Origin of the sequence: Rhodoferax lacus (assembly GCF_003415675.1) — a bacterium.
GTDB lineage: Bacteria > Pseudomonadota > Gammaproteobacteria > Burkholderiales > Burkholderiaceae_C > Allorhodoferax > Allorhodoferax lacus.
Map to the genome: position 1 here is coordinate 336902 of NZ_QFZK01000002.1, position 204971 is coordinate 541872.

The following is a 204971-nucleotide window of genomic DNA, read 5'->3' on the forward strand; positions in this document are numbered from 1 at the left end:
GCCGAACGAGTGGTCGTGGTACCACTCCAGACGACCGGACTGGCCGTTGGGGAAGTAGTAAGTCATGGCGCCAGGACCGGGATCGGGCATGTCGGGCACGTTCTGGGCCGAGGGGCCGCGCAGGTAGGAGTTCAGCACATCGGCGTCGGCAATGGTGCCGGCCAGGCTGATGGGGTCGGTCGTGTTGGCTTCGCCAGCCGGTGTGATCCATTGGTGCGGCGTGCCGTCGCTGATCCAGGGGTTGTCACCACCGTGCAGGTGAATCATGGCGCGGTTCTGGCGGTAGAGGTTGCGGCCGTCCGGGCCATAGCCGGCACCTGGCAGGGTTTCGTCAACTGGCAAGAACAGGTCACCATTGCGGGTTACCACGCCGTTGGCATCGGTAGACGATTTGCCCACGGGCAGCAGGTTCAGGAACTTCAGACGGGTAGCGCGACCCTTGGTGGCCACAATGGCGGGGCCGAGGTAATGCGGCTTCTCAAAGCCAAAGGCGTTTTCCATGACGCGTGCACCGGCGGCATCAAACATCAGGCTTCCGTCGGCATTCACGGACTGGATCTGGATCGGTGTGCCATTCGGGTAGAACAACTGCACGCCGCCACCGCCGCGCTTGATCTGCACATAGCCGCGCAACAAGGTGGGCTTCTTCAGGTCGGAGTGCAGGCGCTCGGCGTATTCGACGACCGCGATTTCGTAGTAGTCGGAGGTGCCAGCCACATTGGCAGCAGAGTCACCAGGCCAGCGCTGGGCAGCAGCCACAGGAATGTATTTTGTTTCTGCCGGGTAGTCGGTCAGGGTACCGGCGGCTGTGATGCTGTCCGGCAGGCGCAGGCCTGGCAGGTTGTCTACAAACTTGCGCAGCGCCTTGCCGGTTCCGACGACGTTGTCGTATCCGGCGGCTTCCTTGGGCACGTTGAAACGTGGGCCACTGGGTGTGTGGGCGTAATAAGTGGGCACCCGGATGTCTGCACCTGCAGCATCGGTGTCACCGCGCACACCCCAGCCCGCACCGGCTTGCGCGGCGCTGGCAGCCATCAACATGGAGAAAGTCAGGCATGCATGTGCAACCGGGCTACGGCGCAAATTGGAATGCAAACCCTTGGTACCTTTATTTTTCATAAGAAACCCCTGCGTGAGTCGAACCATTTATTTTGGAAGGCCGATTGCGGCACTTCTGCGCCCAATCGGGTTCTGACCGCCCGCTTGGGTTTGATCAGTAACTGGACTTTACAAATGCTTACCCTTTGGAAGGGGATGTGCTCTGAGTGATTCTTGGCCGAAGTGCCAAATATTCACCAATATGCCGACTTGTTTAAACTTTTATTCTTAAGGAAGCAGTAAGAAAACAAGCGATGGGGTGAAAATTGCATGACTTGTTTCATTTATCACCTTTGGTATCTTCGCGTCCGTGAGCTGGCATGCCGTAGAGTGCAGCAAAATAAAGAACATGCATTTCAGGGAATCTTCAAAGTGGATGACGCAACCGTCTTATTCGTAGACTTGGTGGGCAGCACAGCGCTGTACCAGTCACTCGGCAACGCCCGCGCGGCGGAGCTGGTGTCGGGTGTGACCGGCTGGATTGGCCGCGTGTGCGAAGCCGCCGGTGGTCGCGTCATCCGTCGCCTGGGGGACGGCGTGCTGGTGTCTTTTGCGAAGGGTGCTGCGGCCTTTGAATGCGCCATTGCGCTGCAGCGCCGCCAGAGCCAGCACAATGCCGACGCCCCGGATCACGCGCAAGTGCAAATCAAGATCGGTCTGGCGCGGGGATCCATGGTGGAGTCGGGCACGGGATGGGTGGGAGATGTCATCAACCTGGCAACCGACCTGAGCGACCGCTGTGGCCCCGAGCAGATCCTGGCCTGTGGCGTTTCGGTGGACCAGATCAAACTGGGTATCTTTGCCCGCTTTCGCAGCCTGGGGCTGATGCACATGTTGGGCAAATCAGAACCTGTGGATGTCTTCCAGATTGAATGGAAGAACGATTCCAACACCGGCGTTCCAACCGTGCGTGCGGCTCTGGAGGTGAACGACTTCTCTGACAGCAGCCTGGCCACCGGCATACGCCTGGCATGGTCTGACAGGCAGGCTGATTTTTTGCGCGCTGACTTGCCCATTGTGCTGGGCCGCCATGCAGAGGCCGACTTCCAGGTGGAAGACCCCCGTATTTCCAGGCGCCACGCGCGCATCTACGAACTCGATGACGCACTGGTGCTGGAAGATACCAGCAGCTATGGCACCTCGGTGCGCTTTGCCTCGGCCAATACGGTGCTGACGCTGCGCAACCAGGAGTGCGTGCTGCACGATGATTGCGAGATCGCCTTTGGCGCCTCGTTCGACCAAAGCAACGTGCCCCAGCTGCGGCTGAATTTCTTCAGCTAGGCGCCGCCTACTGGGGCTGGCGGGCTTTGCGGGGAAAGTCCCACCAGGGCAGCACGCGGCGCAGGGACTGCACCTCACCACAGTGCCAGGCACGGTAGCCGGGCATGGCCGATAGCTGCGCCTGCCAGGCCGGGCTTTTGAGCAAGTCCAGCAGCGCTACGATGGCTGGATCCTCCAGCGCGGATTTCAGGCACACCAGGTGGTAGCTTTCTTCCAGCAGGGGTACAAAGTCCAGCCCCTGCGCCCGCGCCGCCACCTCAATACCCAGCCCCACATCGGCCGCACCGGAGGCAATCGCATGGGCCACGGCGGTATGCGAGGGCTCGGTGCGCTCATACCCGGGGAACTGCGCTGCGGGCAGCGCGTCCTGCGCCAGCAATTCGTCCAGCACCACGCGCGTGCCGGCGCCCAGGGGCCGGTTGACAAAGCGTGCGCCGCTGCTCTGCACATCGTGCAGCGTGCGCAAGCCCAGCGGATTGCCTGCGGCCACCATCAGGCCCTGGGTGCGGCTGGCGAAGCCGATGATTTTGTGCAAGCCGGGCTTGAGCAGGGGCTTGTATATTTTTTCGGCTACCGAACCCTGCTGGGGGCTTTGCAGGGTGTGAAAACCGGCCATCACGCAGCGGCCTTCGTTGAGCGCGCGTATGGCATCCACACTGCCGCTAAAGCGCATGTCCAGATGCAGGCGTGCGTGGGCCGCAGATACCGCATCGCTGGCCAGTGCAAACTCGCGCAGCGCACCCAGCGCATGGTCGTGGCTGGCATAGAGCATCACCACATGCGACTCCGGGTCAAAGGCCACGGCAAAGGCGCGCTCGAGTTCGCTGCGCAGGGCTTCAATCTGGGGTGCCAGCCGGGCCTGCGCCTGGCCTTCGGCCCACATCAGCTTGGAGCCGAATTCGGTCAGGCGCGCATTGTGGCCTTTTTCCCAGACCAGCAACTCGCTGCCCAGCTCGGTCTCCCAGCGCTTGAGCTCGCCCCAGACGTGGCGGTAGCTCAATCCCAGGGCACGTGCGCCGGCCGAGATGGAGCCCTGGGTGGACACCGCCTGCAACAGGTCAATCAGCGGGTTGCGGACCTGTGCCGGGCTGCTCTGGCGCGAGAGGGTATAGTGGAACTGGAGCCTATGCACAGGGATTCATATGGTTGGGTTATCGGGTAGCGACTACGATACCTGAAGTTATGACCAGCTTCACCGATAGCGCCGCCATGGCGCTGACACTCATTGTTTCCCTGGATTCCCAATTGATGGCCATCGTGGCGCGCTCCCTGTGGGTCAGCGTCTGGGCCACGGTGATTGCCTGCGCGCTGGGCCTGCTGCTGGGTGCGCTGCTGGGTGTGGCCCGCTTTGCCGGGCGCAACACCGTGCTGGCCCTGCTCAATACTTTTTTGGCGGTGCCCTCGGTGGTGGTGGGCTTGGTGGTCTACCTGCTGCTTTCGCGCACAGGCCCCCTGGGGTTTTTGGGCTGGCTGTTTTCCTTCAAGGCCATGGTGCTGGCGCAGGCCTGTCTGGTGCTGCCCGTGGTCACGGCGCTCACCCGCCAGGTGGTGGAAGACGCCGATGTGCTGCACGGTGAGCAACTGCAGTCGCTGGGCGCACGCACGCTGCTGCGCAGTTGCCTGCTGGCCTGGGATGAGCGCCATGCGCTGCTCACGGTCATGCTGGCCGCTTTTGGGCGTGCCATCTCCGAGGTGGGGGCGGTGATGATTGTGGGCGGCAATATCGACGGCTTCACCCGTGTCATGACCACCGCGATTGCGCTGGAAACCAGCAAGGGCGATTTACCCCTGGCGCTCGGGCTGGGCCTGGTGCTGCTGGCCGTGGTGCTGGCGCTGAATGTGGTGGTGACGGTGCTGCGGCGCTGGCGCGAGAACGAAGAGGGCACCCGTGTGGCCCAAGCCACCATGCAGGCTGCGGTATGAGCGCCCACAGCGCCAGGAGCGCTGTGGGCGCCGTGTTTGCGCTGGAGCAGGCAGCCGTGCGCTTTGGCCACGGCACACGCGCCTTGCAGGCCCTGCAGAATGTCAGCCTGCACATAGCACCGGGCGAGCGTGTGGCCCTGATTGGCGCCAATGGCTGCGGCAAAAGCACCTTGTTGCGCTTGCTGCATGGCCTGCTCAAGCCCAGCAGCGGCGCGCTGCGGTGCGACGATAGTCTGGCGCAGGCCATGGTGTTTCAGCGCCCCTATGTGATGCGCCTGTCGGTGCATGCCAATGTGGCCCTGGGCCTGTGGCTGCGTGGCCAGAGCTGGACGCAGGCCGGGCGCCTGGCCCTGCAGGCCTTGCAGGCGGTGGGCATGGCGGAGCACGCGCAGCGGCCCGCACGCCAGCTCTCGGGCGGGCAGCAGCAGCGCCTGGCTTTGGCGCGGGCCTGTGCCCTGCAGCCCCGCGTGCTCTTGCTGGATGAGCCGACCTCCAGCCTGGACCCCCATGCCAAGCGCGAGGTGGAGTCCCTCATCCAGACCATCGCCGCACAGGACCCCGCCATGACCGTGGTGTTTGCCAGCCACAACCTGGGCCAGGTCAAGCGCCTGGCCAGCCGCGTGCTGTATCTGGAGCAGGGCCGCGTGCTGGCCGACTTGCCAGTGCAGGAGTTTTTCGGGGCGGGACTGCTCGCAGAGCCATACCGCCAAGCCCATTTGTTTGTCAAAGGAGAACAGGTATGAAACACAATCCAACACCCCAAAAGCGCACTGCGGCGGGTCGCCGTCTGACCCTGCTGGCCCTGGCCTGCAGCGCCGCCTTCGGCCTTGCCGCAGGCTCACCGGCGTGGGCACAATCGCCCGCCATCGTGATGGCGTCCACCACGTCCACCGAGCAGTCCGGCCTGTTTCCTTATCTGCTGCCCGAATTCAAAAAGGCCACGGGCATTGATGTGAAGGTGGTGGCGGTGGGCACCGGGCAGGCCATTGACATGGGCCGTCGCGGAGACGCCGATGTGCTGTTCGTGCATGACCAGGTGGCCGAAGAAAAAGTTGTGGCCGAGGGCTTTGCCCTCAAGCGCCTGCCCGTCATGTACAACGACTTTGTGCTGATTGGCCCAGTGGCAGATGCCGCCAAAGTAAAGGGCAGCAGCATTGTGGAAGCGCTGAAGAAAATTGCCGCCACTGATGCTGGCTTCATCTCGCGCGGCGACAAGAGCGGCACCAATGCGGCGGAGTTGCGCTTCTGGAAGGCACTGGGCGAGGGCGCCAGCAAAGGCACGGGTTACAAGGAGTGTGGCTGCGGCATGGGTCCGGCACTCAACATGGCCGCCAGCACCGGCGCCTATGTGTTGGCCGACCGCGGCACCTGGCTGAGCTTCAAGAACCGGGCCGATCTGGCGGTGCTGGTAGAAGGCGACAAGGCGCTGTTCAACCAGTACGGCGTGCTGGTGGTGAACCCGGCCAAGCACCCGCATGTGAAGGTGGCAGAGGCGCAAAAGTTTGCCGACTGGGTGACCTCGGCGGCCGGTCAGGGCGTGATTGCTGCCTACAAGATCGACGGCCAGCAGCTCTTCTTTCCCAACGCCGGCAAGTAGGCATTGCCGAAGGGCCAGGTGCGCAGCACCTGGCTAACCGATGGTGTTGACGAAGTCGGTGGCGAAGAGGGAGTTGCGGAAGTTCCCGCCATCGTCGCTGTGCCTGAGCATGGCCAGGTTTTGCAGTTCGCCAGCGGTGATGGGCATGGAGAACAGAAAGCCCTGCATCTCGTCGCAGCCCATCTCCACCAGGATGTCGCTCTGGCCCACGGTCTCCACGCCTTCGGCAATCACCTTCAGGTTGAGGGCGCGCGCCATGTCAATGATGGACTTGGCAATCGAGCGCGCCTCTTCGCTCTCTTCCAGGTCGGAGACAAAGGCACGGTCGATCTTGAGTTCGGCCGCTGGCAGTTTGCGCAGCGAGCCCAGGCTGGAGTAGCCGGTACCAAAGTCGTCAATCGAGACGTGAAAACCGGCCCGGCGCATCTTCTCGAAGGTCAGCTTGGTGGCCTGGGTGTCTTCCATGGCCACGGTCTCGGTAATCTCGCAGGTGAAGCGTTGGGGCTGCACACCGTGGCGTTCCAGCACCGCCTGTATGCTTTCCACCAGGTCATCCTGGCGCATCTGGTAGCCGGAAATATTCACCGCCACCCGCATGCGCAGGCCGCTCTTTAGCCAGACCCCGGCGGTGCGGCTGGCCTCTTCAATCACCCAGGGGCCAATAGTTCCCATCAGGCCGTATTTTTCTGCCAGAGGTATGAAGATGGTCGGGCTGACGAAGCCGCGCGTGGGATGGTGCCAGCGCAGCAGGGCTTCGGCTGCGGTGACCTCCAGGCTTTGGGCATCGATCTTGGGCTGGAAGTACAGCTCGAACTGACCGGCCTGCGCGGCCTGGCGCAGCTCATTGACCAGCACCGCTTCGTCGCGCGCCTGCACCGCCATCTTGGGGTCATAGACGCAGTAGTCGCCACCGCCGCTGTTCTTCATGCTGCGCATGGCCAGCGAAGCACAGCTCAGAATTTTTGCGCGCGCACCATGTTCCGGATAAGCCGCAATGCCGATGGAGCAGGTGGAGTGCGCCTTGTTGCCGGCCAGCTCGAAGGGCGCCGTGAGCTGTGCCTTGATGCGTTCGGCCAGCAGGATGCCGATGTTCACCCCGCCGTTGACCAGTACCCCAAATGCACTGCCGGGGATTTTGCCGAGCCGGGCTTGCTTGTCGGCGCTTTCCACCAGCCGGTCGGCTGTGTCCTTGAGCACATGGCGGGTGAATTCGTCACCAAATCCATCCTGGATCAGACCCAGGTTGTCCAGGACGATGGTCAGTACGGTGAAGGAGCCACCCGACTTGTCGACCCGCTGGGCCGCTTCGTCCAGGGCTTTGTCAAAAGCCTCGGCGCTGAGCAGGCCGGTGCGTTCGTCCAGATCGCTGCGGATGGCCATCGCGCTGACGGCCCGGTCGCGGTCAGAGGTTGCCTGCAAACGCTTTGTGCGCTCATGCCAGTAGAGCCACATCAACAATGCAGCTACGGCCAGACTTGCCAATTGCCATGTATCCATCAGCGGGCAAGTGTGCAGTTTGCCAAAGCTGGCGTTTGAACCACTGTGCCAATGTGCATGGAACTCCCCCGATGTTCAGTTTCAATAGAGCCCACGCGGGGCTTTTCTGCATTATGGGTGCAAAAATCGCACATTAGGCAATGCGCTTACAGCGCAGCGCGCACCGGCTGCAGCAGCACCACCAGAGCGCCCGCACCACCATGGGCCGGCTGCGCCTGCACAAAGGCCACTACCTCGGCCTTTTGCACCAGCCAGCGGTGCACCTTGTCCTTGAGCACCGGCTCTTTGCCGGGTGAGCCCAGGCCCTTGCCGGTGACCACGCGCACGCAGCGTATGCCCTGTTTGTGGGCATCACGGATGAAGGTGGTGAGGGTTTCGCGTGCCTCATCGGTGCGCAGGCCGTGCAGATCCACCTGGCGCTGTATGGACCACTTGCCGCGGCGCAGCTTTTGCGTCACATCCGGCCCCACGCCCGGGCGCCGAAAGCTCAGGCGCTCATCGGTTTCCAGCAGGGTGGTGACGTCCACCTCGTCACTGATGGCCTCCTGCAGGGCGGCTGCCTCGTCCAGCAGATGCTGTTTGGGAATCGGCTTGGGAGGTGCTGGCTTGAGGTCGGCGAGCTGGCTTTGCGGCAGGCGCTGCACCTGGCCCACAGCGGCCTGGAACAGGTTGCGCCGGGCGGCTTGCTGCTTGGCCTCGAGTGCACGCTGGGCGGCCAGGGCGGCGGCCCGCAGGGCCTGGGCTTCGATTTCTTTTTTGACCGACTTCAGGTCGGCCAGCGAATGGATTTTCACAGCAGACCCCGCTCGGCCATGGACAGGGCCAGGCCCTGGCCGATGATGATGTGGTCGAGCACGCGCACATCGATCAGGGCCAGTGCGGCACGAAGGTTGTTGGTGAGGGCCTTGTCAGCAGGTGAGGGCTCCACCGAGCCGCTGGGGTGGTTGTGCGCCAGCACCACGGCGCAGGCGTGGTGGTGCAGGGTGCGCAGCACCACCTCGCGCGGGTAGACGCTGGTCTGCGTAAGCGTGCCGCGAAACAGCTCTTCGGTATGCAGCAGCTTGTTTTGCACATCCAGAAAACACACCACAAACACCTCGTGCTTGAGGTGGGCCAGCTGCAGCTGCAGGTGCTGCTTGACGGCATCCGGGTCGGCCAGCACGGTGTTTTCCTGCAGGCGCTGGGCGATGGCGCGTCGTGCGAGTTCCATCACGGCCAAGATCTCGGCGCGCTTGGCAGGCCCCAGGCCCTTGACCTCTTTCAGGTCGTCGGGGGTGGCATTGAGCAGTCCGGCAATGCCGCCAAAGCCACCGGAGCGCGGGGTGGGCCCGTCCCCCGTGCGGCGGCTCCGGATTTGCAGCAGCTCGTCGGCCATTTGCAGCACGCCCTTGCCCGCAATGCCGGTGCGCAGCAGCAGGGCCAGCAGTTCGGCATCGCTCAGGGCGGAGGGGCCGCGGGCCAGCAGTTTTTCGCGCGGCCGGGCCTGTGCAGGGAGGTCTTTGAGGGACATGGCGAGGCTTTCTACAATAGGGGCCAGTTTATCGGGACTTCTATGACCACTGTGCTTCCCCGTGTTCACGCGGGATCATTCCTCACTCTGCATTACCGCCTGGGCGGACCAGCGGGTGACATCATCAATACCTTCAGCGGCAAGCCTGCCACGCTGAGCCTGGGCACGGGTGAGCTGTCCCCGGCCATGGAGGAGTGCCTGATCGGCCTGGAGGAGGGCACGCGCAGCACGTTTGAGCTGCCCGCAGGCGCCGCCTTTGGCCCGCGCAACCCCGACATGCAGCAGTGGCTCTCAAGCAAGGTGCTCACCGACATGGGCGACCCACACGAAACCTACAACCCCGGCGACGTGGTCGAGTTCCCCACACCCGACGGCAAAGGCAAATTTGCCGGCGTGGTGCAGCAGGTGGGTGAGGCCTCAGTGCTGTTCGACTTCAACCACCCGCTGGCTGGACAGCCAGTGAGTTTTGAAGTGCAACTGATTGGCGTGCTGTGACCAAAGAAATACTTTTAGCGGAGCCGCGCGGCTTTTGTGCCGGGGTGGACCGTGCCATTGAAATCGTGGAGCGCGCGCTCACCAAGTTCGGCGCGCCCATTTACGTGCGGCACGAAATCGTGCACAACACCTATGTGGTCAATGACCTCAAGCAAAAGGGCGCCATCTTCATCGAAGACCTGGACGATGTGCCCGCCGGTGCCACGCTGGTGTTTTCGGCCCACGGTGTGAGCCGTGCCACGCACAACGAGGCCGAGGCGCGTGGCTTCCAGATATTCGATGCCACCTGCCCGCTGGTGACCAAGGTGCATGTGGAAGTGGCCAAACTGCACAAAGAGGGCTACGAGTTCATCATGATCGGCCACAAGGGCCACCCCGAGGTGGAAGGCACCATGGGCCAGCTCGACAGCGGCATCCACCTGGTGGAAGACGTGGGGGATGTGGCACGGGTGAACCCATCACAGACCGAGAAGCTGGCTGTGGTCACGCAAACCACGCTCAGCGTGGATGACGCCGCCGAGATCGCCGCCGCTGTAAAGGCACGCTTTCCCATGGTGCGCGAGCCCAAGCAGCAGGATATTTGCTACGCCACGCAAAACCGCCAGGACGCCGTCAAGCTGATGAGCCCGCAGGTGGATGTGGTGATCGTGGTGGGCAGCCCCACCAGCTCCAACAGCAACCGCCTGCGTGAAGTGGCGCGCAAGCTGGGCACCGCCAGCTACATGGTCGACAGCGCCGAAGAGCTGCAAGCCGAATGGTTTGACGGCAGCCTGCGCGTGGGCCTGACCGCTGGCGCCTCCGCACCCGAAATACTGGTGAAGGCCGTGATAGACCGCCTCAAGGCGCTGGGTGCCGTGTCCGTGCGCAAGATGGATGGCATTGAAGAAACCGTGAAATTCCCGCTGCCCAAGGGTCTGCGCCTGGACAACAACCCCCAATAAGATACCAACATGCTGGACATCAACCACCTCCGTAAAGACCTCGACTCCGTCGTGGCCCGCCTTGCCACCCGCAAGAACCCGCAAACCTTTCTGGACGAGGCCGCCTTCCGCACCTTGGAGACCGAGCGCAAAGCCATCCAGATGCGCACCGAGGAACTGCAGAGCAAGCGCAATTCCCTGAGCAAGCAAATCGGCATGCTCAAGTCCAAGGGCCCGTCTGGCGCGGCCGAGGTGGATGCCGTCATGGCCGAGGTGAATGGCCTCAAGGCCGAGCTCGACAGTTCTGCCACCCGCCTGGAACAAATCCAGGGCGAGATGCAAACGCTTCTGCTGGCCGTGCCCAACCTGCCACACGAGAGCGTGCCCGTGGGTGCCGATGAACATGGCAACGTGGTGGTGCGCAGCTGGGGCACACCGGGCACTTACGCTTTTGACATCAAAGACCATGTGGACCTGGGCGAACCCCTGGGCCTGGACTTCGAGATGGGCGTGAAGCTCACCGGCTCGCGCTTTACCGTGATGAAGGGCCCCGTGGCCCGTCTGCACCGGGCCCTGGCCCAGTTCATGCTGGACGTGCAGACCCTGGAGCATGGCTACACCGAGTGCTACACGCCTTACATCGTCAACGGCGAGACCCTGCGCGGCACCGGCCAGCTGCCCAAGTTTGAAGGCGACCTGTTCGCTGCCAAAAAAGGCGGCCAGGAAGGCGAGCAGCAGCCCGACCATACCGCCCTCTACCTGATCCCCACCAGCGAAGTCACCATGACCAACTTCGTGCGCGATGTGGTGCTGGCCGAGAGCGATTTGCCCATGAAGCTCACCGCCCACACGCCCTGCTTCCGCTCGGAAGCCGGCAGCGCCGGGCGCGACACGCGTGGCCTGATTCGCCAGCACCAGTTCGACAAGGTCGAGATGGTGCAAATCGTGCACCCCGAGAAGAGCTACGAGGCGCTGGAAGAAATGACAGGCCACGCCGAAGCCATTCTGCAAAAGCTGGGCCTGCCCTACCGAGTGATGAGCCTGTGTACCGGCGACATGGGCTTTGGCGCGGCCAAGACCTATGACCTGGAGGTGTGGCTGCCTGCGCAGAACACCTACCGCGAGATCAGCTCGGTCTCCAACTGCGAGGCCTTCCAGTCGCGTCGCCTGCAGGCCCGCTTCAAGAACGCCCAGGGCAAGAACGAGCTGGTGCACACCCTGAACGGCTCCGGCCTGGCTGTGGGCCGCACGCTGGTGGCGGTGCTGGAGAACTACCAGAATGCCGATGGCTCCATCACCGTGCCAGAAGCACTGCGCCCCTACATGGGCGGCCTGGAGAAGCTGGCCGTCTAATCTTCGGCTGCAGGTCGCCAGAAGGCGGTCTGCGTGCTGCTAGAATCTCGGCCTGTGCTGAGAAGCGCATGGAAGAGTGGCAGAGTGGCCGAATGTACCTGATTCGAAATCAGGCGTACCGAAAGGTACCGTGGGTTCGAATCCCACCTCTTCCTCCAGAACAAGCAAAGCCCCAAGTGATTCGTCGCTTGGGGCTTTTTGCTTTGCGCTGGTTGTTTGAATCATGCGGTTTCAGGAAAAAATTCACTATCAAATCTAAATAGGAGTAATTCGCATTTAGAATTGACGCATGGAAATTCTTCTTGTGCCACAGCCATGACCCGCGCCACCGCCCACGGTGGAACGGCGCAGCGAGCCCGTGTCCACCGCCTGTCCCCAACTGCACTGGCGCTGGTGCTGCTGGCGCATGCCGGGCTGTTTGCAGGTTTGCTTTCCATGCAAAGCTTCACCCCGCCCGAGCCAGCAAACGCCCTGATGGTGGAACTGTTTCAAGACCCGGTGACAGCACCCAAGTCGCCTGTCCTATCCCCATCCAGGCCAGTCGCGGAACCCGCGCGGCCGCAGCAGACACAGAACAGGCAGCAACCCAAGGTGGCGCAGCCCCTGTTGGCTTCCGAAAGCGCCCAAGCCGCCCCCTCTTTTGAGGCGGCCAAACCGGAGAAAGCCACGCCAGCCGTGGCGACTTCTGCAGTTGCAACGCAAGCCAGTACCGCGCCAGCGGCAACACCTGCAACTGCGCCTGCTGCTGCGACCACTGCCCCCCGCTTTGACGCCGCCTATCTGGACAACCCCGCGCCGGTGTACCCACCACTGTCCAGGCGCGCGGGCGAGGAGGGCCGGGTGCTGCTGCATGTGCTGGTCGAGGCCTCGGGTGTGGCGGCGCAGGTGGAGGTGCGCAGCAGCTCCGGCTTTGAGCGGCTGGACCGTGCGGCCATGGCGGCAGTCAGACGCTGGAAGTTTGTGCCGGCCAAACAGGGTGCCGAGGCCGTTGCGGCCTGGGTTCTGGTTCCGATTGTTTTTGGTTTGAAAGGGTAAATGAATATGAACGAAACACTGGGCTTTGCCCATTTTCTGGAACACACCGATGCCGTGGCCCGTGGGGTGCTGGCCGTGCTGTTGCTGGGCTCGGTAGTGAGTTGGTACCTGATCGTGACCAAGGGCATTGGGCTCATGCGTGCCAGTCGGCAGAGCCAGCGTTTCCTCAAAGTGTTCTGGGATGCCCCCAACTTGGAGGCCGTGGCCAGCGAACTGCGCAGCACGGGCACGCCCGAGCCGTTTTCACATTTGCTGCATCACGGCTTCACTGCGGTGGACCACTTGAGCCGCCGCGCCGGTGCGCCCAGTCTGGTGGATGCTGGCGCACCCGATGAAATGCTGACGCGGGCCCTGCGCCGCGCCATCGAAGAAGACAAGGCGCGCCTGGAGTTTGGCCAGACTTTTTTGGCCACTGTGGCTTCCAGCGCCCCCTTTGTCGGGCTGCTGGGCACGGTGTGGGGCATCTACCATGCATTGATGGCCATTGGCCTGTCGGGCCAAAGCTCGCTGGACAAGGTGGCAGGCCCCGTGGGCGAGGCGCTGATCATGACCGGTATAGGCCTGGCCGTGGCGATTCCCGCGGCAATAGCCTACAACAGCTTTGCCCGCGCCACCCGCAACACGCTCACCCAGCTCAATTCGTTTGCCTACGATGTGCACAACTTCCTGGCCACTGGCATCAAGGGCTCGCCGCTGCGTGACGATGCGCGTGCCACCAGTGACAAGGTCATCACCCTGGCCCGCGCCAGCGGCGTGGGAGTGGGCATGGGGGCGGCTGCGGCCGGTGCCGTATGAGCTATGGCAGCCTGGAGACGGGCGACGACAACGCACCGCTGGCGGAAATCAATATGGTGCCCCTGATCGACGTGATGCTGGTCTTGCTGGTGATCTTTCTGGTTACGGCCCCCATGCTGACGCATGCGGTCAAGCTGGAGCTTCCGCGTGCGGCCTCCAGTCCCCAGATCAGCAAGCCCGATAGCGTGCAGCTGTCCATTGACGCCAGCAACGCGGTCTACTGGAATGGACAGGTGGTGGATGCCGCAGCGCTCCATGCGCGCCTGGCAGCCGCTGCCATTCAGCAGCCACAGCCCGAACTGCACATCCGCGCCCAGCGCACCACGCCCTATGAAAAAGTGGCCCAGCTGATGTCGGATGCAGCGCGCGCAGGCGTCACCCGTATCGGCTTTGTGACCGATCCGGCCAGGCCATGAGTGCAAGCCCGGCACCCCAAACCGACCTGCCCCGGCTGGCGCGGGGCGCTGAACCGGCCCGCATTGAAGCAGCACGGCTTTTTGGCGCGCAGCGCGAAGTGGTGATCGTGCACCGCGGAGAAGCCTACCGCTTGCGCATCACGCGCCAGGACAAATTGATATTGACCAAATAGGTCTGCCCCCCTTTGCAGCCAGCCAGACGCGTGTGTGACGCCAAGCCAGCCATTCATCCAGAAGAACCTTACAGGAGTGACTGACCATGTCCCATCGCAAACCCATCGCGCACGCCGCGCAAACCATGAAAGCCCTGCCAGCGCAGACCGTTGCCAAGGCACATACGTCCGCCGGGTGCAGCCGCAGCCTGCTGCCCCTGGGCGCCTTGATGCTGGCCGGAATGTCCAGCTTTGCGCCCCAGGCCATGGCGCAGCCATCCGCTGACGCGGCCAAGGAACTGCCCGCCGTTCAGGTACAGGCCACGGCCGACAAGCCTGACGGCCTGCGCGCCACCACCACCCGGGTGGGCAAGGTCCTGCAGGACCCGCAAGACATCCCGCAGGCCATTACCACGGTGACCCACGAGCTGATGGAGCAGCAGCAGGTGGGCTCGCTGCGCGAGGCGCTGCGCAATGTCTCGGGCATCTCCTTTAACGCCGCAGAGGGCGGGCGTTCGGGCGACAACATGAACCTGCGCGGCTTCTACACCTTTGGTGACATGTACCTGGACGGCATACGCGACACCGCGCAGTACAACCGCGAGACCTTTGCCCTCGAACAGGTGGATGTGCTGCGTGGCGCGGGCGCCATGCTGTTTGGCCGCGGCCAGGCCGGAGGCGTGATCAACCAGGTCAGCAAGACACCCCTGTCGTACGAGCAAAACAAGATCACCACCAGCGTGGGCACCAACGGCTATACCGAGCTTGCGGCCGATATCAACAAGCCCATCAATGAGAGCACCTCCATCCGCATCAACGCCATGAAGCGTGACGAAGGCAGCTGGCGCAGCAACCCCACCACCGGCACAGAGGCCGAGGTGCATCGCCAGGGTGTGGCCATCAGCCTGGGCCTGAACCAGGACACCGACAACAAGTTCTGGCTCAACTACCTGGAGCTGCAAACCCATGACAACCCGGACTACGGTGTCTCTTTCGACGCCGCCACCCGGGCGCCGGGCACGGCCTTGGCCGCAAGCACCTTTTTTGGCAACGACAAAACGTTTGACAACAGCGATACCCGGCTCACCACCCTGGTCAACGAGGTCAAGCTCTCAGGCACCAGCCAGTTGCGAACCCAGCTGCGCATGGGCGACTATGACCGCAGCTACTGGGCCAAAACCCCCAGCCTGACGACCGTGCCCGATGCGTCCGGTGGGGTTGGCGGCAACCAGACCCGCGTGTCCCACTACAAGACCACCACCCTGCAGTCCGACTACAGCAACCAGTTCAAGGCCTTCGGTATGGACCACGAGGCCATTGCCGGCGTGGAGTACCTGAATGAGGACAGTTATCGCAAGGCACTGCAAAACTACGGTACCACCGCCGCGCCCGACTTCCGCCCTTACCAGCAGGCGCTGACTGGCACGGCCAGCAGTTTCAAAAGCGATTCCTACGCCGTCTACGTGCAAGACACGGTGGAGTTCGTGCCGCAGTGGAAGGCAACAGCTGGCGTGCGCCGCGACCAGATGGATGCCAAGTACAGCAGCACCACCTCGCCCGCCTTGAAGTACGGCGAGAACAGCTACCGTGCAGCCCTGTCCTTCCACCCCACAGATGACATCCACTACTACCTGTCCTGGAGCGATTCCTTCAGCCCCACAGCCGACCTCTACCAGTTGACGGTGGTGCCCCAGCCGGCCGAGCGCAGTGACGTCATCGAGCTGGGTGCCAAATGGCTGCTGCTGGACGGCGACCTGTCCCTGCGTGCCGCCATTTACCAGGCCACCAAGAACTGGGAGCGCAGTGCCGATCTGGAATCCACCGCAACCATTCTGACCAAAATGCGCCGCACCAACGGCATTGAGCTCGAGGCGGCCGGCCGCATCACCGAGAAGTGGGAAGTCTTTGCGGGCCTCTCACTCATGGATGCCCGCATTCTGGAAGTGGCCGAAAACGTCAATACCACTACCGGCGCCATCACCCTGGCCAATTCCGGATACGCAGGCCAGGTGGCCCGCAATTCCCCGCCCTACACCTTCAACCTGTGGACCAGCTACAAGGTCGACAGCCAATGGACCGTTGCTGGTGGTGTGGAAGCCAAGGGCGAACGCAACGCGGTCAACCCCAGTAGCGCGCTTGCCGTACCCACGCTGAACGGCGCGTACCACCCCAACATCGCACCGTCGTACGTGCGCTGGGACGCCATGGTGGCCTACGAGATCAACCAGTGGAAGCTGCAGTTCAACATCAAGAACCTGTTTGACCAGCTGTACTTTGATGCGGTGTATGACAACGGCGGCTTCACCGTGCCCGGCGTGCGGCGCAGCGCCACCGTGTCGGCCGAATACCGTTTTTAAGTTCAAGGCCACAGGCCAGAAGGAAACCCGCGATGCTGCTCACCCTGGACAACGTGCTGTCGGCAGACGAGCTGAGTATTGCGCGCCAACTGCTGGCCGAAGCCCACTGGGCCAGCGGCCAGATCACGGCCGGGCCGCAGGCTGCGATGGTCAAGAACAACCAGCAGCTGTCTGAGGAGGCGCCGCAGCTGCCGGCTTTGCGGCATCTGGTGCTGCAGGCCTTGAGCCGCTCGGCACAGTTTTTTGCGGCGGCATTGCCGCTCAAAATCCTGCCGCCTTTTTTCAACCGCTACAGCGGCCAGAGCAACAGCTATGGCTTTCACACCGACAACGCCATGCGCCTGGTGCCGGGCCAGCCCGGTGCCTACGTGCGCTCGGACGTGTCGGCCACGCTGTTCCTCTCGGAGCCTGAGAGTTACGAGGGTGGCGTGCTCACCATTGACGACACCTTTGGCCAGCACGGCGTGAAGTGCAAGGCCGGCAGCCTGGTGCTGTATCCCTCGTCGTCCCTCCATGCGGTCAGCCCTGTTACATCGGGCGAGCGCCTGTGCTGCTTTATGTTTCTGCAAAGCATGGTGCCCGATGCGGGCCAGCGCCGCCTGCTTTTTGATATGGACATGGCGTTGCTGCAATTGCGCCAGGATCTGGGCGAAGCACCCGCCGTGGTGCAGCTCACCGGCACCTACCACAACCTGTTGCGGCGCTGGGCACAAACATGAGCGCGCCGGGTGCAGATGCACGGGCTGTGCAAGTTGCCGAGGCTGAGGGACTTGCCGCACTGGCCTGTGTCGAGAGCGTGGACGCCTACCGGGCATTGGCCCGCGCAAGGCTTGCGCCTGGCATTTGGAACTATCTGGACGAGGACGACAGTGCCGGCAATGTGCAGGCGCTGCAGCAAAGCCGCTTGATGCCGCGGCCCTTGTGTGATGTGCGTGGTGGCCACACACGCGTGAGCCTGTTCGGCCAGGTGCTGCAGCACCCCCTGCTGCTGGCGCCGATTGCCTACCAGCGCCTGTTCCACGTTCAGGGCGAATGTGCCAGCGCCATGGCGTCTGCGGCGCAGGGCGGGCAGTGTGTGCTGAGCAGCCTGGCCAGTCAGCCCTTTGCGGACATTGTGTCTGCGGCCCGCGCCGGCAGTGGCGAGGCAGGGGCTGGCGCCTGGTTCCAGCTCTACTGGCAAGGCAACCGCGAGCGCACAGTGCGCCTCTTGCAGCGCGCACTGAACGCGGGCTGCAGTGCCATCGTGTTCACGGTGGACGCGCCCATCAAGCGCGCCACGCTGGTACTGCCGGCCCATGTGCAGGCCGTGAACTTGGAGCCTGCCGATGCGCGCGGCGCAGCCAGTGCATTGCCACTGCATGCTGCCAGCAGCCAGGTCTTTGGTGGCTGGATGGCCGAGGCGCCCACCTGGGACGACGTGCGCTGGCTGCGCAGCCAGACCGGTCTGCCCCTGCTGCTCAAAGGCCTGCTGCACCCCGACGATGCCCAGGCGGCGCTGGACGCCGGTTGCGATGGCATCGTGGTCTCCAACCACGGCGGGCGGGTGCTGGCCGGTGCGCCCATCAGCCTGCAGGCGCTGGACGCTATCGTGCAGCGTGTGGCGGGCCGTGTGCCGGTGCTGTTTGACAGTGGTGTGCGCAGCGGGCGCGATGTGTTCGTGGCCCTGGCCCATGGTGCTGCGGCCGTGCTGCTGGGTCGCCCCTACGTCTGGGGGCTGGCTGCACAGGGTGCGCTGGGTGTGGCCCATGTGATTCGCCTGCTGCGCGACGACCTGGAAATGACCATGGCGCTGACCGGCTGTGCGCAGCTGGCCGATATCGGTCCTCATTGCCTGAGCCCTGTTTCATACATCGCTTGATCCAGTCAGCCAGCCTGTGGCCGACTCTGGTTTGCGCCAGCGCAGTGTTGCGGCAAATACCCCGCCGTTGGCACTTGCGGCGCGCCAAGCTCCCCCGATAATGAAAAGAAGGGAGAGCCACGCATGTTCAACAACCTGAGTATCAAGGCACAGATCGGTATGGCCTTTGCCTGCCTGACCGCCGTCTTTGGCATTACCCTGCTGGTGCTGGGTGCCATGCTCTCGCACCTGGGCTCGGGGGTGGCGCAAATCAGCGCCGTCACACTGCCCCATGTGCTGGTGGCCGATGCCATGGACATGAGCCGCTCGGAGGTGCAGCAATTCCTCACCGACGTGTCGGCCACACACGACCCGGATGGCTACAAGGATGCCGAGGCCGCGTACAAAACCTTTCACGAGGGCATCAAGACCTTTCGCACCTACTACCAGGGCGATGCACAGAACAGCCAGCAGCTCGACCGCATGGAGGCGGACTTTGACAAGTTTTACTCGGTGGGCAAAGCCATGGCTGCCGCCTATATCGACAAAGGCATGGAGGCTGGCAATCTGCTCATGAAAGGGGCTGCTGGCGCCCCGGGCTTTGATGCCGACAGCGAGACCATTCGTGCCGAGTTGCAGGCTTTTCGCAAGCAGCAGGTTCAAGAAGCCAGCGCTGTGACGTCCGGCGCGGTGGATTCGGTGGCCAGCATGAAGCTGGGCATGCTGGTCAGCGGGCTGACTGCGCTGGCCCTGGCCGTGGTGTTTGGCCTGCTTATCATCCGCTCGATCACCGCGCCCCTGAACGCGGCCGTGGCTATCACGCACACCGTCGCCTCGGGTGACCTCAGCCAGCGCATTGAGGCGCCCGGCAGCAATGAGGCGGCACAGCTGTTGCAGGCCCTCAAAAACATGCAGCAGCAGCTCACCGGCGTGGTGTCAAAGGTACGCGTGGGCGCCGATGGCGTGGCCCTGGCCAGCGCGGATATTGCGCAGAGCGAGGCCAACCTGTCCCAGCGCACCGAAACCCAGGCCGCCTCGCTGGAGCAAACCTCGGCTGCGGTGCATGACCTGAGCGAGCGCATCAAGCAAAACGCCCTCAGCGCACAAAAGGCCAACCAGGTGGCCCTGAGTACCTCCGGCATGGCAAGCAAGGGCGGCCAGGTGGTGGCGCAGGTGGTGGACACCATGAAGGGCATTACCGAGTCATCGCACCGTATTGCCGACATCATCCAGGTGATTGACGGCATTGCCTTTCAGACCAACATCCTGGCCTTGAACGCAGCGGTGGAAGCGGCGCGCGCCGGCGAGCAGGGCCGCGGTTTTGCGGTGGTGGCCAGTGAAGTGCGTTCGCTGGCCGGCCGCAGCGCCGAGGCGGCGCGGGAAATCAAAAGCCTGATCAGCGCCAGCGTGCAGCGGGTGGAGCAGGGCACCGAGCTCGTGGATGAGGCCGGTGCCACGATGACCGAAGTGGTGGCCAGCGTGCACCAGGTGACCGAACTCATGGGCGAAATCAGCCTGGCCAGCACCCAGCAAAGCGAGGACGTGTCCCAGTTGGGCGATGCGGTGGCCCTGATGGACCAGATGACGCAGCAGAACGCCGAGCTGGTGGAAGAAATGGCCGTGGCAGCCAGAAGCCTCAAGACCCGGGCCGATGACCTGGTGGACACCGTAGCGGTATTCAAGCTGGCCTGATCGCCTCAGCAGCGCCGCTTGCGCAGGATAGCCAGGCGCAGCGCCTTCAACTGCAGCTGAGGCTGAGTGCCTGCAGCGGCTCGCCGCTTTGCGGGTCTGTTACCACCAGGTTGATGCGGCGCGGGTGCGCGGCATCGGCCGCCAAGGCAAAAAATTGCAGCGACTGCGCACCCTGGTAACGCCCCAGCGGCGTGTACTGGCGCACCACAAAGTCGTGTTTCAGGAATTCGCCCGCGTTCTCACCCGCCTTGACGCGCGAGCTGTGGCCGTCTTCTGTGACCGTCCAGTAGGCCGTCCAGGCAGCGTTGGCATCGAGCGGCTCCACGCGCGCCTCAAAGCCATCGGTGGCGCCCACGCGCTGGATGCGGATGCTGGCCTGGGCCGCAGCCTTGGATTCGGTGACCGGTTGGCTGGTTCGCCAGTCGCGCCCGTTGCGCACCACCTGCGGTGTGTAGATGCTTGCCTGCTGGTTGTGCGCGGCAATATCTCTTTGCCGCGCGGTGAACGTGGCCTGCGCAAAGCGGTCCTTCCAGCCGATGTAATCCCAATACGCCACATGAAAGGCCTGGGCCACGACCGGTTGCCCCTTGAGCGTGGACAGCCACTGGTCCGCTGGCGGGCAGGAGCTGCAGCCCTCGGAGGTGTAGAGCTCCACCACGGGTGTGCGCAGCGCGCCGGACCGGGCCTCGCACACAGGCGTTGCAAGCGCTGCCAGGGGCAGGGCGCAGCAAGCGCTGGCAAGCAAGCTGGCGATGGGGAGTGGGATGGTGGGCAGTGGCATGGCGGTCTTTCAATCGGAAGGTATGCGATTGGTCGCCGCAGGTGCGCTGCCTCTTACACCCTTGCTGCTGCTATTTTCCGCTCCAGCGCGGCGCGCGCTTCTCACCAAAGGCGCGCGGGCCTTCCTTGGCATCTTCGGACGCGAGCATGGCACTGTAATGGCAGAAGCTGCCGCTGCGCATGCTGGTGTAGGCCTGCTGCACGCTGTGCGCTTCGGTGCCGCGCAGCACTTCTTTCACGGCGGCCAGGGCGAGCGGTGCGGCTTGCACCAGTTGGGTGGCCAGCTCCTGTGCGGTGGCCATCAACTGTTCGGCAGGTACCACGCGGTTGACCAGGCCCCAGCGCTCGGCCTCCTGTGCCGACATGCGCCGCCCCGTCATCAGCAGTTCGGTGGCAATGGCGCGCGGCAGGCGCTTGGGCAGGCGCTGCAGGCCGCCGGAGTCGGCCACCATGCCCAGCTTCACTTCGGGCAGGGCGAACTCCGCATGGTCGGCCGCCACAATCAGGTCGGCGGCCAGGGCCAGCTCGAAGCCGCCGCCAAAGGCCAGGCCGTTGACGGCGGCGATCACTGGTTTGCTCAAGTTGAAAAATTCGGTGAGCCCGGCAAAGCCGCCGGGCCCGTGGTCGGCGTTGATGGCCTCGCCCTCGGTGGCGGCATTCAAATCCCAGCCGGCAGAGAAAAAGCGGCCGGTGCCGGTGAGGATGGCCACGCGCAGCGCCGGGTCGTCCTGCAATTGTGCAAAGGCCGCGTAGAGCGCGCGGCTGGTGGCCACGTTGATGGCATTGGCCTTGGGCCGGTCCAGGGTGATGGTGAGCACGCCGTGCTCGGCATGGGTGCGCACAGGGGTGTGGGTGTCGGTCATGCGGTGCCTTGCTGTGTGGGGTGGGAGGTGGGCGAGATGCCCGACAGGTGAATCAGCGCGTCCACTGCGAGCACGCCCGTGCGGAGCACCAGTATCGGGTTGACGTCGAGCTCCAGCAAGCTGCTGGCGTGGGCCTCTGCATAGCTGGCAATGGCGGCAATGGCTTTGACCAATGCATCCACATCGCCTGCGAGCTTGCCCCGGTAGCCATTCAACACGGGCCAGATCTTGAGGCCCTGCAAGGCGCTGCGGATGTCGGCATTGGAGACAGGCAGCAGCAGCGTGGCCGAGTCCTTGAGCAACTCTACCCAGATGCCACCGGCACCCAGGGTGAGCGCCAGGCCAAACTGCGCGTCGCGTGTGATGCCCACGATGATCTCGGCCACCACCTCACGGGCCATCTGCTCCACCAGAAACGTGTCGGTGAGATGCGCCATGGCGTCTACTGCGGCTTGCACCGCGGCTGCGCTTTTCAGATTCAGTTGCACGCCACCGGCCTCGGTCTTGTGCGCCAGGGTGTCAGACACAGCCTTCACCACCACGGGAAAGCCCAGGCGCTGGGCTGCGTCTGCAGCCTCGTGCGCGTGCACGCAAGCGCCTTGGGGAATAGGCAGTCCAAAGGCGTGCAGGGCCTGCTTGCTGGCGACTTCGTTCAGCATATGGCTGGCGCTGCTGCCAGCACCACCGGTACGGGCACTAACGCCAGCGACCGCCAGCGTTGTGCTGCAATGCGCCTGCGCCGCGCCAATGCGCGCGGCATGCGCGATGGCCAGCATGCAGTCGGCTGTGCCCTGCATGGGCGCAATGCCCTGGGCCAGCAGGGCCTGACCCACCGCATCGGGCAAGCCCTCGGGTAGCGTTGTCAGCACCACGGCGGCAGCGCCGGTTTGCTTTTGTGCGGCCACAAATCCGTCCAGCGTGGTCTGCCAGCTAGAGCCGTCACAACGGTCGGCGCGCGGGAAGTCCAGCACCAGCACATGGGCGTCAAAGCCGCAGTCCATGAGGCCTGCAAAGCATTCGGTTTGCGCGGCCAGATCGCCCCAGATATACGTGTGGTAATCCAGCGGGTTTGCCACAGTGACCTTCTCGCCCAGCACGGCCAGCAGGCGCGCGTGCGCTGCAGCGGGCAGGTCCGGCATGGTCAGGCTGTGGGTTTGCGCAAGGTCAGCCACCAGCGAGGCTTCGCCGCCCGAACAACTGGCCGAGACGATGCGTTTGTCCCTAAGGCCACCATGCACATGCAAGAATTTGAGCGTCTCCAGCAGACTGGCCACGTCCAACACGCGGGCTATGCCGCAGCGCGCAAACAGCGCGTCGTACAGCGCGTCCGGTCCGGCCAGCGAGCTGGTGTGGCTCATGGTGGTGCGCGCGCCCAGCTCCGAGCTGCCGGCCTTCAGGGCCACCAGCGGCACCCGCTTTTGCAAGGCCTTGAGTGCCACCCGTGAAAACGCCGCCACATCGTCCAGCCCCTCGATGTGCATGCCGATGGCGGTGACGCGCGGGTCGTTTAGCAGCGTGTCAATGATGGCGTCCATGCTGTCGCCGGCTTTGTTGCCCACGGTGATCAGGTAGGCCAAGGGCAGGGCGCGGCGCTGCATGGTGAGGTTCAGGCCAATGTTGCCGCTCTGCGTGATGATGGCCACGCCGCGCTCCAGGCGTTGCCCGCCATGCTGGTCCGGCCACAGGGCCACGCCGTCCAGGTAGTTCAGCAGGCCGTAGCAGTTGGGGCCAATCAGTGCCATGTCGCCTGCGGCGGCCACTAACGCGTCTTGCAGGTCTATGCCCGCGCCACCCACCTCGGCAAAGCCGGAGGCATAGCAGATGGCACCGCCCGCTCCGCGCGCTGCCAGTTGCCGCACCACCTGCACCGTGGCCTCTGCAGGCACGGCGATGAAGGCCGCATCCGGTGCAGCGGGCAGTGAGGCCACATCGGCAAAGCAGGGCAGGCCTTCCATCTCGCTGCGTGTGGGGTGCACCGGCCAGAGCGCGCCCGTAAACCCCAGCTTGCGGCACTGGCGTATCACTTCCACAGCGGCCCGCCCACCGAAGACAGCGATGCTGCGCGGCGAGAAAAGGCGTTGCAGGGGTGTAGCCCCCACGCTCCCCGCTTCGCGAGGTTCGCTGCCCCCCGAGGGGGCGCTCACGCCTTCGGGCGGCCGTGCGGCGTTCGGTGCGCTGCTCACGCGCCATGCGCGCGCAGCATGGCGCGCGAGATGATGTGGCGCTGGATTTCGCTGGTGCCGTCCCAAATGCGTTCCACCCGCGCGTCGCGCCAGTAGCGCTCAATCGGCAGCGAGCCCATCAGGCCCATGCCGCCAAAAATCTGCAGGGTCTGGTCGGTGATGCGCGCCAGGGTTTCCGACGCAAACAGCTTGGCCATGGCCGCGTCTGAGTCCGTCATGCGGCCTTGGTCGCACTTCCAGGCGGCTTGCAGGGTCAGCAGCTCGGCGGCCTCCAACTCGGTGGCCATGTCGGCCAGCTTGAAGCCGGTGCCCTGGAAGCGCCCAATGGGCTGGCCAAACTGCTTGCGTGTGGCGGCCCACTCGGTGGCCAGGTCCAGCACGCGCCGGCCCCGTCCTACGCTGGTGGCAGCCACCGTCAGGCGCGTGGCGCCCAGCCACTCGCCCATCAGCTCAAAGCCCTTGCCCTCTTCGCCCAGGCGCTTGGTGGCGGGCACGCGCATGTCGTCAAAAAACAGCTCGCACTGGTGGTAGCCGCGGTGCGATACGCAGGCCGGCCCGCGCCTGCGCGTCATGCCCGGGGTGTCAAAGTCCACCAGAAAGCCGGTGATGGTTTTTTTGGGTCCGGCTTTGGTTTCTTCCACGCCGGTGGCGGCAAACAGAATCACATAGTCGGACATGTCGGCATGGCTGATGAAGTGCTTGCTGCCGTTGATCACATAGTCATCGCCATCGCGCACCGCGGTGGTCAGCATGCCGCGCACGTCCGAGCCCGCGTTGGGTTCGGTCATGGCCAGGCAGTCGTGGCGTTCGCCGCGTATGGTGGGCAACAGGTACTCTTCAATTTGCGAGCCGGTGCAGCCGCGCAGGATGTTGCTGGGCCGCGCAATCAGCATCTGCAGGCCGTAAGAGGCACGGCCCAGTTCGCGCTCCAAGAGTGTCACGCCAAAATTATCCAGACCGCCGCCCCCCAGTTCTTCGGGCATGTTGGCTGCAAAAAGACCGACTGCGATGGCCTTGGCCTGTATCTCGGCGGCCAGCTCGGGCGGGACCTCGTCGGTGCGCTCCACCAGGTCTTCGTGCGGATACAGCTCGGCCTCAATGAAGGCGCGGGCCGTGTCCACCAGCATGGTGTGTTCGTGGCTGAGTTCGAAATGCATGGTGTGGTTCTCTGGCAAAGGGGTCGTGCTGTTTGCTGGGCGTTGCGTTGCGCTATGTGCGGGTGTCAGTGCAGTTGCCTATTTACGGCGTATGCCAATGGCCGCCCCAGCCTGCGCCGGGCGCGGCAGCACCGCGTGGGCCGCGTGGATGGCCTGCATGTGGCCCAGCAGCCACGCCGGCATGGACGCGGCGCGACCGGCTGCCATGTCCACATGCACCAGCATTTGCTCGCCCGTGGCCAGCAGTTCGCCGCTGGTGGCGTTGAACATGCTGTGGAAGATGTGCACGCGTTTGTCATCCACATCCAGCACTTGCAGCGTGAGCCTGAGTGGGTCACCTTCTGACGCTTCGCGGATGTGGTGGATTTGCGTTTGCACCGTGTAGAGCGAGTGGCCGCCGGCATCGCGGTAGCTCTCGTCAATGCCGACAAAGCGGAAGAAGACATCCGAGCTGTCGCCAAACACCAGCAAAAAGCAGCTCTCGCTCATGTGGCCGTTGTAGTCCACCCACTGCGGCAGGACGGTGGGGCTGTGCAGTTGCAGCGGAGCGGCGATGGGGGCATTCGCATCCCAGGCTTGTGCAGGTGTGTTTTCCAGCGGCGTGCTGACGCGGCCCAAGGATATGTGCGGATCGCTCATGGTCAGCCCTGTGTTTTGGGAGCGGGCAGCGCAATGCTGCGTCCCGCGTTGGCAGGCCGGGGCAGGGTTGCATGGGCCTGCGCCAGGGGCAGCAGCACAGCCGCCACCTTGGGTGCAAAAGCAGCAGTGCGCGGACCCGTCTGGGCATTCGAGGTATCAATGTTGGCCAGCATCTGCTCGTTGGTGGCCAACAGCGTGCCGTCATCCTGCCGGTGCAGGGTGTTGAAGACGTGGACACGCTTGGCATCCACACCCAGAATCTGCGTGCGCACTTCCACGGCCACGCCGGCGTGCACTTCCTGCACGTAGTTCAGGTGCACCTCCAGCGTGTACATGGTGTGGCCGGTGGCGGCACGGCCTGCGGCGTCCAGGCCTATGTGCGCCATCAGCGCGTCGGTGGACAGGCTGAAGATCACCAGGTAGTAGGCGTCGTTGAGGTGGCCGTTGTAGTCCACCCAGGCCCTGTCCACCGGGCCGCTCCAGGTGATCAACAAATTATTCATCCAGCGAAATGCCGTGCTTGATCTTGGTGGCGCGCACCGCCTCCTGCACCGCCATCAGGCAGTCGTCGCGGTAGCGTTCCATGTCGGCAATGCTGTGGGTGCCGAGCTGCACCTCGGTGCCCTCCACCACTTTGTCAATCAGGGCATCGGTCAGCTCGGGTGCCACCAGCTTGGTCCAGGGCAGCTTGAGGGCCGGGCCGAACTGTGACATGAAGTGGCGCATGCCCGCGTCACCACCGGCCAATGTGTAGATCAAAAAGCTGCCCATGAAGGACCAGCGGATGCCCGCGCCATAGCGGATGGCGTCGTCAATCTCGCCGGTGGTGGCCACGCCGTCGTTGATCAGGTGCAGGGCCTCGCGCCATTGGGCCTCCAACAAGCGGTCGGCGATGAAGCCGGGCACTTCCTTGCGCACGTGCAGGGGCTTCATGCCCAGGCTTTTGTAGAAGGCCATGGCCGCCTGAATGGCATCGGGCGCCGTCTGGGTGCCGCCCACCACTTCCACCAGCGGCAGCAGGTAGACGGGGTTGAAGGGGTGGCCTACCAGGCAGCGCTCGGGGTTCACAGCTTTGGCATAAAACTCGCTGGGCAAGAGGCCGGAGGTGGACGAGCCAATCAGCACATCGGGGCGTGCCGCAGCCGTCACGCGCGTGTGCAGGTCGATTTTCAGCGACAAGGTTTCGGGCGCGCTTTCCTGGATGAAGTCGGCGTCCTTCACGCACTCTTCCACGGTGGCCACAAAGCGCAGCCGCGTGGGCGAGGCGCCGGGCTTGAGGCCATTGGCCACCAGGGCAGGCCAGCATTTGCGGATGCGCTCCACCAGCTGCGCTTCGGCGTTGGGGGCAGGGTCCCAGGCGATCACGTCCAGGCCGTTGGCCAGGGCGCGGGCAATCCAGCCGCTGCCGATGACGCCGGTGCCCAGGGCGGCAAAGGTTTTGATGTCGGTGTTGAAAGTCATGTCGTGTCCTTTGTGCTTAGCGCTTCTTCAAATTCATCTTCACGCGGCCCTCGGCCGGCGTCATGGGCCGGGCGCCCATGCATTCGATCAGCTTGATGACACGCTCCACCAGAGAGCCGTTGCTGGCGGGCACGCCCTTGTCCAGCCACAGGTTGTCTTCCAGACCGACGCGCACATTGCCGCCCAAGAGCATGGCCTGCGCGGCCATGGGCATTTGCATGCGGCCAATGCCAAAGCCGGCCCAGGTGGCCCCCAAAGGCAGGTTGTCCACCATGGCCTTCATGGTAGTGGTGTCGGCAGGAGCCCCCCAGGGGATGCCCAGGCAGAGCTGGAACAGCGGGTCCACCAACAAGCCCTCTTTGATCATCTGCTTGGAGAACCACAGGTGGCCGGTGTCAAAGATTTCCAGCTCGGCCTTCACACCCAGCTCGGTGATGCGCTTGGCGCCCACGCGCAGGGCCTGCGGTGTGGAGACATAAATCGTGTCGCCATCGCCAAAGTTGAGCGTGCCGCAGTCCAGCGTGCAGATGTCGGGCAGCAGCTCTTCCACATGCACCAGGCGGGTGAGCGGCCCCACCAGGTCGGTGCCCGGGCCGAAGTCACAGGGCCGCTCATCCGGGCCAATTTCCAGGTCGCCACCCATGCCGGCGGTCAGGTTGACGATGACGTCCACACCCGAAGCCTTGATGTGCTCCATCAGCTCGCGGTACAGGGCCGGGTCGCGGCTGCCTTTGCCCGTTTGCGGGTCGCGCACATGGCAGTGCACCACCGTGGCTCCGGCGTGCGCTGCTTCAATGGCCGCATCGGCAATCTGGCGCGGGGTCACCGGCACATGGGGGTTCTTGCCAACCGTGTCGCCCGCGCCGGTCACGGCACAGGTAATGATGATGTGTGGGTTCATGCTTGGTAGTCCGGTTCTTGCTGGTTGAGGATGGTTTTAAGGGCGTTGAAATGCAGTTCGCTAAAGCGCGTGGGGTAATCGTTCCATTGGCCGCAGGCGGTGCGAGCCACGGCCTCGGGGATCAGGGCGAGTTCACGGCCGGTGGCCAGGGCTGAGACCTGCAGGGCACAGGCTTTTTCCAGGTAATACAGCTCGTCAAAGGCCTGGGCCACCGTGGGCCCCACCACGATCACGCCGTGGTTGCCCATGAAGAGCACGCTTTTGCCTGCGCCCATCAGGGCGGCCACGCGCGCGCCCTCGTCTGCGTCCAGCGCCATGCCTGCGTAGCCGCGGTCGTAGGCAATGCGGCCATAAAAACGGCAGGCGTTCTGGTCCAGCATCAAAAATTCAAAGTCTTTCAGGCAGCACAGCACGGTGGCGTTGTGCATATGGGTGTGCAGAATGCAGCGCGCCTGCGGTAGCGCGCTGTGCAAGGCGGCGTGCAAGTGCCAGGCCGTGGGGTCGGGTGCGTTCTCGCCGCCGTAGGTGGTGGGGTCGTTGGCGTCCAGCAATAACAGGTCGCTGGCACGTATGCGTGAGAAATGGCTGCCCACCGGGTTGAGCAAAAACTGGCTGCCCGACGCGTTGGTGGCCACGCTGAAGTGGTTGGCTATCGACTCGTGCATGCCAAGCCGCGCGGCCCAGCGGAAGGCAGCGGCCAGGTCGGTGCGCAGGGTGGGGATGTCGCTCATGGTGAACGCATCGTATGCGGTGCGACTGGGCATGTCTCCTGTTGTTACGACGCTCTGTTGACGTAAAGCGACTTCATTTGCCCGGGGAAACACCGATGGCTCCCATGGGTCAACTGGTGGTCTGGCTGGGGCGTTGAAATATCGCATGATGCTGTGCGTCTTTGCGTAAATACTTTCAAACCTCAACGAGTTGGAGCCCCCAATGAAAACATCCACTTTCCTGACCGCATCGGCACTTGCCCTCTTCACCCTGGTTCATACGGCGCACGCCCAGGCGCCCCTGAGTCCCAAAGCGCAACTGGCTGCCGACAACAAGGCAGCAGCGTCGCGCTATGCGAGTGACAAGGCCTTGTGCAATGACGAAGCCGACTCGGCTGCGCGTCTGCAATGCCGCCGCGATGCCAAGTCCGTGTATGACAAGGCCTTGGCCGATGCCCGTGCTCGCATGGCGGCAGCCAGCACAACAGGCAAGACCTCGCAGGGCGCCAAGTCTGCTGCCCTGTGCGCAGCGTGCGGCAAAGTGCTTTCGGTCTCCTCGCAGGAAAAGAGTGGCGAGGGCAGTGCCCTGGGCCTCATCGGCGGTGGCGTGGCTGGCGCCATTTTGGGCAACCAGGTGGGCCAGGGCGCCGGCAAGGACCTGGCCACCATAGCCGGAGCGGCAGGCGGCGCCTATGTCGGCAAGAAGATCGAGGAAAAGGCCAAGAGCCACACCGTCTGGACCGTGGGCGTGCAGTTTGAGGACGGCAGCCAGGCCAACTATGAATTCGCGCAAGACCCCGGTTTCAAGGCGGGTGATGCGGTCAAGAAATCCGGCAACACCGTAGTGCGCTAAAGCAGTACCCGCAGCCGCAGCCAGTGCCGGGCTCAGCCGGCGCTGGCTTCCACCAGTTTGGGTTTGAGTCCGTGCAGCACTGCATGGGCATTGAGCGAGCGTATGGGGATGCCCAGGTCGCGCGGGATGCGGTTGTCCAGTTGCAAGGCCAGGTAGCGCTGGCAACACACCCGCAGAAAGCTGGAGTAGTTGGGTATGTCGCCCCGGTGCTCCAGCAGTTCGTCATACAGCTTGGACAGCAGCTGCGGCACCTGCATGCCGTCGCGGCTTGCGATTTCCTCCAAAGTATCCCAAAACAGGTTTTCCAGGCGTACGCTGGTGACCACACCATGCAGGCGGATGCTGCGCGTGGTGGCCTCGTAGCTCATGGGATTGGCTTTGACAAAGATCTGGCACATGCTGGACTCCCCGCAGTTGGCGACAGCCCCCAAGCATAGGCCCGGGGGCTGTGCAGCGCTAGTGGCTGATGGTGGTGCCCAGCAGGGCAAAGAACTGTGACAGCCAGGCCGGGTGTGCCGGCCAGGCCGGGGCGGTCACGTACTGGCCGTCGGTCACTGCCGCGTCAATGGCTATTTCGGCAAAGCTGGCACCTGCCAGTTCCACTTCCGGGCGGCAGGCCGGGTAGGCGCTGATGCGCTTGCCACGGATGATGCCCGGTACCGCTGCGAGCAACTGCGCACCATGGCACACGGCCGCAATCGGCTTGCCGGCCTCGGCAAACTCCCGGGTGATGGCCAGCACGCGGGCGTTGAGCCGCAGGTACTCCGGGCCACGGCCACCGGGAATCAACAAGCCGTCATAGCTGGCGGTGTTGACTTCGGCAAAGCTGGCGTTGAGCGTGAAGCGGTGGCCCGGCTTTTCGCTGTAGGTCTGGGCGCCTTCGAAATCGTGGATGGCCGTCATCACATAGTCGCCGGCCTTCTTGTCCGGGCAGACCGCGTGCACCGTGTAGCCAATGGCCAGCATGGCCTGAAAAGGCACCATGGTCTCGTAGTCTTCACCGTAGTCACCGCACAACATCAGGATCTTTTTGGACATAAGGGCCTCCAATTTGAAAGTGAACCACCAGTTTAGGAACGCGCCCAGCCAAGCGGTAGCAGTCGGCTACTACCGGGATAGGGGTTTGCCCTAGGGCAGGCTCTGTTTCATGGTTAAATGGCAAAAATTGCTAAAAAATGGCAAAATACTGAAAAATTCACTTCAATTTGATAGGATGCGGTCAGGGTCCGAGATATTTGGATTCCCTTCTATCCCGTTTTGAGCCACACAACATGAACTACATCGTCATCGTCGATGACCACGCTGACATCCGCAGGCTGCTCAGCATCACGCTGGGCAAGCAGTACGAGGTGGTCGAGGCCGAGAACGGGGCAGCGGCAATGGTTGCCATCCATAAACACCATCCGGTTGCGGTCTTGCTGGATGTGATGATGCCCGGCGAGCTGGACGGCTTGCAGGTGCTCGATGCCATCCGGGCAGACAACACCACAGCCCACATTCTTGTGGCCATGTTGACAGCGCGTGGCCAGCAAGCCGACGGCGACGAGGCGCGCCGCCGTGGCGCAGACGCCTATTTCATCAAGCCCTTTAGCCCCCTGCAAGTCGTGTCGTGGTTGCGCGACCACCTGAAATGAACGCTGATCTTCAAGCCGTGCCGGGCGAAGACGCCCTGAGCGCGCAACTGTTTCGATACGCGCAGGACCTCGACACCCTGATGCAGCAGCACAACCGTCTGCAAAAGCACCACCAGATGCTGCTGCAGTCGCTGGGGCAGGAAGTTCCCAGCGACAACCTCTTGCCCAACCTGCTGGCAAGGACTTCGCCCCTGCACTGGATAACCGACCAGCAGGGCAACATCCTGCGGACCAACAGCGACAAGCCGCGCTCCCGCCGTCTGGGTACGGGCATGCAAACCGGCAAGAACATTCGCCAGTATCTGGCGGAGCAAGACAGTCCGGTGGTCGAGCATGTGCTTGCCCGCCTGGGCCTTGCAGATGCCCATTCGAGCGCCGTGCAAATGCAAGTCCAGTGGGTAGCCGGCGACTCCGCGCAAAAGATTCTGCTGCTGGATGCATTGCTGATGCCCGTGATTCAGGATGGCCAGCTGGAAATTCACTGGTACCTGCAGCCCGCGACGCAGGGTGATTACACGCCCCTGCAGGCACAGACGGCCTTTGTGCACAGGGTGAAGTCCGAACATGGCGCCCTGGTGGTCAGTCCCGAGGGGAACGTTGTTGCAGCCAACGGTGGCTTCTGTCGCATCAGCGGCTACTCCGAAGTAGAACTGGTCGGCCGCAACACCAACATGCTGGGCTCGGGCCGGCACGATGCCAGCTTCTTTCAGGACTTCTGGCTCGAACTCATGGACACCGGAAGCTGGAACGGCACCCTGTTCAACCGGCGCAAATCCGGGCAGATATTTCTGGGCTGGAAAACCATCCGCATGATTGAAGACCCGCAGGGTCAGGTGCTTTCCTACATGGAAGGCAACGTGGACATTTCGTACGGCGAGCCCTCCGTCAAGCAGATGGAGGCGATTGCCAACACCGATTCCCTGACCGGCCTGCCCAACCGCCGAATGCTGATGGAGCGCTTCAAGCATTACCTTGCAGACGCTGACCTGTTTCAGGACGAGATCGCCCTGCTGTTCATCGACCTGGACCGCTTCAAACCCATCAACGATGAACTCGGACACGCCGTGGGTGACCTGGTGCTGCAGGAGGTTGCCAACCGCATGGGCAAAGCCCTGTTGCCCGAAGACCTTCTGGCAAGGGCTGGCGGCGACGAGTTTGTGGTGGTGCTGCGCGGCAGGAAGCGGGTGGAGATGGCCGAGGCCATAGGCTCACAAATCCAGAATGCCCTGGCGCAGGGGCTGCAGATCCAGGGTCGCCACCTGGGAATAGGCGCGAGCATCGGCTGCGCGCGCTACCCGCTGGACGGCAACGACATGCTTACCCTGCTGCAGCGTGCCGATGCAGCCATGTACGGTGCCAAGCGCTTTGGCCTGCCCTTTTGCTTTTACGACGAAGGCATGGACGAGGCCGATCAGCCCAATCTGGAGTTGGACCTCTGGCAGGCGGTTGACCGCGGCGAAATCACCCTGGTCTATCAACCGCAGATTCGCAATGACAAGGCCAGGTCACTGCGAGGCTGCGAGGCACTCATGCGCTGGAAGCACCCTGTTCTGGGGGATGTGGACACGGCACAGTTCATTGCGCTGGCCGAGAAAAGCGGTGCCATCGTGCACCTGGGCTGCTGGGCCCTGGAGCATGCCTGCAGCCAGATGCGCCTTTGGCGTGAGCAGGGCTTGCCGGAGTTCACCCTGTCGCTCAATGTTTCCCTGCGCCAGTTGCGCAGCCCCCTGTTCCTGGGCGAAGTGCTGCGTGCGCTGCAGGACAACGGACTGTCCGCGCAGCAACTGGAAATGGAGCTGAGCGAAACCCAGGCGTTGATGTGCGTGCCCGGCGACATCCAGCACATTCAGGCTCTGCGGGAAATTGGCGTGCGTATCGCCATTGATGACTACGGCATCTCTTTCTCCAGCCTGTCGCGGCTCAATTGCCTGTCGATCAGCAGCTTCAAGATCAATGCCCAGTGCGTGCGCGACCTGAGCACCAGCGCCGATGCACGCGCCATCAGTAACTGCATGATCGCCATCAGCAAAGCCATGGGAATCGAAGTCATTGCCCAGGGCGTGGAGACCGAGGAGCAGGCGGCCTTGCTGGCACAGCAGGGCTGCCAGGTCATCCAGGGCTTTTACAGTGGGCACCCCGTCGGGGCAGAGGCCCTGGTTGAACTCGCAAGGGCAGGCTGAAACATGCACTCCACCAATATTCAGGCCGAAAGGTCAGAGGGCCACTTGGGTCGGGACAGCATTCTGGTGGTGGATGTAGACCCCGGCAACCTGGCAAGAATTTCGGGCATGCTGGATGCAAACTACAGGGTCTTCGTCACCCCGATAGCAGCCGATGCCCTGGAGTTCGCGGTGCGCGAGCAGCCCGACCTCATCCTGCTGGATATTCTGACGCCCGGCAATCACGGTTACGCGCTTTGCAGACAGCTCAAGGACAACCCGCTCACAAAGCACATTCCGGTTGTTTTTCTGGCCGGTCGCACCGACCTCGAGCACGAAGAGACCTGGCTGCAAATGGGCGCAGCCGACTACGTCACCCACCCCATACGGCCGGGCATATTGCTGTTGCGCCTTCATGCACACATGGCGCAAGCCACGGTGAGCCGGGCCATCCGCCAGAGCAACGACATATTGAAGGTTGAAGTTGCCAACCGCACCCGGCAACTGCTGGCCATGCAGGACATCACCATTCTTGCCATGGCCTCCCTGTCCGAGACGCGTGACAGCGACACCGGCAACCACCTGTTGCGCACCCAGAACTATGTGCGCCTGCTGGCGCAACACATGCAGGACAAGCCGGGCTACGCAGATTTCCTGAGCGATGAAGTCGTCAACATCCTTCACCGCTGCGCACCGCTGCATGACATAGGCAAGGTCGGTATACCCGACCGGATATTGCTCAAGGCCGGGCGCTACACCGAAGAAGAGTACGAGCAGATGAAGCGCCATCCGGCCCTGGGCCGCGACGCACTGTCGGGCGCCCAGCGGCTGGCTGGTGGTTCAGATCAGTTGCCAGGCGCGCAAGGCCATTTCTTTGAAATCGCCAAGGATCTGGTTTATGCGCACCATGAAAAATGGGACGGAACAGGCTACCCCGAGGGCCTCAAGGGATGCGACATTCCTGTGCCTGCGCGGCTGATGGCTGTGGCCGATGTGTATGACGCACTGATCAGCCCACGCGTCTACAAACCCGCCATGACACATGCCAAGGCAAAGCAGATCATCCTGCAGGGACGCGGCACCTTCTTTGCGCCGGAAATAGTGGATGCCTTTATGGACCTCGATGCTGAATTCCAGCAGATTGCCCGGCGCTTTGCAGATACCGACGGTGACTTGGCAGTAAAGGCCGATTTTGCCTTGAGCGCCTTTGGGCCTGTGGGTTCATTTATGTAGTTTCAACTTGCCGCAAGAGTCTGCCCGTTGGTGCAAGTGAAGGCGGCTCTTCCTGTATTTTGATGCCTTGGATGCAGCACATTTCGCGTGGAAACCCATTCATAGTGAAGGGGCCCCGGCTGCATGTTTGCGCTGTCTCAGTGCCCCGTTTCCTTGGGTTCGCCTTTTGCTTTTGTATTGAAGGTTTTCCACAGCTGGCCGGCAATCACTTGCAGGCGCTCAAAGTCCACGGGTTTGCCAAGCACTTCCACACGGTCTGGCAGTCCGCCGTGGGCCTCGATTTCTGCACCTGACAGGCCCGACACCACAACGATTCCCACGTCCTGAAAACGCTGTATGGCGCAAATGCCGCGCACGATATTGAAGCCGTTGACGCCGGGCAGCCGCAAGTCGCAAACAATCATGCGGGGCTGCACTTCTCCGGCCAGTACCAGGGCCTCGTAACCGTTGGGTGCCACGTAGACGGTCACACCAAAGGACCAGGCGCTCATGTGATGTTTGTAGAGCCGGATCAGATGCACATCGTCCTCAACCACCAGAATGGGCATCTGGTAGGGGCTTTCCAGGGCCGCTTTCTTTTTTAATTGTTGCGCGACGACTTCCTGCACCGAGGCGTGGGCAATGCGGCGGTGGCCGCCAGCGGTCTTCCAGCTTTTGAGCAAACCGCGTTCCACCCATTGCTGCGCGGTGGGTACTGAAATGCCCAGAAGCGTGGCCGCCTCACGCGTGGTCAGATAATTTTCCAGACTCATGGCTTCTTGCTTCTTCGGGTAAGACGATGGTGAACTGGCTGCCTTCACCGGGTGCGCTGATGATGGAAATGCTGCCGTGGTGGTGTTCCACAATTTCCTTGGCGATGCTCATGCCAAGGCCTGTGCCCGGCAGGCGCCCGGAGGTGTCGGCACGGTAAAAGCGGGCAAATACCTTGCTGCATTGTTCGGGTGTCATGCCGATGCCGTGGTCGCTGATGCGTATGGCCACGCGCGGGGTTGTGTCCTTATCGGACAGCCGTTCAACCTCAATCCGCACAGCACCGCCTTCGGGCGAATATTTGTAGGCATTCGAGAGCAGATTCAGCAGCGCCTGGCGCAGCTTGCCCGCATCTGCCAGGAGGGTGATGGCCTGGGCCGGCATTTCCAGCTCGGGCTGCGCACGCCCGGCCGGGCATTGGAAGGACTTGGCCATGTCGGTCAACATGGTCTGCAGGTTGATGGGCAGGTACTTGAAGTCCTTGCCCCGGCGCGCCTCAATGCGTGCCAGGTCCAGCAGTTCGTTGAGGATGTCCACCATCAGGCGCGATTGCTTGTGGATGATGCCCAGAAATTCCTGCCGGGATTCTGTGTCCACATCCTGCGTGAGCAGCACTTCGGAAAACCCGAAGATGCTGGCCATGGGGGTGCGCAACTCGTGGGCTGCGGTGGCCAGGAATTCACTCTTGAGAACCTCCACCTCGATTTCCTTGGTGATGTCCCGCACATGCAGAAGCTGCGAAATGGTGCCCGTGTCGCTCAGACGTAGCTGCAGCATCAGGGTGCGTTGGCCAGAGTCTTTGAGCTCTATGGTTTCCACGGCATTGGCCGGATTGCTTTCGGCTTTGCGGCGCATGGCCGACAGGCCACCAAAGCGCGCCGATGTTTCGCACTGCTCGGCCAGCCAGGCGGAAAAATCACGGGCTTCCATGCCTTCGAGCGTCAGGGCACCCAGACCGGTCAAATGCCGGAAGGCCGGGTTGACGAACTTCACGCACTGGTTACGGTCGAAGGACACAAAGCCGTCGGGGCTGAGGTCAAACACGGCGTCGAGTTGCTCCTTGCGCTCGCGGATTTGCGCCTGTGCCTGTAGCCTGGCATTGGCATCGCGGCGCAGCAACCACAGGTAGCGGCTCAGGCCGCCTGCCAAAGCCAGTATCAGCAGCGACACCAGCCCGGCCTGCAGGTACAGCGCCTGCGCGGCTTGCTCCTGGTTGGCCATCAGGAAGCGCATGTCCACGCCGGCCATCACCACCATGTCGGTTTTCGGCATGGTGCGGTAGTAAAACAGCCGCTCTACATCGTCCACCACGGAATGCTGGATGTAGCTGCCAAAGGGCTTTTCGTGAATCCGTTGCGCAAACAAAATGGAGCGTGAGGCGTCGGTGCCAAACTCGGTTTTGTCTCCCACGCGGCGGGCCCGTGCGATGCCGTCCTGACCATAAAGCGCCGTCAAGCCGCCAGGCCCCAGGTTCAGCTCGCCATAGAAGTTGGTGAAGTAGGTCGGGTCTATGGACAGCACCACCACGCCGCCAAAGCTGCCATCGGAATTGTTGATGCGCCGCGTCAGCTGAATCGACTGCTTGCCCGAGGCCCGCCCGATGACCGGCTTGGATACATACAACTGCCCGCTGTCCTGGTGCACATGCACCTTGAAGTGCTCTCGGTCCGACAGGTCCGGATGGGTGGCAATGGGCAGGCTGGAGAGGGTGTAAATGCCTTTGGCATCAATGATGCCGATCTGGTTGAAAATTTCCGCATCAATCACACCCTGCCTTGTCAGGGCCGCCAGATCCAGCCGTGAGCCCAGATCCTGGTAGCGCGACTGCACAAAGCGTATGACCTGGTCGGCACTGCGAAAGGTGCGTACAGCGTGTTCCTGGCTCAGCCGGGTGAGATTGGACAGATCGCGTTCGGCGGACTGGATTTCACGCTGGCGTCCCTCGGTTACCAGCCCATAGACATGGGCACAGGTCAGCAAGCACAGCAGGACGGTCGCGGTCCACAACAAGATGAGCACGGTGTGGTGCCGTGACTCCAGGTCACCCAAGGGAAATTTGCGCATGAGGGAGCCGTGTCTAGAGGTTCGCGTAACCCAGCCGTTTGCGGCTGATGGTGATCTCGGCTGCAATCTGCTGCAGCCGCTCGAAGGGCACGGGCTTGCTCAAGACTTCAATGCCGTCCGGCAGGCCACCTTGTGCTTCGATGGCCGTGCGGTCCAGGCCTGACACCACCACCATGCGGGTGCCGCTCGCTTCGGGAATTTTTTGCAGGGCCCGCAGCATGGCAAAGCCATCAATCCCGGGCATGCGCAGGTCGGTGATCAGCAGGTCCGGGCAGGTGCGTCCCATGGTCAGCAGGGCGGCAAAGCCATTGCTGTTCAACTCCACGCTGGGTGCCATGGGCCAGGCGGCGATCTTTGCCTTGTAAAGGCGCAAGAGGCTGGAGTCATCTTCCACCACCAGCACGCTCAGCCGCTGTCCGGTCTGGGGCGCCTCTGTTGGCTGGGGCAGGTCTGGCGCAGAAGAGGGTGCTTTGTGCAACAAGCCTTCCACCGACTCCCGTATGACGCGCCTGTGGCCACCGGCTGTTTTCCAGGCCTGCAACAAGCCGCTTTCCACCCACAATTGCACGGTGCCAACCGACACGCCCAAGCGTGTGGCGGCCTCCTTTGTGGTGCAAAATGATTTTTCAATAACGGGCATGGGGATGTACCTGCATGTAACTTTGGGAATACATCAAAAATGTATTTATTGTTGAATTTTGACACTTTTTGCCACTTTTGGCGATAATCAAACCAACAAATATACGATCAGGGTAGAAATTTTGAATTACGTGGTACTCACCAACGCGGCTGTTTCGCTGTTCGGCGGGCTGTGCCTGCTGTCGATTTGGCAGATGGACCGCACCCAGCTCTTTGCCAAGAACATCGCACTGGCGCAGTTGTGCAACCTGGCTGGGGTGATGTCCTACATCGCTTGGCGCAGTGCCAGTCCTGTGCTGCAGGACGTGGGTCTGGGCGGCATTGCCCTCTTCAGTGCAGCCGTTTTCAGTTTCGGCACGCGTGCCTTGTTGCAGCTTGCGGGCAAAGCCGTGGGCCAGGTCTGGCAGGCCGCGGCCTTTGTGCTCCTGGGACTCACCTACGCCATTCTGGTGGTCAATGGCTTGCAGCATATTTACGGCTGGCTCAACACGCTGATCTACCTGGGTGTGGGGCTGTACGGCCTGCGCCTTCTGTGGGCACATGCCTGGCCCGAGCGTTTGGCAGCGGCCATCATCGCCTTGCTGGGTTTGAATTTTTTGCATGTCGCCCTGCTGGGTGAAGCTGGGCTGACTGAGCAACTCGCCATCGGCACGGTGCTGCGTGTTGTCCTGTTTCTGGTGTTTGCCATTTCCGCGGTGGAGCGCACCCGGGCCCTGTCCGAGCGCATGCGCCAGCGCTTTGAACAGCTCAGTGAAAACTCCTTCCAGGGCATCCTGATCGCTGATGAGCAGAGTGTGCTGTATGCCAACGGCGCTTCGCGGCGCATCCTGGGCCCGGAGATTTTTGAAAGCACAGAGTCTCCCAGCCTGCAAAGGCTCATTGCCCTGAAGTTGTTGACCCTGCAGGAACTGTCGGAAATGACCCAGGGTGGTCAGCCCTTTTCCGAGATCCAGCGTGACGCCCTGCGCGCCGATGGAACTGCCATTCATGTGCGGATGTCGAGCTGGCTGACCCAGTGGGACGGCAAGCCGGCAGTCCACATCCTGCTGTTGGACGATACCGGGCGCCACCTGGCCAAGCAGCAGGTGGCGGCCGGGCAGGCCGAGCTGGAAAAGCAGCGGATTGAATTTGTCGAGCGCTCCAAGAACGCACTGATAAAAACCAACGCCGAGTTGGAGATGCGCGTGATGCAAAGAACCCAGGCGCTGGAGCAGGCCAACCTGGCCAAGAGCCGGTTCCTGGCCAATATGTCGCACGAGATCCGCACGCCCATGAATGTCATCCTGGGCCTGTTGCAGCTCCTGCGCGGAACGCCGCTGTCCTCGCTGCAATTGGACTACTCCGACAAGGCAGAGAGTGCGGCCAAGTCGCTTTTGGGCCTGCTCAATGACATCCTGGATTTCTCCAAGATCGATGCCGGCAAGATGGAGCTCGACATCCAGCCCTTCGAGCCCGAACGCCTGATGCGCGACCTGTCGGTGATTCTGTCGGGCAGTACGTCGGACAAGCCGGTGGAGTTGCTGTTCGATCTGGATGCGGCCATGCCCGCAGCTGTGATGGGCGACTCCATGCGCCTGCTGCAGGTGCTGATCAACCTTTGCTCCAACGCTGTGAAGTTCACACCTGAAGGTGTGGTGATTGTGAAATGCAGCGTGCAGGGCTCCACCGCGACCGAGGTGACCCTGCGCTTTGCCGTGCAGGACACCGGCATCGGCATTGCGTCAGAAAACCAGCGGCATATTTTTGATGTGTTTTCGCAGGCAGAGGCCTCCACCACACGGCGCTTTGGCGGCACCGGGCTGGGCCTGTCCATCTGCAAGCGCCTGCTGGACCTGATGGGCAGCACCCTGACGCTGGAAAGCACCGAAGGCCAGGGCAGCCATTTTCATTTCGACCTCCAGTTGCCCCTGGCAGATCGTGTGGTGGAAAGCGTCGCAGTGCCACGACAGCCCCAGGCCGGGCCGCTCTCGGTGCTGGTGGTGGATGACAACGCCCAGGCCTTGCGCCTGATCAGCGCCATGACTTCCAGCCTGGGCTGGGATGTGGATGGCGCCCAAAGCGGCCGCCAGGCCATTGGCCTGGTCCAGGACCGCCTGGCTTCTGGCCACGGTCCGCACCATGTGGTCTTCATTGACTGGGAGATGGACGGGCTGGATGGCTGGCAAACCCTGGAGCGCCTGGAGAGCCTGTACCCGCCGGGGCAATCACCGGTGGTGGTGATGGTCAGCTCGCATGGGCGTGAGCGCCTGAACCAGCGCAGCGAGCGCGAGCTGTCGCAGTTGTCGGCCTACCTGATCAAGCCGGTGACCTCGGCCATGCTGGCCGAGGCCGTGGACTGCGCCTTCCAGGGGCGCGGCAATTTGCGCGCCTCCCCGCGTGCGCCGGTGCTCCGCAAGACCCGGCTGGATGGCATGCGCATCCTGTTGGTGGAAGACAACCCGCTGAACCAGCTGGTGGCACGCGAGTTGTTGCGCGCCGAAGGGGCGATGGTGGAAACGGCAGACCACGGACGTGCCGGCGTGGAGGCAGTGGCGCAGGCCACCGTGCCCTTTGATGTGGTGCTGATGGACATGCAAATGCCGGTGATGGATGGCTGCACGGCAACGCGCGCCATTCGCCGCATGCTGGACGGCACGCCCCTGCCGGTGATTGCGATGACAGCCAACACCATGCAGTCAGACCGCGATGCCTGTATCGCGGCAGGCATGAATGACCATGTGGGCAAACCCTTTGACATCACCTACCTGATCGAGGTGCTGCGCCGGCACACCGGCCGTATTTCAGAACAGGAGCAGCGCCTGCATGCAAGCGCTGCACCGGCGCCGCTCGTGCCCGAAAATTCCATCGCCTGGCAAGTGGCGTTGCAGGACATGGGTGGCGACCAGGACCTCTTCCTGCAGGTGCTGGGCGCCTATTTGCAGGAACTGCCCCTGCTGCCTGACCAGTTGGCGGTATGCCTGCAGACGGCTGACCGAAAATCGGCCCATCGCATGGTGCACACGTTCAAGGGCATTTCGGCCACGGTGGGTGCCAAGGCCATGGCGGCACAGGCCTTGCTGCTGGAGCAAGAGCTCAAGGACCCGCAGTCCGATCTGGCTTCCCTGACCAGCCTGCCGTCTTTTCTGAAAGAACTGCAGCACGCCCAAGCCGAGCTGGCGCTGGTGCAGGCCGGGATGGTCGGGTCGGTCTGATTCCCTGCAGCGCTTCTACCTGAGCTGGGCCAGCGCCCGCAGGCGCAGATGCGCGGCATCTTCCCAGTCCGGCGGCACCGAGTGCTTGGCATTCACATAGTGGTTGCTGAACACATCCAGATAGGTCTCCAGCGTGTCGGCCGCATGCTGCTCACCAGCCATGGCCAGGCACAGCGCGCCCACTTCGGAAGTGCACAGGTGCTCATCGCGCTTGGAGCGGCGCAACCGGTAGCGTGACAAGGCCTCGGGCTGCAGGCTGAGCACGGGCAGGTGGTTGAGGTAGGGGCTCTTGCGGAACATCTTGCAGGCCTCGGACCAGGTGGCATCGAGCAGAATGAAAAGCGGCTTCTTGTGGGGAGTTGGCAGCAGCTCGGTGACCACGCGCTCGGGGGGCGCGAACTCGGCGGGAAACACCACATAGGCCTGCCACTGCGGATCGGCCAGCAGCTCCAGCAGCTTGGGGTCGACCGTGGTGCGCGCCCAGCCAAAGGCTGTGGTGTCACCCACCACGTCGGCAATCAGCCAGCCGGTGTTGCTGGGTTTGAGCGGCTCGATGTCGCACATGATCAGGCACATGCCGGCCTGTGTGGCCACCACCGGGCGCAGCGCGCACAGGCAGTGGCTGAAGATCACACGGCAGCCGGGGCAGCGCGGCGCGCGCGAGCCACGGGCAATAAAGGGCTTGGCACTGCGCGCCAGGCGCGTGGCGCGCAGGCGGTCTACCGCGTGGCGTGGGGGGGCTGCCGTGTCCGGCTCGGGCAGGCTCACTGAAAATGCGTGGCGCGCACATCACGTGCAGCCAGCGCTTTGCCGATGCGGGTCAGGCTTTCCATATGGGCCACCGAATCAATCATCTGCACATCGGCGGCTGCAATGTCGGAAAGCCCCAGGCCCGCCAGGCCGCGCTCGGTGAGGTCCACGTTGTAGCGCACGTAGTCAAACAGCTTGGTGCCGCCCGGTGCGGGCACGCCCACCATGTCGCCCAGGTTCTTGTCCATGGGCTGGCCGTGGTGGCACACGCCAAACAGGCGGCACAGGAAGTCCTGCTCGATCACGCTGGAGAGAATCAGCGAGGCCGGCAACACCGTGGCGTCGTACACCAGGTTGATGTCGTTGGAGCGCAGGTCCTTGCGGCTGTGCGGTGCCAGGCCCGTGCCCACCGACACCAGCTCCAGGGAACCGGGGCCGGTCTTCCAGTTCATGCCGTAGGGGGCGGCGGTGGCGTGGATCACAGCCTGGAACGCCGGGTTGCAATACGAGGACACCGAGCCGTCAATGAACACCAGCTCGCGCCCACCGACGGTGACCACCTCGGGCGGGAAGAACGAGGGGGCGGCGGCACTGGCGCGCACCAACTGCCACAGGGGCAGGTCAAGCTGGCGGTCGCCACGCACCTCGGCGTTGTACGGGCTTTGCGGGTTGTTGGTCAGGGTCCAGGTTTCATCGGCATTGCTGTTGCGCACAATCATCATCAGCATGCAGCGCAGTTTGGCACTGCCCAGATGCGTGTCCACGCCAAAGACGCTGCGCAACTCCTCAGAGAGCATCTCGTCCTTGTACTTGTACTTGAAGCGCTCGTAAAAGTGCGAGTGCGCAAACATCCGGGAGCCACTGTCCAGGTAGAAACTGCGGATCTGGTCGCACGACAGGCCCAGGCTGACGGCCGTGGCAATGATGGCGCCGGTGCTGGTGCCCGCCACCATGTCAAAGTGGTCGGCCAGCACCAGGTCGGGCTTGCCATAGCGCTCGCGCAGCAGGGCCTCGATCGCGCTGAGCACCTCCACGGCAATCAGGCCGCGTATGCCGCCACCGTCGATGCTGAGGATGCGGTGACAGTCGCTCGCCTTGGCTGCGGAGCCGGCCTCTGCAGGGTGGAGTGTGGTGTCGTTCATGGTGCGCTTTATTTTGGAAGGTGTGGGCTGTCTCTGGCATGAAGCTTGCACGCCGGACAAGCAGTTCGCTGCTTCCCTTTGCACGCTGCCATTGTCACCCGCTGCAGCACTGCCAGGCAGTCTATAGTGATACGCCAGATACAAATAAAGTGAGTCGTTGCATGGAGTCTCCCGAACCCGCCGCATCCCTGGCGATACCCGTCCTCCCGCCGGCCGGTGCGCGCGCGCCCGGGGCGGGGCGCCGGCGGTTTTCCATCCCGGGCATGGGCCGGGACAGCGCCCTCTCCGTCAGGTCGAGTTTGCTGCTGGCCTTTGCCTGTGTGTTGATGGGGGCACTTCTGATAGGTGCTTTTTCACTTTTGCAAATGCACCGCATCAATGCCTTTACACAGGCCCTGTACGAAAAGGAGTACGTTGCCAGCCTGGCTGCCGAGCAAATGCGGGGGCTGGTCTTGCGGGCCAGCCGGGCGCAGACCCAGCTGCTCACGGCCACCACAGCCAGTGAGCGCGAGGGGCTGGGCCGGGATGTCAACAGCAGTCTGGCCGCGATCGATGCCCGCCTGGCCACCGTGGCAGCCCTGTCGGACGGGGAGGAGTCCAAAGCCCTGACAAGCAAGCTGTCGGAGGCCCTGGCCAAGTGGTCCCAGCGGCTCAAGGCCTATGTGGATCTGGTCAAGGCGCAGCCCCTGGAGCTGGTGCAGATGAGCGCAGACGTTCCCTCGGAAGATGCGGGTCTGCTCAATGAAACCCGCAAGATCGAGACCCACGTGGATGCCGTTGTGAAGCTGCGTGGCGCGTCCGCGCAAATCACCATAGACCATGCGGCCAGCATTTACGGCACATCGGCAGGCTGGGTGGCAGGCACCATGCTGGGCCTGATTGGCCTGTCCGTGGGCATCAGCCTGTGGGTGACGCGGCGGCTGTCGCGCCAATTGGGTGGCGAACCCGCCTATGCCAAAGCGATTGCGCTGCGCATTGCACAGGGTGACCTGTCCATGCAGATCGAACTGGCCAGCGGCGATGACGAAAGCCTGCTGCATTCGCTGCAGGCCATGCAGGGCCAGCTGGCCCACACCATGCGCCAGATTGCGCAGAGCTCCACCGAAGTGGCCAGTGCCTCGCGCGAAATTTCGCTGGGCAACCAGGACCTGTCGCTGCGCACGGCACAGCAGTCCGAGTCGCTGGATCACACGGTGTCCAACATGGGGCAGATCACGGCGGTGGCCGAGCGCTATGCCTCCAGCGCCACCGAGGCCGCGGACCTGTCAGCCAAGGCCACCCAGGCCGCTCTGCACGGTGGCGAGGTGGTAGCCCGCGTGGCCCTGACCATGCACAAGATCAGCAAGACCACCGAGGTCATCCATTCCCACATCAGCGAGATTGAAGGTATTGCCTTCCAGACCAATCTGCTGGCACTCAACGCCGCTGTGGAGGCGGCACACGCAGGCGAGCAGGGACGTGGCTTTGCCGTGGTGGCCGCCGAGGTGCGGGCCCTGGCCAAACGCAGCGCCCTTGCAGCGAGCGAAATCAACACCATGATCGACAACTCCACCCGCGAGGTGAAGGAGGGACTGGCACTGGTCAAGGAGGCCGACCAGACCATTGCCGACATGGCCGGTGCCGTGTCGGACGTGAGCCAGGTGATGAACAAGGTGTCGAGTTCCTCACAGGAGCAAAGCCAGGGCATTGGCGAGATCAACGGCGCCATCTCGGAGCTGGAAGGCACCACGCAGCAAAACGCCACGCTGGTGCAGCAGGGCGCTGCGGCAGCGCACTCACTGGATGAGCAAGCGCAGCGCCTGCAGCATCTGGTGGCACGCTTCACACTGGCCTGAGAAGTCCCGGGCTACTTGGTGTAAAAGCCCACGCCCAGCAGCACGTCACCCACGCGCTGGACCAGCGTGTGCTTGGACTCCACCGCGTTGGTGGCCGGGTTGCGCCAGACGTAGTGCACGGTGCCGCTGCCGGACTTTTTGGCCACGGCAATCATCTCTTCAAACAGCGGGTTGCCCGCGGCGTCCTTCATGCCGCGCACGTCCATGCCATTGAGCTGGGGCGAGGCGCCCGAGGCGCGGTATTTGCCGTCTTCCAGGCCGATGGCAAACACGTACTGGTCATCCTGCACAAAGTCGCCTTGCGGGTTGTTGAAGCGGGCAAAGGCGGCATCCGGGGTGTTGCTCTTGAGGAAGCCCACGGCACGGTCCAGCAGGGCCTGCGCTTCGGCCCGGGTGGCGCGCGGCGTGTAGTAGCCCACACTCACCACATAGCCGTCCACCAGGCTGTACAGGCTGGTCTTGACCTCGATGCGGTTGTCTTCGGGGTTGAGCCAGCGGTACTCCACCGCGCCGTTGGGTGACTTGGCCGCAGCCTCCAGCAGGTCACGCACCAGTGGCTTGCCGGCGGCATCGCGCATGTCGATTACGTTGTGGCCGGCCAGTGAAAACTGGTTGCCGCCATTGGCATGCATGAAGCCGTCAGTACCCAGCACATAGACAAAGTAGGGGCCATACACAAAGCTGCCACTGCGGTCGTTGAAGGCCTCAAAAGCTTCCTTGGCGCCGTTGTGCTTCAGGTAGGCCACAGCAGCCGTCAGCAGCTCGGACGCGCGGCCTGCCTTGGCCCGGTCAATCGAGCCCAGCTTGGCCGGTGCCGGTGCCGGTGAATCTGCTGCAGCCGCAGACGCTGGCAGCGCCATGCCGCAACCCAATACCATGGCCGCAGCCAGCCCCAGAAGTCCCGTACGCAGATGTTTCATGCTTGCCCCTTGTTCTTGAAAATGTGTTGTGAACGAAAGGGGGCAAGGCTAGTGCCTGCGCCGCGTGGCCCGCATGACCTGCGTCAAAGCGGTTGGCCTTGGTCGCAAATTGCGACAGCCGGTGCTCAGGCCCGTGTGGGCACTAGGGTGCCGGGGCGCGCCGCCCCAGGCTCACCAGACCGGTGGACAGCGTGGTCCCGGCAATGATGACCAAGGCACAGACCACCATCCAGGGTGTGATGTTTTCGCCCAGCAGCAGCACGCCATAGAACACCGCGAAGGCGGGGATGGCAAAGGTCACCGACAGCGCACGGGCCGGGCCGGCGCGCTCGATCAGGCGGAAGTACAGGATATAGGCCAGGCCGGTGCACACCACACCCAGCACCAGCACCGAGGCCCAGCCCTGCAGACTGGGCGCCTGCGCGGGCCAGTACAGCAGAGTCAGCGGCAGCAGCGCGATGCTGGCGCCGATCTGGCTGCCGGTGGCCGATACCAGCGAGGGCAGGCCGCCCATGTAGCGCTTGGCCACGCTGGCTGCCGAGCCGTAGCACAGGCAGGCAAACAGCACCGCCAGCACGGCCCATCCGGTGGTGGCGCCCTTGGCATCCGGATGGAAGCTGGCCTCGTCCCAGGCCAGCATGGTGACACCGGCAAACCCCACGGCCAGGCCCAGCAGGCGCGAGCCGCTGGGCCGGTCTTTCAGCCAGGCCCACGCAATCAGCGCGCCAAACAGCGGTACGGTGGCATTCAGGATGGCCGAGAGGCCCGTGGTGATGAACAGCAGCGCATAGGTGAAGCAGACAAAGGGTACGGCCGAGTTGAGCACGCCTACTGCAAAGGTCAGTTTCCAGTGCTGGCGCAGTGCGGCGCCCTGGCCCTTGTACAGAAGCAAGGGCAGCAAGAACAGCGCGGCAATGCAGACCCGCAGGCCTGCGGCGGGCAGGGCGCCGAACGCATGCGCGGCCACGCGCATGAACATGAAGGAGGCGCCCCAGATGGCGGCCAGCAGGATGAAATCAATCAGCCAGGGTTTCTTTGCAATAACAGTCATGCGCTGATTGTCGCGGCCGGGGCCTGCTCCCGTTGCAACAAGGCTGTCTTGCGCTCCAGCCCCCCGGCATAGCCGGTGAGCGAGCCGTCAGCCCCCACCACCCGGTGGCAGGGCACAAGGATGGTGAGGGGGTTGCGGCCCACTGCCGCACCCACGGCGCGCACGGCGGCCGGCCTGCCTATGCGCTGGGCCAGCGCGCCATAGCTGGTGGTGCTACCCGCAGGGATGGCCAGCAGGGCCTGCCACACCTGTTGCTGGAACACGGTGCCGCCCAGCGGGTCCAGTGGCACATCAAACAGGTGGCGCTCACCCGCGAAGTATTCGCCCAGCTGCACTTGCGCCTGCAGCAGCACGGGGTGGTCCGACTGCTCCGGCCAGGCCTCGGTGGCGGGCATGTGCTTCTGGCCGTTGAACCAGGCGCCGGCCAGGCCTTGGGATGTGGCGGCCAGTGTCATGGGGCCCAGAGGGCTTGCCCAGCTGCAGCGCACGATGGGGCCGCTGGCCGGGTTCCTGTTCTTGCTTTGTTTGATGGAGGTGGTGGAAGTTTTCATGGTCAGGCACCTGGCAGGGGAGTGGGTTTGGATAGAGACAGGGAATGCCAGGCCCGCACCACGGCGTAGCTGCGCCAGGGCCGCCAGGCCTGTGACAGGCGCTCGGCTTGCACTGCGGGCGTCTTGTGCTGGCGCAGGCCCAGTGCGGTATGCAGGGCTACGTCGCCTGCGGGAAAGGCATCGGGCCAGCGCAGGGCGCGCATGGCAATGTAGCTGGCCGTCCAGGGGCCAATGCCGGGCAGGGCCTGCAGGGCTGCCATGGTCTGCGCCACATCAGCACCGGGGCGCAGGTGGATGGAGCCACAGGCCACGGCGCGCGCCAGTGCCTGGATGGCGGCCTGGCGCTGGCGCACGATGCCCAGGCTTCCCAGCGTCTCGCCAGAAGCCTCGGCCAACACGGCAGCCGAGGGAAATGTATGGGTGAGCGCGGGGAAGGGCGTGGCCATCTGGGCGGGCAAGGGCTGCCCCAGCGCCTGCACCAGCCGCGCGGCCAGGGTGCGTGCGGCAGCCACCGTGATCTGCTGGCCCAGGATGCCGCGCACCGCCAGCTCCAGACCGTCAAGCGTGCCCGGCACGCGCAGGCCTTCCAGCCCGGCAAAGCGCGCACCCAGACTGAGGGCTATGGCAGTGGGGTCGGCATCGAGGTCCAGCAGTTGGCGCAGGTCGGCCATCAGCCGCGGCAGGGCCGGCAGCAGGCTTTCGCTGATCCGGAATTCCACACCGTGGGTGCCGGCCACAAAGCAGGCCTGCACCCAGCCCGTGAGACGCTGGCCCTGGTGGTCCAGGGCCAGGCTGCGCTGGTAGCTGTGCGCCGCCATATCCACCGCCTCTACGCCGGGTATGGCGCGCTGCTGCAAAAAGGCCAGCAGGGCGGCCACGTCATAGGGCGGGCGGTAGCTGGCCTTGAGCACCAGGCCTTGCACGCTGGCACCTGGCCTTTTGCTGCGCGCCGGCGCTTCTTCTGCCGCACCCTGGCGCAGGCCGCGCGGCTGCAGCCGGTAGTGCGCCACAAAGGCGGCGTTGAAACGGCGCAGGCTGGCAAAGCCGCTCAAGGCCGCTACTTGGCTGATGGGCAATGGTGTGTCCGTCAGCAAATGCTTTGCGCATAGCAGGCGGCGGGTCTGCAGGTACTGCAGGGGCGAGATGCCCCATTGCGCCTCGAAGATGCGGCGCAGGTGGCGCTCGCTCACACCCAGCCGGGCGGCCACACCGGCCATGCCGCTCAGGCCCGCACTGTCCACATCCCTGTCGCGTGCCAGCGCATCCAGCAAACCGGTGGCCTGCTGCGCCAACAGGGCCGAGGCATCCTGGGTGGACCAGGCCACCGTCGCGGCCGGGGCTAGCTCCGGGCGGCAACGCAGGCAGGGCCGAAAACCTGCTGCTTCGGCCTGCGCTGCCAGCGCATAGAACTGGCAGTTTTGCGGCTTGGGCGTGCGCACCCGGCAGACGGGGCGGCAGTAGATGCCGGTGCTGGTCACGCCAGTAAAAAACTGGCCGTCAAAACGCGTGTCGTGGGCCAGGAGCGCCCGGTAGCAGGCGTCGGAATCAAGGCATACTGCGGTTGCGGACATGGCTGCATGATACGCAGGAGGGGGCCAACAAACTGGCCGTTTCCGGACATGTGCCTGTGCTGCCTTACCTGGCCCCAAGCCGGTGTCTTACGGACCACATGAACATATTGATCGTCAAACTGTCCTCGCTGGGGGACGTGATTCAGACCATTCCGGTCGTGCATGATTTGCTGCAGCAGTTTCCCGACGCCCATATCGACTGGGTGGTGGAGGAAGCCTTCGCACCTCTGCTGGCGCGCGTGCATGGCTTGCGGCGTGTGCTGCCGGTGGCACAGCGGCGCTGGCGCAAGTCACGCTGGAGCGCCACCACCCGCCAGGAGCGCCACGCCTTCAAGGCACAACTGCAGCAACAGGCCTATGACGTGGTGATTGATTTCCAGGGGCTGATCAAGTCGGCCTGGCTGGCCCGCGGGGCACGCCTGGCGCCCGGCGGCTTCAGTGCCACCTATGGCAACCGCAGCGAGGCCTGTGGCTATGAGTGGCCGGTGCGCCTGCTGCTGCAGCGCGCCCTGCCCATGCCCACGCGCATCCACGCTGTGGCCCGCTACCGCCTGCTGGCCGGGCTGGCCCTGGGCTACACGCCGCAGGGCGTGGCGCATTACCCCATTGAGCGCCCCAGCGCGCCGCCGCAGGCCAGCGTGGTGCTGGCCCATGGCACCACACGCGCCGACAACGAATGGCCCGAGGCCGACTGGGTGGCACTGGGCCAACGTCTGGCCGCGCAGGGCCTGCGCAGCGCACTGCCCCAGAGCAATGCCACCGAGCTGGCGCGCGTGACCCGCATCGCCCAGGCACTGGACGGCTGGGCTGATGTGTGGCCGGGCATGGGCCTGCCCGAGGTGATGGACCGCATGGCGCAATCCAGTGGCGTGATTGGTGTGGACTCGGGCCTGAGCCATATGGCCGTGGCCTTGGGCTTGCCCCATGTGCAGATTTTCAGCCAGCCGCGCGCCTGGCGGGCCGGGCCTGTGGGCTGCACGCACCAGGTGGCGGTGGGGGGCGAGCAGGCGCCCGATGTGGACACAGTGTGGCTGGCCTGGCTGGCCGTGCGCCAGGCCGCAGGCGCCTGAGGCAGCCCGAAGCGCAGCAACCCACCACCTACAATGCCAAGCGCAACCAACAATCGCTCTCAGGGCATATCGACAAGGGAAACGCATGCAGCTCAACGCGGGTATTTTCAAGGCCTACGACATCCGGGGCATCACGCCCACCACCCTCAATGAAGACATTGCGCTCGGCCTGGGCCGCGCCTTTGGCAGCGTCGCCATGGCACAGGGCCAGACCACCGTGGCCGTGGGCCGTGATGGCCGCCTGAGCGGCCCCGGTTTGGCAGCCGCGCTGATACGCGGCCTGATGGAGGCCGGTGTGCAGGTGATCGATGTGGGCATGGTCACCACGCCCATGCTGTACTTTGCGGCCAATACCCTGTGCGCCAGCGGCATCCAGGTCACCGGCAGCCACAACCCGCGCGACTACAACGGCTTCAAGATGGTCATGGGGGGCCGTGCCATTTACGGCGAAGACATCCTGGCCCTGCGCCGCATGATGGAAGCCGAGAGCTGGACACTGCAAAGCGGTGGTGCCAGCACCTTGGCCGATGTGCTGCCGGCCTATACCGCGCGCATCGTGGGCGACATCCAGCTCAAGCGCCCCATGAAGATTGTGGTGGACTCCGGCAACGGCGTGGCCGGTGCCTCGGCCCCGGCCATCCTGCGCGCCATTGGCTGCGAGGTGACCGAGCTGTTCAGCGAGGTGGACGGCAACTTCCCCAACCACCACCCGGACCCCAGCAAGCCCGAGAACCTGCGCGACCTGATCGCCGCCCTCAAAGAGAGTGATGCCGAACTCGGCCTGGCCTTTGATGGCGACGGCGACCGGCTTGGCATCGTCACCAAAGACGGCAGCAACATTTACCCGGACCGCCAGATGATGCTGTTCGCCCGCGACGTGCTCTCACGCGTGCCCGGTGGCACCATCATCTTTGACGTGAAGTGCTCGCAGCGCCTGGCCCCCGAAATTGAAGCGGCTGGCGGCAAAGCGCTGATGTTCAAAACCGGCCACTCGCTGATCAAGGCCAAGATGCGCGAGATCGACTCGCCCCTGGGCGGCGAGATGAGCGGCCACATCTTCTTCAAGGAACGCTGGTTCGGTTTCGATGACGGCACCTATGCCGGTTGCCGCCTGCTGGAAATCGTGAGTGCTGCAGCCGACGTGGGCGCCATGCTCAACGGCCTGCCCACCAGCTTCTCCACACCCGAGCTCAACGTGCCCTGCGCGGAAGGCCAGGCCCACGGCCTGGTGGACCAGCTGGTGGCCAAGGTCGACTTTGCTGCACCCGCTGTGGTCAACACCATTGACGGCCTGCGCGTGGACTGGCCGGACGGCTTTGGCCTGGTGCGCGCCTCCAACACCACACCGGTGCTGGTGCTGCGCTTTGAGGGCCACACGCCTGAGGCGCTGGAGCGCATCCAGAGCGCCATGCTGGCGCTGCTGCGCTCGGTCAAGCCCGACGCGCAGTTTGAGGAACCCGCGCATTGAGTCTGGGCCGCGCCATCGTGCCCGGGGGCTTTGCCATGCCGGTGATACGCGGCCTGTACTCCCTGGCCCTGTGGCTGGCGCAGCCGCTGCTGCGCCGCAAGCTGGCGCAGCGTGCGCGGCAGGAGCCGCGCTATGCCCAGGCGGTGGAGCAGCGCTTTGGCCAATATAGCCTTCCCCCTGAGCCAGCGGGCGCCAGCCCGGCGCTGGTCTGGCTGCATGCCGTCTCGCTGGGCGAGACACGCGCCGCCGCCGTGCTGATAGCCGCCCTGCGCGAGCGCCATCCCGGCATGCGCCTCTTGCTCACCCACGGCACGGCCACGGGCTGGGAGCAGGGCACAGCGCTGCTGCAGGCGGGTGATGTGCAGGTCTGGCAACCCTGGGACACGCCCGCTGCCGTGCAGCGTTTTCTGGCACACTTCAAGCCCCGCTTGGGCCTGCTGATGGAGACCGAAGTCTGGCCCAATATGGTGGCCGCCTGTGCCCGCGCGGGCGTGCCGCTGTGCCTGGTCAATGCCCGCATGAGTGAGGCCTCCATGCGCCAGGCCCTGCGGCTGCGCTGGCTGTCGCGCCCGGCCTACGCCGGCCTGCACACCGTGCTGGCACAAACTGAAGCCGATGCCACGCGCCTGCGTGCCCTGGGTGCCACCGTGCAGGCTGTTACCGGCAATCTGAAGTTCGACGCCACGCCCGATGCCGCGCTGCTGGCCCAGGGTCGCGCCTGGCGCGCGAGCAGCACGCGTCCCGTGCTGATGTTCACCAGCTCCCGCGAAGGTGAGGAGCAGATGCTCATCGATGCCCTGCGGGCCACCCCCATGCCCGGTGTGCAGTGGCTCATCGTGCCGCGCCACCCCCAGCGCTTCGAGGCCGTAGCGGCGCTGTTCGACGCCGCAGGTTTCAGCGTCTCGCGCCGCTCCGCATGGACGGACGCACCGCAGAGCGCCGAGGTCTGGCTGGGCGATTCCCTGGGCGAAATGGCGCTCTACTACGGCCTGGCCGATGCGGCCCTGCTGGGTGGCAGCTTCGCGCCCCTGGGCGGGCAGAACCTGATCGAGGCCGCCGCCTGCGCCAGCCCCGTGCTGATGGGCCCGCACACCTTCAATTTTGCGCAAGCCGCCGAGATGGCAGAGGCTGCCGGTGCGGCCCTGCGCTGCGCGGACCTGCCCGATGCCCTGCGCCAATCCAGCAAGCTCCTGGCCGATGCCGCAGCCCTGGCCCACACCCGCCAGGCGGCATTGCAGTGGAGCGTGGCGCACCAGGGTGCCACGCAGCGCACGCTGGATGCGTTGCAGAAAGTGGATGCACTGCAGGCGATGAATTCTTTGCGGGCTTGAGGGCGCCAGCTTGGGCAGGATAGAATCCACCGCTTGGTGATCGGGAGAGACTGTGGGCCCAGCCGCACAGCGCCGAAGGAGCAACCGCCCCGGAAACTCTCAGGCAAAAGGACCGATCACCGCAAAGCACTCTGAAGAGTTGCCGGAGCTAGTCGCACCGGCACACCGCAGGAGCAAGCCGCCCGGCAGCCATGCCAGGCGGTGAATCTCTCAGGTACCAAACAGAGGGGGCGTAGGCCGCGCATGGTGCGCAGCCCTACCCATCCCCTTTGACTGTTTTGGAAAACCTGAGAACCATGCACACGACCCCTGCCCAATCTACTTCCGTGAAATCTGTTGCCGTGATCGGTGGCGGCATCACCGGCGTCACCACCGCCTACGCCCTGGCCCAGCGCGGCTTTGCCGTCACCCTGTTCGAGAAGCACCGCTACGCGGCCATGGAAACGTCCTTTGCCAACGGCGGCCAGCTCTCGGCCTCCAACGCCGAGGTCTGGAACCACTGGTCCACCATCGTCAAGGGCCTGAAGTGGATGCTCAAGAGCGATGCGCCGCTCCTGGTCAACCCCAAGCCCAGCTGGCACAAGCTGTCGTGGTTTGCGGAGTTCATGGGCAACATCCCGCACTACCGCCGCAACACCGTGGAGACCACCCGTCTGGCGGTGGCCGCGCGCGAACACCTGTTTGCCTGGGCCCAGGCCGAAGGCGTGGACTTTGACCTCAAGAAAGAGGGCATCCTGCACATTTACCGCGACAAAAAGGGTTTTGAGCACGCGGGCAAAGTCTCCGAGCTGCTGGCCCAGGGCGGCCTGCCGCGCCGCGCCGTCACACCCGCCGAGATGAAGGCCATCGAGCCCACACTGGCGGGTACCTACTACGGTGGCTATTTCACCGAGAGCGACTCCACCGGCGACATCCACAAGTTCACCAGCGGCATGGCCGCAGCCGCCGAGCGCCTGGGCGTGCAGTGCCGCTATGAGCAGGATGTGGTGGCCCTGCACAGCGACGGCAAGGAAGCCCGCGTCACCGTGCAGGAAGGCGGCCAGCAAACCGTGCACCACTTCGACAGCGTGGTGGTCTGCGCCGGTGTGGAGAGCCGCAGCTTTGCCGCGCAGCTGGGTGACCGCGTCAACATCTACCCGGTCAAGGGCTACTCCATCACCGTCAATCTGCTGGACGCGCACAGCCAGACCTGTGCCCCCACGGTCAGCCTGCTCGATGACGAGACCAAGCTGGTCACCAGCCGGCTGGGCGCCGACCGCTTCCGCGTAGCCGGCACGGCCGAGTTCAATGGCTACAACAAAGACATACGCGCCGACCGCATCCGCCCGCTCATTGAATGGGTGAACCAATGCTTCCCCGGCATCAACACACGCCAGGTGGTGCCATGGGCCGGCCTGCGCCCCATGCTGCCCACCATGATGCCGCGCGTGGGTCCCGGTCGCCACGCCAATGTGTTCTACAACACCGGCCACGGCCACCTGGGCTGGACGCTGTGCGCGGTGACGGCCGACCTGATCGGCCAGGTGGTGCAGGATGCCTACCGGCCCAGCGTCATTACCAGCGCGGTCAAGCCGCAGGTGCGAGCAATCCCAAGCCGAATACCTCAACAGTGAGAAGCGGTGCGCCTTCCTTCGCGCTGACTCGCTACACTCGAAGTCAACCACCGAGGTAATGCGATGTCGAGCTATATTGAAGGCGCCCTGGTCAAGGACGAAAAACTGGTACATGTGGGCCACATCAGCCTGTGGTCACTCTGGCACTTGTTGGTTGCAGGCGTTGTGTTGATCCCGCTCTTCGGGGCCGGGCTCATCCTGCTGGCCATCGCCTTCGTCCGGTACAGATCTTTCGAGCTGGGCGTCACGACCAGGCGCGTCATCGTCAAACGCGGCTTCATCAGCCGGCAGACCATCGAGATGAATCTCAGCAAGGTCGAGAGTGTCCAAGTGGAACAGAGCGCGCTGGGTCGGATCTTCAATTTCGGCACGCTCATCGTTGCAGGTACCGGTGCGTCCCACGCACCGATGACGGGCATTGCCGAACCCATGGCGTTCCGCAAGGCATTCATCGAGGCGCAAGACAGCGCTAAAAGTGCTGCCTGAATAGTCGCAGATGACGGCTCCACTTGGCCCGATTCTGCAATCGCTTCGGACCATCTGCAGTCACCGGATTGGATTGTCCTTGCTGTCGCTCAAGGCTGGTTGTCGCTCCATTGCAGCCACAGCCAATCTGCTCGGGACTTCTCGTAAGGAGTCATAGGGCTGAGGGCCATATTGCCGATCAAGTCCTGGGGTCACAATCGACAGGTGGACTGCAATAAGACGGGACCCGACCGGAAGCGGGTATCCGTATGTGGCAGCCTTAAGTGCGTCCACCTTCGCCGCGAGGTCTGACAGAAATGCTTCAGATCGGCGCTTCCACCCCCGACATCTGAAGTACTGCGGGTGGCAACCTGTCGCCACGGACATGCACTGCCGCGGATGACCGATCTGACCGCTCTCTAGCGGCTGTTGGCAACCTGAGACCGACCGTCAACAATGTGTCTACCAGTTCGTCAAAGTGAGCACCCGGAGCCTCTGAGTCAGTGCGAGCATCCAACGCATGGTGCGCAAGTGCACTTTGGCGTAATTCAGTTAAAGCTGGCGGCTTATATCTCGATATAGTACATCGCTCACTGACGCTTTCCGGCGCAGATGGGCGACCTGAAATAACATACGGTTTCGTCCAACATGTCGCTTGCATTGCCCTACGATTTCACACCACCCGAGACGAAGCTGAGGGGTCTGTCTCTCAACGCAAAGATTTGTGTCGCGGCAACCGCATTGGTAGTCATAAGCCTGGGCATCACGGCTACCGTCATCGGGTTAAAGAGCAGCGTCACAGCGGAAGAGGCGACCATGCAACTGGCCCGCACCTCCGCGCGCGAGGCCGCAGGCGCCTTGCAAGCCCGTATTGGTACCAATCTCTCAAGTGTGAGTGCGTTGGCAGGGGCCATGGTCAGCACCAAGACAGCCAACATTCCATTGCAGAGGGCGCAGATCGGTGAGTTGTCCAAATCTGTCCTGGCCAGTTCCATGGACTTTATTGGCGCTGCCGTGACCTGGGAGGCTAACGCTCTGGATGGCAAAGACGAAGAGTTTGCCGGCAAAAAGCCCGAGTACGACGCTACGGGTCGGTACATGCCCTATTGGACCCGTAAAACAGATGGCAGCTTGAATGTGGACCCCATCGTGTTTGACCCGGCCCCTGGTGCGAATGACTGGTATGACATTCCCAAACGGACGGGCAAAGTCCTGTTTACGGAACCCTATATCTACCCCATTGAGGGCAAAGATGTTTTGATGGCTTCGTTGGTCGCTCCGATTATGGTTGGCGGAAAGTTTATGGGGGTCGCCAGCGCTGACTTTTCGCTGAACCAATTACGAACGATTTTGTCGGAACTGAAGGCGGTTGATGGTGCGCATCTGGCCCTGATCTCCAATGCTGGTTTATACGCAAGCCACCCGGAGGCCCAGTTCATCAACAAGAAGGCAGACGACATTCCGGCGGCGGGCCTGGACGCCATCAAACAAGGTAAAGCCTACGAGTACCTCGACACGAATGAAGTGGTTCACCTGTTGCAGCCCTTGGTCATCCACAAAGACACGCTGCCTTGGAGCGTGCGCATGAGCTTTCCCCATAGCGTTGCCACTGCGTCCTCGCGCCAACTCATTGTTTACGCATTGGTTGCGGCCATCCTGTGCGCACTGGCAACGGCTGCAATTCTGGTGACAGTTGTGTTTCGTTTGATGCGACCCCTGCGTGCGCTCAGTTTTGCCATGACCAACCTGTCCAGTGGTGACGCGAATTTGAGCACCCGGCTGGAAGTCAATGGCAATGACGAGCTTTCGGCCATTGGCTCGGGTTTTAACCAGTTTATTGGAAAGATTCGTGGTGTTTTGGGCCAGGTGCGGAGCAGTGCGGATGGCGTGGCCACCGCCAGCTCGGAAATCGCCCTGGGCAACAATGACCTCAGTGCCCGCACCGAGCAGCAGGCCAGTGCCTTGCAACAAACGGCGGCGAGCATGGAAGAGCTGAATGCCACCGTTCAACAAAATGCCCAGAATGCCAGTCAGGCCAACCAGTTGGCGATGAATGCGTCTTCAGTTGCGGTGCAAGGTGGACATATTGTGGGTCAGGTTGTGCAGACTATGAAGGGCATCAATGATTCCTCGCGCAAGATTGCAGACATCATCAGTGTGATTGACGGCATTGCTTTTCAAACCAATATTTTGGCCCTGAACGCCGCAGTCGAGGCAGCGCGTGCGGGTGAGCAGGGCCGGGGTTTTGCGGTGGTGGCCAGCGAAGTGAGATCCCTGGCAGGCCGCTCGGCAGAGGCGGCCAAAGAAATCAAATCCTTGATCAGTGCCAGCGTCGAACGTGTGGAGCAAGGGACGTCACTCGTGGACAAGGCCGGTGAAACAATGGCGGAGGTCGTGGCCAGCATTCGCCGGGTTACAGACATCATGGGGGAGATCAGCGCTGCCAGCAGTGAGCAAAGCTCTGGGGTGGCCCAGGTCGGTGAGGCTGTTAAACAAATGGATCAGGCGACCCAGCAAAACGCTGCGCTGGTGGAGCAAATGGCCGCAGCGGCCAGCAGCCTCAAGTCGCAGGCCGAAGAGTTGGTGAATGTGGTGAGCGTTTTTCGCTTGTAGCAGGCTCAGACACTGTTTTCAAGAGCAGCCAGTTGTTGCGCCGCTTCATAGGCTTGCAGGGCTTCCACCGCGGCGGTCATAGTGAACCTGGTTTGATAACTGATCGTTCGCATAGGGCACGATGCCGAAGACCCTGAGCGTCTGCTCAGAAGGGTTGATCGGTAGCTCCGGATAGCCGACTGTCGGGAGCGGCCGCTCCCAGCCCTTCAGACTCAATCCGAGCGAAAATCCCAATGACTCCTGACGCCGCATAAGCGACATACCGGTCTCATGGGTCAGTCCCATTTCCTGCTTGACCCACCAGCCATTGCATCCTGTGACCCACCCCGGTGGAAGCTACGGGACTGATTTACCCTTGGGGCCCATGGCACACAGCATTGCTTCCGCTGCGACAAGCGAACTCCTCATCAAGAAAAGCCGCTTTATCGGCTGTGTCCAACCGGTGCCTGACCGGGCCAGTGCACAGGCCATGGTTGCCAGCCTCAAAAAACAGCATCCAGCTGCCGCCCACGTCTGTTGGGCGTTGATGGCCGGAGGGCATTCTGCTGCGGTTGATGACGGTGAGCCCAGTGGCACGGCAGGAAAGCCGATGCTGGAGGTGCTTCGCCACCAGGATCTGGACGGCGTACTCGCCACCGTGGTTCGCTACTACGGCGGTATCCAGTTGGGGGCGGGCGGCCTGGTGCGGGCTTACACCGACTGTGTGGCGCAGGCACTCAAGGGCGCAGCCAAGACGCCCATCGTCAAGGTCCGAACACTGCAGTGTGCCGTGCCCTATGCGATGGAGGGGCTGTTGCGCAGAGTGCTTGAAGCGGCAGGCGGTGCCCTGCTTGGTGTCGAGCACGGTGCTGCGGTGGCGATGACGTTCAGCATGGATGTGGCTGCTGCCGATGCCCTGGTGGCCCATTTGAATGAAGTGGGCCAAGGCCGGATTGTGTGGCTGGACTTCAACGGGTCCTGAAGCATTTTTACGAACGCTTCGAGGCGGCCTTTGCCGCCGCCTGCCGGGGCGCGAGAGAGCTGACGCTCACTCTGTCCGATCCGTTGGAGGCCATACGCATCGGCTTTGCTATCACACGGTCCTTGAAGACCGGCTTGCCAGAGGTGGTCTGAGGCCAGACCATTCTCAGGATGGTGCCTGCATTTGGCGGCCCCGTTCCTACTGCGCCAGTTGCGCGTTGATGGGCTGCAGGTCTTCGTCCTTGAGCAAGCCACTGGCCTGGCGCAGCTTGAGGCCACCCATCAGCACGTCATAGCGCGCCTTGGCCAGTGTGGCCTTGGTGCTGTAGAGCTGGCTTTGCGAATTGAGCACGTCAATGTTGATCTTCACACCCACCTGGTAGCCCAGCTTGTTGGCGTCCAGGGCGCTCTGGCTGGAGACCTCGGCGGCCTCGTAGGCCTTCACCTGCGACAGGCCGGACTGCACGCCAAAAAAGGCCGTGCGTGTGGCTTGCGCCACGGTGCGTTTGGCGGCGTCCAGGTCACTGCGGGCCTTGTCTTCCAGGGCCAGGGTTTCCTTCACGCGGTTCTGGATGGCGTAGCCGGCAAACAGCGGCAGGTTGAAGCTCAGGCCCACGCTGGCCACGTTGGTGGTGTAGCTACCGTTGGTGGTGGAGCTGCCATTGTTGTTGGCGGCGCTGTAGCTGCCGGTCAGGTCCAGGGTGGGCTTGTGGCCGTCCTGGGCTTTTTCGGTTTCCAGCTTGGCTACTTCCAGCGCAATGCCGGCCTGCTGGATGGCGGGGTTGTTGGCCTCGGACTGCTGCACCCACTGGTTCACATCGGCCGGCTGCACTTCGCCCAGCACAACCGGGGCACGCAGGGGCTTCGGAGCGGTGCCGCTTTTGCCCACCAGCTGGTCCAGGGTGAGGGACTTCACGCGCAAATCGTTGTCGGCGGCCAGTTCCTGGGCCACGGTCAAATCAAAACGGGCCTGGGCGTCGCGGGTGTCCACGATGGTGGAGGTGCCGACTTCAAAATTGCGCTTGGCCGAGGCCAGCTGTTCGGCCACGGCATCTTTTTGGCTGCGCAAAAAGGTCAGTGTGTCGGTAGCGGCCAGCACATCAAAGTACGCCTGGCTGATACGCACGATCAGGTCCTGGTCGGCGGCCACCAGTTGGGCCTGCGCAATCTCGCTGCTCTTTTTGCCCTGCGCATAGGTGGCCCAGTTGCCGGGCCGGTACAGGGGTTGCGAGGCAGAGAGGGTGGCCGACTGCGTGTTGAAGCTGCGCCCGCTGAGCGTCGACAGCGAGCTGTCTTGGTTGGTCTGGCTGGCGCCTGCACCCAGGTTGACCGTGGGCAGAATGCCGGCCTTGCTTTGGTCGCCCTTGGCTACCGTGGCCAGCGCCTGCGCTTTGGCGGACTGGTACGTGGCATCAAAATCCTTGGCCGCGTTGTACAACTCCACCAGACTTTGCGCCTGTGCCGCACTCGCAAAGCCTGCGCCCAGGGCAACCAGCAAAGGCAGGCAAGAGGGGCGGGGCTTGGCGGTTCGGGTGCGGTTCATGAAAAGCTTTCGTGTAGACGGAAATCGGCTGTGTGTCGGGTGGGGTCAGTAGGTGGCCAGTGTGGGGTCCACTTCGGCGGCCCAGGCATGGATGCCGCCGGCAATGTTGGCCACGTTCTCATAGCCGCGGCTGGCCAGGAACTGCGCCACCTGCATGCTGCGCCCGCCGTGGTGGCACAGGCAGGCTATGGGGCGCTGCGGGTCCAGCTCGGACAGGCGCAAGGGCACCGTGCCCATGGGGATGGTCAGCAGGGTGAAGCCCTCGGCCTTCACGCTGGCAATCTGCAGCTCGGAGGGCTCGCGCACGTCCAGCACCACCGGTGCGCTGTCCGGGCCCACCTGCTGCAGCCAGGCGCTCAACTCACTAGGGCGAAATTGTGTAATCACAGGGGGTAATCCTCGTCGGGTTCAGAACGTGAAGTGCGACTTCTCGGCAAAGTTTTGCAAACGCGGCGCATCGCAATCCCAGGGTTGCACGGTGTGGTAGTTGGTGGCGCTGGTGCGGGTCACAAAGGTGGCGCACATCACCGGCTCTTCGCCCACCACGGCGCCCAGACGGCCGCCCACCTTGAGCTGCTCCAGCAGCTTGTGCGGCACCTCGGCCACCGAGCCGCCCAGCACGATCACATCGAACGGGCCCTGCGCGGCGGCACCCTCTGCGCCATCACCCTGGCGCACTTCGGCGTTGCTGATGCCGGCCTTTTGCAGATTGCCTTTGGCAAAGGCCACCAGCTCGGGCGACAGTTCCAGCGACAGAACGCTCGCGGCCTGATGGGCCAGCAGCGCGGTCAGAAAGCCCGAGCCGGTGCCGATCTCCAGCACCTTGTCGGTTTTCTTGATGGCCAGGTCCTGCAGCAGACGCGCTTCCAGACGCGGGGCCAGCATGCACTGACCGGCGGGCAGGGGAATTTCCATGTCGGCATAGGCCAGGGCTTTGAAGGCTTCGGGCACAAATTCGTCGCGGCGCACCGAGGCCAGCAGGTGCAGCACACCAGCGTCCAGCACGTTCCAGGGGCGGATCTGCTGCTCGATCATGTTGAAGCGGGCTTTTTGGACGTCAAGGGTAGGCATTGAAAATACTCCTAGGGGGTATGTTGAAGGATTGTAAGCAATTTTAGGTGACAGACGCACCGGCACCCTGCTTTGTACCGCTGAAACGGCGGCGCAGCCATTGCGCAAGATCATCCATGTAGCAATACACCACGGGCACCACCACCAGCGTGAGCAGGCTGGAGGTGATGACGCCGCCAATCACCGCCTGCCCCATGGGGGCGCGCTGCTCAGAACCCTCGGACAGCGCAAAGGCCAGCGGCACCATGCCGAAGATCATGGCCAGGGTGGTCATCAGGATGGGGCGCAGCCGCACGCGTGCGGCCATCAGCAGGGCCGCACTACGCTCCATGCCGGGGACCGTCTCTCCGGCCTCATTAACATGGTCTTCCCGGGCGCGGATGGCAAAGTCCACCAGCAGGATGGCATTCTTGGTCACCAGGCCCATGAGCATGACCACACCAATCACCGAGAACATTGACAGCGTGGAGTTGAACATCAGCAGCGCCAGCACCACGCCAATCAGCGTCAGCGGCAGGGCGGTCATCAGGGCCAGGGGCTGCAAAAAGCTTTTGAACTGGCTGGCCAGAATCATGTAGATGAAGATCACCGCCATGGCCAGGGCCGAGACGGCATAGGCAAAGGACTCGGCCATGTCCTTGGTGGAGCCGCTGAACTGGTAGCGGTAGCCCGGCGGCATGGCGATGGTGTCCATGGCGGCCTTGATGTCGGCCGAGACTTCACCGGCGGCACGGCCCGATACGTTGGCGGTAATCGACACCTCGCGCGTGAGCTCGCGCCGGTTGATCTGGTTGGGGCCGGTGGAGGGCACCACGCTGGCCAACTGGTTCAGGCGCACCAGGCGTGTGCTGCCATCGGCGTTGGTCACGGTAAAGGGCAGCAGCTCCAGGTCCTGCGCGCTGTTGCGGGCATCGGGCGCCAGGCGCACATTGACGTCATAGGTCTGGTCGTCGGGGGCGCGCCAGTTGCCCACGGTGCGGCCCGCCACCAGGGTGCGCAGGGTGTTGCCAATCTGGCCCACATTCAGGCCCAGGTCGGAGGCCGCGTCACGCCTCACCTGCACATCCAGGGTGGGTTTGTTGGGTTTGACGCTGGAGTCCAGGTCCACCAGGCCGGGGGTTGCGCGGATCTTGTCCATGGCCAGCAGGGTCAGGCGCTCGAGCTCGGCGGTGTCGCTGCCCAGGATGGAAAAGGTCACCGGCTTGTTCCCGCCAATCGCGTCCAGCAGGCCGGCGTGGGTGACGGTGAGGCCCGCCACTTGGCCCAAGCGCTGGCGCAGCACCACGGCCATCTGGTCCACGCTGCGGCTGCGCGCCTTGCGGTCCACCAGGCGCACGTAGACGCTGGCGTACATCTTGCCCTGCGCCGTGCCGGTGTTGATGGTGGACAGGGTGTAGCGCACCTCGGGGAAGCTGCGGATGATGGCCTCGGCCTGCAGGGTCTTGGCCTCGGTGGCCTCCAGCGAGGAGCCCACCGGCGTGTAGAAGTTGACCGACATTTCCGAGAAGTCGGCCTTGGGCACAAACTCGGTTCCCAAGAGTGGCAGCATGAAGAGGCTGGTGGCAAACACCACCACGGCCAGGCCCACAGTGGCCAACCTGTGCAGCAGGGCCCAGCGCAGAATGCCCTGGTAGGTGTGGGCCAGTTGCTCGGTGGCCTGGTCAAACCAGCCGGTCACGCGGCCAATGGTCTTGTCGTACAGGTTGCGGGGCGCGCCGGCTTTGCCGTGTTCGGCAATGCTGGGGTCGTGCCAGATGCTCGAGAGCATGGGGTCGAGCGTGAAGCTCACAAACATGGAGATCATCACCGCGGCCACGATGGTCAGGCCGAACTCGTGGAAGAACTTGCCGATGATGCCGCCCATGAAACCAATCGGCATGAACACGGCCACGATGGACAGTGTGGTGGCCAGCACCGCCAGGCCAATTTCCTGCGTGCCGTCCAGCGAGGCGTTGAAGGCGTTCTTGCCCATGGCCACGTGGCGCACGATGTTCTCGCGCACCACGATGGCGTCGTCAATCAGCAGACCCACGCACAGACTCAGCGCCATCAGCGTGATCATGTTGATGGTGAAGCCCAGCATGTTCATGAAGAAGAAGGTGCCAATCAGCGCGATGGGCAGGGTCAGGCCGGTGATCACCGTGGAGCGCCAGGAGTTCAGGAACAGGAACACGATCAGCACGGTGAGTGCCGCGCCTTCAAACAGGGTACGACGCACGTTGTCCACCGAGACGCGGATGGCGCGCGAGCCGTCGGTAATGGGCTCCAGCCGCACGCCCGGGGGCAGCTGCTTTTGCAACTCGGCCAGTGCTTTTTGCAGGCCGTCCACCACGGCGATGGTGTTCTCGTCCTGCGACTTCTGCACATTGAGCAGCAGGGTGCGCTCTCCGTTGTACAGCGCCAGGCTGTCCACTTCCTGCGCGCCGTCGGCAATGCGGGCCAACTGGTCCACGCGCACCGCCACGCCGTTCTTGCGCGTCACGATGATCTTGCCGAAATCCTCGGGCCGCTTCATGCGCGCCTCAATCTGGATCACGCGCTCCTGCCGGGCATTCTGGATGGTGCCCACGGGCACCTCCTGGTTCTCGCTGGTTACAGCAGACACGACCTGTTCGGGTGTCACGCCCAGCGACTCCAGGGCCTGCGGGTTGAGGTAGATATTGATCTCGCGCCGCGTGCCACCCACGGTGGTCACCGAGCCGACACCGCGCACATTCTCCAGGCGTTTTTGCAGCGTCTGCGTGGCCCAGTTGCTGAGCTCCACCGCATCGGGCACTTTGCCCTTGGCAGTGGTGGCGTCTGCCAGCACGGCCACCGACCAGATGGCGCGGGCTGCGGGGTCAAAGCGCAGCACGCGTGGCTCCTTCACCTCGGCACGCAACAGCGGCTTGATGGCGGCCACTTTCTCGCGCACGTCATCGGCGGCCTTGCGTCCGTCTACCGACAGGTCGAACTCCAGGATGACCACCGCCTGGCCCTCGTAGCTGCGCGAGGTCAGGGCCTTGATGCCGGCAATCGAGTTGACGCCTTCTTCAATCTTCTTGGAGACCTCGCTCTCCACCACTTCGGGCGAGGCGCCGGGGTAGTCGGCAGTCACCACCACTACCGGAAAGTCGATACTGGGGAACTGGTCCACCTGCAGGCGCTGCAGCGAAAACAGGCCCAGCACCACCAGGGCCAGCATGACCATGGTGGCAAACACCGGGTTTTTGAGACTGACGCGGGTGAACCACATCAGGGCTTGCCCGCCGCAGCTTGTGTGCGTGTTACCTGCGTGCCTTCGCGCAACGCGCCCACGGTGCCCAGCAGCACCTCGGCTCCATCGCTTGCGCCTTGCACTTCCACCATGGCCACGCCCTGGCGCTCACCGCTGGCGCCCAGGGTGACGCCTTGGTGTGCCACATGGCCGTCCACCAGGGTCTGCACATAGGGCTGCGGCTTGTCGGTGCGCACGGTCTCCAGCGGCAGGGCCAGTGCAGTGACCCGGCCAATGGCCAAAGTCCCCTGGGCAAAGAGGCCCTGGCGCAGGCCGGGTGTGGCCTCCACCGACAGGTACACCAGCACCGAGCGGCTGCCCGCAACCGTGCTGGGGTTGATGCGGGCCACGCGGGCGCTCACTGGCTGGCTCAGCCCTTCAATCGTCAGGGTCGCGGTTTGCCCGGCCTTCACGCGCACCGAGTCGGCGGCGCTCAGGGCGGCTTCCAGTTCGAGCGCACGCAGGTCCACGATCTCCAACACCTTGGCATCAAGGGCCACGCGCTCGCCGTTTTGCACCAGGCGCTGGGCGATCTGCCCGTCCACCGGTGCGCGCAGCACCGTGTCATCCAGCGACTTGAGCGCCAGGTCCGCGCCAGCCTGGGCCGCTTTGAAGGTGGCCTGGGCGCCAGCCAGATTGCTCAGCGAGGTGTCCAGCGCAGTCTTTGAAATGAAGCCCTGGTTCACCAGCGACTGGTTGTTGTCCAGGCTGCGCTGGGCAATATTGACCTGCGCCCGTGCCGCCTCGGCCTGCTGCTGGGCCTGGCGCACGCGGGCCTGGTACTCCGTGGTGTCGATGCGGCCAAGCACTTGTCCGGCGCGCACAAAGTCGCCTTCGCGTGCGTTCAGGCCCTGTATCTCACCGGCCGCGCGGGCTTTGACGATCGCCGAATTCACTGCCTTCAGGGCACCGGATATCGCCAGCACCTGGCTGAGTTCGGTGCGCTGCACACGGACCACATCGCTGGCTGAGAGCTCCATCGTGGCCTGCAGTTTTTGCGTTGCCAATTGGGCTTGCAGGGCCTCCTTGGCGGCTGAGCGTGACGCCAGGGTGCGCACCACACCGGCTGCCAGCAGCACGCCCATCAGGCCCAGCACGATCCATTTCACAGGGAGTTTCATCGGGGCTTCTTCTTGGGTTCGCGGGGTTCGCTGGACGGGGGGGAGGCGCTTGCGGCAGGTGTGATGCTCAGGCCGTGCAGAATGGTCTTGACCTGAGACGCAATGTATTGATGCGGGTCGAGCGCGATGCGCGCATCGCCACAGCTGCCGCGGCCATGCTTCCACATCATGAGAAACGTCATGGGCGCCAGCACGCTGTAGACGCCGTACACCGGGTCCACGGCACGGAACTCGCCACGCTCCACGCCGCGCTCCAGAATGCGCACTATCAAGGCATTGCCCGGCTGCACCACCTCCTGCTGGAAGAATGCCACCAGCTCCGGGAAGTTGCCCGCCTCACTCATCATCAGTTTGGGGATGCCCGAGGCCTTGGTATTGCCCACGCGCTCCCACCAGCTGGTCATGCAGTAGCGCAGCAGGTCTTCGCTGCTGCCCTCGTAGGTCTTGAGCTCTTCGGCCCACTCGGTAAAGCGGCCGCTGATGTTCTCGCGCACCACCGCCTTGAAGAGTTCTTCCTTGCTGCTGAAGTACAAAAACAGCGTGCCCTTGGACACACCGGCGCGCTGCGCTACCTCTTCCACGCGGGTGGCTGCAAAGCCTTTTTCGAGAAACAGGTCCAGTGCGGCATCCAGCAGTTCGCCCGGACGCGCCTCCTTGCGGCGCTCGCGCTTGGCGCGCACCGTGCTGACGATCTGGCGAATGGGGCAGGGACTGGTCATTGCAATTACTGACTGATGGGTTATTAGTTTAGCCTAAGGTGCCAGCAGCCGCTGTTCCAGATGGGTTTTGAAGTCGCGCCTGGTGTGGATGAACAGGTGGACGATCAGGTATTGGCTGTCGAATGCATAGACCAGCCGGGTTTGCCGTACCAGGATCTGGCGGTATTGATCGAACCCGAGGTCGCCGAGTTCCTCCAAACGGGTGCCCAGCAGGGGATTGAGGGCGATACGGCTGATGGTGTCCTTGAACTCCCTCTTGACCTCTGACCAAACCCTATCGCCGAACTGCGTTCTGACATGCCGCCGGATCTCCCGGAAGTCGGCCTGCGCCGCATCGAGAATGACGGCTTGGCGGCTCATTCTTCCGCATCCATGGCATCAAAGAAGTCCTGCGAGGACTGGAACTTTCCCTCCTCAAACGCCTTCTTGCCAAGGCTCAGCAACTTGAGCAGTGCCATGGTTTCCTGCTGCTGTTCGTAGGCCCCAATGTCCATCACAACCATCTTGGCCTCACCGTTCTGCGTGATGATGATGGCTTCCGGGTTGGTGGCAAAGTTCTTGACGATGTCGGCAGCGTTGGACTTGAGAAAAGAGATGGGCTTGATCTGTGCGGCCAGGGACATGCGGAACTCCTGTGGTTGGTGTTGGCCAAATATAGTCCAAATTCAGTCTTTGCAGTGTGCCGACCACCCACAAGGTCAAAGCCTGCGGCGTAAGATCAAATGCAACATAGATGAACAGGATGAAGACGTATGACGGACACATTGCAAACCCTGGTTCTGGGTGGCGGCTGCTTCTGGTGCACCGAGTCGGTATATGTGCAGGTGCGCGGCGTGGAGGATGTGGAGTCCGGCTACTGCAACGGAAAACTGCCCAACCCCAATTACGAGATGGTGTGCACCGGCCAGTCTGGCTACTGTGAAGTGGTCAAGCTGGTGTTTGACCCGGCCCAGGTCAGCACCCGTGAGCTGTTGGAAATCTTCTTCGTCATCCATGACCCGACCACCCTGAATCGCCAGGGCAATGACACTGGCACGCAATACCGCAGCGGCATTTACTTCACCACCCCCGAGCAGGAACAGGTGGCCAAAGACGTACTGGCTGAGCTGTCCACCAGTGGCCACTACAGCAGCCCGGTGGTGACCGAGGTGCTGCCACTGAAGGACTACGCTGCGGCCGAGGACTACCACCAGGATTTTTTTGCGCGCAACCCCAACCAGGGCTATTGCATGGCCGTGGCTGCACCCAAGGTGGCGAAGTTCCGCAAGACCTTTGCGCGGCTGCAGAAGCAATAGCGCACCTGCCATTTCACAGGCGCTTCACACGCGGCGGTTAAGCTGCGCGCCATGATTCGAAGCACCGCACTCACCTACCAATACACCGGCGGTCCGCGGCTGGAGTTTCCCGATGTGGACCTGGCGCAGGGCTCGGTGCTCTTGCTCAGTGGTCCCTCGGGCTGCGGCAAGTCCACCTGGCTGGCCTTGGTGGCGGCCCTGGTGGCGCCCACCTCGGGCACGCTCACCGTGGCTGAGCAGCCGCTGCAGAAGCTGCAAAAAGTCGCTTCCGATGCCTGGCGCGCCCGCACCATTGGCTTTCTGCCGCAAAAGCTGCACCTGAGTGCGGCCTTGTCGGTGCAGCAGAACCTGGCCATGGCGCAATGGGCCAGCGGGCAGGCCGAAGACCCGGTCCGCATCCACAGTGCCTTGCAAGCTTTGGGCGTGGCCGAGCTGGCGGGGCGCAAACCCGCACAACTGTCCGGTGGCCAGGCCCAGCGCGTGGCTCTGGCCCGCGCCGTGCTGCTGCAGCCGCGCGTGATCCTGGCGGATGAACCCACCGCCAGTCTGGACGATGAAGCGGCATCTGACGCGGTGAACCTGTTGCTGCAGGCAGCCCGCCAGCAGCAGGCCACGCTGGTGATTGCCACCCACGATGCACGCGTGTCCCGCCTGCTGCAAGAGGGTGGCTCTGCGCCCACTGCGTTCGAAGAACTGCGCCTGAGCCGCCCCGCCAAACTGGGGGCCACAACATGAAGACGCTGTCCTTCGCCTGGCGCTATTTGTGGTCGCGCCCCTTGGGTGCGGCGCTCAACGTCCTCCTGCTCAGCCTGGGCCTGGCTTCCATCACGTTTTTGCTGCTGGTGGGCTACCAGGTCAGCCGGGCTTTTGATCGTGACCTGGCCGGTATCGATGTGGTGGTGGGCGCCAAGGGCAGCCCGATGCAGCTGATTCTCTCGGGCGTGCTGCACCTGGATGTGCCGCCGGGCAATGTGCCGCTCAAGGCGGTGCAGGCACTGGCACAGAACCCGCTGGTGGCCAGCGTCATTCCCATCAGCCTGGGCGACAACCTGCAGGGCTTTCGCATTGTGGGCACCTCGCATACCTACATCTCGCACTACGGCGCCACCCTGGCCCAAGGGCGCTTGTGGGATGCACCGCTGCAGGTCGTGGTGGGTGCCACGGCTGCGAAGACGCTTGGGCTCGCCATGGGCAACACCTTTGCCGGTGCCCACGGGCTGGGTGCGGGTGGCCATGCGCACGGCGACAGCCTGTATACCGTGGTCGGCATTCTGGCGCCCAGCGGCAGCGTGCTGGACCGCCTGATCCTGACCGACACCGCATCGGTGTGGACGGTGCACGCAGACCATGCTGTCCATGCCGCGCACGATGACCACGACAAAGGTGACGATGGCGACGCCGAGGACCAGCCCGTGGCCGATGACGCGCGTGAAATCACCCTGGCCCTGATCAGCTACAAGACGCCGCTGGCGGCCATGAGCTTTCCGCGCTACGTCAACAGCCAGACCGAGATGCAGGCGGCAGCACCGGCCGTGGAAATCAGCCGCCTCTTGAACATGCTGGGTCTGGGCACCGAGGTGCTGCGCGCCTTTGCCGGTGTGCTGCTTCTGACTGCAGCCCTGAGTGTCTTTATTGCGCTGTGGAGCGCGGTGCGCGAGCGCCGGGGCGATCTGGCACTCTTGCGCATGTTGGGCGCGCCACCTTCCAAGGTGGCAGCCCTGCTGCTGTGCGAGGCCCTGTGGCTGGGCCTGCTGTCCGCTGTTGCCGGTCTGGCTTTGGGTCAGGCCTTTGCTGCCATGCTGGCCTGGGCCCTGCAACTGGACCACTCCTTGCTGATAGGTGGCATGGTGTGGCCCGCAGCGCTGTGGCTGGTGCCTGCCATGGCTGTGGTGGTATCTTTGGGCGCGGCCTTGCTGCCCGCCTGGGGCGCCTACCGCGTCAGCGTTCTGGAACTGCTTCAATCACGGTGAACCCCATGAAAAAATCTTTATCAATCGCTTGCATCGTGCTGTGCCTGTTGGCCAGTGGTGGCAATGCCCTGGCGCAAGCGGCAGCCCCTTTGGCCGGTGTGCCCATGGGCGTGGGTGCCGGTGTGCACAACCCCAACAGCCCGTTTGCACCCTTGCAGGACCGTGCCGACGTGCTGCCCTGGTCGGTGCTGACCAGCGTCAAAACCAAGGTGGAAAAGAACCGTGTGCTGCCCGTGTTTTCCACCAGCATCCAGTCACTGAACCAGAAGAGCCAGCGCGTGCAGGGCTTCATGATGCCGCTGGAGCCGGGCGAGAAGCAGACCCACTTTTTGCTCAGCTCGGTGCCGCTGACCTGCTCGTTCTGTGTGCCCGGTGGTCCCGAGAGCATGGTCGAGGTCAAGAGCCGGACCCCTGTGAAGTACTCCATGGAGGCGGTGGTGGTGGAAGGCCAGTTCGCCGTGCTCAAGGACGACCCCTATGGCCTGTTCTACCGCATGACCGAGGCGGTGGCGGTCAAATAAGCCGCCGTGTTTCTGTCAGGGCGCCAGCCGCTCGCGCAACCAGCCGCCATCGGCCTGCTCGCTGTAGCGCAGCCGGTCATGCAGACGGCTTTTTCGGCCCTGCCAGAACTGCCAGTTGTCGGGCTTGAGCCGGTACCCGCCCCAGTGCGGCGGGCGTGGCGGTTGCAGCAGGAACTGGGCGGCATATTTGGCGGCGTTGGCCACCAGTACGCCGCGACCGGAAATCACCTCGCTCTGTGGTGAGGCCCAAGCGCCGATGCGCGAGTCCATCGGGCGGCTGTGGAAATAGGCATCGCTTTCCTCGGCGCTCACGCGCTCCACCACACCTTCGATGCGCACCACACGCTCCAACTCCACCCAATGGAACTGCAGTGCGGCAAAGGGGTTGCCCGCCAGCTCGCGGCCCTTGCGGCTCTCGTAGTTGGTGTACCAGACGATGCCGCGCGCATCAAAGCCCTTGATCAGCACCACACGCGTGGAAGGCCGCAGGTCGCTGCCCACGGTGGCCAGCGTCATGGCGTTTGGCTCGGGCACCTCGGCTTGAATGGCTTCGGTGAGCCACTGGTCAAACTGTTGCAGGGGGTTGGCATTGGAGGCGCTCTCGTCGAGTTCGGCGCGCTCATAGCTTTTGCGGAGGTCGGCAATGGATTTCATGGCTTCAGTATAGGCAGCAGCCACAGACGGTAGAAATGAACACCCATTCGTTCAAATAGTAATGGACCAAGAATCTGAATCCAAGTAAATTGCCCCGGCAAACGGGGTACTTTGGGAGCACAGGTGGTCACAAAACAGTGGGGTTCGGCATTCACGCTTGAGCAACGCCGCAGGCAACTTTTTTACGGCGTGGGCCTTGGCCTTCTGTTGATTGCCGGCGCGGCCGTCTCACTGCTGAGCTATATGCACCAGCAAACGCAAATGCAGATTGTCACGGCCAGCCAGAGCCTGGCGGTAAACCTGCAGCAGTCTGTAGAGCAAATGCTCGATTCTGCAGACGTTATCCTGCAGACGGCCGCAGACGACATCGTGCGCCGCAGGGCGCAAGGCAGGTTGCGCGCCGGCGACCTTGCCGACCCGCTGCGCCAATGGTCGGCGCGCACGCCGGGTGTCGAAATCCATGCCACCAACGAGTGGGGCGTTCAATACCCGTCCCCCATTCTTCTGCCCGACGAATTGATTGATGTTTCGCAGCGCGATTTCTACAAGCTGCACCACGGCGCGACCGGCCACACGCCGTTGACGGCAACCCCTGTTTTTGACAGCCTGCGCGGGTCCTGGGTCTGGGAGTTGTCGCGGGCTGTGCGCACCGGCGACGGCGCCTTCCTGGGCGTGGTGTATGCCCGCATGGACACCCGTGGTTTCCTGAGCCTGTTCGCAGACGCCACGCTGGAGCCCCACACCACGGTGTCACTGCGCGACCGCAACCTGGTGCTGGTGGCCGGGCGCAAGGAGTCCAGCGCCACCTACCCTCTGCCTACCGGCACCGTGGGCATTTCCGGGCAGATGCGTCAGGCCATGGCGGCAAACGCGCTGCGGGGCAGTTATGTCAGTGCAGCCACTGGGCTGGATGATTTGCGCCGGACTTTTTCCTATGCGCGCAGCCCGAAATACGGCTTTGTGCTGAACGTGGGCGTCACCGGAGACGCTGCCCAAGCGGCATGGCGAAGGCAGGCCTGGATTGTGGGGTCGGTGGCGCTGGTGCTGGTGCTGTTTGTCGGCATGTCGGTGCGCATCGTCATGCGCTCCTGGCGTGATCAGCAGGGGCATCTGCTGGCTTTGCGCCAGGCACATGAAGCCACGGAGTTCAGCAACATGGTGCTGGATCAGGCGATGGAGATGGCCCAATGCGGCACCTGGATGGTGGACATTGCCCGTGATGGTGCCGTGCCCGGCATGAGCCAGCGGGCAGCGCGCCTCATGGGCATGCCTGCGGAGTTTGAAGGCCCGTCGCATGCAGCCGACTGGAAGCGCTGCATGCTGGAAGCTGCGGGCCAGGAAATGTGCGATGCGCGCAGTGCCCAATTCGAAAAACTGGTCTCCGGTGAGAGCGAGCACTACGAGGCCAGGTACCCGCTCAAACGCATGGACAACGGCGTGACCATCTGGCTGCATGAAGTGGGCACGCTGATCCGTGATGCGCAAGGTGCGCCCTGTTTTGTGCGCGGCGTGATGCGCGATATCACCCTGGAGCAGCAGGCCCATGAGGCCATCCTGGCTGCCATGCAAGAGGCCGAAGCCGCATCACAAGCCAAGGGCGAGTTCCTGGCCAATATGAGCCACGAAATCCGCACGCCCATGAACGCCATCATCGGCCTGTCCGGGCTGGCCCTCAAAAACCAGATGCCGCCGCGCGTGCACGACTACCTCAGCAAGATCAAGCACAGCGGCGAAAGCCTGCTGCGCATCATCAACGACATACTGGACTTCTCCAAGATCGAATCCGGCAAGCTGGAAATCGAGCATGTGCCCTTCGAGCTGGAGTCGGTAATAGACAACGTCATCAACCTCATGAGCGAGAAGGCCGAAGCCAAAGGTCTGGAGCTGCTGTGCAGCCTGGACCCGAATTTGCCCAAGCACCTGGTGGGCGACCCCTTGCGCATTGGGCAGATCCTGCTCAACTACGCCAGCAATGCCGTGAAGTTTGCCAAGCACGGCGAGGTGTGCGTGCACATCCGGGTGCAAAGCGCTACCGAAACCGAAGCGCTGCTGCATTTTTCGGTCAGCGACAGCGGCATTGGCCTGACGCCCGAGCAAATGGGGCGCCTCTTCAAGAGCTTTGAGCAGGCCGACAGTTCCACCACGCGCCAATATGGCGGCACCGGGCTGGGACTGGCCATCAGCCGCAGCCTGGCGTATTCCATGGGTGGGCAAGTGGGGGTGGAGAGCCAGTTGGGCCAGGGCTCCACTTTCTGGTTTACCGCCCGCCTGGGCATTGGCTCGCCCGAGAAAATCATCACCCGGCCCAGCGTGGATCTGCACGGTTGCCGCGTGCTGGTGGTGGATGACAACGATGCCGCAGCCCTGGTGCTGTGTGATTTGTTGCTGGAACTGGGCTTTGCGGCCGAGCATGTCAGCTCCGGTGCGGCGGCCTTGCAGGTGCTGGGCCAGGCCGACGGCAACAATGCGCCATTCGACTTTGTGATGATGGACTGGCAGATGCCAGAGATGGACGGCCTGGAGACGGTGCGTGCCCTGCGCCGCATGCATCCCAAGAGCCTGCCCATGGTGCTGATGGTTACCGCCCACCGGCGCCAGGAACTGGTCAACAGCGCCGAGCTGCTGGGCATCCGCTATGTGCTGGCCAAGCCGGTCAATGGCTCCGTGCTCATCAACACCATGATGCAACTCATGGGACATGCACCGCGTGAAGTATTGCGGGGGCCACAGTCCCCTGCCGCCAGCGCGCTGGAGGCCTCCATGGCAACCCTGCGCGGCATGCGCATCCTGCTGGTGGAAGACAACGAAATCAACCAGTTGGTAGCGGGCGAGCTTCTGCGCGAAGTGGGCCTGGTGGTTGAAATGGCGGACAACGGACAGATCGGCGTGAACCAGGTGCATGCCCGCCATTGGGATGGCCAGCCCTACGACATCATCCTGATGGACATGCAGATGCCTGTGATGGATGGCATCACGGCCACGCGCCTGTTGCGCGAAACCTATTCGCAGCAGGACCTCCCCATCGTCGCCATGACCGCCAATGCCATGCAGGCCGACCGGGACCGCTGTCTGGCCGCCGGCATGAATGGGTTCGTGAGCAAGCCCATTGATCCGGAAGAGCTGTGGCGCGCACTGTTGGCCGTAGCCCGGGGGCGTGGTGCAGCGCGGGTGCTGCCGCTTGCGGACGGCGCCAACGCGACGCCTGCGCCTGAACACCCGGGGCAGACGCATGCCGAGTTGCTGCAGTCCCTGGGCCAAGTGCCGGGGCTGGATGTGCAGTTGGGCTTGCGCCAGTGCAACCACAACGCGGCTTTGTACGTGGCCATGCTGGGCAAGTTCGTCAAATCGCAGGCCGATGCCGTGCACCAGATCCGGCAGTCATTGGCCCATGGTGACGCAGCCACCGCCGAACGCCTGGCCCATACCCTCAAGGGGCTGGCCGCCAGCCTGGGCGCCCAGGCTTTGCAGGGGCGTGCCGCCGATCTGGAGTATGGACTGCGTGCCGGCACCGAGCTGCAGGCCTTGGGCAGCCTGATCGCCTCCACCCAGATTCCGCTGGATGATCTGATGCTGGTCTTGGGCGCACTGCCGGGGTTGAACACGGACGAGGCCAGGCCCGTCAGCGCCCACATGAGCCCGTCGGAGCAGGCGCAGGTGCAGTCGGTCCTGCAAACCCTTTTGCGACTGCTGGAACAGGACGACTCGGAAGCCGTGTCGCTGTGGCAGGACCATGCGCCCGGCCTGCGTGCCGTGCTGGGCCGGGCCGCCGAGGTGGAGCAGGCCATCAATGGCTTTGCCTTTGACGAGGCCTTGCGGCTGCTGCAGGCTGAGGCCTGAAGGCACGCCACAGGCGCTTCTGTAACCCGCTGGTTACCGGGGATGCGCACAAGGAGGAATTTCCAAGTTACCATTCGCCATGTAATTTAGTTACACCTTCCTCCAGAATGTGAGAACGCCATGGCCGCACCCCAGAATTCCCCCGCCCTGCACCCCGCAGTTGTCGCCGTCACCCGCCGCATCCGCGAGCGCAGTGCGCCTACCCGCAGCGCCTACCTGGCCCTGTTGGATGCCATGGCTCAGCGCAGGCCCGGCGCCGAGCGCATGGGCTGCGCCAATGTGGCGCACGCCTTTGCCGCGCTGCCCGGCGCCGACAAGTTCAAGGTAGTGGCCGAGAAGGCGCCCAACATCGGCATCATCACCGCCTACAACGATCTGCTCTCGGCCCACCAGCCGCTGCAGCACTACCCTGACCTGATCAAGGCCGAAGCGCGCAAGCATGGCGCCACGGCCCAGGTGGCCGGCGGTGTACCCGCCATGTGCGACGGCGTGACGCAGGGCTTTGAGGGCATGGAGCTCAGCCTGTTTTCCCGCGACACCATCGCCATGGCCACCGCTGTAGGCCTGAGCCACGATGTGTTTGACTGCGCGCTGATGCTGGGCGTGTGCGACAAGATCGTGCCCGGCCTGCTGATTGGCGCGCTGCACTTTGGCCACCTGCCCACCGTGTTTGTGCCGGCCGGGCCCATGACGTCTGGCCTGTCCAACAACGATAAATCCAAGGTGCGCGAGAAGGCAGCCCAGGGCTTGGTCGGACGTGAAGAGCTGCTGGCCGCCGAATCCGCCGCCTACCACGGACCCGGCACCTGCACCTTTTATGGCACCGCCAACAGCAACCAGATGCTGCTCGAGGCCATGGGTTTGCATGTGCCAGGAACTGCCTTCATCAACCCCGGCAACAGCGTGCGCGAAGAACTCACCCGCGAAGCCGCGCGCACGGTGCTGGGCATCACCAAAGCCAAGCGCTTTGCGCCCATCGGCAAAGTGGTGGACGAGCGCTGCATTGTGAATGCCATGGTGGCCCTCTTGGCCACCGGCGGCTCTACCAACCACCTGATCCACTGGGTGGCCGTGGCCCGTGCTGCGGGCATCGTCATCGACTGGAATGATTTCTCGGCCTTGTCGGATGTGGTGCCGCTGCTCACCCGTGTCTACCCCAACGGCAGCGCCGATGTGAACCAGTTCCAGGACGCCGGTGGCCCGGGCTTTGTCATCCGCGAATTGCTGGATGCGGGCTTCATGCACGCCGATGTGCTCACCGTGCGCAGCGGTGGCCTGCGTGAATATTGTGGCGTCCCTGCAGCCCAGGCCGACGGCTCGCTGCAATGGACTGACGCGGGTGCCAGCAAAGACGAGGCCGTGGTGCGGCCCGCCTTGGCACCGTTCAGCGCCAGCGGTGGCTTGAAGCTGCTGCAGGGCAACCTGGGCCGCAGCGTGATCAAGATCTCGGCCGTGCCGGATGACCGCCACATCATCGAAGCACCCTGCCGCGTGTTTGACTCGCAGGACGCCCTGCATGTGGCCTTCAAGGCCGGTGAGCTGGACCGCGATGTAATCTGCGTGGTGCGTTGGCAAGGGCCCCAAGCCAATGGTATGCCCGAGCTGCACAAGCTCACCCCGCCCCTGGCCGTGCTGCAGGGCAAGGGCTTCCGCGTGGCGCTGGTCACCGATGGCCGCATGAGCGGTGCCTCCGGCAAGGTGCCGGCCGCCATCCACGTGTCGCCCGAAGCGGCCGCCGGTGGCGATCTGGCCCGTGTGCGCGATGGCGACGTGATCCGGCTGGACGCCAATGCCGAGACCCTGCAGGTGCTGGTGGATGCTACCGAGTGGGCCGCACGGCCTCTGGCCACCATGCCCGAGGCCTTGCGCGCCGCCAACGGCGTGGGCATGGGACGCGAGCTGTTTGCCAATATGCGGCGCAACGCGCTGGCGGCAGAGCAGGGCGCTTGCACTTGGTTGTAAGCAGCCTCCAACACACTTTTGAACAGGAATTTTGATGAGCACACCCCAAACCTTTACCTCCCTGCAAGTGATGCGGGACGCCCCGGTGATCCCGGTCATCGTATTGAACGACGTGGCCCACGCCGTGCCCATGGCCCGCGCGCTGGTGGCCGGTGGTATCCGCATGCTCGAAGTCACGCTGCGCACGCCGCAGGCCCTGGCCTGCATTGAAGCGATTGCCCGCGAAGTGCCCGAGGCCGTGGTCGGTGCCGGCACCGTGCGCTCACGGGCCGATGCCGTGGCCGCAGCCAATGCCGGTTCGCGCTTTGCGGTCAGCCCCGGCTACACCAGCGCCGTTGGCCAGGCCTGCCGCGATGTCGGCCTGGCCCTGTTGCCCGGCGTGGCCACCGGCAGCGAAATCATGATGGCGCAGGAAGACGGCTTCACCCAACTCAAATTCTTCCCCGCCATGCAGGCCGGCGGGCCCGCCATGCTGAAAGCCTGGAGCGGCCCCTTCTTTGATGTGCAGTTCTGCCCCACCGGCGGCGTGACGCTGCAAAACGCACCCGAGTTCCTGGCCCTGCCCAATGTGGTGTGTGTAGGCGGCTCCTGGCTGGTGCCGGCCGACGCCGTGGCCTCCGGCAACTGGGCCCGTGTGACCGAACTGGCCCAGGCCACGCACGCGCTGCGCAAGAGCGCTTAAGCGCCTGAGCGCCTGAGCACCACGCCAACCGCTGCTGCTGATCGCGCGAACCTTCCGCAGGCTAGACGCTTGCATTCACCAGCACCGACTAGGCAGCGCAAGCCGAAGCCCGGCAAATGAGGTGGCGCTCCCGATTGGGGCCATGGCGTGCCGTCGTATAGCCAGCGGGAGTGAGGCTTTTTCACTCGCTGCGCGGCCAGGGGGTATGCCGGGCACCTCATGGCGGGGTACCGCAAATCGGCGCCCGGCATACCCCCTGGCCGCGCGCCCCCCGTGAGAACCAGCGATTCAGGACAGTGCGCGCCGTTTGTACGGTCGGTGTTCGCCCTTGCCTCTCCTGCGCACCCACCCGCAGGTACGAGACCTTCATTTGCCAAATAGCGCACGCATTTGAAGACCCGCTTCCAGCCTGAAGTTGAACGCCAGCGTGGCGTTCTCATGACCGCAAGCGCGGCCCCCATCAACTGCCACTGCGTGTCCCGATCCCAGTGGTGCGCAACTTCAAACATCGTTTGCGTCACCTGGAACAAACAGCCATCGGCTGACATTGCCAAGTAGGACTTACGCCGCGCCTGGCGGCAACGTGTTGTCGGCCGCGCGCCCTTGCTGGTGGAACTGCCAGGCCAGGTGCGCCAGCAGCGCCAGAAACACCACCGAGCCACCCAAGAGCGTGCGCGCACCGGGCAGCTCGCCGTGTATCAGCCAGACCCAGATAGGCCCCAGCACGGGTTCGGCCGTGCCAATCAGCGCCGCCAGCGCCGCGGGCAGCAGGCGCGCGCCGGTGACAAACAGGGCCATGCCCAGGCCCAGGTTGGCCGCGCCAAACAGGAACAGCAAACCCAGGTCGGCGCCGCTTACGGCAAAGTGGCCCACCAGGCCGCCCGAGACGCCAGCGGCAATCAGCGTGCCCAGGCAGACTGCCGGCATCATGGCCACATCCGAGTGCCGACGGGTGATCACCGTGGCACAGGCAAACACCACGGCCACCAGCAGGGCCAGGCCGTCACCGATGGGGGATACGGCGCCGCCCAGCGAGGCCGACACCATGATGGCCACGCCAGCAATCACTGTGGCAATGGCGGCCCAGGTGGCCAGGGAGACGCGCTCCCGGAACAGTACAAAGCCCAGCAGGGCGGCAATCAGCGGCACACCGGCCTGCATCAGCAGCACATTGGCCACCGTGGTGTAGGACAGGGCCACTACAAAGCAGGTGGAGGCGGTGGCAAAGCACAGCGCCACGCCCACGCCGGGCAGGCCCATGGCAATGAACAGCTTGCGTGTGGTGGCCGGGCCGTCCCGGTAGAGCATGAAGCCCAGCAAAAAGGCGGCCGCAAACACCGAGCGCCAGAACACCGTGACCCAGCTGTCACTGGTCTCCAAAAAGCGGGCAATCGCACCGCCAAAACTCCAGACGGCTGCCGATCCGAAGACCAGCAGGGCGCCGCGCCGCTCCTGGTGCATAGGCGGCTCAGGCGTCGCGCTGGATCAGCTCGATCTTGTAGCCGTCCGGGTCGGTGACGAAGGCAATCAGCGTGTTGCCGCCCTTGACCGGACCGGCCTCGCGCGTCACGTTGCCGCCGGCCGCTTTGATCTTGTCGCAGGCCGCATACACGTCTTCCACGCCCAGGGCAATGTGGCCGTAGGCCGTGCCCAAATCGTAGCTCTCGGTGCCCCAGTTGTAGGTGAGCTCGAGCTCGCACTGGGCCGGGTTGGCCTCATAGCCCACAAAGGCCAGGGTGTACTTGTATTCGGTGTTTTCCGAGGTGCGCAGCAGTTGCATGCCCAGCACCTGGGTGTAGAAATCGATGGAGCGTTGAAGATTGCCAACGCGCAGCATGGTGTGGAGTAGTCGCATGCACCAGATTGTGGCGCATAAGTTCGAAGCACGCGTGCGCTGTTGCAGAATGGCGGTCCCGCCTGCAGCCCTTTTTCAGCGAGTCCGCCATGCACACCTTCACCCAAGTCGTCCTGTTTACCGATACCGATGGCCAAGCCCGCTTTCGCGAAGAAGCCATCCCGCTGCCCCAGGGCAATCCGCAGTCCATGTTGTCCGAGGTGTTTGCCTCTGGTGGCTTTCAGCTGCGCTACAGCCCGGTGGGTTTTCGCAGCACCTTCCATTGCACGGGCGCGCCGCAATGGGTGTTCATCCTGAGTGGGCAGATGGAGATTGGCATTCAGGGCGGGGTGTCGCGCATCTTCAAGCCGGGCGAGCATTTCTACTCCGCCGATGTGCTGCCCGAAGGCGCCGTGTTTGACCCGACGGTGCACGGCCACTGGAGCCGCCAGGTCGGCCCCGATCCGCTGCAGACCCTGTTTGTACGCGGCTAGCCCCGCTGCTGCATGGCGTACACCATGGCGTTGATAGGTGCCACCACCTCGCGCAGGCGCAGCAAATCGTTGAGGCCCGCCAGGTCGGGCAGTTGCAGATAGGTTTGCAGGTAATAGAACTCCGGGCCCTGTTCCTGGTCGAGTTGGTAAGCGCCCAGATCTTTCACCTCGCCACGCGCCAGTTTTTCACCCAGGCGGGCGCACAGGTAGCAAAACGCTTTGGCCGTTCTGTGGTCCTCGACGGTCGGTCCGCACGGTGTCAGCAGCACGCTGTCTATTGCCCTGACGCGTTCGATGATGACGGCAGGCAGTTCCCATTGCTGCATCAGCAGGCTGCCGATCTCTGCCGCGCACAGACCCAATTCGTTTTGCTCAATGCGGCTGCGTTCCAGCATGCCCTTGGCCAACATGGCCTTCGCCACAGGGCGGGGCAGCAAGGAGTGGCTTGCAACCTGGCCCAGAAACGACAGCACGACGTGCGTAACCAGGGTCCCTGGCTCCGGGAGTTTCAGGTGTTGCGCGAGCCTGAAACACAGTTCGCTGGCGAAGGCGCTGGCGTTCCAGAGCCCCGTGAAAATTCTTTTGACCTCCGGGTCATCCGAGCGGAAGGATTCGTCCAGCAGGTATTGCAGACAGATACTGCGCACGGTGTTGGTGCCCAGAAAGGTGACCGCATGGCCAATGCTGCTCAACGGAGATTGCAGTCCATACAGTGAGGAATTCACCGCCACCAGCACCTTGGCTGCAATTTGCGGTTCTGCAATCACCATGTCACTGAGTTCACTGGCATTGGCCTGTGCCAGGTACTGGGGCGACACCAGTTTGTGCAGCGCGCTGGGCGGTCGTGGAATGCGGCTGAGCAGTGCCCCTATGTCCTGCGCGTCCTGGGCCGGAAGGTCTGCGCCGCGGGTCGGCACAAAGCCTCTCAGCATGGACGCGATGTGGGGGTTGGCTGCGCGTATGACAGGGTGTGCCACCGATGGTTTGGCTGCCATTGGGGCGCTGATTGCTGCCGACGCCCTGCGCAAGGATGTTTGTGCGGGTTTGACACCGGCAGGCGCAGTGCGTGTTCGAGGCGCATTGCGCTTGCCTGGCCGGAAAAACAAAAACAGTGCGGCGGCACCGAGCGCCACCAACAGCACAGTCAGGTAGTTCATATCACGCTCCCTTTTGCATCGCGCGCGTGACGCGCGTTTCAGCGCGCGATTCTCACCGAAATACCAATTTCTGGTGTGAAATTACCGGCTGGATCCACCACCGCCCGAACCACGCGGGCCACGGGGGCCGTTGCTCGGGCCATTGGCGCCGCCGTAGCCACCACCGCCGCCACCACCACCACCGCTGCGGCCACCGCCACCATAGCCGCCACCGCCACCATTGCGGTTGCCGCCACCGTAGTTGCGGCGGGCGCCGCGCTCGGCCATCATGTCCACGCTGGTGCGCATGGGGTCAGGCTGGCCGGCCGGGGGGCGCGGTTCGCGTGGCTCGTTGGCAAAACCTGCGGGCTGTTGCGGCATGCCATTGCCACCATTACCCATGGGGCGGCCACGGCCCTGGCCCTGCGGGGGACGGGCGCCTTGGGGACGCGGGGGCTGGAATTCGCCGCTGCGGTCATTGCGCTCACCGCGCGGGGCGCCGTTGCCGGCACCGGGTCCACCACTGCGGCCGCGGCCTTGGCCACCACCACCATTACCGCCACCATTGCCACCACGGCCACCGCCACCACCAGCGCCTGCCTTGTTTTCCCGCACACGGGTCAGCATCTCGGTGCGCGCAGCTTTTGCGGCAGCTTGCATCACATCACGGCTGGGCGGCTTGCCGGCACCACCCCAGATGGTCTGGCGGCCCATGGCAATGGGCTCACCCTTTTCACCTGGCTCGGGGCCGAAGCCTTCCACGATCTTGACTTCGATGTTTTGCTTGGTGAAGCGCTCGATGTCCTGCATGAAGCCTTCTTCGTCCAGGCACACCAGGTTGACCGCGGCGCCGTCGGCACCAGCGCGGCCGGTGCGGCCGATGCGGTGGACATAGTCTTCGCTCACATTCGGGATTTCGTAGTTCACCACGTGCGGCAGGTCGTCGATGTCAATGCCGCGGGCGGCAATGTCGGTGGCCACCAGCGCGCGCACATCGCCGCTCTTGAAGCCGGCCAGCGCTTGCGTGCGGGCAGCCTGGCTCTTGTTGCCGTGCAGGGCCATGGCGGAGATGCCGTTCTTTTCCAGGAACTCGGCCACGTTGTTGGCGCCGAACTTGGTGCGGGTGAACACCAGCACCTGGCTCCAGTTGTTCTCGTTGATGATGTGGGCCAGCAGGGCCTTCTTCTTGCCGCGGCCTACCGGGTGGATCACCTGGGTGATGCGCTGCACCGTGGTGTTGCGCGGGGTGACCTGCACGCTTTGCGGGTTCTTGAGCAGGTTGTTGGCCAGCTCGCGGATTTCGTCGCTGAAGGTGGCCGAGAACAACAGGCTTTGCTTGTCCTTGGGGACAAGCGCCAGCACTTTCTTCACGTCGTGAATAAAGCCCATGTCCAGCATGCGGTCGGCCTCATCCAGCACCAGCATCTGCACCTGGCCCAGGTCCAGCATGCCTTGCTGTTGCAGGTCCAAGAGACGCCCGGGTGTGGCTACCAGAATGTCCACGCCCTTTTTGAGCTTGGAGATTTGCGGGTTCATGCCCACACCGCCAAAGATCACGGTGCTGCTGAGTTGCAGGTACTTGCCGTAGGTGCGGATGGACTCTTCCACCTGGGCTGCGAGTTCGCGGGTGGGGGTCAGCACCAGGGCACGGATGCCGGTGCCGCCGAATTTGTTCTGCGCGCTGCGGCTCATGGAGAGGCGGTGCAGCATGGGCAGGGTGAAGGCTGCCGTCTTGCCGGTGCCGGTCTGGGCGCCGCCCAGCAGGTCGTGGCCCAGCATCACCAGGGGGATGGCCTGGGACTGGATGGCGGTGGGGGTCTCGTAGCCCTCTTCGCGCACGGCCTTCAGGATGGCCGGGGCCAGATTCAGTTCTTCAAAGTTCATTGGATATATGCGCCCTTCCGGGACGCCGGGGTACCGGCCGTTCCACCTGCGGTGCAGGTGGTCAGTCAAAGGCAGATGGATTCAAAAGATGGGACGCAATGTGTGGTTGGGTCCCCCAGCCAAGATGCTGGCATTGCGGGCAACTGATTCGCCGCAATGCAGGTATTGTCGCACGTTGTGCACGCGCAGGCGCCCGGGTTGCCGCAAGTCCGTTGCAGAGGCCGTGATCTTGTGTAATTTTTTGTGAAAGCATGCGCCGATTCGCTAGCCAGCGTGGCAGCCTGCTGACAAAATGGTTTCACAATGAGCAAATTCATGTTGCGCCGCTTGGGAGTGGCAGATGACCCGGGGCACTACCAGCCCAATCTGCAGGCCTGTCTGGATGCGGTGCTGGAGCAAAGCCCCATCCTGATGGATGGTGTGCTGGAGGGACTCAAGCCCTTGCTGCTGTCCCAGGGCGAGAAAAAGCCGACGGCCGATGAGGTCTTGTTGCGCGACACCCTCAAGGAATTGGGCGAGCAGGCTCCTGCCCTCAAGGCCAGTTTTGCGGCCCATTTGCGCACCTACGTGTTTGGTGGACAGTCCAGCCGGCATGCGGCGCGCCAGCTCATACGGTTTGAAGATTTCCAGTTTCTGGATTCCGACCAGATCGACGCCAATATCGAGTTCGCCCAAAGCCAGCAGGCGGTGCAGTTGGCGGTGCAGGATGTGCTGCCCACACTCAACGCCATGGTCAGCCACCTGCTGGGCTGGTCTTCGGTGCTGGCGCACCTCAATCCGCTCAAGCCAGACGCCTTCGTGCATGCCTTGCGTGAGGCGCTGGAAGAGTTTGTGCCGGAGCGCGCAGCACGTGCCCTGGTAATGCACCGCGCCTCGGGCCTGTTGGGCGTGGGCTTGCACCAGTTGTACCGCGAGGTCAGCGAGTGGCTGCGCTCCCAGGGCGTGGAGCCGGTGCACATGGCTGCCCATGCCAGCACCGGCCTGTGGAATCCGGACAACGCGTCCCAAAGCACGGTGGTGCGCAGCATGCTGACCCTGGACAAGTTGCGCCGGCTGCTCTCGGGTGAGCTCGACCCGAATCCCTCCCCCGATGGGCGCATGGATTTTTCGCACACTGTGCCGGCCTCGTTTGAAGCCTTGCAAGACATGAAGTTGGTGGAGCCCATGATGAAGCGGCTCTCCGACCGGGCCAGCAAGACGGTAGCTGCCATGCTCAAACTGGCCGAACCTGCGCCCGTGGTGGACATGCTGGCGCAGGAAGACGAGCCGGCGCAACGCAAGAAGCTGGGTGTGCAATTGGGGCGGGAAGTGGTGCTGCTGATGCTGGACAATTTGATGCAGGATTCCCGCCTGCTGGAGCCCGTGCGCGCCAGTCTCAAAGCTTTGGAGCCCGTACTGGTGAAGCTGTCGCAGCAGGATGGTCGCCTGTTCAGTGAACGCCAGCACCCGGCGCGCCTGTTTCTGGACCGCATGACGCACCGCAGCCTGGCTTTTTCTTCCACCGAGGCGCCGGGCTACACCGCCTTCCAGGAGTCCTTTGACGGTGCGGTCAGGCAGCTCTTGGCTGGAACGGGTGACGCGGCGGCCTTTGGCAAGGTGCTGCACGGTCTGGATCAGGCCTGGGGCAAGGATGAGGCCGATCAGCACGAGCGTGCGGCCCTGGCGGCGCGTGGTCTGCTGCATGCCGAACAGCGCAATCTGCTGGCCCAGAGCCTGAGCCAGGAGTTTGGCGAGCGTCTGCAGGGACTGAAGGTGCCTGACATGGTGGTCGGTTTTTTGCGCGGCCCCTGGGCCCAGGTGGTGGCGCAGGCCCAGCTCAACTTCGCCGATGGCACGGACGATCCGGGTGGCTACAAGGCCCTGGTGGAAGATCTGATCTGGAGCGTGCAGCTGCGCCTGACCCGTCGCAACCGGCCACGCTTGGTGCAAATGGTGCCCGAGATGCTGGTCCGGATGCGCCGGGGGTTGGAGTTGATTTCCTATCCAGCCAAACGCATGGACGTCTTTTTTGACGCGCTGATCGCCTTCCATGAGCAGGTCTTTGACACCCCCAAACCCACGGCACCCGAGCCCGTGGTGCCTGCACCTGCCACACCCGCAACGCCCGTCAATGCGACCGGTGGCTTTTGGATTGCTGACGAAGAGGCTGCCGAGTCCGGTTTCCTGGATGAGGAGCTGGGTTTGGCAACGCCCTTGCCGCAGCCGCGCCCGGAGTCGGCCGACCAGGCCATCTGGAGCGTGGACACGCTGAACACCGGGACGTGGGTGGACCTGGCCCTGGGCGGTAACTGGGTGCGCGCCCAGCTCACCTGGGCCAGCCCGCAGCGCACGCTCTTCATGTTCATATCCAGTAGCGGCATGGCGCACTCCATGTCGCGCAAGACCATAGACCGGCTCAAGAAGTCCCGGCTGATACGTACCGTGTCCGACGGCCGGGTGATGGACAACGCCCTCGATGCAGTGGCACAAACCGCTCTGCACAACGACTTGCTGGCACCCAAGCCCAAAGCACGTAAATAGCGTGTTTCCCGCCAGTGGCGGGCGTGCGCAGTCGATAATGCTGGCTTTACCTCTCCCAAATAATTCGCACCGCAATGGCCCAATACGTCTTTTCCATGAACCGGCTCGGCAAGATCGTGCCGCCCAAGCGTCACATTCTTAAAGACATCACGCTGTCCTTCTTCCCCGGCGCCAAGATCGGTGTGCTGGGCACCAACGGCTCCGGCAAGTCCACCCTGCTGAAAATCATGGCCGGCTTGGACAAGGAAATCGAGGGCGAAGCCATCCCCATGGCGGGCCTGAACATCGGCTACCTGCCCCAGGAGCCCCAGCTCGACCCCACCCAAACCGTGCGTGAGAGCGTGGAAGCCGGCATGGGCAAAGTGTTCACCGCCAAGGCCCGTCTGGAAGAGGTGTACACCGCCTACGGCGATGAAAACGCCGACTTCGACGCCCTGGCCGCCGAGCAAGCTGAGTTGGAGGCCATCATCGCCACCGCTGGCACCGACTCCGAGCACCAGCTTGAAATTGCCGCCGACGCCCTGCGCCTGCCCCCGTGGGACGCCAACATCGGCGTGCTCTCCGGTGGTGAAAAGCGCCGCGTGGCGTTGTGCCGCCTCTTGCTCTCCAAGCCCGACATGCTGCTGCTCGACGAGCCCACCAACCACCTGGACGCCGAGTCGGTGGACTGGCTGGAGCAGTTCCTGCAGCGCTACCCCGGCACCGTGGTGGCCATCACCCACGACCGCTACTTCCTGGACAACGCGGCCGAGTGGATTCTGGAAATGGACCGTGGCTCCGGCATACCCTACAAGGGCAACTACTCTGACTGGCTGAGCCAGAAGCAAAGCCGCCTGGAGGCCGAGCAAAAGGGCGAAGAGTCGCGCGCCAAGGCCTTGAAGAAAGAGCTGGAATGGTCGCGCCAGAACCCCAAGGCACGCCAGGCCAAGAGCAAGGCGCGTCTGGCCCGCTTTGAGGAGCTGAGCGACTTTGAATACCAGAAGCGCAACGAAACCAATGAAATCTTCATCCCCGTGGCCGACCGCCTGGGCCATGAAGTCATTGAGTTCACCGGCGTGACCAAGTCCTTCGGCGACCGCGTGCTGATCGACAACCTCAGCTTCAAGATCCCGGCGGGTGCCATCGTCGGCATCATCGGGCCGAATGGTGCCGGCAAGTCCACGCTGTTCAAGATGATTGCCGGCAAGGAGCAGCCTGACAGTGGCACCGTGAAGATCGGCTCCACCGTGAAGATGGCCTTTGTCGACCAGCACCGTGACGACCTGGCCAACAACAAGACCGTGTGGGAAGACGTCTCCGGCGGCTTGGACATCCTCAACGTGGGCAAGTTCCAGATGGCCAGCCGCGCGTATTGCGGCCGCTTCAACTTCAACGGCGGCGACCAGCAGAAGAAGGTCGGCATGCTCTCGGGCGGTGAGCGTGGACGTTTGCACCTTGCCAAGACCTTGATTGCCGGCGGCAATGTGCTGATGCTCGATGAGCCGTCGAATGACCTGGACGTGGAAACCCTGCGCGCCCTGGAAGACGCGCTGCTGGAATTTGCCGGCACCATCATGGTCATCAGCCACGACCGCTGGTTCCTGGACCGCATTGCTACCCACATCCTGGCCTGCGAGGGCGACAGCCAGTGGACCTTCTTTGACGGCAACTACCAGGAGTACGAGGCTGACAAGAAGAAGCGCCTGGGAGAAGAAGGTGCCAAACCCAAGCGAATGCGCTATAAGGCTCTGAAATAATCTTTCTCCGAGAAGCCATGCCCACAGCGCCAGCCAATCCTGCTTCCACATCCTCTGGCCAAAACCAGGAGCTGTACCGCACGACGCTGCAGGAAGCGGCTGCAGGTGGTTCTGTGCTGATGGGCAAGATGGTGGATTCCGCGCGCCAGATTCTGCAGGCGCAGGAAGCCTCGCTGCGGGACCCCAAGGAGCGCGAATTGGTGGCCACAGCAGCCAACCAGTTGCGGCGCCAGGAGCAGAATCTCTACGCTGCCTACCCGCAGGCCTTGCTCAGGGCGTTTGGCGGGCCTCAATCGGGCTATAAGTCGCAGACCTTGTCGGTAGCAGACGTTCATTTCGACCAGCTGGAGTTGATGGACGAGGCGCAGGTGCAGATCAGCGTCACGTTGGCCCGCATCCGGCAATATGTCATGGAAACTGCGCTGGTCAGCCTGAGTGAGCTCAATTCGCTGATCTGTGGCCTGCAAGGCATGGGCAGCGTGCGTGCCGAGCACAATCCGCTGCGGCCCGACAGCTACATCGGTGCCCTGAAGGAAGTGGTCGAGCAGACCGAGTTGCCTCGAAGCATGCAGCTGCTGTGGTTTAACGCGCTGACCACGGTACTCGGGCCGGAATTGCGCGCCTTTTACGTGACGCTTAATGCCCAGCTGCGCCAACAGGGTGTGACCACGGTGGGCTTTGCTGTGCCGGCCGGATTTGGCAGCCACACGGGTGGGGCCGCGCTACCGTCAGCCGCTGCGCCAATTGCGGCTGCGCCAACTGCCCCTGCTGCTGCCGTTGATGTTGAAACTGCCATGCAAACCCAGGCCGCGCCCTTGGTTGATGAAATGGTGCATGTGCCGCCTGCCTTCCAGAGCAGGGCCCGCGACCCCAGGCTGCTCACATTGGATAAATTGCGGCGCTTGCTGGTCGGTGAACTGGCTACGCCAAGTTCCGGGGGCAACCGTGTGGCGGAATTTTCGGCCCAATTTGACCAGCAGTATGAAGGCAACAATCTGGGCGTTCCTCAAGGCCCGCCCTCCGAATTTGCCGAGACCCTGCCCGCCGCGGTGGAAGCCCTCACCGAGATGAAGCAGGTGGACAGGGTCGTGCAAAGTTTGCAGCAGCGCCGCACGACAGAGTCCGCAACAGCACATCCTCAGGCGCACTCCATCGAGGCCCAGCGCCAGTCGCTGCGCCAGGGCGCCAGGGATGTGGCACAGGCCATCAGCCTGGAGGTGGTAACACTGATGGTGGACAACATGGCCCGCGATCCGCGCTTGCTGGAGCCTGTGTGCCAGGTCATACGCGGCCTGGAGCCGGCCCTGTTGCGCCTGGCGCTGGTTGACCCGCGCTTCTTTACTGACAAGCAACACCCTGCGCGGCGCCTGCTGCATGAGCTGACCCATCACAGCCTGGCCTTTGAATCTGCCACAGCCGCTGGCTTTGACCGGTTCATGGGCGAGCTGCAGGAATCACTGGCCCCCTTGTTGCGGGCGTCGATCGAGAGCGGCGAGGTATTTGAGGCCCGGCTGGCCATCCTGCAAAAGCATTGGAATGTGGACTCCCAGGCCCGCTCAAAGTACCAGGACCTGGCGGTGGATGTGCTTGCCCATGCCGAAGCCCGCAACATCCTGGCCGAGAAAATTGCCCACAAAATCGAGAAGCATCCGGATTCAGCCAAGGTGCCTGCAGTTGTTCTGGACTTTTTATGCGGACCCTGGGCCCAGGTTCTGGCGCAAGCGCGTATCAAGCAGGGGGTCGGTTCGCCGGCGGCCGAGAAATTCGAGGCTTTGGTCCCAGCTTTGCTGTGGAGCGCGCACCCTGAGCTGGCCCGTACCAATCCCGCAAAACTGACCCGCGTGGTGCCTCGTCTGCTGACAACGCTGAGGGAAGGTCTGGACACGATCCAGTACCCAGTCACACGCACCAGCAACTTCCTGGAAGCGCTGATGGCCATTCACCAGCAGATCTTCCGCGCCAATACGGTTCTGCCCAGTGCGGATGCGGGCGTCAACGCCACCTTGCCCGAGATGGCGCTGCCTGACCGGGTTCGTCCGGTGGCGGATGGCAACCCCTGGATTGCGCCCGAAGAGGCACTGGCGTCCAATTTTGTGGAGTTACAGGAAAATCCGGCCGATGCAGATCCAGCGGATGCTCCATTGGTGCCCGAGCTTCTGCCCGACTTGCTGCCAGCATCGGACCCGCAGGCGATGACGGAGAGCGACTTCTCCCTGGGCAGCTGGGTGGAGATGTGGACAGCTGGACAATGGCAGCGCACCCAACTGACCTGGGCCAGTCCGCACGGTACCTTGTTCCTGTTCACAGGCATCTTCGGGACCACGCAGTCCATGACGCGGCGCTCGCGCGACAAGTTGCTGGCCACCGGACGCCTGCGTCTGGTGTCAGGTCAATCGGTTGATCAGGAGGCACTCGATGCAGTGGCCCAGACTGCTATGCGCAATAGCGTGGACAGTGTGCTGTAAATGCCAGCGGGCCTGGCTGAAATCCTGTTTTATGCGTGCATTCCATTAGCCTTTGCAGCCGTGTTTGTGGCTGCAGTCTGGGCGCCCCAGTACATCCAGAGACTAGCCATGGCCAGGCCCGCGCAGCGCCTGGTGCTGTACCCGGTTCCAATGCTGATCGCGCTGCTGTGTCTGGCTGCAGGCCTGGCGGCAACCGTTTACTTTGCAGACGCCGCACGCCATGCGGCCTATGACGATGCGCGTACCCATTTCCTGAAGGTTTCCGATCAACTCGAATCCGATGTACAGACCCAGTTCAATGACATAGAACGTGTGCTCAACGGTCTGCGCGGACTCTATGAGTCCAGTGATGATGTATCGGTCAGGGAGTTCAGGCGCTTTGTTGAATCCAGCGACCCTCACCAGGTGTCGCCGGGCTTTCGGGGCTTGGGATTTATAGAGCGTGTGCCACGCCCGGAGTTGGCGGCCTTTGTTGCCAACATGCGCCGCAATTTCCTGGCCAGCTACGAGGCGCGTACCCATGGTGACAAACCGGACCTGTTCCTGGTCAAGTACCTGGAGCCCTTGAGCCGAAACGTGGAGGCCATCGGCTATGACATTGGCTCCGACCCGCAGCGCCGTGCCGCAGCAGAGTCGGCCATGCGTTCGGGGCAGGCCACACTGACGCCGCGTATCAGCCTGCTTCAGGATTCCTTGAAGCGGCCAGGATTCCTGTTGCTGTTGCCCATTTATGCCGGTGCCAGTGAACCCGACAGCCAAGACTCCCGCGTGCGCGATCTGCTTGGCTGGGCCTTCGCACCCGTGGTGCTCTCCGAACTCATGGCCAGTGGCGCAGGGGTGGATGTGCGCCTGGTCAATTACCAGCTGTTTGACGCCCCGGATCTGAACGCGAAATCCCTGTTGTACGACAGCCAATTGCCGGCCGGTGAAGTGAATGCGCCCGAAAGTCTGACGCGCCAGGAACACAGCGCCTTCTCGGTCGTCCGTGCTGTGTTGCTGGGTGGGCAGGTCTTGTATTTGCGCACCAATTCGAGCCCGGCCTTTGAGCAGGATTTCCATCCACGCGAGCATCTGAAGGCGGCCGTACTCGGCTCCGGCCTGAGCGTGCTGGGGGCGATGGTGCTGTGGTTGCTGATGGCCGGGCGCGCACGTGCAGTGGACCTGGCCCAGAGCATGACCCATGACCTGGAGCGCCTGGCCATGGTGGCCAAGCGGACCTCCAATGCGGTGTACTTTGCCGATACCCAGTGGCGCATCTCCTGGGTCAATGAAGGCTTTACCCGCATGAGTGGTTTTATGCCGGAAGAGGCCATTGGCATGCGGCCCAGCCAGTTGCTGCACAGTCCCCTGGCGGACCCGCAAACGCCGCTGATCATTGACAGCCAGGCCGAGGCTGGCGGGCGCGTAGAGATTCAGGTCTTGCAGCGTAGCAAGGCTGGCCGGGACTATTACGCCGACCTGGAGGTGCTGCCGATCCTGGACAGCAAGGGCCGTATCACCGGCTATCTGTCGGTGCAAAGCGACATCACGGAAGTCGTGCAGGCCAAAGCGGCGCTGCTGCTGGAAAAAGAGCGTGCAGAAAACATTCTGACGGCTACCAATGTGGGAACCTGGGAGTCCAACATGCAGACCGGCGAGCAGCGATGGAACGACCGTTGGAGTGCCATGCTGGGATTTTCCCGCGAGGAAGTTGTGCCTGGTGTGGACCAGTTCTGGCAACAGCGCGTGCATCCGGTGGACCGCGAGCGCCTGAAACAGGCCATGGCAGACTGCATTGCGGCACGCACGGACAGCTACGCCTGCGATGTGCGCGCACTGCGCAAGGACGGCCAATGGATGTGGGTGCTGAGCCGTGGCAAGGTCATGTCCCGCAGCCCGGATGGCAGCGCCGAGTGGGTAGGTGGCATCCACACCGACATCAGCGAGAGCAAACAGGTGGAGCTCAACCTGCGGGATCTGGAAGCCTTTCTGGACCGGGCCGGGCGCATCGCCGGTGTGGGCGCATGGCAGCTCGATCTCAAGACCCGCAAATTGGTGTTCAGCGCCCAGACGTGCGCCATTCACGGCCTGCCAGCGGACTATGAGCCCACGGAAAAAACGGCCCTGGATTTCTACCCTGAGGCTGACCGCCAGCGTGTGGTGGATGCGGTGAAGCGCGCGGAAAAGGACGGCACCTCCTGGGATCTGGTGGTGGAATTCCGCAACGTGCAGGGAGAACAGCTGTGGGTACGTCTGTTCTGCGAGGTCGGTTTCGACGACAGTGGGCCGGTTCGCCTGATGGGTGCGTTCCAGGATGTGACCAAGAGCTATCTGTCGCAACTGGAAGTGGAACGCAGCGGCGCGTTGCTGCGCGGTGCGATTGAGGCCATCAACGAAGCCTTCGTGCTGTACGACCCGCAAGACCGGTTGGTGCTGTGCAACGACAAGTTCCGCGCCATCAATTCCAGGTCATCCGACTTGCTGACCTATGGTGCAAGCTTTGAGAGCATCATCCGCGGCGGTGCCGAGCGTGGGCAGTATCTAGAGGCACTCGGGCGCGTGGACGAATGGGTAGAGCAGCGCATGGCCGCGCACCGCAGTGGCAATGTGTCGATGGAGCAGCAGTTGCAGGATGGGCGCTGGCTCAAGGTGATAGATCAGCGCATGCCTGACGGCCATACCGTGGGCTTCCGGGTTGACATCACCGAGCTCAAGCTGGCCACCGCAGCGGCAGAACTCACCAGCGCGCAACGCGGCGAAGAGCAAAAGCGCATGCAGAGCATTCTGGAGGGCACCCAGGTGGGTACGTGGGAGTGGAATGTGCAGACGGGCCACAGCCTGTACAACGAGCAGTACGTGGGCATGCTGGGCTACACCTTGCAGGAGCTTGAACCGCTGGGCTATGACACCTTTGTGCGTCTGGTGCACCCCGAGGACCTGGCGGCCTCGGCCCAGAAAATGCAGGAGCACTTGCGCGGGGAGAGCAGCGGCTACGAAATCGAGGTGCGCATGCACCACAAGCAGGGGCACTGGATATGGGTCCTGGCCAAGGGCAAGCGGGCCAAGGGTCCGGATGAAGGCCAATCGGAGTGGGTTTACGGAACCCACATGGACATCACCGAGCGCAAGCGGGCCGAGCAGCAACTCGCCCAGACCATGGCCACACTGCAAAACGTGCTGGATTCGGCCACCGCCGTAGGTGTGGTGACCCTGGGGCTGGACCACACCGTTCGCGTCTTCAACAAGGGCGCGGAAAACCTGTTGGGCTATTCCGCCCACGAGTTGGTGGGCCAGCAAAGCGCCGACCGCTTCTTTGAACTCTCCGAGCTGGGCGCGCTGCGTGAAACACTGGAACTGATGCTGGGCCATGTACCGGATCTTGACGAGGTTTTTGCACACGTTGTGCAGACCCGCGACGCGCAGGAATGGACCCTGGTGCGCAAGAACGGAACGCGCTTCAAGGCCAGCCTGATCTTCTCGCCCATGCGCGATGTCCAGGGTGCGCAGGAGGGTCATCTGGCCGTGATCTACGACATCTCCCGGCAGAAGGAATACGAGTCCTCCCTGCGGGAGGCCATGCGCCTGGCCGAGCAGTCCAGCGTGGCCAAGAGCCAGTTCCTGGCCAACATGAGCCATGAAATCCGTACCCCCATGAACGCCATCCTGGGCATGCTGCAATTGCTGCGCAACACCGCGCTGAACGCCCAGCAGGGCGACTATGCCGAAAAGGCGGTGGGTGCTGCGCGATCACTGCTGGGCTTGCTCAATGACATCCTGGACTTCTCCAAAGTGGAAGCCGGCAAGATGCAGCTCAACCCGGAGCCCTTCCTGCTGGATGGCTTGCTGGGTGATCTGTCGGTCATCCTGTCATCCAACCTGGGCGCCAAAAATGTGGACCTGGTGTTCGACGTGGATTCCGCCATACCGCGTGAGCTCATTGGCGATGCCATGCGCCTCAAGCAGATCCTGATCAACCTGGGTGGCAATGCCGTCAAGTTCACCGAAAAGGGCGAAGTCGTGGTCCGCTGGACCCTGCTGGCACGCACCCCCGAGCGCGTCAAACTGGGGGTTGCCGTGGTGGATACCGGCATTGGCATTGCGCCAGAGAACCAGTCGCGCATTTTTGATGCCTTTACCCAGGCCGAAGCCAACACCACCCGGCGTTTCGGTGGCACCGGCCTCGGGCTGGTGATTTCGACCCGTCTGATACGCCTGATGGGTGGCGAATTGCAGCTCAGCAGTGTGCTGGGGCAGGGCAGCACCTTCAGCTTCACGCTGGAACTGCAAGCGGCTGATTTCCAGCCGGCTGCGCCACTGCTGACGGTCGGGCCGGCAAGCAGGACCGAGGCTGCAGTGCGGGTCTTGCTGGTAGATGACAACCCCCAGGCTTTGGCCACCAGCGCAGCCATGATGCGTGGGCTCGGCTGGGATGTGACGCTGGCGGCATCCGGTGCGCAGGCCCTGGACCTGCTCAAGGCCGATCTTGCGGCACAGGCCGCACCGTGGGATGCCTTGTTCGTGGATGCCGAAATGCCCGACATGGATGGCTGGGATACGCTGCGCAACGTGTGCCGCCTGTACGCCAGCCGCAAACCACCTCTGCTGATCCTCCTGAGCCGGCAAAGCCGTGGCGCGCTCTCACACCGTACCGAGCGCGAGCAGGAATTGCTCAACGGGCTGATGGTCAAGCCTCTTACTGCAGCCATGTTCACCCGGGCACTGGAGCAGGCGCGCAACGGCTCGGGCTTGCAGCCGACCCAGCCGCAGGTCAGCCCCCAGCGTCTGCACGGCATGCGTGTCCTTCTGGTGGAAGACAACCTGATCAACCAGCAAGTGGCCCAGGAATTGTTGAGCGCGCAGGGTGCCCGTGTGACCCTGGCCGACAACGGCGCACTGGGGTTGGACGCCATACGATCTGCGCAACCGCCTTTTGACGTGGTGCTGATGGACCTGCAGATGCCGGTGATGGATGGCCTGAGCGCCACCCGCTTGCTGCGTACCGACAAGCGGTTTGCCGAACTGCCAGTGATTGCCATGACCGCCAATGCCATGCATTCGGACCGGGAGGATTGCCTGACCGCTGGTATGAATGACCATGTGGGCAAGCCCTTCGACCTGAATCAGCTGGTTCAGACGCTGATCACACACACCCGCTGGGTGGAGCGCACCGGTCCAGTCGGCGGTATTGTGCGACGCCGGGCCCAGCCCTCCGTTGTGCAGCCAGCCTTGGTAGATGCCGTCCAAGCCGGGGCCGACGGCCTGGAGATTGGGCTGGCACTGGCACGCATGGGCGGCAACCGGCAACTGCTGCAGCGGGCCATCACCGGTTTTGTTGCCGATGCCAGGCTACTGCCAGAGCGGCTGGATCAATGCCTGCACCAAGGTGATCTGCCAGCGCTCAAGCGCGAGTTGCATGGCTTCAAGGGGCTCTCGGCGACGGTAGGGGCGCCAGCCCTGTCTGCCTTTGCGGCCGAGGCAGAAAAGCATCTGCAAAGTCCGCAAGGCGCACTGGCCTGGCAGGCAAGGGCTCCAGAGCTCACCGCGCTGCTCGGGCGGTATCTGCCCCTGTTGGAGGATGTGGCGGGGCAGCTTGGGGCAAACGCGCATGGCGACAGTCCGGCCGTTGGCACCGTGGATACACTGGAGCTGGCGCCACTGCGTGAGCTGCTGGTTGCCTTGCAGACCTCCGATATGGTGGCCTTGGAGTTGTATGCCGCGTTGCGCCAGAAAATGGGTGCCGGCATTTCCCAGGCCATGGAACCGCTGGACCTCGCCATGGCGGATCTGGAATTTGAAGCCGCCGCAACCGAATGCGAGAAGCTGTTGCGGAATATTGATACAAGACAAGGCCCCGTATTTTCATGAGCAGTGTGTACACACCCAACACCGTGTCCCCGGGACGCCCCTTGAAGGTCCTGGTGGCGGAAGACAACATCATCAACCAGCGTCTGGTCGTTGGCCTTCTGACCCAGTTGGGGTATACCGGAATGGTGGTCAGCGACGGTGAAAAAGCGCTGAAATGTCTGTCCAAAATGCGGGTGGACCTGGTGCTGATGGACGTCATGATGCCCAATATGGACGGCTTGCAGGCTCTGGCCGCAATCCGTGCCAAGGAGGCTGTCGAGGGTGGCCATCTGCCCGTCATCATGGCCACCTCGCATGACGAGCCGGGCGATGCCGCGCGCTTCAAAAAGGCAGGCTCTGACGGTTACCTGGCCAAGCCCCTGGAGCTGACGCGCCTGCAGTCTGAAATTAGCCGCGTATTGATAAAAAGCTGAGCGCTAAAGGGGTTACTATTTCAGCAGGCAGTTTTGTCGCAAACCCTGCGGGGTCCTGGAAGTAACCATGTTTTTAGAATCGTCACGTCGCAAGTCCAGAGGGTGGTTGGGCCCGGGAGTTGCCTGGATGCAGCGCCTGCACATGCCGGTCAAATTGGCCACCATGGCCCTGCTTTTGGGTTTGCCCCTGGTGCTGGTGACCTACTTCCAGATGTCCACGCTGTTCAACGAACATGCCAAAGCGCGCGACGAGTTGCTGGGCGCCCAGATGATCGAACGGGTGAGTGATGTACTCACTGGTGTTCAGGAGCTGGGTGCCTATTCCGGGCAGTCGGGCAAGCCCGATGCCGACAAGGCACGCGCTGAAGTGCTGCAGCAACTGCAGACCCACACGGCCGCACTGGACACCTGGCTGCCACAACACCCCAAGCCGGACTGGGCCAGGCAGTGGACACAGCCGCAGGCGCTGGTGCAGGCATTGCAGAGCCCCGCTGCCAGCGAAGCCGCGCATGCGCAGGCGTTGGCTGCGGCCGACAAGGGCCTGCGCAGGTTGGTGGGCCTGCTGGGGGAGCAGTCGGCGCTGGCGCTGGATCCGGTGGCACAAACCTATTTTTTGCAGGACATCCTGACCCAGAAGTCCATTGCCTTGATGGCTTCGGTCAACACCCTGCGCGCCATGGCAGCATCACTGCCTGAGCCAGCCGCGGAGCAGCAAAGCCGTGCCACAGCCCTGCTCAGCATGGCTGCTTTGCTGGACAGCCAGGTGGAGGCCGTGGCCGAGAACCTGGACGCCATGGAGCGTGCTGGCGCCACGGAATTGCCCAAAGGTGCCCGTGAGGCACTGGTGGCCGCCAGTGCCTTTGGCAACCAGGTACGTGCACTGGTGGCCAAGCAGGCTTCGCCTGAAGCCTTGGCGCTGGTCAGTTCGTCGGGCGCCCAGGTGGTGAGCGCCGGCAGCCTGTTTCGCAAGAATGCATTCGGGCAATTGGCCACCATATTGCAGCTGCGCCAGGACAAGGCCTTCTTGGAGGCCAGTATTCTGGGCGGTCTGGCGGTGGTGGGCCTGTTGTTGGTGGTGTACCTCATCCTGTGTTTTTCAGTAGCCACGGTGAGCAGCATCCGTGCCCTGAACAGCGCGATCTCGGAAGGCACCCGCGGCAATCTGGCGGTGCATGTGGAAGTGCCTGGCAGCGATGAAATTGCCGACATCAGCAAGGAATTCGAGAACATGCTCAATGTGCTGTCCACACTTGTGGCAGACGTGCGCAGTGCCTCCAGCATGGTCACGCATGTGGGCGCTCAACTGGTGGAAGACGGGCATTCCCTGTCGCAGCGCACCCAGTCGCAGGCCGTCAGCCTGGAAGAGGCCGCGTCCAACGTCGGGCAGGTCAGCGACACCGTGGCGCGCAACTCCGAGGCGGCCCAGGAGGTCAGCCTGATGACCAAGAGCCTGCATGCCGAAGCTGGCAACGCCAGCACCCTGATGGGCAAGACGGTCAGCGGCATGGGCGCGCTGCAGACCACCTCGACGCGCATGCGCGAGATCATCGGCACGATTGACGGCATCGCCTTCCAGACCAATCTGCTGGCGCTCAACGCAGCGGTTGAGGCCGCCCGTGCGGGTGAGCAGGGCAAGGGCTTTGCCGTAGTGGCGGCCGAAGTGCGCAACCTGGCACGGCGCAGCCAGGGTGCTGCGGCCGAGGTGCGCACGCTGATTGCCGAGTCCGCCACCCGCGTGAGTGAGACGGTTACCGAGATCGAGGCGGTGAGCGGCCTCATGACCAGCCTGGTGACCGGAATTTCCGAGATTGCCTTCAACGTCGAAGCCATGGCCGACGGCAGCACCAAGCAAAGCATTGCGCTGACAGAGGTGGTGCAGGCCGTGGGAGACCTGGACCGCGTCACCATCGAAAATTCGGGCCTGGTGGACCGCACCTCGCACCGCTCCAGCCGCCTGATGCAGCGCTCGCGTCAATTGGAAGACGCAGTCACCTACATCAAGCTGCGCCAGGGCACGGCCGATGAGGCGCTGGCACTGACCAACCGGGCCCACGAATTGCTGCAGGCCGTGGGCTTCGACCACGCCTTCCAGGTCTTCCACGACAAGGAAGGCGGTTTTGTGGACCGCGACCTGTACATCTTTGTGTTTGACCGGCGCGGCGTCTACCGCGTCATGGGTGCAGACGTCAACCGCGTGGGCAGCAGCCTGTTTGACGCACCGGGTGTGGATGCCCAGCAGCTGCTGGACGACGCCTGGCACCGCTGCGAGCAGGGCGGCGGCTGGGTGGAATACAACATCATCAACTTGGCTACCGGCGATGTGCGCGGCAAGTCCAGCTATGTGCTGCCTGTCAACGACGAACTGCTGGTGGGCTGCGGCGCCTACCGCAGCGCCTTGACGGACGCCGACAGCAATTTAGGCAGATAGACACCCGGCGCCAGCCACCGCCTTTGCTGCGCCGGCGTGTTTAAAGCGGGTGCTCGGCGTAGAACTTGCCACCGTGGTACAGCAGGGGTGAGGCGCCTTCCTGGTGCTGGCAGCGCTCTACTTCGCCCACGAAGATCACGTGGTCACCTTCCTCGTAGCGGCTGCGGTTGAAGCACTCAAAAGTGGCGGCCGCGCCATCAATCAGCGGCGCGCCACTGATGCCCAGCGTGTAGCCCACACCCGCAAAGCGGTCCACCCCCTTGGCGGAAAACTGGCGCGCCAGGTCCTGCTGGTCGGCACTCAGGATGTTGATGGCGTAGTGCGAACCGGTGCTGAAAGCTTCCATGCTGCTGGCCGACTGGGCCAGGCTCCAGAGCACCAGCGGTGGAGACAAGGACACTGAATTGAAGGAATTGGCAGTCAGGCCCACCATGACACCGCCGGCGGTGCGGGCCGTCACGATGGTGACGCCGGTGGCGAACATGCCCAGGGCGGTGCGGAACTCGGTTTTGGAGAAGGCGGGGGGGTGCGCCTTGAGTGCGCGGGTAGTGGACAGCATGGGCTGAATTTAACCGAGATTGCATGTTCGGTTGCGCAGGTGCTGGAGAGACCCCTGGGACCTTTCATCAGAATCTGCACCCTGCGGGGCTTTGTTGCCCCGCAGGAAAGCCAAGCATCCAAAACGCGCCTTCAGTGCCCGAGAATCTTCGACAAGAAGTCCCGACTCCGCTCACTCTGCGGGTTGTTGAAGAAATCGTGCGGATTGTTCTGCTCCACGATCTGCCCCTGGTCCATGAAGATCACCCGGTCGGCCACCGCTTTGGCAAAGCCCATCTCGTGCGTCACGCACAGCATGGTGATGCCCTGGCTGGCCATCTCGATCATCACGTCCAGCACTTCCTTGATCATCTCGGGGTCCAGCGCCGAGGTGGGCTCGTCGAACAGCATGATCTTGGGCTTGAGGCACAGGGCGCGCGCAATTGCTACGCGCTGCTGCTGCCCGCCGGAGAGCTGCAGCGGGTACTTGCCAGCCTGCTCGGCAATGCGTACGCGCTTCAATTGCTCCATGGCCTTTTCTTCGGCGTCCTTCTTGGGCATCTTGCCCACCCACATGGGAGAGAGCGTCAGGTTCTCCAGCACGGTGAGGTGCGGGAACAGGTTGAACTGCTGGAACACCATGCCGACTTTCTTGCGCACGTCGTCAATGGCTTTCACGTCGTCGGTGAGCTCCACACCGTCCACGGTAAGGTGGCCTTGCTGGTGCTCTTCCAGGCGGTTGATGCAGCGGATCAGGGTGGACTTGCCCGAGCCCGAGGGGCCGCAGACCACAATGCGCTCGCCGGTTTTGACCTGCAGGTCAATATCGCGCAGCACGTGAAAATTGTTGCCGTACCACTTGTTGACCTTGTCGAAGGTGATGATGTTTTCAGACATGTGTATTCCTTAGCCTTAGCGTTGCTTGCTTTTGTTGACCTGCTTTTCAATCCAGATGCTGTAGCGCGACATGGAGAAGCAGAATCCGAAATAGATCAGGGCGATGAAGAGGTAGCCCTCGATCTTGAAGGGCCGCCAGTTGGCATCCGAGTTCAGGGCCAGGCTCATGGCACCGGTGAGCTCGTACAGGCTCACGATGGTCACCAGCGAGGTGTCCTTGAAGGTGGAGATGAAGTTGTTCATGATGCCCGGCACCACCATGGCCAGGGCCTGCGGCAGCACGATCTTGCGCTGGGTTTGCCAGTACGACAGGCCCAGGGTGGCAGCCGCCTCGATCTGCCCCTTGGGCACGGCCTGCAGGCCACCACGTATCACCTCGGCCATGTAGGCTGCGGCAAACAGGGTGATGCCCGCCAGCACCCGCACCAGCACGTCGATGCTGAAGCCCTGCGGCATCAACAGCGGGAACATGAAGGAGGCCATGAACAGCACCGAGATCAGTGGCACCCCGCGGATCAGCTCCACATAAATGGTGCAGACGCTGCGGATGGCGGGCAGCTTGGAGCGCCGCCCCAGGGCAATCACCAGCGCAATCGGGAAGGCCATGGACATGGACAGCGAGGCCAGCAGCAGGGTCAGCGGCAGGCCGCCCCAGCGGTCGGTATCCACCTTGGCCAGGCCGAACACGCCGCCCGACATCAGGGTGAAGAAGAAGGCCAGCACCACCACCCACAGAAGGCCCAGCGCGGGCCGCCAGAAGGCGCGCATGCAGCTTACGATCAGCAGGCCCAGCAGGGCGATGGTGGCAATGAGCGGGCGCCACTGGTCTTCAAACGGGTAGCGGCCGAAGATGATGATGCGGAACTTCTCGGCCACCACGCCCCAGCAGGCGCCCACAGCGGTGTGGCAGGCATCGTAGTCCTTGGCCCAGACGGCGTTGACCAGGGCCCAGTTCAGAAAGCGCGGCACTGTGGCCAGCAGCAGCAGGGCAATGGCAATGGTGCCCAGGGCGGTGCCCAGCGAGCCAAACAGGTTGGATTTGATCCAGGCCACCGCGCCCTCGGTCTTGACCGGGGCGGGGCGCGCAGCAATGGGTTGGAATGTGATTGCGGTCATGGCTTAGCGCTCCTTGATGGCCGAGCGGTTGTTGTACCAGTTCATGCCGAACGAGGTGGAGAGCGAGGTGCTCAGGTACACCAGCATGATGATGGCGATGCACTCCACGGCGCGGCCGGTCTGGTTGAGGGCGGTGTTGGCAATGGACACCACGTCCGGGTAGCCAATGGCCACGGCCAGCGACGAGTTCTTGGTGAGGTTCAAAAACTGGTTGGTCACCGGCGGGATGATCACGCGCAAGGCCTGCGGCAGCGTCACCAGGCGCATGGTCTGGCCGCGTGAGAGGCCCAGGGCAGCAGCAGCCTCGGTCTGGCCCAGGGCCACCGACGAGATGCCGCCGCGCACCACCTCGGCCACGAAGGCGGCGGTATAGACCGTCAGGCCCAGCAGCACGGACAGGAATTCGGGGGTGAGGGCGCCACCGTTTTCAATGGCGAATTCGCCTTGCACCGGCATGTTGAACTCCATGGGCGCGCCGCCCACAATCCAGCCCACAACGCCAAAGCCAATGATGATGCCCACTGGCACCCAGAACAGGCTCTTGGGCACACCGGTGCGCTCGAAGGACTGGATAGCCCAGCGGCGGTACAGAAAGGCCACCACCACGGCAACAGCCATGCCGATGGCGGCAAAGTACTGCCCGGTGGCCCACACTGGTATCGGAAAATTCAGTCCGCCCTTGCTCAGGAACAGCGGGCCCAGCGTCAGGGGGGTGCTGGATTCGGGTAGCACCTCGGTGAACATCAGGTACCACATCAGCAACTGCAGCAGGATGGGGATGTTGCGGAAAAATTCCACATAGCACAGGCAAATGCCACGCACCAGGGCGTTGCGCGAGAAGCGGCCCACGCCAATGAGTGTGCCCAGAATGGTGGTCAGGATGATGCCCAGGATGGCCACCCGCAGCGTGTTGCTGAAGCCCACCAGAAAGGCCTTCCAATAAGGCTCGGCCGAGTCAAAGGCAAACAGGCTCTCGCCAATGTCAAAGCCGGCGCCGCCCAGCATGAAGTCCCAGCCGCTCTGGATGCCGCGGGCCTTCATGTTGACCTGCGTGTTGTGGGCCAGGTAGAGCACGGCCGCAAGAATCAGGGCGACGGTGACGACCTGATAGACGATGCCCCGGAAAGCCTGGCTGCGCCAGGACCAGGAGGGTTTGGGTGGTTTGTGCGAAGTGGACATGGATGCATCTCCATCAGGTTGCTACCAATACCAAGGGGGCAGTGCAACGGGTGTGCGCCTGCCCCCTGGGCTGTGTGCGCGCTCCGCAAGGAGCGCAGAGCATGCGGATTAACGCAGTGGGGGAGCGTACTGGATGCCGCCCTTGTTCCACAGGTTGTTCAGGCCGCGCGGAAGTTGCAGAGGCGATTTGGGTCCGACATTGCGTTCAAACATTTCGCCGTAGTTGCCAGTGGTCTTGACGGCACGGGCCAGCCATTCCTTGTCCAGGCCCAGCAGTTTGCCGGTGTCTTCGGTGGAGCCCAACAGGCGGCCCACGATAGGGTCTTTGCTGCTGGTCTTGAGTTCGTCCACATTGGCGGCGGTCACACCGTACTCTTCGGCTTCGAGCAAACCAAACACGGTCCACTTGACGATGGCTGTCCATTCGTCATCGCCGCGGCGCACCATCGGGCCCAGGGGCTCTTTGGAGATCAGGTCGGGCAGGATGGTGTGGTCGGCAGGGTTCTTGGCCACCTTGTTGCGGGTGGAGGCCAGGCCGGAGGCATCGGTGGTGTAAGCCACGCAACGGCCGGAGAAGTAAGCACCTTCAGCGGCTTCGAGCTTTTCAAACACGATAGGCTTGATACCCAGGCCAGCAGCCTTGGAGAAGTCGGTCAGGTTCTTCTCGGTGGTGGTGCCGGACTGCACGCACACGGTCTGGCCCTTGAGCTGCTTGGCGCTCTTGATCTTGCTCTTGACAGGCACCATGAAGCCCTGGCCGTCGTAGTACACAACGGCGGTCTGGCTCAGGCCCAGCGAGGCGTCACGGGTCAGGGTGAAGGTGGTGTTGCGCGAGAGCACATCGACTTCGCCGGACTGCAGGGCGGTGAAGCGGGCCTGTGCGTTCAGGGGAACGTACTTCACTTTTTCGCCATCACCCAGGGTGGCTGCGGCCACGGCGCGGCACACGTCCACATCCAGACCGGTCCACTTGCCACCGGAATCGGCTGCGCTGAATCCGGCCAAGCCGGTGTTCACGCCGCAAATCACCTGGCCACGAGCCTTGATGGCGTCCAGTGTCTTGCCAGCGAAGGCAGGGCCGGCAGCCAGCGTGCCAAGTGCGGCCACAACGAGCGCAACCGTTTTCAGGGATTTCATTGTCATCTTCAGTTTCTCCAGTTAAAAAAAGTCCACTGCTTCGGTGCTCAGGCACCAAAGCAGTGAATGTATCGGCATGTGCATGCCCGGGGCACAGGGTTTACTCTTGAATGTCATGCAAATAATGTATGAGCTAATTTGCAAAGCATCCATGCCATGGGGCTAATGCAATAAGCTTGCCAGCGTGTGATGCTTTACCAAGGGTGTGCGAGGCATGGTCGCTTGCAGACGGCTGGCAAACTCAGATCGCCACGTAGCGCCCGGTGCGGTGGTTGATGGCCAGGGTCTGGTTGAGCACCACGGCGCCCAGCACCGAGAGCGCGATGTGCCACCAATCGGTGAGCGCAAAGGCCAGCACCACGATGCTGCAGTCCAGCGCCATCTGGATCAGCCCGGCGCGCCAGCCAAAGCGCTCCTGCAAATACAGCACCAGCACATTGAAGCCACCCAGGCTGGCGCGGTGGCGAAACAGAATCAGCATGCCCGTGCCCATCAGCAGCCCACCGGCGATCGAGGCGAAGACAGGGTTGATATCCCCCAGCGTGATCCACTGCGGCAGCAGATTGCTGATGCCTGCCAACAGCGCCACCGAGGCAAAGGTCTTGAGCGTAAAGGCCAGCCCCATGCGCTGGTAAGCCAGGCCGTAGAAGGGCAGGTTGATGGCAAAGAACACCAGTCCGAAATTCCAGCCGGTGGCGTAGTGGATCAAAAAGGCGATGCCCGCCGTGCCGCCCGTGATCAGGCCGGTGCGGCCAAACATCACCACACCGAGTGCCACAAACAGGGTGCCGGTAATCAGGGCCTGGATGTCCTCGTGCGGGCGGTGGCGCAGGTCGGGCGTGGGTGCTTCCATCAGGCCGCTATAGCCTGTGCAGCGGCTTGGGGCGCGTCCTGGGTCGCACTGCCGCAGCTGCCTCCTCCGCAGCCCTGGATTTCTGCCTCGGGCAGTGCCAGCGGGTTGTGCATCATGCCGGTCACCGGGTCAAACCCGGCCGAGCGCAAATGCAGGGCCAGGGCCGCGTCCATGCTCTGCACATGGTTGGCAAACCACAGCCCCAGCTCGTGGGCCATCTGGCGCACCAGGTCCAGCTCGCCCAGCAGACCGCGCTTGCCGCCTTCGCGCATCACCTGCAGGATGACGCTGTGCTGGGTGGCGTGGCAGTTGCCCGCGGCAAAGCCGGTATCCAGCATCCACTGGTCTTCGCGGTCAAAGTGGTCCTGGGTGTGGTCTATCAGAAGCGCCCAGCAAGACAGCAAGGTGTCATCGGGCGCCTGCACGGCGTCACCCAGCAGGGCGATGAACTCTTCATGGGTGTCGTCCATCAGGGGCATGTCCAGGGCCAGGGTGGGGCTCCAGGGCATGGGAGTGGGCATGGGGGCGGCGTTGGCCGTGGTGTTTTGCATGCAGGCTTCTCCAAATCGAAGGCCGCACTGTAACGCGTGGCCAAAGCCAGGCGCTTGATACAGGTCACACAGCGGCCAAAGTGGGTCTGACCGGGTGCGGCTGGCGGCGCAGATAATCAGGGTCCGATTTTCAGGCTCTGGACTCCATGACCCATTCGTTTCCCCCTCCCGCACTGGCGGGTGTGCAAAATTTGGACTATGTGCTGCAGCAGCAGGGCTATGCCGTGCTGGGTGCCGCCCAGGTGGCGCAACTGGCTGGTGTGGCTTTGGCCGACCTGCTGGGCTGGAACCCCACTTGGGACAACCTGCCACCCGACGCCTACCTGCGCGATGGCGGACGCTACCGGCGCAGGCGCCACAGCTGCTTTGTGGTCAATGGCCCGCAGGTAGAACAGGTGCCACACCGCCCGCATTGGCAGCCCGTGGCGTACAACGCCCTGCACGGTGGCCTGGAGCGCCACTTTGAGCCCATGGCGGCAGAGCTTGTGGCGCAGCCTGCATGGTCGCTGTTGCTGGCCTGGCTGGGCCGCGTGTGCTCCGGTCTCAAAGGCCAGCAGCCCTGGTTTGTGGAGGCGCACCCCTTTCGCATTGACACCACCGATGGCATTGGCCGGCCCACGCCCGAGGGCGCGCACCGTGACGGTGTGGACCTGGTGGCGGTGTTCCTGGTGGCGCGCACGGGCGTGAAGGGCGGCGAGACGCGGGTGTTTGAGGCCGACGGCCCCAATGGCCAGCGCTTCACCCTGTTCGAGCCCTGGTCGGTGCTGCTGCTGGATGATGCGCGTGTGATCCACGAGTCCACGCCCATCCAGCCCCTGGAGGACGGTGGCCACCGCGACACCCTGGTGGTGACCCTGCGCGCCCGCGGCTTCCAGGCGGACGTCCAGATGGGCGCGCGGTAGACGCAGATCAATAAGCGCGTCTGCGCTCCGGGCTACACTGTTCCTTGTAAGCCAGTGGTACGGATGCAGGTCCAGAATTTCACGCCAAGTGGAAGTCCACTCTTATTTCAATTTCCAAGCAACTAGGAGACAAAAGCATGAGCAAGCGTGATGTAGTAGTTTTGGGCATTGCCCGTTCGGCCATCGGTTCTTTCGGCGGAGGCCTGGCGGACATCGAGCCCTGCGAGCTGGCCGGTACCGTGATGAAGGAAGCCGTGACACGCTCCGGCGTGGACCCCAAGGCCATCAACTACGTAACCGTGGGCAACACCATCCCCACCGAGAGCCGTTTCCCCTACGTGGCACGCGTTGCCTCCATCCAGGCCGGCCTGTCGCAAGAGTCCGTCGCCATGGCGCTCAATCGCCTGTGCTCGTCGGGCCTGCAAGCCATCGTCACTACCGCCCAGAACATTCTGCTGGGTGATTGCGACTACGGCATTGGCGGCGGTGTGGAAGTGATGAGCCGCGCCGGTTACCTGTCGGCTGCCATGCGCAACGGCGCCCGCATGGGCGACAGCAAGATGATCGACACCATGGTGTCTACCCTCACCGACCCGTTTGGCGTGGGCCACATGGGCGTGACCGCCGAGAACCTGGTCGCCAAGTGGGGCATCACCCGCGAAGAGCAGGACGCACTGGCCGTGGAATCGCACCGCCGTGCCGGTGTGGCCATTGCCGAGGGCCGCTTCAAGTCGCAAATCGTCCCCATCGTCAAGAAGACCCGCAAGGGCGACGTGGTGTTTGACACCGACGAGCATTGCAAGCCCGAGACCACCATGGAGTCGCTGGGCAAACTGAAGCCTGCTTTCAAGAAAGAGGGCGGCTCGGTGACTGCCGGTAACGCGTCTGGCATCAACGACGGCGCTGCCTTCTTTGTGCTGGCCGATGCCGCTGTGGCCGCCGCTGGTGGCCACAAGCCCATGGCGCGTCTGGTGTCGTATGCGATTGCCGGTGTGCCCAATGAAATCATGGGCGAAGGCCCCATCCCCGCGACCAAGCTGGCCCTGAAAAAGGCTGGCCTGACCTTGGACCAGATGGACGTGATCGAAGCCAACGAAGCCTTTGCAGCCCAAGCCATTGCTGTGGCCCGCGGTCTGGAACTCGACATGGCCAAGACCAACCCCAACGGCGGCGCCATTGCCCTGGGCCACCCCATCGGCTGCTCCGGCGCTTTCATCGCCACCAAGCTGGTGTATGAACTGCACCGCACGGGCGGGCGCTACGGCCTGGCCACCATGTGCATTGGCGGCGGTCAGGGTATCGCCGTGATTTTCGAACGCCTGTAACCTGCAGGGAATTGAGGCCAGCTACCGTTTTGCCGCATCGGCAGGACGGTAGCTGGCCTTTTTCATGTGCATGCGCTCATGGCAGTTGGCGTGTGACCTTGGGCCACCACCACGCGTCTACCGACCATTTTCCAGGTCCCCACAGCAGAATGCCCAGCAGCAGTGCACCCCAAAACTGGTGCTGCTGCAAGGCTGCCGGTGCGATCTCGGACAGGCTCAGAACAGCCACGATGTTGACGAATGACAGGCTCAAGGCAGAGAAGCGTCCCAACAGTCCGAAGACCAGCAGGACCGGGAAGAACAACTCACCAAAGGTGCCGGCCACTGCCGCTACGTCGGGTGGCAACAACGGGACATGGTATTCATCGGCAAACAGGGCCAGGGTGGTGTCCCAGTCTGCAATCTTTGTCAGCCCTGAGCGGAAGAAGGCCATGCCGACGAAGACGCGGGCTGCCAGCGTGGCGGGTGCCTGCAAGTGGGTCAGCAAGCGTTGCGCTGTAGCCAGCAATGGCAGCAGTGTGGTGACGCGTTGTGCGGTGGTGAGATACATGGGGTGGAGTGCCGGGTTAGTGGGTTAGTGAGTTAATACTTGGAAATTTCAGTTGGCTGTGATGGCAGAGCACCCAGTGCGCCTGCATGCAACAGTTCGCTTAGCAGGGCGACGGCTGCTGCAGCGGCGCCTTCTTCGCCGACGCATTGGGCCAGTGCTCCACACACCTGGCCGAAGTGCTGGCCTGCCAGCAGGCCCTGCACAAACACCACTTCTGCGGTGTTCAAAGACTTCCACTGCGTGTTCATGCCTTGGCGCCAAACCAGCAGGTGGTGGTTCAGGGCTGCGGGTGGGTCCAGTTCGGTCTGCCCCGACTTGAGTGCGTGCCATATCGGGCCAATGGCCCATTGCAGTTCCAGCAGCTGCACCGAGGGGTGCAACGCAAAGCACAAATCTGCCCAGTCGGCCGCTGGCACGGCGGCCAATTCCGCAGCTGTCAGCGTTGCAGCGGTGCCAGCATCAAAGGCCTGGCGCAAAGCCCACTCCATGCGCGCCAAATCCACCAGGGCAGGGTGATCCACAAGCGCTTCGTTGGCCCGCATGAAGGAGCACAGCTGGTGCCCAAACCAGCGCAGGGAATAGTGGGCAGAGGGGTGGGCCTCGATGTAGGCATTGGCCAGGGCGTCAAAGGCCTCGTCTCCCATCACCAGAGGCAGCACCTCGAAGTTGTCGCGCAAGGCTGCACGCAGACGCGCACGGTAGGCGTTGCGGTACACCCCAAACTGCAGCACGCCTCTGGCATCCAGTAAAGCCGGCTCCAGGGGCCGGTCTTGCAGCAGCGCGTCTTGAAACGCGCTTTGCAGAGTTTGAAGTTGCATCATGCTGCGCACTCCAGCGGTGCTGCTGCTGTGGCAAGGGCTTGGGCTTGCACCACGCGGGCATGGTCCAGCTCGTCGAGCAATACCTGCAGTGCCGGAATGTCGTCGTCGCGCTCGATCATGGTGGGCACGCTGCCGCAGCGTTGCAGGGTGTAGCCGTAGAGTTGCCACACAGCCTCGCACACCGGCTGGTCGTGGGTGTCTATAAGGTAGGCGCCATGCGTTTCGTGGCCGGCCAAATGGATCTGGCGTACGCGAGATGCTGGTATGGCATCGATATATACATGTGGATCAAAGCCATGGTTGACGCTGCTGACGTATACGTTGTTGACGTCCAGCAACAACTCGCAGTCCGCCCGGCGCAGCATCTCGCCAATGAACTCCCACTCGGGCATCTGGTTGGAGGCAAAGGCAACGTAGGTCGACGGATTTTCCAGGACCAGTCGTTGCCCCAGAAAGTCCTGAACCCGCAAGATGCGGTCGGTGACGTGGCGCAATGTCTCTTCGGTGTAGGGCAGGGGAAGCAGGTCGTGCATATTGATGCCCTGGGTACCGGTCCAGCACAGGTGGTCTGACACCCAGCCGGGCTGCACGCGCTGTACCAGCGCCTTCAGATCACGCAGGTAGTCCTGGTTCAACGCATCGGTCCCGCCAATGTTGAGCGACACACCGTGCATGACCATGGGGAAGTCCCGGCGAATGCGGTCCAGGTGCCATAAGGGGGCTCCCCCTGGAACCATGTAGTTTTCGGACAGGATCTCCAGCCAGTCGACACGGGTCTGGTGTTCTGATTCAAACGCAGCATAGTGTTCGGTACGTAGCCCGAGACCAAAGCCCTGAATGGAGTGCATAGCAAGCCGTACGAAGTGTTAAAAAAACAGGCCCGGGTGTGAAGCGGGCCCACCAAGCGATGTGCAGTTATTTGACGACGGTGCCACCGGCGGAGGTGCATTCCTTCGCAGAGGACTTGCTGTTCCAGCCCATGCCTTTGCAGCTGTTCTGGCCCTTGCATTCGTTCTTGGCGGTCTTGCAGTCAGAGGTGCCCTTGCAGCTGTTGATGCCGGCGCAATGCACCGACATGTCGTCGGCATGGGCCACCGTGATGGGGGCGCTCATAGCGAACAAAGCGGCAGCGGCGCTGGCAATGGCGAGGGTGGTTTTGAAGTTGTGCGACATGGGTTTTCCTTTGGCAGTTGAAACAAGGGGTTGAAGTGCAATCAGGGCCAATGCCTTGGATGCTTTTGCACCTGCTTGCTCTCAGTAGTCGGGCCGGCATGCGGAAACTTACGGAAAAAGTTTCCCGTTCTGAAAAAAGTTTTTTCAGGTCCTTGCGATCCAACTTGTCGGTTGCCTCAGGATGGCGGTGCTTGCGTCCATTCTTCAGGCGCAAGCATGCAGCAAGCAGCGGCTCAGTCTGCTGCTGCCGCGCCGTGCTTCAAGATCGCACGTCTGCCACCGGCTCGGCGCCAAAGTCGCTCCGGTTCAAAAAAGCCAGCAAGCGTTGGGCTGCGTCCGTCGGGCTGGTGAGCTGCCCTTTGTCTTTGAGTGCGGCAAACCCGCCCTGGTCGGGGAACAGCGTGACATCGGCGCTGCGCAGTTGCACTTGCATGTCGGTATCAATCACGCCGGGGGCGAGCGAGCAAACGCGTGCACCGTGCGGCAGCAGCGCCTCTTCCAGCGCCAGGCAGCGCGTGAAGTGGTCCATGCCGGCCTTGGCCGCGCAATAGCTGGCACTCGATGCCATGGCGCGACGGCCCAGGCCGGAGGAAATATTCAGCACCTTGCGCGGCACCTGTGTCCAGCTTTGGGTTGACGCCAGAAAGGCGGCGCTCAGCAGCATGGGCGCCTCCAACCCAACGCGCAGGGCGCGTGCCAGATCGCTTGCATCGGCCACGCGCAGGGGCGTGAGCGCGGAGATCACACCGGCGTTGTTGATCAGGGTGGCGCTGGCCAGTTCTTCTGGCTTGAGCGCACCCAGCCAATCCCGCAGGCGCTCTGCCACGGGCTCGGGCACGCTCAGGTCGGCCTGCCACTGCAGCAGCTCCGCGCCGCGGTCTGCGGCCTGCTGTTGCAGCGCTGCGTTGGTCTGGCGCGAGATGCACAACAATAAGGCATCGGGGGCCAATAGTTGTTGTGCCATGGCCAGTCCCATGCCGCGGGAGGCGCCGGTCAGGATGGTCAGATTTTTTTGCATCGGAGGTACCTTGTTCGTGAGCGTGGTGAAGGGCGTTGCCTGTTGCAGCACATTTTGACCCAGCGCATTTTCACCCCGGAAGCGTCCCGGGATAATGCGCGCCATGCAACCCAAGACCCCCGAACTGCTGGCCCCGGCCGGCTCCCTCAGCATGCTGGAGACAGCCTTTGCCTTTGGCGCCACCGCCGTCTATGCCGGCCAGCCGCGCTACTCGCTGCGCGTGCGCAACAACGACTTTGGCGAACTGGCCGCCCTGCAGCAGGGTATTGAGCGCGCCCACGGGCTGGGCCACAGGTTCTATCTGGTGTCCAACATCTATCCGCACGACAACAAGCTCAAGAGCTATGTGGCCAATATGAGCCCGGTGATCGCGCTCAAACCCGACGCCATGATCATGTCCGATCCGGGACTCATCATGATGGCCCGCGAAGCCTGGCCCGAGATGGAAATCCACCTCTCGGTGCAGGCCAACACCGTCAATTCGGCGGCGGTGAAATTCTGGAAGAGTGTCGGCATTGCCCGCGTCATCCTCTCGCGCGAGCTCTCGCTGGACCAGGTGGCCCACATCCGCCAGGAATGCCCGGACACCGAACTGGAGGTGTTTGTGCACGGCGCGCTGTGCATTGCCTATTCGGGGCGCTGCTTGCTCTCGGGCTACTTCAACCACCGCGATGCCAACCAGGGCAGCTGCACCAACTCCTGCCGCTGGGACTACAAGACCCAGGCCGGTGTGGAAGACGCATCCGGCGACATCCTCACACCCCAAGCCGCGCGCGAGCGCGAGCACCCGCAGGGTGTGTACCTGATCGAAGAAAGCCAACGCCCCGGCAGCTTCATGCCCATTGAAGAGGACGAGCACGGCACCTATGTGATGAATTCGCGCGACCTGCGCGCCATTGAGCACGTACAGCGCCTGGTGGCTATGGGCATTGACTCGCTCAAGATCGAGGGCCGCACCAAAAGCCCCTACTACGTGGCCCGCACCGCCCAGGCCTACCGCAAGGCGATTGACGATGCCGTGGCCGGACGCGAACTCGACCCGGCCCTGCTGGGCCAGCTCGAAGGCCTGGCCAACCGGGGCTACACCTCCGGCTTCTTCCAGCGCCACACGCCCGAGGCCACGCAAAACTATTTGCGCGGCTACTCCGAGTCCGGCCGCAGCCTGTACGTGGGCGACGCCGTGGCCTTCGATGCCGCGCGTGGTCTGGTGCAGGTCAATGCCCGCAACAAATTTGCCGTGGGCGACAGGCTGGAAATCATCCACCCCAGCGGCAACTTCGACGTGCAGGTCACGCGCCTGGAAAACGCCGACGGCGAGGCCGTGCAGGTGGCCTCTGGCAGCGGCCACACCGTGTGGATGGACTTGCCCGCCAGCTGCGTGGGGGCGTTTGTGGCGCGCTATCTGCAGTCAGAGGAAGCAGCGGTGGCAGTGCCCGTGGCCGAACTGATTGCCGATTGATACCATCAGCGCCATGGACATACGCATAGACGATCTGCGCGGCGCGGCCACCATTGCGCTGCTGGAAGCGCACCGGCAAAACATGTTCGAGCACTCGCCGCCCGAGAGCGTGCATGCGCTGGACCTGGACGGCCTGCGCCAACCCGGCATCACCTTCTGGTCGGCCTGGGAGGGCGATGTCCTAATGGGCTGCGGCGCGCTCAAAGAGTTGAATGCAGAGCAGGCCGAGCTCAAGTCCATGCGCACGGCCGATGGCCATTTGCGCAAAGGCGTGGCCGCAAAAATACTCCAGCACATCATCGCGGTGGCACGCAACCGACACTACAAGCAGCTGTATCTGGAAACCGGCCCGGTGGCCGCATTCGCTGCGGCACGTGCGCTGTATGCACGCTACGGCTTTCGGGAATGCGGGCCGTTTGCGGACTATCCGGAAGACCCGTACAGCGTATTCATGGTGTTGGACCTGACTGATGCGCAAGCCTTGGAATGACTTTGAAAGCCCGTGAGCCGCACACAGCGCAGGCAGGTGGTCAGGGTTTCCCAGGGCTCAGGCGCAGCATCAAGGTCATGGGGTGCACGGGAGACACCTGAAACCCGTAGCTTGCGTAGAACTGCTTTGCACGCTCGCTGATGGCGTGGACCAGCAGGGCTCTGACCCCTGCGTTTTGCGATACGGCCACTGCCCGGTTGACGGCATCTTGCAGCAGTGCCGCACCGACTTGTATGCCTTGGGCTTGGGTGTCAACGGCCAGGCGAGCCAGCACCAGGACCGGAACAGGGTCGGGCATGTTGCGTCGAACGGGACCGGTTGCCAACTGGTGCGCGACAGCACCGGCCGCCAGGGCATAGTAGCCAAACACGCGTTGCTCTGGGTCGGCCACGACAAACGTGCGGCTGGCACCACTCAGGTGGTTGAGCATGGCGCGGCGCTTGAGCCAGTCGTCCAGCGCGGGCTCTCCGCAAGAGAACTCCTCCAGACGATGGGACGCTGTCAAAGGCTCTGGAGCGCAGAGCAGCAAACTCATGCCTTTGTCGGCTTGGTCTTCCAAGGCGCACGGACCGCCATGAGTCGTTCAAGCCCTGGGTTGTGCGCCGGTGGGGCGTCGAGCAATGCGTTGAATTGCCGGAACTTCTCGGCATCCAGGCTGAAAAAAACCTGGTCCAGCACCACGGACTGCGCTTTGTCGCAGGCGGCCTCAAGCATGAAGTCTGAACGGTTCTTGCCCAGCAGCGTGGCCGCGTGGTCAATCAAGTCCCGCTGCTCGGGAAATGCCCGCAAATTGATGGCGGCGTCGCGCATGAGGTACTCCTAATTTGCATACACAATAGATATACGAATGCTACCGCCATGGCCAGGTGTTGTCAAACCCGGAGGCCTGCGCTCTCACACCTCCGCCCCCTCCACCAAAAACTTCACCTTCCGCACCCCGTTCCATTCCTCCGCGTCCAGGCGGAAGGCCAGCTTCACGCGGGCCGGGAGTTGTTCGGTGTGGCCGAACCAGATGCCGTCCACGGGCTGGCCCTGGTGTTTGAGTTTGAGTTGCAAATGCTTTTCACCCACCAGCCGCTGAGACAGCACTTCAACTTCTTCGCTGAAAGTGGGCGGGGCAAAGCCCTGACCCCAGACTTCCTTGTGCAAGGTGTCCACCAGGTCCACGCGCAGGTACTTGGGGTCCAGTGCGCCATCGGTTTCCAGGCGGCGCGTAAGCGTGGCGGCATCCAGCCACTCCTGCGCCACCTGGGTCAGGCCCTCTTCAAATGCATCCAGCCCGTCTTCATGGATGGTGCAGCCTGCGGCCATGGCGTGGCCGCCAAAGCGCAACAGCACGCCGGGGTAACGCTTGGCCACCAGGTCCAGCGCGTCACGCAAATGAAAGCCGGGGATGCTGCGGCCCGAGCCTTTGAGCTCATGCTCCTTGCCGGGGGCCTGGCTTGCCGCAAACACAAACGAGGGGCGGTGCAGTTTGTCCTTGATGCGCGAGGCCACGATGCCCACCACGCCCTCATGAAAATCCGGGTCGAACACGCAGATGGCAGGGGGCGGCTCATCCCCCTCGTCGAACAGTGACTCCACAATGTCCATGGCCTGCTCGCGCATGTCGCCCTCAATCACGCGGCGTTCGCGGTTGATGCCGTCCAGCGCCTTGGCCAGTTCGTCGGCACGGCCCGCATCATCGGTCTGCAGGCACTCGATACCCAGGGTCATGTCCGACAGGCGGCCGGCGGCGTTGATGCGCGGCCCCAGGGCAAAGCCGAAATCAAAGGTGGTGGCCACAGTGGCCTTGCGGCCGGCTGCGGTAAATAGTGCTGCCAGACCGGCAGGCATGGCGCCGGCGCGCACGCGCTTCAAGCCCTGCGCCACCAGGCGGCGGTTGTTGGCGTCCAGCTTCACTACGTCGGCCACGGTGCCCAGGGCAACCAAGGGCAGCAAGGCGTCCAGCTTCGGTTGGTTGCTGGCATCAAAAAGGCCGCGGTTGCGTAACTCGCTGCGCAACGCCAGCAGCACATAAAACATCACGCCCACACCGGCCATGGATTTGCTGGCAAAGCTGCAGCCGGGCTGGTTGGGGTTGACGATCACATCGGCATTGGGAAGTAAAACCCCCACGCTCCCCACTGCGTGTGGTTCGCTGCCCCCCGAGGGGGCCGTCCCCGCCTTGGGGCGGCCCTGCGGCGGGGCGACCACTCCGGCATTGCCCGTGGCAGGCAAATGGTGGTCCGTCACCAGCACCTGCAGACCCAGCTTCTTGGCGTGCGCCACGCCGTCCATGCTGGCAATGCCGTTGTCCACGGTGATCAGCACATCGGCGCCGCTGTCAAACACACGCTGGGCAATCGGGGCGGTCAGACCGTAGCCGTCAACCACGCGGTCGGGCACCAGGTAACTCACATGCCGGGCACCCAGCAGGCGCAGGCCGCGCAGGGCCACGGCGCAGGCGGTGGCGCCGTCGCAGTCGTAGTCGGCCACGATGCAGAGCTTTTTGTCCTGCGCGATGGCATCGGCCAGCAGCACGGCAGCTTCGCTTGCGCCCAAGAGCGAGGAGGGCGGCAAGAGCTTGGCCAGGGACTCGTCAAGCTCGTCCATGCCGGTGACGCCGCGCGCCGCATACAGGCGCGCCAGCAGGGGGTGAACGCCCGCCTGCTCCAGGGTCCAGACAGAGCGCGGGGGGACGTCGCGGGTGGTGATGTGCATGGTCAGTTCAATATTTCTTTAGAGGCTTTGCAGCAGGGCCGCGAGGTCGGGCTTGGCAAAGCGTTGGCGGGTACGCGCCCACAGGCTTTGCGGCTGCCGACTAAAACTTTGGGCGGCAGTTTCGCCGCATAGCGTGAGCTCTACAGGTTGGCCTGCGCGGGCCTGTTCCAGCAAGGGTTTGAAGACGGTGGCGTCCAGGTCCTGCCAGGCCGCCGTCCAGGCGGGGGCGTCGTCGCGCAGCTGGGGTTGGCGCAGCACCTCCACCACCTTGCAGTCGCTGGACGCGTGGAAGTCCGCTGGCAAGCTGCCCGTGCCGCTCACCCAGAAAGAGGTAATGGGCAAGAGGCCGCGCGCCGCGCGGGCGTCATTCAGGGGGTGCGAGTAGAGCAGCATCTGCAATTCGTTTTGCAAACGGCGCAGCGGCTGGGCCTGCGCCTGGCGCGGCAGCCAATGGTCTACGGCGCCGCCGGAAGCCCGTGCCAAAGAGGCTGTGGGCAAGTCCTTGAAGGCCGCACCCGTGGCCAGCCAGTTGCCGCCGTGCAGGCCGTGCAGCGCAATGCCGTCTTCGGCCAGAAAGGCGCGCAGGGCCTCCATCACCTGGCGCGACTCGTCGTCGCTGATCTGGGTGTCCGCGGGGTCGGCCATGCGTACGTGGTCGGCATTGACCTGCCAGTGGCAGGGTGTGAGCCAGGCCCAGTCGTCGCCTGTGGTGGGCGCTGGTAACCGCAAGGCCTGTGCCTGCAAGGCGGCCCAGGGCAGTACGCCGTCCTGTGGTGTCAGGCCCATGGCACGCGCTGCCAGCATCTCATGCAAGGGGGACAGCGTGTCTTCTTCGCAGGTCGAACGCAGCCCCGGTGTGAGCAGGCGTAACAGGGCATCGAGCTGTGGCAACTGCAGTGGGGACAAGGCCTGCTGGCATTGCGGGCCCAGGGGTTTGGCGTAGGTAATCAGGGTGGGCATGGGTGTGTATTGTCCGTGCAACTTGCCGGGTGCTTCGCAGGCACACCTTCAGGGCCGGTACGTAATGCCACAATCCCCCCGTGAAACAAATTCCCTACGAACTGCTGGTGGGCTGGCGCTACACCCGCGCGGGCCGGGCCACCCGGCGCAACGGCTTTATCTCCTTTATCTCCGGCGTCTCCATGCTGGGCATTGCCCTGGGCGTGGCCGCGCTCATCATTGTGCTCAGCGTGATGAACGGCTTCCAGAAGGAAGTGCGTGACCGCATGCTCAGCGTGGTCTCGCACATCGAGGTCTATGCCCAGGGCGGTGCGGCCCTGCCGGACCTGGCCACCACCCTGCTGGAGGTCCGCGCCAACCCGCAGGTGATTGGTGCGGCCCCGTTTATTGCCGCGCAGGCCCTGCTGGCGCGCGGCGAGGACATGAAGGGCGTGATGGTGCGCGGTATTGACCCGGCGCTGGAACATGAGGTGACGGATCTGGCCGGTGGCGCGCAGGCAGCGGTGCTGGGCCAGCTGAAGGCCGGTGAATTCGGTGTGGTGCTGGGCGCCGAACTGGCGCGCTCGCTGGGCGTGCGCGCCGGGGACCGCGTGACCCTGGTCGCCCCCAGCGGCGAAGTCTCACCGGCCGGTGTGGTGCCGCGCCTCAAACAGATGACGGTGGTGGGCACATTTGACTCCGGCCACTATGAATACGACTCGGCCCTGGTGATGCTGCACTGGCAGGACGCCGCGCGCATCTTCCGCCTGGAAGGCCCCACCGGCGTGCGCCTGAAACTCAAAGACCTGCAGCAGGCGCGCAGTGTGGCCTCCGAGCTGAGCCGCAGCCTGACCGGCGCACTCTATATCCGCGACTGGACGCAGCAAAACCGGACCTGGTTTGCCGCAGTGCAGGTGGAAAAACGCATGATGTTCATCATCCTGACCTTGATCGTGGCGGTGGCTGCCTTCAACCTGGTCAGCACCCTGGTGATGACGGTGACGGACAAGCGCGCTGACATTGCCATTCTGCGCACGCTGGGTGCGAGCCCGGGCAGCATCATGGGCATCTTCGTGGTGCAGGGCGCCATGGTCGGCGTGATCGGCACCTTGGCGGGCCTGCTTCTGGGCCTGGGCATTGCCTTCAACATCGATGTCATCGTGCCCGCGCTGGAACAGCTGCTGGGCGCCACCTTCTTGCCCAAGGACATCTACCTGATCAGCCGCATGCCCAGTGATCCGCAGACGAGCGATATCCTGCCCATCGGCGTCATCGCCCTGGTGCTGGCCTTTGTGGCCACGCTGTATCCCAGCTGGCGCGCCAGTCGCATCAACCCGGCGGAGGCGCTGCGCTATGAGTGAAATCATTGTCCCCGGCGCCGGTGGACCCATACTCACCTGCCGCGGCCTCACCAAGCGCTTCCATGAGGGCCGCCTGGATGTGACCGTGCTGCAAGGCGTGGACCTCGATGTGCAGCGCGGCGAGACGCTGGCCATCGTGGGCGCCTCGGGTTCGGGCAAAAGCACCTTGCTGCATTTGCTGGGCGGGCTCGATGCCCCCAGCAGCGGCAGCGTTACCCTGTGCGGCGCGTCCATGGCCGCCTTGAGTGCGGCCGAGCAGGGCCGCCTGCGCAACCGGCACCTGGGCTTTGTCTACCAGTTCCACCATTTGCTGCCCGAGTTCAGTGCCCTGGACAACGTGGCCATGCCCCTGACCATTCGCCGTGTGCCGCGCTCTGAAGCTGTGCAAGCCGCCTCCGACATGCTGGCCAAAGTAGGCCTCTCGGAGCGCATGCTGCACCGTCCCGCGGAGCTCTCGGGTGGTGAGCGCCAGCGCGTGGCGATTGCCCGTGCCCTGGTCACGCGGCCTGACTGTGTGCTGGCCGATGAGCCCACCGGCAATCTGGACCGATCCACCGCAGACGGCGTGTTCGCCCTGATGCTGGAGTTGGCGCAGGCCCACGGCACGGCCTTTGTGCTGGTCACGCATGACACCGCCCTGGCCTCGCGCTGCAAGCGGCAAATGACCCTGGTGCAGGGCCAGCTGCGAGCCCTCACCTGAGAATCCCCGCCATGCAGTGGATTGACAGCCATTGCCATCTGGACGCCTTCGAGTTCGGTGGCGACGTGCTGCCGGTGCGCGCGCAGGCCCGTGCGCAGGGCGTAGCGCACTGCGTGATCCCGGCCGTGCACGTGGCCAACTTCGAGGCCGTGCGCCTGCTGGCCCACAGCACCCGGGACAGCTATTGCCTGGGCATCCATCCCCTCTATGTGGGGCAGGCCAGCGAAGACGACCTGGCCACGCTGGACGCGCAGCTCACGCAGCACCACGACGACCCGCGCCTGGTGGCCGTGGGCGAAATCGGGCTGGACTACTTTGTGCCCGCGCTCAGCCAAAGCCCGTTGCTCGAGAAGCAGGAGTATTTCTACCGCGCCCAACTCCGGCTCGCGCGTCAGCACGGCCTGCCGGTGGTGCTGCATGTGCGGCGCTCGGTCGACAAGCTGCTCAAGCACCTGCGGGATTTCAGTGGCGACAAGCCCCTCTGTGGCATTGCCCATGCCTTCAATGGCAGTGAGGTGCAGGCCGCAGAGTTCCTCAAACAGGGCTTCAAGCTGGGCTTTGGTGGCGCTGTGACCTTTGAGCGCGCCCTGCAATTGCGCCGTCTGGTCTCCAGCCTGCCGCTGGACGCCCTGGTACTGGAGACCGACGCCCCGGACATCCCGCCGCACTGGCTCTACACCACGGCCGAACAGCGCAGCACGGGTGTGGCGCAGGGGCGCAACACGCCGGGCGAGCTGCCGCGCATTGCGGAAGTGGTGGCACAGCTGCGCGGCCTGGCGTTGTCTGATCTGGCTGCGGCTACGCGCGCCAATACCTGTGCGGCCTTGCCCAAGTTGAATGCCTTGATGGTCTGAAGTCCCCTCTGCGCAGGCCTTGATCCTGCTGCCTGATTCAGGTGCTTGGAAGGACAGGTCTGGCGGACTAAGATGGTGCTTCCATCCATGCCAGGCACCCGGAGTTTGCACATGAAAAAAGCCACCGTAACCAAGACGGCCCCTGCAGCCGCCAAGAAGCCCGCCCTGACCGAGGTGCGTGCCGCAGCCCGCGGCGACCGCGCCCCCTCCACCCGCAAGCGCCCGCTGGAAAAATTCAGTGCCGAGCAGGCTACCCTCGCTGCCCAGGACAGCCAGGTCGAAGCGGCCCTGTCGCTGCTGGCACCAACGGCCCACGGAGTGGCAGTGACCACGCAGCAGCGCGCAAAATCCCTGCGCGCCCTGATGGATGGCGCCTCGCCCGACGACCGGCGCGTGCTGCGCGCGGCCATGCTGCAGCGCGAACCGGCACCCGAAAAAGAGAACCCCGACGAAATCCTGGCGCCCGACTGGCGCGAGGGTGCCTACCCCTACAAAAACCTGTTGCGCCGCAGCGTTTACGAAAAAGAGAAATTCCGCCTGCAATGCGAGCTGCTCAAGCTGCAGGCCTGGGTGAAGGACACCGGCCAGCGCGTGGTGATCCTGTTTGAGGGCCGCGACTCGGCGGGCAAGGGTGGTGCCATCAAGCGCTTCATGGAACACCTGAATCCTCGCGGCGCGCGCGTGGTGGCCCTGGAAAAACCCTCCGAGACCGAGCAGGGCCAGTGGTACTTCCAGCGCTATGTGCAGCACCTGCCCACGCGTGGCGAGATCGTGATGTTCGACCGCAGCTGGTACAACCGCGCCGGGGTGGAGCGCGTCATGGGCTTTTGCAGCGATGCCGAATACGCCGAGTTCATGAAGCAGGCCCCCGACTTCGAGCGCCACCTGGTGCGCAGCGGCGTGCACGTCATCAAGTTCTGGTTCAGCGTCAGCCGCAAGGAGCAGCGTCGCCGCTTCAAGGAGCGCGAGGGCCACCCGCTCAAGCAGTGGAAGCTCAGCCCCATCGATCTGGCCTCGCTGGACAAGTGGGAAGATTACACCCGCGCCAAGGAGGCCATGTTCTTCGACACCGACACGGCCGATGCGCCCTGGACCGTCATCAAGAGCGACTGCAAGAAGCGCGCGCGCCTGAACGCCATGCGCTACGTGCTGCACAAGCTGGCCTATGGCAACAAGGACCTGTCGCAGGTGGGCAAGCTTGACCCCCTGATCGTGGGGCGCGCCCATGTGGTCTACGAGCGTGGCGAGAAGTCCGGCGCGCTGATGTGATCTGGCCCCCACGCTTGCCACTGCCCAGGCAGGCGCACAGCGCCTGGCGCCTGTGCTGCGCTGGTCGTGTCGATGCCAGAGGCATGCTGCTCTTCGGCCTGTCCCGGTCTGCGCTGGCAGACCGTGAGCCGCAGGCCTCAGCCCCAAGGGGGCACGCTTCCCCTTGGGGCGGCCCGGCGGGGAAACCAGGCCCCCACGCTTGCCACTGCCTATGCTGTGCCGCCATGCTGGTATAAATCCCCATGGCAATTAAAGAAGCAACCCACCACCCCGAAGTCAATTTCTCGGAAGAAGGCCCCATCCGTCACCTTCACCTGGGCAGCGAATGGATACAGGGCTCCATGCTGGTGGACGCGCCCTATGTGCTGGTGCATGAGTACATCCAGCGCATGATGGCGGGGCTGCTGTTCCTGGACCCCGCCAGCGTGCCCGAGCGCCAGGCCCTGCAGCTGGGTCTGGGCGCGGCGTCCCTCACCAAGTTTTGCCACAAGGTCTTGCGCGCCAGGAACACTACCGCCATCGAGCTCAACCCGCAGGTGCTGCATGCCTGCAAGGGCTGGTTCAACCTGGGTGCCGACAACCCGCGCATGCAGGTGGTGCTGGCCGATGCGGCGCAGGAAATCAAGAAGCCGCGCTGGCTCGGCGCGGTGGACCTGCTGCAGGTGGACCTGTACGACGAAGAGGCTGCAGCGCCCGTGCTCGACAGCCCCGATTTTTATGCCGACTGCCGCGCCACCCTGACGGAAGAGGGCAGCATGACGGTGAACCTGTTTGGGCGTTCGTCGAGCTTCCAGAAGAGTGTGGACAAAATAGCCGCCGCCTTTGGCATGGATGCCATCTGGGCCTTCAAGGCCACGCGCGAAGGCAACACCGTGGTGCTGGCGCAGCGCACGGCTTCGCGTCCCAAGAGCAGCCTGCTGGCCGAGCGCGCTGCCATCATCAGCAGCGAGTGGGGCCTGCCCGCTGAAAAATGGGTGCGCGCCTTTAAACCGGTACAACCATGAGCACACCAGCAACTCCAGGCCAGACCCCGGCGCCAGCCGTCGCCCCCGCGCCCAGGCATGTAGGCCCGCTGGAGTGGCGCAAGCTGGTGCAGTGGCTGCAGCGCGATGGCGTGATCTCCGAGGAAGAGGCTGCGCGCACAGTGGCCCGCTGCTCGGTGGCCGAGAGCGCGCAACACCCGCTGGTGCGCCTGGCCAGTGTGTCCATGCGCCGTGCCAGTGACCAGAAGCCTCTGGACATGGAGCTGCTGGTGCAGTGGCTGGCCAGTCGCTGCGGGATGAACTACCTGCGCATCGATCCGCTCAAGGTGGACGTGGGCAAGGTGGCCGACTCCATGGGCGCCGTCTATGCCGAGCGCCACAAGATCCTGCCGGTGACGGTGCTGCCCCTGGAAATCACCGTGGCCACGGCCGAGCCCTTCGTCACCGACTGGGTGTCCGAGGTGGAGCGCCAGTCGCGCCGCACGGTGCGCCGCGTGTTGGCCAACCCGCAGGAGATCCACCGCTATACGGCCGAGTTCTATGCGCTGGCCAAGTCGGTGCGCGCGGCCAACAAGTCGGGCAATAACGGCGGCGCCAGCTTTGAGCAACTGGTGGAGCTGGGCCGCACCAACAAGCAGCTCGACGCCAATGACCAGGGCGTGGTGCAGGTGGTGGACTGGCTGTGGCAATACGCCTTTGACCAGCGCGCCAGCGACATCCATCTGGAGCCCCGGCGCGAGCAGGGCGTGATCCGCTTTCGCATCGACGGCGTGCTGCACCCGGTCTACCAGATGCCCATGGGGGTGCTCAGTGCCATGTGCGCGCGCATCAAGCTGCTGGGCCGCATGGACGTGATCGAGCGCCGCCGCCCGCAGGACGGCCGCATCAAGACCCGCAACCCGCGCGGCGACGAGGTGGAAATGCGCATCTCCACCCTGCCCACGGCCTTTGGCGAAAAGATGGTGATGCGGATTTTTGACCCCGACAACGCGGTCAAGGACCTGGACGCCCTGGGCTTCTCCAGCCATGACGCCACGCGCTGGGAGTCCCTGGTCAAGCGCCCGCACGGCATCATCCTGGTGACCGGCCCCACCGGCTCGGGCAAGACCACCACGCTGTACTCCACCTTGAAGCGCGTGGCCACCGAAGAGCTCAACGTCAGCACGGTGGAAGACCCGATTGAAATGATCGAGCCTTCCTTCAACCAGACCCAGGTGCAGCCGCAGCTGGACTTTGGTTTTCCGCAAGGCCTGCGCGCCCTCATGCGCCAGGACCCGGACATCATCATGGTGGGCGAAATTCGCGACCTGGAAACCGCCGAGATGGCGGTGCAGTCGGCCCTCACCGGCCACCTGGTGTTCTCCACCCTGCACACCAATGATGCGCCCTCGGCCGTCACGCGCCTGCTGGAGCTGGGCATTCCGTCCTACCTGATCAATGCCACCTTGCTGGGCGTGCTGGCGCAGCGCCTGGTGCGCACCCTGTGCCCCAAGTGCAAGGTGCGTGACGAGGAAGCCACGCGCGAAAAGCTGGGCGAGATCGTCAAGCCCTGGCAGATCAATGGCGGCTACAAGCCCTACAAGGCCGTGGGCTGTGTGGACTGCCGCATGACCGGTTTCATGGGCCGCATGGGCCTGTACGAACTGCTGGAAGTAACCGACGCCTTCAAGGCCCGTGTCACCAAGGAGCCCTCCATCGAAGGCCTGCGCAAGCAGGCCCTGAGCGACGGCATGCGGCCCCTTCGCCTGGCCGGTGCCTTGCGCGTGGCCGAAGGCCTGACCGTGGTGGACGAAGTGCTCGCCTCCACGCCGCCCATGGAATAGACACCCCACAAAACGCCCCAACGTTTCGCCATGCACCTGAAGAACCAAAAAGACTTTCTGTCCGGCCTGCTGTTCATGGTCTGCGGCGTGAGCTTTGCCTGGGGTGCTTCCAGGTACAGCATTGGCAATGCGGCGCGCATGGGGCCGGGCTACTTTCCGCTGGTGCTGGGTGCGGTGCTGACGGTGCTGGGTGTCTTCATCGTCTTCAAGGCCCTGGTGTTCGAGACCGAGGACGGCGGGCGCATGGGTGGCTGGGCCTGGCGGCCGGTGGGCTTTGTGGTGCTGGCCAATGTAGTGTTTGGTGTGCTGATTGGCGGGCTTGCATCGGTGGGCCTGCCGCCCATGGGGCTGGTGGCATCTATCTTTGCGCTGGTGGTGATTGCCGCGCGGGCCGGGCAGGAATTTCGCTGGAAGGAAGTCCTGCTGCTGGCCTTGGTGCTGGCGCTGGGCAGCTACCTGACTTTCATCGTCCTGCTCAAGCTGCAAATTGCGGTCTGGCCTGCCTTTGTGGCCGCCTGAACGCCGCCCAGCATGGAACTGCTCAACCACCTGGCACTCGGTTTTGGTGTGGCCTTTACGCCCATCAACCTGCTGTATGCCCTGATCGGTTGCCTGCTGGGCACACTGATTGGCGTGCTGCCCGGCATCGGGCCGGTGGCCACCATTGCCATGCTGCTGCCCGCCACCTACACGCTGGCGCCTGCGTCGGCGCTGATCATGCTGGCCGGCATTTACTACGGTGCGCAGTACGGCGGCTCCACCACGGCCATTCTGGTCAACCTGCCGGGTGAATCGTCTTCGGTGGTGACCTGCATTGACGGCTACCAGATGGCGCGCCAGGGCCGGGCCGGGCCCGCGCTGGCAGCAGCCGGCCTGGGCTCGTTCTTTGCGGGTTGCGTGGGCACTCTGATCCTGGCGGCCTTTGCCCCGGTGCTGACCGAGCTGGCCTTTCAGTTCGGGCCGGCCGAAACCTTTGCGCTCATGGTGCTGGGCCTGGTAGGCGCGGTGGTGCTGGCCTCGGGCGCGCTGCTCAAGGCCATTGCCATGGTTGTGCTGGGCCTGCTGCTGGGGATGGTGGGCACGGATGTGAATTCCGGCGTGGCGCGCTTTGCCTTTGACATCCCCGAACTGAGCGACGGCATTGGCTTTGTGGCCATTGCCATGGGCGTGTTCGGCTACGGTGAAATCATCAGCAACCTGGCGCAACCCGCGCAGGCGCGCCAGGTTTTTACGGCCAAGGTGCAAGACCTGTGGCCCACGCGGCAGGACTTCAAGGACATGGCGCCGGCCGTGCTGCGCGGCACGGCCCTGGGCTCGCTCTTGGGCATTCTGCCCGGGGGCGGCGCCTTGCTGGCCTCGTTTGCTTCCTATGCGCTGGAGAAGAAGATCAAGCCCAAGCCCGGCGAGGTGCCCTTTGGCAAGGGCAATATCCGCGGCGTGGCCTCGCCAGAGTCGGCCAACAACGCCGGGGCGCAGACCGCGTTCATTCCGCTGCTCACGCTGGGCATTCCGCCCAATGCCGTGATGGCGCTGATGGTGGGTGCCATGACCCTGCACAACATACAGCCCGGCCCGCAGGTCATGACCAGCAACCCCGAACTGTTCTGGGGGCTGATCGCCTCCATGTGGATTGGCAACCTGATGCTGGTGGTGCTGAACCTGCCGCTGATCGGCATCTGGATCCGGCTGCTGAGCGTGCCCTACCGCTGGCTGTTTCCGGCCATCGTGCTGTTCTGCGCCATAGGCGTCTACACCACCAACCACAGCATCTTTGACATCTGGCTGGTGGCCGGCTTTGGCCTGGTGGGTTATGTGTTCCACAAACTGGACATGGAGCCCGCGCCGCTGCTGATGGGTTTTATTCTGGGGTCGATGATGGAAGAAAACCTGCGCCGCGCCTTGCTGCTGTCGCGCGGCGACTGGAGCGTGTTTGTGGTGCGTCCGCTCTCGGCCGGGCTGCTGCTGGTGGCCCTGGTGTTGTTGGTGCTGGTGCTGTTGCCCGCCGTGAAGACGCGGCGCGCCCAGGCCTTTGTGGAAGACTGAGGGTGCTTTGTTGAAGACCTCTGCAGATTTGGTAGGCTCGGTGCCAACAACCATTTTTTGTAGCGCACGCCAAGGATATCCATGCTGACGATTCGCCCTCCAGAACCCTCTGACCGCGCCGCCTGGGACAGCCTTTACCAGGGCTATGCCGACTTTTACCAGGTGGTGCAGACGCCCGAGATGCGTGAGCGCGTCTGGGGCTGGTTGCAAGACCCCGCGCATGAGTGCCAATGCCTGATGGCCTTTGATGCAGAGGGCAAAGCCCTGGGCCTGGCGCACTTCCGTGCCTTTGCCCGCCCGCTGTCGGCCAGCACCGGCGGCTTTCTGGATGACCTGTTTGTGGACCCCGCTGCGCGCGGCTCGCAGGCCGGCACGCAGCTGATAGCCGCTGTGCGCGCCCATGCCGAGAAGCACCACTGGAGCGTGGTGCGCTGGATCACCGCCGACAACAATTACCGCGCCCGTTCGGCCTACGACAAGATTGCCACGCGCACGGCCTGGATTACCTACGACATCAAGCTCTGACCTGTATGCACTCGACCACTCCACACGACGAACACTGGCCCCCGGTTGGCACAGGGCCCTGGACCCGCTGGTGGGGCTACCTGACGCGCTGGCTGATTTTCGGATTTGCCGTGGGTGCTTTCTCGCCCGTGGTGGAGGGCCCCGAGCCCTGGTGGCAGCGCAAGCTCTACCAGGTGTTGGTGCAGCTGGCTTTTGGCCTGGCTTGCGCCGTGGTCTTCACCCGGGCCGAGAACGCGCTGAATACGCCGCGCGTGCAGTGGAAGTCCTGGCTCATCGTGGCCCTGACCTGGCTGCTGGTGCAGGTGGTGTATGCCACCGGCCTTGCGCTCCTGGGCTGAAGCGGTGTTCAGGGTCTGCGGTAGCTGACCTGCTGCCTGGACCAGTATTTGGAGCCCATGGAATCCAGACGCACCACGCCGCCCTTGGAGGGCGCGTGCACGAAGCGGCCTTCGCCCACATAGATGCCGGCGTGCGATGACACACCGTTTTGGGTGAACACCACCAAGTCCCCGCTGCGCAGGGCGCCGGCATCCACAGGCTGTCCCCAGTCCACCAGGGACGCCACCGTGCGCGGCGCCAACACAGCCGCGCTGAGGCGGTAGACATAGCCGATCAGCCCGCTGCAATCAAACCCCGTCTCGGGTGTGTTGCCGCCATAGCGGTAGGGCGTGCCCACCAGGCTGAGCGCATGCAGGGTCACGTCGCTGGCCTGCTCCTGGTTGAGGCGCGCCGCCACTTCGGGCGAAGGCGCACCCTGCCAGGCACGGCTGGAGGGGGTGGCCGCGCCGCCAGGGCTGGTGGTGTTGGCAGGTGGGCTGGTAGGTGGGCTGGCGCAGCCTGCCAGCAGTGCCAAGGCCAGGGCCCCAGCCATGCCCAAGGTCGGCGTTGGCAGCAGGCGGCTTGCACAGCGGTGTTTCTGCAGGGGCATGGCTTTAGCTTAAGCGGGTCAGGCGCTCAGGTAAACAGCGCGTCAAAGCCAGCTTCGGGCTCGAAGCGCTTGTTGCGAAAACGCAGGCGCGTGGGGCCGGGCATGGCCACGGTGGCGACACTGTGGCGCGCATCGCCGGGGTAGCAGATCACGCGCTCGCCCTGCTCGTCAAAGGGCTCGGGTTGAATCAGGGGCGGCGGGCTCTGGCGGGCGGCTTGCAGCACGCTGGCCACATAGGCAAAGCGCGACAGGTGGGCCAGCGTCAGGATTTGCGGCGGGGCCAACTCGATGTCCCGCGCCCAGTACTGTTGCAGTGCCAGGCGTGGTGACAGCCAGGCACTCTCTGTAGTCTCCACATCATCGTGGCGGGCCACCTGTGCGCTTGGCAGGGCGGCTACAAAGAAGCGGGTATCAAAGCGCTTGCTGGACACCGAGGGCATTTTGGGTGTGATCCAGCGCGACCCGGGCAGCAGTGCGCTGGTCTGCAGGCGCAGCTTCAAGTCGCCAAGCACCTGGTTGAAGGTGCGCCCGGCCTGCAACTGCGTCGCCAGTTGCAGGCTGTGGCTGTGCGAAGCACCTTCGGCAAACAGCACGCCGCACTCTTCAAAGGCTTCACGCAGGGCGGCTACGTACAGGCCCTGCGCTTGGGTCACCGACAGATTGGCTTCGGCCAGGGCCGCATGCAAGTGGCCGGTGTTCTGGTCCAGATGGGCTGCGGCATCCAGCAGCGAGTCGCCGTCGTCGAGCTTGCCGCCCGGGAACACATAGGCGCCGCCCAGCACATCCGAGAGGCCGTGGCGCTTGACCAGAAATACCTCCAGACCCTGTGGACTATCCCTGAGAATGATGACCGTCGCCGCGTCCCGCAGCGGCGTGTGGATGATGGCTGAGCTGATGTCCATGGGTGTAAGCGCGGTACCTGTTTTTGAGGAGACTGGAATGGCAATCGATTTCAAGGGTCTGGTGGCAATTGTGACCGGAGCCGGTGGCGGTTTGGGTCGCCAGCATGCCCTGGCCCTGGCCGCGCGCGGTGCAAAGGTGCTGGTCAATGATTTGGGTGGCGCCCGAGACGGCTCGGGCGGCTCGCTCACGGCCGCGGACGCGGTGGTGGCCGAGATCCGGGCAGCCGGTGGCGAGGCCATTGCCAACGGCGCCTCGGTCACTGACTGGGAGGCGGTGCAGGCCATGGTGCAGCAGGCGGTGGATACCTGGGGCCGCATTGACATCGTGGTCAACAACGCCGGCATATTGCGCGACAAGACCTTTGCCAAGATGGACCTGGCCGACTTCCGTCTGGTGCTTGATGTGCACCTGATGGGCGCGGTGCACTGCACCAAGGCGGCCTGGCCGCACATGGTGGCGCAAAACTATGGTCGCATTCTGCTGACTACTTCGAGCACCGGTCTGTACGGCAACTTCGGTCAGAGCAACTATGGTGCCGCCAAGATGGCACTGGTGGGTCTGATGCAGACCCTGGCCCTGGAGGGTGCCAAGCATGACATCCGCGTCAACTGCCTGGCGCCCACTGCGGCCACGCGCATGACCGAAGGCCTGATGCCCGAAGCTGTGCTGGCAGCCCTGCAGCCCCAGGCCGTGGTGCCGGCCATGCTGGTACTGGTGTCCCGGGACGCCCCCACGCGCACCGTGCTGTGTGCCGGTGCCGGCAACGTGGAGGCTGCGCACATCACACTCACACAGGGCACCTGGATCGGTCTGGATGGTGATGCGCCAGAACGTCTGGCAGAGCAGCTGGAGCAGGCATGCGACCGCACAGCAGAGATGGTGCCGGCCAACGGCTCGGCCCAGGGTGCCCACGAAGTGGGCCGCGCCCTGGAGAGGCTGCGCCCGGCCTGAACGGCCTTCAGCGCATGGCCGGCGGGCTGTTGGCGGTGTCCGGGCCGCCGCGCTGTTCGCGCTCGCTGGCCAGTGCCTGTTGCTCTGCCTCGTCAATCACCTGCACGGGAATGGCGGAGGCGGCTGTCACGGTGACCGTGCCGGAGCTGAATTGCGGCGTGAAGATGTGCATGCCCTCCTGTTGGCCGAGCACCTGCAGTGGCTGGGACATCAGTATGCAAAGCCTTTCCCCCAGGCTCATGCCGGACTTGTTTGCCTTGGCGGCAGACAGCACCACCACAAAGCAGCGCGGATGGTAGAGCCCGACCACGCAGCGAAACCCCACGGCACGCCGTATGCGCGCCGCCATGGAAGCCAGGATTTGCTGTTCGACGCCGTGCCCTGCCTCTTCACTCAGCGCGTACAGGTTGCGCAGGTGCAGGCAGATCACGGTGCAGGTGGTGTTGAGTCGGGCGCTGCGCCAAAAAGCATCATCCACCTTGGACAGCAGCAGTGAGCCGCGGGGCAGGCCGGTGGCCGGGTCCATACCCTGCGACAGGCCGGCCAAGTGTTCCAGGCGACGGATCTCGCGGTTGCGGCTGATGCCCAGTGAAACCATCACCAGATAAAACAGCACGGTAGCCATCGAGGTGACGATCCAGGTCGACAAGTTGCCATTGCCGTGGTCCAGCTGGTGCGTATACAGGCCGGCCATGGAGATGGCCAGGAACAGGCATCCCACCACCATGGTGCGTGCCAGTTTGTCACCCAATTGGGCCGCACGCGCTGCTGTCAAAGTGGCCAGTAACACCGACAGTGCGTTGACCGAAGCCGCAAGCAGCAAGATTTCGTCACTCTGGGTGTCGGCAAACAGGGTGCAGAGCACGGTAATGCCAACGGCTGCACAGACCAGCATGACAGAACCCAGGACAATGGTGTGGTGCACCAGCCGGTCTTCGACTGATACCCCCAGCCATTGGCCCAGGTAGGTCAGCACCATGGCGCCACTGAGCGGCCCCAGGCTGGCCTTGAGAATCAGCACCGGCACCAGGGGCAGGCCGGGAAACAAATCTTCCGGCAGGCCCGACAGCAACACACAGCTGAAGCCGGTCACGCCCATAAATACCAAGTTGCGCCAGGCCGTAAAACTTTTGCTGACGACCACATCCACTACGGCCATGGTGCCAATGGTCAGCAGACCGCCCAGCATCACCGCCCAAACCACAATTTCCAACGTATTCATATCCCCGTATTGTGATGCCTTCGGCCCCCCTCTTGCCCTTGCAGAGCAGAAGTCACGGGCCTGTGTTAACTTCACGGCCGACGAGAAATACGAAGGGCCACAGCTATGGACAATTATTCGAAGGGCCCCGCATTGGTTGCCCCCACGCGGCTCGCAGCCATGCGCCGCGGTCTGGAAAAAGAAAGCCTGCGCGCGCTGGGCAATGGTCGCCTGGCCATGACACCGCATCCGGCGGCGCTGGGCTCGGCCCTGACGCACCCGAACATCACCACCGATTTTTGTGAATCCCAGGTCGAGCTGATCACCGGCGTGCACACCAGTGTGCAGGACTGCATCAACGAGCTCACCCGCGTGCAGCAAGTCACCATGCGCGCGCTGGGCGAGGAGATGCTGTGGGTCTCCAGCATGCCCTGCGGCCTGCCCGCCGATGACGAGATTCCGCTGGGCCAGTACGGCAGCTCCAATGTGGGCCGCTCCAAGACGGTGTACCGCTCGGGACTGGGCTACCGCTATGGCAGGCGCATGCAGACCATCTCGGGCATCCACTACAACTGGAGCCTGCCCGAGGTGAGCAGCGAGGCCTACTTTGGCCTGATCCGCAACTTCCGTCGCCACGCTTTTTTGCCGCTGTATCTGTTTGGCGCGTCCCCCGCGGTGTGCTCCACCTTTGTGGCCGGACGCGAGCACAAGCTGCAGCCGCTCAATGGCGGCACCATGTATTTGCCGTATGCCACCTCGCTGCGCATGGGCCGCCTGGGCTACCAGAGCGATGCGCAGGCCTCGCTGGCGGTGAGCTACAACAGCCTGGCTGGCTATGCCGCCTCGTTGCAGACGGCGCTTACGCAACCCTATGCGGCCTATGAGGCCATTGGCACCAAAGGCCCGGATGGCGAATACCGCCAATTGCAGACCACCTTGCTGCAGATCGAGAACGAGTTCTACGGCACCATACGCCCCAAGCGCGTGATCTTCCCTGGCGAGCGCCCCCTGCATGCGCTGCGCGAGCGCGGTGTGGAGTATGTGGAAGTGCGGTTGATGGACCTGAACCCTTTTGAGCCCATGGGCATCACGGCACAGACGCTGCGCTTTCTGGATGTGTTCCTGCTGCACTGCCTGGAGTCCGACAGCCCGGATGATTCACCTGCAGAAATTGCCGCCATCGGCCGCAACCAGCACCGTGCGGCCGAGCGTGGCCGCGAGCCCGGCCTGGAACTGGAAAAAGGCCAGGGCACGGCCACCCTGGTGGACTGGGGCATGGAGATCGTGCAGCAGCTCAAAGCCATCGCGGCGCGGCTGGACACGGTGCACGGCACGCAGGATTATTCAGCCGCTGTGGCTGCCGCTGAGCAGGCCTTGCTGCATCCGGACACCACGCCTTCGGCGCGCGTGCTCAAAGCCGTGCAGGATGAGTTTGATGGCTCGTTTGTGGCCTTTGTGCGCGCCCAGTCGCTCAAAACCCGCCAGGCCATGCTGGACCTGCCCTTGTCGGACGCGGATGCCGCGCATTGGGCTGGGTTGAGTGCCAAGTCGCTGCAGGACCAGGCCGCCATTGAGGCCGCCGACACCATGCCCTTTGACATCTACCTGCAGGAATATCTGTCGCCCAAGCGCCTGGTGGCCAGGCCGGTGGCGATAGCGGCCTGAGGGTCCGAGGGTGTGACGGCATGAGGGCAAGAGGGCCCTTGGCCGAAGTGCCCGACAATCGGGGCTCTTTGGTTTTTGACAGACAGGTTGATTGGCATGGCAATTCAGTGGTTCCCCGGGCATATGCATTTGACCCGCAAGGCGATAGGCGAGCGCATCAAGGAGATTGATGTGGTCATCGAGTTGCTGGATGCGCGCCTGCCCGGCTCGAGTGCCAACCCCATGCTGGCCGAGATCACCAAAGGCAAGCCCGCCCTCAAGGTGCTCAACAAGCAGGACCTGGCAGACCCCACGCGCACTGCGGCCTGGCTGGAACACTTCAACGCACAAAGTGGTGTGCGCGCGCTGCCCCTGGACGCCAGCATGAGCACCCCTTCGCGCGCGCTGGTGGCTGCCTGCCATGCGCTGGCGCCCAACCGCGGCGGCATGACCAAGCCCATGCGGGTGCTGATCTGCGGCATTCCCAACGTGGGCAAGTCCACGCTGATCAACACCCTCAAAGGCAAGCGCGCGGCCAAGACCGGTGACGAGGCCGGTGTGACCAAGCTGGAGCAGCGCATCACCATTGCCGACGATTTCTATTTGTACGACACGCCGGGCATTCTGTGGCCGCGCATCATCGTGGCCAAGAGCGGCTACAACCTGGCCGCCAGTGGTGCGGTGGGCCGCAACGCCTTTGAGGACGAAGAGGTGGCCCTCGAATTGCTGGACTACCTGCGCCAGCACTACGCCCCGGCGCTGGAGGCACGCTACAAAATCAAAGACGCGGCCAGTTTCACGGACGAGCAGTTGCTGGAAGGCGTGGGCCGCAAGCGCGGTGCGCTGCTGGGCGGCGGCAAAGTGAACCTGAACCACGCCGCCGAAATCGTCATCCACGACTTCCGCTCCGGCGCCCTGGGCCGCGTGACGCTGGAGACACCGGCCGAGTTTGCGCAGTGGCTGGACGTCGGCGAAAAGCTGGATGCCGAACGCCAGATCAAGAAAGACGCGATTGAACTCGCCCGCAACATCCGCCTGAAAAAAGTGCCGCGTCCTCCCAAGGCGGGCAGCCGTGGTGCCGTGGAAGAGGGCGACGACGAGCCATCGGACTGAAAACCCCTCAGCATCTCAGAGACCACGTTCGCCATGTGCACCAACTACGTTCCCTCCACCCGCCAGGAGCTTGCTGCCAAGCGCCTGGGTGTGCTGGAGCTGCCGCACGAAGACTGGCCTGATGCCGTCTACCCCGGCTATGTGGCGCCTGTCTTGTTGCGGTCTGGTGCGGACAGCCTGGAGTGCCGCCTGGCCCGATTTGGCTTGATTCCCCGCTGGTGCAAAAACGATTCGCAAGCCCGTGACATCAGCCGCAAGACCTACAACGCGCGCAGCGAAACCGCGTTCGAGAAGCCCAGCTTCCGCGAGCCCTGGGCGCAGCGCCAATGGGCACTGGCGCCCATGCGCCACTTCTTTGAGCCCTGCTGGGAAGCGGAGCCAGGCCAGGCCGCACGCGCGGTGCGCTGGCAAATCGGCATGGCCGACCAGAGCAACTTTGCTGTGGCCGGACTGTGGGAACGCTGGGAGCATGCCTCGGACGGCGCGGTGCGCGAAAGCTTCACCCTGCTCACCGTGAACGCCGATGGCCACGCGCTGATGGGGCGCATGCACAAACCGGGTGAAGAAAAGCGCATGCCCGTCATCGTGGCCGAGGCGGACTACGCCGCCTGGCTCAACGCCACGCCACAAACGGCGGGCCACTGGATGCGGGCTTGGCCGGCCGCGCAGATGCAGGGGCAGCCTGTGCAGCGTGCGCTGCTACCCGGTTCCGATGCGGCCCCGGCCCCTATCCTGCCGGGCCACAACCTGCCGCTGTTTTAGGCTGCTGCGCCGCTGCGTTATTGCGCGGCCTGCCTGAAGAAGGCTACCCGCTCGGCGTCGCTGGGGTGGGAGGCAAAGGCAATGCCCAGCATCGACTCTGAGCCCTTGTCCTGCGCACCGCGCTTGGCCCGCTCTTGCTCCAGCTTGGCAAACAGGGTGACCATGGTGGCAGGCGAGATGTGCGCGGTCTTGAGTACCTGCACGGCGAACACATCGGCCTGGTGTTCTGCCTGGCGCGAGTAATGGGCCTGCCCCAACAGGGCGGGCACGGCAGCCAGCACGCTGCTGAAGTCGCCCAGCACGATGGAGCTGATGCTGCCCACCACCCCGACCTGCACCAGCATGCGCAGGCCATCGCGGTGCTTCACGTGGCCGAGTTCATGCGCCAGCACGGCGCAGAGCACATCGGTGTCGCCATCGACCAGGCGCACCAATTCATCTGTCAGAACGATGGTGCCGCCCGGCAGGGCAAAGGCGTTGGGCCCAATCCGGCTTTTGCGGAACACGAGGCGCCAGACCGGCACCTGCGCTGTGGACAGCGCTCCCGCGACCTGCTGCCAGGCCGCCTGAATCCGCTGTTGCTCGCTGGCGCTGAGTTGCGAGGGCTGCATCAGGCTACTGTCTATAGCGGCCAAAGTGGATTCCCCCAGGCTGTTGTCCACGCTGGAGGGCGTGGCGGCCACCAGCGCTTCAGTCAGCAGTGGCAGGCCCCAAGCATAGGCCGCCGCGAGCAGCCCCACCAGCAGCACGGCGCTGGCCAATGCCGAACGCCAGCTTTGCTGCATCTTCACCACCAGTGAGTCCCTCTGCCCGCTGGCGCCAACCCAGGCATCCCAGGCCGTGGCATCGTCGCTTTGCACCAGACCGCCCTGTGCCAGATGCGCCACGCGCTTGCCGTGGCGTGTGCGTTCCGGCCATTGCACCTCGGCCAGCGGGATGCGCATGGCAATGCCTTCTCCATCGATGTGCAGCAGGCCTTGCTGGAGGCGCAGCTGCACCGGGTGGGACTGCGCGGAGCGGCCATCCATGTAGTTGGCCGACAGGCTGCGTTCAGGCGCCGTGTCCATGGCATCAGAGCCCAATGTCGAAGCCCAGGAAGTCACCGGCGGCATCACCTGCCGCATCCCCGGCGTTTTCCAGCCCGGCAGTGCGAAGCTGCTCGGGCAACAGCGTCGTGGAAACAGAGACTGCTTGCAGCCGCAGGCGCCGGGTGGCGACGGCGGCAAAGGGCCAATACAGGCCCAGCGTGAACACCATGAAGAACCAGTTCTTGAGCGTGAGCCACAACAGCGAGCCAAAGCTCAGGCGGCTGTGGAATTGCACCTGGCTGCTCGCAGTGTGGTTCCAGATCAGATCTTGCGCGCGTGCCTGGGCATAGGCGTAAACGCAAAAGAACAAAACCATAAACAGCGGCAAAAAGCCCAGCGCGGCCAATGCCTTGGCACCCAGGTTCGAGGCCGCTGCGGCGTCGGTGGCCTGGCCTTGTACGCTCATCAAGATGGCGCCCATCACCATGACTGGCACGGCAAGCCCGAAGTAGACACCCATCACTTTGAACGACAGCTTGTAAAAGCTCCAGGTACTGGCGGAAAAATGGGTTTGCTGTGCGCCCAGCGCGTAGTTGGAGTGCTGGTACTTTTTCAGCTTCCACAGCAGCCAGGGCCATACCAGCAAAGAGCCCAGCCCGAGCACGATCATGGCCATTGCCAACCAGAAGCTGGGGGGCTGACCCGGGCTTTGCACGACGCCCACGCCCACGAGCAGGGCCGCTGGCACAAACAGCGGCAGTGCGGCCCGGTAGGCACCCGCCAGACTGCCCGAAAACCGCAGGCGCAGCCCCCGCCAACTGGTATTGGCCAGGCGAAATTGCAGGGACGATTTGAGCAAAGCGGGCCACAGGCCAGCAATCACCAGCAGGGCCACGAATCCGGCCGTGGGCGAAAACTTGCCCGCAGCCGAGTAGCAGCCAAACAGCAGTGCCACCAGGGCATAGCCCTTGAACATTTTTTTTGGGGTCGCCATGAAAACCCAGAGGCTCACCGCCCACCAGGGTGTTGCCATAAAAGTAGCGCAGTTTGCGCACCTTGGCCCAAGGGAAGTAGATGCCCAGTGTGCACAGCATCAGCAGCAAATTGACGATCCAGATCCGGAAGTATTCACTGCCGGAGGCCGTGAATACCAATGGCATTTCTGTGTGTTCTCCGTGCTCTGTCGGCACAGTATCAACCGGTTCTTCCATGGAGCAACCTTTCTTGTGTTGGCGCTGCGGGATGCAGCCGTTCATGAAAACAGGGGGGCTTATTCCACCTTTACGCCCTTCCAGAAGGCCACGCGGTCGCGTATGGACTCGGCTTCGGGCTTGGGGTCGGCGTAGTACCAGACGGCATCGGTGTTGAGCTCGCCGTTGACCATCAGGCTGTAGTAGCTGGCCTGGCCCTTCCAGGCGCAACTGGTCTTGTGGTTGCTGAAGGTGATGAACTCGCGTTTAAGGGACGCAGCGGGGAAATAGTGGTTGCCTTCCACGAGCACGGTGTCGTTGCTTTCGGCGATAACGGTGTTGTTCCAGGTGGCCTTCATGGCGGTCTTTCTAAGTAGTGGAGGGATTATGGTTGTGAACACTGATAGTGTCATTCTCTTGGCGGCTCTCTTGATGGCTATTTGACACTTGTCAAATACAGGTTGTTTGGATGGGCGCATGATCAAGGCTCACAACAACACCCAAGCGAGGCTTTTATGTTTAAGAATATTCTGCTGGCTACCGACGGCTCTGCCGCATCCGAACACGCTGCCAAGCTCGCTGTGAGCCTGGCACGCGTCCACGGCGCAGCGTTGACTGCGCTTTATGTGTCTGACCCTTACCCCTATCTCGGTGTGGGCGAAGTCAACCCCATGGGCTACCAGGCTTACTCTGCCGCTGCGCAGCAGCTGGCGGCACAGGCCCACGCCCAGGTCGAGACGCTGTGCAAGGCCGAGAGCCCTGCCATCGCACTGCAGGCCCGTTTGGTGGAAGACGTGGCTGCTGCCAGCGGCATTGTGGAAAGCGCCAAGGAACTGGGCTGCGATCTGATCGTCATGGGTTCGCACGGCCGTACCGGCATTGTGCGGCTGATGCTGGGCAGCGTGGCCACCAAGGTGGTGGCCGAGTCCAGCATCCCCGTGCTGGTTACACGCTAGCCACGAAGTGGCTGGGTTCCGGCTCCGGGTCTGCCTGCGCAGGCGCGGACAAGCCGAAGAGCCGTATGCCTCTGGCATCGGCACGACCAGAGAGCTACGCGAAGCGAGCGAACGTGGGGGCCTAGTTCAAACCAAGGAACTGTTCCAACGCAGCCGTCTCCATGGCGCCTGCGTTGGTCACCACCGCGCCGGTGCTGGCGTTCTTGGCCACGATATAGGGCACGGACTCAACGCCCATGCTGTTGAACAGCTCGGTGTTCTTCTTGATGGCTGCTGCGATGTCATCCGGAATGCTGCTTGAAGCGGCGGTGCCGCCAGACCCTGCCAGGATGGATATCTCATGCGTGGTCATGGCATCCACCGGGTTGGCTGCCGTCAGCAGTGCGGCTCCCTGAGGCAGGCTCTTGGCGTTGATGAAGGCCACCGGCATCCACACAAACTTGACTTTCTTGTGCAGCGGCAAAGCCTGCTGCCACAGGTGACCGCAGTGCGGGCACTGCGGGTCAAACATCACATATACCGTGTTGGTGCTCATCATCGAGCCCACGGTAAAACCCCGTCCCTCTTTGGCCAGCAGCGCAAAAGAGTCTGCCTGCTTCACGCTGCCAGCAGCGGGCTTTGGTGCGTCGCCTTGGGGTGAGCAGGCAGCCAGGTTGAATGCCAGGGCCGCAGCCAGGGGCAGGGTGGCAGCACGCAAAAGGCCGCGTCGGGAGGGGTGGGGGGCAGGAGAGGTCATGCCAAAAGTATACGTTTACTGGCTCAGGATGATGTTGACGATCACACCCGTGGCGATTGCAATCAGGACATAGTCCGCACCCACCTGCACCCAGCGCTGACCTTGAGGGGGACGGCGCAGATGGTGTTCGCGGTAGTCCACTTCGTAGGCGCGATCGCGGTACACACGTTCGATGTAGCCGCCGCGGTGGTATGCCGGTCCGCGTGCGTTGTAGTCAGGGCGGCGCTCGTTCCAGCGGCCGTCGCGCTGGTCGTAGCGCTGATCTTCCCATTGACGGGAGTGGCGGCCATTGTCGTGCCGGTACTCGTCACGGTCACGGCCGTGGTCGCCCGCAAAGGACAGGCTGCTGCCCAGCAGGGCGGTAACGGCGAGCGCGCACACAGAGGCGGAAAATTTCTTCATACAGACTTTTTAGTAAACAGGCGCCCATGGTCGCCCGTGGGCACGTCGATTTTGCAAAGCGGGCCGTTTGAATTGCAAGCAAACGTAGTGCGTTTGCTCTCAGGGCGTGCGCGTCCAGACCAGCAGCAGGTTGTTGGCGGGCAGGGCGAAGCGCTGCTGCAGGCGCAGGCCGGCTTGGGTGGCGACCGCCTGCACGTCTTCCAGGCGGCGCAGGCCCCAGTCCGGGTCTTGCAGGCGCAGGTCGCGGTCAAAGTCCTGGTTGCCCCTGGAGGTTTCTACCGTGTCTTCCAGATAGGGCCCGTAGGTGACCAGTACCCCTTCGGGTGACAGGTGCCGGGCACTGCCGTGCATGAGTGCCGCACAGGTGGCCCAGGGCGCGATGTGCAGCATGTTGGCACAGTAAATGGCATCGAAGGGCTGCGTCTCTGCGGGCAACCAGGCTGGGCTCATCACATCGACCAGCAGCGGTGCATGGACATTGCCTAACTGACCCTGTGCGATGCGCGCCATGACGCTGTCCAGCGCCGCAACCTGCGCATCGGTGGGCTGCCAGGTCCAGGCGGGCAGGTGCTGTGCGAACCAGGCCACATGCTGGCCGGTGCCTGAGGCTATCTCCAGGGCCGTGCCTTGCGTGGGCAGCACCTGGCGCAGTACTTCCAGTATGGGCAGCTTGTTGCGCTCGGCGGCAGGGCTGAAGGCGGGCTCTGTCAGGGAGTCGGGTTTCATTTACAGGTCTTGTGCATAACGCAGCAGCATTTGGTCCTGGGTCTCGGCGGGGATGTCGCCGCCAATCTGGTCTTTCATCATCTCGCCCATGGAGGGCATGACGGAACGCGCCACATGGCGCTTGGCATCCCACAAGCCCGAACGCATGAGTGCCTTGGCGCAGTGCAGATAAGCGGCTTGCACGGTGACGCGGATCACCAGTTTCGGGCTGCGTTTGGCATCGGCACACGCGGCCAGGTCGTGCGGGTCTGTAGACAACACGGCCGTGCCATTGACGCGCAGGCTTTCGTCCACACCGGGCACCAGAAACAGCAAGCCGACCTGGCCGGTCTGCAGAATGTTCTCCAGCGTATCCAGCCGGTTGTTGCCCGGTGCATCCGGCAGCAGCAAGGTGGTGGCATCCAGCACCTTCACAAAGCCCGGCTCGCCCCCGCGCGGCGAGGCATCCAGTGCCAGGCTGCTGGCCGCACTGGCCACCACCACCAAGGGCGACAGGGACACAAAGCGTGTGCAATGCGCATCCAACTGCGCCAACTCTTTCTTGACCGAACGCTCGCGCGCCGGGGCATAGAGTGCGCGCAGGGCCTGCACCGTGCGGATCTGCATGGCTATTCGGCGGAAGCTTCGGCGCCGGCGCGCACTTGGCGGTGGCCGTGTTTGGACAGGATTTCGATGTAGAACTGCTCGCCATCGCTTTTGACCAGCGCATCGATCAGGGGAATCAGCTCGGCCAGGTGGGCCACCTGGGCGTTGGCCTCGGTGCTGCCAAACTTGCAGTCAAAGTCCCAGAAATCCACGCCCTCGGGCAGTTCGCGGCGGCGTTCGCGCTTGATGTATTTGCGGATTTCGTGCTTGGTGGCTTCGAGCATGCGCTCGGGATTTTTGCCTTCTGACTTCAGGGGAAACGTTTTTTTCATGGGGGATGTCCTTAAGCAGCGATGATACGTCCCACATGCAAGCCCATCACACTACCCGCCACCCCACACCCGACAAAGATGCCATTGCCCTGCTGCCAGAATTTGAGCGGCTGGGCCTGGACCGCATCACCCTGGTGTCCAACGCACCGCAGGCACACGATGCCTATGCCCATTTGGCCAAAGCCACGGCCTGGGGCTTTGACACGGAATCCAAGCCGACCTTCAAGGTGGGCGAAGTGTCGGATGGACCGCACATCGTGCAGTTGTCCACCACCGAGCGGGCCTGGGTATTCCAGGTGCATGACCAGGAGTGCCGTGCCGTGGTGGCGGAACTGATGGCGCTGGGCGGCATAGCCAAGGCCGGTTTTGGCCTGGGTGACGACCGCAAACGCATCATCCAGAAGCTGGGCGTGGAGCCCGCCGGTGTGCTGGAGCTCAATACGGTGTTCCAGCAGCGTGGCTACCGCAAGGACATGGGTGTGAAAGGGGCGGTGGCAGTGCTGTTCAACAAGCGCTTCATCAAATCCAAAAAGGCGGCCACCAGCAACTGGGCCAATGAGCGCCTGACCGAGGCGCAGCTGGTGTATTCGGCAAACGATGCCTATGCCGCCATCCGCGTGTTTGACGCGCTGGGTCTGGGCCTGGGTCTGGTTTAGCGGGGCAGCTGGGACTGCACCCAACGCACGATGTCCTGCGTGCCCATGGCACCGGCCTGGCGCGCGACTTCACGGCCGCCACTGAAAAGGGCGAGCGTGGGAATGCTGCGGATGTTGAAGCGCGCGCCCAGTTGGGGCACTGCCTCGGTATCCACTTTGGCCACGCGCACACGGGGTTCCAGCAGTGCGACGGCCTGCGCGTAGGCCGGGGCCATTTGCCTGCAGGGGCCGCACCAGGGCGCCCAGAAGTCCACCAGCACCGGTATCTGGTTGCGCATGATGTGTTTGTCAAAGGCGGCCTCGTCCAAGGACACCGGCTGTCCGGTGAACAGCGGCTTTTTGCACTGTCCGCAGTCAGGCGCGCTGCCCAGTTGGTCAGCGCGCACGCGGTTGGTGGTGTGGCAGTGCGGACACACAATGTGCAGGGAATCAGTCATGGCCTGTAGATGGATGCCATGCTGGTGAATAACAAGGGTGCAAGCGCCAATGAATGACGGCTTGTGCTCTGGCAGCCGGCAAAGGCTCAGTGGGTGACAAATTCGTAAACCACTTCCTCGCTGTCCACCATGTCCAGGATGTCGTCGAGTTGGTCTTCGTCCTGCGTGCTGGACCAGGTGTCTTCCGGGTCGGTGGCAAACAATGGCTCAATGGCAATGTCCAGGAACTGGCCATTGGGCATCTTCAGCACGCTGGTGCCTTCGGAGGTTTCCACCAGTTCCCAGTCGTCCGGTACCGACATTTCCAGCTTGATGTTGACGTTGAGTTTTTTCATGGGGAATCCTTTGTGGGCATAAGGGGGCGAGGGTAACCGATGGCTTGCACTACGATGGAGCACATCAGGAGGAGGCGCGATGGTAATCGGTATCCAAAGGCGTTGGTACACAGCCCTGTGGCTGGTGGTGGCGCTGTTTGCAGCAAGTGCGGCGCGGGCTGGGCAAACCGCGACCGAAACCTATGCAGGTCGCAGCGCCGTGGTCTACCTGCCCACGCACTTGCCCGCCCGTGGTCTTCGCGCGTTGGTGGTGGTGCTGCATGGCGGTCTGGGCAATGCGCAGCGCATTGCCGACCAGCAGTCCGAAAGTGCCCTGAACCTGAATGCGCAGGCCGAGGCCAACGGCTTTATCGTGGCCTACCTGAACGGCACACCGGTGGCGCGCCTGCTGGGCGCGCAGCGACAGGGGTGGAATGCCGGCAATTGCTGCGGGTTGCCTGCCCAAAAGCAGGTCAACGATGTGGCCTACATCCAGGCGGCAGTCCAGGGGATTGCAAAAAAGTATGGCGTAGAAGACAAGCGCATCTTTGGCGTGGGCCATTCCAACGGAGCGATGATGACGCAACGCATGGTGTGCGAAACCTCGCTGTACGCGGCCGCTGTTTCCATTTCTGGCACGCTGGAGAACGGTGCCAGCCAATGCCCCGCGGCACATGGCAAACACATCCTGGCCCTGCATGGTGCTGATGACCAGAATGTGCCCATTGCCGGTGGGCGCGGCAGCAAGGGCTTGTCGCGCACGGCCTATGCCTCGCAGGCAGCGACTGCCCAGGTGTGGCAGGCATCGGGTGCTGTGTATGAGCTGCAAGTCATCGCCGCAGCGGACCATGCGGTGGATGCGATTGACGCGCAACTCACACAAACGACGGGTCAGTCACTAAGCCATACGGTGGCACGCTACCTGGGCCTGGTAGCCCCATAGTTAGCCAGGGTCTTGCGATATTCGCTGTCTGGCGCAACTTTTCTGAAAACGCTTACACAGCTGAATTATTATCCTAACCTATGAAAAATCCGAGCGCCAAGCGCAGTACAAAAGAGCCTGTAACGGCGCAATCAGCAACAGTCACCCTGGACATGGTGGCCAGGGAGGCGGGCGTTTCCCCGGCCACTGTGTCGCGCATCATGAACGGCACGGCAGTGGTCAGTGCCGCACGCAAGGAAGCGGTGGACGCCGCCATTGCCAAGTTGGGCTTTGTGCCCAATCCGGTGGCGCGCGGCCTGGCGGGCGGTCGCACCTTCAGCATCGGCGTGGTGACCCAGACCCTGGACAGCCCCTTTTATGGTTCAGCCCTGCGCGGCATTGAAGAGAAGCTGTTGCCCCTGGGCTACAGCCCCCTGTTTGTCAGCGGCCAGTGGAATGCCGAGGTGGAAGCGAAATGCATGGATGTGCTGCGCTCACGCCGGGTGGACGGCATCATCGTGCTCACTGGGCGGCTCACCGACAAGGCGCTCAAGAACTACGCCAAGACCATGCCCATTGTGGTGACGGGCCGCAAACTGAGTGCGCCCGGCCTGGCCGCGCTGTACTGCGACAACGTGGAAGGCGCACGCCTGGCCACACAGCACCTGATTGGCCTGGGCCACCGCCAGATCGCCTTCATCTCCGGCGACCCGCAGCACCCCGATGCCGCAGAGCGCTTCCAGGGCTACCGCAAGGCGCTGGAGGAGGCACGCATCAAGTTTGATCCGGCCCTGGTGGCCGAGGGCGGCTTTTACGAGGCCAGTGGCCTGCAGGCGGTGGGTGACTTGCTGGCCTCGCGCAAGCGCTTTACTGCCATCTTCGCCGCCAACGACCAGATGGCCGTGGGTGCAGCGCTCGGCCTGAGCCGCCACTCGCTGCGCGTGCCCGAAGACGTGTCGCTGATCGGTTATGACGATTTGCTGTCTTCGCTGTACTCCAACCCGCCGTTGAGCAGCGTACACCAGTCCGCCTATGAACTGGGGCAACTGGCCGCTGATGTGCTGTTGCAGTTGCTGTCCGGCGAGAAGCCGGTGTTCCAGGTACCTGCCCCGCGCCTGGTGCCACGCGAATCCTGCCGCCGTCTTGCCGTTTAACTTCGCTTTTTACCGGGAATACCCTGAGCCATTTAGTGTGAAAGTGCTGCCTATAATGAAAGCGCTTTCACAACTTCAAGTGCCCCCACAGGAGATCCCATGCCCGCAGCCACCCCTTCCTTCCGTGCCTCGTACAGATTTTTTCTCGCCGGTCTGGCCAGCCTGACCCTGCTGGCATCGGCATCGGCCCAGCAAACCCTCACCATTGCCGCCTTTCCTGCTGTCGATGAAATCGCCAAATCGGCTATCCCGATGTGGAAGAAGAAGCATCCGGATGTGGAGATCAAGGTCATCAGCCGCGCCTTCGCCGACCACCACACCGCCATGACCACGGCGCTGTCCACCTCGTCCAACCTGCCCGATGTGATGGTGGTGGAATACGGTTACGTGGCCCGCTTTGCCGAGGGTGGTGGCCTGGAAGACCTGGGAGCCGCGCCCTACAACATCAAGAGCCAGCAGGCTCACTTCGTGCCCTACGCCTTCCGCCAAGGCACCACCAACGCGGGCTCTGTCGTGGCGGTGCCTTCCGACATTGGCCCTGGCACCTTGCTCTACCGTGACGACCTGCTGAAGAAGGCCGGTGTGAAAGAGGCCGATCTGACGCAATCCTGGGATTCGTTTGTGGCCGCGGGCGTCAAGATCAAGGCCGGCACCGGTGCCTACCTGGTGGCCCATGCGCGCGACGTCAAGGACATCGTCATCCGCTCCGACATCAAGCCTGGCGAAGGCCTGTACATCGACAACAAGGGCAAAGTGCTGGTGGATTCCCCGCGCTTTGTGCGCGCCTTTGAGCTGGCCAAGAAGGTACGCGAGCAAAAGCTCGACGGCAAGATTGGCGCCTGGTCCAACGAATGGTCCGAGGGCTTCAAACGCGGCACCATCGCCACCCAGCTCTCAGGCGCCTGGCTGGCCGGCCACATGAACAACTGGCTGGCGCCCGGCACCAAGGGCCTGTGGCGCGCAGCGCAATTGCCCGAGAAAGCCTACGGCTCCTGGGGTGGCAGCTTCTACACCATCCCCAAAGTGTCCAAAAACAAGGCCCTGGCCTGGGAGTTCATCCAGATGATGACGCTCAGCCCCGAGATGCAACTCAGCGCCTTCAAGTCGCAGGACGCCTTCCCGGCACTGGTCGACGTGCACAAGGACGCCTTCTTTGACCAGCCCATCGAGTTCCTGGGCGGCCAGAAGGCGCGCCTGCTGTGGCGCGATGCAGCCAACAAGATCACCGCGGTGGATGTGCACAAACTTGACCCGGTGGCCGAAGAAATCGTCAACACCGAAATGGACAAGGTACTGGACCAGGGCAAGGATGTGAAGACCGCGCTGGCCGATGCCAAGGCACTGCTGGAACGCCGCGTGGCGCGCGCCCAAAACTGACAGGAGCCGGCCATGTCAAGCATCGCGCCGCACTCCACTGCCGCAGCACCCCAGGTCGGCACCGCGCCAGCGCGCCGCGGCTGGCGCATCAAGCCCCAGCATGTGCCGTATCTGCTGGTCAGCCCGTTCCTCGTTCTGTTCCTGGTGTTTGGCGTCTTCCCGTTGGCGTTTTCGTTCTATCTGGCGTTCCAGACCTGGGAACCTACCGCCGGCCTGTCGAGCATGAAGTTTGTCGGCCTGGACAACTTTGCCTTCGCCATCAAGGACGAGTGGTTCCTGAAGTCGCTGCTCAACACGGCCTGGCTGGCCGTGGCTTCAGGGGTGCCGCAGCATGTGATCGCCATACCGCTGGCGTACTTCATCCACACCTCCTTCAAGCGTACGCGCAATGCCGTGATAGGGGCCTACTTTCTGCCCTACATCACCAGCACGGTGGCCATTGCCATGATGTTCGGCACGCTGTTTTCCACTGACTACGGCATGATCAATATCGCCCTGCATGCGCTGTCGCAGGTGCCAGGCCTGGGCTGGCTGATATCAGGCGTGCCCATCGATTGGCTTAACCGCGCCGAGAATGTCAAGCCTGCTGTGGCCATCGTGGTCTTCTGGCGCTACATCGGCTTCAACACCGTGCTGTATCTGGCAGCGCTGCAAACCATTCCCAAAGACATCTACGAGGCCGCCACCATGGACGGCGCGCGCCGCCTGCAGCAGTTTTTTTACATCACGCTGCCCAGCCTCAAGCCCATGATTTATTTCGGTGTGACGCTCAGTGTGGTGGGTGGCCTGCAACTGTTTGAAGAACCCTTCATCCTCACCGGCGGGCGCGGTGGCACCGACCAGGCCGGCATGACCACGGCCATGTACATGTACCGCACGGCCTTTGAGTTCAATGACTTCGGTCTGGCCAGCGCACTGTCGTGGCTGTTCTTCGTGGTGGTGGCGCTGCTCACCTGGCTTACCAACCGCGCCTTCAAGCCGCGTGACAGCTCGCACTGAGCGCACCGAGAGGACCCACACCATGAACACCGAAAAACTCGCTCCACGCGCTGCCTATCTGCTGGTGGGCATTGGGGCACTCATCATGCTCACGCCCTTCTATTTCATGTTCGTGTTTGCCACGCATTCGCGGACTGAGATTTTCAACCTGCCGCCGCCGCTGTTTTTTGGTGACAGCTTTCTGGTGAACCTGCAAATCCTCACCGACAAGATTCCGTTCTGGCGCAGCCTGGGTTGGAGCCTGTATGTGGCGCTGGCCTCCACGGCACTGACCTTGCTGTTCTGCTCCATGGGTGGCTATGCCTTTGCCATGTTCGAGTTCAAGGGCAAGCAGCCGCTGTTCCTGCTGGTGATGGGCACCATGCTGCTGCCGTCCTTCCTGGGCATGATTCCCACCTTCATGATCATGGATGCCTTTGGCTGGATCGACCAGCCACGCGCCCTCTACATTCCGGGCGCGGCCAGTGCCTTTGGCATTTTCATGATGCGCCAGTTCATAGGCTCGTCCATCCCCAAGGACCTGATTGAGGCCGCGCGCATGGACGGCTGTGGCGAGTTGGGCATTTACTGGCGCATCGTGCTGCCCCTGCTCAAGCCCGCCATGGGCACGCTGGGGCTGATCACCTTCATTGCCTCCTGGAACAACTTCATCGGTCCGCTGATCGTGATGCGCTCGCCCGAGATGTACACCTTGCCCCTGGCCCTGCGCAGCATGCAAAGCCCGGTGAACACCGAGTGGGGCGCTGTGATGGCCGGCTCGGCCATTGCCACGCTGCCGCTGCTGGTGCTGTTTGCCATTTCCTCGCGTCGGCTGATTGATGGCCTGACTGCGGGCGCCGTCAAGTAGGCCGCCGCAACGCGTGCCTGGGCGCCAGAGTCTTTTTCCATTCATTGCACTGACTGCTTTCATGAACAAATTTCCCCAACCCACACTGGGTTCCACCTTCCCCGAAAAATTTGTCTGGGGAGTTGCCACCAGTGCGTTCCAGATTGAGGGCGCAGCTTTTGCCGATGGCAAAGGGCCGTCCATCTGGGATGACTTCTGCAAGCAGCCCGGCGCCATTGCCGATGGCAGTGATGGCCTGCTTGCCTGCGAGCATTACCAACGCTGGCAGGACGACCTGGACCTGGTGGCCAGCCTGGGTGTGGATGCCTACCGCTTCTCGGTGTCCTGGCCGCGCGTGCGCCCAGGCGGTGCCGGTGCCTGGAACGAAAAAGGCCTGGACTTTTACGAGCGCCTGGTGGATGGCCTGCTGGCACGTGGCATAAAGCCCTACCTCACGCTCAACCACTGGGACCTGCCCAGCGAGTTGCAGGCCACAGGTGGCTGGACCGACCGCAACACCGTGCACCGCTTTGTGGAGTACGCACAGGGCATTGACCGCCGCATGGGCGACCGGCTGGCCACCATCACCACCCACAACGAACCCTGGGTGATGTCGGTGCTGGGCTATGAGCAGGGCATCTTTGCACCCGGCATCAAGAGCCGCGCGGCTGCCATGCAGGCCTCGCACCACCTCATGCTCAGCCACGGTCTGGCATTGCAGGCCCTGCGCGCGCAGGGCAGCAAGGCGCGTCTGGGCATTGTGCTGAACCTGTCCCCCGTGCAGGCAGCCACCGATTCGGATGCAGACCAGGCGCAGGCCCACCTGGAAGACGGCAAGCTGCTGCGCTGGTATATGGACCCCTTGTTCAAAGGCCACTATCCGGAAGATGTGATCGGGCATCTGGGCGCCGATGCACCGGTGTTGCACACCGGGGATCTGGCAGCCATTGCCACACCCATGGACTTCATGGGGGTGAACTATTACTCGCGCTCGGTGGCCAGTGCCAATGGTCCCTGGGACACCCGGCAAAGCGGCCACCCGCTCACAGAAATGGGCTGGGAGGTCTACCCCGAAGGCCTGACCGAACTGCTGGTGCGCATGCATACCGATTACCCGGTGCCACCCTTGTACGTCACCGAAAACGGTGGCGCCTTCAAGGACCTGGTGCAGGACGGCCAGGTGCATGATGCCGACCGCACCGACTACATCGCCCGCCACATCGAGGCCGTGGCCCAGGCCATGCGGCAGGGCGTGCGCATGGAGGGCTATATGGTCTGGAGCCTGCTCGACAACTTCGAGTGGGCCTCCGGCTACGCCAAGCGCTTTGGCATCGTGCATGTGGACTACGCCACGCAAAAGCGCACGCTCAAGGACAGCGCGCACTGGTACTCCAACATGCTGCACGCCCGCAAAGGCAGGGCCGCAGCCGCATCCATCCCCCACAACACGACCACACCCGCTGAGCAGGTGGCAACACAAGGAGCATAAGAATGGGACAAGTCAGCCTGAAAGGTTTGCGCAAGAGCTTTGGTGCCGTGGACGTCATACGCGGCATTGACCTGGAAGTGCGCGATGGCGAGTTCATGGTATTCGTGGGCCAGTCGGGCTGCGGCAAGTCCACCACGCTGCGCATGATTGCCGGTCTGGAAACTATTACCTCTGGCGACTTGCTGATCGACGGCCAGCGCGCCAATGACCTGCACCCGGCGGACCGGGGTGCTGCCATGGTGTTCCAGAGCTACGCGCTGTACCCGCACATGACGGTGGCCGAGAACATGGGCTTTGCCCTGAAGATGGCCGGCGTGGACAAGGCCCAGCGCGAACAGCAGGTGGGCCGCGCCGCAGAAATTTTGCGCATGACGGATTTGCTGGGCCGCTTTCCCAAGGAGCTCTCGGGTGGCCAGCGCCAGCGCGTGGCCATTGGCCGTGCGATCGTGCGCAAGCCCAAGGTGTTCTTGTTTGACGAGCCGCTCTCCAACCTGGACGCTGCCCTGCGCGTGGACATGCGCGTGGAGCTGTCGCGCCTGCATGCCGAGCTGGGCACCACCATGATTTATGTCACCCACGACCAGGTCGAGGCCATGACACTGGGCGACCGCATTGCCGTGTTCAACAAGGGCTCCATCGAACAGCTGGGCGCACCGCTGGAACTGTACAACCGGCCTGCCACCGAATTTGTGGCCGCCTTTATTGGTGCACCGCGCATCAACCTGATAGACCGTCCGGCCGCCAACGCCACGCTCGCACACCAAAGCCTGTGGAGCCGCTTGCAAGACGCGTCTGGCCAGATTGCCAAGCGCGTGGGCCTGCGCCCTGAGCACCTGCTGGTAACCACCCCCGAGCAGGGCGTACCCGCCCAGGTGGTGCTGGCCGAGCACCTGGGCGACTCGTCCATCATCCACCTGCGGGTGGACGGCGTGAACGGTTTGCTCAATGCCAAGGTGCCTGCCAACCAGTCGCATTGCAGCGCCGGGCAGACGGTGGGTCTGCTGCCTGATGCCAAATGGTCGCTGGGGTTTGGTGATGATGGCCGCCTGATGGCCTGAGCAGCCCCCTGATTTCTGTATGGAACTGCTGAAGAACAAGCCTGCTGCTGCGCGCAGAACGGGCTGGAAGCTGGTGTGGCGTGACGAGTTCGATGGCGATTGTGTGGACCGCAGGAAGTGGGACTTTGACATCGGCAACGGCTTCTTCGACTACCACAGCCACACGTGGGTGCCGGGATGGGGCAACGAAGAGCTGCAGTACTACACCGACTCACCCAACAATGTGTTCGTCAAGGATGGCGCCTTGCACATACGCGCCGTCAAGGAATCGCTGCACGGCTGCGGCTATACCTCGGCCCGACTGAAAACACGCAAGCGCGATGGCAGCCCGCTGTTCAACCAGTGCTATGGCCGCTTTGAATTTCGCGCCAAGGTGCCTTGGGGCAAGGGCCTGTGGCCGGCGTTGTGGATGCTGCCGCAGGCAGACACCTACGGCCGCTGGGCTGCCTCGGGCGAGATCGACGTGATGGAGATTCATGGTGAAGAGCCCGACAAGACCCTGGGCTCCACACACTTCGGCTCCACCTACCCCAATCGCTCGCTGGTGACCCACACGCATCCGTTGCCCGCAGGCAGCCTGGTGAGTGACTGGCACGAGTACGCGGTGGAGTGGGAGCCCGGTGTGATCCGCTGGTACCTGGACGGCGTGCATTGGGCCACGCAGGACTTCTGGTGGAGCTGCAGTAAAACAAAAAGCGGCGCCGGTGTGGAAGCCCGCCGCGCGGCCGACATCAACCCCTGGCCGGCGCCCTTTGACCATCCGTTTTACCTGCTGATGAATGTGGCCGTGGGTGGCAACTTCCCCGGCAACCCGAACCCTGCCACGCAGTTCCCGGCCGAGCTGGTGGTGGACTATGTGCGCGTGTATGAGCGCGTGGGCGGCTACGCAGAGCCCAAGCCGCGAGGCAAGGGCCGCATGCCGTATGCCAAAAATAAATCCTGATTCATACCCTGATTGCCATGTCACGAACCATTGCTTCTGAGCCTGGCGCCGCCTTCACACCCGGCGCACCTTTCGCCAAGGGCGGCACGCCAAACGTGGCGCCCCTGGTCTTGCCAAAGACCGAACACGACCAACTGCTGCAGACCTTCCAGGCCCGCTTGCAAGCCCGCACGCATGGTCTGTGCTTCAGCCCTTATCTGGACGGGCAGGGGCCAGGCACGCAGCTGCACGAGCCGCAGATCCGCGCGCGCATGGAGGTGATTGCGCCGCACACGCGCTGGGTGCGCAGCTTCTCCTGCACCGAGGGCAACGAGCTGATTCCCAAGGTGGCCCACGACCTCGGCCTCAAGACGCTGGTTGGCGCCTGGCTGGGCACCGACCTGGAGATCAACGAGCGCGAGATCGAAGGCGTGATCGCGGTGGCCCGTGCAGGGCACGCCGATATCGTGGCCGTGGGCAACGAGGTGATGCTGCGCGAAGACCTGAGCGAGGACGCGCTCATTGCCTACATCGAACGCGTCAAAGCCGCCTTGCCCGGCATACGCGTGGGCTATGTGGATGCCTATTATTTGTTTGAGCTGCACCCGCGCATCACCGCCGCCTGCGATGTGCTGCTGACCAATTGCTACCCTTTCTGGGAAGGCTGCCCGCTGGACCAGGCACTGCCCTATATGCACAGCATGGTCCGCCGCACACAGGCCGTGGCACAGGGCAAGCAGGTCATCATCAGCGAGACCGGCTGGCCCGACAAGGGCACCAACTTCTGGGGCGCCGTGCCTTCACCGGATGCAGCCCTGCGTTACTTCACCGACACCTGCGCCTGGGCCGAAACGGACGGTGTGGAGGTGTTCTACTTTGCCGCCTTTGACGAGGCCTGGAAGGTAGGCGCCGAAGGGGACGTAGGCGCCTACTGGGGCCTGTGGGACAAGGACGCGCAGGCCAAATACCGATGAGAAGCACCTTCCCATTTCCAGCGGGCAACGCCATTTGCTACTCGGGCTACCGGCGTGACCAAAGCCCCGACAACAAGACCTATCCATCGCTTGCAGAAATCCGCGAAGACCTGGCCCTGCTGAGCCAGCACTGGCGCTACATGCGCCTGTATGACTGCAGCTTGCATGCCGAGCGTGTGCTGCAAGTCATCCAGGAGGACGGGCTGGATTTGCAGGTCATGCTAGGCGCCTACCTGGGTGCCGAGATGAACAACTTTGGCTGCCCCTGGGGCGGCACCTACAGCGAAGAGGCACTGGAGTCCAGCACACGAGCCAACCAGGTCGAACTGGAAAAGCTGGTGACCCTGGCCAATACCTACCCACAGATTGTGTTTTCCGTGGCGGTGGGCAATGAGGCCACGGTGGACTGGACCGACCACTTTGTGCCGGTGGCCCACATGGTTGCGTACGTGCGTTGGGTCAAGGCGCGCATTGCGCAGCCAGTGACCTTTTGCGAGAACTACGTGCCCTGGCAGCACAAGCTGCGCGATCTGGTGCCCGAGGTGGACTTCATCTCCCTCCACACCTACCCGGTGTGGGAGTACAAGTACATCCACGAGGCGCTGGAATACACCAAAGACAATGTGCACAGCGTGGCGCGCCTGTACCCCGGCAAGCCCATCGTCATCACCGAAGCCGGCTGGGCCACCAACTCCAACGGCCGCGGCATACAACCCGAGAACGTGTCCCAGCATCTACAGGCCGTGTACTACGAAGACCTGATGCGCTGGTCGCGCGAGAGCGGCATGCTGGTGTTTGTGTTCGAAGCCTTTGACGAGCCCTGGAAAGGCTCACCCGACCCGCTGGAGCCGGAGAAGCATTGGGGGCTGTTTGATGTGGACAGAAGGCCGAAATTGGTGATGCAGGAGTTGTTTGCATAAGGGAAGGACTAGAGGACGTAGCTCGCAATAGCCCGTGGCGGCAAGCAAATAGCCCAACGCATGCCTCGGATTTTTATATCGAACGGCACCTCGTTTTCACTTCGGTTCATCACCACCACCACCACCGTCTGGTCCGGATTCAGCAAAGCGGTGCACTCCAGCACCTCCCGGGTGGCCGCACACAAAATGCGCCGCGCACCGGGGCGGACAAAGCGTGAGAAATGCCCGATGTAGGTGTAGGAGACTTGTGGCAACACCAGATCATTTTCGGTGTCGGCCAACAGCGGGGCGCTGCAGTAGTTGCCAACATGGTTGGGGCCGCCCTGGGTGTCGAGCAACAGGTTCCAGTCAATCCAGCCCACGGTCCAACGGTTCAGGTCGTTGATCATGGAGCAGGCGTATCGCTCGCCCACTTCCCACTCGCCGGTATGGGGGCCGCCCTCCTGGCAGCCCTCGGTGAACAGCAGTCTTTTGTCCGGCCAGGCATCGTGCACCAGCTGCACATGCTCAAAGTGGTCTTCCACATACCAGTGAAAGCCCGTGCCCCACACGTAGCGCGCGGCTTGCGGATCGGACAACACCACGCTGGCACGCTCTACCATCTCGTCCCGGTTGTGGTCCCACACGATGATGCGCACGTGTTGCAGACCTGCCTGCTCCAGCGCAGGGCCCAGATGGTCGCGTACAAAGTCGCGTTCTTCCTCGGCGCTGTAGACGCAAGAGTCCCAACGCTGCACGGCCATGGGCTCGTTCTGCACCGATACGCCCCACACGGGCACACCTTCTTCGGCATAGGCCTGTATGAATTTGACGTAGCACTGTGCCCAGGCCGCGCGGTACTGCGGCAGCAGCTTGCCGCCATGGTTCATCTGCCCATTGCTCTTCATCCACGCAGGCGGGCTCCATGGAGACACCAGCAATTTGAGTGGTGTACCCGCCACCTGCTGCGCGGCCTTGATGAAGGGCAGCAGGGCCTGCCGGTCCCGTTCAATCGTGAAGTGTTCCAGCGGGACGTCATCGTGCACTTCGGCGTGGGCATAGTTTCCCAATGCAAAGTCACAGCTGTTCATGTGCACACGACACAGGGTGTAGCCATGCCCGGCCTTCGGGTCGAAGTAGGCCCGCAGCACCTGAGCGCGCTGCACGTCACCCAGCTTGAGCCAGGTCACGGCAGCCGCTTCGGTGAACGCACCGCCAAAGCCCTCGATCTCCTGAAAGGCTTTGTCAGGGTTGACCCACACCACTGGCCCTGTGCCATCGGTTGAATCGGTTGACACGATCGGAAACTGTTCTTCCAGCGAAGTGCCACGGTGCTTGGCTGACAAGTAGCTGCGCAGGTAGGTAGGTGATGTCACGTGCAATTTCCTGATTGGTGTGCGGGCGGTGGGTAAAGCCGATCCGGCTAAGGGAAACACCCTATTCGAATGCAAAGAGAAACCCTTAAGATCGTTTTATGAAAGCGCTTTCATAAATTATGTGGGCAATTTCATCAAGATGCAACAGAGACATATTTCTCACCACGACCACGAAAGCAGCAACATGAAATTTTCACAACACAGAATTCCCCTGACAGCGCTCAGCCTGGCCACAGCCGCATTGATTTCAGCATGCGGCGGTGGCGGCTCTGGCACTACGGCAACCACCTTGTCCGGTGCCGTTATTGATGGTTATGTAAAGGGAGCCACAGTGTGTCTGGACGTGAACTCCAACCGCGCCTGTGACACTGGGGAACCCTCGGCCACTACCGATGTCAAAGGCGCATACAGCATCACCGTTCCCGCAGGTACAAGCACCAGTGGCTTGCATCTGATAGCAGTGGTACCGGTGGGGGCGTTCGACAGTGATGCACCATCCACTCCGATCGCCAATGCCTACAAGATGATGGCGCCGGTAGATATGCCAACAGTTATTTCGCCTCTGACGACGGCAGTCTCGGCAGAGATGATCGTCAATGGCAAGTCCACTGCGAATGCGCGTATTGATGTACGGTCCGCTCTGGCGCTGCCCGTCGGCTATGACTTTGCGAAAGACCACGTCGCGACAGCAACGCGGGACATTCCCGCGGGCAACGTAGCGAAGGTGATGGCCGCCATCCTGGCCGTCAAGGTCGGAACGGGCACGCCTGATGCGACATCGCTGGGCCTTGCCTTGGCGCAAATCAAGACAGGAACGACTGCCGCTGATGCTTACGCGAGCAGCGATGTGAGTGGTGTGGTGAGTGGTATCTTGGGAACGCCAACGCCAACGCCAACGCCAACGCCAACGCCAACGCCAACGCCAACGCCAAGCTCTGGCACGGTGATCGCGGACTTCGACACCGTCCTCGCGACCAATGTGGCGGACACCAATGGCGGCACCGGCAGTGTCTCCGCAACCCCGCCTGCGGGTGGTGGCGCGGGCTCGGCCTATGCACTGCTGCGTTCGGGGGGACAGTCTTACGCACTAGGGCTTCTGCAAACCACGGCGGTGCCTTTCACGGCTACTCGCAAAACCATTTCGGCACGTGTCTACTCTCCCACCGCCGGCATTCCGATGGTGCTCAAGCTCGAGAACAGGGCCTCTGCTGGCGCCATCTCTACTGGCGACACACAGGCCAACGAAGCCGTCGTCGTCGGCTGGCAGACCCTGACTTGGACCCTCAACGCCGATCTCACCAAGACATACGACTTGATCGTGCTGCTACCCAACCTGAATACGGTCGATGTTGCCCCAGGCAAGACCTATTACTTCGACGACATCACGTTAAATGCCGCCGCTTCGCCAACACCCACACCGACACCGACGCCGACACCAACGCCGACCAACTTGGTAGCCAATGGTGATTTCACCAGTGCCGCGGCTGATGCAAACTGGTACGGCAACGCCAAAAATGTCCAAACGACTAGTGGTAACAGCTATAACGAGGCCAATGTAGCTACAGCAGGCAATGCTTATGATGTGAATCTTTCGTACAAAGTTAGTATTCCCACTTCAGGGGTCAGCTACAAACTGCGGTTTAAAGTTTCGTCAAACCGTGCTAGAACAATGCTTGCTGGTATTGGCCAGCAGGGCGCTCCCTACGGCGCTGTTGTTCAGACTGTCAACCTCACTACGACCCAACAGACTATTGAGCTGAGTCTGACATCCAACTTTGCTGACACTAACAGCCGCGTGATTTTCGATATGGGCGCTGATACAGGGCAGGTAGTGATTGATGATGTAGAGTTGGTACTGAATACAACACCCGCACCTACCCCCACTCCCGCCCCTTCCGGTGGACCCACCGCTGCAGCGTCGGTGCCGACTGCATTGGCTGGCAATGTGAAGTCGATATTTAGTGACACCTATACTAGCGTTACGGTGGATGAGTGGGGACCAGACTGGGGCGTCAGTTCGTCACGGATAACCGATGGGGCTATAGCAGGTAACAACTATAAAACTATTGATGTTTCAGCTGGAAAAACGTTTGCAGGCATTTCATTCGTTAGCAACAAATTTGATGCAACCACCTATGCAACGTTCAATATGGATTACTGGATCGACACACCCATACTTGCGGGGCAAGTAATTAGCATCAAGCTATCGAACCACAATGGAACTGGGGAAACCAGTGCCGTTGAAAGCACGGTCACAAGTATCACCGGTGGTAGCTGGCAACGGATCTCGATCCCATTGAATTCCTTTACGCAAGCGGCAACCAGCCTGAGCAGAAACAACATTGCGCAAGTTATTCTCACTGCCTCAAGGGCTGACGGTGCGCAGCCCGTTAAGATTTATATGGATAACTTGTATTTCGGTAAATAAGCGGCAACCAATCAATGGGCTGAAAGGACGCCGACTGTAATACTCAGTCGGCGTCTTTGCTTTCTGATGCTGCGTTTTGGCTATACCTTGATTGCCACATGAACATGGCGGCTATCCATTTATCAGCGGTCATCTTGGACTTCGTCCACCCTTTAAGGCTTTGTTTGTTAAAGGTACCATGCCGACCTCACTTCGCAGAAAAATGCCACAGCGCCTACTATTGACTTCTATCATTGCAATCTATTGCATTGCCAGCCTCCTGGGCTGTGGTGGCGGCGGCGGTGGTGGAGCTTCATTTGCTGCTTCACCGGCATCCGTTGCTTCGTCCACCGGTGTGTTCCTGGACAGTACGGTTCAAGGCCTGCGCTACGACACCGCTACGCAGCATGGAGAAACCGATGCGAATGGCCAGTTCAAGTATCTGGCCGGAGAGTCGGTCACGTTTTCAGTTGGTAACTTGGTGCTGGCCAGCACGCCTGGCAAGAGCCTCATCACACCATTGGACATCGCAGGCACCACCAACGTGGCTGATCAACGCGTGACTAACATGTTGGTATTGCTGCAGAGCCTGGACGCCGATGGCAATACCAGCAATGGCATCGCCATCCCAGCTGCGGCATCTGCCGCCGCACCGACTGGAATCGACTTCGATGTGTCGCCCACTGCATTCAGATCGATGGCAGCCATCACTACCTTCCTTGCCAATGCGGTGGGAGCAAGCCGGCAAATAGTGTCGGCTGCAGACGCAGACCTCCACTTTCAGAATAGTTTGAATACGGGCCTGGGTGGCACCAAGATCAACATCGCACCTTTTGCCATTGCAGGAACAACGCAAAGCGTTGCACAAGGCAGCGCCGCGCAACTGGATGGCAGGGCAAGCGGAGATGCCAATGGCGATACCCTTTCGTACCAATGGTCTGTAGTCAGCAGGCCTGCAGGCAGCGTGGCGGTGCTCACCGGGGCCACCACGGCCACGCCCAGCCTGGTGGCGGATGCTCCGGGCGACTACCTGCTGGGCTTGATGGTCAGCGATGGTGTACTGTCCAGCCCGATATCGGTCGTGAAGGTCAGCGCCACGGCACCCAACAGCGTGCCCAGCGGCTATGCCCTGGTGTGGTCGGATGAATTCAACACCAGTGGAATCCAGTTGCCTGACCCCAGCAAATGGAGCTATGACATCGCACAAAACAAAGTGGGCTGGTTCAATGGTGAACTGCAGTATTACGCCAATGGCCGACTACAAAACTCCGCTGTGCAAAACGGCAGCCTCACCATAACGGCACGCAGGGAAAGTCTGGCCGCTTCGGTAAGCGACTGGGGAGGGCAGAACTACACTTCTGCGCGGCTGTTTACCAAGGGCAAGTCCAGCTGGACCTACGGCTTTTTTGAGATACGCGCCAAGCTGCCTTGCGGTGCGGGCACCTGGCCTGCCATCTGGACCCTGGGCTCAACAGTAGACGTGTGGCCCGACCAGGGCGAGATCGACATCATGGAGCAGACCGGATGGGACAAGGGCACTGTGTTGGGCACCATCCACACGCTGGCGGGCTCTGGCGGCAATGGCAGCACCGGATCGACCGCCTTGGCAACGGCCTGCAACGCTTTCCACAATTTCCAGATCAAGTGGACTCCGACAGCCATCGACTTCTATGTGGATGGCGTCTCTTACAGGCCCACCTACAACAAACCCGTCAATGCATCTGGATGGCCGTTCGACAAGCCCCAGTATCTGTTGTTGAACGTGGCCGTGGGCGGTGTGCTGGGTGGCACGGTCAATGACGCGACCCTGTCCAATACGGGCTTGGAGGTGGATTACGTGCGGGTGTACCAAATACGCTGAACCTGGCGGTTAGCCATACTTGCGCTGGCGCATCCATTTGGTGGCAATCCATTTTTCACCCGACAGAACCGGTGCGCCGCCGTGCAGTGTGCTTGGATCGATTTGTCCGGAGGCGTTGCAGTACTCAAAATAGATGGCGGATCCCCTCTTGGGAACGACTGTGAGATGGATGGATGGAAAGATGGTTTCACCACCCCGTTCTACGTCATTCAGGTAAAGGATCAAGGTGCTCACCCGTTGACCACCCTTTGCGAGATGAACACCGCTGCCCACTTGTTCTGGAGGAAAGTAGTCGAAGTGCGGCTTGTATTCGCCGCCAACTTGGTAGTTCAGTATTTGCAGACCTTCGCCATTCTCCACGGGCCAGTGCATCAGCTCCGCTATGCGCGTGTCCAGACTGGCGATAAATGCATTCTCGTTCACTGCAAAATGGGTTCCGGAACTGCCGCGGTCTGCAATCACTTTATGCGTACCGTTGGTGGGGTCCACAATCGTGGAGCGCTGCAGCTTCATACGCGCCAGGTCGATGAGCTGGTCGCACTCATCGAATGACAGCACGTTGTCGAGTAGCGCGACAACGGGTTGGCCCATTCTCATTGAAACCCTGACGTCGCGGTCGCTGGTTTGGATGACGCTGCCAACCTGGGGCATGCGCGGGGAGGAGTAGGTGTAGGCCTGCGTGACGGGTCCAGACGCAATACTTGCTTCGGTGCCCGACATGGCCTGCAATACCGCCATGCCCGCCGCGACGGGGTCGATGCCGGCTTCTGCCATGGATGCAATGAGCTGGGTCTCATTGCATCCGCGGGCCAGGTTGTCACGAACCCATGTCTGCCACTCTGCGCTCAGGGTTGTCATGTTTTCGCGCAGATTTACATCCGCCCCAACGTGCCCGCCGCCACCGTCAACGTCTTGCCATCGCTGTACTTCACCGTGATGGGCGTCTTACCCGCGTTGTAGGCCAGGTAGGTGCGCTGGCCATTGGCTTGCTTGAACACGGCGAACAGCGTGGTGTTGGCCGTCACGCTGAAGTCGGGCGTGCCCATTTCCTTGAGGCTTTGCAACCAGTGCAGGGCGTGCGTGCGGGTGTCGCCCAGCTCAAACGAGCCCCAGCGGTTCCATGAGGCCAGGCCTGCATCCGGGTCGGCCAGGCCCAGGTACTTGGCAAAGATGTCCTGCCAGATATCGACTGGCTTGCCGTACAGGCCGCGGGCGTTCCAGATGGCGGTCTCCGGGCCCAGTGAGGCCACGCTCTTCTTCACAAACGCAGGGTCTTGGCCCAGGTAGGTAGAGACGGTGGTGATGGGCAGCAGGTTGATGCCCTTGATCTGGCGCGGGTCGTCAATCCACCAGGTGTTGTGGGCGTACATGCCGCCAAACAGCATGCTGACCTCTACATTCTTGTACTCCGGGGCAAAGACCTTCCCGTGGATGTCAAACCAGTAGTGGTTGATGGCGTTGATTTCAGTGGTGTACATGTACAGGCCCAGGTCGCGCAGCGCCCGGTTGCCCTTGATCTCGCCCCACAGAATCAGCCCGGCCCAGGCGTTGACGGCCTCGGAAGAAGATTCCTGGTTGTTGCCCAACTCGCCCATGCCAATGCCGGAGGCCCAGGAGTGGCCTTCATAGGGGTCAAAGTTGCGCAGGAAGGGGAACTTGGCGTTGCTGCGGTCGGTGCTGGCAATGTCGGCAACCAGCAGGTCCACCATGGGACCCCATTGCGCGTCCGAAGCCCATTTGGGGTCGCGCAGGGCAATGTCGGCCGCAGCGCGTATCCAGTAGCCGTAGGTGAAGTGGTGGTCATTGAGCTGCTCCACTGTGAAGAACTCTTCCGGGTAGCTGGCCACCGTGCCCTGCTGGGTGTCGTAATGGAAGTAGCCGCCGCCTTCGCCGGTGAACCACGATTCCGCGCGCTTCTTCACCAGGTCCAGCAACTTGTCACGGCCTTCCAGGTCGCCTTGCTGTTCGACCACATCCATGAGTTTCAGGATGCGCTGCAAGCCCTTGCCCTGCCAGTAGGGGCCTTTGCCCTCTTCCAGCATCATGCGCCGGGCATTGCGTTGGTCCAGTTTCATGAGCTCGGCCAACTCGGTCTTGCGGCCAGCGTCGGCCACACCGGGCCAGAACGGCACGAAGCCGGTGTAACGGGCCGTGGTTTTGAAGCTGTCGGCCTCCAGCAAGCGGATCTTGCCGCGCACCGTGTCATAGGCCGGTCCCAGGCGCGGCTCTACTGTCGCATTGTTAAACCACTGATGGGGGTACAGGCCCAGCAGCGCGCCGGTGACCGGGCCTTCCATGGTTTGGGTGGTGGCGGTGAAGGTGGTTTCTATCTGGCTGGAGGCTTCATCAAACTTCCAGTCCACCCGTGTGTCTTGCACAAAGGAATAGGCGTGCTTGGCCAGCAGGGCCAGGGTCTCGGGCTTGTCGTCCGGCAATGCGGCCACCGACAAATAGCCCTTGCCCGGGGGCAGGTGCAGCAGCCATTGGTCGGCTCCGCTGGGCTTCCAGTCACCGCCCGTAGGGCCAAACACGGCATAGCTGGCCGCCGTGGTTTGAACCAGCAGCATGCGGGCATCGGCGGCGCTGACAGCGGCCTTGGAGCCTGCTGGAATTTTGATCTGCGCATCCCCCCGGCCAATTTGCACAAAGGCATAGGGCATGCCATGGGCCATGCCTACGGTCATGTTGTCTGCGCCCTGGGCCATGGAAATGTCCGCCGACCAGTCGCCGTGTTTGGCGAGCTTGGACTGACCCGGCTGAAAGGCTGCGGGCGCAATCAGCAGCGGCAACTGGTGGGGGTAGCGAATCTCCACATCACGGCGCACCGTGGGGCGAACTTCCTTGACCGGTAGCGCCACTTCCAGCCCTGCCGCTGTGGGTTTGACGGTCAGAGGCTGCACAAAGAGTGCTTCGGGCTTGGCGCTGTAGACCACGCTGGAATACCACTGCGCGGATTGTGCCGGTGTGTTGGCCAAGGCGGCTGTGCGCAGGTTGGCTGGCGGCACCGTGCGGTCACCACTCTTGGGGGCAGTGTAGTAGCTCCCCATTCCCAGCTTCACGGTTTGTGCCTGCACCGTGGCAAAGGCCAGTGAGGCCAGGGTCAGTTGGAGGCAAGAGCGCGTCAGCTTGTTCATCGCCGGATCCTGTTCAGGTTGAAGTGGTTCCGCCATGATACTGAAAGCGCTTTCAAAATTGGCACGGGTTAACCCGAATTTTCTCTGCGGGATCACTAATCAGCAGGGCTAGGGAAAACACGGGGGCGGTTTTGATTGACGCACCGGAGCGACGTAGCTATTCTACTGAAAGCGCTTTCAAACTTAAATTTACTCCCATGAAAAACCGAATCAAACCATGTGTCTTTGGACGGATCCCGGCCTCTCAGGTTCGGCGCACAAGGGCATCGGGCGCTCTGAAAGCCACCGCTGCAGCCGCCATGTTGCTGGGTGCGACCCTGAGCCACGCACTGGATTTTGGTCCGGACGGCATGTTCAGTCTCACCGGCTTTGCCGAGGCCACGGTAGGCGTGCAGGGGAACTATTGCCTGAACTGCCAGGTGGTGCCCGACACGGTGTCCAAGCAGCTGCGTGTTGCCGATGCCATCATTCCTGGAAAGCACTACGAGACCGTCACCACCACCAATTGGCAAATCCAGCCCTATCTGGGTGCCAAGTACAACCTGGGCAATGGTTTTGAACTATCGGGTCTGCTGAGCCAGCGCTGGCGCCAGGGAACCATCAACGGCGCCTTCGTCGAGACGCGCTACGGTGGCACGGTGGATGTGCCCGATTTTTGGTACGAGAAGAACATTGCAATTCGCCACGAAGACTACGGCAGTGTGCGCATAGGCTCCATGACCACCCGCGGCTGGAGCGTGGCTGACTTTCCATACGGCGGCAACCTGGGTGTGTCCGATTCCTGGGGTTCCAGCGGCGCGGGCTACGGCATGCTGACCAATGCCATCCGCCTGGGCAGCCGCCAATTGGATGTGGCCGAAGGCGATTTGTTTCTGGAACTGACCTATGACCAGGGCAATGACCACTTCAAGCGCCTGAGCCCGCAGTTCTATGAGTTGTACGCGCAGTTCCACAAGGGCGACCTGGTGGTTGATGCGGTCTATCAGGATGCGGTCAACGGTGGTGCCGGTGCCTGGGGCCATGCACCGTTTACGGGTGTGACACCTTATGCCCAGGATGACAGCTTTGTCGGCACAAACGGGGCGCAGTTCAGTGGCACCCACCAAAACATCGCCATGGTCATGGCGCGCTACCAGGTCAACGCGAAGGTTGAAGTGTCCGGCGGCATCCGCCAAAACAAGTGGAGTGGCGCCAACGTTGCCTACAACCCCGCTGACAACTGGACCAGCGGCTTCAATGTGGACTACAGCAACCCGCTGGCCATAAGCCCACCGGGATACGCGGCGTCGTCGGTAGACTTTTTCCTGGGCGGGCGCTATCGCACCGGCCCATGGACCTTCTTCACGGCCATGGTCTTTTTGGGCGAAGCCGAGACCAAAAACCCCAGCGACCGCGGCCAGCACAACACGGCGACCATCAACACCTTGGGTGCCAAGTACGACTATGCACCCGGACTGCAGTTGGAGGCCACGGCAGGCATGGTGAATTACGGCAGGAAGGGGCTTTCGCCCATGTCGATGCCCGGCAACGCCTCGTTCAGCAATGTGGATTCCCGCATTTCACAAGATGGTCAGTGGGTGACCGTTGGAATGATTTACAGCTTCTAAAAATGACACAAGACCAATCCACCCATAACCGCCTATTCCCGACCGGAGCAAGCATGGCCCCCATTCCTCACAACGTATCGTCTGTCAAAAGGCTGGGCTTGGCTTTGGGCCTTGGTGCGGCACTGTTGCTCAGCGCGTGTGGCGGCGGCGGTACCACCTCGGACCAGGGCAGTGGCGCCAGCCCTGCGGCCTCTGCAAGCGGGCTGCGCGCGCTGCCTGCTGTGTTTACCACTGCCAAAGCGGTGGCCTATTCCCCTTACCGCACCGCTACCACGGATGCCGGACGGGCAAGCGAAGTCATTACCGATGTACAGGTCAAGCAAGACCTCGATTTGCTGGTGACGGCCGGCATTGGCTTGATACGCCTGTTTGACAGCTCCGACAAGGTGGCGCTGCGCACGCTGCGGGTGATTCGTGACAATGCACTGCCCATCAAGGTGATGCTGGGCATCTATGTCAACTCATTCGAGAATGCAAGCGATCCCGTGGTGCGGGCGCGGGCGCAGGCCGACAACGAAGATGAAATGGCCCGTGGCGTGACACTGGCCAAGACCTATGCCGCCGAAGTGGTGGCGGTGAGCGTGGGCAATGAAACCATGGTGTCCTGGTCCTTCAACCCGATCTCGACCGTGGCCATGGCGGCTTACATCAAAACGGTTCGTGATCAGGTCCCACAGCCGGTCACCACCGATGACAACTACGCGTTTTATGCGGGCTTCGCGCGCAACGCCGCAGAACAGCCAGGCGAAGTACTCCGTCAAATTGACTTTGCCTCGATTCACACCTATCCGATGCTGGATGCGCAGTACAGCGACACCAGCGACACCGACCTCTTGCCAGACTGGGACTGGCAGCAACTCGGCGTCACCGACCTGACCAAACGCGCTGCGGCCAGTGTGGACGCTGCCATTGGAAAAGCCCAAACCGACTATGCGCGCGCGCGCAGCTACCTGGACAAAAACGGCCGCGCCAATATGCCCATCGTGATTGGCGAAACCGGATGGAAGGGCGCCGACTCGGGCGGCAGTGCGCTCTACAAATTCCAGGCCCATCCGGCCAACCAGAAGATGTACTTCAGCCGCCTGCTGGATTGGGCCCTGGCCTCGCGCAGCAACAACGGCCCCAAGGGCATTGTGTACTTCGAGGCCTTCGATGAACCCTGGAAAGGCAATGATGACAAGTGGGGCCTCTTCACCAAGGACCGCACGGCACGCTGTGCCGCGCAAGCATTGAACCCCACGGCAACGTGGACCAAAGACTCCACAGCCTGCGCCGACAGCAATGCCCTCTACTTCGTGCCACCAGTGCTCAATGCAGCGCTGACCACGCCCAGGCTGACGATCTTCAATGAATCCGTCACCGGATGGCCTGCAGGTATGCGGGCAGATGCATACGAGACGGGCACCTTCAACCTGATCTACCCCAATACGGGCGACTCGGCACCCAGTGACCTGGGCGCATCGCTGGGGGCAAGCAACTTCTTGCAGTTGGACACGTTCACGCCCAAATCCTACGGTTGGGGTCTGCTGTGGCAGTCGTCCAGTACACCTGCGGTTTCCGCGAACCTGTCCAGCTTTGCCAACGGCTCGATTCGCTTCAGCGTCAAAACCGCCTATGCAGGTTCGCTGCGGGTAGGCATATCCAGCGACACCTCGCTGGGTGCGGTAGTCGAGTCCTTTGTGCTGGTGTCCAACGGCAACTATGGTTACTGCAGCAGTGCCTCACCCGGTTGGTGCGATGTAACCATCCCACTGAGTGCGTTCCAGGCGGCCAACCCCAAGCTGGACCTGCGCTATGTGCTGACGCGCTTCTCCATCTCGGACGTGTACACGGATACTGGCAACACGGATGCGACCGGCAAACCTGCCATTGCCCTGGACAACATCTATTGGATTCGGTGAGGTAAGGGGTAGCTGCGGCTACCCGTATACCGTTATGGCCCGGTGGGCGCTTCAACCGGAGCAACTTGCCGGGCCTTTTTTTTGGCGCTGCACATCACCTCCTTCACCTTCCACCCTACCCGGCGCAAAAGGCAGCGTTGCTATGCAGCCCCAGCCCGATTGACCGGACCCCTTGCCCAGAAGATACTCCGGGCTATGCAAGCCGCCACCCCCGATACGGATGATTCCTCCAGTACCCCTGCCTTCGTGGCACCCCCTGTGCACCTGAAAGAGCCCCTGCCCAACCTGGCAACCTGGGCGCACTTCTTTTTGAAGGCCGATATCCCGGTGCTGGAATCCACGGCGCTGGCGCTGGAGGCCATGCGCCAGAATGAAGACGAGGTGGACGCCGGCATGCTGGCCGAGCTGATTGACACCGACCCCTTCATGACCATGAAGGTACTGGCCTATGTGTCGGCCAAACGGCGCAACCAGGAAAGCACCCAGACCGAGACTGTCATCAGTTCCCTGGTGATGATGGGTGTGGCACCCTTCTTCAGGAACTTTGGTGTGCAGCCAACCGTACAGCAGCAACTGGCAGACCAGCCAGCCGCACTGGAAGCCCTGCAGGCCCTGCTCAAGCGTGCCAACCGTGCGGCGCACTTTGCCACCGGCTTTGCGGTCCACCGGGGTGATACCGATGTGGCGGTCATCCGGCAGGCGGCCTTTCTGAACGACTTTGCCGAGATGCTGATGTTTTGCTATGCCCCGACGCTGGAGATGGAAGTGCGGGCCATGCAGCACGCCAACCCGACGCTGCGCACGGTCAACCTGCAGCGCTTTGTGTTCAATATCGATCTGAACGATCTGCGCCAGGAGCTGATGATGCACTGGCGGTTTTCCGAACTGCTGGTGCGCATCAGCGACGGCAAACACGCCGAGCACCCCACGGTGCGCAACGTGATTCTGGCCGTGCGCCTGGCACGCCATACCGAAAACGGATGGGACAACCCGGCCCTGCCGGACGACATTGAAGAGATCTCCAAGCTGCTCAACGCGCCGCCAAGGGTGACCCGCGGCTTTGTCTACAAGATTGACCAGCCGACCTGAGGCCTGCGGCGCGCAGGCCCGGTTTCAGGGTTTGCTAAAGGGCACCCAGGTACCGTCGTTGGACTTCAGCACATAGCCGCCCGCCGGGTTGCGCAGCATCACCACATCGTCGTTCTCGGCCACAAACGGGGTGGTCTCCAGGGTGTCCAGGCGCTGCGCCAGGGGGATGCCACCGGGCACAAACGGGTTGTCCCGCATCAGGTCGGCCAGCAGCGCGTTGAGGCCAAAGTAGCTGATGTCCTGCTGCACCAGCACCGGCCCCACCCGGCTTGCAGGCGCCTGCATGCCGATGAGCTTGATGGCCGCTGGCACCAGGGTGATCTTCGGGTCCGGGATTTCGCGCATGCCCGGTATTTGCACCGCATCACCGCGCAGCGAGGCGCCATGCTCGGGCACCAGCAGCAGCACCACCGGTCTGCCACTGGCCTCCAGCTGCGTGACAAAGCGGTCAAAGTCAGCCAACAATTTCAAGAGGCGTGGCTTGTAGGTGTCCAGGCTGCTGCGCGCGGTGCTGCCGGGCAGGCGGTTGCCGTCGTGCAGCGAGATGGTGTTGTAGTACAGCGCCACCGGCGCACTGCCTTTTTGCAGGCGCTGCGTCCACCACTGCGACAGCAGGCCGTAGTCGTCGTACACCGGCGTGCCATCAAAGCTTTGCATCTGCACCGTGCCGTTGCGGTTGGACTCCATGCGCCCGCCAAGCCCTGCCTCGTGCTCCACGATCTTGGCAAAGCCGTCAAAAATGCCGTTGTGGTTGAGCAGGCCGCTCGTCCGCAAACCGGCTTTCTCCAGCGAGGGGAATGTGTAGCAACTGGCGTCCGTGCCCTGGTATAGGCGTGCGTGTGCGCTCTGGCCGCAGTTGCCCCGGAAGATGCGGAAAGTGGCCGGGCCACTGTAGCTGGCCGCAGAATTGAAGTGGCTGAAAAGCACATCAAAGCGCTGGAGCAGGGGCGCATTGCGCGCGTTGGCAAGGTCCAGATCGTCCCAGGACAGCGAGCACACATGCAGCACGATTACGTCAAACGCGGGTGCTGCCACCTGCGCCGGAAAGACCAGCTTGCGCAGATGCTCGGCCGCGTAAAAGGCTTGCAGCTGGGTGTCGTAGGGCGCCGCCTTGGTGGCACCTTCCGGATCGGCGGCCTGCGCCAGGGCGGCCTCGGCGGCGGGCGTGGCAGGGCCCAGGGCGGCCAGCAGCGGCACACTCAGAATGGCCAACACCGCCAGCGTGGCGAAGCGCAGCCAGCGTGCCAGCACGGCGTAGGCCAGCAGCGCCAACCCAAATGCCACCAGCGCCTGCGGGCTGACCACGCGTTGCACCAGCTCCAGCAGGTAGCTCGCACTGAAGCCGCCCACGGTACCCAGCTGCGACCAGACCCGCTGCGGCGTGGGCAGGAACGAGTCGTGGTACAGCAGGGCAATGGCCAGCGGCCACACCAGCCAGGTGCGCACGCGCTGCCAGCGCCCGGGTGGCAGGGGCCAAAAGGCGGCAACGGCCAGCAGCAGGTTCCACACCCAATGGAAGCCCAGGCTGTGGGTGTAGTACAGGCCGGTCTTGAGCAGGAAGTACAGGCTCAGGTGGCTCATGCTTTGCCGGCCTTGGCTGCGCGGCGCTGCAGTAGTGCGTCCCTGAAATGGTCACGCACGGAGAGCAGCAGCTTCCAGTAGCCCCCCAGGCCCAGCAGCGCAATCTCTTGCAGGCCTTGCAGGGGGCGGTCGGCGTCGTGGGTTTCTTTCCAGTTCAGCCAGGCGTCGGGGCGGGCAAAGGTGCACTGCACCAGATGCACTTTTTGCGGGTGGGTCAGGGCTTCAAACTGCAGGCCCAGGCTGCCGGGCTTGCTCAGGAGCACCTGCGCGGAAAAGCTGTGCTCCTCGGCACCGGCCCACAGGCTGACGTGCACGCGCTCACCCGCTTGCACCTGCGTTGCAATGGGCGTGCGCAGGCCCAGGCCCGACATGGAGTAGTCCTGGCACTCGCAGTGCACGGCCTGCCCGTTGTCCAGGTACAGCACGGCAGGCAGGCGCGTCTGCACGCGCTGCGTGCGCCGCACCTGGCGCGCCTCCGATGCCACACCCATGGCCGCGCCCAGAATCAGCATGCTGTAGGCCGTCCAGGCCAGGTTCATGGCGACGGTGCCGGTCTCGTGCACATTGAGCACAAACAGCCGCAGCAGGCCCATGCAGAAGGCCGCCAGGTTCAGCAGCACCAGGATGCTGTAAGGCGTGGAGATAACCCAGTCAAAGTACGACTTGGCCACCAGCCCGCCCTTGGCCGTGACATTGAAGCTGCCCGAGCGCGGCCTGATCATGGCCAGTGCGGTGGGCACCATCACATAGGCCGCCAGCACGGTCTCGTACACGTCGGCCCAGGCGGTGTGGCGGCTCTCGCCTTGCAGGTGCGCATTGGCAAGCGTGGACAGCGTGATGTAGGGAATCACGTAGAGCGCCAGCATGGTGGCGCTGGCGTTGATGATGTGCCACTCAAAAAACAGATAGGCCATGGGGGCCGTCAGGAACACCAGCCGCGGCAGGCCAAAGAAGAAGTGCAGCATGGCCGTGGAGTAGCACAGGCGCTGCCACAGGGACAGGCCTTTGCCGAACATCGGGTTGTCCAGCCGGAAGATCTGCGCCATGCCGCGCGCCCAGCGGATGCGCTGGCCCACATGGGCCGACAGGCTCTCGGTGGCCAGGCCGGCGGCCAGGGGCTGGTTGATATAGGCCGAGGTGTAGCCGCGCCGGTGCAGCTTGAGGGCGGTGTGGGCGTCCTCGGTGACTGTCTCCACGGCGATGCCGCCGATTTCCATCAGCGGTGCACGGCGGATCAGGGCGCAGGAGCCGCAGAAGAACGTGGCGTTCCAGAAGTCGTTGCCGTCCTGTATCAGCCCATAGAACAGAGAGCCCTCGTTGGGCACGCGCCGGAAGGTGCCCAGGTTGCGCTCGAACGGGTCGGGCGAAAAAAAGTGGTGCGGGGTTTGCAGCATGGCGCATTGCGCCTCGCGCTGGAACCAGCCCACACAGGTCTTGAGAAACAGCCGCGTGGGGATGTGGTCGCAGTCAAAGATGGCCACCAGCTCGCCATCGGTCTGGTGCAGCGCGTGGTTCAGGTTGCCCGCCTTGGCGTGCCGGTTGTCGGGCCGGTCCAGGTAGTGGATGCCCACGGCCTCGGCGTAGTCGCGGAATTCCGGGCGGCGGCCATCGTCGAGCAGGTAGATGCGCAGTTTGTCACGCGGCCAGTCCAGACCCAGGGCGGCCAGCACGGTGGGCTGCACCACGCTCAGGTCTTCGTTGTAGGTGGGGATGAACACGTCCACCGTGGGCCAGGTGTCGGGCGTGCCGACCAGCAGCGCGGGCTCGCGTTTGAGGGGCCAGGCGGTTTGCACAAAACCCAGCAGCACAATCAGCCAGGTGTAGGCCTCGGCTGCCAGCAGGCCATAGCCGAGTGCGGCCTCGGAAGGGGAATCAAAGTCCAGCGTGGAGGTCAGCCGCCACCAGACGTAACGACCCAGCGTGACCATGCTCAGGCTGGCCAGTGCCAGCGAGGGAAAGCGCCCGGGCAGTCGGCGCAGCACCATGGCCGAGCCCCAGCACAGCACCATGAAGAAAAACTGCCCCAGGGCGCTGAAGGGCGTGGTCAGCACCAGCGTGGCCAGCACGGCAATGGCGGTCAGCAGCAGCCACTGAAATTTGCGATTTTCCAATCGGGGTGCGAGTGCGGCTTCGATGCGCAGACCAAAGGTGACAAAGTCATGGCGCTGGGCCAGGCGGTCCAGTGCGGCCATGCAGGCACGCAGCGGCCAGGCTGCCGCTTGCAGAAGCAGGGCCAGGCCCTGACCCATGCGGGCGGCGCCCCAGCCAATCCAGTGCCACAGGCCCAGCAGCACGTCCCAGGCCATGGCTTGCGGGGTGATGCGCGTCTGCGTTGGCTGCAGCAGCAAGGCGCGCAGCCAGGCCTGCGGGTTGCCGGGCGGCGGCACTTGCAGTTGCAGGGCCAACCAGTGCAGGGCGCGGCGCCTCATGCCTCTCCCTGTGGGCTGGTCGGGCACCGGGCCAGCAGCCAGCGCGCGATGCCGTTGAGGTCATGGGCCGATTGCGCCTGTGGCGCGTGGGCGCTGACGCAGTGGGCTGCCGCGAGTGCGGCGGGCACGCTTTCGTCATCGTGCAGCACATAGGGCGCCAGCAGTTGTGGCCACTGCTGTTGCAGGGTTTGCAGGGCCAGGCGCTGCGCGTCGCGGCGCGGATTGAAGCGCGTGGCCAGCAGGGCCAGGCCAGCGCTGGGCCGGGCCTGGTCCAGCAGGCGCTGCACCTGCGTTTGCAGCAGCGGCGCACGGGGCGTGGTGTCCAGGCAGACCACCACCAGGTCGGCGCAGCGCAGGGCCTGTGTGGCCAGTGCCTGTGGCCATTGGGGCGTGTCCAGCAGCACCAGGCTGTTGTCGTCCCAGGCGCAGGCTTGGAGCTGCGTGGACAGCCAGTGCGGGTCGTGCTGCAGGTTTTGTGGGGCGCTCTGCAGCGTGGGGCTGCCAAAGGGCAGAAAGCGCACCTGGGCCGAGTTCTCCAGTGCGGACTCGGCCCACCACTGGCCCTGCTCTACCCTCTGGGCCCAGCCGTCTGGTGCGGGGTGGGTTTGGCCCAGATGCAGGCCCAGGCTGTTTTGGGCGCACAGGTCCACTGCCATGCACGGGACACCGACGGCACTCCACAGGCTGGCCATGTTGGCCACCACGGTGGTCTGCCCGGTGCCACCCAGGGGCGAGACAAAGGCAATGCAGCGCAGGGCTTGGGTCATGTTGCTTCCTGGTCCGAAGCCGGGGACAGTGCTTGCGCAGGGGATGGGGCGCGCTGCGCTGCTGGCACATAGGGCCGCAGGTAGTGCCAGCGCGTGCGGCCCAGACCGCTGCGCGGCGCCAGCCAGCGCAGCAAACGCCGCAGCGGCCATGCCAGCAGCAGGCCCAGCAGCACATAGCCCAGGAGTTCAAGCAGCATGGGGTGTTCCTTCGGTCTCGGACACGCGGCGTGCCAGTGGGCGGGCTTGCACGGTGGGTGTGGGTGCGGCACCTGCGATGGCCGGGCGATCCGGTGTATCCGGCACCGGCTGAATGCCAGGTGCCGCGCCAACGGCCTTTGGCTGGCTGGTCGCGGGCAGGCTGGCTGCGGCTTGCAAGGGTTGGCTTGCGCGTTCACTGCGGTAGCGGCTGTAGTCGGGCACACCCAGGCGTGCCGCTTCGCGCAGTGCGCGCAAGGCGGTGCGCATGCCGTCCACCGAGGTGTAGAGGGTCTGTGCGGCAAACAGCTCGCTGGGCGCAATCGAGAACAGGCGCGCCAGTGCCGGGTCCACATCGGTCTCGGCGCAGGCGAACATGAACACGTACAGCGCGTTCTGGTCGGCACTCAGCACGTCACCATCGCGCAGGGCCAGGCTGGCCTGTATGGCATCCAGATGGGCCACATGGGTCTGCATGGTCAGGCGCAAAAAACTGTGTGGCAGACCGGCGCTGTGGGTACGGGTCAGCATGGCTTCCACGCTGTCACAGAACGCCAGCATCGGCAGGTAGCCGCGCTGGGCGTCGGGCATGAAGTCGGCGCGTGCGCTCTCGAAGTCGGGCGCGATGGCGCGTGCAAAAGTCTGGTCGTGCAGCTCGTGCAGCAGCCGTTGCAGCCGGGCAAAGCCGACTTCCCGGTAGACCACCGTATTGGCGCCCAGGTGCAGCAGGGCCTGCTCCAGGTTGGCGCGCAGTTTGTCCTGGGTTTCATGCACCACGATCTTGAGGGCGCGGCCGTGCTGGCTGCGCAAGCGGTGCACCAGGCGCAGCAGCTCTTCCTGTTGGCCAGAAGGCCCGGAGTGCAGCAGCACGGTGGCAGCAATCGCGTCCTGTGCGGCAAGCTGCACATCGGCCAGGGTGTCTACCACCTGCCAATCCGCGGGCGCGGCGCGCTGTCCGGCCAGGGCCGCGCGCGTGGCGATCACGGTGTATTGGTCGGGGGCTTCGACCAGGCGTGCCAGCTGCCCATGCATCTGGCTGCCGTCGAACGCGAGGCGCTGGGTGGCAGCATCTTGCGTCAGCCCCAGGCGCACTTCATACAGCGGGCCCTGGCTGCCATTCCAGCGTTCCACCAACAGCAGGGGGTGCTGGGCCTGGCTGCCCATCAGGGCTACGTGCTCAAACACCGCAGCCAGGCTGCGCAAGGGGCCCAGCACCTGCTCGACACTGTCCCAGGCGTTGAAGGCAAACACCACCGGGCGCGTGCGTGTGCGGCACCAGCGTCCCATCTGCAGGCCCCATTGCTGCACCTGGGCCACGCTGTGCCCCAGGTGAGCGCGCGGTGAGGCCAGCACCAGCAGGGCATGACGGGGCGAGAGCCCGGCCTGTTCCAGTTCTTCCAGAACGGCCTGCATGCCAGCGCGGCGCTGGGTTATGTCAGCAGCCATCAGCCAGACGGTCAGCCGCCCCTGTGTGCAGGCCAGCGCCAGGGCAGGGTGCAGCAGCAGCGGGTCGGCAGCGGCTTCGTTTTCTGCCAGCAGGACTACGGGGCCGTGTTGCAGCATGTCCTGCAGCAGCGCTTGCGCCCACTGCAGGTCAGGTGCGCGGTTTTGCCACGCCAAGGCCACTGGCGTGCCCACCGGCAGGTGGCCCAGGCCCTGGGGCAAGGCATCCAGCCCCAGGCCGCAGGCTGCAGCAGCCGGGGGTGTGCGCTGGAGCAGGCTGCGCAGGGCCTGTGGCAGCAGGCGCCAGAGCGATGAATGGGGCAGGGCGGTGTGCATGGCTAAAACTGTGAATACGCCTGAACCGGCCGCGGGCGTTGCACGGTGGTCTGGCGCACCGGGTCGAAGGCGTAGCGGGCGTAGAACAGCAGGTTCAAGGGGGTGTAGTAGTCGGACACCTCGTGCTCCAACCTGCCACCAATGGCCAGGTGGGGCGTGACCTGGTATTCGGCCGCGCCACTGACCGACCAGCCGGTGCCGGTGCTGCTGCTGGCGTCGTAGCGCGGGTTGCCTGCGCGCTGCTGCATGGCCGCATCACCCGGGTAGTAATCGGTGGCGTTGCTGGAGCTGCTGGAGGCCGACACCGAGGCTTTTACCAGCCAGCGCAAGGGGCCCGTGTGGCCACTCCATTCCACGGGGAATGCCAGCGTCACGTTGCGCTGTGGGCTGTAGTAGCCGCCATGCCCCCAGGTGTAGCCGGAGAGGTCTTTGTCGTGCTGCAGGCCCGAGAGTGCCACGCCGATGTTGACGGTTTGCTCCGCACTGCGCCAGACATCGCGGTCGGCTGCCAGGCGCCATTTCAGGCGGCTGTTGTCGGCCACGTTGAGCCCCGTCAGCATGGCCAGGCTGGCGCTGGCCGATGTGCTGAATGGCCCCAGTTCGGTGGACACGCGCCCACCCACACCGGTGGCCACCACGCCGCCCCAGACGGCCCCGGTCTGCGGGTCCTGGGTGCCTGCATACGACAGCAGCGTGCCAGTCAGGGGACGGCGCGACAGCTCGGCGCTGTAGGCAACATTGCCGATGTCGCCGCCATAGCGCAGTCCGCCCACCCAGTTGCGCACCGCAAAGCCTACGCCCGTTTCGCCCAGGTCCCAGCGCAAGTCTTCACCCACATAGCCCAGGCCCACATTGACCCCATCGGCCCGTTGCGCCAGGCCGCGGGTGATCAGCTCGGTGCCAGGCTGGGCAAAGGCATCGCCCCCGGCATAGCTGCCAGCGTCCAGTTGCACCTGGTCAGCATGAATGAACAGATTGCCGTCATAGCCCCAAGGCAGCCAGGCGACGACGGGGCGCTCCCAGCCGCGCAGGCTGCCCAGGCCTTCGGTGGAATTCTTCTCCAGCGTTTCCTGGCCGACTTCTACCCAGGCCTGGCGGCGGGCTTCGATGGCACGGATGTCGCGCTCCAGTGCGTCTTGCGCGTCTGCTGTGCTTGGGCTACCCGCCTGCACCGATGCCAGCGCGTTTTGCCGTGCCTGTTGGAACAGGCCCAGGGCCTCGCCATAGCGGCCTTCGCTGCGCTTCTGGCGTGCGCTTTGCAGCAGGGTGTTGCTTGCTTGCGCCCGCAAGGCCACATTGAGCCGCTGCTCCAGTGCCTGCATGCCCGCGCTGCGTTCGGCTACCGGAATGCGCTGCAGGTCGGCCAGTGCGGCCGCATCGTCATCCAGGGATGCCAGCAGCAGGGCGTGGGCATAGCGCATGTCGGTGTCGGCGGGCGCACGGGCCACACCCTCATCCGACACGCTGCGTGCCTGCTCGGGCAACTGCAAGCGTGCGTACAAGCGGGCCAGGTCATAGCGCAGCCAGGCGTCGTCGGGGGTTTCCTGCAGGGCTTGCTCCAGCAGGCGCAGCGCCGGGCTCAGGCGTTCGGCTTTGAGCTCCCCATCGGCCTGGGCCCGCAGGCTGTCGGCGCGCGCTGCGGCCAGGGCGGACGCGGATGCTGGGGCTGCTTCGGGTGTAGCTGGTACTTCGGGTGCTGCGGGTGCAAGGGGTGCCGGTTGTAGGGCCGACTCGGCCTGCTGCGCGGTGACCACTTCGGGCCGGAGCGCCAAGGCCAACGCGGCTGGGGTGATCGGCGCGCGCGCGGACGCTGACGATGACGTTGGCGCGGTCTTGGCAGCCGCTTTGGTTGCGGTGCTCCTGGTATCAAGCAGTGGGCGCGTCAACGCGGGTGTCTGTGCCACCTGCGGGGAGCCCTTGGCACCACGGCCGGTGATGCGGGCAATTTCCTGCCCCAAGGCACCGTAGCGTGGCGGTCCAGCGGGAAACAGTTCGAGCGCCAGCACGGCGGCGTCTGCGGTGCGCCCGGCGCGGGCCATCAGGCGCATGCGGGCCAGCTTCTCACGTTGCAGGGTGTAGATCTGGACCAACTGCTCCAGTTCACGGGTAGCGGGGTGCAGGGGCTGGCGCGTTTGCAGGGTGGCCAGAATTTTACGGGCCTCATCCAACTTGTTTTCGCGCAGTGCCAGGTCACCCAGAAAGGCCAGCCCTTCGGGAGAGTCGGGCTCCATGGCCAGCAGTTTGTCCAGCTTTTGGCGGGCAATGTCGGTGCGATTCTTGTCGCTCCAGCGCTGCGCACTGCCCAGCAGCTCGGCGCGCAGCGCAGTGGGCGCCCCATCGGCCCATGACCACTGAGAATGTGCGGCCAGCAACAGGCAGGCCAGGCTCAGCTTGCCAATGGGTTTGTGTGCCTGTGCCGGGTTCATGGCTGGCTCCAGCGTGGCAGCAGGCTGCCATCGGCGGCGTAGCGGTAGTAGCCGTCCATCCAGCCCAGGGCAAACAGCGTCAGTGCCTGCTCGTAGTAGGCGTCGGGCTGCGGGGGCAGGCCCTTGAGCCTTGCCCGTTGCGATTGCAGGGCCGCAGTGTCCTGTTGGGCCTGCAAGAAAGGCAGCAGCGCAGCTGAAAAGCCGGGCGGACCAGCACGCTTGGCCTGCCCGCTCAGGATGTCTATGGATTCCGGTGGCTCGCCGGTTTCACGCACATGGCGGGCCATGGGCTGCAGGGCCTTGAGCAGCTCGGTCCGCCCGGGTGCGTCCGCATGCAATGTGCCAGCCCACAGGTACACGCGGATGGCGTTGTAGCTGCCCTGGCTTGTATCGGCGTCTTCGCCATCAGCAACAAAGCCGGAACCTGCTGCATAAACCGTCCAGTCGGCGGCAAAGCCTTTGGGGGCTGAGGCCAGGGTGAGCTTTTGGGCACTTGCTGCCAGCGCCTTCCAGGCAGCGGCCGGTTCGGCATGGCGGGTGAGCCATTGCATGAGCTGTGGCGGGCAATAGCTGGCGTTGAGCCGCCAGCGGCCCTGGCCCAGCGCAAAGCCCTGGGGGCCGGGTAGAAGCGTCAGGCCCAAGCCCGGCAGCTCCGCTGTTTCTTCGCGCAACACGCGCGCGCTGACCAGGCGCGACAGCGCGCTGTAGCGGCGCTCATTCCACAGCCGACCAGCTTCGCCCAAAGCGTAGGCCAGCCAGAGATCGGCATCCGAGGCCGGGTTGCGGTCCAGCACGCCCCACGCACCGTGGTCTTGCCGACCCCACTGCCAGGCTGGCAAATGCGCGGACAGGTCACCCTGGCACAGGTTGTCTTCGGTCCAGCGCAGCAGGCGCTCAAAACCATAGCGGTCGTTGGAGACCAGGGCAAAGAACAGGGCGTAGGCCTGGGCCTCCGAGACGGTGTGGCTGCGCTCGCTGTTGCTGTCCACCACGCGGCCATCGGCGCTTACGAACTGGCGCGCGAAGGTGTTCCAGGCTGGCCAGGTGCCAGTGGAGATGGCCGTGGGTGAAGTGGCATGGGCCCGGCCGTGCAGGCCCATCAGGCCGGCACTGCAGCAGACCAGGGCGCCCATGGCGTGGCGGCGCTGCATGGCAGGTCTCATGCCTGTGGGTTAAGGCGCCGCCGCGCCATGGAACGCAGGCCGACGAACACGATAAAGCTCAGCAGCAAGCCGGTGGCAATGCCCACCAGGGCCAGCAGCGTGGGGTGGCTGTGCAGGGCAAACCAGAGCTTGCGCCACCAGGGCAGGTCACCCACGTAATACACCGGGTTGATGCGAAAGCTCTCCACGGCGTCTGCGCGCAGCAGGCTGAGGTCACCGCGCATGGACTGCACCTTGGCCGGGTCGGTCAGGGCATTGGCAATGGTTTGCAGGCTGGCCGTGTCGGTGGCGGTCAGGACCACCACCGTGCGATCGGCGTCCAGCGGAGACTGCAGTCCGGCAATGGCGGCCAGTGGCCCTTTGCCTTCCAGAATGGCCTTGCCACCTGCGGAAGCCAGGCGCCTTTCGTTGTCGATGCTGAAGAAGTCCATCACATTGCCCAGCGCGCGGTCCAGGGGGCGGATGGAGCGCGTGCCCTTGTCGATCAGGGCTGGCAGGTTGTGGCCCCACCGGGCCAGCAGGCCGTCGCTGTCGGCGTGCGCCACCACCAGCAGGTCGGTGCCCCGGGCCTGCTCCCAGTCAGCGGCCTTCAACAGCTTGAAACGCGTGCCTGCCAGGCCGGTGCTGGCACCCAGACGGCCCAAGGCGGTGAGATACAGCTCCACATCCGCCACCGTGGTGTCGTTGGGCAGGATGACCGAGGTTTGTGCCAGGTCTGCGTATTTGGTAAACGGGAAGCCGCTGTTGCCATAGGCGGCCATGCTGGGCATGGCCAGGTAGTGGTAGAAGCCGGTGAGGTCGATGGTGGACTGCGGGTCCACGGCGGCGCGCATTTCGGGCGGCTGCACGGTGCGGCAGCGGCCCAGGTCGGTGGGCGGAATCTGGAAGGCGAATTGCAGCTGGTTGTCACCGCCGATCAGGAAGGCCGGAATTTTGTAATCCGTCTTGGCTTGCACGCTGCTGTCATCGAACAAGGGCAGCAAGATGTTGCTGGCCACGGTGTTGGCGTCTTCGCTGGAGGCCAGCGCATACGATTTGATGAACTGGTCGTTGATCGACAGGTCCAGCGTACCTTGGTTGGACAGGACGGTGGGCGTGTAACGGTACTGCAGGTTCATGGGCACGCCCCCGGCATTCCAGGTGAAGAGATCGGGCGCCATCTGGGTGTTGACGCGGATGACGTCGTTGAGCACCGTTCCGCGAATCTGCAGGTCGGCCGCGTTGGGCACCAGTTCGCCCAGTTGCACCGGACGCTTGGTGCTGATCCAGCGCGGAGCGTCATAGGCTTCGCGCGGCGCGGTCGGCTCCAGCAGGTTCACCGCCATGCTGTCGCCGCTGAGGGCAGCGCGTCCGCTGGCCAGCACCTCGGCGGCTTGCTGTACCTGGGCATCGTCCTGGCCCAGCACCAGCAGGAGCTTGGCGCCGGGCAGGGTCGGGTGGGCCAGCATGGTCAGCGTGGGTTTGCTGACCGGGGGCAGGTCTTTCAGGAAGGCTGGACGGTTCTGGTTGCTGGCCAGGACGATGGCGTGGCGGTCCGGCAGGCTGTTCTCCACCACCTGGAAGCGGGTGCCGCGGTAAGACGACAGCATGCCCATCCAGGTGGCCACCGAGCCTGCCGCCTTGAGCAGTCCGGTGGACGGGTGGGCGCCGTAGACAAACTGCAACTGGAGTTGCCGGTTGTCACGCGGGTCGAAGAAGGGCGCGGGCAGCAGGGCCAGATCGCTCTTGAGTGGCAATTGGCGCAGGCCCAGGTCCAGGTAGCTGTCGTTGCTGATGCTGGCCCACAGGCTGGTGTGGTTGGGGGCTTCGCACTCCAGCGTGTAGTGGCCTATGAGCTGAAAGCGCAGGCGGTTGAAGTCGGCAAAGTAGCGCGGGTCAATCGCAAGATCAGCAGACTGCTGCGCGCCCAGCTTGTCTTTTTCCACGGCCACGGTTTGCAGCACTTCGTCGTTGAAATAGACCTTGAGGTGGGACACGCCCGGCAACAGGGCCGGTGACAGGGTAAAGATCAGGTGCAGGCGCGCAGATTCCACCACTTCGTCCAGCCGCACCCCCATGCCGGCGCTGGCGCTGCCTTCAATGCCACGCAGGGAGAGGGGCCGCGAAATGCCCATGGCCTTGAGGCTGATGCGCTGCTGGCGCAAGGGCAACTGGTTTAGGGCGGCTTTGGTAGAGAGGGCGGCGGCGGGGATGGCGCTTGGTGCAGCAGACAGGGCGACAGGGCGGGGTTTGCCAAGGGGCGTCAAGTGGCTTTGAGCCAATGCGTGCGGCATGGAGGTGAGGCACGCGCACAAAACGGCCATTCCAACCCGCGCAAATCTGTTCTTCGTGTCTTGCATTTTTTATCTTGTCTTGTGACCGCAAGGGTGTGCTTCCAAAAAGCGCCACGCAAGTTGCGAATCAGGAGATCGCTCCATATTTATCTAGTTGGACCCCTGTTTATATCAACATTTGCCTATTTATTTGAATTTAATTTGGATTAAAGATGAGCCGAAGGTGTTGCTTCTGGCACTTGGCAGGCATTCTGCAAAACATTGCGCATTTTCCGCTTTTCCATTTTTTTGGTCTATTCTGGGCGGCTGATCCATCCCGGAAGAAGGAGGTTTGCATGTCCAAAGACACGGCAATTCAGGTGCGTTGGTTAGGCGATGTGGAAGAGCATGACTACCCTGCGGCGGAGTCGTACCTGCATCTGTTGCATACCGAAGATGTTGCGCATGCCATAGTCCAGCGCCTGCGCGGGGCTTCGCTCAAGCAGTTCAAGGCCAAGGATATTTTTCGGGCTTCCCAACTGCCTTTGCTGGCCGCAGGCAATTCCCACGTGCAAAAGGACAGCAAGAAGATCAGTGACGGGGTGTTGTTGTCACCGCTGCTCTTGCTCAGGGATGAGGCGCAGGGGAGGGTGGTAATTGCTGACGGCTACCACCGGCTGTGCGCGGTTTATGCAGTGGATGAGGATGCGCTCATCCACTGCAAAATCGTCTGAATGTCAGTTATTTGCTGTGGCCGCTTTTGCCACCGTGACCGCCTTGGCCACCATTGCCACCCTGACCACCAGCGGATGCATGGGATTCGCCCTTGGATGTGGTTTTTGACTCACCCTTGGCTTCGCCGTGTTCTGCGCCATTGCTGGAAACGTGGAATTCCCGTGACGTCACTCCGGCGGCAGCCAGCGCAGCGCGGTCTGCCTTGAGCGCCTGAATGGCAGCAGTCAGGGCCGCTTTGTCGGCGGCCACTGCCGTAGACGCCGAGATGGCTGCAGCGCTGTCTGTGGCGAGTGTTTTTTTGGTGGCTGCCAGTGCGGCTTTGTCAGCAGCGATGGCGCTGGTGTTGCCTGCAGCCAGGTCAGCCTTCAGCTTGGCTTCAGCGGAGTCAACCGCAGCTTTGTCTGCGGTAATGGTGGCGGTGTTCAGGGCGGCCACCACATCGGCCTTGAGTTGCGCTTGGTCGGCTTTTACCGTCAACTTGTCTGCTGCCAGAAATGATTTGGCAGCTGTCTCCAGTGCCTGTTGATCTGTCTTGAGTTGTGTCTTGGCAGCTTGCAGCGCGGCTAGGTCCGCCGCGGTGTCCTTCGAGGCAGCCCTATCGGCCTCGTATTGGGCTTGGGCAGCCTTGAGTGCGCTCAGGTCGCTGGCGACGAGGGCCTGTGCAGCACTGACCTCAGCGGGAACTGTCACCGCGTTCGTTGTTGTTGGCGTCGTGGTGGTGGTGGTTTGTGCCTGAGCACCTGCGAAGGCCAGGGCCAGAATGGCAGCAGTGACAGCTGAGCGTTGGTATTTGTTCATGCGGGAGTCTCACAATAGTGTTGTCAAAGCCGGGATTTTGAGCGCCAGTCTGTGTCTGCAGTGTTAACTGGCCGGCGTCATTTGCAACGAGTTGTGCGTGCATTTGCTGGTCCGCCGGCTTATTGTGACGGTGCTTGATTTGACGCAAGCGGGGTCACTTCTGGTCGGTCGGGTCACGGGCATGCGGCCACGTAAAATGCCGACTCATCCTCTTCCACTGTCCACATGGCCTATCGCGTCAACATTTCCTTTAACACGTTCACCCGCTTTTTGGTATTTTGTGCTTTGGTTCATTTCGGGGTCGCAGTTGCAGGGGGCCGTCCCAATTCGGTCTATCTGGAAGACCTGACTTCCTTCGAGTTGCGAACAGCTGTGGCAGATGGGCACACCACAGTGCTCGTGCCCATAGGAGGCACCGAGCAGAATGGCCCCCACATGGCGCTAGGCAAACACAACACACGTGTGAAAGCGCTGGCGGGACAAATTGCACAAAAGTTGGGCAATGCCATTGTGGCTCCCGTGTTGGCCTATGTGCCAGAAGGTGCCATCTTCCCACCCGTTGCGCATATGCGCTTCAGCGGCACGATCTCGATATCGGAAGCAACCTTTGAATCTCTGCTGGAATCTACGGCCAGGAGTTTCAAGCAGCACGGTTTTCACGACGTGGTGTTCCTCGGGGACCATGGCGGCTACCAGAAGAGTGAAGTGCGAGCCGCCGACAAGATCAACAAGGAATGGGCTGCCGACAGTCGCTTCCGTGCCCTGGCTTTGACGGCCTATTACGAGGCATCCCAGGGGCCCTATATTCAGGCCTTGCGCAGCAAGGGATTCTCCGATGCCGAGATTGGTACCCATGCCGGCTTGGCTGATACATCACTGATGTTGGCCATAGACAAGGCATTGGTGCGAACTGACTTGCTGGCGGAGGGCGCCAAAACCGGACCCGGCGACGGTGTTTACGGTGATCCCAGAAAATCTTCGGCGGATCTGGGGCAGTTGGGTGTTCGCGCAATCGTGGACCGGTCTGTGCAAGCCATACAAGACGCTGTAAAACAGCATGCCATACGATAACTATTACAAGTAAGAGCTTTGAACATGAAATACAAAAAGACCAACGCGTTGGCCCAATGCATCCTGACACTGGCGGCTATGTCCAACTTGGGTGGTGCTTCGGCTGCTACCCCGGTTTCGACCAAACCGACAGTAAACACCGTGCCCGGCATGGCTGCGGTGGTGGACCCGGATAACCTCTATAGCGAGATACGCACCGGCCAGATGCTGCCCGCTGTCAAGGAAGATCTGGAGCGCGTTTACGTGCCCAATTTGCGCGGCAACAACGTGACCGTGATTGACCCGAACACGCTGAAGGTCGTGGACCGCTTTTCGGTGGGCCGTGCGCCGCAGCACATTGTTCCCTCGTGGGATATGCGAACACTCTGGGTTGCCAATAACGCCGAGCGTGGCAATGACGGCAGCCTGACCCCAGTGGATCCGCGCACGGGCAAGCCGGGCAAGGCGATTGCAGTGGATGACCCGTACAACGTGTATTTCACACCTGACGGACAGTCCACTATTGTGGTGGCCGAAGCCAAGCACAGACTGGATTTTCGCGATCCCAAGACGCTGAAGTTGCAGTATTCGATTGAAGCGCCCAAGTGCGGTGGCATCAACCATGGTGATTTTTCTATTGACGGTCGCTACGCTATCTTCACCTGCGAATTCGAAGGCAGTGTGGCCAAGATTGATATGGTGAACAAGACCCTGGTGGGCTACCTGAAACTGGAAATGCCAAAGACACGTTTCAAGGACAGCGTTAAATCGCCCAACCCGCTGGAGACCGAAATTTGCACTTCCAAGAAGGGCATGCCGCAGGACATTCGCATATCCCCCAATGGCAAGCTTTTCTATATTGCTGACATGGAAGCGGACGGTTTGCATCTGCTGGATGGTGATGCATTCAAGGAGGTGGGCTTTATTACCACGGGTGTGGCCGCTCATGGCCTGTACCCCAGCCGGGATGGCAAATTGCTGTATGTCGCCAACCGAGGATCGCACTCCATTCATGGCAAACGCAAGGGCCCCGGCAGTGTTACGGTGATTGACTTCGCGACCAACAAGGTTGTCTCCAACTGGCCTGTGCCCGGTGGTGGCAGCCCCGACATGGGTAATGTCAGCAATGATGGAAAATGGCTATGGCTCTCCGGCCGCTTTGATGATGTGGTGTACCGCTTCGACACCACGTCTGGCAAGGTGGATCAGGTACGCGTCGGCCTGGAGCCGCATGGTCTGGCTGTGTGGCCACAGCCCGGCCGTTACTCACTCGGGCATACCGGCAATTTTCGCTAGTCTGACAATTTGTTCCACCTGCATGGCAATCGGCTGCGGTGTGGGTAAGGTACCGTCCAGTACAGCCTGGATGTAACGCGCAGTGCTTTGCGCATCGCAGGGTGGCAAATCTGGCAGACTCGTCAGCGTGCCGCCTTGATGTTCCAGCTCTGACTCAAGCTGCCCATGTTGAATGCAGCGCATTTTTGGCATTCGACGCGGATCGGCAACGGCTTCGCCTTCAGTTCCGCGAATCAGCAAGGCGGTGGATTTCCTGAGGCACAGCACTTGTTCCATCGATACCGCATATTCCGGATGTGTGTAGCTGGTCACCAGGACTTGCGGGCCTTCACAAGGCTGCATCAATTTGACAAGGCTGTGTGCCGGATTGCGCAGGTTGACGACGCGACGCACGTCCAGCAGACGCTGCAACCCCGCGTGTAGCAGTGCGGTGGGATAGAACGCAACCTGTCCCTTGGCCAGTGGTTCAGCAGTGCTTTGAGCAGTAATGCCGAGAGCGCTCAAAACCTCGGATGCGCCTATGCGCTTGTCTTCGGTTGCTGTGCCGTGAATCAGCACGGGCAAGCCCTTGCGCGCCAACAGAAGCGCCAAGAGCGGTGTCAAAACCGGAAGCTTGCGCGCACCGTTGTAGCTGGGGATCACTACCGCGGCACAATCTGGGCCTGTAGGGGAAATCCGAACTGGCGTCAGTCGCTGATGCAAGGCTTCCAGAAAACCACACATTTCTTCAGGTGTTTCACCCTTGATGCGCATCGCAATGCAAAAGGCGCCTACCTCCAGATCAGTCACCGCACCGTCCAATATTTGGCCAAACATATCTGCCGCCTGGCTCTGAGAAAGCGCACGTGCGCCTTCCTTGCCGCGACCGATTTCCTTGATGAAGTGTCCTATTGCCATTGCTCAATTGTCCATCAATGAACAAGGAAGTGAAATGACTGCAGATGGACGTTGTTTGGGGCCTGTATTCATCATATTTTGATCAAGTTGTTTTTTGATGCAGTGGGCAAGATTGCACCATGTTTAACCGTGAGGCGGTCGCTGTCAAACGCACCGAAAAGTGGACCATGAACACTAAATCCAAATCACACCAACCTTTGCAAGTGGTGTTGGGAAGCCAAACCATCAAGGCGTTTGTCGCAGCACCTAAAGAGTTCAAAGTTTTGGGCATTGTTCGCATGGGCATGGAGTTTGGCCTATTGGCAACCACCGCAACAGGCAGCTACGTTCGTGTTAACGGTTCCACCGTCAAAGCACTCAGTACCGATGCCGTGGAAGATGCGATCCGCATTGCCCGCGCAACAGGTCGTGGTGAATCTTATGCAGCTTCCCGCTCTCATGCCGTGGTTGCGTCTCCCGCCGTTATCGTGCGCAAGCGCCGCCGTCATGTGCAGGTTCCCGAATTCCAGGCGGAACCTGCGGTGAACGCGTCGCACCACGCCGCAGCCGCCTAAATGGTCTTGCGCCAATAGTGATAGCGCCAAACGGCCTGGAAGCCCAGGCCTTGGTACAAATGAAGGGCAGGCGCGTTCCCTGCCTCCACTTGTAAAAAACAACGCTCCATTTTTCTGGTTTGTGCCTCTTGGCCCAGTGCAGCTATCAATGCGGTGGCATGGCCCTTTCCCCGTTCGCGCGCCACGGTGCGCATTCCATGCAAGCTGACCCACCCATGGCTAAATGCAGCCGTACCTGCGGCAATGGTTCCTGATGCATTGCTCAGACTGGCATACACCAGGCATTTGCTGCGGCTCAGGGCACGCACACGGTTGGCGCCGTCCACCACGTCAAAGTCCTCTGATAAATAAACCGATTCCCAAGCCTCCGTAGGGTTCGTGCTGAGCACTGCTGCGCATTCCGGAAAGGCTATAGGCCACTGACTCACCAATCCCGCAAGCGTCAGGGTGGGTTGTTGGGCGGTATAGCCCTTGCTCAGCAACTCTTGTCGCAAGGGCTCCAGACCAGGGACATCCGCAATACGGAATTGAGCCATCAGTCCGCGATCGGCATAGATCGTTTCAATGGTGGACACCAGGCCGCAGTGCACTTCGTCGTGGCGCAACGGCACCGCACTGATGGCGCGGCCCACCGTGCTCTGGTCGTAGGGCAGCAGCCAGCCGGGCAGGGCGCCCACTTCAGCCGGGGCCACTGCATCCAGCGTGGCCCGTTCCAGAGATTCAATATCGATGTCCATGGCCTTACTCTAAACTCTGCGCCCTATGGTGCAAAAGTTGTTGGTGTTGGGAATTGAATCGTCATGCGACGAGACCGGCGTGGCCTTGGTGGAGTGCGAGGCCGCAACCGGCTCGCCGGAGGTGCCGCGCCTGCTGGCACATGCCCTGTACAGCCAGATTGAAATGCACCAGGCTTTCGGCGGTGTAGTGCCTGAACTGGCCAGCCGTGACCACATCCGCCGGGTGCTGCCGCTGACACAGGAAGTCCTGACTGCTGCGGCCTGCACGCTGCAGGACATCGACGTGGTGGCCTACACGCGCGGCCCTGGCCTCGCAGGTGCCCTGCTGGTAGGTGCGGGTGTAGCCTGCGCCCTGGGTGCGGCGCTGGCGCGACCGGTGCTGGGCGTGCACCACCTGGAGGGCCATCTGCTGTCGCCCTTTCTGAGTGCCGACCCGCCGCAGTTTCCTTTTGTGGCCCTGCTGGTGTCTGGCGGCCACACGCAGCTGATGCGCGTGGACGGAGTCGGGCGCTATGCATTGCTGGGCGAGTCGATTGACGATGCGGCTGGTGAAGCCTTTGACAAGTCGGCCAAGCTGATGGGCCTGGCCTACCCTGGCGGGCCCCTGTTGGCGCGCATGGCCGAGGCAGGCAACCCCAAGGCCTATGCCTTGCCCAGGCCGCTGCTGCACAGTGGCAATCTGGATTTTTCCTTTGCGGGTTTGAAGACGGCGGTGCTGGTGCAGTCGCAGAAGATGCTTGCGGCCGATGGGGTGGCCCATTTTGAAGCCTTGCCCCGCTCACAGCAGTGCGATCTGGCGGCGTCCACCCAAGCAGCCATCGTGGACGTGCTGGTTAAAAAGTCCATGACGGCTCTGAAGGAGACTGGGCTCAATCGATTGGTGGTGGCGGGAGGCGTGGGCGCCAACCGGCATTTGCGCAGCGAACTCAATGCGGCCAGTGCCAAGCGCAATATCCGGGTCCATTACCCGGAGCTGCATTTGTGCACCGACAACGGTGCCATGATTGCCTTGGCCGCCGGTATGCGCCTGCAAAGCGGGCAGCAGCAGGCCAGCATGGCATACGCCTTCGACGTCAAACCACGCTGGCCCCTGGATACCCTGTAAGCGCCCCTTACTGGACCGTGATTTCGGTGGCGTTGCTGACGGGCACCTTTTTCGTCAGCTTGAGCGTGAGTACACCGTTTTCCAGCTTGGCTTCGCTCAAGCCCGCGTCAATGTCCTGTGGCAACTCGTAAGCCGCGCGGTACTGGCGCTCTGCGCCCTCGCGGCTGCTGATGCGCACAACAGCGCCTTCGATGGAAATGGCCAATTGCTCGCGGGCAATGCCGGGCATGTCCAGCTTCAAATGAAAGGCGCTCTCGTCCTGCTGGTACTGGGTGGACGTCTTGCTGGTCTCGCTGTGCGCTTCGCTCAGGAAACGCTCCAGAGCACGGCCGCTGTGGGCGTAGACATTGCGGCGCAGGGCAGGGTGGGTGCTGGCAAATAACATGGGTAACTCCTGGTACAAGGTGTACGTGGCGCGCCGCTCACCATGAGCGCCGCATGCTTCCAAACTGCGACCGTCCCCAGCGAATTCAAGTAAATTCCCGCATCTTTATTGTTGCGCGATTGGCCTTGAAAACAGGGTCGGCACCGCTATCTGGCGTGCCCGCAGGCCTGGGTTGCAGCGCATGCCGCAAGGCAGGCGGCGGGATGCAGTCGTGCACTCAGCTATAATCTGCGGGCTTTGCACAATGCAAGGCGCACGTTCGGAGCAGTTCCAGCACCGCACGCAAGTTCATCAACCGGGACAGCCCTCTGCAAAGAGCGGTGCCCACACAGGAAAAAAAACATGATCGCATCCAGCATCAAAGCCACTGTTGTCAAAGACAACGCCCGCAGCGTCGGTGATACCGGTTCCCCCGAAGTGCAAGTTGCACTGTTGACCGCCCGTATTAACGAACTCACTCCCCACTTCAAGACCCACGCCAAAGACCACCACGGTCGCCGCGGTCTGTTGCGCATGGTGAGCCGTCGCCGCAAGCTGCTCGACTACCTGAAGAGCCGTGACGCTGACCGTTACACCGCGCTGATCGCCAAGCTGGGCCTGCGCAAGTAAGGGATCACAAGATAAGTGAGGCGCCTGAGTTAGGTCACTAGCTCAGGCGTTTTTTACTTCGGAGACAGCAAAAGCAGAGCGAAGCTGTGTCATTCCAGCGTCATTTGACGCAAGTGCCGCTGGAATGGCATCGTGGACTGCGAGCTTGAATCCGGGTCTGGGCGAGGTGACCTGTACCTCCCATTTCATTTCCGAAATCAATGGAGAAAAGCATATGACGATGTTCAAAAAAGTAAGCAAAACCTTCCAATGGGGCCAGCACACGGTCACCATGGAAACCGGCGAAATCGCCCGTCAGTCCACCGGCGCTGTGCTGCTGGACATGGACGGCACCGTGGTGCTGGCCACCGTGGTTGCCAAGACCGAAGGCAAGGCCGGTCAGGACTTCTTCCCCCTGACGGTGGACTACCTCGAAAAGACCTACGCTGCGGGCAAGATCCCCGGCAGCTTCTTCAAGCGCGAAGGCCGCCCCAGCGAGTTTGAAACCCTGACCAGCCGCCTGATCGACCGCCCCATCCGCCCCCTGTTCCCCGAAGGCTTCTTCAACGAAGTGCACGTCGTTGTGCATACCGTGTCCCTGAATCCCGAAGTGGATGCCGACATTGCCGCCATGATTGCCGTCAGCGCTGCGCTCTCGGTCTCTGGCGTGCCGTTCAGCGGCCCCATCGGTGCGGCCCGCGTGGGCTACGTCAACGGTGAGTACGTGCTCAACCCCGGCCAGACCGCCCGCAAGGATTCGGTGCTGGATCTGGTGGTGGCAGGTACCGAAGCCGCTGTGCTGATGGTGGAGTCGGAAGCCAAGCAACTGTCCGAAGAAGTCATGCTCGGTGCCGTGGTTTACGGTCACCAGCAGGGCAATATCGCCATCAACGCCATCCACGAACTCGTGCGTGACGCTGGCAAGCCGCTGTGGGACTGGAAAGCCCCCGCCAAGGACCAGGCCCTGATCGCCAAGATCGACGGCTTGGCCAAGGACAAGCTGGTTGCTGCCTACCAGATCCGCAACAAGCAAGCCCGCACCCAGGCCTGCCGCGCAGCCTACTCCGAAGTCATGGCCGCCCTGAAGGCCGATGGCGCATCGTTCGACTCCGTGGCCATTGAAGGCCTGCTGTTCGAGATCGAAGCCAAGATCGTGCGCAGCCAGATTCTGGCCGGTGAGCCCCGCATTGACGGCCGCGATACACGCACCGTGCGCCCCATCGAAATCCGCAACGGCGTGCTGCCCCGCACCCACGGTTCTGCCCTGTTCACACGCGGCGAAACCCAGGCTCTGGTGGTCACGACCCTGGGCACCGAGCGCGATGCACAGCGTATTGACGCACTGTCTGGCGAGTACGAAGACCGCTTCATGCTCCACTACAACATGCCTCCCTTCGCCACCGGCGAAACCGGTCGTGTGGGAACGCCTAAGCGCCGTGAAATCGGCCACGGCCGTCTGGCCAAGCGCGCACTGATCGCCTGCCTGCCCGACAAGGACGCCTTCCCTTACACCATGCGTGTGGTGTCGGAAATCACCGAGTCCAATGGTTCCTCTTCCATGGCTTCGGTCTGCGGCGGCTGCCTGTCCCTGATGGACGCCGGTGTGCCCATGAAGGCGCACGTGGCTGGTATTGCCATGGGCCTGATCAAGGAAGACAACCGCTTTGCCGTGCTGACCGACATCCTGGGTGATGAAGACCACCTGGGCGACATGGACTTCAAGGTTGCCGGTACCACCAACGGCATTACCGCGCTGCAGATGGACATCAAGATCCAGGGCATTACCAAGGAAATCATGCAAGTCGCTTTGGCCCAGGCCAAGGAAGCCCGCATGCACATTCTGGGCAAGATGCAGGAAGCCATGTCGGAAGCCAAGACCGAAGTGTCCAATTTCGCTCCGCGTCTGTTCACCATGAAGATCAACCCCGAGAAGATCCGTGACGTGATCGGCAAGGGCGGCTCCGTGATCCGTGCGCTGACCGAAGAAACCGGCACCCAGATCAACATCGAGGAAGACGGCACCATCACCATCGCTTCTGCTGATCCCGCCAAGGCCGAAGAAGCCAAGCGCCGCATCGAGCAGATCACCGCTGAAGTGGAAATTGGCAAGGTCTACGAAGGCCCGGTCACCAAGATTCTGGACTTCGGCGCCCTGATCAACCTGCTGCCCGGCAAGGACGGACTGCTGCACATCAGCCAGATCGCCCATGAGCGCGTGGAGAAGGTTTCCGACTACCTGTCCGAAGGCCAGATCGTCAAGGTCAAGGTCATGGAAACCGATGAGAAGGGCCGCATCAAGCTGTCCATGAAGGCCCTGCTGGACCGTCCTTCGCACGGCGACCACCAGGGTTAAGACGCAACAGCGTCAGGGCCCAAAGGCCATCTGCGACCTGTGCGCAGATGGCCTTTAACCCTCAAGCTCCATGCACGTTATTGAAATTGCATCTTTCGGCCCTCCGGACGTCCTGCGTCTGGCAGAGCGCCCCATGCCGATCGCTGGTGCGGGCGAGGTGTGCCTGCGCGTCCGTGCCAGCGGTGTCAACCGCCCGGACGTGCTGCAGCGGGCCGGGCATTACCCGGCGCCTGCTGGCGCATCCGACATCCCCGGTCTGGAAGTGGCAGGCAGCATCGTCAGCGGTGATGCACAGGCCATGCAAGCTGCGGGTTTGCAACTGGGCGACCGTGTGTGCGCACTGGTGGCGGGTGGCGGCTATGCCGAGTATTGCGTGGCGCCCGTGGCCCAGTGCCTGCCAGTGCCCAAGGGCTTGAGTGACGTGGAGGCTGCCAGCCTGCCAGAGACTTTTTTCACCGTCTGGAGCAATGTGTTTGACCGCGGCCGTCTGGCCGCTGGTGAAACGCTGTTGGTGCAGGGCGGAACGAGCGGCATTGGCGTGACGGCCATCCAGTTGGCCAAGGCCCTGGGTGCCAAGGTGATCGCCACCGCAGGCAGCGATGCCAAGTGCGATGCCATACGCGCACTGGGTGCCGACCACGCCATCAACTACAAGACCCAGGACTTCGAAGCAGAAGTCAAGCGCCTGACCGATGGCCGGGGAGTGGATGTGGTGCTGGACATGGTGGCTGGTGATTACGTGGCGCGCGAGCTCAACTGCCTGGCAGAAGATGGCCGTCTGGTCATCATTGCGGTGCAGGGCGGCGTCAAGAGCGAGATCAATGCCGGGCTGGTGATGCGCAAGCGCCTCACGGTGACTGGCTCCACGCTTCGTGTGCGGACGGTGGCCTTCAAGCAGGCGATTGCACAGGCCTGCTTGGCCAGGGTCTGGCCGCTGCTGGAAGCCGGGCGCATCAAGCCTGTGATTCATACGGTATTTGATGCAATAGACCCATCGCAGGCAACGGGAAGCGGTGCCTCTGCGGCGCACACCTTGATGGAGTCCAACCAGCATGTGGGCAAAATTGTTTTGAATTGGGGAACAGCATGAAGAAAAAACTGATCGCCGGTAATTGGAAAATGAACGGAACGGCTGCATCCAATGCGGCCCTGCTCAAGGCCTTGCTGGACCAGTCTGCGGGCTGGAACTGTCTGGTGGCCGTGTGTGTGCCCGCCGTCTACATGGCGCAGGTGCAGGGCATTGTGGAAGGCACCGGCATTGCGTTGGGCTCCCAGGACGTATCGGCTTACGAGTCAGGTGCCTACACCGGTGAAATCTCGGCCGCCATGCTGAAAGACTTCGGCACGCGTTACGCCATCGTGGGCCATTCGGAGCGCCGCCAGTACCACGGCGAAACCGATGCCATCGTGGCCACTAAAGCCACACGCGCCCTGGCCGCGGGCATCACTCCCATCGTGTGTGTAGGCGAAACACTGGCTGAGCGCGAGTCTGGACGCACCGAAGAGGTAGTCAAGCGCCAACTGGCAGCGGTGATCCATGCCAACGGCCACTGCATCAGCGAGATTGTGGTTGCCTACGAGCCCGTCTGGGCCATTGGCACCGGCAAAACCGCCACGCCTGAGATGGCACAGCAGGTGCATGCGGTGCTGCGTGCCCAATTGCAGGCTGCCAGCGAACACGCCGACCGCGTGCACATTTTGTACGGCGGCAGCATGAATGCCGCCAATGCCGAGCAACTGCTGGCCCAGCCCGATATCGATGGCGGCCTGGTGGGCGGTGCTGCCCTCAAGGCGGCCGATTTTTTATCCATCATTGCCGCGGCCAAATAAGGCTGTCAGCAAGCATTTCACGATTTAGGAGAGAAGTATGAGCGTAGTGGTTACTATTATTTTGACGGTTCAGATGTTGTCGGCCCTGGCCATGATTGGCTTGATTCTGGTGCAGCACGGCAAAGGTGCAGACATGGGCGCGGCCTTTGGCAGCGGTGGCTCCGGCAGCCTGTTTGGCGCCAGCGGCAGTGCCAACTTTCTCTCGCGCACCACCGCCGTGCTGGCCACGGTTTTCTTTGTCTGCACGCTGGCTTTGGCCTATTTTGGCAACCTGCGTCCCAGCAGTTCCGGCAGCGTTTTGGAGTCGGCCGCAGCCGTGGCACCTGCTGCCAGTGCAGCCCCTGCCGCACCGGCTGCTCCCGCCTCTGGCGCGGCCCAAATTCCCGCCAAGTAATTCGCATCCCCCTAGGAGAAGCGGGGGGAATTCAGGGTAAACTCTAGGCCTGCTGGATGAGCAAAAGCCGCAAGGTTCCTCATGCAAATTCGGCAAGTAAAAGCCGCCGTCGTGGTGAAATTGGTAGACACGCTATCTTGAGGTGGTAGTGGCGAAAGCTGTGCGAGTTCGAGTCTCGCCGACGGCACCAAACAATTTGGCTTGAACCGGAGTTTTGTCCGCGTGAAGTCAGTTAACGGTGATTAGATCCAAAGATGAACCTAGATCAGTATCTTCCCGTCCTCATGTTCATCTTGGTCGGCATTGGTGTCGGCGTAGCCCCTCAGGTGATCGGCTACATCCTCGGCCCCAATCGCCCGGACGCGGCAAAAAACTCCCCTTATGAATGCGGCTTCGAGGCGTTTGAAGACGCCCGCATGAAGTTTGACGTGCGCTACTACCTGGTGGCCATCCTGTTTATTCTGTTCGATCTGGAAACTGCTTTCCTGTTTCCCTGGGCAGTCACGCTCAAGGAAACTGGCTTGATGGGTTTTCTGATTGGTCTGGAATTTGTGGGTGTATTGACCATCGGTTTTGTCTATATGTGGAAAAAGGGCGCCCTCGATTGGGAGTAAACAGATGATTGAAGGTGTACTCAAAGAAGGTTTCGTCACCACGAGCTACGACTCAGTGATGAATTGGGCCAAAACCGGCTCCGTCTGGCCCATGACCTTTGGCCTCGCTTGCTGCGCTGTGGAGATGATGCACGCAGCCTGCGCCCGGTATGACATCAGCCGCTTTGGTGCGGAGGTGTTTCGCGCCAGTCCGCGCCAGTCCGATCTGATGATTGTGGCGGGTACGCTGACCAACAAGATGGCGCCGGCCTTTCGCAAGGTCTATGACCAGATGTCCGAGCCGCGCTGGGTGCTCAGCATGGGCTCCTGCGCCAATGGTGGTGGCTACTACCACTACAGTTACTCTGTGGTGCGCGGCTGTGACCGCATCGTTCCTGTTGATGTGTATGTGCCGGGGTGTCCTCCCACTGCGGAAGCGCTGATCTACGGCATCATGCAACTGCAACTCAAAATCCGTCGCACCCAGACCATTGCACGGGCCTAAAGGAAGAGCATGACAACATATTCCGTGCGCCCTGAGGCGACCCGTGATGCCGTGCTGGCCGCGTTGGGTGCCAAGGTTCAAAATATTTCGATTGCACTGGGCGAAGTCACAGTCGTTGTGGCTGCTGCAGACTACCTAGTGGCTGCCCAATTGCTGCGGGACTCTGTCGGTTGCCAGTTTGAGCAACTCATCGATCTGTGCGGCGTTGACTATTCCGAGTACAAGAATGGTGACTACACCGGGCTGCGTTTTTGCGCGGTGTCGCACTTGCTGTCGGTTTCACTCAACCAGCGTCTGCGCCTGAAGGTGTTTGCGCCCGATGATGGCATGCCCATCGTGGCCTCGGTCTCCAAGCTCTGGTCCTCGGCCAACTGGTTTGAGCGGGAAGCTTTTGACTTGTATGGCATCGTCTTTGAAGGCCATGAAGACCTGCGGCGCATTCTCACTGACTACGGCTTTATTGGTCACCCCTTCCGCAAGGACTTTCCCGCAGAAGGCCATGTGGAAATGCGTTATGACGCCGAGCAGGCGCGTGTGGTGTACCAGCCCGTCACCATCGAAGCGCGTGAAATCACACCACGTGTGATTCGCGAAGACAAATACGGCGGGACACAGTAACCATGGCCGAAATCAAAAACTACACCCTCAATTTCGGACCGCAACACCCGGCGGCACACGGCGTGCTGCGTCTGGTGCTGGAGCTCGACGGCGAAGTGATTCAGCGCGCTGACCCGCACATTGGTCTCTTGCACCGTGCCACCGAAAAGTTGGCCGAGACCAAAACCTATATCCAGTCTCTGCCCTACATGGACCGTCTCGACTACGTGTCCATGATGAGCAATGAGCACGCCTACTGCCTGGCGATTGAAAAGCTGTTGGGCATTGAAGTGCCGATCCGCGCGCAATACATCCGTGTGATGTTTGCCGAGATCACACGCTTGCTGAACCACCTGATGTGGCTGGGCTCGCACGGCAATGACCTTGGCAGCTCCACCATCCTGATCTACACCTTCCGCGAGCGCGAAGACCTGTTTGACATGTACGAGGCCGTCAGCGGCGCGCGCATGCATGCAGCCTATTTCCGCCCGGGTGGTGTGTACCGCGACCTGCCGGAAACCATGCCGCAGTTCAAGGCCAGCAAGGTGCGCAATGCCAAGGGCATGGAAGAGCTCAACAGCAACCGCAAGGGTTCGCTGTTGGACTACATCACCGACTTCACCACGCGCTTCCCCGCGTGCCTGGCCGAATACCACACCCTGCTGACCGACAACCGTATCTGGAAACAGCGCACGGTGGACATCGGTATCGTCACGCCCGAGCGCGCCATGAACCTGGGCTTCACCGGCCCCATGTTGCGTGGCTCCGGTATTGCCTGGGATCTGCGCAAGAAGCAGCCCTACGAGGTCTATGACCAGCTGGACTTCGACATTCCCGTGGGCAGGACCGGCGACGTGTATGACCGTTACCTGGTTCGCATGGAAGAGATGAAACAGTCCAACGAACTGATCAAGCAGTGCGTAACCTGGCTGCGTGCCAACCCCGGCCCTGTCATTACCGACAACCACAAGGTGGCGCCTCCTTCGCGCGAGTCCATGAAGACCAGCATGGAAGAGCTGATTCACCACTTCAAGCTGTTCTCCGAAGGTTTTCGGGTGCCCGAAGGCGAAGCCTATGCGGCGGTGGAACATCCCAAGGGCGAGTTCGGCATTTACATCGTCAGCGATGGTGCCAACAAGCCCTACCGCCTGAAGATTCGCCCACCTGGCTTTGTGCACCTGTCAGGCCTCAACGAGCTGGCCAAAGGGCACATGATTGCCGACGCCGTTGCCGTGATCGGCACGATTGACATTGTTTTTGGAGAGATTGATCGATGATCTCCGACGCTACCAAAGCGCGCTTCGCCAAAGAAGTTGCCAAGTATCCGGCCGAGCAGGCCCAGTCGGCCGTGATGGCCTGTCTGTCCATCGTGCAGCAGGAGCTCGGCTATGTCAGCTCCGAGAGCGAAAAAGTCGTGGCCGACTTTCTTGGCATGGCGCCCATGGCCGTGCACGAAGTGACCAGCTTCTACAACATGTACAACCAGAAACCGGTTGGCAAGTTCAAGCTCAATGTCTGCACCAACTTGCCCTGCCAGTTGCGTGACGGCCAGAAGGCTCTGCACCACCTGGAACACAAGCTGGGCATCCACATGGGTGAAACTACGTCCGACGGCCTGTTCACCCTGCAGCAAAGCGAATGCCTGGGTGCCTGCGCCGATTCTCCCGTCCTGCTGGTCAACGACCGCAAGATGTGCAGCTTCATGTCGAATGACAAGCTGGACCAATTGGTTGACGGCATCCGTGCCGCGGAAGGCAAGGCATGAGCGCACAGGACATCATCGACCAGTTCGCCGCCACCGGCGTCCAGACCTGCTTCCATGACCGCCACATCAATCCGCAAATCTATGCCGGACTGAATGGCTCCAACTGGCGCCTCAAGGATTACGAATCGCGCGGCGGCTACCAGGCCTTGCGCAAGATTCTGGGCAAGGACGGCTCCGAGCCTAACGCTGAAACCGGCGTGGCCGGCATGACGCAAGACCAGGTCATCACCACCGTCAAAGAGTCGGCCCTGCGTGGCCGCGGCGGCGCGGGCTTCCCCACGGGCCTGAAGTGGAGCTTCATGCCCCGCAAGTTCCCCGGCCAGAAGTACCTGGTCTGCAATTCTGACGAAGGCGAGCCCGGCACCTGCAAGGACCGCGACATCCTGCAATTCAATCCGCATATCGTGATTGAAGGCATGATCATCGCAGCCTACGCCATGGGCGTGAGCGTGGGTTACAACTACATCCACGGTGAAATCTTTGCTTCTTATGACCGCTTCGAAGAAGCCCTCGAAGAGGCCCGCGCCGCCGGTTACCTCGGTGACAAGATCATGGGCAGCGAGTTCAACTTCCAGTTGCACGCAGCACATGGTTTTGGTGCCTACATCTGCGGCGAAGAAACCGCGCTGCTCGAGTCGCTCGAAGGCAAGAAGGGCCAGCCCCGCTTCAAGCCACCGTTCCCGGCCAGCTTTGGCATGTACGGCAAGCCCACCACCATCAACAACACCGAAACCTTTGCTGCTGTCCCCTGGATCATCCGCAACGGCTCGCAAGCCTATCTGGAATGCGGCAAGCCCAACAACGGCGGCACCAAGATCTATTCGGTCAGCGGTGACGTGGAGCTGCCCGGCAACTACGAAGTGCCCATGGGCACGCCGTTTGCCAAGCTGCTCGAGCTCGCCGGTGGCGTGCGCAAGGGCCGCACCCTGAAGGCTGTGATCCCTGGTGGATCGTCTTCGCCCGTGCTGCCCGCCTCCGTCATCATGGAATGCACCATGGACTATGACTCCATCTCCAAGGCTGGCTCCATGCTGGGCTCGGGCGCGGTCATCGTGATGGACGACAGCCGTTGCATGGTCAAGGCCCTGCAGCGCCTGAGCTACTTCTATGCCCACGAATCCTGTGGCCAGTGCACGCCCTGCCGCGAAGGCACAGGCTGGCTGTCCCGCGTGGTGGACCGCATTGAAGGCGGCACCGGCCGCGCGGCTGATCTGGACCTGCTGGACAACGTGGCAGAGAACATCATGGGCCGCACCATTTGTGCCCTGGGTGACGCAGCGGCCATGCCCGTGCGCGCCATGATCAAGCACTTCCGGCACGAATTTGTGCACCACGTTGAGCACAAGACCTGCATGGTCACGGCCAACGCCACCAACGTCTGACCGAGTCAAAAGCATGATTGAAATCGAACTCGACGGCAAAAAGGTTGAAATCTCTGAAGGCAGCATGGTGATGCATGCGGCCGACAAAGCTGGAACCTACATCCCCCATTTCTGTTACCACAAGAAGCTCAGCATTGCAGCCAACTGCCGCATGTGCCTGGTGGATGTGGAGAAGATGCCCAAGCCCATGCCCGCCTGTGCCACGCCTGTGACCCAGGGCATGATCGTGCGCACCAAGAGCGACAAGGCCATCAAGGCGCAGAAGTCGGTGATGGAGTTTTTGCTCATCAACCACCCGCTGGATTGCCCCATCTGCGACCAAGGCGGCGAATGCCAGCTGCAGGATCTGGCTGTGGGCTACGGCGGATCCACTTCGCGCTACGAAGAAGAAAAACGCGTCGTTTTCCACAAGGATGTGGGCCCGCTGATCTCCATGGAAGAAATGAGCCGCTGCATCCACTGCACGCGTTGCGTCCGTTTCGGCCAGGAAGTCGCCGGCGTGATGGAACTGGGCATGTCGCACCGCGGCGAACACGCCGAGATTGAAACCTTTGTCGGCCAGACTATCGACTCGGAACTCTCCGGCAACATGATCGACATCTGCCCGGTGGGCGCGCTTACCAGCAAGCCCTTCCGCTACAGCGCCCGCACCTGGGAGCTGTCGCGCCGCAAGTCGGTCAGCCCACACGATTCCACCGGCTCCAACCTGATCATCCAGGTCAAAAGCAACAAGGTGATGCGCGTGGTGCCGCTGGAAAACGAAGCCGTCAACGAATGCTGGATTGCAGACCGTGACCGTTTTTCCTACGAAGCCCTGGACAGTGCCGAACGCCTGACGGCGCCCATGCTCAAGCAGGGTGGCGAATGGAAGACGGTCGATTGGCAAACCGCCTTGGAATACGTGGCCAACGGCCTCAAGCAAATCAAGACCAACCACGGCGCCCAGTCCATCGGTGCGCTGGTGAGCCCGCACAGCACGCTCGAAGAGCTGCATCTGGCCGCTGCACTGGTGCGCGGTCTGGGCAGCGAAAACATTGACTACCGCCTGCGCAATGCCGAGTTCGAAACTTCGGACAAGGCACGTTACCTGGGCACTTCGATTGCATCGCTCACGCACCTGGAACGCGTGCTGGTCGTGGGCACCAACCTGCGCAAGGACCATCCGCTGTTTGCCCAACGCATTCGCCAAGCCGCCAAGATGGGCTGCCAGGTCAGTGCGCTCAATGCACAGTCGTTTGATTGGGCCCTGCCTGTGGCCAACGCTTTGAATGTGCCTGCCTCCAATTGGGTGCAAGCCCTGGCCGATATCGCTGCTGCCATTGCCGCTGAGAAGGGCGTTGCTGCACCCGCGGCGGGAAGCGCCAGTGAAGTGGCCCGGGCCATTGCTGTCAGCCTCCTGGGTGGCGAGCGCAAAGCCATTCTTCTGGGCAACGCGGCAGCCCACCATGCCAAGGCTTCCAGCCTGCTGGCACTGGCCAACTGGATTGCATCCGAGACCGGTGCCACCGTGGGTTACCTCACCGAGGCTGCCAACACCGTAGGTGCGCAAATCGCCGGTGCCCTGCCGGGCATGGATGGCTTGAACGCAGGGCAGATGCTGTCCGGCGGACTCAAGGCGGCCATTCTGCTGAACACCGAACCCGTTCTTGACAGCGCTGCCGGTGAGCAGGCTGCCATGGCCTTGGACAAGGCCGACATGGTGGTTACGCTCAGCCCCTTCAAGGCCAACATGGCCTTTAGCGATGTGTTGCTACCGATTGCACCGTTCACCGAAACGGCCGGAACCTTCGTCAATGCCGAAGGCCGCGTGCAGAGTTTCTTTGCGGTGGTGCGTCCCCTGGGTGAAGCCCGTCCGGCCTGGAAAGTGATGCGCGTGCTGGCCAATCTGCTGGGCCTGCCCGGTTTTGATTTCGAGTCTTCACAAGAGGTGCTCGCTGCGATGCACCGTGACAACGGTGGCGCGCCCGCGTTCGTTCCTGCAAGCCGCCTGGGCAATGCAACGACTGCGTCCATTGATGTGACCCCAGCCAATGGGGCGCCGGTTGTGGCATCGATTTATCAGCTCGACAGTCTGGTGCGCCGCTCGACCAGCCTGCAATTGACGGCCGATGGTCGCGGTGCTGCAACCCAGGCCGCAGGGCAGGAGGCATTGGCATGATTGACGCAATATTCAACGCAGGCGCAGGGCTGGTGAGCGACGCCTGGTGGGCAGCCCTGGTCTGGCCGGTGATCTGGACGCTGATCAAGATCGTCGTCGTGGTCCTGCCGCTGATGGGCGCTGTGGCCTACCTGACGCTGTGGGAGCGCAAGTTCCTGGGCTGGATGCAAGTGCGCCTAGGGCCGAATCGCGTGGGTCCTTGGGGGCTGCTGCAGCCCATCGCGGACGCCATGAAGCTGCTGACCAAGGAAATTCTGGTTCCTACCGCAGCCAACAAGGGCTTGTTTTTCATTGGTCCGGTGTTGACCATCATGCCGGCCATGGCCGCCTGGGCGGTTGTGCCCTTTGGCCCTGATGTGGCTCTGGCCAACGTGAATGCCGGTCTGCTGTATGTCATGGCTATCGCCTCGGTGGAAGTCTACGGCGTGGTGATTTCCGGTTGGGCTTCCAACTCCAAGTACGCCTTCCTGGGTGCCATCCGCGCCTCGGCACAGATGGTGAGCTACGAAATCGCCATGGGCTTCTGCCTGGTGGTGGTGCTCATGGTGTCGGGCAGTATGAACCTCACGGATATTGTGATGGGGCAGAGCAAAGGCACCATGGCGGACATGGGCTTGGGCGTTCTGTCCTGGAACTGGCTGCCGCTGCTGCCGATCTTTGTGATCTACATCATCTCCGGCCTGGCCGAAACCAACCGCCATCCTTTTGACGTGGTGGAAGGCGAGGCTGAAATTGTGGCCGGTCACATGGTTGAGTACTCGGGCATGTCCTACGCCATGTTCTACCTGGCGGAATACGCCAACATGTGGCTGATCTCCATCCTGGCAGCCACCCTGTTCCTGGGCGGCTGGCTGTCCCCGGTTGCTGCGCTGGACTTCATTCCCGGCTGGATCTGGCTGGGTGCCAAGACCTTCCTGGTGGTGAGCTTCTTCATCTGGGTGCGCGCCACATTCCCCCGCTTCCGCTATGACCAGGTGATGCGCCTGGGCTGGAAAGTGTTCATTCCCCTGACGCTGGTATGGCTGACGGTGGTGGGCATCTGGATGCAAACTCCCTTCAACATCTGGAAGTGAAGGAAGCCACTATGTCTAACCACTTTGTAGCCCGCACGCCCTCCGTTTTTTCGCTCAAGGACTTTCTCTACAGCTTTCTGCTGATTGAACTGTTCAAGGGCTTGGCCCTGACTGGCCGCTACCTGTTTCGCCGCAAGGTAACGGTGCAGTTCCCGGAAGAAAAGACGCCTCTGTCCCCACGTTTTCGTGGCCTGCATGCCCTGCGCCGTTATGAAAACGGCGAAGAGCGCTGCATTGCCTGCAAGCTGTGCGAAGCGGTTTGCCCGGCCATGGCCATCACCATCGAATCCGATGTGCGCGCCGACGGCTCACGCCGCACCACGCGGTATGACATCGACCTCACCAAGTGCATCTTCTGCGGCTTCTGCGAAGAGAGCTGCCCGGTGGATTCGATTGTGGAGACCCACATTCTGGAATACCACGGTGAAAAGCGGGGCGACCTGTACTTCACCAAAGACATGCTGTTGGCCGTGGGTGACCGGTATGAGAGCGTGATCGCGGCTGCCAAGCAGTCCGACGCCAAGTACCGCTAAGGCCCATGACAGAAAGAATTTGAATATGAATGTCACAACCGGTCTTTTTTATGTCTTCTCCACGGTCTTGCTGATCGCAGCATTCCGTGTGATTACCGCGCGCAACCCGGTGCATGCCGTGTTGTTCCTGGTGCTCACCTTTTTCCAGGCCGCCATGATCTGGATGCTGCTGAAAGCTGAGTTCCTGGCCATCGTTCTGGTGCTGGTCTATGTGGGGGCGGTGATGGTGCTGTTCCTCTTCGTCGTGATGATGATGGACATCAACATGGAGAACCTGCGTCAGGGCTTCTGGAAGCACTTTCCCTTTGCTGCCCTGGTGGGCGTGATCATTGCGCTGGAAATGTCCGCCGTACTGATGAAAGGCTTCCGGGGCGCGGAATTGGCAGGCACCGCTGAGCCCATGGTGTCCAACACCAAGGAACTCGGTGTCGTGCTGTTCACGCAGTACATCTACCCGCTGGAGGTTGCTGCAGCCATCCTGCTGGTGGCCATGATTGCCGCCATTGCATTGACACTGCGAGCCCGCAAGGACAGCAAGTATGTAAGCCCCGGCGTGCAAGTTCGCGTCAAGGCACGCGATCGTATGACGGTGCTCAAGATGGATGCCACGCAAGTGGCTCCCGAGCCAGCACCGGTTGCTGCTGCAGAGGTAAAAGCATGACACTCACACTAGGTCACTTTTTGGCATTGGGCGCGATTCTGTTCGCCATGTCCGTTGTTGGCATCTTCCTCAACCGTCGTAACCTGATTGTGTTGCTGATGGCGATTGAGCTGATGCTGCTGGCGGTGAACACCAACTTCGTTGCTTTCTCCTATTACCTGCATGACATGCACGGCCAGATCTTCGTGTTCTTCATTCTGACGGTAGCCGCTGCCGAGTCCGCTATTGGCTTGGCGATCCTGGTCTTGCTGTTCCGCAACAAGTCCAGCATCAACGTGGACGAACTGAATTCGCTAAAAGGGTAACCAGAAAATGTCTCAAACCCTTTCCGCCTCAACCCTGATATGGGTTCCGCTCGCACCCCTGGTTGGCTCCGTGCTGGCCGGTGTGCTGGGCACCAAGTTCGGTGGCAATGTCATGGGCCGCGTGGGCAGCCACAGCCTGACCATTCTGGGCGTACTGGTGGCCTTTGTGCTGTCGGTACAGACGCTGCTCAGCGTGGTGCAGGACGGCGCCCGTTTCAACGAGACCCTCTACACCTGGATGTCGGTGGGTGGCCTGAAAATGGAAATCGGCTTCCTGGTCGATGGCCTCACCGCCATGATGATGTGCGTGGTGACCTTTGTCTCTCTGATGGTCCACCTGTACACGGTCGGCTACATGCACGAGGACGAAGGCTACAACCGTTTCTTTGCCTACATTTCGCTTTTCACCTTCTCCATGCTGATGCTGGTGATGAGCAACAACTTGCTGCAGCTGTTCTTCGGCTGGGAAGCCGTGGGTCTGGTGTCGTACCTGCTGATCGGTTTCTGGTTCAACAAACCCACCGCCATCTTTGCCAACATGAAGGCCTTTCTGGTCAACCGTGTGGGTGACTTTGGCTTTATCCTGGGCATTGGCCTGATCGTCGCCTTTGCTGGCACGCTCAACTACACCGAAGTGTTCGGACGGGCCGAAGAGCTGTCCAAGCTGGCCTTTCCTGGCACCGAGTGGATGCTAGTTACCGTGATCTGCATTTGCCTGTTCATTGGTGCCATGGGCAAGTCGGCCCAGTTCCCCTTGCATGTGTGGCTGCCTGACTCCATGGAAGGCCCCACACCGATTTCCGCGCTGATCCACGCCGCCACCATGGTGACGGCTGGCATCTTCATGGTGGCGCGCATGTCGCCCCTGTTTGAGCTCAGCGACGCGGCCCTGAATTTCGTGTTGGTGATCGGTGCCATCACCGCGCTGTTCATGGGCTTTTTGGGCATCATCCAGAACGACATCAAGCGCGTGGTGGCCTATTCCACCCTGTCGCAGCTGGGTTACATGACCGTGGCCCTGGGTGCTTCGGCCTACTCGGTCGGTGTATTCCACCTGATGACGCACGCCTTCTTCAAGGCCTTGCTGTTCCTTGGTGCCGGTTCCGTCATCATGGGTTGCCACCATAACCAGGACATCCGCTGGATGGGTGGCCTGCGCAAGTACATGCCCATTACCTGGATCACTTCGCTGCTGGGCTCTTTGGCTTTGATTGGCACACCCTTCTTTGCCGGTTTCTACTCCAAGGACAGCATCATTGAAGCTGTGGCCGAAAGCCACCTGCCCGGTGCTGGTTTCGCCCACTTTGCCGTGCTGGCAGGTGTGTTTGTGACGGCCTTCTATTCTTTTCGCATGTACTTCCTGGTGTTCCACGGGAAAGAGCGTTTTGACCAGAATCCGGATGCCCACCATGGCGACCACGACCACGACCACGATGCGCATGACGCCCATGGGCATGACGACCATGGCCACGGCCATGACAACAAGCCGCACGAATCCCCCTGGGTGGTGTGGGTGCCGCTGGTCCTGCTGGCCATCCCCTCGGTCATCATTGGCTACCTGACGATTGACCCCATGCTGTTTGGCGACTTCTTCAAGGGTGCGATTTTCATCGACCACGAAAAGCACCCCGGCATGGAGGAGATGGCTCACGCCTTCCACGGACCTGTGGCCATGGCGCTGCATGCACTGAGCACAGCACCGTTCTGGCTGGCCCTGTCGGGTGTGGCACTGTCCTACTACATGTACATGGTCAACCCGGCCTTGCCCACGGCCATCAAGAAGGCGGCGATGCCGATCTACACCTTGCTGGAAAACAAGTACTACCTGGACTGGATCAACGAGAACATCCTGGCCCGTGGCGCCCGCGCTCTGGGTACCGTGCTATGGAAGGGTGGCGACCAGATGCTGATCGACGGTGCCGTGGTGAACGGTTCCTGGAAACTCGTGGGCTGGGTGTCTGGTGGCGTGCGCAAGCTGCAAACCGGCTATCTGTACCACTATGCCTTGGTGATGATTCTGGGCATCTTTGTCCTGATGACGTACTTCGTTTGGCTCAAGTAGGAGAAAGAAAAAATGGGATTGTTGAGCCTTGCGATCTGGACGCCCGTTGCGTTCGGAATAGTTCTTCTGGCACTGGGTCGCGACGACCAGGCTAAAACCGTGCGCTGGGTCGCACTGATTGGTGCGCTGGTCAGCCTGCTGGTCACGCTGCCGCTGTACGGCCAGTTTGACAACCACTCGGCTGCCATGCAGTTTGTGGAAAACGCGCCCTGGATTGAGCGCTTCAACATCAACTACCACCTGGGCCTGGACGGCATCTCGTTCTGGTTTGTGCTGCTGACTGCCTTCATCAACGTTGTGGTGGTGATTGCCGGATGGGAAGTGATCACCTCGCGCGTGAACCAGTACATGGGCGCCTTCCTGATCCTGAGCGGCCTGATGATTGGCGTGTTCTGCGCACTCGACGGCATGCTGTTCTATGTGTTCTTTGAAGCCACGCTGATTCCCATGTACCTGATCATCGGTATCTGGGGCGGCCCGAACAAGATCTATGCGGCCTTCAAATTCTTCCTGTACACCCTGATGGGCTCGCTGCTGTTGCTGGTTGCCCTGATTTACCTGTACACCAAGTCCGGTGGCAGCTTCGATCTGGCCGTTTGGTACGCCTTGCCCCTGAGCAGCAGCGCACAAACCTATATCTTCTTTGCCTTCCTGGCTGCCTTTGCGGTCAAGGTGCCCATGTGGCCGGTGCACACCTGGTTGCCCGACGTGCACGTGGAAGCGCCCACCGGTGGTTCTGCTGTGCTGGCTGCCATCATGCTGAAGTTGGGTGCCTACGGTTTCCTGCGCTTCTCGCTGCCTATCGCACCCGATGCGGCGCATGAGTGGGCCGGCTTCATGATTGCACTCTCTTTGGTTGCCGTGGTGTACGTGGGCCTGGTGGCCATGGTTCAGCAGGACATGAAAAAGCTGGTGGCCTACTCTTCGGTGGCGCACATGGGCTTTGTCACCCTGGGCTTCTTCATCTTCAGTGACCTGGGTGTTTCGGGCGGCATCGTTCAGATGATTGCCCACGGCTTTGTCTCGGCTGCCATGTTCCTGTCCATCGGCGTGCTGTATGACCGCGTGCACTCCCGTGAGATTGCCAGTTATGGCGGCGTGGTCAACACCATGCCCAAGTTTGCGGCCTTTGCCCTGCTGTTCTCCATGGCCAATTGCGGCCTGCCGGGTACTGCCGGTTTCGTGGGCGAATGGATGGTGATTCTGGGTGCCGTCAAATACAACTTCTGGGTTGGTTTTGCGGCAGCCAGTGCGCTGATTTTTGGCGCGGCCTACACCCTGTGGATGTTCAAGCGTGTGTACCTCGGACCGGTGGGCAATCACCATGTCAAGGAGTTGTTGGACATCAATGCCCGCGAGTTCCTGATGCTGGCCCTGCTGGCGGTTGCTGTGTTGTACATGGGTATCTATCCCAAGCCCTTCACGGATGTGATGGACGTTTCAGTCACGCAATTGCTCAAGCATGTTGCAGTGTCGAAGTTGAACTGATCACACTGAATTGAGAGATAAAAGATGATTGACAATATCAGTTTGATCGCGGTCTACCCCGAGATCATGTTGCTGGTGATGGCCTGTGTCATTGCCCTGATGGACCTGGGTGTGAAGACACCGCTGCGTGGTGCAACCTATGTCATCACCCTGATGACACTGGGTGCTGTTGCGGTGCTGCAAGCCATGTACGCCTCTTCTGGCATGACGCACTACGCCTTTGGCAACATGGTGGTCAGCGACTCCATGGGCAACTGGCTCAAGTGCTTTGCCACGGTAGCCATGATGATCACGCTGGTGTACGGACGCCCCTACGCCGGTCAGCGCGACATGCTGCGCGGTGGCGAGTTGTTTACCCTGAGCATCTTTGCCTTGCTGGGCATGTTTGTCATGATCTCCGGCAACAACTTCCTGGTGATCTACCTGGGTCTGGAACTGCTCACCCTGTCGAGCTACGCCCTGGTGGCCTTGCGCCGCGACCATGTGCCCGCCACCGAAGCCGCCATCAAGTACTTTGTGCTGGGTGCCATGGCCTCCGGCTTCCTGCTGTATGGCATGTCCATGCTGTACGGCGCCACCGGCTCGCTGGACATCACCGCCGTGTTCAAGGCCATTGCTTCGGGCAATGTGCGCCACCAGGTGCTGATCTTTGGGTTGGTATTCATCGTCTCCGGCCTGGCGTTCAAGCTCGGTGTGGTGCCTTTCCACATGTGGATCCCCGATGTCTACCAGGGTGCACCTACCGCCATTACGCTGATGATTGGTGGAGCCCCCAAGTTGGCAGCCTTTGGCATGACCATGCGCCTGCTGGTGGAAGGCATGTTGCCCCTGGCCATCGACTGGCAGCAAATGCTGATGGTGCTGTCGATTGGCTCGCTGCTGGTGGGCAATCTGGCGGCCATCATGCAGACCAACGTCAAGCGCATGCTGGCCTTTTCCACCATCTCGCAGATGGGCTTTGTGCTGCTGGGCCTCATGGCCGGTGTGGTCAATGGCAACACGCTGTCGGCAGCCAATGCCTACAGTTCCTCCATGTTCTACGTCATCACCTATGTGCTGACCACGCTGGCGGCCTTCGGTGTGCTGCTGCTGCTCTCGCGTGAAGGCTTTGAGAGCGAAGAGATTGCCGACCTGGCCGGTCTGAACCAGCGCAGCCCGCTTTACGCCGGCATCATGGCAGTCAGCATGTTCTCGCTGGCCGGTATTCCCCCGTTGGCCGGTTTCTACGCCAAGCTGTCGGTGCTGCAGGCCCTGGTGGCGTCGGGCGAGCAGGTTTATCTGTACCTGGCGGTGTTTGCGGTGCTGATGTCGCTGATTGGCGCCTTCTACTACCTGCGCGTGATCAAGGTGATGTACTTTGATGCCCCCATCACCGCCAGCAATGTTGTGGCCGGTGCCGATGTACGCGTGGTGCTGTGCCTCAACGGCGCTGCCATCCTGGTGCTGGGCCTGATGCCCGGCGGCCTGATGGCGCTGTGCGCCCGCTCTGTGCTCCAGATGCTGGGCACCTGAGTCCGCGTCAGCCGTTAGAGCCGTCTCCGGGCTGCAAGTGTCTTGCAGCCCGTTTTTCATTGGAAACAGGGAACACGCCTTTGTCCACTGCTGATAACAAACACCTGATGGAAACCCAAAAGTCTTCCGAGGAAGTCTTCAAGGGAAACTTTCTGCACGCCTTTCGTGACCGGGTTGTGCTGCCCGACGGCAGTGAGGCCACCCGTGAGTACGTGGTGCATCCCGGTGCCGTCATGGTCATCCCGCTGCTACAGGACGCACAGGGTGCCTGGCGCGTGGTGCTGGAGCGGCAGTACCGCTATCCCGTGGGCCAGGTGATGATCGAATTTCCGGCAGGCAAGTTGGATGCGGGCGAATCCGTCTTCAGCTGCGCACAGCGCGAGTTGCAGGAAGAAACCGGTTTTAGTGCCACCGAATGGGCACGTGCCGGGCTGATGCACCCGGTGATTGCCTACTCCACGGAGTTCATAGACATCTGGTTTGCACGCGGCCTGACGGCTGGCGCACAGCAGTTGGACGCCGGAGAATTTCTGGATGTCTTCACGGCCACGCCCGAAGAGTTGCTGCAGTGGTGCCTGCAAGGCAAAGTCACCGATGCCAAGACCCTCGCCGGTGCCTTGTGGTTGCAGAATACGCTGGCCGGCAACTGGGACTTGCAGTGGCAGAGCGCCCAGAGCCTGGCATAGGTCAGACAATAGCGCCATGAAAGTTCTGGATCTTCAATGTGCGCAAAATCACACCTTTGAAGGCTGGTTTGCCTCCGAAGATGACTTTGTGTCGCAGTGCGCCCGTGCCCTGGTGCAATGCCCCCTGTGTGGCGATGCTTCGGTTCACAAGAAGCTCAGCGCACCACGCCTCAATCTCAACACCAGCCGCCAGGACAGGCAGGCAGCCACGGAGCAAGGAGCTGGCCCCTCCACGGGCCCGGCGTATGCGTCCGGCCATCCCATATTGACCGCTGACCTCGGTCATGCCTGACAGTTAGACAGCAATGTCTTGCCAGCGGTGCGGCAGTAATTCCCCGATCTGGCTGGCCCGCTGTGTTGGTAGACGTGT

186 protein-coding genes, 2 tRNA genes, 1 pseudogene and 1 riboswitch (1 of these 190 cut by a window edge) are annotated in these 204971 nt (G+C 62.7%); of the genes and pseudogenes, 106 read left to right on the forward strand and 83 right to left on the reverse strand.

The genetic code is table 11. The features are described from left to right. Nucleotides 1–1119, reverse strand: partial view of a multicopper oxidase domain-containing protein gene (locus tag DIC66_RS23215; protein ID WP_199534666.1) — the 5' portion only. Its footprint begins 3780 nt before the window's first position; the window shows 1119 of its 4899 coding nt (coding positions 1–1119); its start codon is at nt 1117–1119; its stop codon lies beyond the left edge, outside the window. 351 nt (nt 1120–1470) lie between these two features. Here DIC66_RS23215 and DIC66_RS05220 point away from each other — a divergent pair, with 351 nt between their 5' ends. Continuing rightward, on the forward strand, nt 1471–2379 hold the full coding sequence (locus DIC66_RS05220) for an adenylate/guanylate cyclase domain-containing protein (RefSeq protein WP_158558846.1): 909 nt from the start codon (nt 1471–1473) through the stop codon (nt 2377–2379). 7 nt (nt 2380–2386) lie between these two features. Here DIC66_RS05220 and DIC66_RS05225 read toward each other — a convergent pair whose 3' ends face one another. After that, nucleotides 2387–3511: a substrate-binding domain-containing protein gene (locus tag DIC66_RS05225; RefSeq protein ID WP_117174741.1), complete on the reverse strand. Its 1125-nt coding sequence runs from the start codon at nt 3509–3511 to the stop codon at nt 2387–2389. 50 nt (nt 3512–3561) lie between these two features. Here DIC66_RS05225 and DIC66_RS05230 point away from each other — a divergent pair, with 50 nt between their 5' ends. From DIC66_RS05230 to DIC66_RS05240, 3 genes are read left to right on the forward strand one after another with little or no spacing between them, the layout of a single operon-like run. Then, nucleotides 3562–4302 (forward strand): ABC transporter permease, encoded by a 741-nt coding sequence (locus DIC66_RS05230; protein ID WP_117174742.1) that lies wholly within the window; start codon nt 3562–3564, stop codon nt 4300–4302. Next, complete coding sequence (locus tag DIC66_RS05235; RefSeq protein ID WP_117174744.1) at nt 4299–5045, forward strand: ATP-binding cassette domain-containing protein; 747 nt, start codon at nt 4299–4301, stop codon at nt 5043–5045. The genes DIC66_RS05230 and DIC66_RS05235 overlap by 4 nt, the downstream gene beginning before the upstream one ends. Continuing rightward, nucleotides 5042–5899, forward strand: coding sequence for an ABC transporter substrate-binding protein (locus DIC66_RS05240; protein WP_117174746.1), 858 nt, complete (start codon nt 5042–5044; stop codon nt 5897–5899). The genes DIC66_RS05235 and DIC66_RS05240 overlap by 4 nt, the downstream gene beginning before the upstream one ends. 33 nt (nt 5900–5932) lie before the next feature. Here DIC66_RS05240 and DIC66_RS05245 read toward each other — a convergent pair whose 3' ends face one another. From DIC66_RS05245 to radC, 3 genes are all read right to left on the reverse strand, one after another. Continuing rightward, nucleotides 5933–7396, reverse strand: coding sequence for a putative bifunctional diguanylate cyclase/phosphodiesterase (locus tag DIC66_RS05245; RefSeq protein ID WP_117174748.1), 1464 nt, complete (start codon nt 7394–7396; stop codon nt 5933–5935). Between the two features lie 146 nt (nt 7397–7542). Continuing rightward, the gene (locus DIC66_RS05250) at nt 7543–8190 is read right to left on the reverse strand and encodes a Smr/MutS family protein (protein ID WP_117174750.1); all 648 of its coding nucleotides are present in this window, start codon (nt 8188–8190) and stop codon (nt 7543–7545) included. Beyond that, nucleotides 8187–8906, reverse strand: coding sequence for a RadC family protein (radC, locus tag DIC66_RS05255; RefSeq protein ID WP_117174752.1), 720 nt, complete (start codon nt 8904–8906; stop codon nt 8187–8189). The genes DIC66_RS05250 and radC overlap by 4 nt, the downstream gene beginning before the upstream one ends. Nucleotides 8907–8948: 42 nt before the next feature. Between radC and DIC66_RS05260 the strand changes: the two genes are divergently transcribed. The 12 genes from DIC66_RS05260 (at nt 8949) to DIC66_RS05315 (ending at nt 19958) form a co-directional block, all read left to right on the forward strand. After that, on the forward strand, nt 8949–9401 hold the full coding sequence (locus tag DIC66_RS05260; protein ID WP_117174754.1) for an FKBP-type peptidyl-prolyl cis-trans isomerase: 453 nt from the start codon (nt 8949–8951) through the stop codon (nt 9399–9401). Beyond that, nucleotides 9398–10342: a 4-hydroxy-3-methylbut-2-enyl diphosphate reductase gene (gene ispH, locus DIC66_RS05265; RefSeq protein ID WP_117174756.1), complete on the forward strand. Its 945-nt coding sequence runs from the start codon at nt 9398–9400 to the stop codon at nt 10340–10342. The genes DIC66_RS05260 and ispH overlap by 4 nt, the downstream gene beginning before the upstream one ends. Nucleotides 10343–10351: 9 nt before the next feature. Next, nucleotides 10352–11674, forward strand: a complete 1323-nt coding sequence (gene serS / locus DIC66_RS05270) for a serine--tRNA ligase (protein WP_117174758.1) — start codon at nt 10352–10354, stop codon at nt 11672–11674. Nucleotides 11675–11744: 70 nt separating this feature from the next. Continuing rightward, nucleotides 11745–11832 (forward strand) — tRNA-Ser (locus DIC66_RS05275). Nucleotides 11833–11989: 157 nt separating this feature from the next. Continuing rightward, on the forward strand, nt 11990–12709 hold the full coding sequence (locus DIC66_RS05280) for an energy transducer TonB (RefSeq protein WP_199534667.1): 720 nt from the start codon (nt 11990–11992) through the stop codon (nt 12707–12709). 6 nt (nt 12710–12715) lie between these two features. Then, nucleotides 12716–13504: a MotA/TolQ/ExbB proton channel family protein gene (locus DIC66_RS05285; RefSeq protein WP_117175107.1), complete on the forward strand. Its 789-nt coding sequence runs from the start codon at nt 12716–12718 to the stop codon at nt 13502–13504. Continuing rightward, on the forward strand, nt 13501–13920 hold the full coding sequence (locus DIC66_RS05290; protein ID WP_117174760.1) for an ExbD/TolR family protein: 420 nt from the start codon (nt 13501–13503) through the stop codon (nt 13918–13920). The genes DIC66_RS05285 and DIC66_RS05290 overlap by 4 nt, the downstream gene beginning before the upstream one ends. Further along, a complete protein-coding gene (gene hemP, locus DIC66_RS05295) occupies nt 13917–14093 on the forward strand; it encodes a hemin uptake protein HemP (protein ID WP_117174761.1) in 177 nt (58 codons plus the stop codon). The genes DIC66_RS05290 and hemP overlap by 4 nt, the downstream gene beginning before the upstream one ends. Nucleotides 14094–14179: 86 nt before the next feature. Beyond that, nucleotides 14180–16429: a TonB-dependent receptor gene (locus tag DIC66_RS05300; protein ID WP_199534669.1), complete on the forward strand. Its 2250-nt coding sequence runs from the start codon at nt 14180–14182 to the stop codon at nt 16427–16429. Between the two features lie 32 nt (nt 16430–16461). Continuing rightward, a complete protein-coding gene (locus DIC66_RS05305; protein ID WP_117174763.1) occupies nt 16462–17148 on the forward strand; it encodes a Fe2+-dependent dioxygenase in 687 nt (228 codons plus the stop codon). Beyond that, on the forward strand, nt 17145–18287 hold the full coding sequence (locus DIC66_RS05310; protein ID WP_117174765.1) for an alpha-hydroxy acid oxidase: 1143 nt from the start codon (nt 17145–17147) through the stop codon (nt 18285–18287). The genes DIC66_RS05305 and DIC66_RS05310 overlap by 4 nt, the downstream gene beginning before the upstream one ends. A gap of 123 nt (nt 18288–18410) precedes the next feature. Beyond that, nucleotides 18411–19958: a methyl-accepting chemotaxis protein gene (locus DIC66_RS05315; protein WP_233505789.1), complete on the forward strand. Its 1548-nt coding sequence runs from the start codon at nt 18411–18413 to the stop codon at nt 19956–19958. Nucleotides 19959–20004: 46 nt separating this feature from the next. On the opposite strand, the gene DIC66_RS05320 is transcribed toward DIC66_RS05315, so the two are convergent. The 9 genes from DIC66_RS05320 to DIC66_RS05360 form a co-directional block, all read right to left on the reverse strand. Next, nucleotides 20005–20739 (reverse strand): DUF1223 domain-containing protein, encoded by a 735-nt coding sequence (locus DIC66_RS05320; protein ID WP_117174767.1) that lies wholly within the window; start codon nt 20737–20739, stop codon nt 20005–20007. 70 nt (nt 20740–20809) lie between these two features. Beyond that, a complete protein-coding gene (locus tag DIC66_RS05325) occupies nt 20810–21601 on the reverse strand; it encodes a carnitinyl-CoA dehydratase (protein ID WP_117174769.1) in 792 nt (263 codons plus the stop codon). Next, the gene (locus DIC66_RS05330) at nt 21598–23784 is read right to left on the reverse strand and encodes an acetate--CoA ligase family protein (protein WP_199534670.1); all 2187 of its coding nucleotides are present in this window, start codon (nt 23782–23784) and stop codon (nt 21598–21600) included. Before DIC66_RS05330 ends, DIC66_RS05325 begins: the two co-directional genes overlap by 4 nt. Continuing rightward, on the reverse strand, nt 23781–24941 hold the full coding sequence (locus tag DIC66_RS05335; protein WP_117174773.1) for an acyl-CoA dehydrogenase family protein: 1161 nt from the start codon (nt 24939–24941) through the stop codon (nt 23781–23783). Before DIC66_RS05335 ends, DIC66_RS05330 begins: the two co-directional genes overlap by 4 nt. Nucleotides 24942–25019: 78 nt before the next feature. Further along, nucleotides 25020–25580, reverse strand: a complete 561-nt coding sequence (locus DIC66_RS05340; RefSeq protein WP_117174774.1) for a thioesterase family protein — start codon at nt 25578–25580, stop codon at nt 25020–25022. Between the two features lie 2 nt (nt 25581–25582). Further along, entirely contained in the window at nt 25583–26083 is a 501-nt protein-coding gene (locus tag DIC66_RS05345) for a thioesterase family protein (protein WP_117174776.1), read from the reverse strand. Beyond that, complete coding sequence (locus DIC66_RS05350; RefSeq protein WP_117174778.1) at nt 26076–27041, reverse strand: L-carnitine dehydrogenase; 966 nt, start codon at nt 27039–27041, stop codon at nt 26076–26078. The genes DIC66_RS05345 and DIC66_RS05350 overlap by 8 nt, the downstream gene beginning before the upstream one ends. Nucleotides 27042–27057: 16 nt before the next feature. Then, nucleotides 27058–27942, reverse strand: a complete 885-nt coding sequence (cdhC, locus tag DIC66_RS05355) for a 3-dehydrocarnitine:acetyl-CoA trimethylamine transferase CdhC (RefSeq protein WP_117174780.1) — start codon at nt 27940–27942, stop codon at nt 27058–27060. Continuing rightward, nucleotides 27939–28820 carry an aldolase gene (locus tag DIC66_RS05360; protein ID WP_338052477.1) on the reverse strand — a complete coding sequence of 294 codons (882 nt, stop codon included), beginning with the start codon at nt 28818–28820 and terminating at the stop codon, nt 27939–27941. The genes cdhC and DIC66_RS05360 overlap by 4 nt, the downstream gene beginning before the upstream one ends. Before the next feature lie 55 nt (nt 28821–28875). Between DIC66_RS05360 and DIC66_RS05365 the strand changes: the two genes are divergently transcribed. After that, nucleotides 28876–29505, forward strand: a complete 630-nt coding sequence (locus DIC66_RS05365; RefSeq protein ID WP_117174784.1) for an outer membrane lipoprotein — start codon at nt 28876–28878, stop codon at nt 29503–29505. Between the two features lie 32 nt (nt 29506–29537). Here DIC66_RS05365 and DIC66_RS05370 read toward each other — a convergent pair whose 3' ends face one another. Together DIC66_RS05370 and DIC66_RS05375 are read right to left on the reverse strand one after the other, a co-directional pair. Beyond that, nucleotides 29538–29903 carry a ribbon-helix-helix domain-containing protein gene (locus DIC66_RS05370; protein ID WP_117174786.1) on the reverse strand — a complete coding sequence of 122 codons (366 nt, stop codon included), beginning with the start codon at nt 29901–29903 and terminating at the stop codon, nt 29538–29540. Between the two features lie 58 nt (nt 29904–29961). Continuing rightward, nucleotides 29962–30543, reverse strand: coding sequence for a DJ-1/PfpI family protein (locus DIC66_RS05375; RefSeq protein WP_117174788.1), 582 nt, complete (start codon nt 30541–30543; stop codon nt 29962–29964). Between the two features lie 233 nt (nt 30544–30776). On the opposite strand from DIC66_RS05375, the gene DIC66_RS05380 reads away from it, so the two are divergent. Genes DIC66_RS05380 through DIC66_RS05390 form a run of 3 tightly spaced genes read left to right on the forward strand, consistent with a single transcriptional unit; the run spans nt 30777 to nt 34531 of the window. Further along, the gene (locus DIC66_RS05380; protein ID WP_117174790.1) at nt 30777–31139 is read left to right on the forward strand and encodes a response regulator transcription factor; all 363 of its coding nucleotides are present in this window, start codon (nt 30777–30779) and stop codon (nt 31137–31139) included. Further along, nucleotides 31136–33319: a putative bifunctional diguanylate cyclase/phosphodiesterase gene (locus tag DIC66_RS05385; protein WP_117174792.1), complete on the forward strand. Its 2184-nt coding sequence runs from the start codon at nt 31136–31138 to the stop codon at nt 33317–33319. The genes DIC66_RS05380 and DIC66_RS05385 overlap by 4 nt, the downstream gene beginning before the upstream one ends. Before the next feature lie 3 nt (nt 33320–33322). Further along, nucleotides 33323–34531 (forward strand): response regulator, encoded by a 1209-nt coding sequence (locus DIC66_RS05390; protein WP_117174793.1) that lies wholly within the window; start codon nt 33323–33325, stop codon nt 34529–34531. 137 nt (nt 34532–34668) lie between these two features. Here DIC66_RS05390 and DIC66_RS05395 read toward each other — a convergent pair whose 3' ends face one another. The 3 genes from DIC66_RS05395 to DIC66_RS05405 are packed head-to-tail and all read right to left on the reverse strand — an operon-like array spanning nt 34669 to nt 37985. After that, nucleotides 34669–35283, reverse strand: coding sequence for a helix-turn-helix domain-containing protein (locus DIC66_RS05395; protein ID WP_117174795.1), 615 nt, complete (start codon nt 35281–35283; stop codon nt 34669–34671). Continuing rightward, on the reverse strand, nt 35252–37345 hold the full coding sequence (locus DIC66_RS05400) for an ATP-binding protein (RefSeq protein WP_117174797.1): 2094 nt from the start codon (nt 37343–37345) through the stop codon (nt 35252–35254). Before DIC66_RS05400 ends, DIC66_RS05395 begins: the two co-directional genes overlap by 32 nt. Before the next feature lie 13 nt (nt 37346–37358). Next, nucleotides 37359–37985: a response regulator gene (locus DIC66_RS05405; protein WP_117174799.1), complete on the reverse strand. Its 627-nt coding sequence runs from the start codon at nt 37983–37985 to the stop codon at nt 37359–37361. 130 nt (nt 37986–38115) lie between these two features. Here DIC66_RS05405 and DIC66_RS05410 point away from each other — a divergent pair, with 130 nt between their 5' ends. Beyond that, nucleotides 38116–41175, forward strand: coding sequence for a hybrid sensor histidine kinase/response regulator (locus tag DIC66_RS05410; protein WP_233505803.1), 3060 nt, complete (start codon nt 38116–38118; stop codon nt 41173–41175). A 15-nt stretch (nt 41176–41190) separates the two neighbouring features. On the opposite strand, the gene DIC66_RS05415 is transcribed toward DIC66_RS05410, so the two are convergent. Beyond that, a complete protein-coding gene (locus DIC66_RS05415) occupies nt 41191–41943 on the reverse strand; it encodes a tRNA-uridine aminocarboxypropyltransferase (protein ID WP_420820477.1) in 753 nt (250 codons plus the stop codon). After that, nucleotides 41940–43067 carry a patatin-like phospholipase family protein gene (locus DIC66_RS05420; protein ID WP_117174803.1) on the reverse strand — a complete coding sequence of 376 codons (1128 nt, stop codon included), beginning with the start codon at nt 43065–43067 and terminating at the stop codon, nt 41940–41942. The genes DIC66_RS05415 and DIC66_RS05420 overlap by 4 nt, the downstream gene beginning before the upstream one ends. A 161-nt stretch (nt 43068–43228) precedes the next feature. On the opposite strand from DIC66_RS05420, the gene DIC66_RS05425 reads away from it, so the two are divergent. Then, complete coding sequence (locus tag DIC66_RS05425; protein ID WP_158558847.1) at nt 43229–44902, forward strand: methyl-accepting chemotaxis protein; 1674 nt, start codon at nt 43229–43231, stop codon at nt 44900–44902. 11 nt (nt 44903–44913) lie between these two features. On the opposite strand, the gene DIC66_RS05430 is transcribed toward DIC66_RS05425, so the two are convergent. From DIC66_RS05430 to DIC66_RS05445, 4 genes are all read right to left on the reverse strand, one after another. After that, on the reverse strand, nt 44914–45822 hold the full coding sequence (locus tag DIC66_RS05430) for a cache domain-containing protein (protein WP_117174807.1): 909 nt from the start codon (nt 45820–45822) through the stop codon (nt 44914–44916). A 142-nt stretch (nt 45823–45964) separates the two neighbouring features. Beyond that, nucleotides 45965–46873: a DMT family transporter gene (locus tag DIC66_RS05435; protein WP_117174809.1), complete on the reverse strand. Its 909-nt coding sequence runs from the start codon at nt 46871–46873 to the stop codon at nt 45965–45967. Further along, nucleotides 46870–47424 carry a methylated-DNA--[protein]-cysteine S-methyltransferase gene (locus DIC66_RS05440; RefSeq protein WP_117174811.1) on the reverse strand — a complete coding sequence of 185 codons (555 nt, stop codon included), beginning with the start codon at nt 47422–47424 and terminating at the stop codon, nt 46870–46872. Before DIC66_RS05440 ends, DIC66_RS05435 begins: the two co-directional genes overlap by 4 nt. Before the next feature lie 2 nt (nt 47425–47426). Further along, complete coding sequence (locus DIC66_RS05445; protein ID WP_117174813.1) at nt 47427–48995, reverse strand: DNA-3-methyladenine glycosylase 2 family protein; 1569 nt, start codon at nt 48993–48995, stop codon at nt 47427–47429. A 98-nt stretch (nt 48996–49093) separates the two neighbouring features. Here DIC66_RS05445 and waaC point away from each other — a divergent pair, with 98 nt between their 5' ends. From waaC to DIC66_RS05485, 8 genes are all read left to right on the forward strand, one after another. Further along, nucleotides 49094–50065: a lipopolysaccharide heptosyltransferase I gene (gene waaC, locus DIC66_RS05450; protein WP_117174815.1), complete on the forward strand. Its 972-nt coding sequence runs from the start codon at nt 49094–49096 to the stop codon at nt 50063–50065. An 85-nt stretch (nt 50066–50150) separates the two neighbouring features. Further along, nucleotides 50151–51533: a phosphomannomutase/phosphoglucomutase gene (locus DIC66_RS05455; RefSeq protein WP_117174817.1), complete on the forward strand. Its 1383-nt coding sequence runs from the start codon at nt 50151–50153 to the stop codon at nt 51531–51533. 35 nt (nt 51534–51568) lie between these two features. Then, nucleotides 51569–52864: a 3-deoxy-D-manno-octulosonic acid transferase gene (locus DIC66_RS05460; protein ID WP_117175115.1), complete on the forward strand. Its 1296-nt coding sequence runs from the start codon at nt 51569–51571 to the stop codon at nt 52862–52864. 31 nt (nt 52865–52895) lie between these two features. Continuing rightward, a riboswitch (glycine riboswitch) is annotated at nt 52896–52989 on the forward strand. A 201-nt stretch (nt 52990–53190) separates the two neighbouring features. After that, nucleotides 53191–54477 carry a D-amino acid dehydrogenase gene (locus DIC66_RS05465; protein ID WP_117174818.1) on the forward strand — a complete coding sequence of 429 codons (1287 nt, stop codon included), beginning with the start codon at nt 53191–53193 and terminating at the stop codon, nt 54475–54477. 63 nt (nt 54478–54540) lie between these two features. Beyond that, complete coding sequence (locus DIC66_RS05470) at nt 54541–54963, forward strand: PH domain-containing protein (protein WP_117174820.1); 423 nt, start codon at nt 54541–54543, stop codon at nt 54961–54963. A gap of 627 nt (nt 54964–55590) precedes the next feature. Continuing rightward, nucleotides 55591–57555, forward strand: coding sequence for a methyl-accepting chemotaxis protein (locus DIC66_RS05475; protein ID WP_117174822.1), 1965 nt, complete (start codon nt 55591–55593; stop codon nt 57553–57555). Between the two features lie 364 nt (nt 57556–57919). Then, nucleotides 57920–58516 (forward strand): IMPACT family protein, encoded by a 597-nt coding sequence (locus DIC66_RS05480; RefSeq protein ID WP_117174824.1) that lies wholly within the window; start codon nt 57920–57922, stop codon nt 58514–58516. Further along, nucleotides 58492–58668, forward strand: coding sequence for a hypothetical protein (locus DIC66_RS05485; RefSeq protein WP_199534671.1), 177 nt, complete (start codon nt 58492–58494; stop codon nt 58666–58668). Before DIC66_RS05480 ends, DIC66_RS05485 begins: the two co-directional genes overlap by 25 nt. A gap of 46 nt (nt 58669–58714) precedes the next feature. Here the strand turns inward: DIC66_RS05485 and DIC66_RS05490 are convergent, their stop codons facing one another. The 8 genes from DIC66_RS05490 to DIC66_RS05525 are packed head-to-tail and all read right to left on the reverse strand — an operon-like array spanning nt 58715 to nt 66848. Beyond that, nucleotides 58715–60058 (reverse strand): TolC family outer membrane protein, encoded by a 1344-nt coding sequence (locus tag DIC66_RS05490; RefSeq protein WP_117174826.1) that lies wholly within the window; start codon nt 60056–60058, stop codon nt 58715–58717. Nucleotides 60059–60103: 45 nt separating this feature from the next. Further along, nucleotides 60104–60445: a rhodanese-like domain-containing protein gene (locus DIC66_RS05495; protein ID WP_117174828.1), complete on the reverse strand. Its 342-nt coding sequence runs from the start codon at nt 60443–60445 to the stop codon at nt 60104–60106. A 21-nt stretch (nt 60446–60466) separates the two neighbouring features. Further along, entirely contained in the window at nt 60467–61129 is a 663-nt protein-coding gene (locus DIC66_RS05500; protein WP_117174830.1) for a protein-L-isoaspartate O-methyltransferase family protein, read from the reverse strand. A gap of 43 nt (nt 61130–61172) precedes the next feature. Continuing rightward, a complete protein-coding gene (locus DIC66_RS05505) occupies nt 61173–64364 on the reverse strand; it encodes an efflux RND transporter permease subunit (RefSeq protein ID WP_117174832.1) in 3192 nt (1063 codons plus the stop codon). Further along, on the reverse strand, nt 64364–65506 hold the full coding sequence (locus DIC66_RS05510) for an efflux RND transporter periplasmic adaptor subunit (protein ID WP_117174834.1): 1143 nt from the start codon (nt 65504–65506) through the stop codon (nt 64364–64366). Before DIC66_RS05510 ends, DIC66_RS05505 begins: the two co-directional genes overlap by 1 nt. After that, nucleotides 65503–66225 (reverse strand): TetR/AcrR family transcriptional regulator, encoded by a 723-nt coding sequence (locus DIC66_RS05515; RefSeq protein WP_117174836.1) that lies wholly within the window; start codon nt 66223–66225, stop codon nt 65503–65505. Before DIC66_RS05515 ends, DIC66_RS05510 begins: the two co-directional genes overlap by 4 nt. Before the next feature lie 33 nt (nt 66226–66258). Then, nucleotides 66259–66585 carry a type II toxin-antitoxin system RelE/ParE family toxin gene (locus DIC66_RS05520; protein WP_117174838.1) on the reverse strand — a complete coding sequence of 109 codons (327 nt, stop codon included), beginning with the start codon at nt 66583–66585 and terminating at the stop codon, nt 66259–66261. Further along, on the reverse strand, nt 66582–66848 hold the full coding sequence (locus tag DIC66_RS05525) for a type II toxin-antitoxin system Phd/YefM family antitoxin (protein ID WP_117174840.1): 267 nt from the start codon (nt 66846–66848) through the stop codon (nt 66582–66584). Before DIC66_RS05525 ends, DIC66_RS05520 begins: the two co-directional genes overlap by 4 nt. 129 nt (nt 66849–66977) lie before the next feature. Here DIC66_RS05525 and msrA point away from each other — a divergent pair, with 129 nt between their 5' ends. Genes msrA through DIC66_RS05545 form a run of 4 tightly spaced genes read left to right on the forward strand, consistent with a single transcriptional unit; the run spans nt 66978 to nt 70011 of the window. Further along, the gene (msrA, locus tag DIC66_RS05530; RefSeq protein ID WP_117174842.1) at nt 66978–67520 is read left to right on the forward strand and encodes a peptide-methionine (S)-S-oxide reductase MsrA; all 543 of its coding nucleotides are present in this window, start codon (nt 66978–66980) and stop codon (nt 67518–67520) included. A gap of 51 nt (nt 67521–67571) precedes the next feature. After that, the gene (locus DIC66_RS05535) at nt 67572–68255 is read left to right on the forward strand and encodes an ABC transporter ATP-binding protein (protein ID WP_117174844.1); all 684 of its coding nucleotides are present in this window, start codon (nt 67572–67574) and stop codon (nt 68253–68255) included. Next, nucleotides 68252–69490, forward strand: coding sequence for an ABC transporter permease (locus DIC66_RS05540; protein WP_117174846.1), 1239 nt, complete (start codon nt 68252–68254; stop codon nt 69488–69490). The genes DIC66_RS05535 and DIC66_RS05540 overlap by 4 nt, the downstream gene beginning before the upstream one ends. Before the next feature lie 5 nt (nt 69491–69495). Continuing rightward, the gene (locus tag DIC66_RS05545; RefSeq protein WP_117174848.1) at nt 69496–70011 is read left to right on the forward strand and encodes a DUF3299 domain-containing protein; all 516 of its coding nucleotides are present in this window, start codon (nt 69496–69498) and stop codon (nt 70009–70011) included. Nucleotides 70012–70026: 15 nt separating this feature from the next. On the opposite strand, the gene pdxH is transcribed toward DIC66_RS05545, so the two are convergent. Beyond that, complete coding sequence (pdxH, locus tag DIC66_RS05550) at nt 70027–70665, reverse strand: pyridoxamine 5'-phosphate oxidase (protein WP_117175117.1); 639 nt, start codon at nt 70663–70665, stop codon at nt 70027–70029. A gap of 189 nt (nt 70666–70854) precedes the next feature. On the opposite strand from pdxH, the gene DIC66_RS05555 reads away from it, so the two are divergent. From DIC66_RS05555 to eda, 3 genes are all read left to right on the forward strand, one after another. Continuing rightward, the gene (locus DIC66_RS05555) at nt 70855–74502 is read left to right on the forward strand and encodes a response regulator (protein WP_147321245.1); all 3648 of its coding nucleotides are present in this window, start codon (nt 70855–70857) and stop codon (nt 74500–74502) included. A 120-nt stretch (nt 74503–74622) separates the two neighbouring features. Continuing rightward, the gene (gene edd, locus DIC66_RS05560; RefSeq protein WP_117174852.1) at nt 74623–76464 is read left to right on the forward strand and encodes a phosphogluconate dehydratase; all 1842 of its coding nucleotides are present in this window, start codon (nt 74623–74625) and stop codon (nt 76462–76464) included. Between the two features lie 34 nt (nt 76465–76498). Next, nucleotides 76499–77146 carry a bifunctional 4-hydroxy-2-oxoglutarate aldolase/2-dehydro-3-deoxy-phosphogluconate aldolase gene (gene eda, locus DIC66_RS05565; protein ID WP_117174854.1) on the forward strand — a complete coding sequence of 216 codons (648 nt, stop codon included), beginning with the start codon at nt 76499–76501 and terminating at the stop codon, nt 77144–77146. Nucleotides 77147–77707: 561 nt separating this feature from the next. On the opposite strand, the gene DIC66_RS05570 is transcribed toward eda, so the two are convergent. Together DIC66_RS05570 and gloA are read right to left on the reverse strand one after the other, a co-directional pair. Further along, nucleotides 77708–78607, reverse strand: coding sequence for a DMT family transporter (locus DIC66_RS05570; protein ID WP_117174856.1), 900 nt, complete (start codon nt 78605–78607; stop codon nt 77708–77710). A gap of 7 nt (nt 78608–78614) precedes the next feature. Further along, nucleotides 78615–79001 carry a lactoylglutathione lyase gene (gene gloA, locus DIC66_RS05575; protein WP_117174858.1) on the reverse strand — a complete coding sequence of 129 codons (387 nt, stop codon included), beginning with the start codon at nt 78999–79001 and terminating at the stop codon, nt 78615–78617. An 89-nt stretch (nt 79002–79090) separates the two neighbouring features. Between gloA and DIC66_RS05580 the strand changes: the two genes are divergently transcribed. Then, nucleotides 79091–79474 (forward strand): cupin domain-containing protein, encoded by a 384-nt coding sequence (locus tag DIC66_RS05580; RefSeq protein ID WP_117174860.1) that lies wholly within the window; start codon nt 79091–79093, stop codon nt 79472–79474. Here DIC66_RS05580 and DIC66_RS05585 read toward each other — a convergent pair. Then, complete coding sequence (locus DIC66_RS05585) at nt 79471–80631, reverse strand: HDOD domain-containing protein (protein WP_117174862.1); 1161 nt, start codon at nt 80629–80631, stop codon at nt 79471–79473. The two genes, DIC66_RS05580 and DIC66_RS05585, sit on opposite strands and share 4 nt — an antisense overlap. 81 nt (nt 80632–80712) lie before the next feature. Beyond that, the gene (locus tag DIC66_RS05590; RefSeq protein ID WP_117174863.1) at nt 80713–82494 is read right to left on the reverse strand and encodes a DEAD/DEAH box helicase; all 1782 of its coding nucleotides are present in this window, start codon (nt 82492–82494) and stop codon (nt 80713–80715) included. Nucleotides 82495–82797: 303 nt separating this feature from the next. Here DIC66_RS05590 and DIC66_RS05595 point away from each other — a divergent pair, with 303 nt between their 5' ends. The 6 genes from DIC66_RS05595 (at nt 82798) to DIC66_RS05620 (ending at nt 97900) form a co-directional block, all read left to right on the forward strand. Then, nucleotides 82798–85014, forward strand: coding sequence for a DUF1631 family protein (locus DIC66_RS05595; protein ID WP_117174865.1), 2217 nt, complete (start codon nt 82798–82800; stop codon nt 85012–85014). A 74-nt stretch (nt 85015–85088) separates the two neighbouring features. Next, complete coding sequence (ettA, locus tag DIC66_RS05600) at nt 85089–86750, forward strand: energy-dependent translational throttle protein EttA (RefSeq protein ID WP_117174867.1); 1662 nt, start codon at nt 85089–85091, stop codon at nt 86748–86750. A gap of 17 nt (nt 86751–86767) precedes the next feature. Beyond that, complete coding sequence (locus tag DIC66_RS05605) at nt 86768–89215, forward strand: DUF1631 family protein (RefSeq protein WP_117174869.1); 2448 nt, start codon at nt 86768–86770, stop codon at nt 89213–89215. A 108-nt stretch (nt 89216–89323) separates the two neighbouring features. Further along, nucleotides 89324–95059, forward strand: a complete 5736-nt coding sequence (locus DIC66_RS05610; RefSeq protein WP_233505791.1) for a PAS domain S-box protein — start codon at nt 89324–89326, stop codon at nt 95057–95059. Then, on the forward strand, nt 95056–95472 hold the full coding sequence (locus DIC66_RS05615; protein ID WP_117174873.1) for a response regulator: 417 nt from the start codon (nt 95056–95058) through the stop codon (nt 95470–95472). Before DIC66_RS05610 ends, DIC66_RS05615 begins: the two co-directional genes overlap by 4 nt. 67 nt (nt 95473–95539) lie before the next feature. Then, nucleotides 95540–97900 carry a methyl-accepting chemotaxis protein gene (locus DIC66_RS05620; protein ID WP_117174875.1) on the forward strand — a complete coding sequence of 787 codons (2361 nt, stop codon included), beginning with the start codon at nt 95540–95542 and terminating at the stop codon, nt 97898–97900. A 40-nt stretch (nt 97901–97940) separates the two neighbouring features. On the opposite strand, the gene DIC66_RS05625 is transcribed toward DIC66_RS05620, so the two are convergent. From DIC66_RS05625 to DIC66_RS05655, 7 genes are all read right to left on the reverse strand, one after another. Next, complete coding sequence (locus DIC66_RS05625) at nt 97941–98459, reverse strand: flavin reductase family protein (RefSeq protein WP_117174877.1); 519 nt, start codon at nt 98457–98459, stop codon at nt 97941–97943. A 131-nt stretch (nt 98460–98590) separates the two neighbouring features. Further along, nucleotides 98591–99334: an amino acid ABC transporter ATP-binding protein gene (locus DIC66_RS05630; protein WP_117174879.1), complete on the reverse strand. Its 744-nt coding sequence runs from the start codon at nt 99332–99334 to the stop codon at nt 98591–98593. A gap of 15 nt (nt 99335–99349) precedes the next feature. Beyond that, a complete protein-coding gene (locus tag DIC66_RS05635) occupies nt 99350–100450 on the reverse strand; it encodes an amino acid ABC transporter permease (RefSeq protein ID WP_117174881.1) in 1101 nt (366 codons plus the stop codon). A 3-nt stretch (nt 100451–100453) separates the two neighbouring features. Then, the gene (locus DIC66_RS05640; RefSeq protein ID WP_117174883.1) at nt 100454–101629 is read right to left on the reverse strand and encodes an amino acid ABC transporter permease; all 1176 of its coding nucleotides are present in this window, start codon (nt 101627–101629) and stop codon (nt 100454–100456) included. A gap of 108 nt (nt 101630–101737) precedes the next feature. After that, nucleotides 101738–102766 carry an amino acid ABC transporter substrate-binding protein gene (locus DIC66_RS05645; protein ID WP_233505792.1) on the reverse strand — a complete coding sequence of 343 codons (1029 nt, stop codon included), beginning with the start codon at nt 102764–102766 and terminating at the stop codon, nt 101738–101740. Nucleotides 102767–103007: 241 nt separating this feature from the next. After that, nucleotides 103008–103619 carry a YitT family protein gene (locus tag DIC66_RS05650; RefSeq protein ID WP_117174887.1) on the reverse strand — a complete coding sequence of 204 codons (612 nt, stop codon included), beginning with the start codon at nt 103617–103619 and terminating at the stop codon, nt 103008–103010. After that, nucleotides 103619–104170, reverse strand: coding sequence for a hemerythrin domain-containing protein (locus tag DIC66_RS05655; protein WP_233505793.1), 552 nt, complete (start codon nt 104168–104170; stop codon nt 103619–103621). Before DIC66_RS05655 ends, DIC66_RS05650 begins: the two co-directional genes overlap by 1 nt. Before the next feature lie 146 nt (nt 104171–104316). Here DIC66_RS05655 and DIC66_RS05660 point away from each other — a divergent pair, with 146 nt between their 5' ends. Together DIC66_RS05660 and DIC66_RS05665 are read left to right on the forward strand one after the other, a co-directional pair. Beyond that, a complete protein-coding gene (locus DIC66_RS05660; protein WP_117174889.1) occupies nt 104317–105072 on the forward strand; it encodes a 2OG-Fe dioxygenase family protein in 756 nt (251 codons plus the stop codon). Between the two features lie 137 nt (nt 105073–105209). Beyond that, nucleotides 105210–106397: an acetyl-CoA C-acyltransferase family protein gene (locus tag DIC66_RS05665; protein WP_117174891.1), complete on the forward strand. Its 1188-nt coding sequence runs from the start codon at nt 105210–105212 to the stop codon at nt 106395–106397. Between the two features lie 76 nt (nt 106398–106473). On the opposite strand, the gene DIC66_RS05670 is transcribed toward DIC66_RS05665, so the two are convergent. The 5 genes from DIC66_RS05670 to DIC66_RS05690 form a co-directional block, all read right to left on the reverse strand. Then, a complete protein-coding gene (locus DIC66_RS05670; protein WP_117174893.1) occupies nt 106474–106947 on the reverse strand; it encodes a DoxX family protein in 474 nt (157 codons plus the stop codon). A 32-nt stretch (nt 106948–106979) separates the two neighbouring features. Further along, the gene (locus DIC66_RS05675) at nt 106980–107768 is read right to left on the reverse strand and encodes an HvfC/BufC N-terminal domain-containing protein (RefSeq protein WP_117174895.1); all 789 of its coding nucleotides are present in this window, start codon (nt 107766–107768) and stop codon (nt 106980–106982) included. Then, the gene (bufB, locus tag DIC66_RS05680) at nt 107765–108616 is read right to left on the reverse strand and encodes an MNIO family bufferin maturase (protein ID WP_117174897.1); all 852 of its coding nucleotides are present in this window, start codon (nt 108614–108616) and stop codon (nt 107765–107767) included. The genes DIC66_RS05675 and bufB overlap by 4 nt, the downstream gene beginning before the upstream one ends. Nucleotides 108617–108683: 67 nt before the next feature. Beyond that, nucleotides 108684–108941, reverse strand: coding sequence for a BufA2 family periplasmic bufferin-type metallophore (gene bufA2, locus DIC66_RS05685; RefSeq protein ID WP_117174899.1), 258 nt, complete (start codon nt 108939–108941; stop codon nt 108684–108686). A gap of 259 nt (nt 108942–109200) precedes the next feature. Further along, nucleotides 109201–109959 carry an SDR family NAD(P)-dependent oxidoreductase gene (locus tag DIC66_RS05690; protein WP_117175121.1) on the reverse strand — a complete coding sequence of 253 codons (759 nt, stop codon included), beginning with the start codon at nt 109957–109959 and terminating at the stop codon, nt 109201–109203. A 103-nt stretch (nt 109960–110062) separates the two neighbouring features. Here DIC66_RS05690 and trhP point away from each other — a divergent pair, with 103 nt between their 5' ends. Next, complete coding sequence (gene trhP / locus DIC66_RS05695) at nt 110063–111418, forward strand: prephenate-dependent tRNA uridine(34) hydroxylase TrhP (protein WP_117174901.1); 1356 nt, start codon at nt 110063–110065, stop codon at nt 111416–111418. Continuing rightward, the gene (locus tag DIC66_RS05700) at nt 111408–111908 is read left to right on the forward strand and encodes a GNAT family N-acetyltransferase (RefSeq protein WP_338052478.1); all 501 of its coding nucleotides are present in this window, start codon (nt 111408–111410) and stop codon (nt 111906–111908) included. The genes trhP and DIC66_RS05700 overlap by 11 nt, the downstream gene beginning before the upstream one ends. Before the next feature lie 40 nt (nt 111909–111948). Here the strand turns inward: DIC66_RS05700 and DIC66_RS05705 are convergent, their stop codons facing one another. The 4 genes from DIC66_RS05705 to DIC66_RS05720 form a co-directional block, all read right to left on the reverse strand. Continuing rightward, nucleotides 111949–112443, reverse strand: coding sequence for a GNAT family N-acetyltransferase (locus tag DIC66_RS05705; RefSeq protein WP_117175123.1), 495 nt, complete (start codon nt 112441–112443; stop codon nt 111949–111951). Further along, nucleotides 112440–112718 (reverse strand): type II toxin-antitoxin system TacA family antitoxin, encoded by a 279-nt coding sequence (locus DIC66_RS05710; RefSeq protein WP_117174905.1) that lies wholly within the window; start codon nt 112716–112718, stop codon nt 112440–112442. Before DIC66_RS05710 ends, DIC66_RS05705 begins: the two co-directional genes overlap by 4 nt. 84 nt (nt 112719–112802) lie before the next feature. After that, nucleotides 112803–114611 (reverse strand): single-stranded-DNA-specific exonuclease RecJ, encoded by a 1809-nt coding sequence (locus tag DIC66_RS05715; protein WP_117174907.1) that lies wholly within the window; start codon nt 114609–114611, stop codon nt 112803–112805. Nucleotides 114612–114629: 18 nt separating this feature from the next. Continuing rightward, on the reverse strand, nt 114630–115571 hold the full coding sequence (locus tag DIC66_RS05720) for a hypothetical protein (protein ID WP_117174909.1): 942 nt from the start codon (nt 115569–115571) through the stop codon (nt 114630–114632). 80 nt (nt 115572–115651) lie between these two features. Between DIC66_RS05720 and DIC66_RS05725 the strand changes: the two genes are divergently transcribed. The 10 genes from DIC66_RS05725 to DIC66_RS05770 all read left to right on the forward strand — a co-directional run bounded on the left by DIC66_RS05725 (nt 115652) and on the right by DIC66_RS05770 (nt 125446). After that, nucleotides 115652–116911, forward strand: a complete 1260-nt coding sequence (locus DIC66_RS05725) for a lipoprotein-releasing ABC transporter permease subunit (protein ID WP_117174911.1) — start codon at nt 115652–115654, stop codon at nt 116909–116911. Next, a complete protein-coding gene (lolD, locus tag DIC66_RS05730) occupies nt 116904–117611 on the forward strand; it encodes a lipoprotein-releasing ABC transporter ATP-binding protein LolD (RefSeq protein WP_117174913.1) in 708 nt (235 codons plus the stop codon). Before DIC66_RS05725 ends, lolD begins: the two co-directional genes overlap by 8 nt. 11 nt (nt 117612–117622) lie before the next feature. Further along, the gene (locus DIC66_RS05735; RefSeq protein ID WP_117174915.1) at nt 117623–118465 is read left to right on the forward strand and encodes a TatD family hydrolase; all 843 of its coding nucleotides are present in this window, start codon (nt 117623–117625) and stop codon (nt 118463–118465) included. A gap of 111 nt (nt 118466–118576) precedes the next feature. Further along, nucleotides 118577–119734, forward strand: a complete 1158-nt coding sequence (ppk2, locus tag DIC66_RS05740) for a polyphosphate kinase 2 (RefSeq protein WP_117174917.1) — start codon at nt 118577–118579, stop codon at nt 119732–119734. 242 nt (nt 119735–119976) lie between these two features. Next, nucleotides 119977–120738 (forward strand): class I SAM-dependent methyltransferase, encoded by a 762-nt coding sequence (locus tag DIC66_RS05745; RefSeq protein WP_117174919.1) that lies wholly within the window; start codon nt 119977–119979, stop codon nt 120736–120738. Beyond that, the gene (gene tfpB / locus DIC66_RS05750) at nt 120735–122540 is read left to right on the forward strand and encodes a type IV pilus assembly ATPase TfpB (protein ID WP_117174921.1); all 1806 of its coding nucleotides are present in this window, start codon (nt 120735–120737) and stop codon (nt 122538–122540) included. Before DIC66_RS05745 ends, tfpB begins: the two co-directional genes overlap by 4 nt. A gap of 30 nt (nt 122541–122570) precedes the next feature. After that, nucleotides 122571–123059 (forward strand): tripartite tricarboxylate transporter TctB family protein, encoded by a 489-nt coding sequence (locus DIC66_RS05755; RefSeq protein ID WP_117174922.1) that lies wholly within the window; start codon nt 122571–122573, stop codon nt 123057–123059. Nucleotides 123060–123071: 12 nt separating this feature from the next. Continuing rightward, nucleotides 123072–124583, forward strand: coding sequence for a tripartite tricarboxylate transporter permease (locus DIC66_RS05760; protein WP_117174924.1), 1512 nt, complete (start codon nt 123072–123074; stop codon nt 124581–124583). 81 nt (nt 124584–124664) lie between these two features. After that, a complete protein-coding gene (locus DIC66_RS05765; protein ID WP_117174926.1) occupies nt 124665–125108 on the forward strand; it encodes a GNAT family N-acetyltransferase in 444 nt (147 codons plus the stop codon). 5 nt (nt 125109–125113) lie between these two features. Further along, nucleotides 125114–125446: a hypothetical protein gene (locus DIC66_RS05770; RefSeq protein WP_117174928.1), complete on the forward strand. Its 333-nt coding sequence runs from the start codon at nt 125114–125116 to the stop codon at nt 125444–125446. Between the two features lie 8 nt (nt 125447–125454). Here DIC66_RS05770 and DIC66_RS05775 read toward each other — a convergent pair whose 3' ends face one another. Both DIC66_RS05775 and DIC66_RS05780 read right to left on the reverse strand, forming a co-directional pair. After that, on the reverse strand, nt 125455–126036 hold the full coding sequence (locus DIC66_RS05775) for a C40 family peptidase (RefSeq protein WP_117174930.1): 582 nt from the start codon (nt 126034–126036) through the stop codon (nt 125455–125457). A 26-nt stretch (nt 126037–126062) separates the two neighbouring features. After that, a complete protein-coding gene (locus DIC66_RS05780; protein ID WP_117174932.1) occupies nt 126063–126938 on the reverse strand; it encodes an NUDIX hydrolase in 876 nt (291 codons plus the stop codon). Nucleotides 126939–126975: 37 nt separating this feature from the next. On the opposite strand from DIC66_RS05780, the gene DIC66_RS05785 reads away from it, so the two are divergent. Beyond that, on the forward strand, nt 126976–127890 hold the full coding sequence (locus tag DIC66_RS05785; protein WP_117174934.1) for an SDR family NAD(P)-dependent oxidoreductase: 915 nt from the start codon (nt 126976–126978) through the stop codon (nt 127888–127890). 7 nt (nt 127891–127897) lie between these two features. Here DIC66_RS05785 and DIC66_RS05790 read toward each other — a convergent pair whose 3' ends face one another. After that, nucleotides 127898–129112 (reverse strand): GGDEF domain-containing protein, encoded by a 1215-nt coding sequence (locus tag DIC66_RS05790; RefSeq protein ID WP_158558848.1) that lies wholly within the window; start codon nt 129110–129112, stop codon nt 127898–127900. A 105-nt stretch (nt 129113–129217) separates the two neighbouring features. Here DIC66_RS05790 and gshA point away from each other — a divergent pair, with 105 nt between their 5' ends. The 3 genes from gshA to DIC66_RS05805 all read left to right on the forward strand — a co-directional run bounded on the left by gshA (nt 129218) and on the right by DIC66_RS05805 (nt 132610). After that, nucleotides 129218–130756 (forward strand): glutamate--cysteine ligase, encoded by a 1539-nt coding sequence (gshA, locus tag DIC66_RS05795; RefSeq protein ID WP_117174936.1) that lies wholly within the window; start codon nt 129218–129220, stop codon nt 130754–130756. Nucleotides 130757–130852: 96 nt separating this feature from the next. Further along, nucleotides 130853–131848: a ribosome biogenesis GTPase YlqF gene (gene ylqF, locus DIC66_RS05800; protein WP_117175127.1), complete on the forward strand. Its 996-nt coding sequence runs from the start codon at nt 130853–130855 to the stop codon at nt 131846–131848. A 33-nt stretch (nt 131849–131881) separates the two neighbouring features. Further along, nucleotides 131882–132610: an SOS response-associated peptidase gene (locus DIC66_RS05805; RefSeq protein ID WP_117174938.1), complete on the forward strand. Its 729-nt coding sequence runs from the start codon at nt 131882–131884 to the stop codon at nt 132608–132610. A 17-nt stretch (nt 132611–132627) separates the two neighbouring features. Here DIC66_RS05805 and DIC66_RS05810 read toward each other — a convergent pair whose 3' ends face one another. The 4 genes and pseudogenes from DIC66_RS05810 to DIC66_RS05825 all read right to left on the reverse strand — a co-directional run bounded on the left by DIC66_RS05810 (nt 132628) and on the right by DIC66_RS05825 (nt 135187). Continuing rightward, the gene (locus DIC66_RS05810) at nt 132628–133677 is read right to left on the reverse strand and encodes a M48 family metallopeptidase (protein ID WP_158558849.1); all 1050 of its coding nucleotides are present in this window, start codon (nt 133675–133677) and stop codon (nt 132628–132630) included. 4 nt (nt 133678–133681) lie between these two features. Continuing rightward, entirely contained in the window at nt 133682–134632 is a 951-nt protein-coding gene (locus tag DIC66_RS05815; RefSeq protein ID WP_158558850.1) for a YjgN family protein, read from the reverse strand. A 25-nt stretch (nt 134633–134657) separates the two neighbouring features. After that, nucleotides 134658–134894, reverse strand: a pseudogene (locus DIC66_RS23740) (DUF898 family protein); the annotation flags it as partial. A 14-nt stretch (nt 134895–134908) separates the two neighbouring features. Continuing rightward, a complete protein-coding gene (locus DIC66_RS05825) occupies nt 134909–135187 on the reverse strand; it encodes a DUF427 domain-containing protein (RefSeq protein ID WP_117174944.1) in 279 nt (92 codons plus the stop codon). A gap of 156 nt (nt 135188–135343) precedes the next feature. Here DIC66_RS05825 and DIC66_RS05830 point away from each other — a divergent pair, with 156 nt between their 5' ends. Next, nucleotides 135344–135784 (forward strand): universal stress protein, encoded by a 441-nt coding sequence (locus DIC66_RS05830; RefSeq protein WP_117174946.1) that lies wholly within the window; start codon nt 135344–135346, stop codon nt 135782–135784. Nucleotides 135785–135905: 121 nt separating this feature from the next. On the opposite strand, the gene DIC66_RS05835 is transcribed toward DIC66_RS05830, so the two are convergent. From DIC66_RS05835 to DIC66_RS05855, 5 genes are all read right to left on the reverse strand, one after another. Next, complete coding sequence (locus DIC66_RS05835; RefSeq protein WP_117174948.1) at nt 135906–136520, reverse strand: thioredoxin fold domain-containing protein; 615 nt, start codon at nt 136518–136520, stop codon at nt 135906–135908. 15 nt (nt 136521–136535) lie between these two features. Continuing rightward, nucleotides 136536–136922, reverse strand: coding sequence for an RcnB family protein (locus tag DIC66_RS05840; RefSeq protein WP_117174950.1), 387 nt, complete (start codon nt 136920–136922; stop codon nt 136536–136538). 99 nt (nt 136923–137021) lie between these two features. Then, complete coding sequence (locus DIC66_RS05845; RefSeq protein WP_233505794.1) at nt 137022–137648, reverse strand: DUF938 domain-containing protein; 627 nt, start codon at nt 137646–137648, stop codon at nt 137022–137024. After that, nucleotides 137649–138254 (reverse strand): MSMEG_1061 family FMN-dependent PPOX-type flavoprotein, encoded by a 606-nt coding sequence (locus DIC66_RS05850; RefSeq protein WP_117174952.1) that lies wholly within the window; start codon nt 138252–138254, stop codon nt 137649–137651. 2 nt (nt 138255–138256) lie between these two features. Continuing rightward, a complete protein-coding gene (locus tag DIC66_RS05855) occupies nt 138257–138565 on the reverse strand; it encodes a DUF6172 family protein (RefSeq protein WP_117174954.1) in 309 nt (102 codons plus the stop codon). Between the two features lie 35 nt (nt 138566–138600). Here DIC66_RS05855 and DIC66_RS05860 point away from each other — a divergent pair, with 35 nt between their 5' ends. Continuing rightward, nucleotides 138601–139221 carry a 3'-5' exonuclease gene (locus DIC66_RS05860; protein ID WP_117174956.1) on the forward strand — a complete coding sequence of 207 codons (621 nt, stop codon included), beginning with the start codon at nt 138601–138603 and terminating at the stop codon, nt 139219–139221. Here DIC66_RS05860 and trxC read toward each other — a convergent pair. Both trxC and DIC66_RS05870 read right to left on the reverse strand, forming a co-directional pair. Beyond that, nucleotides 139218–139658, reverse strand: a complete 441-nt coding sequence (trxC, locus tag DIC66_RS05865) for a thioredoxin TrxC (RefSeq protein ID WP_117174958.1) — start codon at nt 139656–139658, stop codon at nt 139218–139220. The genes DIC66_RS05860 and trxC overlap by 4 nt on opposite strands. Nucleotides 139659–139744: 86 nt before the next feature. Continuing rightward, on the reverse strand, nt 139745–139993 hold the full coding sequence (locus DIC66_RS05870; protein WP_117174960.1) for a hypothetical protein: 249 nt from the start codon (nt 139991–139993) through the stop codon (nt 139745–139747). A 79-nt stretch (nt 139994–140072) separates the two neighbouring features. On the opposite strand from DIC66_RS05870, the gene DIC66_RS05875 reads away from it, so the two are divergent. The 10 genes from DIC66_RS05875 (at nt 140073) to DIC66_RS05920 (ending at nt 150613) form a co-directional block, all read left to right on the forward strand. Then, on the forward strand, nt 140073–140915 hold the full coding sequence (locus DIC66_RS05875; RefSeq protein ID WP_117174962.1) for a CE1 family esterase: 843 nt from the start codon (nt 140073–140075) through the stop codon (nt 140913–140915). 80 nt (nt 140916–140995) lie between these two features. Next, nucleotides 140996–142048: a LacI family DNA-binding transcriptional regulator gene (locus DIC66_RS05880; protein ID WP_117174964.1), complete on the forward strand. Its 1053-nt coding sequence runs from the start codon at nt 140996–140998 to the stop codon at nt 142046–142048. A 99-nt stretch (nt 142049–142147) separates the two neighbouring features. Then, nucleotides 142148–143425 (forward strand): extracellular solute-binding protein, encoded by a 1278-nt coding sequence (locus tag DIC66_RS05885; protein WP_117174966.1) that lies wholly within the window; start codon nt 142148–142150, stop codon nt 143423–143425. A gap of 12 nt (nt 143426–143437) precedes the next feature. After that, entirely contained in the window at nt 143438–144424 is a 987-nt protein-coding gene (locus DIC66_RS05890) for a carbohydrate ABC transporter permease (protein WP_117174968.1), read from the forward strand. 22 nt (nt 144425–144446) lie between these two features. Then, nucleotides 144447–145271: a carbohydrate ABC transporter permease gene (locus DIC66_RS05895; RefSeq protein ID WP_117175131.1), complete on the forward strand. Its 825-nt coding sequence runs from the start codon at nt 144447–144449 to the stop codon at nt 145269–145271. A 61-nt stretch (nt 145272–145332) separates the two neighbouring features. Next, complete coding sequence (locus DIC66_RS05900) at nt 145333–146739, forward strand: GH1 family beta-glucosidase (protein WP_117174970.1); 1407 nt, start codon at nt 145333–145335, stop codon at nt 146737–146739. Nucleotides 146740–146741: 2 nt separating this feature from the next. Beyond that, nucleotides 146742–147797, forward strand: a complete 1056-nt coding sequence (locus DIC66_RS05905) for an ABC transporter ATP-binding protein (protein ID WP_117174972.1) — start codon at nt 146742–146744, stop codon at nt 147795–147797. Nucleotides 147798–147816: 19 nt separating this feature from the next. Continuing rightward, nucleotides 147817–148740: a glycoside hydrolase family 16 protein gene (locus tag DIC66_RS05910; protein ID WP_117174974.1), complete on the forward strand. Its 924-nt coding sequence runs from the start codon at nt 147817–147819 to the stop codon at nt 148738–148740. A gap of 17 nt (nt 148741–148757) precedes the next feature. Continuing rightward, entirely contained in the window at nt 148758–149693 is a 936-nt protein-coding gene (locus tag DIC66_RS05915; RefSeq protein ID WP_117174976.1) for a glycoside hydrolase family 17 protein, read from the forward strand. After that, nucleotides 149690–150613, forward strand: a complete 924-nt coding sequence (locus tag DIC66_RS05920; protein WP_117174978.1) for a glycoside hydrolase family 17 protein — start codon at nt 149690–149692, stop codon at nt 150611–150613. Before DIC66_RS05915 ends, DIC66_RS05920 begins: the two co-directional genes overlap by 4 nt. A gap of 8 nt (nt 150614–150621) precedes the next feature. Here DIC66_RS05920 and DIC66_RS05925 read toward each other — a convergent pair whose 3' ends face one another. Further along, nucleotides 150622–151968 carry a glycoside hydrolase family 30 protein gene (locus DIC66_RS05925; RefSeq protein WP_117174980.1) on the reverse strand — a complete coding sequence of 449 codons (1347 nt, stop codon included), beginning with the start codon at nt 151966–151968 and terminating at the stop codon, nt 150622–150624. A gap of 28 nt (nt 151969–151996) precedes the next feature. Here DIC66_RS05925 and DIC66_RS22860 point away from each other — a divergent pair, with 28 nt between their 5' ends. Continuing rightward, on the forward strand, nt 151997–154396 hold the full coding sequence (locus DIC66_RS22860; protein ID WP_147321246.1) for a carbohydrate binding domain-containing protein: 2400 nt from the start codon (nt 151997–151999) through the stop codon (nt 154394–154396). A gap of 220 nt (nt 154397–154616) precedes the next feature. After that, on the forward strand, nt 154617–156236 hold the full coding sequence (locus DIC66_RS23355; RefSeq protein ID WP_233505795.1) for a glycoside hydrolase family 16 protein: 1620 nt from the start codon (nt 154617–154619) through the stop codon (nt 156234–156236). Nucleotides 156237–156245: 9 nt separating this feature from the next. Here DIC66_RS23355 and DIC66_RS05940 read toward each other — a convergent pair whose 3' ends face one another. After that, nucleotides 156246–157094: a 2OG-Fe(II) oxygenase gene (locus DIC66_RS05940; RefSeq protein WP_117174984.1), complete on the reverse strand. Its 849-nt coding sequence runs from the start codon at nt 157092–157094 to the stop codon at nt 156246–156248. Nucleotides 157095–157108: 14 nt separating this feature from the next. Then, on the reverse strand, nt 157109–159370 hold the full coding sequence (locus DIC66_RS05945) for a glycosyl hydrolase (protein ID WP_158558851.1): 2262 nt from the start codon (nt 159368–159370) through the stop codon (nt 157109–157111). Between the two features lie 299 nt (nt 159371–159669). Between DIC66_RS05945 and DIC66_RS05950 the strand changes: the two genes are divergently transcribed. The 3 genes from DIC66_RS05950 to DIC66_RS05960 all read left to right on the forward strand — a co-directional run bounded on the left by DIC66_RS05950 (nt 159670) and on the right by DIC66_RS05960 (nt 163967). Further along, complete coding sequence (locus DIC66_RS05950) at nt 159670–160977, forward strand: hypothetical protein (RefSeq protein WP_117174988.1); 1308 nt, start codon at nt 159670–159672, stop codon at nt 160975–160977. A gap of 53 nt (nt 160978–161030) precedes the next feature. Beyond that, nucleotides 161031–162878, forward strand: a complete 1848-nt coding sequence (locus DIC66_RS05955; protein WP_147321247.1) for a glycoside hydrolase family 17 protein — start codon at nt 161031–161033, stop codon at nt 162876–162878. Nucleotides 162879–163073: 195 nt separating this feature from the next. Next, nucleotides 163074–163967: an HDOD domain-containing protein gene (locus DIC66_RS05960; protein ID WP_117174992.1), complete on the forward strand. Its 894-nt coding sequence runs from the start codon at nt 163074–163076 to the stop codon at nt 163965–163967. A 24-nt stretch (nt 163968–163991) separates the two neighbouring features. Here the strand turns inward: DIC66_RS05960 and bcsG are convergent, their stop codons facing one another. From bcsG to bcsB, 8 genes are read right to left on the reverse strand one after another with little or no spacing between them, the layout of a single operon-like run. Next, nucleotides 163992–165548 (reverse strand): cellulose biosynthesis protein BcsG, encoded by a 1557-nt coding sequence (bcsG, locus tag DIC66_RS05965; RefSeq protein WP_117174994.1) that lies wholly within the window; start codon nt 165546–165548, stop codon nt 163992–163994. Then, nucleotides 165545–167977, reverse strand: a complete 2433-nt coding sequence (bcsA, locus tag DIC66_RS05970) for a UDP-forming cellulose synthase catalytic subunit (protein ID WP_117174996.1) — start codon at nt 167975–167977, stop codon at nt 165545–165547. Before bcsA ends, bcsG begins: the two co-directional genes overlap by 4 nt. Next, nucleotides 167974–168744, reverse strand: a complete 771-nt coding sequence (bcsQ, locus tag DIC66_RS05975; RefSeq protein WP_158558852.1) for a cellulose biosynthesis protein BcsQ — start codon at nt 168742–168744, stop codon at nt 167974–167976. Before bcsQ ends, bcsA begins: the two co-directional genes overlap by 4 nt. Further along, nucleotides 168741–168941, reverse strand: a complete 201-nt coding sequence (locus DIC66_RS23065; RefSeq protein ID WP_158558853.1) for a hypothetical protein — start codon at nt 168939–168941, stop codon at nt 168741–168743. The genes bcsQ and DIC66_RS23065 overlap by 4 nt, the downstream gene beginning before the upstream one ends. Next, on the reverse strand, nt 168931–170718 hold the full coding sequence (locus DIC66_RS05980; protein WP_117175000.1) for a BcsE family c-di-GMP-binding protein: 1788 nt from the start codon (nt 170716–170718) through the stop codon (nt 168931–168933). Before DIC66_RS05980 ends, DIC66_RS23065 begins: the two co-directional genes overlap by 11 nt. A gap of 2 nt (nt 170719–170720) precedes the next feature. Further along, nucleotides 170721–173144, reverse strand: a complete 2424-nt coding sequence (locus DIC66_RS05985; protein WP_117175002.1) for a cellulose synthase subunit BcsC-related outer membrane protein — start codon at nt 173142–173144, stop codon at nt 170721–170723. Next, nucleotides 173141–174295, reverse strand: a complete 1155-nt coding sequence (gene bcsZ / locus DIC66_RS05990; protein ID WP_233505796.1) for a cellulose synthase complex periplasmic endoglucanase BcsZ — start codon at nt 174293–174295, stop codon at nt 173141–173143. Before bcsZ ends, DIC66_RS05985 begins: the two co-directional genes overlap by 4 nt. Before the next feature lie 8 nt (nt 174296–174303). Continuing rightward, complete coding sequence (gene bcsB / locus DIC66_RS05995; protein ID WP_233505797.1) at nt 174304–176553, reverse strand: cellulose biosynthesis cyclic di-GMP-binding regulatory protein BcsB; 2250 nt, start codon at nt 176551–176553, stop codon at nt 174304–174306. A 362-nt stretch (nt 176554–176915) separates the two neighbouring features. Here bcsB and DIC66_RS06000 point away from each other — a divergent pair, with 362 nt between their 5' ends. Continuing rightward, entirely contained in the window at nt 176916–177293 is a 378-nt protein-coding gene (locus DIC66_RS06000; RefSeq protein WP_117175143.1) for a hypothetical protein, read from the forward strand. Between the two features lie 7 nt (nt 177294–177300). Here the strand turns inward: DIC66_RS06000 and DIC66_RS06005 are convergent, their stop codons facing one another. Then, nucleotides 177301–178092 carry a hypothetical protein gene (locus DIC66_RS06005; protein WP_117175008.1) on the reverse strand — a complete coding sequence of 264 codons (792 nt, stop codon included), beginning with the start codon at nt 178090–178092 and terminating at the stop codon, nt 177301–177303. Nucleotides 178093–178317: 225 nt separating this feature from the next. On the opposite strand from DIC66_RS06005, the gene DIC66_RS06010 reads away from it, so the two are divergent. Beyond that, entirely contained in the window at nt 178318–179163 is an 846-nt protein-coding gene (locus tag DIC66_RS06010) for a creatininase family protein (protein WP_117175010.1), read from the forward strand. Nucleotides 179164–179187: 24 nt separating this feature from the next. After that, nucleotides 179188–180438 (forward strand): YncE family protein, encoded by a 1251-nt coding sequence (locus tag DIC66_RS06015; protein WP_117175012.1) that lies wholly within the window; start codon nt 179188–179190, stop codon nt 180436–180438. Here DIC66_RS06015 and ybiB read toward each other — a convergent pair. After that, the gene (gene ybiB, locus DIC66_RS06020; RefSeq protein ID WP_117175014.1) at nt 180409–181335 is read right to left on the reverse strand and encodes a DNA-binding protein YbiB; all 927 of its coding nucleotides are present in this window, start codon (nt 181333–181335) and stop codon (nt 180409–180411) included. The genes DIC66_RS06015 and ybiB overlap by 30 nt on opposite strands. A 167-nt stretch (nt 181336–181502) precedes the next feature. Here ybiB and DIC66_RS06025 point away from each other — a divergent pair, with 167 nt between their 5' ends. Then, nucleotides 181503–181889 carry a hypothetical protein gene (locus DIC66_RS06025; protein WP_147321248.1) on the forward strand — a complete coding sequence of 129 codons (387 nt, stop codon included), beginning with the start codon at nt 181503–181505 and terminating at the stop codon, nt 181887–181889. On the opposite strand, the gene DIC66_RS06030 is transcribed toward DIC66_RS06025, so the two are convergent. Then, complete coding sequence (locus DIC66_RS06030) at nt 181886–182626, reverse strand: GNAT family N-acetyltransferase (RefSeq protein WP_117175018.1); 741 nt, start codon at nt 182624–182626, stop codon at nt 181886–181888. The two genes, DIC66_RS06025 and DIC66_RS06030, sit on opposite strands and share 4 nt — an antisense overlap. Before the next feature lie 25 nt (nt 182627–182651). Here DIC66_RS06030 and tsaD point away from each other — a divergent pair, with 25 nt between their 5' ends. Beyond that, on the forward strand, nt 182652–183731 hold the full coding sequence (gene tsaD / locus DIC66_RS06035) for a tRNA (adenosine(37)-N6)-threonylcarbamoyltransferase complex transferase subunit TsaD (protein ID WP_117175020.1): 1080 nt from the start codon (nt 182652–182654) through the stop codon (nt 183729–183731). A gap of 7 nt (nt 183732–183738) precedes the next feature. Here tsaD and DIC66_RS06040 read toward each other — a convergent pair whose 3' ends face one another. After that, a complete protein-coding gene (locus tag DIC66_RS06040; protein ID WP_117175022.1) occupies nt 183739–184116 on the reverse strand; it encodes an Hsp20/alpha crystallin family protein in 378 nt (125 codons plus the stop codon). A 342-nt stretch (nt 184117–184458) separates the two neighbouring features. On the opposite strand from DIC66_RS06040, the gene rpsO reads away from it, so the two are divergent. The 22 genes from rpsO to DIC66_RS06150 all read left to right on the forward strand — a co-directional run bounded on the left by rpsO (nt 184459) and on the right by DIC66_RS06150 (nt 204893). Next, nucleotides 184459–184725 (forward strand): 30S ribosomal protein S15, encoded by a 267-nt coding sequence (rpsO, locus tag DIC66_RS06045; protein ID WP_117175024.1) that lies wholly within the window; start codon nt 184459–184461, stop codon nt 184723–184725. A gap of 214 nt (nt 184726–184939) precedes the next feature. After that, nucleotides 184940–187057 (forward strand): polyribonucleotide nucleotidyltransferase, encoded by a 2118-nt coding sequence (gene pnp / locus DIC66_RS06050; RefSeq protein WP_117175145.1) that lies wholly within the window; start codon nt 184940–184942, stop codon nt 187055–187057. A 70-nt stretch (nt 187058–187127) separates the two neighbouring features. Next, complete coding sequence (locus DIC66_RS06055; protein WP_117175026.1) at nt 187128–188147, forward strand: NAD(P)H-quinone oxidoreductase; 1020 nt, start codon at nt 187128–187130, stop codon at nt 188145–188147. Further along, on the forward strand, nt 188144–188887 hold the full coding sequence (gene tpiA / locus DIC66_RS06060) for a triose-phosphate isomerase (protein WP_117175028.1): 744 nt from the start codon (nt 188144–188146) through the stop codon (nt 188885–188887). The genes DIC66_RS06055 and tpiA overlap by 4 nt, the downstream gene beginning before the upstream one ends. A 37-nt stretch (nt 188888–188924) precedes the next feature. Further along, nucleotides 188925–189281 carry a preprotein translocase subunit SecG gene (secG, locus tag DIC66_RS06065; RefSeq protein ID WP_117175030.1) on the forward strand — a complete coding sequence of 119 codons (357 nt, stop codon included), beginning with the start codon at nt 188925–188927 and terminating at the stop codon, nt 189279–189281. Nucleotides 189282–189386: 105 nt separating this feature from the next. Continuing rightward, a tRNA-Leu gene (locus DIC66_RS06070) sits at nt 189387–189471 on the forward strand. A 64-nt stretch (nt 189472–189535) separates the two neighbouring features. After that, nucleotides 189536–189895 carry an NADH-quinone oxidoreductase subunit A gene (locus DIC66_RS06075; protein ID WP_117175032.1) on the forward strand — a complete coding sequence of 120 codons (360 nt, stop codon included), beginning with the start codon at nt 189536–189538 and terminating at the stop codon, nt 189893–189895. 4 nt (nt 189896–189899) lie between these two features. Further along, complete coding sequence (locus DIC66_RS06080) at nt 189900–190379, forward strand: NuoB/complex I 20 kDa subunit family protein (protein ID WP_117175034.1); 480 nt, start codon at nt 189900–189902, stop codon at nt 190377–190379. A gap of 9 nt (nt 190380–190388) precedes the next feature. Beyond that, nucleotides 190389–190997 carry an NADH-quinone oxidoreductase subunit C gene (locus tag DIC66_RS06085; RefSeq protein ID WP_117175036.1) on the forward strand — a complete coding sequence of 203 codons (609 nt, stop codon included), beginning with the start codon at nt 190389–190391 and terminating at the stop codon, nt 190995–190997. Between the two features lie 2 nt (nt 190998–190999). Further along, complete coding sequence (locus DIC66_RS06090) at nt 191000–192253, forward strand: NADH-quinone oxidoreductase subunit D (protein ID WP_117175038.1); 1254 nt, start codon at nt 191000–191002, stop codon at nt 192251–192253. Next, nucleotides 192250–192741, forward strand: coding sequence for an NADH-quinone oxidoreductase subunit NuoE (nuoE, locus tag DIC66_RS06095; protein ID WP_117175040.1), 492 nt, complete (start codon nt 192250–192252; stop codon nt 192739–192741). The genes DIC66_RS06090 and nuoE overlap by 4 nt, the downstream gene beginning before the upstream one ends. Further along, entirely contained in the window at nt 192738–194123 is a 1386-nt protein-coding gene (gene nuoF / locus DIC66_RS06100; RefSeq protein WP_117175042.1) for an NADH-quinone oxidoreductase subunit NuoF, read from the forward strand. The genes nuoE and nuoF overlap by 4 nt, the downstream gene beginning before the upstream one ends. A gap of 13 nt (nt 194124–194136) precedes the next feature. Continuing rightward, nucleotides 194137–196281: an NADH-quinone oxidoreductase subunit NuoG gene (nuoG, locus tag DIC66_RS06105; protein WP_117175044.1), complete on the forward strand. Its 2145-nt coding sequence runs from the start codon at nt 194137–194139 to the stop codon at nt 196279–196281. Beyond that, nucleotides 196278–197354, forward strand: coding sequence for an NADH-quinone oxidoreductase subunit NuoH (nuoH, locus tag DIC66_RS06110; RefSeq protein ID WP_117175046.1), 1077 nt, complete (start codon nt 196278–196280; stop codon nt 197352–197354). The genes nuoG and nuoH overlap by 4 nt, the downstream gene beginning before the upstream one ends. A gap of 11 nt (nt 197355–197365) precedes the next feature. Further along, on the forward strand, nt 197366–197887 hold the full coding sequence (gene nuoI / locus DIC66_RS06115) for an NADH-quinone oxidoreductase subunit NuoI (protein WP_117175048.1): 522 nt from the start codon (nt 197366–197368) through the stop codon (nt 197885–197887). A gap of 25 nt (nt 197888–197912) precedes the next feature. Beyond that, nucleotides 197913–198548, forward strand: coding sequence for an NADH-quinone oxidoreductase subunit J (locus tag DIC66_RS06120; protein WP_117175050.1), 636 nt, complete (start codon nt 197913–197915; stop codon nt 198546–198548). Next, complete coding sequence (gene nuoK / locus DIC66_RS06125; RefSeq protein ID WP_117175052.1) at nt 198545–198853, forward strand: NADH-quinone oxidoreductase subunit NuoK; 309 nt, start codon at nt 198545–198547, stop codon at nt 198851–198853. The genes DIC66_RS06120 and nuoK overlap by 4 nt, the downstream gene beginning before the upstream one ends. Before the next feature lie 7 nt (nt 198854–198860). Next, nucleotides 198861–200915, forward strand: coding sequence for an NADH-quinone oxidoreductase subunit L (nuoL, locus tag DIC66_RS06130; protein WP_117175054.1), 2055 nt, complete (start codon nt 198861–198863; stop codon nt 200913–200915). A 12-nt stretch (nt 200916–200927) separates the two neighbouring features. Further along, nucleotides 200928–202403: an NADH-quinone oxidoreductase subunit M gene (locus DIC66_RS06135; RefSeq protein WP_117175056.1), complete on the forward strand. Its 1476-nt coding sequence runs from the start codon at nt 200928–200930 to the stop codon at nt 202401–202403. Nucleotides 202404–202427: 24 nt separating this feature from the next. Further along, complete coding sequence (nuoN, locus tag DIC66_RS06140; protein WP_117175058.1) at nt 202428–203915, forward strand: NADH-quinone oxidoreductase subunit NuoN; 1488 nt, start codon at nt 202428–202430, stop codon at nt 203913–203915. A gap of 107 nt (nt 203916–204022) precedes the next feature. Further along, nucleotides 204023–204601 carry an NUDIX domain-containing protein gene (locus tag DIC66_RS06145; protein ID WP_117175060.1) on the forward strand — a complete coding sequence of 193 codons (579 nt, stop codon included), beginning with the start codon at nt 204023–204025 and terminating at the stop codon, nt 204599–204601. Nucleotides 204602–204617: 16 nt separating this feature from the next. Further along, nucleotides 204618–204893: a DUF1178 family protein gene (locus DIC66_RS06150; RefSeq protein WP_117175062.1), complete on the forward strand. Its 276-nt coding sequence runs from the start codon at nt 204618–204620 to the stop codon at nt 204891–204893. The last annotated feature ends 78 nt before the right edge of the window (nt 204894–204971 follow it).

Coding starts and splice junctions, on each gene's coding strand:
- DIC66_RS05230 (WP_117174742.1), top strand. CDS start 3,562: ATGACCAGCTTCACCGATAGCGCCGCCATGGCGCTGACACTCATTGTT.
- DIC66_RS05235 (WP_117174744.1), top strand. CDS start 4,299: ATGAGCGCCCACAGCGCCAGGAGCGCTGTGGGCGCCGTGTTTGCGCTG.
- DIC66_RS05240 (WP_117174746.1), top strand. CDS start 5,042: ATGAAACACAATCCAACACCCCAAAAGCGCACTGCGGCGGGTCGCCGT.
- DIC66_RS05245 (WP_117174748.1), bottom strand. CDS start 7,396: ATGGATACATGGCAATTGGCAAGTCTGGCCGTAGCTGCATTGTTGATG.
- radC (WP_117174752.1), bottom strand. CDS start 8,906: ATGTCCCTCAAAGACCTCCCTGCACAGGCCCGGCCGCGCGAAAAACTG.
- DIC66_RS05260 (WP_117174754.1), top strand. CDS start 8,949: ATGACCACTGTGCTTCCCCGTGTTCACGCGGGATCATTCCTCACTCTG.
- serS (WP_117174758.1), top strand. CDS start 10,352: ATGCTGGACATCAACCACCTCCGTAAAGACCTCGACTCCGTCGTGGCC.
- DIC66_RS05280 (WP_199534667.1), top strand. CDS start 11,990: ATGACCCGCGCCACCGCCCACGGTGGAACGGCGCAGCGAGCCCGTGTC.
- DIC66_RS05285 (WP_117175107.1), top strand. CDS start 12,716: ATGAACGAAACACTGGGCTTTGCCCATTTTCTGGAACACACCGATGCC.
- DIC66_RS05290 (WP_117174760.1), top strand. CDS start 13,501: ATGAGCTATGGCAGCCTGGAGACGGGCGACGACAACGCACCGCTGGCG.
- hemP (WP_117174761.1), top strand. CDS start 13,917: ATGAGTGCAAGCCCGGCACCCCAAACCGACCTGCCCCGGCTGGCGCGG.
- DIC66_RS05300 (WP_199534669.1), top strand. CDS start 14,180: ATGTCCCATCGCAAACCCATCGCGCACGCCGCGCAAACCATGAAAGCC.
- DIC66_RS05305 (WP_117174763.1), top strand. CDS start 16,462: ATGCTGCTCACCCTGGACAACGTGCTGTCGGCAGACGAGCTGAGTATT.
- DIC66_RS05310 (WP_117174765.1), top strand. CDS start 17,145: ATGAGCGCGCCGGGTGCAGATGCACGGGCTGTGCAAGTTGCCGAGGCT.
- DIC66_RS05315 (WP_233505789.1), top strand. CDS start 18,411: ATGTTCAACAACCTGAGTATCAAGGCACAGATCGGTATGGCCTTTGCC.
- DIC66_RS05320 (WP_117174767.1), bottom strand. CDS start 20,739: ATGCCACTGCCCACCATCCCACTCCCCATCGCCAGCTTGCTTGCCAGC.
- DIC66_RS05325 (WP_117174769.1), bottom strand. CDS start 21,601: ATGACCGACACCCACACCCCTGTGCGCACCCATGCCGAGCACGGCGTG.
- DIC66_RS05335 (WP_117174773.1), bottom strand. CDS start 24,941: ATGCATTTCGAACTCAGCCACGAACACACCATGCTGGTGGACACGGCC.
- DIC66_RS05340 (WP_117174774.1), bottom strand. CDS start 25,580: ATGAGCGATCCGCACATATCCTTGGGCCGCGTCAGCACGCCGCTGGAA.
- DIC66_RS05345 (WP_117174776.1), bottom strand. CDS start 26,083: ATGAATAATTTGTTGATCACCTGGAGCGGCCCGGTGGACAGGGCCTGG.
- DIC66_RS05350 (WP_117174778.1), bottom strand. CDS start 27,041: ATGACTTTCAACACCGACATCAAAACCTTTGCCGCCCTGGGCACCGGC.
- cdhC (WP_117174780.1), bottom strand. CDS start 27,942: ATGAACCCACACATCATCATTACCTGTGCCGTGACCGGCGCGGGCGAC.
- DIC66_RS05360 (WP_338052477.1), bottom strand. CDS start 28,820: ATGCGATATTTCAACGCCCCAGCCAGACCACCAGTTGACCCATGGGAG.
- DIC66_RS05365 (WP_117174784.1), top strand. CDS start 28,876: ATGAAAACATCCACTTTCCTGACCGCATCGGCACTTGCCCTCTTCACC.
- DIC66_RS05370 (WP_117174786.1), bottom strand. CDS start 29,903: ATGTGCCAGATCTTTGTCAAAGCCAATCCCATGAGCTACGAGGCCACC.
- DIC66_RS05375 (WP_117174788.1), bottom strand. CDS start 30,543: ATGTCCAAAAAGATCCTGATGTTGTGCGGTGACTACGGTGAAGACTAC.
- DIC66_RS05380 (WP_117174790.1), top strand. CDS start 30,777: ATGAACTACATCGTCATCGTCGATGACCACGCTGACATCCGCAGGCTG.
- DIC66_RS05385 (WP_117174792.1), top strand. CDS start 31,136: ATGAACGCTGATCTTCAAGCCGTGCCGGGCGAAGACGCCCTGAGCGCG.
- DIC66_RS05390 (WP_117174793.1), top strand. CDS start 33,323: ATGCACTCCACCAATATTCAGGCCGAAAGGTCAGAGGGCCACTTGGGT.
- DIC66_RS05395 (WP_117174795.1), bottom strand. CDS start 35,283: ATGAGTCTGGAAAATTATCTGACCACGCGTGAGGCGGCCACGCTTCTG.
- DIC66_RS05400 (WP_117174797.1), bottom strand. CDS start 37,345: ATGCGCAAATTTCCCTTGGGTGACCTGGAGTCACGGCACCACACCGTG.
- DIC66_RS05405 (WP_117174799.1), bottom strand. CDS start 37,985: ATGCCCGTTATTGAAAAATCATTTTGCACCACAAAGGAGGCCGCCACA.
- DIC66_RS05420 (WP_117174803.1), bottom strand. CDS start 43,067: ATGAACGACACCACACTCCACCCTGCAGAGGCCGGCTCCGCAGCCAAG.
- DIC66_RS05425 (WP_158558847.1), top strand. CDS start 43,229: ATGGAGTCTCCCGAACCCGCCGCATCCCTGGCGATACCCGTCCTCCCG.
- DIC66_RS05430 (WP_117174807.1), bottom strand. CDS start 45,822: ATGAAACATCTGCGTACGGGACTTCTGGGGCTGGCTGCGGCCATGGTA.
- DIC66_RS05435 (WP_117174809.1), bottom strand. CDS start 46,873: ATGACTGTTATTGCAAAGAAACCCTGGCTGATTGATTTCATCCTGCTG.
- DIC66_RS05440 (WP_117174811.1), bottom strand. CDS start 47,424: ATGAAAACTTCCACCACCTCCATCAAACAAAGCAAGAACAGGAACCCG.
- DIC66_RS05445 (WP_117174813.1), bottom strand. CDS start 48,995: ATGTCCGCAACCGCAGTATGCCTTGATTCCGACGCCTGCTACCGGGCG.
- waaC (WP_117174815.1), top strand. CDS start 49,094: ATGAACATATTGATCGTCAAACTGTCCTCGCTGGGGGACGTGATTCAG.
- DIC66_RS05455 (WP_117174817.1), top strand. CDS start 50,151: ATGCAGCTCAACGCGGGTATTTTCAAGGCCTACGACATCCGGGGCATC.
- DIC66_RS05460 (WP_117175115.1), top strand. CDS start 51,569: ATGCCGGTGATACGCGGCCTGTACTCCCTGGCCCTGTGGCTGGCGCAG.
- DIC66_RS05470 (WP_117174820.1), top strand. CDS start 54,541: ATGTCGAGCTATATTGAAGGCGCCCTGGTCAAGGACGAAAAACTGGTA.
- DIC66_RS05475 (WP_117174822.1), top strand. CDS start 55,591: ATGTCGCTTGCATTGCCCTACGATTTCACACCACCCGAGACGAAGCTG.
- DIC66_RS05480 (WP_117174824.1), top strand. CDS start 57,920: ATGGCACACAGCATTGCTTCCGCTGCGACAAGCGAACTCCTCATCAAG.
- DIC66_RS05490 (WP_117174826.1), bottom strand. CDS start 60,058: ATGAACCGCACCCGAACCGCCAAGCCCCGCCCCTCTTGCCTGCCTTTG.
- DIC66_RS05500 (WP_117174830.1), bottom strand. CDS start 61,129: ATGCCTACCCTTGACGTCCAAAAAGCCCGCTTCAACATGATCGAGCAG.
- DIC66_RS05505 (WP_117174832.1), bottom strand. CDS start 64,364: ATGTGGTTCACCCGCGTCAGTCTCAAAAACCCGGTGTTTGCCACCATG.
- DIC66_RS05510 (WP_117174834.1), bottom strand. CDS start 65,506: ATGAAACTCCCTGTGAAATGGATCGTGCTGGGCCTGATGGGCGTGCTG.
- DIC66_RS05515 (WP_117174836.1), bottom strand. CDS start 66,225: ATGACCAGTCCCTGCCCCATTCGCCAGATCGTCAGCACGGTGCGCGCC.
- DIC66_RS05520 (WP_117174838.1), bottom strand. CDS start 66,585: ATGAGCCGCCAAGCCGTCATTCTCGATGCGGCGCAGGCCGACTTCCGG.
- DIC66_RS05525 (WP_117174840.1), bottom strand. CDS start 66,848: ATGTCCCTGGCCGCACAGATCAAGCCCATCTCTTTTCTCAAGTCCAAC.
- msrA (WP_117174842.1), top strand. CDS start 66,978: ATGACGGACACATTGCAAACCCTGGTTCTGGGTGGCGGCTGCTTCTGG.
- DIC66_RS05535 (WP_117174844.1), top strand. CDS start 67,572: ATGATTCGAAGCACCGCACTCACCTACCAATACACCGGCGGTCCGCGG.
- DIC66_RS05540 (WP_117174846.1), top strand. CDS start 68,252: ATGAAGACGCTGTCCTTCGCCTGGCGCTATTTGTGGTCGCGCCCCTTG.
- DIC66_RS05545 (WP_117174848.1), top strand. CDS start 69,496: ATGAAAAAATCTTTATCAATCGCTTGCATCGTGCTGTGCCTGTTGGCC.
- pdxH (WP_117175117.1), bottom strand. CDS start 70,665: ATGAAATCCATTGCCGACCTCCGCAAAAGCTATGAGCGCGCCGAACTC.
- edd (WP_117174852.1), top strand. CDS start 74,623: ATGGCCGCACCCCAGAATTCCCCCGCCCTGCACCCCGCAGTTGTCGCC.
- eda (WP_117174854.1), top strand. CDS start 76,499: ATGAGCACACCCCAAACCTTTACCTCCCTGCAAGTGATGCGGGACGCC.
- DIC66_RS05570 (WP_117174856.1), bottom strand. CDS start 78,607: ATGCACCAGGAGCGGCGCGGCGCCCTGCTGGTCTTCGGATCGGCAGCC.
- gloA (WP_117174858.1), bottom strand. CDS start 79,001: ATGCGACTACTCCACACCATGCTGCGCGTTGGCAATCTTCAACGCTCC.
- DIC66_RS05580 (WP_117174860.1), top strand. CDS start 79,091: ATGCACACCTTCACCCAAGTCGTCCTGTTTACCGATACCGATGGCCAA.
- DIC66_RS05585 (WP_117174862.1), bottom strand. CDS start 80,631: ATGAACTACCTGACTGTGCTGTTGGTGGCGCTCGGTGCCGCCGCACTG.
- DIC66_RS05590 (WP_117174863.1), bottom strand. CDS start 82,494: ATGAACTTTGAAGAACTGAATCTGGCCCCGGCCATCCTGAAGGCCGTG.
- DIC66_RS05595 (WP_117174865.1), top strand. CDS start 82,798: ATGAGCAAATTCATGTTGCGCCGCTTGGGAGTGGCAGATGACCCGGGG.
- ettA (WP_117174867.1), top strand. CDS start 85,089: ATGGCCCAATACGTCTTTTCCATGAACCGGCTCGGCAAGATCGTGCCG.
- DIC66_RS05605 (WP_117174869.1), top strand. CDS start 86,768: ATGCCCACAGCGCCAGCCAATCCTGCTTCCACATCCTCTGGCCAAAAC.
- DIC66_RS05610 (WP_233505791.1), top strand. CDS start 89,324: ATGGCCAGGCCCGCGCAGCGCCTGGTGCTGTACCCGGTTCCAATGCTG.
- DIC66_RS05615 (WP_117174873.1), top strand. CDS start 95,056: ATGAGCAGTGTGTACACACCCAACACCGTGTCCCCGGGACGCCCCTTG.
- DIC66_RS05620 (WP_117174875.1), top strand. CDS start 95,540: ATGTTTTTAGAATCGTCACGTCGCAAGTCCAGAGGGTGGTTGGGCCCG.
- DIC66_RS05625 (WP_117174877.1), bottom strand. CDS start 98,459: ATGCTGTCCACTACCCGCGCACTCAAGGCGCACCCCCCCGCCTTCTCC.
- DIC66_RS05630 (WP_117174879.1), bottom strand. CDS start 99,334: ATGTCTGAAAACATCATCACCTTCGACAAGGTCAACAAGTGGTACGGC.
- DIC66_RS05635 (WP_117174881.1), bottom strand. CDS start 100,450: ATGACCGCAATCACATTCCAACCCATTGCTGCGCGCCCCGCCCCGGTC.
- DIC66_RS05640 (WP_117174883.1), bottom strand. CDS start 101,629: ATGTCCACTTCGCACAAACCACCCAAACCCTCCTGGTCCTGGCGCAGC.
- DIC66_RS05645 (WP_233505792.1), bottom strand. CDS start 102,766: ATGAAATCCCTGAAAACGGTTGCGCTCGTTGTGGCCGCACTTGGCACG.
- DIC66_RS05650 (WP_117174887.1), bottom strand. CDS start 103,619: ATGGAAGCACCCACGCCCGACCTGCGCCACCGCCCGCACGAGGACATC.
- DIC66_RS05655 (WP_233505793.1), bottom strand. CDS start 104,170: ATGCAAAACACCACGGCCAACGCCGCCCCCATGCCCACTCCCATGCCC.
- DIC66_RS05660 (WP_117174889.1), top strand. CDS start 104,317: ATGACCCATTCGTTTCCCCCTCCCGCACTGGCGGGTGTGCAAAATTTG.
- DIC66_RS05665 (WP_117174891.1), top strand. CDS start 105,210: ATGAGCAAGCGTGATGTAGTAGTTTTGGGCATTGCCCGTTCGGCCATC.
- DIC66_RS05670 (WP_117174893.1), bottom strand. CDS start 106,947: ATGTATCTCACCACCGCACAACGCGTCACCACACTGCTGCCATTGCTG.
- DIC66_RS05675 (WP_117174895.1), bottom strand. CDS start 107,768: ATGATGCAACTTCAAACTCTGCAAAGCGCGTTTCAAGACGCGCTGCTG.
- bufB (WP_117174897.1), bottom strand. CDS start 108,616: ATGCACTCCATTCAGGGCTTTGGTCTCGGGCTACGTACCGAACACTAT.
- bufA2 (WP_117174899.1), bottom strand. CDS start 108,941: ATGTCGCACAACTTCAAAACCACCCTCGCCATTGCCAGCGCCGCTGCC.
- DIC66_RS05690 (WP_117175121.1), bottom strand. CDS start 109,959: ATGCAAAAAAATCTGACCATCCTGACCGGCGCCTCCCGCGGCATGGGA.
- trhP (WP_117174901.1), top strand. CDS start 110,063: ATGCAACCCAAGACCCCCGAACTGCTGGCCCCGGCCGGCTCCCTCAGC.
- DIC66_RS05705 (WP_117175123.1), bottom strand. CDS start 112,443: ATGAGTTTGCTGCTCTGCGCTCCAGAGCCTTTGACAGCGTCCCATCGT.
- DIC66_RS05710 (WP_117174905.1), bottom strand. CDS start 112,718: ATGCGCGACGCCGCCATCAATTTGCGGGCATTTCCCGAGCAGCGGGAC.
- DIC66_RS05715 (WP_117174907.1), bottom strand. CDS start 114,611: ATGCACATCACCACCCGCGACGTCCCCCCGCGCTCTGTCTGGACCCTG.
- DIC66_RS05720 (WP_117174909.1), bottom strand. CDS start 115,571: ATGCCCACCCTGATTACCTACGCCAAACCCCTGGGCCCGCAATGCCAG.
- lolD (WP_117174913.1), top strand. CDS start 116,904: ATGAGTGAAATCATTGTCCCCGGCGCCGGTGGACCCATACTCACCTGC.
- DIC66_RS05735 (WP_117174915.1), top strand. CDS start 117,623: ATGCAGTGGATTGACAGCCATTGCCATCTGGACGCCTTCGAGTTCGGT.
- ppk2 (WP_117174917.1), top strand. CDS start 118,577: ATGAAAAAAGCCACCGTAACCAAGACGGCCCCTGCAGCCGCCAAGAAG.
- DIC66_RS05745 (WP_117174919.1), top strand. CDS start 119,977: ATGGCAATTAAAGAAGCAACCCACCACCCCGAAGTCAATTTCTCGGAA.
- tfpB (WP_117174921.1), top strand. CDS start 120,735: ATGAGCACACCAGCAACTCCAGGCCAGACCCCGGCGCCAGCCGTCGCC.
- DIC66_RS05755 (WP_117174922.1), top strand. CDS start 122,571: ATGCACCTGAAGAACCAAAAAGACTTTCTGTCCGGCCTGCTGTTCATG.
- DIC66_RS05760 (WP_117174924.1), top strand. CDS start 123,072: ATGGAACTGCTCAACCACCTGGCACTCGGTTTTGGTGTGGCCTTTACG.
- DIC66_RS05765 (WP_117174926.1), top strand. CDS start 124,665: ATGCTGACGATTCGCCCTCCAGAACCCTCTGACCGCGCCGCCTGGGAC.
- DIC66_RS05770 (WP_117174928.1), top strand. CDS start 125,114: ATGCACTCGACCACTCCACACGACGAACACTGGCCCCCGGTTGGCACA.
- DIC66_RS05775 (WP_117174930.1), bottom strand. CDS start 126,036: ATGCCCCTGCAGAAACACCGCTGTGCAAGCCGCCTGCTGCCAACGCCG.
- DIC66_RS05780 (WP_117174932.1), bottom strand. CDS start 126,938: ATGGACATCAGCTCAGCCATCATCCACACGCCGCTGCGGGACGCGGCG.
- DIC66_RS05785 (WP_117174934.1), top strand. CDS start 126,976: ATGGCAATCGATTTCAAGGGTCTGGTGGCAATTGTGACCGGAGCCGGT.
- DIC66_RS05790 (WP_158558848.1), bottom strand. CDS start 129,112: ATGAATACGTTGGAAATTGTGGTTTGGGCGGTGATGCTGGGCGGTCTG.
- gshA (WP_117174936.1), top strand. CDS start 129,218: ATGGACAATTATTCGAAGGGCCCCGCATTGGTTGCCCCCACGCGGCTC.
- ylqF (WP_117175127.1), top strand. CDS start 130,853: ATGGCAATTCAGTGGTTCCCCGGGCATATGCATTTGACCCGCAAGGCG.
- DIC66_RS05805 (WP_117174938.1), top strand. CDS start 131,882: ATGTGCACCAACTACGTTCCCTCCACCCGCCAGGAGCTTGCTGCCAAG.
- DIC66_RS05810 (WP_158558849.1), bottom strand. CDS start 133,677: ATGGACACGGCGCCTGAACGCAGCCTGTCGGCCAACTACATGGATGGC.
- DIC66_RS05815 (WP_158558850.1), bottom strand. CDS start 134,632: ATGGCGACCCCAAAAAAAATGTTCAAGGGCTATGCCCTGGTGGCACTG.
- DIC66_RS05825 (WP_117174944.1), bottom strand. CDS start 135,187: ATGAAGGCCACCTGGAACAACACCGTTATCGCCGAAAGCAACGACACC.
- DIC66_RS05830 (WP_117174946.1), top strand. CDS start 135,344: ATGTTTAAGAATATTCTGCTGGCTACCGACGGCTCTGCCGCATCCGAA.
- DIC66_RS05835 (WP_117174948.1), bottom strand. CDS start 136,520: ATGACCTCTCCTGCCCCCCACCCCTCCCGACGCGGCCTTTTGCGTGCT.
- DIC66_RS05840 (WP_117174950.1), bottom strand. CDS start 136,922: ATGAAGAAATTTTCCGCCTCTGTGTGCGCGCTCGCCGTTACCGCCCTG.
- DIC66_RS05845 (WP_233505794.1), bottom strand. CDS start 137,648: ATGAAACCCGACTCCCTGACAGAGCCCGCCTTCAGCCCTGCCGCCGAG.
- DIC66_RS05850 (WP_117174952.1), bottom strand. CDS start 138,254: ATGCAGATCCGCACGGTGCAGGCCCTGCGCGCACTCTATGCCCCGGCG.
- DIC66_RS05855 (WP_117174954.1), bottom strand. CDS start 138,565: ATGAAAAAAACGTTTCCCCTGAAGTCAGAAGGCAAAAATCCCGAGCGC.
- DIC66_RS05860 (WP_117174956.1), top strand. CDS start 138,601: ATGCAAGCCCATCACACTACCCGCCACCCCACACCCGACAAAGATGCC.
- trxC (WP_117174958.1), bottom strand. CDS start 139,658: ATGACTGATTCCCTGCACATTGTGTGTCCGCACTGCCACACCACCAAC.
- DIC66_RS05870 (WP_117174960.1), bottom strand. CDS start 139,993: ATGAAAAAACTCAACGTCAACATCAAGCTGGAAATGTCGGTACCGGAC.
- DIC66_RS05875 (WP_117174962.1), top strand. CDS start 140,073: ATGGTAATCGGTATCCAAAGGCGTTGGTACACAGCCCTGTGGCTGGTG.
- DIC66_RS05880 (WP_117174964.1), top strand. CDS start 140,996: ATGAAAAATCCGAGCGCCAAGCGCAGTACAAAAGAGCCTGTAACGGCG.
- DIC66_RS05885 (WP_117174966.1), top strand. CDS start 142,148: ATGCCCGCAGCCACCCCTTCCTTCCGTGCCTCGTACAGATTTTTTCTC.
- DIC66_RS05890 (WP_117174968.1), top strand. CDS start 143,438: ATGTCAAGCATCGCGCCGCACTCCACTGCCGCAGCACCCCAGGTCGGC.
- DIC66_RS05895 (WP_117175131.1), top strand. CDS start 144,447: ATGAACACCGAAAAACTCGCTCCACGCGCTGCCTATCTGCTGGTGGGC.
- DIC66_RS05900 (WP_117174970.1), top strand. CDS start 145,333: ATGAACAAATTTCCCCAACCCACACTGGGTTCCACCTTCCCCGAAAAA.
- DIC66_RS05905 (WP_117174972.1), top strand. CDS start 146,742: ATGGGACAAGTCAGCCTGAAAGGTTTGCGCAAGAGCTTTGGTGCCGTG.
- DIC66_RS05910 (WP_117174974.1), top strand. CDS start 147,817: ATGGAACTGCTGAAGAACAAGCCTGCTGCTGCGCGCAGAACGGGCTGG.
- DIC66_RS05915 (WP_117174976.1), top strand. CDS start 148,758: ATGTCACGAACCATTGCTTCTGAGCCTGGCGCCGCCTTCACACCCGGC.
- DIC66_RS05920 (WP_117174978.1), top strand. CDS start 149,690: ATGAGAAGCACCTTCCCATTTCCAGCGGGCAACGCCATTTGCTACTCG.
- DIC66_RS05940 (WP_117174984.1), bottom strand. CDS start 157,094: ATGACAACCCTGAGCGCAGAGTGGCAGACATGGGTTCGTGACAACCTG.
- DIC66_RS05945 (WP_158558851.1), bottom strand. CDS start 159,370: ATGAACAAGCTGACGCGCTCTTGCCTCCAACTGACCCTGGCCTCACTG.
- DIC66_RS05950 (WP_117174988.1), top strand. CDS start 159,670: ATGTTGCTGGGTGCGACCCTGAGCCACGCACTGGATTTTGGTCCGGAC.
- DIC66_RS05955 (WP_147321247.1), top strand. CDS start 161,031: ATGGCCCCCATTCCTCACAACGTATCGTCTGTCAAAAGGCTGGGCTTG.
- DIC66_RS05960 (WP_117174992.1), top strand. CDS start 163,074: ATGCAAGCCGCCACCCCCGATACGGATGATTCCTCCAGTACCCCTGCC.
- bcsG (WP_117174994.1), bottom strand. CDS start 165,548: ATGAGCCACCTGAGCCTGTACTTCCTGCTCAAGACCGGCCTGTACTAC.
- bcsA (WP_117174996.1), bottom strand. CDS start 167,977: ATGAGGCGCCGCGCCCTGCACTGGTTGGCCCTGCAACTGCAAGTGCCG.
- bcsQ (WP_158558852.1), bottom strand. CDS start 168,744: ATGACCCAAGCCCTGCGCTGCATTGCCTTTGTCTCGCCCCTGGGTGGC.
- DIC66_RS23065 (WP_158558853.1), bottom strand. CDS start 168,941: ATGCTGCTTGAACTCCTGGGCTATGTGCTGCTGGGCCTGCTGCTGGCA.
- DIC66_RS05980 (WP_117175000.1), bottom strand. CDS start 170,718: ATGCACACCGCCCTGCCCCATTCATCGCTCTGGCGCCTGCTGCCACAG.
- DIC66_RS05985 (WP_117175002.1), bottom strand. CDS start 173,144: ATGAACCCGGCACAGGCACACAAACCCATTGGCAAGCTGAGCCTGGCC.
- bcsZ (WP_233505796.1), bottom strand. CDS start 174,295: ATGCAGCGCCGCCACGCCATGGGCGCCCTGGTCTGCTGCAGTGCCGGC.
- DIC66_RS06000 (WP_117175143.1), top strand. CDS start 176,916: ATGTCCAAAGACACGGCAATTCAGGTGCGTTGGTTAGGCGATGTGGAA.
- DIC66_RS06005 (WP_117175008.1), bottom strand. CDS start 178,092: ATGAACAAATACCAACGCTCAGCTGTCACTGCTGCCATTCTGGCCCTG.
- DIC66_RS06010 (WP_117175010.1), top strand. CDS start 178,318: ATGGCCTATCGCGTCAACATTTCCTTTAACACGTTCACCCGCTTTTTG.
- DIC66_RS06015 (WP_117175012.1), top strand. CDS start 179,188: ATGAAATACAAAAAGACCAACGCGTTGGCCCAATGCATCCTGACACTG.
- ybiB (WP_117175014.1), bottom strand. CDS start 181,335: ATGGCAATAGGACACTTCATCAAGGAAATCGGTCGCGGCAAGGAAGGC.
- DIC66_RS06025 (WP_147321248.1), top strand. CDS start 181,503: ATGAACACTAAATCCAAATCACACCAACCTTTGCAAGTGGTGTTGGGA.
- DIC66_RS06030 (WP_117175018.1), bottom strand. CDS start 182,626: ATGGACATCGATATTGAATCTCTGGAACGGGCCACGCTGGATGCAGTG.
- tsaD (WP_117175020.1), top strand. CDS start 182,652: ATGGTGCAAAAGTTGTTGGTGTTGGGAATTGAATCGTCATGCGACGAG.
- DIC66_RS06040 (WP_117175022.1), bottom strand. CDS start 184,116: ATGTTATTTGCCAGCACCCACCCTGCCCTGCGCCGCAATGTCTACGCC.
- rpsO (WP_117175024.1), top strand. CDS start 184,459: ATGATCGCATCCAGCATCAAAGCCACTGTTGTCAAAGACAACGCCCGC.
- pnp (WP_117175145.1), top strand. CDS start 184,940: ATGACGATGTTCAAAAAAGTAAGCAAAACCTTCCAATGGGGCCAGCAC.
- DIC66_RS06055 (WP_117175026.1), top strand. CDS start 187,128: ATGCACGTTATTGAAATTGCATCTTTCGGCCCTCCGGACGTCCTGCGT.
- tpiA (WP_117175028.1), top strand. CDS start 188,144: ATGAAGAAAAAACTGATCGCCGGTAATTGGAAAATGAACGGAACGGCT.
- secG (WP_117175030.1), top strand. CDS start 188,925: ATGAGCGTAGTGGTTACTATTATTTTGACGGTTCAGATGTTGTCGGCC.
- DIC66_RS06075 (WP_117175032.1), top strand. CDS start 189,536: ATGAACCTAGATCAGTATCTTCCCGTCCTCATGTTCATCTTGGTCGGC.
- DIC66_RS06080 (WP_117175034.1), top strand. CDS start 189,900: ATGATTGAAGGTGTACTCAAAGAAGGTTTCGTCACCACGAGCTACGAC.
- DIC66_RS06085 (WP_117175036.1), top strand. CDS start 190,389: ATGACAACATATTCCGTGCGCCCTGAGGCGACCCGTGATGCCGTGCTG.
- DIC66_RS06090 (WP_117175038.1), top strand. CDS start 191,000: ATGGCCGAAATCAAAAACTACACCCTCAATTTCGGACCGCAACACCCG.
- nuoE (WP_117175040.1), top strand. CDS start 192,250: ATGATCTCCGACGCTACCAAAGCGCGCTTCGCCAAAGAAGTTGCCAAG.
- nuoF (WP_117175042.1), top strand. CDS start 192,738: ATGAGCGCACAGGACATCATCGACCAGTTCGCCGCCACCGGCGTCCAG.
- nuoG (WP_117175044.1), top strand. CDS start 194,137: ATGATTGAAATCGAACTCGACGGCAAAAAGGTTGAAATCTCTGAAGGC.
- nuoH (WP_117175046.1), top strand. CDS start 196,278: ATGATTGACGCAATATTCAACGCAGGCGCAGGGCTGGTGAGCGACGCC.
- nuoI (WP_117175048.1), top strand. CDS start 197,366: ATGTCTAACCACTTTGTAGCCCGCACGCCCTCCGTTTTTTCGCTCAAG.
- DIC66_RS06120 (WP_117175050.1), top strand. CDS start 197,913: ATGAATGTCACAACCGGTCTTTTTTATGTCTTCTCCACGGTCTTGCTG.
- nuoK (WP_117175052.1), top strand. CDS start 198,545: ATGACACTCACACTAGGTCACTTTTTGGCATTGGGCGCGATTCTGTTC.
- nuoL (WP_117175054.1), top strand. CDS start 198,861: ATGTCTCAAACCCTTTCCGCCTCAACCCTGATATGGGTTCCGCTCGCA.
- DIC66_RS06135 (WP_117175056.1), top strand. CDS start 200,928: ATGGGATTGTTGAGCCTTGCGATCTGGACGCCCGTTGCGTTCGGAATA.
- nuoN (WP_117175058.1), top strand. CDS start 202,428: ATGATTGACAATATCAGTTTGATCGCGGTCTACCCCGAGATCATGTTG.
- DIC66_RS06145 (WP_117175060.1), top strand. CDS start 204,023: ATGGAAACCCAAAAGTCTTCCGAGGAAGTCTTCAAGGGAAACTTTCTG.
- DIC66_RS06150 (WP_117175062.1), top strand. CDS start 204,618: ATGAAAGTTCTGGATCTTCAATGTGCGCAAAATCACACCTTTGAAGGC.